General features: G+C 47.9%; 194 protein-coding genes and 2 pseudogenes (2 of these 196 cut by a window edge). 93 read left to right on the plus strand and 103 right to left on the minus strand.

The window, feature by feature from the left end:
* From ACJJIW_RS08150 to gcvH, 5 genes are all read left to right on the plus strand, one after another.
* On the plus strand, positions 1 to 244 hold the 3' portion of the coding sequence (locus tag ACJJIW_RS08150; RefSeq protein WP_413663601.1) for a UbiH/UbiF/VisC/COQ6 family ubiquinone biosynthesis hydroxylase. The gene continues 995 nt to the left of window position 1, outside the view; the window shows 244 of its 1239 coding nt (coding positions 996-1239); the start codon falls outside the window, past its left edge; the stop codon is at positions 242 to 244.
* A 50-nt stretch (positions 245 to 294) separates the two neighbouring features.
* Complete coding sequence (locus ACJJIW_RS08155) at positions 295 to 1263, plus strand: rhomboid family intramembrane serine protease (protein ID WP_444937069.1); 969 nt, start codon at positions 295 to 297, stop codon at positions 1261 to 1263.
* Positions 1260 to 2375: a CNNM domain-containing protein gene (locus ACJJIW_RS08160; RefSeq protein WP_413663599.1), complete on the plus strand. Its 1116-nt coding sequence runs from the start codon at positions 1260 to 1262 to the stop codon at positions 2373 to 2375. The genes ACJJIW_RS08155 and ACJJIW_RS08160 overlap by 4 nt, the downstream gene beginning before the upstream one ends.
* Positions 2376 to 2643: 268 nt before the next feature.
* Complete coding sequence (gene gcvT, locus ACJJIW_RS08165) at positions 2644 to 3732, plus strand: glycine cleavage system aminomethyltransferase GcvT (RefSeq protein ID WP_413663598.1); 1089 nt, start codon at positions 2644 to 2646, stop codon at positions 3730 to 3732.
* A gap of 66 nt (positions 3733 to 3798) precedes the next feature.
* Positions 3799 to 4185 carry a glycine cleavage system protein GcvH gene (gene gcvH, locus ACJJIW_RS08170; protein ID WP_282930945.1) on the plus strand — a complete coding sequence of 129 codons (387 nt, stop codon included), beginning with the start codon at positions 3799 to 3801 and terminating at the stop codon, positions 4183 to 4185.
* Positions 4186 to 4277: 92 nt separating this feature from the next.
* Here gcvH and ACJJIW_RS08175 read toward each other — a convergent pair whose 3' ends face one another.
* The 4 genes from ACJJIW_RS08175 to ACJJIW_RS08190 form a co-directional block, all read right to left on the minus strand.
* Positions 4278 to 4937: a hypothetical protein gene (locus tag ACJJIW_RS08175; protein WP_444937070.1), complete on the minus strand. Its 660-nt coding sequence runs from the start codon at positions 4935 to 4937 to the stop codon at positions 4278 to 4280.
* A 170-nt stretch (positions 4938 to 5107) separates the two neighbouring features.
* Positions 5108 to 5491 (minus strand): DUF7674 family protein, encoded by a 384-nt coding sequence (locus tag ACJJIW_RS08180; RefSeq protein ID WP_444937071.1) that lies wholly within the window; start codon positions 5489 to 5491, stop codon positions 5108 to 5110.
* An 81-nt stretch (positions 5492 to 5572) separates the two neighbouring features.
* Positions 5573 to 5731, minus strand: coding sequence for a hypothetical protein (locus ACJJIW_RS08185; protein WP_444937072.1), 159 nt, complete (start codon positions 5729 to 5731; stop codon positions 5573 to 5575).
* 207 nt (positions 5732 to 5938) lie between these two features.
* Entirely contained in the window at positions 5939 to 6469 is a 531-nt protein-coding gene (locus tag ACJJIW_RS08190; RefSeq protein WP_444937073.1) for a hypothetical protein, read from the minus strand.
* A gap of 372 nt (positions 6470 to 6841) precedes the next feature.
* Here ACJJIW_RS08190 and ACJJIW_RS08195 point away from each other — a divergent pair, with 372 nt between their 5' ends.
* Positions 6842 to 7249, plus strand: coding sequence for a hypothetical protein (locus ACJJIW_RS08195; RefSeq protein WP_444937074.1), 408 nt, complete (start codon positions 6842 to 6844; stop codon positions 7247 to 7249).
* A 385-nt stretch (positions 7250 to 7634) separates the two neighbouring features.
* On the opposite strand, the gene ACJJIW_RS08200 is transcribed toward ACJJIW_RS08195, so the two are convergent.
* Positions 7635 to 7907 (minus strand): hypothetical protein, encoded by a 273-nt coding sequence (locus ACJJIW_RS08200; RefSeq protein ID WP_444937075.1) that lies wholly within the window; start codon positions 7905 to 7907, stop codon positions 7635 to 7637.
* 1536 nt (positions 7908 to 9443) lie between these two features.
* On the opposite strand from ACJJIW_RS08200, the gene csrA reads away from it, so the two are divergent.
* Positions 9444 to 9632 (plus strand): carbon storage regulator CsrA, encoded by a 189-nt coding sequence (gene csrA, locus ACJJIW_RS08205; protein ID WP_444895861.1) that lies wholly within the window; start codon positions 9444 to 9446, stop codon positions 9630 to 9632.
* Positions 9633 to 9732: 100 nt separating this feature from the next.
* Here the strand turns inward: csrA and ACJJIW_RS08210 are convergent, their stop codons facing one another.
* The 20 genes from ACJJIW_RS08210 to ACJJIW_RS08305 all read right to left on the minus strand — a co-directional run bounded on the left by ACJJIW_RS08210 (position 9733) and on the right by ACJJIW_RS08305 (position 22666).
* Positions 9733 to 10077, minus strand: a complete 345-nt coding sequence (locus tag ACJJIW_RS08210) for a hypothetical protein (RefSeq protein WP_282930953.1) — start codon at positions 10075 to 10077, stop codon at positions 9733 to 9735.
* Between the two features lie 114 nt (positions 10078 to 10191).
* A complete protein-coding gene (locus tag ACJJIW_RS08215) occupies positions 10192 to 10992 on the minus strand; it encodes an MBL fold metallo-hydrolase (protein WP_444937076.1) in 801 nt (266 codons plus the stop codon).
* A gap of 229 nt (positions 10993 to 11221) precedes the next feature.
* Positions 11222 to 11656: a hypothetical protein gene (locus tag ACJJIW_RS08220; protein ID WP_444937077.1), complete on the minus strand. Its 435-nt coding sequence runs from the start codon at positions 11654 to 11656 to the stop codon at positions 11222 to 11224.
* Positions 11657 to 11669: 13 nt separating this feature from the next.
* Positions 11670 to 12140, minus strand: coding sequence for a hypothetical protein (locus ACJJIW_RS08225; protein WP_444937078.1), 471 nt, complete (start codon positions 12138 to 12140; stop codon positions 11670 to 11672).
* Positions 12141 to 12422: 282 nt separating this feature from the next.
* Positions 12423 to 13364, minus strand: a complete 942-nt coding sequence (locus ACJJIW_RS08230) for an IS1595 family transposase (protein ID WP_444935446.1) — start codon at positions 13362 to 13364, stop codon at positions 12423 to 12425.
* Between the two features lie 57 nt (positions 13365 to 13421).
* Positions 13422 to 13826 carry a hypothetical protein gene (locus ACJJIW_RS08235; protein WP_444937079.1) on the minus strand — a complete coding sequence of 135 codons (405 nt, stop codon included), beginning with the start codon at positions 13824 to 13826 and terminating at the stop codon, positions 13422 to 13424.
* A 512-nt stretch (positions 13827 to 14338) separates the two neighbouring features.
* Positions 14339 to 14659, minus strand: coding sequence for a hypothetical protein (locus tag ACJJIW_RS08240; protein ID WP_444937080.1), 321 nt, complete (start codon positions 14657 to 14659; stop codon positions 14339 to 14341).
* A 229-nt stretch (positions 14660 to 14888) separates the two neighbouring features.
* Positions 14889 to 15230, minus strand: coding sequence for a hypothetical protein (locus ACJJIW_RS08245; protein WP_444937081.1), 342 nt, complete (start codon positions 15228 to 15230; stop codon positions 14889 to 14891).
* 63 nt (positions 15231 to 15293) lie between these two features.
* Positions 15294 to 15602: a DUF7674 family protein gene (locus ACJJIW_RS08250; protein ID WP_444937082.1), complete on the minus strand. Its 309-nt coding sequence runs from the start codon at positions 15600 to 15602 to the stop codon at positions 15294 to 15296.
* A gap of 141 nt (positions 15603 to 15743) precedes the next feature.
* Positions 15744 to 16007 carry a hypothetical protein gene (locus tag ACJJIW_RS08255; protein WP_444937083.1) on the minus strand — a complete coding sequence of 88 codons (264 nt, stop codon included), beginning with the start codon at positions 16005 to 16007 and terminating at the stop codon, positions 15744 to 15746.
* 123 nt (positions 16008 to 16130) lie between these two features.
* Entirely contained in the window at positions 16131 to 16364 is a 234-nt protein-coding gene (locus ACJJIW_RS08260; RefSeq protein ID WP_444937084.1) for a hypothetical protein, read from the minus strand.
* A gap of 68 nt (positions 16365 to 16432) precedes the next feature.
* Positions 16433 to 16753: a hypothetical protein gene (locus ACJJIW_RS08265; protein WP_444937085.1), complete on the minus strand. Its 321-nt coding sequence runs from the start codon at positions 16751 to 16753 to the stop codon at positions 16433 to 16435.
* 86 nt (positions 16754 to 16839) lie between these two features.
* Complete coding sequence (locus tag ACJJIW_RS08270) at positions 16840 to 17451, minus strand: hypothetical protein (protein ID WP_444937086.1); 612 nt, start codon at positions 17449 to 17451, stop codon at positions 16840 to 16842.
* A gap of 135 nt (positions 17452 to 17586) precedes the next feature.
* Positions 17587 to 18057 (minus strand): hypothetical protein, encoded by a 471-nt coding sequence (locus ACJJIW_RS08275; RefSeq protein ID WP_444937087.1) that lies wholly within the window; start codon positions 18055 to 18057, stop codon positions 17587 to 17589.
* Positions 18058 to 18139: 82 nt separating this feature from the next.
* Positions 18140 to 18535 (minus strand): hypothetical protein, encoded by a 396-nt coding sequence (locus ACJJIW_RS08280; protein ID WP_282930967.1) that lies wholly within the window; start codon positions 18533 to 18535, stop codon positions 18140 to 18142.
* Positions 18536 to 18825: 290 nt separating this feature from the next.
* Positions 18826 to 19239 carry a DUF4279 domain-containing protein gene (locus ACJJIW_RS08285; RefSeq protein WP_444937088.1) on the minus strand — a complete coding sequence of 138 codons (414 nt, stop codon included), beginning with the start codon at positions 19237 to 19239 and terminating at the stop codon, positions 18826 to 18828.
* A gap of 39 nt (positions 19240 to 19278) precedes the next feature.
* A complete protein-coding gene (locus tag ACJJIW_RS08290) occupies positions 19279 to 20643 on the minus strand; it encodes an IS4 family transposase (RefSeq protein ID WP_507021873.1) in 1365 nt (454 codons plus the stop codon).
* A 146-nt stretch (positions 20644 to 20789) separates the two neighbouring features.
* Positions 20790 to 21266: a lysozyme inhibitor LprI family protein gene (locus ACJJIW_RS08295; protein ID WP_282930969.1), complete on the minus strand. Its 477-nt coding sequence runs from the start codon at positions 21264 to 21266 to the stop codon at positions 20790 to 20792.
* 138 nt (positions 21267 to 21404) lie between these two features.
* Positions 21405 to 21611: a hypothetical protein gene (locus ACJJIW_RS08300; protein ID WP_444914640.1), complete on the minus strand. Its 207-nt coding sequence runs from the start codon at positions 21609 to 21611 to the stop codon at positions 21405 to 21407.
* A gap of 695 nt (positions 21612 to 22306) precedes the next feature.
* Complete coding sequence (locus ACJJIW_RS08305) at positions 22307 to 22666, minus strand: hypothetical protein (protein WP_444937090.1); 360 nt, start codon at positions 22664 to 22666, stop codon at positions 22307 to 22309.
* Positions 22667 to 22689: 23 nt separating this feature from the next.
* Between ACJJIW_RS08305 and ACJJIW_RS08310 the strand changes: the two genes are divergently transcribed.
* Positions 22690 to 23565 (plus strand): reverse transcriptase domain-containing protein, encoded by an 876-nt coding sequence (locus tag ACJJIW_RS08310; protein ID WP_507021875.1) that lies wholly within the window; start codon positions 22690 to 22692, stop codon positions 23563 to 23565.
* 83 nt (positions 23566 to 23648) lie between these two features.
* On the opposite strand, the gene ACJJIW_RS08315 is transcribed toward ACJJIW_RS08310, so the two are convergent.
* The 5 genes from ACJJIW_RS08315 to ACJJIW_RS08335 all read right to left on the minus strand — a co-directional run bounded on the left by ACJJIW_RS08315 (position 23649) and on the right by ACJJIW_RS08335 (position 28734).
* Positions 23649 to 23876 (minus strand): hypothetical protein, encoded by a 228-nt coding sequence (locus ACJJIW_RS08315; protein WP_444892213.1) that lies wholly within the window; start codon positions 23874 to 23876, stop codon positions 23649 to 23651.
* Positions 23877 to 23973: 97 nt separating this feature from the next.
* On the minus strand, positions 23974 to 24207 hold the full coding sequence (locus ACJJIW_RS08320; protein ID WP_444892212.1) for a hypothetical protein: 234 nt from the start codon (positions 24205 to 24207) through the stop codon (positions 23974 to 23976).
* 78 nt (positions 24208 to 24285) lie between these two features.
* Complete coding sequence (locus ACJJIW_RS08325) at positions 24286 to 25143, minus strand: IS91 family transposase (protein WP_444937092.1); 858 nt, start codon at positions 25141 to 25143, stop codon at positions 24286 to 24288.
* Between the two features lie 723 nt (positions 25144 to 25866).
* Entirely contained in the window at positions 25867 to 28119 is a 2253-nt protein-coding gene (gene ptsP / locus ACJJIW_RS08330) for a phosphoenolpyruvate--protein phosphotransferase (protein ID WP_444892211.1), read from the minus strand.
* A 108-nt stretch (positions 28120 to 28227) separates the two neighbouring features.
* Positions 28228 to 28734: an RNA pyrophosphohydrolase gene (locus tag ACJJIW_RS08335; RefSeq protein WP_282934628.1), complete on the minus strand. Its 507-nt coding sequence runs from the start codon at positions 28732 to 28734 to the stop codon at positions 28228 to 28230.
* A gap of 338 nt (positions 28735 to 29072) precedes the next feature.
* Between ACJJIW_RS08335 and ACJJIW_RS08340 the strand changes: the two genes are divergently transcribed.
* The gene (locus ACJJIW_RS08340) at positions 29073 to 29741 is read left to right on the plus strand and encodes a histidinol-phosphatase (protein WP_444894774.1); all 669 of its coding nucleotides are present in this window, start codon (positions 29073 to 29075) and stop codon (positions 29739 to 29741) included.
* Positions 29742 to 29783: 42 nt separating this feature from the next.
* The gene (locus ACJJIW_RS08345) at positions 29784 to 30968 is read left to right on the plus strand and encodes an imelysin family protein (protein WP_444915336.1); all 1185 of its coding nucleotides are present in this window, start codon (positions 29784 to 29786) and stop codon (positions 30966 to 30968) included.
* 68 nt (positions 30969 to 31036) lie between these two features.
* On the opposite strand, the gene mepK is transcribed toward ACJJIW_RS08345, so the two are convergent.
* Positions 31037 to 31570 carry a peptidoglycan L,D-endopeptidase MepK gene (gene mepK / locus ACJJIW_RS08350; RefSeq protein WP_282930973.1) on the minus strand — a complete coding sequence of 178 codons (534 nt, stop codon included), beginning with the start codon at positions 31568 to 31570 and terminating at the stop codon, positions 31037 to 31039.
* 689 nt (positions 31571 to 32259) lie between these two features.
* On the opposite strand from mepK, the gene ACJJIW_RS08355 reads away from it, so the two are divergent.
* Positions 32260 to 33666, plus strand: coding sequence for an Lcl C-terminal domain-containing protein (locus tag ACJJIW_RS08355; RefSeq protein ID WP_282930974.1), 1407 nt, complete (start codon positions 32260 to 32262; stop codon positions 33664 to 33666).
* 31 nt (positions 33667 to 33697) lie between these two features.
* Here the strand turns inward: ACJJIW_RS08355 and ACJJIW_RS08360 are convergent, their stop codons facing one another.
* From ACJJIW_RS08360 to ACJJIW_RS08375, 4 genes are all read right to left on the minus strand, one after another.
* Positions 33698 to 34876, minus strand: coding sequence for a L,D-transpeptidase family protein (locus tag ACJJIW_RS08360; protein ID WP_282930975.1), 1179 nt, complete (start codon positions 34874 to 34876; stop codon positions 33698 to 33700).
* A 56-nt stretch (positions 34877 to 34932) separates the two neighbouring features.
* The gene (locus tag ACJJIW_RS08365; RefSeq protein WP_444937093.1) at positions 34933 to 36156 is read right to left on the minus strand and encodes a L,D-transpeptidase family protein; all 1224 of its coding nucleotides are present in this window, start codon (positions 36154 to 36156) and stop codon (positions 34933 to 34935) included.
* A gap of 187 nt (positions 36157 to 36343) precedes the next feature.
* A complete protein-coding gene (locus ACJJIW_RS08370) occupies positions 36344 to 38296 on the minus strand; it encodes a L,D-transpeptidase family protein (RefSeq protein ID WP_444892208.1) in 1953 nt (650 codons plus the stop codon).
* 414 nt (positions 38297 to 38710) lie between these two features.
* Positions 38711 to 39532: an NRDE family protein gene (locus ACJJIW_RS08375; protein WP_444937094.1), complete on the minus strand. Its 822-nt coding sequence runs from the start codon at positions 39530 to 39532 to the stop codon at positions 38711 to 38713.
* Positions 39533 to 39620: 88 nt separating this feature from the next.
* Between ACJJIW_RS08375 and lgt the strand changes: the two genes are divergently transcribed.
* The 10 genes from lgt to ACJJIW_RS08425 all read left to right on the plus strand — a co-directional run bounded on the left by lgt (position 39621) and on the right by ACJJIW_RS08425 (position 48181).
* A complete protein-coding gene (gene lgt, locus ACJJIW_RS08380; RefSeq protein ID WP_282934629.1) occupies positions 39621 to 40472 on the plus strand; it encodes a prolipoprotein diacylglyceryl transferase in 852 nt (283 codons plus the stop codon).
* 6 nt (positions 40473 to 40478) lie between these two features.
* The gene (locus tag ACJJIW_RS08385; protein WP_282930980.1) at positions 40479 to 41312 is read left to right on the plus strand and encodes a thymidylate synthase; all 834 of its coding nucleotides are present in this window, start codon (positions 40479 to 40481) and stop codon (positions 41310 to 41312) included.
* A gap of 9 nt (positions 41313 to 41321) precedes the next feature.
* Complete coding sequence (locus tag ACJJIW_RS08390) at positions 41322 to 41831, plus strand: dihydrofolate reductase (protein WP_282930981.1); 510 nt, start codon at positions 41322 to 41324, stop codon at positions 41829 to 41831.
* 287 nt (positions 41832 to 42118) lie between these two features.
* The gene (locus tag ACJJIW_RS08395; protein WP_282930982.1) at positions 42119 to 42901 is read left to right on the plus strand and encodes a DUF3450 domain-containing protein; all 783 of its coding nucleotides are present in this window, start codon (positions 42119 to 42121) and stop codon (positions 42899 to 42901) included.
* Positions 42898 to 44268: a MotA/TolQ/ExbB proton channel family protein gene (locus tag ACJJIW_RS08400; RefSeq protein ID WP_282930983.1), complete on the plus strand. Its 1371-nt coding sequence runs from the start codon at positions 42898 to 42900 to the stop codon at positions 44266 to 44268. Before ACJJIW_RS08395 ends, ACJJIW_RS08400 begins: the two co-directional genes overlap by 4 nt.
* 14 nt (positions 44269 to 44282) lie before the next feature.
* On the plus strand, positions 44283 to 44810 hold the full coding sequence (locus tag ACJJIW_RS08405; protein ID WP_282930984.1) for a MotA/TolQ/ExbB proton channel family protein: 528 nt from the start codon (positions 44283 to 44285) through the stop codon (positions 44808 to 44810).
* A 112-nt stretch (positions 44811 to 44922) separates the two neighbouring features.
* Complete coding sequence (locus ACJJIW_RS08410) at positions 44923 to 45324, plus strand: ExbD/TolR family protein (protein WP_108734754.1); 402 nt, start codon at positions 44923 to 44925, stop codon at positions 45322 to 45324.
* Positions 45325 to 45329: 5 nt separating this feature from the next.
* The gene (locus ACJJIW_RS08415) at positions 45330 to 45947 is read left to right on the plus strand and encodes an energy transducer TonB (protein ID WP_282930985.1); all 618 of its coding nucleotides are present in this window, start codon (positions 45330 to 45332) and stop codon (positions 45945 to 45947) included.
* A 12-nt stretch (positions 45948 to 45959) separates the two neighbouring features.
* Positions 45960 to 47312: a tetratricopeptide repeat protein gene (locus tag ACJJIW_RS08420; RefSeq protein WP_444892205.1), complete on the plus strand. Its 1353-nt coding sequence runs from the start codon at positions 45960 to 45962 to the stop codon at positions 47310 to 47312.
* Positions 47313 to 47536: 224 nt separating this feature from the next.
* Positions 47537 to 48181, plus strand: coding sequence for an energy transducer TonB (locus ACJJIW_RS08425; RefSeq protein WP_282930987.1), 645 nt, complete (start codon positions 47537 to 47539; stop codon positions 48179 to 48181).
* A 42-nt stretch (positions 48182 to 48223) separates the two neighbouring features.
* Here ACJJIW_RS08425 and ilvD read toward each other — a convergent pair whose 3' ends face one another.
* The 6 genes from ilvD to ACJJIW_RS08455 all read right to left on the minus strand — a co-directional run bounded on the left by ilvD (position 48224) and on the right by ACJJIW_RS08455 (position 55731).
* The gene (gene ilvD, locus ACJJIW_RS08430; protein ID WP_444937095.1) at positions 48224 to 50056 is read right to left on the minus strand and encodes a dihydroxy-acid dehydratase; all 1833 of its coding nucleotides are present in this window, start codon (positions 50054 to 50056) and stop codon (positions 48224 to 48226) included.
* Positions 50057 to 50184: 128 nt separating this feature from the next.
* On the minus strand, positions 50185 to 51507 hold the full coding sequence (gene argA / locus ACJJIW_RS08435) for an amino-acid N-acetyltransferase (protein WP_444937096.1): 1323 nt from the start codon (positions 51505 to 51507) through the stop codon (positions 50185 to 50187).
* Positions 51508 to 51565: 58 nt separating this feature from the next.
* On the minus strand, positions 51566 to 52729 hold the full coding sequence (gene argE, locus ACJJIW_RS08440; protein ID WP_444937097.1) for an acetylornithine deacetylase: 1164 nt from the start codon (positions 52727 to 52729) through the stop codon (positions 51566 to 51568).
* The gene (locus tag ACJJIW_RS08445) at positions 52707 to 53585 is read right to left on the minus strand and encodes a DMT family transporter (RefSeq protein WP_444937098.1); all 879 of its coding nucleotides are present in this window, start codon (positions 53583 to 53585) and stop codon (positions 52707 to 52709) included. Before ACJJIW_RS08445 ends, argE begins: the two co-directional genes overlap by 23 nt.
* Positions 53586 to 53768: 183 nt before the next feature.
* A complete protein-coding gene (locus ACJJIW_RS08450; RefSeq protein WP_282930993.1) occupies positions 53769 to 55043 on the minus strand; it encodes an inorganic phosphate transporter in 1275 nt (424 codons plus the stop codon).
* Between the two features lie 10 nt (positions 55044 to 55053).
* Complete coding sequence (locus ACJJIW_RS08455) at positions 55054 to 55731, minus strand: TIGR00153 family protein (protein ID WP_282930994.1); 678 nt, start codon at positions 55729 to 55731, stop codon at positions 55054 to 55056.
* Between the two features lie 146 nt (positions 55732 to 55877).
* Here ACJJIW_RS08455 and tfpB point away from each other — a divergent pair, with 146 nt between their 5' ends.
* The 3 genes from tfpB (at position 55878) to ACJJIW_RS08470 (ending at position 61679) form a co-directional block, all read left to right on the plus strand.
* Positions 55878 to 57653: a type IV pilus assembly ATPase TfpB gene (tfpB, locus tag ACJJIW_RS08460; RefSeq protein WP_444937099.1), complete on the plus strand. Its 1776-nt coding sequence runs from the start codon at positions 55878 to 55880 to the stop codon at positions 57651 to 57653.
* A 169-nt stretch (positions 57654 to 57822) separates the two neighbouring features.
* Positions 57823 to 60666, plus strand: a complete 2844-nt coding sequence (gene glnE / locus ACJJIW_RS08465) for a bifunctional [glutamate--ammonia ligase]-adenylyl-L-tyrosine phosphorylase/[glutamate--ammonia-ligase] adenylyltransferase (RefSeq protein ID WP_444937100.1) — start codon at positions 57823 to 57825, stop codon at positions 60664 to 60666.
* A gap of 59 nt (positions 60667 to 60725) precedes the next feature.
* Positions 60726 to 61679, plus strand: a complete 954-nt coding sequence (locus ACJJIW_RS08470) for a branched-chain amino acid transaminase (RefSeq protein WP_282930997.1) — start codon at positions 60726 to 60728, stop codon at positions 61677 to 61679.
* A 52-nt stretch (positions 61680 to 61731) separates the two neighbouring features.
* On the opposite strand, the gene ACJJIW_RS08475 is transcribed toward ACJJIW_RS08470, so the two are convergent.
* Together ACJJIW_RS08475 and ACJJIW_RS08480 are read right to left on the minus strand one after the other, a co-directional pair.
* On the minus strand, positions 61732 to 63075 hold the full coding sequence (locus ACJJIW_RS08475; protein ID WP_282930998.1) for a UDP-glucose dehydrogenase family protein: 1344 nt from the start codon (positions 63073 to 63075) through the stop codon (positions 61732 to 61734).
* A gap of 24 nt (positions 63076 to 63099) precedes the next feature.
* Positions 63100 to 64377: an O-antigen ligase family protein gene (locus ACJJIW_RS08480; RefSeq protein WP_444937101.1), complete on the minus strand. Its 1278-nt coding sequence runs from the start codon at positions 64375 to 64377 to the stop codon at positions 63100 to 63102.
* A 353-nt stretch (positions 64378 to 64730) separates the two neighbouring features.
* On the opposite strand from ACJJIW_RS08480, the gene ACJJIW_RS08485 reads away from it, so the two are divergent.
* Complete coding sequence (locus ACJJIW_RS08485; protein WP_282931000.1) at positions 64731 to 65618, plus strand: ELM1/GtrOC1 family putative glycosyltransferase; 888 nt, start codon at positions 64731 to 64733, stop codon at positions 65616 to 65618.
* Here ACJJIW_RS08485 and ACJJIW_RS08490 read toward each other — a convergent pair.
* Both ACJJIW_RS08490 and ACJJIW_RS08495 read right to left on the minus strand, forming a co-directional pair.
* Positions 65615 to 66280 carry a YrbL family protein gene (locus tag ACJJIW_RS08490; protein ID WP_282931001.1) on the minus strand — a complete coding sequence of 222 codons (666 nt, stop codon included), beginning with the start codon at positions 66278 to 66280 and terminating at the stop codon, positions 65615 to 65617. The genes ACJJIW_RS08485 and ACJJIW_RS08490 overlap by 4 nt on opposite strands.
* On the minus strand, positions 66273 to 67403 hold the full coding sequence (locus ACJJIW_RS08495) for a glycosyltransferase family 4 protein (protein ID WP_444937102.1): 1131 nt from the start codon (positions 67401 to 67403) through the stop codon (positions 66273 to 66275). Before ACJJIW_RS08495 ends, ACJJIW_RS08490 begins: the two co-directional genes overlap by 8 nt.
* A gap of 237 nt (positions 67404 to 67640) precedes the next feature.
* On the opposite strand from ACJJIW_RS08495, the gene ACJJIW_RS08500 reads away from it, so the two are divergent.
* Together ACJJIW_RS08500 and waaA are read left to right on the plus strand one after the other, a co-directional pair.
* On the plus strand, positions 67641 to 68561 hold the full coding sequence (locus ACJJIW_RS08500; RefSeq protein ID WP_444892195.1) for a glycosyltransferase: 921 nt from the start codon (positions 67641 to 67643) through the stop codon (positions 68559 to 68561).
* A 104-nt stretch (positions 68562 to 68665) separates the two neighbouring features.
* Positions 68666 to 69991 carry a lipid IV(A) 3-deoxy-D-manno-octulosonic acid transferase gene (gene waaA / locus ACJJIW_RS08505; protein WP_282931004.1) on the plus strand — a complete coding sequence of 442 codons (1326 nt, stop codon included), beginning with the start codon at positions 68666 to 68668 and terminating at the stop codon, positions 69989 to 69991.
* Between the two features lie 14 nt (positions 69992 to 70005).
* On the opposite strand, the gene ACJJIW_RS08510 is transcribed toward waaA, so the two are convergent.
* The gene (locus ACJJIW_RS08510) at positions 70006 to 71529 is read right to left on the minus strand and encodes a TolC family outer membrane protein (protein ID WP_444937103.1); all 1524 of its coding nucleotides are present in this window, start codon (positions 71527 to 71529) and stop codon (positions 70006 to 70008) included.
* Between the two features lie 351 nt (positions 71530 to 71880).
* Between ACJJIW_RS08510 and ACJJIW_RS08515 the strand changes: the two genes are divergently transcribed.
* From ACJJIW_RS08515 to ACJJIW_RS08530, 4 genes are all read left to right on the plus strand, one after another.
* Positions 71881 to 72534 carry a paraquat-inducible protein A gene (locus ACJJIW_RS08515; RefSeq protein WP_282931007.1) on the plus strand — a complete coding sequence of 218 codons (654 nt, stop codon included), beginning with the start codon at positions 71881 to 71883 and terminating at the stop codon, positions 72532 to 72534.
* A gap of 109 nt (positions 72535 to 72643) precedes the next feature.
* Complete coding sequence (locus ACJJIW_RS08520) at positions 72644 to 73207, plus strand: paraquat-inducible protein A (RefSeq protein ID WP_444892193.1); 564 nt, start codon at positions 72644 to 72646, stop codon at positions 73205 to 73207.
* Positions 73200 to 75584 (plus strand): PqiB family protein, encoded by a 2385-nt coding sequence (locus ACJJIW_RS08525; RefSeq protein ID WP_444937104.1) that lies wholly within the window; start codon positions 73200 to 73202, stop codon positions 75582 to 75584. Before ACJJIW_RS08520 ends, ACJJIW_RS08525 begins: the two co-directional genes overlap by 8 nt.
* A gap of 22 nt (positions 75585 to 75606) precedes the next feature.
* Positions 75607 to 76158, plus strand: coding sequence for a DUF4136 domain-containing protein (locus ACJJIW_RS08530; protein ID WP_413663548.1), 552 nt, complete (start codon positions 75607 to 75609; stop codon positions 76156 to 76158).
* Positions 76159 to 76227: 69 nt separating this feature from the next.
* Here ACJJIW_RS08530 and ACJJIW_RS08535 read toward each other — a convergent pair whose 3' ends face one another.
* The gene (locus ACJJIW_RS08535) at positions 76228 to 77280 is read right to left on the minus strand and encodes a glycosyltransferase (RefSeq protein WP_282931013.1); all 1053 of its coding nucleotides are present in this window, start codon (positions 77278 to 77280) and stop codon (positions 76228 to 76230) included.
* A gap of 36 nt (positions 77281 to 77316) precedes the next feature.
* On the minus strand, positions 77317 to 78357 hold the full coding sequence (locus tag ACJJIW_RS08540; protein ID WP_444937105.1) for a glycosyltransferase family protein: 1041 nt from the start codon (positions 78355 to 78357) through the stop codon (positions 77317 to 77319).
* Between the two features lie 146 nt (positions 78358 to 78503).
* On the opposite strand from ACJJIW_RS08540, the gene ACJJIW_RS08545 reads away from it, so the two are divergent.
* The 8 genes from ACJJIW_RS08545 (at position 78504) to ACJJIW_RS08580 (ending at position 88282) form a co-directional block, all read left to right on the plus strand.
* Complete coding sequence (locus tag ACJJIW_RS08545; RefSeq protein WP_282931015.1) at positions 78504 to 79166, plus strand: NUDIX domain-containing protein; 663 nt, start codon at positions 78504 to 78506, stop codon at positions 79164 to 79166.
* Between the two features lie 87 nt (positions 79167 to 79253).
* Entirely contained in the window at positions 79254 to 79775 is a 522-nt protein-coding gene (locus tag ACJJIW_RS08550) for a DUF1249 domain-containing protein (RefSeq protein WP_282931016.1), read from the plus strand.
* Between the two features lie 41 nt (positions 79776 to 79816).
* Positions 79817 to 80641, plus strand: a complete 825-nt coding sequence (gene cpdA / locus ACJJIW_RS08555) for a 3',5'-cyclic-AMP phosphodiesterase (protein WP_282931017.1) — start codon at positions 79817 to 79819, stop codon at positions 80639 to 80641.
* Positions 80642 to 80985: 344 nt separating this feature from the next.
* Positions 80986 to 81660, plus strand: a complete 675-nt coding sequence (locus ACJJIW_RS08560) for a hypothetical protein (RefSeq protein ID WP_444937106.1) — start codon at positions 80986 to 80988, stop codon at positions 81658 to 81660.
* A 102-nt stretch (positions 81661 to 81762) separates the two neighbouring features.
* Positions 81763 to 82356 carry a YqiA/YcfP family alpha/beta fold hydrolase gene (locus ACJJIW_RS08565; RefSeq protein ID WP_444937107.1) on the plus strand — a complete coding sequence of 198 codons (594 nt, stop codon included), beginning with the start codon at positions 81763 to 81765 and terminating at the stop codon, positions 82354 to 82356.
* Between the two features lie 12 nt (positions 82357 to 82368).
* Positions 82369 to 84255 (plus strand): DNA topoisomerase IV subunit B, encoded by a 1887-nt coding sequence (parE, locus tag ACJJIW_RS08570; protein WP_282931020.1) that lies wholly within the window; start codon positions 82369 to 82371, stop codon positions 84253 to 84255.
* A gap of 486 nt (positions 84256 to 84741) precedes the next feature.
* A complete protein-coding gene (locus ACJJIW_RS08575; protein ID WP_282931021.1) occupies positions 84742 to 85251 on the plus strand; it encodes a hypothetical protein in 510 nt (169 codons plus the stop codon).
* Positions 85252 to 86626: 1375 nt separating this feature from the next.
* The gene (locus ACJJIW_RS08580; protein ID WP_282931022.1) at positions 86627 to 88282 is read left to right on the plus strand and encodes a hypothetical protein; all 1656 of its coding nucleotides are present in this window, start codon (positions 86627 to 86629) and stop codon (positions 88280 to 88282) included.
* A 362-nt stretch (positions 88283 to 88644) separates the two neighbouring features.
* Here ACJJIW_RS08580 and ACJJIW_RS08585 read toward each other — a convergent pair whose 3' ends face one another.
* Positions 88645 to 89586 carry an IS1595 family transposase gene (locus ACJJIW_RS08585; protein WP_444893221.1) on the minus strand — a complete coding sequence of 314 codons (942 nt, stop codon included), beginning with the start codon at positions 89584 to 89586 and terminating at the stop codon, positions 88645 to 88647.
* 162 nt (positions 89587 to 89748) lie between these two features.
* Here ACJJIW_RS08585 and asnB point away from each other — a divergent pair, with 162 nt between their 5' ends.
* Positions 89749 to 91683 (plus strand): asparagine synthase (glutamine-hydrolyzing), encoded by a 1935-nt coding sequence (asnB, locus tag ACJJIW_RS08590; RefSeq protein ID WP_444937108.1) that lies wholly within the window; start codon positions 89749 to 89751, stop codon positions 91681 to 91683.
* Between the two features lie 150 nt (positions 91684 to 91833).
* Here the strand turns inward: asnB and ACJJIW_RS08595 are convergent, their stop codons facing one another.
* On the minus strand, positions 91834 to 92625 hold the full coding sequence (locus ACJJIW_RS08595; protein ID WP_282931025.1) for an SDR family NAD(P)-dependent oxidoreductase: 792 nt from the start codon (positions 92623 to 92625) through the stop codon (positions 91834 to 91836).
* A 111-nt stretch (positions 92626 to 92736) separates the two neighbouring features.
* Here ACJJIW_RS08595 and ACJJIW_RS08600 point away from each other — a divergent pair, with 111 nt between their 5' ends.
* The gene (locus tag ACJJIW_RS08600; protein ID WP_282931026.1) at positions 92737 to 93093 is read left to right on the plus strand and encodes a winged helix-turn-helix transcriptional regulator; all 357 of its coding nucleotides are present in this window, start codon (positions 92737 to 92739) and stop codon (positions 93091 to 93093) included.
* A 60-nt stretch (positions 93094 to 93153) separates the two neighbouring features.
* Complete coding sequence (locus ACJJIW_RS08605) at positions 93154 to 93867, plus strand: NUDIX hydrolase (protein WP_444937109.1); 714 nt, start codon at positions 93154 to 93156, stop codon at positions 93865 to 93867.
* A gap of 20 nt (positions 93868 to 93887) precedes the next feature.
* Here the strand turns inward: ACJJIW_RS08605 and ACJJIW_RS08610 are convergent, their stop codons facing one another.
* The 3 genes from ACJJIW_RS08610 to ACJJIW_RS08620 form a co-directional block, all read right to left on the minus strand.
* Positions 93888 to 94727 (minus strand): ADP-ribosylglycohydrolase family protein, encoded by an 840-nt coding sequence (locus tag ACJJIW_RS08610; protein WP_444937110.1) that lies wholly within the window; start codon positions 94725 to 94727, stop codon positions 93888 to 93890.
* A 34-nt stretch (positions 94728 to 94761) separates the two neighbouring features.
* Positions 94762 to 96177, minus strand: a complete 1416-nt coding sequence (locus ACJJIW_RS08615) for a nicotinate phosphoribosyltransferase (protein ID WP_444937111.1) — start codon at positions 96175 to 96177, stop codon at positions 94762 to 94764.
* A 204-nt stretch (positions 96178 to 96381) separates the two neighbouring features.
* Entirely contained in the window at positions 96382 to 97551 is a 1170-nt protein-coding gene (locus ACJJIW_RS08620; RefSeq protein ID WP_444934326.1) for a bifunctional nicotinamide-nucleotide adenylyltransferase/Nudix hydroxylase, read from the minus strand.
* A gap of 82 nt (positions 97552 to 97633) precedes the next feature.
* Here ACJJIW_RS08620 and ACJJIW_RS08625 point away from each other — a divergent pair, with 82 nt between their 5' ends.
* Entirely contained in the window at positions 97634 to 98029 is a 396-nt protein-coding gene (locus tag ACJJIW_RS08625; protein WP_108734714.1) for a hypothetical protein, read from the plus strand.
* A gap of 57 nt (positions 98030 to 98086) precedes the next feature.
* Here ACJJIW_RS08625 and ACJJIW_RS08630 read toward each other — a convergent pair whose 3' ends face one another.
* Positions 98087 to 99001: a LysR family transcriptional regulator gene (locus tag ACJJIW_RS08630; RefSeq protein ID WP_444934325.1), complete on the minus strand. Its 915-nt coding sequence runs from the start codon at positions 98999 to 99001 to the stop codon at positions 98087 to 98089.
* 117 nt (positions 99002 to 99118) lie between these two features.
* Here ACJJIW_RS08630 and ACJJIW_RS08635 point away from each other — a divergent pair, with 117 nt between their 5' ends.
* Together ACJJIW_RS08635 and ACJJIW_RS08640 are read left to right on the plus strand one after the other, a co-directional pair.
* The gene (locus tag ACJJIW_RS08635) at positions 99119 to 99841 is read left to right on the plus strand and encodes an SDR family oxidoreductase (protein WP_444934324.1); all 723 of its coding nucleotides are present in this window, start codon (positions 99119 to 99121) and stop codon (positions 99839 to 99841) included.
* A 131-nt stretch (positions 99842 to 99972) separates the two neighbouring features.
* Positions 99973 to 100503 carry a hypothetical protein gene (locus ACJJIW_RS08640; protein ID WP_444895923.1) on the plus strand — a complete coding sequence of 177 codons (531 nt, stop codon included), beginning with the start codon at positions 99973 to 99975 and terminating at the stop codon, positions 100501 to 100503.
* Between the two features lie 67 nt (positions 100504 to 100570).
* Here the strand turns inward: ACJJIW_RS08640 and mmsB are convergent, their stop codons facing one another.
* Both mmsB and ACJJIW_RS08650 read right to left on the minus strand, forming a co-directional pair.
* Positions 100571 to 101464: a 3-hydroxyisobutyrate dehydrogenase gene (gene mmsB, locus ACJJIW_RS08645; protein WP_444937112.1), complete on the minus strand. Its 894-nt coding sequence runs from the start codon at positions 101462 to 101464 to the stop codon at positions 100571 to 100573.
* 18 nt (positions 101465 to 101482) lie between these two features.
* Complete coding sequence (locus ACJJIW_RS08650; RefSeq protein ID WP_444937113.1) at positions 101483 to 102994, minus strand: CoA-acylating methylmalonate-semialdehyde dehydrogenase; 1512 nt, start codon at positions 102992 to 102994, stop codon at positions 101483 to 101485.
* A 326-nt stretch (positions 102995 to 103320) separates the two neighbouring features.
* On the opposite strand from ACJJIW_RS08650, the gene ACJJIW_RS08655 reads away from it, so the two are divergent.
* On the plus strand, positions 103321 to 104364 hold the full coding sequence (locus ACJJIW_RS08655) for a hypothetical protein (protein WP_444937114.1): 1044 nt from the start codon (positions 103321 to 103323) through the stop codon (positions 104362 to 104364).
* Between the two features lie 174 nt (positions 104365 to 104538).
* The gene (locus tag ACJJIW_RS08660; protein ID WP_444937115.1) at positions 104539 to 104763 is read left to right on the plus strand and encodes a DUF7661 family protein; all 225 of its coding nucleotides are present in this window, start codon (positions 104539 to 104541) and stop codon (positions 104761 to 104763) included.
* A 211-nt stretch (positions 104764 to 104974) separates the two neighbouring features.
* Here ACJJIW_RS08660 and ACJJIW_RS08665 read toward each other — a convergent pair whose 3' ends face one another.
* Positions 104975 to 105577, minus strand: coding sequence for a GNAT family N-acetyltransferase (locus ACJJIW_RS08665; RefSeq protein WP_282931039.1), 603 nt, complete (start codon positions 105575 to 105577; stop codon positions 104975 to 104977).
* Positions 105578 to 106038: 461 nt separating this feature from the next.
* Here ACJJIW_RS08665 and ACJJIW_RS08670 point away from each other — a divergent pair, with 461 nt between their 5' ends.
* From ACJJIW_RS08670 to ACJJIW_RS08680, 3 genes are all read left to right on the plus strand, one after another.
* Positions 106039 to 107511: a DEAD/DEAH box helicase gene (locus ACJJIW_RS08670; RefSeq protein ID WP_444937356.1), complete on the plus strand. Its 1473-nt coding sequence runs from the start codon at positions 106039 to 106041 to the stop codon at positions 107509 to 107511.
* 277 nt (positions 107512 to 107788) lie between these two features.
* Positions 107789 to 110134: an FG-GAP repeat domain-containing protein gene (locus tag ACJJIW_RS08675; RefSeq protein WP_444937116.1), complete on the plus strand. Its 2346-nt coding sequence runs from the start codon at positions 107789 to 107791 to the stop codon at positions 110132 to 110134.
* Between the two features lie 234 nt (positions 110135 to 110368).
* A complete protein-coding gene (locus tag ACJJIW_RS08680; protein WP_444937117.1) occupies positions 110369 to 113344 on the plus strand; it encodes a PKD domain-containing protein in 2976 nt (991 codons plus the stop codon).
* 40 nt (positions 113345 to 113384) lie between these two features.
* On the opposite strand, the gene ACJJIW_RS08685 is transcribed toward ACJJIW_RS08680, so the two are convergent.
* A complete protein-coding gene (locus ACJJIW_RS08685) occupies positions 113385 to 114686 on the minus strand; it encodes a M20 family metallopeptidase (protein WP_413663523.1) in 1302 nt (433 codons plus the stop codon).
* An 896-nt stretch (positions 114687 to 115582) separates the two neighbouring features.
* Between ACJJIW_RS08685 and ACJJIW_RS08690 the strand changes: the two genes are divergently transcribed.
* The 3 genes from ACJJIW_RS08690 to ACJJIW_RS08700 are packed head-to-tail and all read left to right on the plus strand — an operon-like array spanning position 115583 to position 119932.
* Positions 115583 to 117940, plus strand: coding sequence for an efflux RND transporter permease subunit (locus ACJJIW_RS08690; RefSeq protein WP_444937118.1), 2358 nt, complete (start codon positions 115583 to 115585; stop codon positions 117938 to 117940).
* Positions 117921 to 118736 (plus strand): outer membrane lipoprotein-sorting protein, encoded by an 816-nt coding sequence (locus tag ACJJIW_RS08695; RefSeq protein ID WP_413663521.1) that lies wholly within the window; start codon positions 117921 to 117923, stop codon positions 118734 to 118736. The genes ACJJIW_RS08690 and ACJJIW_RS08695 overlap by 20 nt, the downstream gene beginning before the upstream one ends.
* A gap of 11 nt (positions 118737 to 118747) precedes the next feature.
* Complete coding sequence (locus ACJJIW_RS08700; protein WP_444937119.1) at positions 118748 to 119932, plus strand: hypothetical protein; 1185 nt, start codon at positions 118748 to 118750, stop codon at positions 119930 to 119932.
* A 68-nt stretch (positions 119933 to 120000) separates the two neighbouring features.
* Here ACJJIW_RS08700 and ACJJIW_RS08705 read toward each other — a convergent pair whose 3' ends face one another.
* Positions 120001 to 120594 carry a TetR/AcrR family transcriptional regulator gene (locus tag ACJJIW_RS08705; RefSeq protein WP_444937120.1) on the minus strand — a complete coding sequence of 198 codons (594 nt, stop codon included), beginning with the start codon at positions 120592 to 120594 and terminating at the stop codon, positions 120001 to 120003.
* Between the two features lie 353 nt (positions 120595 to 120947).
* Between ACJJIW_RS08705 and ACJJIW_RS08710 the strand changes: the two genes are divergently transcribed.
* From ACJJIW_RS08710 to ACJJIW_RS08735, 6 genes are all read left to right on the plus strand, one after another.
* On the plus strand, positions 120948 to 121244 hold the full coding sequence (locus ACJJIW_RS08710) for a hypothetical protein (protein ID WP_444937121.1): 297 nt from the start codon (positions 120948 to 120950) through the stop codon (positions 121242 to 121244).
* A gap of 60 nt (positions 121245 to 121304) precedes the next feature.
* Positions 121305 to 121616, plus strand: coding sequence for a cupin domain-containing protein (locus ACJJIW_RS08715; protein WP_444911629.1), 312 nt, complete (start codon positions 121305 to 121307; stop codon positions 121614 to 121616).
* A gap of 329 nt (positions 121617 to 121945) precedes the next feature.
* On the plus strand, positions 121946 to 122254 hold the full coding sequence (locus ACJJIW_RS08720; RefSeq protein WP_444937122.1) for a DUF1272 domain-containing protein: 309 nt from the start codon (positions 121946 to 121948) through the stop codon (positions 122252 to 122254).
* Positions 122255 to 122445: 191 nt separating this feature from the next.
* Positions 122446 to 123408: a glucokinase gene (gene glk, locus ACJJIW_RS08725; protein WP_444937123.1), complete on the plus strand. Its 963-nt coding sequence runs from the start codon at positions 122446 to 122448 to the stop codon at positions 123406 to 123408.
* Positions 123409 to 123578: 170 nt separating this feature from the next.
* A complete protein-coding gene (locus tag ACJJIW_RS08730) occupies positions 123579 to 126440 on the plus strand; it encodes a TonB-dependent receptor (RefSeq protein WP_444937124.1) in 2862 nt (953 codons plus the stop codon).
* A gap of 135 nt (positions 126441 to 126575) precedes the next feature.
* Positions 126576 to 128087 carry a tryptophan halogenase family protein gene (locus tag ACJJIW_RS08735; RefSeq protein WP_444937125.1) on the plus strand — a complete coding sequence of 504 codons (1512 nt, stop codon included), beginning with the start codon at positions 126576 to 126578 and terminating at the stop codon, positions 128085 to 128087.
* A gap of 90 nt (positions 128088 to 128177) precedes the next feature.
* Here ACJJIW_RS08735 and ACJJIW_RS08740 read toward each other — a convergent pair whose 3' ends face one another.
* The 5 genes from ACJJIW_RS08740 to ACJJIW_RS08760 form a co-directional block, all read right to left on the minus strand.
* Positions 128178 to 128477, minus strand: coding sequence for a hypothetical protein (locus ACJJIW_RS08740; RefSeq protein ID WP_282931055.1), 300 nt, complete (start codon positions 128475 to 128477; stop codon positions 128178 to 128180).
* 31 nt (positions 128478 to 128508) lie between these two features.
* On the minus strand, positions 128509 to 130407 hold the full coding sequence (locus ACJJIW_RS08745) for a VCBS domain-containing protein (RefSeq protein WP_444937126.1): 1899 nt from the start codon (positions 130405 to 130407) through the stop codon (positions 128509 to 128511).
* A gap of 296 nt (positions 130408 to 130703) precedes the next feature.
* A complete protein-coding gene (locus ACJJIW_RS08750) occupies positions 130704 to 132875 on the minus strand; it encodes a tetratricopeptide repeat protein (protein ID WP_444937127.1) in 2172 nt (723 codons plus the stop codon).
* A 3-nt stretch (positions 132876 to 132878) separates the two neighbouring features.
* A complete protein-coding gene (locus tag ACJJIW_RS08755; RefSeq protein ID WP_282931058.1) occupies positions 132879 to 134876 on the minus strand; it encodes a DUF3857 domain-containing transglutaminase family protein in 1998 nt (665 codons plus the stop codon).
* 374 nt (positions 134877 to 135250) lie between these two features.
* Positions 135251 to 136099, minus strand: coding sequence for a DUF3014 domain-containing protein (locus ACJJIW_RS08760; protein WP_413663508.1), 849 nt, complete (start codon positions 136097 to 136099; stop codon positions 135251 to 135253).
* Between the two features lie 270 nt (positions 136100 to 136369).
* Here ACJJIW_RS08760 and ACJJIW_RS08765 point away from each other — a divergent pair, with 270 nt between their 5' ends.
* Positions 136370 to 138016 (plus strand): alpha-amylase family glycosyl hydrolase, encoded by a 1647-nt coding sequence (locus tag ACJJIW_RS08765; protein ID WP_282931060.1) that lies wholly within the window; start codon positions 136370 to 136372, stop codon positions 138014 to 138016.
* Between the two features lie 67 nt (positions 138017 to 138083).
* On the opposite strand, the gene ACJJIW_RS08770 is transcribed toward ACJJIW_RS08765, so the two are convergent.
* The 3 genes from ACJJIW_RS08770 to ACJJIW_RS08780 form a co-directional block, all read right to left on the minus strand.
* Positions 138084 to 138935, minus strand: coding sequence for a universal stress protein (locus ACJJIW_RS08770; RefSeq protein WP_108734685.1), 852 nt, complete (start codon positions 138933 to 138935; stop codon positions 138084 to 138086).
* 471 nt (positions 138936 to 139406) lie between these two features.
* A complete protein-coding gene (locus ACJJIW_RS08775; RefSeq protein ID WP_282931061.1) occupies positions 139407 to 139946 on the minus strand; it encodes a hypothetical protein in 540 nt (179 codons plus the stop codon).
* Between the two features lie 561 nt (positions 139947 to 140507).
* Positions 140508 to 140969, minus strand: coding sequence for a hypothetical protein (locus tag ACJJIW_RS08780; RefSeq protein WP_282931062.1), 462 nt, complete (start codon positions 140967 to 140969; stop codon positions 140508 to 140510).
* Between the two features lie 1114 nt (positions 140970 to 142083).
* Between ACJJIW_RS08780 and ACJJIW_RS08785 the strand changes: the two genes are divergently transcribed.
* From ACJJIW_RS08785 to ACJJIW_RS08795, 3 genes and pseudogenes are all read left to right on the plus strand, one after another.
* Positions 142084 to 142260, plus strand: coding sequence for a hypothetical protein (locus tag ACJJIW_RS08785; RefSeq protein WP_282931063.1), 177 nt, complete (start codon positions 142084 to 142086; stop codon positions 142258 to 142260).
* A gap of 239 nt (positions 142261 to 142499) precedes the next feature.
* A pseudogene (locus ACJJIW_RS08790) lies at positions 142500 to 143276 on the plus strand (ADP-ribosylglycohydrolase family protein).
* Between the two features lie 898 nt (positions 143277 to 144174).
* The gene (locus tag ACJJIW_RS08795; protein WP_444937128.1) at positions 144175 to 146724 is read left to right on the plus strand and encodes an alpha amylase C-terminal domain-containing protein; all 2550 of its coding nucleotides are present in this window, start codon (positions 144175 to 144177) and stop codon (positions 146722 to 146724) included.
* Between the two features lie 47 nt (positions 146725 to 146771).
* Here the strand turns inward: ACJJIW_RS08795 and ACJJIW_RS08800 are convergent, their stop codons facing one another.
* The 3 genes from ACJJIW_RS08800 to ACJJIW_RS08810 all read right to left on the minus strand — a co-directional run bounded on the left by ACJJIW_RS08800 (position 146772) and on the right by ACJJIW_RS08810 (position 152032).
* Complete coding sequence (locus ACJJIW_RS08800) at positions 146772 to 147410, minus strand: hypothetical protein (RefSeq protein WP_444937129.1); 639 nt, start codon at positions 147408 to 147410, stop codon at positions 146772 to 146774.
* 215 nt (positions 147411 to 147625) lie between these two features.
* Positions 147626 to 149539 carry an alpha-amylase family glycosyl hydrolase gene (locus ACJJIW_RS08805; RefSeq protein WP_444937130.1) on the minus strand — a complete coding sequence of 638 codons (1914 nt, stop codon included), beginning with the start codon at positions 149537 to 149539 and terminating at the stop codon, positions 147626 to 147628.
* Between the two features lie 51 nt (positions 149540 to 149590).
* Positions 149591 to 152032: a glycoside hydrolase family 31 protein gene (locus tag ACJJIW_RS08810; RefSeq protein ID WP_444937131.1), complete on the minus strand. Its 2442-nt coding sequence runs from the start codon at positions 152030 to 152032 to the stop codon at positions 149591 to 149593.
* 186 nt (positions 152033 to 152218) lie between these two features.
* Here ACJJIW_RS08810 and ACJJIW_RS08815 point away from each other — a divergent pair, with 186 nt between their 5' ends.
* A complete protein-coding gene (locus tag ACJJIW_RS08815; protein ID WP_282931068.1) occupies positions 152219 to 153736 on the plus strand; it encodes an MFS transporter in 1518 nt (505 codons plus the stop codon).
* Positions 153737 to 153913: 177 nt separating this feature from the next.
* Positions 153914 to 155317: an alanine/glycine:cation symporter family protein gene (locus ACJJIW_RS08820; RefSeq protein ID WP_444892148.1), complete on the plus strand. Its 1404-nt coding sequence runs from the start codon at positions 153914 to 153916 to the stop codon at positions 155315 to 155317.
* A gap of 67 nt (positions 155318 to 155384) precedes the next feature.
* Here ACJJIW_RS08820 and ACJJIW_RS08825 read toward each other — a convergent pair whose 3' ends face one another.
* Together ACJJIW_RS08825 and ACJJIW_RS08830 are read right to left on the minus strand one after the other, a co-directional pair.
* Positions 155385 to 155831, minus strand: coding sequence for a L,D-transpeptidase family protein (locus ACJJIW_RS08825; RefSeq protein ID WP_238152069.1), 447 nt, complete (start codon positions 155829 to 155831; stop codon positions 155385 to 155387).
* Positions 155789 to 156061, minus strand: coding sequence for a hypothetical protein (locus ACJJIW_RS08830; protein WP_282931071.1), 273 nt, complete (start codon positions 156059 to 156061; stop codon positions 155789 to 155791). Before ACJJIW_RS08830 ends, ACJJIW_RS08825 begins: the two co-directional genes overlap by 43 nt.
* Before the next feature lie 863 nt (positions 156062 to 156924).
* On the opposite strand from ACJJIW_RS08830, the gene ACJJIW_RS08835 reads away from it, so the two are divergent.
* Positions 156925 to 158394, plus strand: a complete 1470-nt coding sequence (locus ACJJIW_RS08835; RefSeq protein ID WP_444892146.1) for an aryl-sulfate sulfotransferase — start codon at positions 156925 to 156927, stop codon at positions 158392 to 158394.
* An 80-nt stretch (positions 158395 to 158474) separates the two neighbouring features.
* On the opposite strand, the gene ACJJIW_RS08840 is transcribed toward ACJJIW_RS08835, so the two are convergent.
* Positions 158475 to 159533 carry a hypothetical protein gene (locus ACJJIW_RS08840; protein ID WP_444937132.1) on the minus strand — a complete coding sequence of 353 codons (1059 nt, stop codon included), beginning with the start codon at positions 159531 to 159533 and terminating at the stop codon, positions 158475 to 158477.
* Positions 159534 to 159830: 297 nt separating this feature from the next.
* Here ACJJIW_RS08840 and ACJJIW_RS08845 point away from each other — a divergent pair, with 297 nt between their 5' ends.
* Together ACJJIW_RS08845 and ACJJIW_RS08850 are read left to right on the plus strand one after the other, a co-directional pair.
* Complete coding sequence (locus ACJJIW_RS08845) at positions 159831 to 160145, plus strand: cupin domain-containing protein (protein WP_282931074.1); 315 nt, start codon at positions 159831 to 159833, stop codon at positions 160143 to 160145.
* An 888-nt stretch (positions 160146 to 161033) separates the two neighbouring features.
* Positions 161034 to 162839 (plus strand): Ig-like domain-containing protein, encoded by a 1806-nt coding sequence (locus tag ACJJIW_RS08850; protein ID WP_444937133.1) that lies wholly within the window; start codon positions 161034 to 161036, stop codon positions 162837 to 162839.
* 91 nt (positions 162840 to 162930) lie between these two features.
* Here the strand turns inward: ACJJIW_RS08850 and ACJJIW_RS08855 are convergent, their stop codons facing one another.
* The 10 genes from ACJJIW_RS08855 to ACJJIW_RS08900 all read right to left on the minus strand — a co-directional run bounded on the left by ACJJIW_RS08855 (position 162931) and on the right by ACJJIW_RS08900 (position 174976).
* Positions 162931 to 163764, minus strand: coding sequence for a polyphosphate kinase 2 family protein (locus ACJJIW_RS08855; protein ID WP_282931076.1), 834 nt, complete (start codon positions 163762 to 163764; stop codon positions 162931 to 162933).
* 39 nt (positions 163765 to 163803) lie between these two features.
* Positions 163804 to 166329: a plasma-membrane proton-efflux P-type ATPase gene (locus ACJJIW_RS08860; protein WP_444937134.1), complete on the minus strand. Its 2526-nt coding sequence runs from the start codon at positions 166327 to 166329 to the stop codon at positions 163804 to 163806.
* A gap of 526 nt (positions 166330 to 166855) precedes the next feature.
* A complete protein-coding gene (locus tag ACJJIW_RS08865) occupies positions 166856 to 167242 on the minus strand; it encodes an Imm50 family immunity protein (RefSeq protein WP_282931078.1) in 387 nt (128 codons plus the stop codon).
* Between the two features lie 66 nt (positions 167243 to 167308).
* The gene (locus tag ACJJIW_RS08870) at positions 167309 to 167746 is read right to left on the minus strand and encodes a DUF8479 domain-containing protein (protein WP_282931079.1); all 438 of its coding nucleotides are present in this window, start codon (positions 167744 to 167746) and stop codon (positions 167309 to 167311) included.
* A 144-nt stretch (positions 167747 to 167890) separates the two neighbouring features.
* Positions 167891 to 168223 carry a hypothetical protein gene (locus ACJJIW_RS08875; protein WP_282931080.1) on the minus strand — a complete coding sequence of 111 codons (333 nt, stop codon included), beginning with the start codon at positions 168221 to 168223 and terminating at the stop codon, positions 167891 to 167893.
* A gap of 2 nt (positions 168224 to 168225) precedes the next feature.
* Complete coding sequence (locus tag ACJJIW_RS08880) at positions 168226 to 168726, minus strand: hypothetical protein (protein WP_282931081.1); 501 nt, start codon at positions 168724 to 168726, stop codon at positions 168226 to 168228.
* Positions 168727 to 169779: 1053 nt separating this feature from the next.
* Positions 169780 to 170232 carry a hypothetical protein gene (locus ACJJIW_RS08885; protein ID WP_444937135.1) on the minus strand — a complete coding sequence of 151 codons (453 nt, stop codon included), beginning with the start codon at positions 170230 to 170232 and terminating at the stop codon, positions 169780 to 169782.
* A 1354-nt stretch (positions 170233 to 171586) separates the two neighbouring features.
* Positions 171587 to 171772 (minus strand): hypothetical protein, encoded by a 186-nt coding sequence (locus ACJJIW_RS08890; protein ID WP_444937136.1) that lies wholly within the window; start codon positions 171770 to 171772, stop codon positions 171587 to 171589.
* Positions 171773 to 172002: 230 nt separating this feature from the next.
* Positions 172003 to 173103 (minus strand): group II intron reverse transcriptase/maturase, encoded by a 1101-nt coding sequence (gene ltrA, locus ACJJIW_RS08895; RefSeq protein WP_444937137.1) that lies wholly within the window; start codon positions 173101 to 173103, stop codon positions 172003 to 172005.
* 1279 nt (positions 173104 to 174382) lie between these two features.
* Complete coding sequence (locus ACJJIW_RS08900) at positions 174383 to 174976, minus strand: hypothetical protein (RefSeq protein ID WP_444937138.1); 594 nt, start codon at positions 174974 to 174976, stop codon at positions 174383 to 174385.
* Between the two features lie 710 nt (positions 174977 to 175686).
* Here ACJJIW_RS08900 and ltrA (ACJJIW_RS08905) point away from each other — a divergent pair.
* Positions 175687 to 176877 carry a group II intron reverse transcriptase/maturase gene (ltrA, locus tag ACJJIW_RS08905; RefSeq protein WP_444937139.1) on the plus strand — a complete coding sequence of 397 codons (1191 nt, stop codon included), beginning with the start codon at positions 175687 to 175689 and terminating at the stop codon, positions 176875 to 176877.
* Between the two features lie 56 nt (positions 176878 to 176933).
* On the opposite strand, the gene ACJJIW_RS08910 is transcribed toward ltrA (ACJJIW_RS08905), so the two are convergent.
* The 4 genes from ACJJIW_RS08910 to ACJJIW_RS08925 all read right to left on the minus strand — a co-directional run bounded on the left by ACJJIW_RS08910 (position 176934) and on the right by ACJJIW_RS08925 (position 181275).
* Positions 176934 to 177272, minus strand: coding sequence for a hypothetical protein (locus ACJJIW_RS08910; RefSeq protein ID WP_444911610.1), 339 nt, complete (start codon positions 177270 to 177272; stop codon positions 176934 to 176936).
* Positions 177273 to 178077: 805 nt separating this feature from the next.
* Positions 178078 to 178947, minus strand: a complete 870-nt coding sequence (locus tag ACJJIW_RS08915) for a hypothetical protein (RefSeq protein WP_444892128.1) — start codon at positions 178945 to 178947, stop codon at positions 178078 to 178080.
* Positions 178948 to 179751: 804 nt separating this feature from the next.
* The gene (locus ACJJIW_RS08920; protein ID WP_444892127.1) at positions 179752 to 180252 is read right to left on the minus strand and encodes a hypothetical protein; all 501 of its coding nucleotides are present in this window, start codon (positions 180250 to 180252) and stop codon (positions 179752 to 179754) included.
* Positions 180253 to 180915: 663 nt separating this feature from the next.
* Positions 180916 to 181275, minus strand: coding sequence for a hypothetical protein (locus tag ACJJIW_RS08925; protein WP_444937090.1), 360 nt, complete (start codon positions 181273 to 181275; stop codon positions 180916 to 180918).
* Positions 181276 to 181298: 23 nt separating this feature from the next.
* Between ACJJIW_RS08925 and ACJJIW_RS08930 the strand changes: the two genes are divergently transcribed.
* Positions 181299 to 182174, plus strand: coding sequence for a reverse transcriptase domain-containing protein (locus ACJJIW_RS08930; protein ID WP_507021875.1), 876 nt, complete (start codon positions 181299 to 181301; stop codon positions 182172 to 182174).
* A gap of 72 nt (positions 182175 to 182246) precedes the next feature.
* Here the strand turns inward: ACJJIW_RS08930 and ACJJIW_RS08935 are convergent, their stop codons facing one another.
* The 5 genes from ACJJIW_RS08935 to malT form a co-directional block, all read right to left on the minus strand.
* Positions 182247 to 182564: a hypothetical protein gene (locus ACJJIW_RS08935; RefSeq protein WP_282931102.1), complete on the minus strand. Its 318-nt coding sequence runs from the start codon at positions 182562 to 182564 to the stop codon at positions 182247 to 182249.
* A gap of 89 nt (positions 182565 to 182653) precedes the next feature.
* Positions 182654 to 183382 carry an AAA family ATPase gene (locus ACJJIW_RS08940; RefSeq protein WP_282931103.1) on the minus strand — a complete coding sequence of 243 codons (729 nt, stop codon included), beginning with the start codon at positions 183380 to 183382 and terminating at the stop codon, positions 182654 to 182656.
* A gap of 70 nt (positions 183383 to 183452) precedes the next feature.
* Entirely contained in the window at positions 183453 to 184661 is a 1209-nt protein-coding gene (locus tag ACJJIW_RS08945; RefSeq protein ID WP_444937140.1) for an IS91 family transposase, read from the minus strand.
* A 1017-nt stretch (positions 184662 to 185678) separates the two neighbouring features.
* Positions 185679 to 187322: an alpha-amylase family glycosyl hydrolase gene (locus ACJJIW_RS08950; RefSeq protein WP_444937141.1), complete on the minus strand. Its 1644-nt coding sequence runs from the start codon at positions 187320 to 187322 to the stop codon at positions 185679 to 185681.
* A gap of 210 nt (positions 187323 to 187532) precedes the next feature.
* Positions 187533 to 190247, minus strand: a complete 2715-nt coding sequence (gene malT / locus ACJJIW_RS08955; RefSeq protein ID WP_444937142.1) for an HTH-type transcriptional regulator MalT — start codon at positions 190245 to 190247, stop codon at positions 187533 to 187535.
* A 434-nt stretch (positions 190248 to 190681) separates the two neighbouring features.
* Between malT and ACJJIW_RS08960 the strand changes: the two genes are divergently transcribed.
* The 9 genes from ACJJIW_RS08960 to ACJJIW_RS09000 all read left to right on the plus strand — a co-directional run bounded on the left by ACJJIW_RS08960 (position 190682) and on the right by ACJJIW_RS09000 (position 197415).
* A complete protein-coding gene (locus tag ACJJIW_RS08960; protein ID WP_444937143.1) occupies positions 190682 to 191575 on the plus strand; it encodes a hypothetical protein in 894 nt (297 codons plus the stop codon).
* A 50-nt stretch (positions 191576 to 191625) separates the two neighbouring features.
* The gene (locus tag ACJJIW_RS08965) at positions 191626 to 192276 is read left to right on the plus strand and encodes an MBL fold metallo-hydrolase (protein ID WP_108734664.1); all 651 of its coding nucleotides are present in this window, start codon (positions 191626 to 191628) and stop codon (positions 192274 to 192276) included.
* A gap of 55 nt (positions 192277 to 192331) precedes the next feature.
* On the plus strand, positions 192332 to 192946 hold the full coding sequence (locus tag ACJJIW_RS08970) for a DUF2799 domain-containing protein (RefSeq protein ID WP_444937144.1): 615 nt from the start codon (positions 192332 to 192334) through the stop codon (positions 192944 to 192946).
* Between the two features lie 83 nt (positions 192947 to 193029).
* Positions 193030 to 193458 carry a hotdog fold thioesterase gene (locus ACJJIW_RS08975; RefSeq protein ID WP_444892114.1) on the plus strand — a complete coding sequence of 143 codons (429 nt, stop codon included), beginning with the start codon at positions 193030 to 193032 and terminating at the stop codon, positions 193456 to 193458.
* A gap of 33 nt (positions 193459 to 193491) precedes the next feature.
* The gene (locus ACJJIW_RS08980; protein WP_444937145.1) at positions 193492 to 194199 is read left to right on the plus strand and encodes a M48 family metallopeptidase; all 708 of its coding nucleotides are present in this window, start codon (positions 193492 to 193494) and stop codon (positions 194197 to 194199) included.
* A 41-nt stretch (positions 194200 to 194240) separates the two neighbouring features.
* Entirely contained in the window at positions 194241 to 195602 is a 1362-nt protein-coding gene (gene rlmD, locus ACJJIW_RS08985; protein WP_444937146.1) for a 23S rRNA (uracil(1939)-C(5))-methyltransferase RlmD, read from the plus strand.
* Positions 195603 to 195663: 61 nt separating this feature from the next.
* Positions 195664 to 196032, plus strand: a complete 369-nt coding sequence (locus ACJJIW_RS08990; RefSeq protein WP_444895989.1) for a DUF2750 domain-containing protein — start codon at positions 195664 to 195666, stop codon at positions 196030 to 196032.
* Between the two features lie 55 nt (positions 196033 to 196087).
* Positions 196088 to 196462 (plus strand): VOC family protein, encoded by a 375-nt coding sequence (locus ACJJIW_RS08995; protein ID WP_444907162.1) that lies wholly within the window; start codon positions 196088 to 196090, stop codon positions 196460 to 196462.
* A 23-nt stretch (positions 196463 to 196485) separates the two neighbouring features.
* Positions 196486 to 197415, plus strand: coding sequence for an SDR family oxidoreductase (locus ACJJIW_RS09000; protein WP_282931114.1), 930 nt, complete (start codon positions 196486 to 196488; stop codon positions 197413 to 197415).
* A 17-nt stretch (positions 197416 to 197432) separates the two neighbouring features.
* Here ACJJIW_RS09000 and mnmH read toward each other — a convergent pair whose 3' ends face one another.
* Positions 197433 to 198524 carry a tRNA 2-selenouridine(34) synthase MnmH gene (gene mnmH / locus ACJJIW_RS09005; RefSeq protein ID WP_444937147.1) on the minus strand — a complete coding sequence of 364 codons (1092 nt, stop codon included), beginning with the start codon at positions 198522 to 198524 and terminating at the stop codon, positions 197433 to 197435.
* A gap of 809 nt (positions 198525 to 199333) precedes the next feature.
* Here mnmH and ACJJIW_RS09010 point away from each other — a divergent pair.
* The 3 genes from ACJJIW_RS09010 to ACJJIW_RS09020 all read left to right on the plus strand — a co-directional run bounded on the left by ACJJIW_RS09010 (position 199334) and on the right by ACJJIW_RS09020 (position 203290).
* On the plus strand, positions 199334 to 199924 hold the full coding sequence (locus ACJJIW_RS09010; RefSeq protein WP_282931117.1) for a hypothetical protein: 591 nt from the start codon (positions 199334 to 199336) through the stop codon (positions 199922 to 199924).
* An 807-nt stretch (positions 199925 to 200731) separates the two neighbouring features.
* Positions 200732 to 201322, plus strand: coding sequence for a hypothetical protein (locus tag ACJJIW_RS09015; RefSeq protein WP_282931118.1), 591 nt, complete (start codon positions 200732 to 200734; stop codon positions 201320 to 201322).
* Between the two features lie 126 nt (positions 201323 to 201448).
* A complete protein-coding gene (locus tag ACJJIW_RS09020; RefSeq protein ID WP_282931119.1) occupies positions 201449 to 203290 on the plus strand; it encodes an SLC13 family permease in 1842 nt (613 codons plus the stop codon).
* An 11-nt stretch (positions 203291 to 203301) separates the two neighbouring features.
* On the opposite strand, the gene ACJJIW_RS09025 is transcribed toward ACJJIW_RS09020, so the two are convergent.
* Positions 203302 to 203748, minus strand: coding sequence for a CBS domain-containing protein (locus tag ACJJIW_RS09025; RefSeq protein WP_282931120.1), 447 nt, complete (start codon positions 203746 to 203748; stop codon positions 203302 to 203304).
* Between the two features lie 550 nt (positions 203749 to 204298).
* Here ACJJIW_RS09025 and ACJJIW_RS09030 point away from each other — a divergent pair.
* Positions 204299 to 204775 (plus strand): DNA binding protein, encoded by a 477-nt coding sequence (locus ACJJIW_RS09030; protein ID WP_282931121.1) that lies wholly within the window; start codon positions 204299 to 204301, stop codon positions 204773 to 204775.
* Between the two features lie 169 nt (positions 204776 to 204944).
* A complete protein-coding gene (locus ACJJIW_RS09035) occupies positions 204945 to 205508 on the plus strand; it encodes a SixA phosphatase family protein (protein WP_444892110.1) in 564 nt (187 codons plus the stop codon).
* On the opposite strand, the gene cobB is transcribed toward ACJJIW_RS09035, so the two are convergent.
* The 3 genes from cobB to ACJJIW_RS09050 all read right to left on the minus strand — a co-directional run bounded on the left by cobB (position 205505) and on the right by ACJJIW_RS09050 (position 210208).
* Positions 205505 to 206215 (minus strand): Sir2 family NAD+-dependent deacetylase, encoded by a 711-nt coding sequence (gene cobB / locus ACJJIW_RS09040; protein WP_444937148.1) that lies wholly within the window; start codon positions 206213 to 206215, stop codon positions 205505 to 205507. The two genes, ACJJIW_RS09035 and cobB, sit on opposite strands and share 4 nt — an antisense overlap.
* 195 nt (positions 206216 to 206410) lie before the next feature.
* Complete coding sequence (locus ACJJIW_RS09045; RefSeq protein WP_444892108.1) at positions 206411 to 207718, minus strand: NAD(P)/FAD-dependent oxidoreductase; 1308 nt, start codon at positions 207716 to 207718, stop codon at positions 206411 to 206413.
* A 207-nt stretch (positions 207719 to 207925) separates the two neighbouring features.
* Entirely contained in the window at positions 207926 to 210208 is a 2283-nt protein-coding gene (locus ACJJIW_RS09050) for a slr1591 family oxidoreductase (RefSeq protein WP_444937149.1), read from the minus strand.
* Positions 210209 to 210466: 258 nt separating this feature from the next.
* On the opposite strand from ACJJIW_RS09050, the gene ACJJIW_RS09055 reads away from it, so the two are divergent.
* From ACJJIW_RS09055 to ACJJIW_RS09070, 4 genes are all read left to right on the plus strand, one after another.
* Positions 210467 to 215665 carry a DUF748 domain-containing protein gene (locus ACJJIW_RS09055; protein WP_444937150.1) on the plus strand — a complete coding sequence of 1733 codons (5199 nt, stop codon included), beginning with the start codon at positions 210467 to 210469 and terminating at the stop codon, positions 215663 to 215665.
* 479 nt (positions 215666 to 216144) lie between these two features.
* Positions 216145 to 216516, plus strand: a complete 372-nt coding sequence (locus ACJJIW_RS09060) for a hypothetical protein (RefSeq protein WP_444937151.1) — start codon at positions 216145 to 216147, stop codon at positions 216514 to 216516.
* Between the two features lie 92 nt (positions 216517 to 216608).
* Positions 216609 to 217016: a GFA family protein gene (locus ACJJIW_RS09065; protein WP_413663447.1), complete on the plus strand. Its 408-nt coding sequence runs from the start codon at positions 216609 to 216611 to the stop codon at positions 217014 to 217016.
* 292 nt (positions 217017 to 217308) lie between these two features.
* A complete protein-coding gene (locus tag ACJJIW_RS09070) occupies positions 217309 to 217614 on the plus strand; it encodes a hypothetical protein (RefSeq protein ID WP_282931129.1) in 306 nt (101 codons plus the stop codon).
* Positions 217615 to 217685: 71 nt separating this feature from the next.
* Here the strand turns inward: ACJJIW_RS09070 and ACJJIW_RS09075 are convergent, their stop codons facing one another.
* The 3 genes and pseudogenes from ACJJIW_RS09075 to ACJJIW_RS09085 all read right to left on the minus strand — a co-directional run.
* The gene (locus tag ACJJIW_RS09075; RefSeq protein ID WP_282931130.1) at positions 217686 to 218486 is read right to left on the minus strand and encodes an ABC transporter permease; all 801 of its coding nucleotides are present in this window, start codon (positions 218484 to 218486) and stop codon (positions 217686 to 217688) included.
* Positions 218483 to 219088 (minus strand): ABC transporter ATP-binding protein, encoded by a 606-nt coding sequence (locus ACJJIW_RS09080; RefSeq protein WP_282931131.1) that lies wholly within the window; start codon positions 219086 to 219088, stop codon positions 218483 to 218485. Before ACJJIW_RS09080 ends, ACJJIW_RS09075 begins: the two co-directional genes overlap by 4 nt.
* A gap of 695 nt (positions 219089 to 219783) precedes the next feature.
* Positions 219784 to 219975: pseudogene (locus ACJJIW_RS09085) on the minus strand (ABC transporter permease); the annotation flags it as partial.
* Positions 219976 to 220703: 728 nt separating this feature from the next.
* Here ACJJIW_RS09085 and ACJJIW_RS09090 point away from each other — a divergent pair.
* The 4 genes from ACJJIW_RS09090 (at position 220704) to ACJJIW_RS09105 (ending at position 225310) form a co-directional block, all read left to right on the plus strand.
* A complete protein-coding gene (locus tag ACJJIW_RS09090) occupies positions 220704 to 221165 on the plus strand; it encodes a DUF2846 domain-containing protein (protein WP_282931133.1) in 462 nt (153 codons plus the stop codon).
* 236 nt (positions 221166 to 221401) lie between these two features.
* Positions 221402 to 223651 carry a DNA topoisomerase IV subunit A gene (gene parC / locus ACJJIW_RS09095; protein WP_444937152.1) on the plus strand — a complete coding sequence of 750 codons (2250 nt, stop codon included), beginning with the start codon at positions 221402 to 221404 and terminating at the stop codon, positions 223649 to 223651.
* Positions 223652 to 223788: 137 nt separating this feature from the next.
* On the plus strand, positions 223789 to 224238 hold the full coding sequence (locus ACJJIW_RS09100; RefSeq protein WP_444937153.1) for a MarR family winged helix-turn-helix transcriptional regulator: 450 nt from the start codon (positions 223789 to 223791) through the stop codon (positions 224236 to 224238).
* Positions 224231 to 225310 (plus strand): HlyD family secretion protein, encoded by a 1080-nt coding sequence (locus ACJJIW_RS09105; RefSeq protein WP_282931136.1) that lies wholly within the window; start codon positions 224231 to 224233, stop codon positions 225308 to 225310. The genes ACJJIW_RS09100 and ACJJIW_RS09105 overlap by 8 nt, the downstream gene beginning before the upstream one ends.
* Positions 225311 to 225374: 64 nt before the next feature.
* Here the strand turns inward: ACJJIW_RS09105 and ACJJIW_RS09110 are convergent, their stop codons facing one another.
* From ACJJIW_RS09110 to ACJJIW_RS09120, 3 genes are all read right to left on the minus strand, one after another.
* Positions 225375 to 225794: a DUF2147 domain-containing protein gene (locus tag ACJJIW_RS09110; RefSeq protein ID WP_444937154.1), complete on the minus strand. Its 420-nt coding sequence runs from the start codon at positions 225792 to 225794 to the stop codon at positions 225375 to 225377.
* 183 nt (positions 225795 to 225977) lie between these two features.
* A complete protein-coding gene (locus ACJJIW_RS09115) occupies positions 225978 to 227501 on the minus strand; it encodes a protein adenylyltransferase SelO (protein ID WP_444937155.1) in 1524 nt (507 codons plus the stop codon).
* 15 nt (positions 227502 to 227516) lie between these two features.
* The gene (locus ACJJIW_RS09120; RefSeq protein WP_444937156.1) at positions 227517 to 228989 is read right to left on the minus strand and encodes a Ppx/GppA phosphatase family protein; all 1473 of its coding nucleotides are present in this window, start codon (positions 228987 to 228989) and stop codon (positions 227517 to 227519) included.
* Positions 228990 to 229375: 386 nt separating this feature from the next.
* On the opposite strand from ACJJIW_RS09120, the gene ppk1 reads away from it, so the two are divergent.
* Positions 229376 to 230686 carry the 5' portion of a polyphosphate kinase 1 gene (ppk1, locus tag ACJJIW_RS09125; RefSeq protein WP_444937157.1) on the plus strand. Its footprint extends 738 nt past the window's final position, so only the first 1311 of its 2049 coding nucleotides appear in the window; it begins with the start codon at positions 229376 to 229378; the stop codon falls past the right edge of the window.

Consider the following 230686-nt stretch of genomic DNA (forward strand, 5'->3'; position numbering starts at 1 on the left):
GGCAGATGAAATTGACCGCGCTATGGCACGCGGCCTGGAGCCCTCTCACTCTTCAGTGTTGGCTCGCTACGAACGCCGCCGTCGCGGCGACAACGCCGCCACTATGAAAGCGATGAGCGCCTTTAAGTCTTTGTTCGGTGCTGGCGATGTGCACTGGCGCTGGCTGCGTAACACTGGGTTGAGCATGGTAGATGCAAGCCCCATGTTAAAGAAGCGGATTATTATGCGGGCTATGGCGGTTTAGTTGTAGCTCGGATTTTGACTCAGATTCTATTAGAAAAAAGGTTGTGATAAGTGAGCCAATGGATAACCGTTTATTCTTTCCCGATGGAGAAAGAATTGACGGAATTAGCCCGTTTTATACAAAGTCACGGTTTGCCGGTACGAATTATTGAAAAAGGCAAACAACAATGCGTAATAGCCGAAGATACTAAATTGGCGGAATTCTTAAGGCCACTGATTAGTCACTGGGATACTGAAAAAATAGATCTTGATTTTTATTTTTCTCAGTTGATCCGGGGTTTGGAAATTAATGAAGTGGATTCAGAGTTAAATGAATCTGAAGGCAAGGAGAGTAGCGAGCCAGATTCTGAGAGGGGTGAGAGGACTTACTATATACCAAGCTTCCCTCTGGATAGTACCCCTTTAACTTTTCTGTTAATTACTCTTTGTTTTCTGGGGTGGTTTTTATTCACTAGTAGCTTGGCGGGCTTGCTTTTAATTACTCCTGACCCGGCTGGCACTAGCGTCGGTCAGTCAACATTGGCTAAGCACTTGCAGGAAGGTGAGTATTGGAGGTTGTGGAGCCCTGCAATTGTACATTTTTCATTCTTGCAGGCCCTTATGAATGCTTTAGCCCTATGGATTTTAGCCCGGCCAATTGAAGTTCGAGGAGGGGCCTCAGTTTTAATTGCGTTGGTGGTGCTTGGAGGGCTTGTGGCAAACCTCACACAGTTCTTGTGGGCTCCACAGTCCTATTTTGCCGGCATGTCGGGAGTAATTTACACACTTGTTGGTTTTGCTTTGGTAGTTCAGCGTTGGCAACCTGCTTGGCAGGATATTCCTAGGAGTATTTTACTCGTAATGACGGCTTGGCTTGTTCTAAGTGCGTTGGGGATATTTGGTTTCATCTTGGGGGTTAATTTTGCCAACCCAGCAAATATTGGAGGGCTACTCAGTGGATTGCTGAGTGGACTGATTTATTGCGCAATAGGTGGAGCGCGAAACTTTTATTCTGGTGATATTTACGCTCGAGAATTATGATTTTACTGATAACCTACATTTTTATTGCCCTTGGCTTTTCTTTTCTGTGCTCGATAGCCGAGTCGGTTATTCTCAGCGTAACAACGCCATACGTGCGCCTAATGGAACGGGAAGGGCATAAAGCGGGGTCTTTGCTGCGCAAATTAAAATCCGATATTAATGCCCCCCTGGCCGCTATCCTCACCCTGAATACCGTCGCGCACACAGCGGGTGCTGCAGGTGCCGGTGCCCAGGCAGCAGCGGTTTTTGGCAATGAATACCTGGGTATCGCATCAGCGATCCTGACTCTGTTGATTCTGGTCTTTTCTGAAATTATCCCCAAGACACTGGGAGCCGTGTACTGGCGCCAACTGGCCCCCACTACCGCTTATGTATTACGCGGCCTGGTTTGGTTACTCCACCCGTTTGTAAAAATGTCCGAGTGGTTGACCAAAGGACTGTCCCACGGCCCAACTCTGACGGGCTTCAGCCGCGATGAGTTCGCCATTATGGCGGAAATTGGCGAGGCCGAAGGGCAGTTAGAGCAGCGGGAGTCCAGCATCCTGCGCAACCTATTCTTCACTCTGCGGGACCACTCCGTACGCGAGGTGATGACTCCCCGCACGGTGGTCTTCTCCCTGCCGCAGGACATCACTGTGGAAGAGGCCTACGAGGATGCAGAGAAAGGGCGTTTCTCCCGTATCCCAGTCTATGAAAATCGCGACCCGGATTGTGTGGTGGGTTTTGTATTGCGACAGGAGCTATTGCTGGCCTACGCCAAAGGTGAGCACCAGAAAACTCTGGCGGATTATCGCCGTGAAATGTTGATCCTGCCGGAAACAGCCACTATCTACCAAGCGTTCCAGAAAATGCTGTCCCGCCGCGTGCAGATTAGTGCTGTTATGGATGAATATGGCAGTCTCGAAGGCTTGGTGACCCTGGAGGATCTGCTGGAGACCCTGCTCGGGGAAGAAATTGTCGACGAAGCAGATAAAACACCCGACCGTCAGGAGCTGGCTAAGCGTTTGTGGCGCTGGAGGTCGAAGAAGTACGGCCTTAAAGTCGACGAATCTGCAAACACAGAAGAGAACGCGGAAGAGGCTGGTCAAGGGCGCGACCGGGGCAGCGACTGATAAGAGCTTCATTGGTTGAAAAATGATCATTTCTGCGCTAGCCCAACACAGTGGGTATTGGGTATTGCCCGATTCCATAACGCGGGCGAAAGCAGGATAGAGCGCCAGCGGAATCTTTGACGGCCTCTGTGAACCTGGACAGGTTTTACTACCAATGCCTGCTAGGCTTGCAGAGCATATATATTGCCGCGCCTGCCCCGCTGGCAAGGCCGGTACCCAAGCCGCTAGAATACGCCGCTTCGGAACCTGACGGACTGAGATTTTAAAAATGGGAAATAGAACTCCTCTGTATGACACGCATGTCGCTATGGGCGGCAAAATGGTGGATTTCGGTGGATGGGACATGCCGCTGCACTACGGTTCGCAGCTGGATGAGCACAACAAGGTGCGCACCGATGCGGGGATGTTCGATGTCTCCCATATGACCGTGGTCGACGTAGATGGCGCCCAGGCCCGCGACTACCTGCGCTACCTGCTGGCCAATGATGTGGCCAAGCTGGATGGCAACCCGGGTAAGGCCCTTTACACCGGCATGCTCAATGACAAAGGCGGTGTGATTGACGACCTGATCGTCTACCTGCGCGATCCCGGCTACCGAGTGGTTGTTAACTGTGCAACTCGCGAGAAAGATCTGGCGTGGATGCGCAAGCAGGCAGAGTCCTTCGATGTGACCCTGACAGAGTGCCCGGATGTAGCGATGGTCGCTATCCAGGGCCCCAATGCCATCGAGAAAACCAAAGAGGTTTTGGGCATTGATTGGACTTCCGCGATTGATGCACTAAAAGTTTTCCAAAGCGTTGCCCGGGGTGGCTGGTTCGTAGCGCGCACCGGTTACACCGGTGAAGATGGCCTGGAAATTATGTTGCCGGGTGAAGACGCCAGTGGTTTCTGGCGCGCCTTGGCCGAAGCGGGCGTTTCTCCATGTGGACTGGGTGCACGCGACACCCTGCGCCTGGAAGCGGGTATGAACCTGTACGGGCATGAGATGGACGATGAGACCTCTCCGTTGGTTGCCAACATGGCCTGGACGGTTGCCTGGGCACCGGAGAGCCGCAACTTTATCGGCCGTGGTGTTCTGGAGCAGGAAAAAGCCGATGGCGTTAAGCACAAGCTTGTAGGTCTGGTGCTTGAAGAGCGCGGTGTATTGCGCGCAGGTCAACCGGTAGTGGTAGACGATAGTGATGACCGGGGTATCATTACCAGCGGCACTTTCTCCCCCACACTGGGTTACTCTATCGCCTTGGCGCGAGTTCCGGTGAGTGTTGGTGATACCGCACAGGTGGAAATCCGTAAGAAACTGCAGCCAGTCAAGGTGGTTAAGCCCTGCTTCGTACGCAACGGCAAGTCAGTTATTTAAGCGTCGCCCAGAGGTGTACGCGTCACTAAGACAATAAACTTAGATGCTTAATCAAGGGATAACAGCATGAGCGAAATCCGCAATGAATTGAAATACCTCTCCAGCCACGAGTGGGCACGCCTGGAAGAGGACGGCACCGTAACCATCGGCATCAGCGATCACGCTCAAGATGCCCTGGGTGATGTGGTTTACGTTGAGACTCCAGAAGTGGGCACCAACCTGGCTGCTGGTGACGAGGCAGGTGTAGTTGAATCCGTTAAAGCTGCCAGCGATATCTACTCCCCGGTTTCCGGTGAAGTAGTTGCTGTCAATGAAGCTCTGGAAGAAGCTCCGGAAACTGTAAACTCCTCTCCTTACGACGATGGCTGGTTCTTCCGCATCAAGCCCTCCGACGTGAGCGAGCTGGATAATATGCTGGATGCAGACACATATCGTTCAGAGTCTGAAGACTAATAGAGCGAATGTGCTGAAAAGCATATTAAAAAAAGGCTGTGGGTAATCCCCACAGCCTTTTTTGTTCTATAAGCGTCTAAATCAATTTCCACTTATTGATCAAACGATACTGCGTTGCGAATTTCCTCATCATTCACAATCTGATCTAGCTGAGCTTTATAGGCCCGCAAGATATTGTTTTGTGGAGATTCACTAGCCTGCTCATCAACGACATCCCTTTCAGCAATATTCTTGGCAAGTAACTTCCCTTCTTCTAGGCTGTATACGAGGATGTCGGTATTCGTGTCGAAGTTGAATGCTGAAACCCAGTTCAAGTTAACACTGAAATACCACTCGTTAAGCACAAGGCTAATCATTTTTTCGGTGTTATTTTCTTCCATCAAGGCTTTGATGGCTTCATCACTCGGCACTTCATCTAAATCTACTGCTGTGGTATTCCAGCCCGTTTCATTCAAGCCGTGTGTCAATCGGCTTTGTAGAAACTGAGCCAGATTCTTTTCTTTATCTCCCGGCTCTGTTGCAAGCACCTGATTAACGTGCCAATCAACGGGGATGCCAAATGAAACGTGGGCTTTACCAATAAAGTTCTTTTCTTTCCCTTCTTGAACACGTTTGCGCTGATCAATAACAGAAATTAAAACAGGCTCTTTAGTTGTGTACTCCGCTTTTGCGGACTGCTCCTGTAACGGAATAGGTGAAACACAGGCAGTGATCATTGTAGCTAGTGCGAGAAGCGCTATCTTTTTTAGCACGATTTCATTCCTTGTTTTATATGCGTTGGTTCATCATTGCGCACAAACTTCTAGTGAGTTTTAAACAAATGGGCGCCTTTATAGTGTATCACTGGGGCTAGATAATTATTTGAAATCATTTGGCAAGAAACTGGTACGTTAGACCTAATATGTATAGTAAGTATTGCTCATTACTTGTTATTTAGACTTTCGAACGCCTCGCTCAAGTTGACAAGCGCACAATAGGATCGTTCACGCAACCAGTGCTTATGATTTATGGGAGATAGATTTTCATGTGATCCGACGAATAATATACCTTCTAGAAACCCAATTAATGCAAGCTCCGATGTTTCTGGATTCCCTGAGTTAAGACCAAGGTCAACAGCTAAGGCTACATTTTCAAGATCTTGAAAGTCATTATTTCTATATTTTGAAAGTACGTAATGAACGATTACGCTTATGTCATTATAGAATCCAGGAATATCACCGTCCCAAAAATCAAGGTGCTCCTGCCATTCCGAGTCGATATCAGAGCAGGCTTCTAAAAGACTATTGATAAATTCATGTGGAGTCATGTGTTCCATGTGGCATAGCGTAGTGATAAACGGCAAATAGTTTACTGGGAGTTCAGAGTGGCTTGTGTACGGTTTTTCAAATTAGGACTCCGAGTCATTGTGTGCATATTTTTTAACAAGCGATTGAAACTCTAAATACATATTTTTATCAATTTTGTATTCTCCACCCAGTTCTTGAGGTAATAGCTCAGGGTGGGCTTTCCATATTGGATCAAGTATTTGCAAATGAGCTTCTCTCATTACCTTTCCAAATTTTTACATATATTTGTAAATTATGTTTCATCTAAAAGTTCTTTGAGATAGTACAAGTGTGAATTCATAATCATACTTGATTGCTGAACTATCAAAGCAGTTTTTTCTGCGACATCAGTTTTAATTATTTACTTAAATTTTCAATTGTATTGGAACAAACTTGTTTTATGTGCTATTCCCCAGTAAAGAGGAAGCTTAGTTGCGTAGCTTTACAAAAAAAGAGGCGCCCAGCCAAAGAGTAGTGCCAATCACAAATCCCCCCGTAGTTACTACTAAAGAATAAAGCAGGCTCCACAGATCCATACCGAAAAATGGAACAGTCAAGATATATAGAAGCAATCCAGCAATGCCACCAGAGATAGCAGCGTTGATTAAAGGGGCCTGAGCACCACGTTTTACCACCACTATGCCTGAGAGAATGGACGATAAAACTAGGAGTACCCCTGTAGCGCTAAGTGGAACGTCTAGAAAATTTATCATCAGAGTCAGCATGATACAAAGAATGCTGAAACTAACTACCCCCCAAGTTATAGCTTTCTTGTTAGCTTTGTTCAATTTTTTTACTCCTATAACACAACTATAATTTAGCCACTCTATTTTTTTGGTTGTCAAGGTTGTAGATTTAGGTATTGAAGAATAGATACATATGATATTAGCACTATATATTTCTGTGATCAGTTCTTTATGTTCTTTTTTGTTAAAGCCAATAAGACTATTCTGGATCAAAGAGAGTTCATATATTAAGACTTGCCGAATAAAGCTCATCCAAAAAAATTTACAGATTCTTGAATATAAAGATATTTGATGAAGTCAAAGCCACCGAGCTAGTTGTTTAGGGTTTGTGGTCTGTTTTAACTAATGCAATAAAAATAAATTGAGATTTATCAATGAGCTTAGATGGTGAGTATCAAGTTGGTATTTTTTCTAAATTATAGCCTCGATGATTCTATCATAAACAGTCGGGTATAAAAATCAGAGAAATTTTTCATTCAATATTAAGATAGTAATGGTAACTGCAAAACATTTTTATATAATCTATACCAAATGTTCTGATGATGGAATACCATTTTGGAGTAAATTAATTGGAGTCCAAGGATAATGAAAAAAGGTATTTTGTTCACGGTGACAGAAAACTATAATGTCGAAGCTGAAGAGGTACTAGAAAGTGATGTTTTAAATTTGACTGACTTTCAGTATTTAATGACCCAGCAAGAACGAGATGATAACCCTAATGGCTACTTGAAAGATGGAGAGCAAATTGTTATAGCCAAAATGCGGCGCAAGAAAGTTTTAGCTGATTTAGCCAAACTTGGCTTATTTCCAGGATGTAAAGCACCTGAATATGCTTATTACGTAGTTTATGGGCAGCCGAATGTCAGAAATATTCCACCGAGTCTTTATTATGAAATTGAGCAAACATTTGAAGATATGGGCTGGGAATTTACTGGCTGCCCACATGCTGATAATGATGGAGGGAAAGATAATGCTTTTACCTGTTACACTTGATGCCAAAGCTCAATAGATTGTGTGGTTGGGCCTTCTCCACATCTTGTTGTGATATTATCCCTACCGAGAATAGATGGGGCATTAATAAAGATAGCCACTTTATTGTTAAAGCTACATGTCTCCAGGTACAGTCAGATAGATTTCGACCTTACCCGAATAAGAGTTGGACTAATTGTATCTGTAAATACAGCCGGAATCTGATCGCCTTTAAGTACTATATTTTCAGAGTTATCCATAAGCTCTAGTGCCGAATGATAAAGAGATGCTAACTGTTCATTAGTCAAACGCTTTGCTGCGACTACTTTATCAGATTGTGCTGTGCACGCGCTTTCACCACAACTTATAATTAAAGCGGTATATTCTATAAGAACTAGAAATTTTAGTTTTACAAATTTACGTGGCAATTGAGATTGGACCCTATTGCTAATAAAAATGTATCTATTGACAAGTTCTCAGTGCCGGTTGAACTAGCATCTAAGACACTATTTACACTTACTTCTGATTTTTCAAAATTAAATACAAGGTCATAAACATTTCCATTAAACTCTCTAAAAGCTATCGATGGGTTAAACTTAGCTTCTTCAACAGTCGCTTCAATACGCCCAATCAAGCGTTCGGAGAGTTCTTCACGAATAAAATTTTCTAGTAACACACCCATTGTTAGGCCTTTCCGCCAATTAGGTTCCATCTCTGTATTAAACCAAGCGAATAGGTTAAGCCGAGAATTAAACATATGCCTGAGCTGGTTAGCCAGAAAGTTAGCGAATTATCTGGGAAGGCTGGCATTATGAAATAAAAACCCAGCGCACGAGCTAAAAATATCGTTGAGATTAGTATCAGGCCAAGCCGAATCAGCGGTAACCTAATAATTAAACCCGCCCCAGAAAAAGCGTAGCTAGCCCAAAGCAGTAGAACGGCTGAAATTACGCTAGTTACAATAGTTGGGTAGGGGTGGCCACTTTCAGCTAGTTGAGCCATATGCTCACCGGCACCAAGAAACCGATACCAATCACCGCCAAATACTATACACCCGATATGAACTAAAGCAGCCAACACTGTGAGTATCCCTGCTACCTGCAAATAGTTAATTCTTTGACTGACCATTTACTCTCCTTGGCTGGTCTATTCGTATATTCGAAAGTGGACGAAATCATATCACTTATCAGCATGCCCAGAGAATGGAAAACGACTCAAATCAGGGAAAGATACCCACTAGTACACTAACCAGTATCGATTGAAGAATATTCCAGTGGCCATATCAGGTGTACAGTATATTCGCCTTGAGCCCTCTTTTGGAAAAAATAAAAATCGTTATAAATCAATGGGTTGGGGTGCTTGCTGCAATATTTGTAATATTAGAATGTATGATAAGTAGCACCCAGCCAAAATATACGGCTTGAGAAGAGTAATTAATGAGTTTTCAGGGACATTGAACTTTTAAATAGGTACGATCATACAGGATATCTCTCCAAAATTATTGGCTGAAAATCAGAGTGCGAATGTCAATGGGTAAGTCACATAAAACCCATGGCAATATATCCAATACTTAGAAGATACTTAGCCTTTTTCTTTTGAAATGAGGAGTACGTTTACGTAGTTATTTTTGATTGTCTTGTGCCTTAAGGTTCTAACGTAAAGGCTATTAAAGATTGCCAATTTTCTACATGCTCCGATATTTTCCAAGGCGGTAACTTACAAAAAATAGGCACAAAAATGATCTTATTGAAATTTATTAAGTTTGTTTCAGTGTCAAATCTGCGTAAAATCGATAGATATTTATTGGTATTTTGGTCGTAAATGAGGCGCTTTTTGAAGGCCTATGACTAAAGAGATTCAATAGAACAAGATTTTTCTAAAAGAACCACTCTCTCAAAGGAGAACGGTAGCGTGACGTAAGAGTAAGTAAAAGGCGCTGACCCAAGGTGCGGGAACACCTGGGGCCAGCTAACCAAATTGATAACATACCTATCAAAGTGGCTATATGGATCATACGCTAGAAACCCGCTCGTCTTCAATAAAGTCGAGTACATCCAGCGGCTTGGAGAAACTCCCCAAGCTCTGGCAGCGTTGCGCCCGCCTTTTCTTCTTCTATGCCTACCGTTCTCGCGCTCCTCCTGCGTTCTTCAACAGATTAGTTTCTCAGCCGTCCATCAATAAAAGTCTACCCATGGCTTGAAAAGCAGAGAATAGAAATATGTTGATCTTAAAGCGCAGAACTGGTGAAAACCTAAGGATCGGAGCCAATGTCTCAATCACAGTATTGGAAGTTAAGGGAAATCAGGTAAAGATAGGAATACAAGCTCCCAGATCACTTCCAGTTCACCGTGAAGAAATTTACATACGTGTCCAGAAGGGAAGGGTGCAGGGGAATAGAAACTGTTGAGAACTTGGCCCTAATTGTGGAACATCCAAAGCATTGGCATCAAAACCTCAGCAGAGCTGCGGTCTTGGTGCCAGGTGCCAGGTGCCGTTGCTAGTGACGTCTATTCACCCGATGGTACCACTTGATAAATACCGGCCTCATCTAGTAAATCGCCATTGGACATCATATAAGCAAAAATTAACATAGATAAGATAACTACAGCTAAATGAACCTTCGTTGCTGAATTGGCGTACTTAGAAAGATAACCCAGGCCATTTTTTTCGTCTGAAGTGGCTGCAATGGCGAATGGTAATAATACAACTATTGCTAGTCCAGCTAAGAAGAAGTATGAAAGATATTCCTCATAATAATAAGGGAACCATGACTCATAGAAAGCTGTAAAAGTAAGATAATATGCAGCAAGTGCAAGTAGGAGTGTAATGGTAAAAATAAATAGTTTCTTCAAATCAAATACCAAGACATTCAAGAGAGCGTAGGCTCTTGTACTTAACAAGTTTTACAGTGAAGGGTTCTTCCTCATAAGAATAATAACAAAAGAACGGTTCTAAAGCTCACCCTATCAATGAGCTTGTTGCAAACTCTCTTCATTATCTATCACGGAGATTGTTCTCTCTATGAATCTTTTGTAAGCCTTTTCAGGTATAAATGTGGCTTTATCGCTCGCGTTGAATTTCTGTAAAATATTCTTTAATTGTGTGTCCGCCATTATTTTCTCTAGATCTGATTCTTTATGGTAAAGTTCTCGAACTCTATTTATCCATGCAAAAGTATTTTCTCTAAATTCAATTAGGGATGATTTATTGGCAGTGACACCATGTCCGGGTATGATTAAGCTTTGATCATCACCCATATTTAAAATAGTATCAATTGCGTTGCTGAAGCCTTTAATTCCACCAGCATAAAATGTGGGGTGCCAGCTAGTATCAAAAATGTCACCAACAAATATTGCGTTACTCTCCTTATGATAAAATATATTGTCAATCGATGAATGAGACTCAACTCTAATGTGAGTAAACCCTTCTAGAGGAATGTCACCCTTTAGAAGCTTTCCACCTTTACCTTCAAAATACTTATTGCCCCCAGTGTGATCAGAGTGTGAATGTGTATTTAAGATAAAAATAACAGGCTTATTGTAGATCGACTGAATTACTTGGTCTAATTCACTCAGATGATTATCTCCCGGCATCGGATCAATTAATATCAAGCCATTTTCTACGGCTATTAAACCGATATTAGTACCATACTCTTTCCCGCTTAAGATATATAATTTTTTAGATATCTTCATCTTAACTATACCTGATGAAGCAGTGGGGCTGATAAGTATAAATATTATTGAAAGCAGAACTTTAAAAATATTCAAAGCTAATCCTTTTACATTTCAGTCAAATTTCATCGATATGTTAAACGCCGTAAGAAATGATAATCACCTATTGTGGGCTTAGATTCCAAAATTTTTCTTACCTTACGTAATTTAGATGTACCTCCGTGTTAGGTCTAAACCTGACTATACAGGGTATCTACTAACCGTGGGTAAGTCTTACACTATAACTCCTATAGCAGGACCGGTCGGAGCAACCTGCCTGTTTTTGTTAAGCATTTTGTGCGAGCTCTTTGATGTGGTCTAACTTTACCGGAAAGAACCCGTAAATAGTAATGTCCGCTTCGTACTCTAGTTGATTTTCTGAGACGAACTCTAGTGTGGGCATGAGATCAGTCAAAATTGGCTTTATAAAATTTGGCTTCGTCATAAGCATTTGCTCCACAAGGCTAATAAAGCAGTTTGCCGCATCTGGAGCATCGAACTGCTCGAAATCACCTTTCTCAATAAATTGTTTAAAACCAAGCATATAGTATTGAAATGGTTTAATTGGCATAAAGCTAAGTTCGGAAGCCCGTTCAAGAACACACCGGCGAAAATCTAACTGAACTTGATCGTTCGTTTTTCCAGCAAAAATTCTGTGTGCATATGCAGAATCGAGGTCATCCCGGTAATTTCCCCAATCGCTTTCCGATGGTACATTCATAGTTCGTGTGCCTCTATTTGTTAGGCATTTCCTGCTCCAATTTGTGAGCCAAGTATGAGACAAGCTTATTTGCCTCCTTAAGTGATATTCCATTTTTTTTGGCTGGGTAGATATAGAAGTTGAAATCGCCAAATGGGTTAACACCTAAGATACTTGAGTCTGGTCGCCACATCATGATTAGAAAGTGTGGATCTGTCGGATGTGTACGTGCAACTTGTAATTTGAATCCATACGCATCTGAAAATGGGCGAAGCACCGATTCAAGAGCTTCTGGTGACGGAACTGTAATCGAAAATTTGCCTTCTGCAATAGGTATACCCTCGTACGCATCGTAATCAAAGACTTGTTTATAGCACCATGTGAGGATGATCATTACAAAAACGAAGACTATTGTATTTCGAAACATAATGATGCCTAACGAGGGTGTAGAAAAACTCAGTCCTATTTCCGTATTGTGCTTGTATGTGAAAAATAGCTTACTCATCAGTGAAAGCTAAATCAGAGTTCACGTAGAACCACTATCTGTGGTTAATATTTGGCTCTCCCTGGAGGGGCATAGATGTACATTAATTTTTCTACCGCCTGAACGCCTTTAGCAGTAGCAGAATGTAGTGAGACCCAGCCAGCTTTTTGCATGGTGATGCTGGCCAAACTTGTTATGAGTTTACTGGCCATATAATTGTTTTGTTGTCCGCCTTAAATAGATAGCTGCACTGCATTTGTGTAAGGTAATTATAGTCAAACCAAAACATTACCTAATTACCACTCATGCTAAGCCAATTTTTAGTAACCTTTCCGGCATCGGCGGCGTCCGAAGAGAGACGTAAACCAGTCTTGGAATGAGTGCCGATAAATCAAACCTCCGATTAAAGCGATATTGAAATTCTGCCAAATAGCGCTGTGCATATTTCGGCCTAATAGAATGGTAAGTACTACGCAGTGCACTCTTTAAATTACCAAGTACCGTATTTACCCAATAGAACTCAGGCTCTTCAACAGAAGCTCTGCCACCACCACAAACAATTTTGTCATGCACACAACCGGCCTCCTTAATGGCATTGAAGCATGGAAGACCATCTGAGATGACTGTGCTGCCACTACAAAGGGATTTTTTACTCCAGGTTGAAATTTCACTGCTTTTGAAGCCCTTGATAATTGAGAGCTTAATACGGGTTGGATGTCCCTCCTTGGTTGTTTCAACGGCAGCTACAAAGGGAGTTTTACCCTTGGCTCCGCGCCCCGGTTTGCATCCAGTACGCTCACCACCGAGATAGGCATCATCTAGTTCAATAAAACCGGATAGTTTGTATCGCTGGTCTCGCTCCATCATCACTTGCATGAGTTTCTGCTTCATGCGCCATGCTGCGTTGTAAGAGATGCCCAGATGTCGAGATAGCTCCATACAGGAAATACCCTTCTTATCCTGTGTAATCAGGAAGATACCGAGAAACCAGGTGGTAAGGGGGAGCTTCGTAGAGTCAAAAATCGTACGGGAGGTAATCGATGTCTGACGTCGACACCGGTTACATTGCTTAAGCTTGCGATAAGCGAGGTCGCAATGCTTGTCATGTCCGCAGTGAGGACAACTAAAGCCATTGGGCCAACGCCATCGCGACAGCGCATCGAAGCACTGTTCCTCGCTGCCGTACATTTTGAGGAATTGGATCAAACTAATCCCCTTCTGAAACTGTACCTTGTTGCGAGCCATGCTGTATTCCCTTGCAGATCAACGAGATATCTGTATTTATATACAGTTAAGATTGACTTAGCAAGAGTGGTAATTAGGAAACATTATACCCAAACCATCGTGAATTAAGCATTTATGATTTGGAAGTTCTTCGGAAGACCAGTCTTCTAGCTTTGCTATTTCTCCAGTATCTTTAGCAATTAACCTTGAAACTTCTTCGACTCCTAAACCGAAGAGTTGCTTTTTAAATAATGAATAACCAGCTCCCATAACTGTTATTGTACCCAAACGAAAGTCATCATCATTATTGAAGGTAAAAGTTAAATTTCTAAGCGAATACCATAATTCTCTATGCCAATCACCGTTGCCCTCAACATACTCGGATTCGTCAATTCGATCTGGCTTACCGAAGAAAGAAATAATTTCTTTCTCTACCATGCCGTACCTAATTTCACCTATTCCAATACCCGGTAATATGTTCATTATCTAGTAGTCATAACAGTAAGCTTTGGGAGCCGCTGTGAAGCGGATACGCAACAGCAGCCCCAGTCATGGTAGCGGCGAATAAGAGCGCTTTGATATGTATTTTCCGGCCAATCAGAAAAACCATTCAATATCTGCTGTATTTAGGCAAAAGCTCCAATTACCTCTCGACAGTCTTTTGCAATTAAAACCAATAATAGGCAGTGGATATTTAAGTATATCCTCTTCATCAGGTAAATCTTGCTCATATCCTTCTAGAATGTTGGAAAATTTAAAGGATTTTCTTTCTTCATGATTATATGTAGGGTAAATAGTGACAATCCAGGTTTTACTATTTTTACTAACGACACAAGCTCATGAGGTGCATCACCATCTAATATAAATTTTTCGATTTCTGATAACACCAATATTGCCTCTATACATAACGCAATGCTAAAAGGCTGGAAGTGCTTATTGCCGGAGGTCCTGCCCACGCTTTGTGGCAATTTTTCAACCTGTTGCTCTATGATTGCTTAGTCAGTGGTGTCATAGCCACCATCGTAGTCCTCCGATGATGAGCCTCTATTATCTGAATTGCTCAAAAGACCTGGTGAATCTTTATACTCCTTGGATAAGTCGTTTTCATTGCAATCAAACTCATCTGGCTTATCAGGAGCTGGCTCATAAAATGGAAAGATGATTACAGGGAGCCCAGATCCAATCCCAATCAAAATTAGAGGGATTTGCCATCGGAGTTCCTCACTGCCTAAATACTGGATAAGAATATCAGCAAAACCACCGATCAGAGATAACCCTGAAATTAGGAAGCAGAATATTTGTACTTGCCGCTTCATACGACTCCTCTTATCACATAACGAGAGTGTAGGAAAACTCAGCCCTCTTTTCGTATTGTGCTTCTACATGAAAAATAGCCTACTCATCAGTGAAAGCTAAATCAGAATTCATGTGGAATCACCATATGTGGTCAATGCTTGATCATACTTGAAGGGCCACAGATGCACATTAGTTTTCTTTACAGTCTGAGCACCCACAGCAGGGGCCGGCGCTAACTGCCTGTGATTGTTAGCTGCCTTTGCGTAATTGCTCATTATATACTTCCTGTATCTCAGCATGGCCAACTACTCTTGAGCCTTCTCGAACCTCCAGATTAGCACCACTCTCTAGGCATTTTGGGTATGCCTCCGGCGTGATGAATTTAACAAACGCTAGAGCGCGTCTGTTAGGTTCCGCAATCCCCGCATCAATAAACCAATGAATTGTAGTCGTGAGGTAGTCGGCTTTAACCCTGTAATGAGGTCGGTATCCATTCTTTACGATGATATCTTTACCGGAAAAACATACCTGCACAAGGGCATCAGGCTCCCAGGCTGGATTTTCATTTCTATCGAATTTATCAGATATCACATTTGCCTCTTACAAGAGTTAACGCCCACAGCACGGGCGGCCGTAGCAACGTGCCTGTGATTGTTAGAGCGGTGCTTGCCCGTGAAACTCGACATAGAGCCCCTTTAGATTCTTAGGCATTACTTCCCAGTACGGCCGAGCATTATCGCTATTTACTTGCCAAAATAGATTCTCTACGAACGCGACGTCAATTGCTTTCATTATTCCACTTTCACCGTGCTCGTATACTGAACTAATAGTTTTAAGGAGTGCCTGATAATTATCAGCTATCACTTTCTTTTTCATTTCACTGTTCAGGGCATTCGCAAGTGATTCAAACCAAGAATATGAAGAGAATTCCGGTTTGGACCAACCTGTTCCAATATTCATCATATAACTTGTCAGCCTGTGCTGATATTTCAGGATAGGCTTCCCTAATTTGCCTACAAAAAGTATCTAAATCCATCTCGTTTCTCAGTCTGGAGCTCTAATGCTTTTAGCACCTGCGCCTTAGGCGTCTGGTACCTAAATTTGCTATGTGTATATCTCAGCTAGTAGATCTTGTGCAATTTTGTAATAGATTTCGGATTCTGCTGTTGCTTGATTTTCGTCCATGAACTGTAGCGCTCGCTCTTTAAGTATTGGTATAGGCCCATCATTCCCCGAAAAATGGAAACCAACTATATTGTTCATCGTACTAACTAGTGAATATATCGGTGTATCTCTTCTAAGTGCTTTCGGCGGTAAATTACCCTGCCGGTTTAACTCTTTAGCAAAGCTAATAATTCTGCTCGTCATATTACCTCCGACACATAACGTTGCCAGCAAGGGCTACAGAAGCGGAGTGTAGGCTGTCCAGTCCAGCCCCCGGTGGGACGAGCTTGCCTGGCCTGGTTATATGGCCTGCGCAGATGAATTGGGTTAATCAATATTTGGTCTCTTTGCTAGCACCGCTTTTACTAGATTGTACTGCGTTTTCCACTTATCTGAAGACTTAAAAACGATACCCCCAAACGGGGAAGATTTGTCTTCTTGCAAATCAGAAAGCTCTATCGATTCCTCACACTGCTGCAACCGATGTAGGTAAGCGAGAAGCCTCTTTGTAGAAAGAGCTTCTAACTCGCGCTGATTCAACGGCTTTACGGGTCTTAGCATTATTGTTTCCAGATTGCATAACGCCCAGCACAACGAAGTTGTCCTTAACGTGCTGCTGCTGGTTAGATTTATTTTTCTGGCTCATATTTATTTTTATATTCAACAAACTTAGTTAGTTGCTTTGCTGATAACTCTGATTCGGGAATCCAATATATAACATGACTCATTTTATCGGTGAATAAGCTATTAGAATGAACTGCTGACTCATATTGTATGTAAACACGACCTCTAGAGTTGCCAATATAGGAAGCCCAATAGGAAGAATTAGTACCAGATACTGCACTCAGTAGCATTTCAATGTCTGCTTTGTCTGCGCGCTTTAGTAAGTCAGCGTGTGCCATGCTGCGAATAAAAAAGAGACTGAATATTGTTGCCATGACTATGCGCATAATCTCTCCAAGTGAATCCAACACTGCCAGCAGAGATCGAAAAATCAGCGCGAAGCGGCGGATTTTTGTCCCTCTCGCTAGCTTTGTTATGCATCATTTTCTATTAACCACTTACAAAAAGGATCCTTTGAATCTTCGTCTCCAAATTCCGCAGGTTCTTTGACTATTTCACTGGCTTTGCTTGGAATAGAAGTTTGAAACTCATGAATTAGCCAATCTTGATATTTTAAATTTGGCTGAACCGTAAAGTTACTATTTTTGAAGCTTTCTCTGGGTGTAAGATCGAACTCTTCATTCCAGCAGATCTCATCGTATCCTATGGCGATAAGCCTTAAAAAGTCCAAAGGATCATCACATAAGATACAAGCGAGCATGGACCCAGAGCCTGATCCTATATGTACAATTTTTTGTTGCCCTTCATCATCAATCCAAAACGCAGCCATTGACCCATCACCACCGGTTCTGGCGAAGACCCTAAGTCGCCCCTTTGTTTTTTCATTTATGAAGTAGAATAAATCACAGTCTTTCTCCGCATAGAATTCAATCAGTGTTCCACCAGGCCTTTCATTGCTACCCCATTCAGATCTAAGCTTGCTGATTGGATATAGGTAGCCAACTCTCCCATCTTCCGTATCTTCGTAGAAGCCTTTTTTTTCAATCCAGCTGAAGAGCCTCTCAAAAGCATCTGGAATCTTCATCGGCTCCAGCAAAATATCGTCTATTTGATTGGATAGAGATATCAACTACAAAGCTCCTTTTGTGCATAACGCCCGCAGTTGTGGACGACCTGTAACGACGAAGGAGCGGAAAGGCGTTCCGACAACCTGAGCTTGTTATGCCTTTTCTTTAAGTTCATTTATGGCCTTTAGTAAAGCGTCTCTATTTTTTGATGACTTTATCCATTTGGGCAGCCTGCTCGCTAAGGACGAGTTACGCCAACCCCACTCTTCATCTTTAGATCTCTCTCTTAGATTCGCAGAAACGTAAGACTCCAAGAATTCTAGGTGCTCATTGTTAAAAGCCCATAGAGAATTGCCGACACAATCAGTTCTTAACCATAAATTAAAACCAAAGTAACCATCTGTTGGATTATCGTCATACCAATAAAAAGAACATCCGATTGAGGGTTTGTCCGTGCTATATCCACATTCAGTACATGAGGCCCGGACTTTATCTTCTACAAGTGGAATAACCACTGCTTTACTTGAGCATTTAGGACAAGCGATCAACACCGGATCAGCTTTTGTAGGCTTACTAATCGTATACCTATGCTCTCGTCCATCTTTAAATCGAATATTACTCATGACTCTCTCTGGGCATAACGCCTAAAACACCTGTGTCAACACCAAAGCGAAGCGGCGGTTTTGACGCAGGTGCCTTTACTTGTTAACTATCCCCCTCGATCCGATCTATCACTTCAACTCGTGCACTTTTTGGACAGTAAATCGTGAGAGTTTCTGAGTGAGGGTTTATTGTTCCCCAGTCTCTTTCAATCCGCCACTCTGGCATATCATCTGAATTTTCACTTGAAGGGCTTACCGCAAAGGACCAGTGGCCTGAGTAGAATACATGAACAAAGATACCTTGAATTTCGCCTGGGACAGTTATTTCAAGAGTACAAACATAGCCACCTTCACATAGTTTAGGGTGAGAAGTTATGTTGAACTCATTTTGACTACAATCTATTCCTTTGCAGCAAACCATTCGATCACTTGCTCCCCAAAACACAGCCTTATTGCCGCTAGATTTGGTATCAGTAGATTCTTTATTTTTGAAAAACACCCCAGATTCCCTAATACAGTTAACGCCGCTAGCAAGGGCAGCCGAAGCAACGCGTAGGCTGTCCAGCCCACCCCGAAGGGGGGGCAAGATTGTCTAGCCTAGTTTTGGCTGGCGCTACCGGGGACCGACTACTAGCACTTTGCCAGCCACGGTTTGGCTGGTCACTATCCAATATTTACGAGGAAAGAATACCGCACTTTCCCCAACCAATTCCTATCTTATTGGCACTCTGCGAAATTGTAGCGGACTGCTCCTTTTGCAGGCGATTTTGCCTACCTTTGTTATAACTTCTACTCATCGGAACTGGCCAAAGAATAAATATCGAAATTCAATGCCAACCCCAAAGTAACGATTCTTTGCAAAAGCTCTTTCTGAAGTATTACTGCCATGTTTGGATAGTAACACGTAGGCACGTATGTGATACCAATACGAGCCTCACCTGATAAATGTGTGAGCTTTTCTTTTCGTGATTCTAGTAGCTCCAACAACTCTTTGAAATGTACGTTTGTATAGTAATCATCGGAACATTCTAAAGTACGATAGGACCAAAAGTTCTCTTTGCGTTTTCGTACGTTATTTGGACCCCATGGCTCTCCCTCGCACCAAAAATGCGTTGGTTCGATATCCAATATTTTGGAAATTGATTCGGGAGAACACTTAAAATCTCTAGCGTAAAAATATGCGTATGTTTGATGATCATTCATAATATTTTAGATTAACGCCGCGCCTGTGTTTTATACACATCATTTAAGCCCATTTAAAGCCTCTGCTGCTTCAATATAATGGAGCAGTTTGGTATATCCCTGCCAAACAGTTTTAACCCCTGGTTCGCCATCACCTTTACGTCCTAGAAATCCCCCTAGGCCTGCCAACATACGCGTTATATCTCTCATGCTTGGAGGTATATTCGGTGGGCAACTTTTATCTCGCATCATCCATACCATGCGCCATTCTTTTTCAGAGTAAGCACTCGTACATGGTTCATCAGGAAGACTTCTTGCTTGTGTAGTTATCGAATGTAGTCGCCATCCAATAATCATATAGATCGCAATACAATTCAACATTCGCTGCTCTGTTCTAAAACGATTACTTTCTATCTGGCATCCGCCTTTTACTACCCGAAAATAGGTTTCAATTTCCCACCGGCTTCGATACCACTCAATGATAACTCTCGCCTGCTTAAAGTCTTCAACTGGAAGATCAGTTAACAGCATCCACTCAATGCCTTTTTCACCCTCTGGTGGGTTTAATTCTTTGGCCAATACAGCATAGAGAGAAAGTGGTCGTTTAGATTTTCCTTTCCCAAGTAGCCGTATCTCAGTAGTGGATACACTGACTTTGGCTTTTCTTCCAGGTTCTCCATTTCGTTTGGGAATGTCTACCGTGTATAGACCAACAGATTTCTGCTCATTCATATGATCCCAAAGCAAAACTGTTTCTTCTCCATCGAGCTCTAAAGTGCGATTGGCCTTAGCTCGAACGATATAGCTCGCCCGCCGCTGTTCACTTTGATCTTCAGCCCGTTGAAACCACTCATGAATATCACCTTCTCTATCAGCAATACTCACAATTGTGCTTTCAGGGCAGCGCTCCTGTATCTGACAAGCCGCTTCGTAATGGTCTAGCCAGCGTCGACTCTCCTTATCCTTTATCGACTTGGTATAGCGAGAATTAGAGATTGATTCCTTGTCTCTCTGCCACATACTACCCTCAACAACACCCAAGTTAACTCTTGATGGCGTTATAGCGATTGAGGTGTGCAAAAGTTGCTGATTGGTGTCTTTCCGTCGAAGAGTTCCCATCTCTTTACTTTCTAGGTCAGTGGCAAAATTTAAAAAGGTAGTATCTTGAGGAATAAGAACAACGGGCTGCGCTTTGATTCTCTCAAGAGTTGCTGATTTATGGCCGCTCATAATAGAGTCAAAGTTGACTTTATCATTTTCGATAAAGCGATAAGCCGCAAACGTTTCTGCCCAAGTTTTGTTTGCGCAGGGAATACTATTCTTTGGGTCGGAACTTAAATTACTGAGAGTATTAGACAGGCGCTTATTCAAGCGTGTATCACCCATAACCTGATTTTTTATTTCGTCCATGACCCAGTCCTGCATAATTATCCAGCCAAATCTATAGTTCTTACTGGGTTAAACTGTAACTTATTGATTTATAAAATAAAACTGAAAAAACTTATGTATAAAACTTAGCGCCGAGCTCATGTGCATAGCGTTGCACGTCCCCTGGAGCGAATTGTTATGGATTACCACTGTGGAGACTTCTGGCACTCAGGAGATCCACATTTTAAGGACTCTAAATGATCGAGATAGCTATTTAACGCTTCCGTCCTGCTTTGTGTAATTTGTGAGATGCAGCTCCATTTCCATTCACCCCATGCCTTGGTCGATTCGCCCATAAAATTACAAGTGCTGTCTCTGAACTCACTCCATTTTTCTTGCGCCAAAATAAACTCATGTTTTGCTTGACGAGAAACATTTTCACTTTCAATTTTATCGACAACCGTTTCGTAGATGGAGTTAAGCTCTTTTTCTAATCCTACGGCGTGCAACCTTCTACACTCAGAGACTGCCCAATTTGTCCCCACCTCACAAGGGTTTATAAGCTTCTTCTTATGGCATATAAGATCGCCATAATCTCCTGTTCCAGAACAGGATTCTCCTCTCTCAGCAGATACTGCATAGCCGCAAAACAAGAATAAGATAAAAAATATTTTCTTCATAAAGCCGTATCCATTTGGGTTCGATAACGCCCAGCACACGGGCGGCCGAAACAGAGCGAAGCGGCGTGTAGGCCGTCCAGCCTGGCGCTTTTTGCCGGGCGTTCGTGCTGCTGCTTGTTAGAGTTTGTGGCACTCATGTTAATTTTTAAATGACAATATTTTGAGACCAAGACAAACCAGCGCTCCAATTAACACGCCTTGCCCAGCAGCTATGATCGGAACTAATGGTACGGCTAAAAGCATATTACCAGGGGCGTCAGGTTGTACCAAAGCAGCAATTAAGAACAGCGGCGTAAAGATAACGGAAACACCCGTAGTCCAACCTTTCCATATTTGTGTGAACATTAATTACACTCGGTTTTATTGGTAGCTCTAACGCCTAGCCGCACGGGCCGGAGGTGCGAAGCACCAGAGGTCCAAAAAATGCGCAGCATTTTTGATCGTGCCGGCTCTTGGTACGCCCAGCATGGGCGTGAACTAATGGGGTGAAAGTCCCCTGTAGGAGGATCACCATTTAATGGATTCCATTAAATGCTAACTACTAGCGAATGGCAACTGCAACACCGTGAGGTTTTGTGGGGAGGAAGCCGCTAGCAAAACTACGAGCTGACGGACAGAAACATCATATAAGGCTTAGCCTGGAGGCGAGGTAGCCAAGGATACCAAAGCCATGTGGTCTAACGGGTAGAGTAAATGATGCAGTTGTGTAGTGAAAGTTCACGTTCTTATCTGGGGAGATCTGTTCAACCTGCTGCTGTAAAGCTGTCAGCGTGGCCGCTGACTCATAAGTAGGCCCAGCCCGCTAGCCACCATCGCGGGGGTAAACAAAATGGGTGGAACACAGCGGCGCCTTGGTCAGTAATGATCAAGGTGATTAAACAGAAGTCAGCCGACGGTATAGTAGCCTAATACCAAGATTAATACCTTGGATACGGTGAAGGCCTGAACCCAAAATCCACGAGTTAAAAGACAGGGCTAGCCTACTGATATGTTGCCAGCCGGATATAAAATTGACGTAGCGCACTGCCATGACACTCAACTCAAATGAAAATCTGCTTGAAGCCATCCTCAGCAAAGAAAATCTTAATGCTGCATGGAAACACGTGCGAAGCAACAAAGGTACCGCAGGCATTGACGGGATTACTGTTGATAATTTTGTGCAGCACTTTAAGGCAGTTGGCGATGACCTCATCGAGACCATTCGACAGGGTCATTACCAGCCGCTTCCCGTCAGGCGCGTCTACATTCGCAAGCCAGATGGTGGCCAGCGTGGTTTCGGGATACCTACGATCTTTGATCGTGTTGTTCAGCAGGCTATAGCCCAAATCATCGGTCCCAGTTTCGATAAAACCTTTTCGGAGTTCAGCTATGGGTTCCGCCCAAAGCGATCTCAGCATCATGCGGTAAAAAGCTGCGAAAGTATATCGAGGGAGGGAAACGAATAGCAGTGGATGTCGATTTATCTAAATTCTTCGATCGGGTAAATCATGATTTCCTCATGAGTTTACTTGGCCAAAGAATCAGCGATAAGCGCTTACTCAAACTGATCGCAAGCTACTTGCGTGCAGGAAGAGTAGAAGATGGATGCTGGAAAGCCTGTCATGAGGGGGTGCCACAAGGTGGCCCTTTATCGCCGCTGCTGTCTAATATTGTACTCGACCTGCTCGACAAAGAGCTGGAAAAACGCCAACACAAAATCGTCCGCTATGCGGACGATTTTGTGATTGTCGTTTCCTCTAAACGCGCGGGTGAGCGGGTTATGACGAGCATTAAACGCTTTGTTGAGCGCAAGCTTAAACTCAAAGTTAACGATGCTAAAAGCAAAGTAGTCCCCGTTAGTCGTTGTAAGTTTCTGGGTTTTTCTTTCCGTGGAGCAAAGCTTGTCTGGCATGATAAGTCACTGCGCCAATTTAAATACCACGTCCGTCAGATTACAGGACGATCCCGTGGCATTTCGATGGAAAAGAAACTGAAAGAACTTACCGTATACCTCCGTGGCTGGATCAACTATTTTGGAATAGCGCAAGGCTATCAAAAATGTATTGATCTAGACTGCTGGATACGGCGGCGATTAAGAATGAGCTATTGGAAGAGTTGGCGCAGAGTGAGAACGAAAGTTCGAAATTTACTGCGTATGGGTGTGAGTGAGTCGCTGGCAGTTACCTGCGGCTCGTCCGGTAAAAGTTACTGGCGAAGTGCAAAAACTGAGGGTATTCATATTGCGCTCAATAATGAGTTCTTCGAAGAGATGGGTTTGATTTCATTGCGAGATCGTTGGGTAGAGATTCATTACGGATAGGGAACCGCCCATTGCGGACCCGCACGATGGGTGGTGTGGGGGCCGGTAGCTAGAAACTACCGGCTACCCGATTTATGTGTATTTTACGTGTCATCTCTCAATCTATTTCTGCACAATTTAATGAAGTCGGTGTAATCTAAATCAGTTTCCTGATGCAAAGCCTTCTCGAAAATACAACAAAGATTCCATAGAGCGCGTTCTTCTGCCGGATCTTCGACGCTGAGCTTATCAGAATCACTAAACCGACGGGTTAGCTCGAATAGAACCCATGCTTCATCTTCGGCAAGTGTTATCTTAACGTCCTTACTCATGATCTCTACTTACACATAACGCAAAGCTAAAAGGCCGGAGGCATTTTTTTTCGGAGGTCCAGCCCACGTTTTTTGGGGGCGAATTTTCAGCGTTTTGTTATAACGTCTCATCTAATCTCTCTGATACAGAAAGGCTTTTTCTAAGTAGCAGCGAGACCAAATATATAATTGCCAGAGGAGGTAATAATGCCATAAATCCACCAACTACAACCGCTCGTTTAACCTTTAAGGTTTTTTTGATAGCTAGCATATAGCTAAGAGCTAATACAACACAAAACCATAGCAATATACCCAGGGCTTCGATATTGGAAATATTAAACAGTTCGTACATTCCGCATTATCCATTAAGGAGCTATAACGCTTAGATAACCTGCACTGCAGGCGGTAAAAAAATTACCTGGCATTGAATTTAGGCCGAACTAAAGAGGCCCATTCCTGCAGTGTCTGGTTCATCGCCATGTTGTACATTCCTGCCGGCACTATCTTGCCGAACCGCCCCCTTTATAAAGAAAATTCCTTTTTTCGCCTTAGACCACACTCTGCCAGTCAACTTTGTAGATTCATGGCACTGCCCACACTCTACCACCAGATCTTGGATTTGCAATCCAACTGGGAGTCGTTGATCTTTCATTAAACCCACTTGATTACTACATAGATCGTGCTTTTTCTTATTGCACCCAGCATATAATCCATAACTCCGTACCATGTGTTTTCCTATTGGAGGTATGTGCTGCAAGACACGTCTTAAGAACTCTTCAGGCTTTAATCTTAGTCGCTTGCGTCGCTGGTCACGGTGATCAAAATGAGGATGTAAAGTTAACTGTCTTCCCCAAGTATGCAGAGCCATAAGCATCCCGGGAGTTACTCCGTGATAGTCTTTACTCGCCATTAATTCAAACAGGGTTTCTTTACTCGACAAAAATAGTATATCTGTAAGCTTCTCTTCGTTGTATTGCCATAACGGCAGATACTCATGAGGTATAGTAAAGACCACATGAAAATGTTCTGTATCAAATAATTTACGACGCTGCTGATCAACCCACTGGAGCTGTTTTCTGCCTGAGCAGAGGGGGCAACTTCTATGCCTACAAGAATGATGCTGCTCAGTGACATGGTTGTGCTTACAACGATAATAACTGCTTCCCATCGATTTTGTACGGCATTCTTGTATCGAGGAGATAGCGTTTAAATTTTTTAGTGGCTGCGCAGTTTTAGATAAATAACCACTGTACGCAGAAAATATATTTTGCAATACCCGGTTATGCATTTTCTAAAATGCCTCTTATAATTTAAAAGTGGCACCACTCCCGCGTAGCGGGTTTGTACAATATTTATATAGTATTCATTCTGACCACTTTTATCATGATTACTATTTCGGAATCAATTTTCCCGCTGTAATGGAAGTTTTAAATTAAAATCATAGAGTTAGATGTAATTGCTACTAAAGTACAAACCACAAAAATGATCACTTTGACTACTATCCTGGTTTTTAACTCAACTTATAACTGACTTATTTGTAAAGTATTTTTATACATTCTATGTAAAGCTCAAAAATAACGGTCAAAATGATCATGATTACCTGAGCTGGCACTCACTAACTTGTCAGAATTATCGGAAATTTAGAAGTGTGATGAGGTCAAGGCTTCAGGATTGAGTGTTGTGAAGGATTAGATATTTTTTTAGTTTGAGTGTACTAATTGAGTATCACGCGTATTTAGTAGTTACTTGTTTTTTCTTTGGGTGGGGGATATTCTGCTATGCCATTGACACGCTTAAAAATAAAGTGAGCTTGCCATTTCTGAAAAGTAGCTTAAGGATTAGGAAACATTGAGAAGTTATTTAGAGGGTCAGAATAATGTAGAGCGATATAGCTCTTCATTAGTCGCTTGGGCAAATAGCCCGCTGTTGCGAGGGACTAACGGTCTGGTTGTTAGATATTTTACTCAGGCTTTATAAAATCGGGTAAATTTAGATTTAAATACCTCATCATTTACGGCTGCAAAGAGACCTTCAATCCCGCCTCATTAAGAAACCCTTTCACGGTACTTTCAATTTGCTCAGGGCTATTCATTTGCAAAACCTGTTGCAGGAGCTGCTCAATATCAGCCCGGCTAACGGCGCGTAGCGTAGCTTTTATTCGTGGTAAGTTAGTGGCGTTCATCGATAGCATATCGTAGCCCATGGCTACTAATAACAATGCACCGCTAGGTTCTCCTGCTAGTTCTCCGCAAATCCCTACTTTGGTGCCAACGGCATGGGCTGCCGTTACGATTTCCTGCAAAGCGCGCAGTACCGCTGGGTGCAGGGCGTGGTAAATATTGGCTACACGGCTGTTATTGCGATCCACCGCCAGGAGATATTGGGTGAGGTCATTACTGCCTACTGATATAAAGTCTGCATGTACGGCGAGTTCCCGCACTTGGTAGACGGCGGAGGGTACCTCTACCATTACCCCGAGTGGGGGCATAACAATTTCGTAACCTTCTTCAAGCAGCTCCCGGTAGGCTCTTTCCACCAGTTTGCGCGCGGCTTCGAGCTCGTTTAGGCCGCTGATCATGGGGAGCATAATTCGCAGGTTATTTAGTCCCAGGCTGGCTTTCATCATGGCGCGTACTTGCGCCAGGAATATTTCCGGGTGGTCGAGAGTTACGCGAATGCCGCGCCACCCCAGAAAGGGATTGGTTTCCTCGATAGGGAAATAGGCCAACGCTTTATCGCCACCGATATCCAAGGTGCGCATAGTGACGGGAAGGGGGGCAAAGGCTTCCAGTTGCTCCCGGTAAATTTCCCGCTGCTCTTCCTCGGAGGGAAAGCGGTCTCGCAATAGGAAAGGTACTTCGGTACGGAAAAGTCCTACTCCTTCAGCCCCGCGCTCCAGGGAGCGAACAACATCAGCCATCAGCCCGGTATTTACCATCAGGCGAATGCGGTGGCCATCGGAGGTGATTGCCGGGAGTTGAGCCAGGTGGTCCAGGTTGCGGGCCAGTTGCTGCTCTTCTGCAACAATATCGTCGTAGCGGCGTTTGAGTTCTGCGCCGGGGTGAATATGCAAATCGCCCCGGTAGCCATCCACCACCATATCGACACCGTCGATGGTTTCGTAGGGTAGGTCCTGGACTCCCATTACTGCGGGCAGTCCCATGGCTCGGGCAATAATAGCCACATGGCTGTTGGAGGAGCCTTTAACGGATACGGCTCCGATCAGCTTTTCCCTGGGTACTTCTGCCAATACTGCTGCGGTTAGCTCTTCGCCGATCAGGATGGTGTTATCGGGGAAGTCTCGGTCGCTCTGTTGCTGTTGTCGCAGGTGCATTAGCACTCGAGCGCCCAGGTCGCGAACATCGGCGGCCCTATCGCGAAAGTAGGAGTCGGACATGGCTTCAAAGCGCCGCACATGTTCCAACATAACTTCGGCCCAGGCCCGCTGGGCACTGAGCTGCTGTTGGATGCGATCGCATACCTCGACGGCGAGGGAGCTGTCATCCAACATGCTGATATAGGCATCGAATAGCGCCCGTTCCTCGGGGCTGAGGTCGCTCTTCAGGCGCTCACCGACTTCGCGAATTTCTTCTTGGGCGGCTGTCAGGGCCTGTTGAAACAGGGCCAGTTCAGTGTCCACATCCTCGCATTCGGAGTAGGGCACTGTGCCGAGATTCGCATGCGGGGTGACAATATGTACCCGCCCGATCGCCACACCGGGGGACGCGGCGATGCCGGAAAAGTGAGTTTCCCGCTGTTGCTTGCCAATACAGGCCAGAAGACCGGTGGCCTCGGCGTGGGCGATAACGCCGGCGAGCTGCGCCGAGAGTGTGACCAGGAAAGCTTCCTCCCACTCGTCGAATCGGCGCTTCTCCTCTTGCTGCACAACCAGGACACCCAGTACGACGCGGTGGTGAATAATCGGTGTGCCGAGAAAGGCGCTGAAGCGCTCTTCTCCTGTGGAGGGGAAATATTGGAAGGCGGGGTGGGCTTCGGCCCTTTCCAGATTAATCGGTTCTTCGCGGGTAACTACATTGCCCACCAGACCTTCGCCCGGGGCCAGGTGGACCTGGCCAACCGCTTTGGGGTTGAGGCCATCGGTGGCCATCAGGACATAGTTGCCGTGTTGCTTATCGCGCAGGTATACGGAGCAGACGCGGGTGTGCATGATTTCCCGCACGCGATGCACAATGATTTCCAGCACCGCGGTGAGATTCCGGGCGGCATTTACTTCCTGAACGATACTGCGCAGAGATCCGAGCAATGGCCTGTCCTCGCCAATCAACGGAGAAATTCGATGGCCCCGGAAAGTAGAAGTTCGATGCTGATCGAGGCCATTTTGTGAAGATACGCTGCTAACTACCCTGTGCGGTCAGCTGTCCTGTCCGCGCAGCCAGCGTCTCTCCAGCTGTATTTGTTGTGGGGCCAGCTCGGTCAGTGCGCGCCGGTATACTTCACGCTTAAAGGTCACCACTTTACTCAGTGGGTGCCAGTAGCTTACCCAGCGCCAGTGGTCGAATTCGGGTTTGTAACCGTTGTCGAAGCTGATAGAGGCCTCTTCTGCCTCGAGCCTCAGCAGGTACCACTTTTGCTTTTGCCCGATGCACAGTGGTTCGGAGCGACGTCGAATCAGCCTTTGAGGCAGGCGATAACGCAGCCAGCCACGGGTACAGGCAATCATACTGACTTGATCGCGAGTAAGGCCTACTTCCTCGTACAGTTCCCTATATAGCGCCTGTTCAGGGGTTTCGCCCGGATTAATACCACCCTGGGGAAATTGCCAGGCGTCCTTGCCACCTACCCGCCGCGCCCACAGTGCCTGACCGCGGGCGTTGAGCACGATAATACCGACATTGGGGCGGAACCCCTCGGCATCGATATTGCTGCTGCTCTCGCCACTCGTGCCCCGGTTCTTGTTACTGGCCGGAGCTTTATCATTGCGATTCGAATGCTTGGCGGGCTTACGGCGGTTCTTTCGTCCGGCCTGTGCCGGCTTGCCGTCGCCCAAAATACCATCCTCAATACTGTTGTGTGCGGCCGTGCGCTGCACTTACTTGTTCTGCATTGTTCCACAGCGGGGGGTTTACAGCAATTCAGTGACGCAGTCCGTGTGCTGTCGTGCGGCGCAAGGTAAAATTAGCGGCCGCGCAGGGGACGTTTCCGGCTTCCTGGCGGTCAAATGCTTATGGGGAACCTATAGTTATGGGAGAGTCGACGGTGCACTTGGCAATCTTTGATCTGGATAACACGCTGATAGGTGGTGATAGCGATCATGCCTGGGGCGAATTTCTGGTGGAGCGTGAACATGTCGACGGGACCCGTTACCGCTCGGCTAACGATCGCTTTTATCAAGATTACCAGCGCGGTGAGCTGGATATTTTTGCCTACCTGGAATTTGCCTTGGAACCCCTGGCGCAGCTTTCCCGTGGCCAATTGGATAACTTGCAAAGCGAGTTTATGCAGGAAGTTATCAGTGAATTGTGGCTGCCTCGGGCCCAGGAGCTGATCGGCGAACACCGCCGCAAAGGCCACCACATCATGATTATCACTGCGACCAATCGCTTTGTGGTTGAGCCTATTGCCTCGCGCCTCGGTGTCGATACCCTGCTGGCCACTGAGCCTGAGGAGGATGAGGGGCAGTTCACCGGAAAGGTCGTTGGTGAACCCTGTTATCAGGGGGGGAAAGTTGTCCGGTTGCGCCAATGGCTGGCCCACAACCCGGAATACGCCAACAGTGAAAAGTGGTTCTACAGTGACTCCATCAATGATCTGCCCTTGCTGGGCGAAGTTGAGCACCCAATTGCGGTGGACCCGGATGATCGCCTACGCGCAGAAGCTGAGGCTCGCGGCTGGCCGGTGATCAGTTTGCGGGAAGAGAGTGAGTAGGTGCTTGCCAGTATTTGTGAAATGCACAAGATGGGGAATTGAGTGAACGGATCTATTATCCAGTACCGGGCCCTGGCTGTTTTAATCGGGGCCCTGGCCGGACTTTCTGCCTGTGAACAAAAAGCGGTAGAAAAACCGCAGCAGGTATCGCAACAAAGTATTGCGCCGCAACCTGTGAATGAAAAGGCTGCGACCGAGTTATCCCTGGCAATTTGGCAGGCGGGTGAGGCCCAGGTTATCCACGCCCATGCCGCTGTTGAAACGTTGCAGCGTGAAGTGGATGGTCTCTTGGCTCAGCCGAATGAAAATAAGCTGGAAAATGCCAGGCTCGCCTGGCTGGATGCCCACAGGGAATTTGCTGCTGCACTGCCTTATATCCAGTTGGCTTTTTCTTCGGGAGAGTTGCGCAGCCAGGGTAGAAAATTACTGTTATCAGTAGATAGTTGGCCGGCCCAGGCGGGCTACCTGGATACAGTGCCGGGTTATTCTGAGAGCGGTATCGTTAACGATACGGCCATTGATCTGACTTTAACGAACTTGCGCAAGCAGCACCGCCTGACGGCACATGAAGAGGCAAGCACCGGTTTTCACGCCCTGGAAATCATGCTCTGGGGACCCACCAGCGAGCGGGTTGCGGAACAGTTTTTGGCTAAGTCCGATGGGGAAAAACCCGAGGCCCTGGCCGTCAATCGGCGCCGTGAACTAACCCGCTTGATCGTTAAAGGTGTGGAAGAGGATATGGCAGGCTTGGCCCGCCGTTGGCCGACGGCAGCCAACAGCCTGTCGCGGCCCTATCTATCCCTTGGCCCGGTTGCCCGATTGCAGCAAATCCGTGCAGCGCACACCCGGGTGATTGATGAGCAGCTGTTGCGCAGGTTGCCGGAGAGTTCTGAGAGCGATGTGGAAAGTAGCCGCGCTGCCGATTCAAAGCAGGCGATATTGGCGATTATGGCAACTCTCCAGTCAAACTGGATTCCCACTGGTGGGGGCGGCTTGGCGGAGCTGTTACTGGATAGACATCAGGTGACAGCTTTAGAGCAGGCTTTTGTGGATTTCGAGAGCTTGTTGTTGCAAATGGAAGACCCGATTGAGCTGGCGGAACTGACCCAATTGGCGCAGGCACGCAAACTTCTCGAGCGTATCGCCGGGTTGATGGCAGGTACTACCCAAGTGCCAGTATCCGATCAGGATGTGATGCCGGTTAGCTTACCGGTTGATGGTGAATAAATCTTGCTCTCACAGGCATAACAAAAAACCCGGCGACTGCCGGGTTTTTTGTATCTGTTGGGTGGGGATTACCAGCGACGTACAGGGCCAGTATCCACGTGTACGAAGTTACTCTTCGGGTAGTATCCGACACCGCCCGCTTTCAGGTTGAGTGCTGCCTGGCGCAACTTCGACAGGGACACTCCCGGCATACGGATATCCAAGGCCATACCACGTGTGTGGTAACTGCGTTTCGCTACGCCTCGGCCAGCTGCACGCAGCTTGGCATTGGTTTTAGGTGAACGGTATCCAGAGATAATCTCAATGGTGCCGTTGTAATTGAACTTCTCCTTCAGCTTGTAGACGATATCCAGAAGCTTGGGGTCCATTCGGGTCACTTCGTTGGCGCGGTGGTCACGAAGCAATTTGTTGAACTGCTTCAGGCCTCCGCTGCTGTAATCTCCGTTAGTCCAGTAGGCGGCCTCCAGCTTCTCCCCGGTGTGCAGGTTGCGCATTTTCAGGGTGCGGGAGCTACCTACTTTTGCGAAAGTCGGTCCGGCGCTGACGGCCGCCGCAGTTGCGCAGGTCACTGCCAGGAATCGACGTCTGGATGGATTCTTCATAATTCCGCCTCGTCGTTAAATCTCTCGTCGGTTTGCCTTAGTTGGCGCAACCGGGTACGGCGGAAAATGTACAAAAAATAACCAGTTGTTACAAACCTGAGGCTGCTAATTCGGAAATAATTAGATGGCCCCGGTGGTATATTTTTTCTTTTCTGCTACCTGAAACCGGAATTTTTACTGCTGATCAGTCGATAGTACTGAATAAGATGGAGACAGCGTTGTCATTGCACGCTAATCGCTAAAAAATTATTTTTCTGCGACTTATAGGTTTTATCGGGCGGTTTCGTCAGTGTACTTGGGAGCTATCCGATCACCCCTTCGGCCATGAGCTCGATAGCCTTCTTTATTAGTGGCTGGTTTATCTATCTATATAGAAAGACAGTTCAGCTCTATCGAGTACACAATTATTTGTATGCACATGTATATACAAGATGTGTAGGTGCTACCAGTGTAGTATTTCTATGGATACCCAACCGTTTAAGTTGGCTAGCATAGCCCGGTCTGTCCCCTAAGGATTTCCAAAGCCAGTCGAATCATCAGTCCAAAACTAATGATCACTTTGCATAGCTGGCCACCGTTATGGATTGTGCACCTTGGTAAGGTTGTGTTTACAAATGTGAAGTTGCCTGAGATCAAAACCAAATAATGCTAGCTTGGTTCTTTTACTTTTTCACTTGCGGTAAAACACTATGGCTAGCATATCTGGGGCCGGGTCTCGGCTGCCCTATATTTCTTTGGTCGCATTGATCTCGGCTTCCTTGAGCCTGATGGCAGCGGCACATGCTGAAAAGAAAATAGACTCTATTAGTTACCCAATAGTAGATACGGCACAGGTCCAATTTTTTGATGATAAGGATGTCATTCCCAAGCCAAAGCCCGGTGATGATTTCTTTGGTCAGGATGCCCAGTATTCTTTCAATAAGATGAATTACTCCCTGGCTAAAGATGGTCTTACTGTGGTTGATAATGTCACCGGTTTGATGTGGACCCAGAGCCCGGATTTAAACAGGGATGGTGAAGTTACCCCTGATGATAAGATCGCTTTCCGCGATGTTGGGGAATATGTTGAAAAATTGAATCAAGCGCGTTTTGGTGGCTATTCTGATTGGCGTCTTCCGACGATAAAACAACTATATTCCCTGATGAACTTCAGCGGTATTGACCCCGCCGGTCCAAGTGAGAGTAATGCTAAGCCCTTTATTGATACCCGGTATTTTGCATTCGCCTATGGTGATGAAGAGAGGGGCGAACGCACTATCGATGCCCAATTCTGGTCCAGTAATATTTACACGGGTGATGTATTCAGAGGATCACTTGCAGTATTCGGCCTGAATTTAGCAGATGGCAGAATCAAAGCTTATGCAATTCCTGGTGGTGGTCCGAGAAACTATGCTTACTTTGTGCGCGGCAACCAGGCTTATGGCAAGAATAAGTTTGTCGATAATAAAGATGGCACCGTTTCCGATCTGGCAACGGGTTTAATGTGGATGAAATCTGATAGCCGGAAAGGAATGAACTGGCAGGAGGCCTTAGCCTGGGCAGAGGAGAAAAATGCACAAAATTTCCTAGGCCACAGCGACTGGCGCCTGCCTAATGCAAAAGAGCTACAGAGTATCGTTGATTACCAACGTTCTCCAAATAAAACGACTTCTGCGTCTATTGATTCTATTTTCGAAATCAGCTCTATCAAGAATGAAAGTAAGGAAAAAGATTTTCCCTGGTTTTGGACTAGTACAACCCATGTGAATAGTAGAAAAGCAGGAGCCTCTGCAAACTACATTAGTTTCGGTCGAGCTATGGGGTATATGGCGGAGAAATGGGTAGATCTGCATGGAGCTGGGGCTCAACGAAGTGATCCAAAATCTGGACAATTGGATGAGGTCGCTGTTTATAAGGATGGGGGATATCACATAAAAGGTTTAGGTAGACCGCAATCTGATGGTGATGGCCCTCAACGGCGCCCACCAATGCCTGAGCCCCCTTTCATGACTGATGGAAATATGCAGAGAGCTATGGGGCCTCCGCCAGGTGGGGCACCTGAGGATGCCATTAGAATTGATAACTATGTAAGACTTGTCAGGAATATCGACGGGTAGTCCGTACGGAGTTATTTATAGATAAGCTCCTTTAATTTGGATAGGGTATCTCTTTGTCACGATGATAAATATCAGGGCGGAATTGGGGGCGCCCATCCCTATCTATCCATGCTGTCATATAAACAATGTAAATACGGGGTGACCCCTTAACCTTTACATTCAGAGCATCATGCCCATTCGCTGCCTGTGCTACCCGAGTTCTATCCCAACCCTGGTCACGGAGAAGAAAGTACGCTAATTCTTCTGGTGCTTGTAGCCTTACGCATCCGTGACTTAATGCCCGCTGGCGAAGTTTAAACAGGCTTTGAGCTTGGGTGTCATGAAGAAAAATAGCCTGCTTATTGGGGATAACAAATTTCACTTTCCCCAGAGTATTCTCAGGGCCACTCAATTGCCTCAAAGTAGCGTGCCCACCGGCTGCCTTGGCAATAGTCTCCTCTGTAATAGGGGACGATTTACCGCTGCGATATTGCACTACTCGATAACCCCGCTTGTGCATGGCTGTTGGGTTGTGTCGTGCCTTGGGCAAAAGCTCGGTGACAAGAATACTTCGGGGGACTGTCCAGGTTGGGCTGAAAACAATATTGGTTATCCGCGTGCGTAAATTCGGTGTGCGCGTACTGCTTTTTCCCACGACGGTTTTCATATCGAGAGCAACCGAACCATCTTCGATAAGCTGTAAGCGATAGTCGGGCACGTTGACAATTACATAGCGGTCATCTTCAGGGAGTTTTAGCTGTTCCCATCGGGATGCATTCAATTCCATTTGCTGAGCGCGCTCCATTGGCGAGACGGCCAAGGCTGCAAGTGTGTCTTCACCGGCGATGCCGGTAACGTTCAGTCCGTGACGTTCCTGAAAGCGCTCCACTGCTGCTTGGAGTGCACTGTCAAATCTTCGGGGATCTTTTTGCGGGGCGGAAAGCGGCCCGGGCTGACCGTGAAAATCCTTATAAAGTGCCAGCAAATTACGTAGTTGCAGGACACGAGGGCCTTTGTCTCCGGGCTGTAAAGTTTTTCCCTGGGCAATCGGTCGCCAGTTTTTCGCTAACACTCGGTAGGCCTGAGCGGTATCGCGCAATTGCTGGGTCGAACTGATTGGCTCAATAATGACATCGGTCTGCCCAGTAAATGAAGCATTCAAAGGGCTGGCCGAGGCAATTACGAGGCTTATCAGTGCGGCGATGCCGAGCTGGAATGGGCCATTTGCCATACTGATAACTCAGTAGTCCCTATAGCTCTTATTCCGCTTCACTCCGTCACCTCCTATTACTGATCCCGGTTATAGATATCCGGCCGAAACTGAAGCTGCCCATTTTCATCGATCCAGGCAGTCCAGTAAGCGATATAAACCGGTAGGGGATTTTTAAGGGCAACGCCATGGGTGCGACCACTTCCCAGCGCGCGATTGATACGGGCATCACTCCACTTGTTTTGCTGGGCTAACATCATGCGAGCAAACTGCAATGGTTTTTCCAGGCGAATACAACCGTGGCTAAAGGCCCTTTGTGATTTTTTAAATAAATGCTTGCTATTTGTGTCGTGGAGAAAAATGGCCTGCCGATTGGGGATAACAAATTTCACTCTTCCCAAAGCATTCCCCGGTCCGCCTTTTTGCTGCAGCGAAACTTGCCCTCGACGCACTGCAGCCACATTTCCACGAGTAAAAGGCACCGATCTGCCCCGATGATTCATCAGGCGATAACCTTTTGCCCTGAGGGCGGAACTGCCCTTGGGTAAAAGTTCCCGCAGCGCAATACTGGGCGGGACACGCCATACAGGATTAAATTCCAGTCGCGTCATACGGGTAGCGATTTGCGGTGTTTTGTGTTTTGGTTTTCCCACAACCACACGCATACGGAACTGCTCTTTATCGCCTTCAATTAGGCGCAAATTAAATTCCGGGACATTCACGATGATATAGCGAGGCCCTAAATCCTTGGGGAGTTGTTTCCAGCGTTCAATATTTGCTGCCAGAATTTTGGCAACTTTATCTGGCGGGGTATTGAGTCGACTCCGGGTTCCCTCATCAACCAGTGCCGTTTGCTTTAATCCGTGACGTTTCTGAAACCGTTTAACGGCCTGCTGCAATTTTTTGTCGTAGACATCTGCTTTAGAAGTATCTGCTCCGTACTCTTCGGGATGGTGATCACCATAGAGCATTAACAGGCTTCTCAATTGCGCAACCCGGGGACTGCGACTGCCCGGTGTGATAGGTTGTCCAGCACTGAGCGGTTTCCAGTAGTTACCTTGTGCCAGGGTTTGATAGCGTGCTAACGCTTCGCTGAGTAGGGAAAATTGCCTGCCCTGAGGTAAAAAAGGATCGCGACTGCCGATCAGGTCAGGTTCGACGGTATCTTTAACTTCGGCGAGTATTTGTGGTGAGTGAATGCCCAGCGATATTGCTATGGCAATCGCAGCGGTACTCGCCCTGAGGGAGGTTAGTTGGTTGCGTGGCAAAAAAGCGCAAAGTGAATTGTTGGCAGCACCCATAAGTCACCCCTGCAAGCACTGAGAAATCAGTGAGATTTATCACTGTGCTCACATTGATAACTTGTGACTGATAGTCTTTAAATAATTTTCAGGAATGGTGCTGCTTAAGAATGGCTAATTAATGGAATAACACGCTCAATAATTCCCTGGTTATAACCGGGGCGACGTATAGCCGCCCCGGTTTCTTTTAAAATTGATTATCGGTCAGTCCATCTTTGCCATAAATATCCGGGCGGAAGTTCAGGTTGCCCTGACCATCGACCCAGGCAGTCCAGTAGGTGATATAAACCTTCACCAATTGGGACATATCCACTTCCGTGGTTTCCTCTCCTGTGGTCAATTGATCGATACGCCACTGATCCCAATCCCCTTGGGGACGAAGTAGTGCTTCGGCCAAATGGCGGGGTTTTTCCAGGCGGATACAGCCATGGCTATAGCCCCGAGTGGTCAGGGAAAAAAGTTTGCGCGCGCGCGTATCGTGCAGGTACACGTCGTGAATATTGGGGATTTCAAATTTGACACGTCCCAATATGTTTTCCTCACCACCCATTTGGCGCATCAGGTAGGAACCCGCACCTGCTGCAGATAGGTTTTGCGGGGTCAGGGGCAGTTTTTCCCCCCTACCGCTAATCACCCGGTATCCCATTTTTTCCATACCCGCAGGGTTTTTACGAGCTTTGGGGAGTATCTCATTCACCAGGATACTGCGCGGTACTGTCCAAGTGGGGTTAAAGACTACCTTGCTGACACGGGTGGTTATTTCAGGCGTTGCGTGCTTTTTCTTGCCGACGACCACATTCATCGCCAGTTTGACCTGGTCGTTTTCCACGTATTTGAGACGATACGCAGGAATATTGACCTGGATAAAACGGCTGCCCAATTGTTCCGGCAACTCTTCGCGGCGCTTGATATTCATTTCCACAATGCGGGCGCGCGCAGCTGGGGATAAGTTCAGGCGTTTGCGAGTTGAGCGACCGACAATACCATCTGCTCTCAGGCCGTGACGCTTCTGGAAGCGCACCACCGCTTGGTGAAGGCCCCGATCGAAGCGATTGCGATCAGTGCCACCGTAGCTGTAGTAAGACTGGTAATCACCGTATAGGGAGAGCAGGTTGCGCAGGAGGCCCACATGTGGGTGGCGTGCACCCATGGTCATGGCGGGACCCGCCGGGATCGGACGCCAGCGACCGCTGGAAGAAATCTTGCGCAGCCGTTGAAGTTCACCGCGCAGCGCTCTTACATCGTTGCCATAGGGCCGGTTTTCCTCGTAGTAAGGCCCCTCACTGTTTTCAGATCTCACCGGTGGGGCGGCAGTATTTGACCGCCCCTGGTTGTAATAAACGCGACTGCCAGAACCCGAGCCACTATTGTTGTCCCGATAGGAACGGTATCGGCTGCGCTCATAGGTGCGAGTGCTACCGGAATAATTGCGTCCTGAGTAATTGCCGGAAGTATCCGCATTGTATTCCCGCGAGTAATAGCGGCTGCGTACATTGCTGCCGAGATTGGCTGCGCGATCATATCCGCGGAAGTACTTGCGTCCGCTGGGTTCACTGGAAGCCTGCTGTTGAGCGGTGCTGGTAGCAACCAAGCGGAAACCTTCGCTATCCCGCAGAACCGGTGTGACACCCCGGCGCGGGCGGGTTTTGGGCTTGAGCCTGTCCAGCTGGGTATCTTGCGCGTAGGACACAAAGGCATCGGTCAGTAAGATATCCAATACGGCTGCCATCTGCAGACGTTGTGGAGTATCGCGGAGGGTGCGATCGAAGTACCCCAGGTGGTAGCGGTAGTCGACCATGCTGCTCGGATTGCCGGAGCTGGCAGCTGTGAGTTGTTTCAGCAGGTCATTGGCACTATCACTTAGGCTGTAGTTATCGAACCAAAGCAAGCGGTAATCCGTGCGCTGGTAGATCTTGCGCACAGCGGCGGGGTTGAAAATGGGGTCCTGGGCTGGCCAGGCATCAGGGTTTTCCTCTAGCCAGTGCACTAAATGAGGGCGAACAGCGTTCTCCGGTAAAACGGGTACGGTCTTCTGGTTTGCTGCGAAAGCATAATAAAGAATGAAGACACAGAGGCTACCCAGTGTCAGCAGTGGAAGTACAGATTTGCGTCTACGATGCTCGGGGTTGAAATACGACATGGTACCTCAGCGATTCTGCGGGGGCCCGGTGCGATATTTTGGAAAATGCCGGGCGCCAGATCGTTCATACCTTCCCAACCTGTGGCGAGCCCATCCAGATACTCAGGGATATTATCGGTGACTCGCACGTGTCATGCGTCCCGCGCGACTTCCTTTTATTAAGACTGCTGTCGGTGTCCTGCTTGCGCGAAACTCAACCAACTTCAGTCTGTGAAAGTAAGTATGGCAATAAATGCAAAATTTGCTTGGCGCTTCATTCTTTTTAGAGTAGGGATTTGCGGATGATGAGTTTTTCGTCAAATTTTTCGCCCGTGGGTGAAAATGGGGCGAGTTTACTGGGGCTTTTTTAAATATGGTGCAGAGGCTTGCACAAAAAGTTATGCACAATTTGTCTGCCATCAGGATTAACCCCGCTTAATTGGGCGACTGGGTAGTGAGGTAGCGCAGGGGGCCACTTTGATTGCCGTTTATAAAAGTTTGCTCCCAAAGTTGGCCACACCCCCTCTGGTCGATGGTGATCACGGTACTCGCGCGGGTGCCGTAGCCTCCATTGCGAAGCATTGGTTCTGTCGCCGAGCTATCGGCATCAATTTGAATGAATATCGGAGAGAGTGCCCGTTCAATCTCCAGTGGTAGCCCGGTATGAGGGAGTTGTTGGTCCGGCGCGCGGGTACGATCTTTGAGCAGTGCCAGTGCTGGCTCCACAAAGCTCTCGATTGTTACCAGTTGGTCGGCCGCAGGTATTATTTCTGCCAGCCCCGCTTTGCCCCTTTCCACCTTTGGCCAGGGCTCGTCCGGCGCTCCGTTGGAGATACCGTGAATGCCCGGTTCAAAAGTAAATGGCTTGTGCCGGTTCCCGGTACAGAAGAGAGAGTTTTGATTCTGAATATCAAACAGCAGGGCGTTAAAGCCTCGATATTGCTGGGATTCCAGGTAGTGGATGAAATGTTCAGGGCTAATTTGTTGGCTGAGGAATTTCTGCGGTATTTCTCCGCGGGAAAGCGCTCCTACAGGTTCCGGTGTCCCAGGCTCCCGGATATTGGTTACAGCCGCGACCCGGCCGGGGGATACGCCGGCCCAGGTTCCCTGAGCTTCAAGGTCTCTACCCGCAATTAGCCCGGTCCCGGGCCAGTGCTCCGCTGCTGCGGTTGGCCTTTGATAGAACTCATCCCGATTGGCGATCAACAGCAGAGGGTATTTCGGGTGGCATTGATAGGCGAATAGCAGTAGACACATGGGGATCTTCCCTAGGGGCAAGCTGCCCTTCCACAGCGGGGGGCTTTACGACCATAATACGCCCTTTATTAGCAATCGCGATTCCCCCATGCTGACCTATCCCGAAATTGACCCGGTAGCCTTTGCAATAGGCCCCTTAAAAGTGCACTGGTATGGGCTGATGTACTTGGCTGGCTTTGTCGCGGCCTGGTGGTTGGCATTGCGCCGAAGTGCCAAACCCTGGTCACCGGTCATTAAATCCGAAGTTGAGGACTTGATTCTCTACTGTGCCATTGGTGTCGTTATCGGTGGCCGCTTGGGGTATATGTTCTTTTACAACTTCCCCCAGTTGCTCGAAGACCCAATATCACTGATCCGGCTGTGGGAAGGGGGAATGAGCTTCCACGGCGGGCTGATAGGGGTAATGTTGGCCACGGCACTCTACGCGCGCAAAATTGGTACAACCTTCCCTGCTCTAATTGATTTCGTCGCCCCCTTGGTGCCCATCGGTCTTGGGCTTGGGCGGATCGGTAATTTTATTGGCCAGGAGCTTTGGGGGCGTGAAACTGAAGGCCCTTGGGGCATGGTCTTTCCAAAGGACCCGGACCTTCTGATCCGGCACCCATCCCAGCTGTATCAAGCCTTCCTCGAGGGGTTGGTACTCTTTGCGCTGCTCTGGTGGTTCTCCAGTAAGCCGCGTCCTCGACTCGCGGTGGGTGGTATGTTCGTGATGCTCTACGGTGTATTCCGCTTCCTGGTGGAATTTGTCCGGGAGCCCGATGGGCATATTGGTTTTGATTTATTTGGATGGATGACTCGTGGGCAGCTTTTGAGCCTGCCGATGATTATTGCCGGCATGGCATTGCTGGTGTGGAGTTATAAGACTCAGCCGCTTCCCGAGGGAAGAACTGAGAAGAAAGGTAAGAAAGCAGGGTCTTCCCGAGTTAAAGGCGGAGCATAGCAGTAGATGAAGCAGTATCTCGATCTAATGCGCCATGTGCGCGATAACGGCACCGTTAAAGGTGACCGCACCGGCACTGGTACTCTCAGTGTATTTGGCTATCAAATGCGCTTTAATTTGGCGGAGGGTTTTCCGCTGATCACCACTAAAAAGTGCCATTTGCGCTCGATTATTCACGAACTTATGTGGTTTTTGCAGGGGGATACCAATATCCGCTATCTCCAGGACAATAAGGTGCGGATTTGGGATGAGTGGGCGACAGAGGACGGGGATCTGGGCCCTGTATATGGCCATCAGTGGCGCTCCTGGCCCACTTCGGATGGTCGCCAGATCGACCAGATTGAGCAGTTGGTACACCAGTTGAAAACCCGCCCGGACTCCCGGCGATTGATGGTTAGCGCCTGGAACCCTGCGGATCTGCCAGATGAAGGTGTTTCACCTGCTGATAATGCCCGTGAAGGACGCATGGCCCTGGCTCCCTGTCACGCCCTGTTCCAGTTCTATGTCGCTGACGGCAAGTTGTCCTGCCAGCTGTACCAGCGAAGCGCAGATATTTTCCTGGGGGTGCCTTTCAATATCGCCTCATATAGCTTGCTGACCCTTATGCTGGCACAGGTATGTGGTTTGCAGCCCGGCGACTTTATTCATACCTTTGGCGATGCTCACCTCTACTCGAACCATGTGGAGCAGGTCGAGCTGCAATTGCAGCGCGATCCACTGCCTCTGCCGCAAATGCACCTGAACCCAGAAGTCAAAGACCTGTTTTCTTTCCGTTTCGAGGACTTTGAGCTCAAGGGTTACGAAGCCTATCCACATATTCCGGCACCCGTAGCGGTTTAAGGAGCAGTAATGACGGTTTCTATTGCTTTGATCGCGGCGGTTGCTTGTAATGGTGCTATCGGCAAGGACAATGAGCTCCCTTGGCGCATCTCCGGCGATTTGCAGTTTTTTAAGCGGACCACCATGGGGAAGCCAGTAGTAATGGGACGAAAGACCTTTGAGTCTATTGGTCGACCACTGCCGGGGCGCGTAAATATTGTCATTACGCGTAATACAGATTGGGTTGCGGATGGCGTTGAGGTGGTCCAGTCTCTGGACAAAGCCCTGAGTCTGGCTCAAGACAGTGCCAAAGATAGCGGGGCAAGCGAAGTGATGGTCATTGGTGGAGCACAAATTTACCGCCAGGCACTGCCGCTTGCTACCCGTTTGTATATCACTGAAGTAGACGCAAAAATCGACGGGGATGCTTTCTTTCCCGATATTGATGACTCTTGGGTCGAGTCGGTACGCGAGTGTTACCCGGCCTCAGACAGGAATGAGTACAACTACTCATTAGTCCAATATGACAGATTTAAATAAAAACAATTTGATCAAAAGTTGATCGATCTGTTAAATTCTCCAACAGCTTACACAAGGAACGTCGCCGCGAATGTGTGCAAGTGACCCGGGGATGTTACCCAAGTGTTACCTTGCTACCCAAGCGGGCCGATGCTGGCAATCGGCATTTGAATAATCAAATCGGCTGTTTACAATGTGCGGCTCTTAGCTGTCTTCTAACCAATGTTTTTAAAACAAAAGGACACCGCGTTGTGGCAGCTAACTCATCGCGACCATGTTGTGAAATATTGAACCCACTGGGGGGTCTAATGAAAACCAAGCGATTCATGGCTGTGGCGCTGACCACTGCGCTGTCTGCCGGCGCGCTCTACGGCAGCGTAGCCACTGCGGATACTCTCGATAACGTACTCGCCGTCGGCCAGCAGAAAACCACTGCGGCCCAGGCATCGCAAAAGCGCATCGACAAGATCGCCGACGAAACCAGCAGCCTGCTGCAGGACTTCAAGGTGGTAAATAAAGAAATCGATGGTCTGCGCGTATACAACCGTCAGCTGGAAAAGCAGCTGGCTAACCAGCTCGAAGTAATTAACGATCTGGATGAGTCTATTGCCAACGTTACTGTCATTGAGCGTCAGATTCAGCCGCTGATCCTGCGTATGCTGGACGGCCTGGAGCAGTTCATTGAGCTGGACGCACCGTTCAAGCTTGAAGAGCGTATGGCTAACCTGAATGGTGTTAAGAGCACCATGGACCGTTCCGATGTCAGTGTTGCGGAGAAATTCCGCCAGGTATTGGAGCTGTATAACTTCGAAGCGGAATATGCCCGTAAGATCGACTCTTACCGCGATACTCTGACTGTTGCTGGTCAGGAGCGTGAGGTAAGCGTCCTGCAAATCGGCCGTATTGCCTTGTTGGCTCAGACTACTGATGCTGAAATTTCCCTCGCTTATGACAAAGGGCAAAAAGCGTGGGTTGAGATCGATGCTGGTGAATACCGCCGCGCTCTCATGAACGGTCTGAAAATTGCCAAGAAGCAGGCCACTATCGACATCATGACCATGCCGATCCCGGCTCCGGAGGCAGCGCAATGAAAACCTCTTTCGCCAAACGCGTTTTAGTAGCGGCAGCAGCTGGTCTGATCAGCTTCTCCGCAGTTGCTCAAGAGAAGGCTGCTTCCCTGGACGATTTGCTGAAAATGGTTCAGCAATCCAAAGTTGCCGAGTCCAAAGAACACAAGCAGCGCGAAGCTGAGTTCCGTCGTCAGAAAGCGAACCAAAACGCCCTGCTGAACCAAGCAAAAAACACCCGTACCGCTGAAGAAAAGCGTTCTGCTGAACTGGAGAAGAAGTACCAGGAGCAGGAAGTTGCTGTAGACCAGAAGCGTCAACAGTTGGATGAGCGTATGGGCTCTCTGAAAGAGCTGTTCGGCCACATGTCTTCTACTGCAGCAGACTTGCGCGCGAATGTTGGTACCTCTCTGGTTTCTGCCCAGTATCCTGGTCGTACAGAGTTCATCGACGGTCTTCTGGCCAAGATGAATACTGCTACCAAACTGCCGACTATCGAGGAAATCGAGCGTCTGTGGTTTGAAATTCAGCGTGAAACCGTTGAATCCGGCAAAATCGTTAAGTTTAACGCGACCGTGATCAAGCCCAACGGTGAACAGGCTGATCAGGAAGTGGTTCGCGTAGGTAACTTCAACCTGGTTTCCAATGGTAAATACCTGGAAATGAACAATGCCTACAAAATGGCTGAGCTGATCCGTCAGCCGGACGCCAAGTTCCAAGGCATGGCTGAAGCTCTGCAATCTTCTACCAGTGGTTTCAGTGCCTTCGGTGTAGACCCGACTGGTCCTACCGGTGGTTCCTACCTGAAAGCCATGATCAACAGCCCTGATATCATAGAGCGTTGGCACCAGGGTGGCATCGTGGGATACATCATCTCTGCTGTTGGTGCTTTCGCGATGCTGTTGGCTATCTTCCGCCTGATCGTCCTGACTGGCGTTGGTGCCAAGGTGAATGCTCAGCTGCGTTCCTCTACTCCGAACACCAATAACCCGCTGGGTCGTGTACTGGCTGTTGCGGAAGAGAACAAAGGTGTAGACGGCGAAACTCTCGAATTGAAGATGGAAGAAGCGGTACTGAAAGAGCGTCCGGCAATCGAATCCGGCCTCAACCTGCTGAAAATCATCGCGATGGTGGCTCCGCTGCTGGGTCTGCTGGGTACCGTTACCGGTATGATTATCACCTTCCAGGCGATCACTATCTTTGGTGCAGGTGATCCTAAGGCCATGGCAGGTGGTATCTCCTCAGCCCTTATCACTACCGTTCTCGGTCTGGTTGTGGCTATCCCAACCGTTCTGATGCACACCGTAGTAAATGGTCGTGCCAAGCGTGTCCTGCACATTCTGGAAGAACAGAGTGCCGGTATCGTGGCAGAAAACGCCGAGCGTAAATAAGAGGAGGCGGCAACATGCACGCATTAAATGACGCATGGGCCGCCGTCAACGCCTTTATGGCGTCGGGCGGGCCAGTACTGTTCCTGATCGCCGGCCTGACCTTCTTTATGTGGACGCTGATTTTTGAACGTGTTTTCTACTTTAACAAAGGTTTGAAAAGTGACGTTCAGGGTGCGGTAGACCAATGGGAGGGGCGCGGTGAGCGCAAATCCTGGGCTTCGCACCAGATCCGTTATGCAATGATTTCCCGGGTATCCGAGAAAATTCAGGACAATATGGACATGATCCAAGCTTGTGTCGCCCTGGCCCCTCTGTTTGGGCTGTTGGGTACGGTTTGGGGCATGATCAACGTGTTCGATGTTCTCGCGATTACAGGTGGTGGTGACGCCAAGCAGATGGCCAGTGGTGTATCCATGGCAACTATCCCGACAATGGCGGGTATGGTTGCAGCGCTGTCAGGCGTATTTGCCAACACTTACCTTGCCCGTAAAGCTGAGCGTGAAACCCAGCTGCTGGAAGATCATCTGACGATGGATCACTAAGCATACACCAGCGAATAAGCCTGCTTATTTACTGTGAAGGTTTAGCCAAGCCAGATACTTTCGCCGGGGGCTCCCTGAGCCCCCGCTGGAAAAGTTCGCTAAGAGAGTTGCTATGAGCAAAAGACAAAATACGGCAGAAGAAGAAGCCGGCGCAATTGACCTCACGCCCATGCTGGACGTGGTGTTTATCATGCTGATCTTCTTTATCGTCACTGCGACCTTTATCAAGGAGCCGGGTGCTGATGTTGAGAAGCCGGAAGCGACGACCGCTGAACTCAAGGCCGCCTCTATCCTGGTAGCGATCAACGACAGTGACGAGGTTTGGATTGCCAAAGAGAAGGTTGATGAGCGTCAGGTACGAATTGTCCTGGAGCGTCTCTACTCGGAAAACCCGAAAGGGTGGTTGGTAATTCAGCCCGATAAGGGAGCAAGCATTGAGAAGATTGCCCTGATTGCAGAAGCAGCCAGGAAGATTGGTATCAAGAAAGTTTCCGTCGCTACAGAGAAGAGTTAACAGCTATGAATCCGGTAAGACTTCTTGGGGCAGGTACATTGGCGGTAGCCACGACCTTTGGCCTCATCTTCACCATGCATCAGCTGATTGCGGCAAATATGAAAGCTCCTGAGGAGAAGGAGCAGTTCAAAGTTGCCGATGTGGTGATGCCTGATACGAAGATTGAAACACAGTACGACACCGCTAAGCCGGTAAAACCAGATGAGCCCGAAACTCCGCCACCGGAGATGCCGGAGCCCGATTTTGAGGAGCCGGATCTTGATGGCAGCATCAATATCGCTGCCCCCTCTGCGGGAGGCAACGTTAAGCTGTCTGGTTTCAGCTTTGGTGAAGGTGACTATCTACCGATCGTAAAAGTACAGCCGCAGTATCCTCGTCGCGCTCTACAGCGTGGTATGGAAGGTTATGTAATCGTTGAGTACACCGTAACGACAAACGGTTCAGTACGTGATCCGATTGTAATTGAAGCCTTCACTCTGCAAGGTAAGCCCACAACGGTTTTCAATCGGTCTGCCCTGAAGTCCGCATTGAAGTACAAGTACAAGCCGCGGGTAGTCGATGGCAAGCCGACCGAAGTTCCTAATGTTAGGACCAAGATCAGCTTTAACATGGCTAAGGACTAAAGGGGAAGCACTATGAAGTTGACGACCATCACTAAAGGTTTGTCCAAGTTCGCTCTGCGCACGTCCGTAGCGCTACCCTTGGTTCTTGCGCCGACGGTCAGCGTCACAGTGTTAGAAGCTGTCGGTGTGTCAGCGCCATTCGCTTCAGCACAAGCGCAGGAAGAAAAAAAGCCGAGCAAGCAAAAGACCCGTAAAGTTCCGGCTATGCGTGAAGCTGCGTACAAGAAGCTGGAAAAAGCTCAAGAGGCTGCTGATGCAGAGGATTGGGCGGGTGCTCTTGCAGCGCTGAAAGAGATGGACGCAAGCAAGAAGCGGTACAACGGCTACGAAGTTGCACAAATGTACAACTTCTTCGGTGTTGTTTATTACAGCACTGAAAACTATAAAGAGGCGATCCCTTACTTTAAAAAGGTACTGGCCCAGGGTGAGAAAAACCTGCCGGTAGCTTTGGAAGTGGGCACCCTGTTTACTCTTGCCCAGCTGTACTTCGTAACTGAGGATTACAAGCAGGCGATCAACTACTTGAATCAGTGGTTTAAAGTTTCTGATCGTATCACTGCTGACTCCTACGCACTACGTGCTCAGGCTTACAACCAGATTGGCAATCAGGATAAGGCTCTCTCGGATATCAATATAGCGGTATCCATGTTTGAAAAAGAGGGCAAGATACCGAAGGAAGGTTGGTTCGGCTTACAGCAATATGTTTACTTCGAGCGCGGAGACTACCCGAAAGTAGCTGCCGTTCTAGAAAAACTGGTGCAGTACTATCCGAAGCCAGCGTATTACAAAACCCTTGGAGCGGTATACGGTGAACTGAAGCGCGATAAGGATCAGCTGCACATGATGGAAGCAGCTTACCTTGCCGGCGCTTTGGAGAAGGATAAAGACCTGCTAAATATGGGGTATCTCTTTATGGGGCATGAAATGCCTTATAAAGGAGCTAAGGTGATTGCCAAGGGTATCGAAGATAAGAAGATCCCACGCACATCTAAAAACCTGGAAACCCTAGCTCAGGCTTACCAGATGTCTCAAGAGCTGCAGAAAGCTATTCCCCAGTTGGAAGCGGCAGCACAGCTTTCTGATAAAGGTGAGATCTATTCACGCCTGGCCGGTATTTACCTGGACCTGGATCAGAACGAGAAAGCCCTTTCTATGGGTAAAAAAGCTCTGGCCAAAGGTGGTATCAAGCGTGTCGATCAGCTGCATATCGTAATGGGTATGGCGAATGCCAACCTTAAGCGTTATGACGCAGCTTTAAAGAGCCTCAAACTTGCACGTAAAGATGAGCGCTCAGAGAAGTTCGCTGAACAGTGGATATCCTTTGTCGAAGGTGAAAAGGAGCGTGAAGAGCAACTGGCAATTTAATTCCGGTTAACTTCTTAGGCCCCTTAAAAGCCACGCAGAAATGCGTGGCTTTTTTTATACCTGTTTGTTTATTAGTGCCGATACAAAATTTTGAGATAACCTGTATTAACAGACTATTTGCATTTTTTTGTAAATTGACTAATGATTAAGTCAGCTGATCAGCTTTTCCATTTTCGGCACAAGAATGCCGCTTATTGCACCCTAAAAATAATAGGAGAGGTGTTATGGATAGAGCTTGTCAGTCAATTCCCAACCCCGTGTTTTTCCCCCAGCATTTACTTGCAGGCTACGTGAAGGGCCTGGGATATGCTGCCGTGACAACAGTGGGGCTGCTCTTTTTAATGAGTCAGCTAGTGGCAACTGATATTGAAGAGCCAACAGTTGAGTTGTTGCCACAAATTAAATCGGTACATATGCCGAAAAAGGTGATTGTTACCGAAAATTATGAGGCACCTGCACCACCACAAACAGTCATTGAACAGCCGAATATGCGAATGGAGCAGGCTGAAGTTTTGCCGGTTAAGCTGAATATTCAAATAGGCTCTCCAACACCAGTTTCTGAGACTGGGATGAAGGTATCGCAAGATCCTTTGCCTGTGTACAAAGCTGCACCGCGATATCCTAGTGCCGCCTTGCGCAGGGGAATAGAAGGATATGTTGTTGTAGAGTTTACAGTGACAAAAACAGGGGCTGTACGAGATGCTCGTGTTGTTGGTGGTTATGACTCTAATGGTAACCCAACCCGTGTGTTCGATCGTTCTGCGATAGCTGCGGCAGAACGATTTAAGTATCGGCCTCAAATGGAAGCTGGCCAACCAGTGGAGCGCTACGGGGTACGCAATCGAATCAGTTACAAAATAGCGGAATAAAAAAAACGGCCCTTAGGGGCCGCTTTTTTCGAGCAGTTTTAATCAGTCAATTTCTCTCACGGCACCTCGGTCTGCGCTGGTGGCGAGCATGGCATAGGCTTTCAGTGCCTTGCTGACCTTGCGGGGGCGCTCCTCAACAGGTTTCCAGCCGTTGGGACTTTCTTCCATTTCCCGGCGTCGCTTGTCGAGCTGACTTTCCTCAATAACGATTTCAATTTTCCTCGCTGGAATATCAATACGTATCAGGTCTCCATTGCGAACCAGAGCGATATTACCTCCGGATGCTGCTTCCGGTGATACATGTCCAATAGAGAGGCCCGAAGTACCGCCTGAGAAGCGGCCATCGGTAATTAATGCGCAGTGCTCCCCAAGCCCCTTGGACTTTAGGTAGCTGGTGGGGTAGAGCATCTCCTGCATACCAGGTCCACCTTTAGGACCTTCGTAGCGGACGATAACAGCCTCACCTTTACTGACCTTCCCTTCGAGGATATTGGAAACCGCCTCTTCCTGGCTTTCTACTACGTGGGCGGGGCCTTCGAATTTCCACAGCGACTCATCGACGCCGGAAGTCTTCACTACACAGCCATTGGGGGCCAGGTTACCAAAGAGAACGGCGAGCCCTCCCTCAGAGGAGTAGGCGTGCTCAGCAGAACGGATACAGCCACGCTGGCGGTCTGCATCTAAAGTGGACCAGCGGCATTCCTGGCTGAAAGCTGTTTGGGTGGGAATGCCTGCGGGGCCCGCGCGATAGAATTCCACTACAGATTGGTCGTCCGTGCGGCAAATATCCCAGCGCGCCAGGGCATCGGCGAGCGAACCACCGTAGGCGGTTGGTAGTGAAGAGTCGATAAGACCTGCGGCCTCCAACTCCCCGAGGATGGCCATTACACCACCGGCGCGGTGTACATCTTCTATATGGTATTTCTCGGTATTGGGGGCAACCTTGCACAGCTGTGGAACCTCACGGGAGAGGCTGTCGATATCTTCCAGGGTAAAGTCAATCTCACCTTCCTGAGCGGTTGCCAGCAGGTGCAGGATGGTATTTGTGGAGCCTCCCATGGCGATATCGAGAGCCATGGCATTGCGGAAGGCTGTGCGGTTGGCGATGTTGCGCGGCAGGGCAGTTTCGTCATCCTGCTCATAGTAGCGTTTGGTCAGGGTTACGATCTCGCGGCCAGCGCGGAGGAATAGCTCCTTGCGGTCGGCGTGAGTCGCTAGCATGGTGCCGTTACCAGGGAGTGAAAGCCCCAGGGCCTCGGTCAGGCAGTTCATGGAGTTCGCTGTAAACATTCCTGAGCAGGAGCCGCAGGTCGGGCAGGCAGAGCGCTCATACTCAGCAACTTCCTCGTCGGAGGCCGTATCTGTAGCGGCGATCACCATAGCATCTACTAAGTCGAGCTTGTGGTCAGCCAACTTGGTTTTGCCGGCCTCCATGGGGCCACCGGAGACAAAGATAACTGGAATGTTCAGGCGCATGGCTGCCATCATCATTCCCGGAGTGATCTTGTCGCAGTTGGAGATACAAACGAGGGCGTCGGCACAGTGGGCATTGACCATGTACTCCACTGAGTCAGCGATAATTTCGCGGCTGGGCAGGCTATAGAGCATGCCGTCGTGACCCATTGCGATACCGTCATCCACAGCGATCGTATTGAATTCCTTGGCCACGCCGCCGGCGCGTTCAATCTCCCGTGCGACAAGCTGTCCCATATCCTTCAGGTGCACATGCCCAGGGACAAATTGGGTAAAAGAATTGGCAATAGCAATGATCGGCTTGTGGAAATCCTCATCCGTCATACCGGTGGCACGCCACAAGGCGCGGGCTCCGGCCATATTGCGACCGGCGGTAGAGGTGCGGGAGCGGTATTGGGGCATAAGTCACAGATTCCAGCTGGCAACAATGAATGCGCCAGCTTAACAAAAAATGGACTTTCCTGGGATATTTTTGCGTAAAAACTACCGATCAAAGGATTATTAAGGATGAGCATTTCAAATTTTTATGACTAAGTGGGCTGACTTTTCCCCAGGCGTTTACGCAGGATTCTCGAATTGCGCTGAATGTTGTACAGGGACTTCCGCGCGGTAGGCAGCTCACTGATACCGACTTGCTCAAAGCCCTGTTCGATAAACCAGTGCTCAGTCTGGGTGGTAAGGACGTAGAGTTCATCGACCTGAACTGATTGTGCTTGTCGCTCAAGGTGGCGCATCAGCTTGGCACCACGCCCGCCACCGCGAAATTCCGGATGGCTGGCAAGGCAGGCGACTTCGGCTGCTGTGGTTGTTCCACTGGCATCTTTAATCGGATATAGGGCTGCACAGGCAACTGGAGTGCCGTCCACTTCTACCAGGGTGAAGTGTTCGATTTCTGCCTCGAGTTTCTCGCGGGAGCGCCGTACCAAAACGCCATCTTTCTCTAGCGGTCGGATTAGGCCGAGGATACCGCCTACATCGGTAATTCGCGCCCTGCGTACCACTTCATAGCTGTCTCGGTAAATCATGGTTCCGGCCCCTTCTCTGCGAAACAGCTCTTGAATTAAGGCTCCATTTTGGCAAAAACTGAGCAAGTGGGTGCGGGCAATTCCGGCGTTACAGGCTCGAATGGCGCAGCTTAGAGTTGCGCTTTGAACTTTGGGTGAGACCTGTTCCGCTTGCAGTATGCTCAGCTCATGTATCGTATTTCCGTCCACTTGGAGTTGCTCAGGTTCGCGGAATAGCACCAGTTTTTCGGCACGTAATACCCTGGAAGCTTCGGCGGCCAAGTCGAGGTAATTGATATTGAATAGCTCCCCAGTCAGGGATGTACCCAGGGGGGAAAGGAGTACTAGAGAGCCTTGGTCCAGAGTTTGCTCCAGGGTGCTCACGTCCATGCGCCTCACGGTGCCGGTCCAGCCCAGATCTACCCCGTCCAGTACGCCACAGGGGCGTGCTGTAACAAAATTGCCTGAGACTACTTTGAGGGCCGAACGCGCCATAGGCGAGTCTGGCAGCCCCTGGGAAAAAGCGGCTTCAATATCGAAGCGCAGTTTACCCACTACGGACTTAACAATCTCCAATGTCTCACGATTGGTAATACGCTGGTTCTCATGAAATCGGTTTTCAATGCCGCGATCATCCAGGGCTCGATTGATTTGCTCTCGCGCACCGTGCACAACAACCAATCTAACCCCAAGGCTGGCAAGCAGGGCCAAATCATGTACCAGATTGCGGAAGTTGGCATGCTCTAGAGCATTGCCGGGAATACCAACTACTAGAGTGCGACCGCGCAGGTCGTTGATGTAAGGTGCCGCGTGGCGAAACCAGTTCAGGGAGGCGTTATCGTCGCTCACTAATTATTACCGTGTGCAAGTCTTCTAGTGTTACTGCCTGGAGGCGGGCGCAGGCTCTTTATAGGCAAAAACGGCCAATCAAGTCGCGCAGAATATTGACCATAGGGTTGATACGATCCAGGGCGAGAAATTCATCCGGCTGATGTGCTTGATCGATATCGCCGGGGCCGAGCACAATAGTGTCAATATTCAAACTCTTCAAGTAGGGCGCTTCGGTGCCAAAGGCAACACTTTCAGCTGGGTGACCACAGAGTTGTTCTGCAGCTTTAACTAACTCTGAATGTGCATCTTGTTCAAAGGGCGCAGTACCGGGGAATAAAGAGGTCACTTTCACCTGAATTTTATTGTCTTGTGGAATGGTAAGTATGCGTTTGTTTAGCTCTTCCCGTAGATCTGCAAGCTGCATCCCAGGCAGCGGACGTATATCAAACTGGAGTTCAGTGTGACCGCAAATTCGATTGGGATTGTCACCCCCATGGATACAGCCTAAGTTCATTGTGGGCACAGGAACAGCAAATCCGGGATTGTTGTATTTTTGCTGCCACTCTTTACGCAAGACTAATAATTCGCCGATGACTTTGTGCATGGCCTCGATAGCATTGGCTCCCAGGCTGGGGTCCGATGAGTGGCCTGATTGCCCGGTAATACGCACCGCCTCCATCATAACGCCCTTGTGCATACGTATCGGGCGAAGTCCGGTGGGTTCACCTATCACAGCGTAGCGCGCCCGAGGCTTGCCGGCCTCAACGAGGGCACGGGCACCGCTCATACTTGTTTCTTCATCGGCTGTAGCGAGGACGATGAGTGGTTTTTGCAATGGTTTATCGAGAAAAGAATTTGCAGCCTCTATGACCAGAGGGAAAAAGCCTTTCATGTCACTAGTGCCGAGGCCGTAGAAGCGGTTGTCACGCTCTAAAACCTTAAAGGGATCTGATTGCCACCGACCTGCATCAAAGGGCACTGTGTCGGTATGCCCTGATAGGACGAGCCCGCCATCGCTGTCACCCTTGCCACCGAGGGTGGCAATCATATTGGCTTTATTGGGTGAGCCCTTTAACGGCATTACCTCAACATTGAAGCCAAGGCTTTCCAACCATCCCCCCAAAAGCTCAACTACGGGGCGATTACCCATATCTAGAGAAGGGTCTGTTGCACTGACACTAGGGCAGGCAATCAACTGATGTAATTGGGTCTTAAGGTCAGGTACTGCGATACTCGTCATGGTGACTTTCCCTTTTCTTGTAGCGCCATTCATTCAAGATAACAGCGACTCCGATCAGGCTTCCCCCCAATGTGAGGCGAGTTAGATCGGCATCCCGATTCCAGATTAACAGATTTACTAACAAACCAGCGGGAATCAGTGCATTGTTCATAGCGGCCAGGGTGCCAGTGGAGACCTGTGTGGCTCCCTTATTCCACAAGAAATAGCCCAGACCTGATGCCACCAGACCCAGCCAGAGTAAAGTACTCCATTGTTGCGCGCCTTGTGGGTACTGCGGCTTTCCAAGAAGGAGCCAAGCTACAAAGGTGACTGCGCTGGCACCGATAAAAAACCAGGCGAAGGTTTGTCTTGGAGGGAGGGATTGCTCGCTGGGCATCAGGCGCTTGTATGCCACCTGCCCTACGGCAAAACATAGGTTGGCGCCCTGGACGACTACAAACCCAATCCAAAAGTCACTACTGGGAGAGCCCCAGCGAATAGTGGCTGCTCCCAATACAGTCATGGCTGCGATAGTGAGGTTCCAGACAGAAAAGTGCCTGTTAAGGAAGTCCTCAAGGGCGGTGATATACAGGGGAGTGAAAATAGTAAATAGAAGTACTTCGGGGACACTGAGCAGTAAGAATGACTGGTAGTAAAACAAGTACATCAGCCCCAGTTGTACAGCACCGATCACAATTAAACGTATCGCGGTACAGGGAGGGCAACCCTTCCATTTCAGCATGGGTATAAATACCGCTGTGGCAAGGAGCACCCGTGTCATTGCGGAAAAATAGCTATCCACCTGTCCGGCCAGGTAGGCGCCTATCAAACTGAAGGAAAAGGCCCACAGAAGAGTGACAAACAACAGTAATGGCATCAGGGTGAATTCGCAGGCATAGATTGGTCGGTGGGTTGGGCCCAGTTTATTTCCCTAAATATTAATGCCAGAGGAGCGAAATAGATATCGACAGGAAGCCTTACTAAAGTGGTGGATATGAGAGGCATAAAAAAAGGGGGCTTTAACCCCCTTTGCTGATCTGCTTTGTGTGCTGCTTCGGTTTTAGCCGAACAAGCCTTTGAAGAAGTAGAAGAACAGGATCGCAATACCTGCACCTGCTGGTAGGGTGACTACCCAGGAAGCGGCGATAGTGGTGATCATACGCAGATTCAACGCACCGATACCTCGCGCAAGACCAACGCCCAATACCGCACCCACCAGAGTGTGAGTTGTGGAGATAGGCAGGCCAGTACCGGAGGCCAGTACCACGGTGGAGGCTGCGCCTAATTCGGCTGCGAAGCCACGGCTTGGTGTCAGCTCGGTGATTTTCTTACCGATAGTGGCCATTACCTTAAAGCCGTATGTCGCCAGGCCCACCACAATACCGATACCGCCGAGCAGTAATATCCAGGAAGGCATAGTGGATTTGACGGTGATAGCGCCGCTCTGGATGGTGTTAACTACGGCTGCCAGGGGACCAACGGCGTTGGCGACGTCGTTGGAGCCGTGAGCGAAGGCCATGGCACAGGCGGTGAAGACCATCAGGATCGCAAATACGCGCTCGACGTTGGCGAAACGGTTTTCAGCTTCAGCTGCCGGGTCGCGCTGGACACGCTTGAGCATGGTGACCCCGATACCGGCGACAGCAAGGCCCACCAGGGCGGCGATACCGGCATCCTGGATAAAGCTGAGCTGGATATTGGCATCTTTAAGAACGTGCTTGAGGCCCTTAGTAAGGGTCACCATGGCAATCATCCAGCCCACTGCAAACATGTAGAAGGGGATGTAGCGCTTGGCATTGTTGAAGGGGTCTTCCGTGTCCAGGATCAGGCGCTGGACACTGCGGAATAACAGGAAAGACAGGGTGCCCGCGAGAACCGGGGAGACCACCCAGCTAGCCACGATACTGCCCACTTTACCCCAGGCCACTGCATCTGGGGATATACCTACCGCAGAGAAGCCGACAATTGCGCCGACAATAGAGTGGGTGGTGGATACCGGCCAGCCGAGAATACTGGCTACCAGCAGCCAGGTACCCGCCGCCAGCAGTGCCGAAAGCATACCGTATACCAACAGCTGCGGTTGGGCGGCGAAGACTTCAGAATCGATAATGCCTTTGCGGATGGTTGCGGTAACCTCTCCGCCTGCCAAATAAGCGCCGGCAAATTCAAAGATCATGGCGATAACAATCGCCTGCTTGATAGTCAGTGCACGGGAACCTACGGAGGTACCCATGGCGTTGGCTACGTCGTTGGCACCGACGCCCCAGGCCATAAAGAAGCCTGCCACACAGGCCAAAATCAATAATATATGGCCGTATTGACTAATAATTTCCACGCTAAACCCCCTAACGTGCTAACAACAACTGCAGTCGGTTACCCACGCTGTGGGCGCGATCGGCAAGTTCACCGATCCATTCAATAACCCGGTAGAGGAACATAACGTCCACCGGAGGTAAGTCTTTCTCAATGGCAAACAGAGACGCACGAATTTCGACTTCGAGTTTGTCTGATTTGCGCTCCAGCTCATCCAGCTCTTCGGTCATGCGTTTGGCGATATCCACCTCACGCCCCGCAAAGCCGCTTTCCAGCAACTCGTCCAGTTCGTTGATGGCACGCAGAGCCTGTGCAGAAGTGGCGACAGCGCTCTCCACAAAGGTGGCCATCAAGGATTGGAGAGGTGCGGGAATCTGCATCTTCCTGCCAACAGCCAGGCCAGCGATATCCTGGGCGGTGTTGGCCACTTCATCCTGGGCATGCAGCAATTCCAGCAAATCGGTTCTGGACACTGGCATAAACAGGCTGTCCGGCAGATGCAGGCGCAGGTCTCTCTTGATATCGTCAGCGCGGTTCTCCGAGGCGGAGATGCGCAGTTGGATCTGTTCCGCCTCTTTGAGGTCACCTTTAATCAGTGCTTCAAAGAAGGGGATCAGGTCAGCCGATGCCTCGTGGGCCGTAGCCATATGCTTCTCGATTGGCTTAATCGGAGAGCGGCCAAATAAGTTGGCAATATTCGACAGGGCCATGGTTAGCTCCATTGCTCAGAATGCGAAAACGGCGGCATGGTACCCCAATCGGGGCAACTTCGTAATAGTGCGTTAACAGCGCACTTTCATAGCTTGATGATAGGGCTACAATGCAACGTCGCCATATGAGAATAAAGGGGTTGCCAATGGCAGAGGGCAGAGTTGCAGACCGACTACTGGAACTGCGCGGTTTATTGGAAGATTTGGTGGAGCAGGGCTTTGTCAGCCGAGAAGATGCCAACCGGATCATCGGCACTCCACGCACTGCTGAGCAGGCCCAGATGCACCCGCTTAGCTATATCGCCAGTTGTGATCTTGCCAATCAAAAACAGCCCGGCAGGCTTCTGAATAGTGAAACTCTCAATGCCTGGCTGGCGGATATTTCCTCTCACCCCTTGTATCATATTGATCCGCTGAAGATTAATGTGAGCGCTGTCACTGAGGTGATGAGCTTTCAGTTTGCCAAGCGTCACCAAATCCTTTGTGTCGAGGCGGGCGCTGAGGAGCTGTTGGTGGCAACTGCCCAGCCGTTTACCCATGGTTGGGAAGAGCAGCTGGAGCATACCAGTGGCCGCAGGGTGCGCCGTGTGGTGGCTGATCCGGCTGATATCAAGCGGCATTGTGTTGAGTTTTATTCGCTTTCCAACTCAATCTCCGGTGCCAGCGGCCTTCAGGGAACCTCAGTAGCCAATAATTTCGAGCAGCTACTGGAGCTGGGCGCTTTAAAGGACCCGGAAGCCAACGATCAGCACATCGTCAATATTGTCGATTGGCTTTTGCAGCACGCCTTTGACCAGCGCGCCAGTGATATCCATATTGAACCTCGCAGGGAGGTGGGGCGTATTCGCTTCCGCATTGATGGCGTGTTGCACCCGATCCACGAGCTACCTGACCAGGTGAATGCCGCGATTACCAGTCGCCTGAAAATTCTTGGTCGCATGAACGTGGCGGAGAAACGCAAACCCCAGGATGGACGTATCAAGACCAAAAGACCCGATGGTAGCGAGGTAGAGTTGCGCCTCTCCACGCTACCCACTGCTTTTGGCGAGAAGCTGGTTATGCGGATCTTCGACCCGGAGGTTCTCGCGCGATCTTATTCTGACCTGGGGTTAGGTGGTGACGACTTGGCTCGTTGGAAAGCGATGCTGTCACGGCCGAATGGTATTGTGTTGGTTACGGGCCCTACCGGTTCGGGTAAAACCACAACTTTGTATACTGGTCTTAAGCAGTTGGCCACCAGTGCAGTGAATGTTTCCACGGTTGAAGATCCTGTCGAAATGGTGGAAGAGAGCTTTAACCAAACCCAGGTTCATCACTCTATCGGCTTTGATTTTGCTGCAGGTATCAGAACCCTGATGCGCCAGGACCCCGATATCATCATGGTTGGTGAAATTCGTGACCTGGAAACCGCTCAGATGGCGGTTCAAGCGGCACTGACAGGCCACCTGGTTATCTCAACCCTGCATACCAATGACGCTCCAACAGCGGTTACCCGCTTATTGGATCTGGGCTTGCCGCATTATTTATTGAAGTCCACCATTCTCGGGGTGATGGCCCAGCGCTTGGTACGGACACTATGTCCCAATTGCAAACAGGAGGACAAAATTGAAGAGGTCGATTGGCAGTCTCTGGTGAAACCCTGGAGAGCGCCGTTGCCGGACAAAGTCTACCGGCCGGGAGGTTGCCTGGAGTGTCGTAATACGGGTTATCGTGGGCGTCAGGGAATTTATGAAATCCTGCCATTTAGCGAATCGGTACAAGCTATTGTCACCTCCGATTGTGATCTACAGCAACTGCGGCGCCAGGCGATGCGCGAAGGTATGAATAGCCTGAGGCTTTCCGGCGCGAAAAAAGTAGCGGCGGGTTTGACCACTGTGGCAGAGGTATTGAGGGTCGCCCCACCGCCGGATATCGCTTTTTAGCTTGGGTGGCCTCTCTGAGATAACTGTTTGAAGATGTAGAGGCCAGTGAAGTGACGCGAGGGGCGGGCTTGCTCGGCCACTCATCATTATCCGATACCACCGCTAGCTATCGGAATGCCGATAGCTAGGCAGAATTGCCCGCTGATATTCGCACCAAGGATCGACCCTCATGTTTGACAACATTCAGTGCCCAAAACCCATCCGCGCTCAACTTCAGTCACTTTGGCATGACTGGTGTGAACTGGCGGAGGCCGCGCTTGTTGTTGAGGTGGAGAGCTTGCTGGCAGAGCCATTGCTTGCGCAAGGAGTGGCTCGGAGCTTAATTGGTTCAGAATTTTTTTATCAACAGTGCTGTCGCCGCCCAGAGCTTTTACGGGATTTGTTGCTTAAACAAGATCTTGGACTCTCCCTGCCGACCATAGAAAGTGATGAGGAGTTAGACCTTCAATTGCGCTTATTGCGCAACCGGGTAACGACTGAGGTCATATTTCGCGATTTTGCCGGACAGTGGGATATTCCCCAGGCATGTCTGCGTCTCAGTGAATTGGCAGAGCTATCCATTCGTACGGCGATGCAATGGCACCATGAGAAGTTAGTTGAACGCTATGGCGAGCCTCGTAGTAGAGCTGGCGATAGTCAGTCGATGGTGGTGTTGGGAATGGGCAAATTGGGAGCCCGGGAACTCAACCTCTCATCGGATATCGATTTGATTTTTGCCTACCCTGAGCCCGGTTATACCGATGGTGAAAAGAGCATAGAAAATCAGCAATTTTTCCAAAAACTTGGCCAGCGCTTGATTAAATCATTAGATGGAATCAATGCGGATGGTTTTGTCTTCCGTGTAGATATGCGTTTGCGCCCCTATGGTGACAGTGGCCCCTTGGTAAGCCATTTCGCCGCTCTGGAGGACTATTACCAGACTCAAGGGCGTGAGTGGGAGCGCTATGCCATGGTTAAAGCTCGCCCAGTTGCTGGCAGGGAGGAGTTTGCTGAAGAGTTGATGGAGCTATTGCGCCCATTTACTTATCGCCGCTATATCGATTTCAGTGCTATTGACGCTTTGCGCGAAATGAAAGCCCTGATACAGCGGCAGGTACGCGCTCGCGGTTTAACAGACAATATCAAACTTGGGCGGGGTGGCATTCGAGAGTTGGAATTTATTGCCCAGGCATTTCAGTTAATTCGCGGAGGGCGGGAGCCCGCGCTGCGCGAGCGCAGTTTGCTCAAATTACTACCCCTTTTGGAAAGTGATGGCCATGTTGAACCGGGTGTGGCCAGTGAATTGACCAGTTGTTATTTGCTGCTGCGGAGAGTTGAACACGCTCTTCAGGCATGCCGGGATCAACAAACACAGGCGCTCCCAGCGGAGAAGGAAGAAAGGGAAAAATTGGCATTTGCCCTGGGCCGTGACAACTGGGAGCAACTGGAGAGTGAGCTGGTCGCCGTTCGTTCCTTAGTTGAACGGGAGTTTGACACAGTGATCGCTCCACCGGAGGAAATGGCTGCCCCCAGTGTGGCTGAGGAGTGGCAGGGACTCTGGGCAAGTTGCGCCGATGAAACTGCTGATGAAGAGAATTTGCAGATTTTGGAGAGTGCAGGGTTTCTTCCGCCACCGCAGGCGCTCGAGCACTTAAAAGAGCTGTGCCAGTCAACAATGGTTGCAGCACTACCGGCTTCTTCCCGTGCGCGCCTGGACCAATTTATGCCTACCCTACTGGCCGCAGCGGGGTTACAGGCTGACAGCTCGTTAGTGCTAACCCGTGTTTTACCTCTAGTGCGATCAGTACTACGTCGCAGTGCCTATCTCGTCCTGATCAATGAAAATCCCCCCGTGCTCAACCAGCTGGTACGCCTCTGTAGCGCCAGTCCATGGATTGCTGAGCAACTTGCGCGCCATCCAATCCTGCTGGATGAGCTGCTGGATTCGCGCAGGTTATTGGCACCCTCTACGGCGGCAGATATTGCCAATGAGCTGCGTCTCGAATTGTTGCGGATTGATCCCGAAGATCTGGAATTGCAAATGGAGGCGCTGCGATATTTTAAACAGAGTCAAAGCCTGCGCATTGCGGCACAAGAAGTGAATGGTGCCCTGCCTTTGATGAAAGTCAGTGATTCCCTTACCTGGTTGGCTGAGGCGATATTGCAGCAGTCATTGCAACTCGCCTGGGCACAGATGGTGGATAAATATGGTGTGCCTGCGGGGGCCTCGGCTGAGGACATGCACTTTGCCATTATCGCCTATGGAAAGCTGGGGGGATTGGAGCTTGGCCACGGTTCTGACTTGGATATTGTTTTTGTGCACGATGCGGATGCGATGCAGGTTACTGACGGTAAAACCAGTATTGATAACTTGAGCTTTTTTACTCGATTGGCACAGCGACTTATCCACATATTACAAACCCGTACATTGAGCGGGCCTCTTTATGAGGTAGATACAAGACTGCGCCCCTCGGGTAATTCAGGACTCTTGGTGACTTCAGTTGCTGCCTTTGAAAAATACCAGAGGGAGAGTGCCTGGACTTGGGAGCATCAGGCTCTGGTGAGAGCCCGATCTGTCGCCGGTAGTCTCCGCCTGAGTGAGTCGTTTCACCAGTTGCGTACGAAATTGCTTTGCCAGTCGCGAAAGAGCGATAAATTGCGTGATGAGGTGGTGGAAATGCGCAATAAAATGCGTGCGCACCTCGATAAGAGCAACGATAAAAAATTTGACCTAAAGCACGGTGAGGGCGGTATTGTCGATATTGAATTTATGGTTCAATATGCTGCTCTGGCCTGGGCAAAAACTTCGCCCTCGATCGTGCGGTATACCGATAATATCCGCATTCTCGAAAGTCTAATTGACGCGGGCCTGATGCCGGCCCAACAAGCCGGACATCTGATCGACGCCTACAAAGCCTACCGATCTGAAGGTCATCGCCTGGCACTACAACAACTGCCAGGGATTGTGAGCGATGACCAATTCACAGCGGAAAGAAAGACCGTTCAAACAAACTGGCAGCAATTACTCGGTTAATACCGGGTTTCCACCTGCTGCCCGATTAAACTGTTTTTCAGGATTTGTAGGAGTTACCCATGTCTTTTGCCGACCGCGACGGCGTTATCTGGTTTGATGGTGAATTGGTTCCCTGGCGCGATGCCCGGGTGCATGTCCTCACTCATACCCTGCACTATGGAATGGGGGTGTTTGAAGGCGTACGGGCTTATGAAACCGACACTGGTACCAGTATCTTTCGTTTGCAGGAGCACACCCGTCGGTTGTTTCGCTCCGCGAAAATAATGAATATCTCGATGCCCTATAGTGCCGATGAGTTGAATGAAGCTCAGCGACTTGTGGTGCGCGAAAATAACTTGCGGCAAGCTTACTTGAGACCAATGGTATTTTACGGGTCAGAGGGAATGGGATTGCGTGCAGAAAACCTGTCAACTCATGTGATTATTGCTTCCTGGGAGTGGCCCAGTTATATGAGCCCCGAGGCCCTGGAGCAGGGTATTAAGGTGAATACCTCCTCATATACCCGACATCATGTGAATATCAGCATGTGTAAGGCGAAGGCCAATGGTAACTATATAAACTCGATGCTGGCGCTACAGGAAGCTGTGCGCAATGGCTGCGAAGAGGCGTTGTTACTGGACCCCGAGGGTTATGTTGCTGAAGGTAGCGGAGAAAATGTCTTCATTGTTCGCGATGGGACGATATATACGCCAGAGCTGACGTCGTGCCTGGATGGAATTACCCGCGACACAGTTATTGAGCTGGCACGGGAGTGCGGCTATAGGGTGGTAGAGAAGCGTATTACCCGAGATGAAGTTTATATCGCTGACGAAGCATTTTTTACCGGTACGGCGGCAGAAGTATTGCCGATTAGTGAATTAGATGGGCGCTCCATCGGCAGCGGTCGCCGTGGCCCTATCACCGGGCGTTTGCAAAATCTTTATTTTGATGTGGTACATGGGCGGAGTGCTGCGCATCGGGGGTGGCTCAGTGATGTGGCGGGTCAGGCTGAAGTGAAAATGCGTATAGCATGAATCAAAATAAAAACCCGGCAGATGCCGGGTTTTTATTTTGATTAAGGTTTACTTAATAAGAGCTGGTGGTGTCCGGGCGTCCCACGCAGTAATAATCAAAGCCTGCCTCGCGCATTTCCTCTGGCTCGTACTGGTTGCGTCCGTCAAACACAACCGGCGCACTGAGAATGGCGCTAACTTCATCAATATCCAGAGATTTGAACTGTTGCCATTCGGTCGCGACAATCAGGGCATCGGCACCTTGTAAGGCCTCTGTTTTGGAGTCGCATAGAGTCAGGTCTTCGCGATCGCCAAAAATTCGCTGGCACTCCTCCATAGCCTCTGGATCAAATGCCCGTACCTTCGCACCCTGCTCCCATAGTCGAGCTAACAGTACGCGGCTGGGGGCTTCGCGCATATCATCTGTATTGGGTTTAAATGACAGTCCCCAGAGCGCGAAAGTTTTGCCCTGAATATCTCCCTTGAAGTGGCGCAGGATTTTTTCGGCGAGATAGTGTTTTTGACGCTCGTTGCGAGATTCCACGGCAGCGAGAATATCTGCGGCAATGCCCAGTTGTTGGGCTGAGGAAATCAGGGCTTTCACATCTTTCGGGAAGCAGGAGCCACCGTAGCCGATACCGGCGTAGATAAACTGGTAACCAACTCGCGGATCTGAACCTATGCCTGCCCGAACTGCCTCAATATCAGCGCCCACTTTATCGGCAATATTTGCCATTTCATTCATAAAGCTGATCTTGGTTGCCAGCATACAGTTGGCGGCATACTTGGTCAGTTCCGCACTTTTAACGTCCATCACCAGGATCTTTTCGTGATTGCGGTTGAATGGCGCATAGAGGTGGCGAAGCTTCTGTTCTGATTCTGCTTCGGAGGTGCCGATAATAATTCGGTCTGGCCGCATACAGTCATTCAGTGCCGAACCTTCCTTGAGGAATTCAGGGTTGGAAATAACATCGAATGGCATATCGGACTTATCCCGCTCGGCCAATTCTTCCTCAACAGCAGCTCGTACTTTGTCGGCCGTACCCACAGGTACTGTGGATTTGTTGATGATGTATTTCTTGCACTCCATGTGCTTGGCAATGGTTCTTGCAACAGTCAACACATGTCGAAGGTCTGCTGAGCCGTCCTCATCTGGAGGAGTGCCCACGGCTATAAAAATCAGCTCACCGTGTTCTACACCGAAGGCCGCATCAGTTGAAAAAGATAGATTGCCAGTGGTGATACTGTTCTTCACCATAGGCTCCAGGCCTGGCTCATAAATAGGGATAATACCCTGCTTGAGGCGGTTGATCTTGTCCGCGTCTATATCGATACAAACTACTTTATTGCCAGCTTCAGCTAAGACTGCTGCTTGCACCAGGCCCACATAGCCGGTGCCAAATACGGTTACATTCATCAGTGTGACTCTATCTCTCAGCGGTTACTGTTTTTGAGGGTTACTTTCCTGGATAGTTTTATATTGACTCAAACCCCGATCTTCAATGCTGCTTCGTGCCAGCAGGATAGCTAGGGGAATCCAGTAAAAGAACCAAATATAATTGGGCTTTGCCAAAGGTTGCTGGGCGTATGTCAGCATTGCTAGTACGCCGAATAGGAACCAGGTGAAATACAAGCCTGGAATCCAGCTCAAAAGTCTCTCCTTGGATCTCACTGTCCACAGGGTTGTAAGCCCCTGCCAGGCACAGGCTGCCAGCCCCAGTAGTCCGCTAAAACGCGCGATATCCAGAAGGAAGTTGTGAGGATGGGGTACCATCCTGTTTAGCTCAATAAATTTCTTGTGCACTAACCCCTGGCCAAGTAGCGGGGCTTGCAGGAACTCCTCAAAGGCTTTTTGCCAGAGTGTCAGGCGAACAGAGTAGGCACTACCCCGATGTAAAAGGGGCAAGTCACCGTACAAGGCAAAATAGGCCAATGGCAGTACACAGACGATAGCCACAACAACTAATATTTTCAGCAGGCGCGAAAGATTGCCGAATACAACCAAGAAGATTGAGAAGCCCGCCATAACAATTGGGACCTTGGTCTGTGACAAAACTATATAGATGCAGGACGTAAGTAAGCCTGCTCCTGATAACCAGCGCCAAATGCGGGGTTTTTGGTAGAGACCGTAGCAGCAAAAAAGAGCGTGGAAGCCAAACAGCATTCCTGTTTTATCAATATTACCCTCGAGAGATATACCGCCAATCCGGCGCAGATCCTGTAATCCGCCGTCAAGGGAGTAATAAATTAATGAGGCAACACCGGATAGCAATCCAATCACAATAAGTGAGAGCAATAGCTTATGGAGGATGTTGTCACCGTACTGCTCTAACAGGAAGAAAACAGCGCAGTAGAATAGAGCTAGGTATAACACCAATTTCCAGTAGTAATCAGGCTGTCTATAAACATCTGCGGTATCCGGTGAGGCCCACAGCGTTGATAGAGCTAGAATGATTGGCAGGCTACAAAAGGTTAGGAATTGCCAGGAAATTAAGAAACGATAGCTCTTTCTCCATGCCAGCAGTAGAAAGGCTGTGGGTAGTAAAGTTAGATAGAAGCTGGTTTGTACCCCTGATACCTTAGGGGAAACATAGTAGCCACATACCAGCAGAAATAACCCGAGAAAGGCCCATTTGAGGAGACCTGAAATCCACAGTGAGCTTTGCTGGCGATAAACGGGCTGGGAAAGCTTGTTTAGAGTACTTCCAAGTTCAGGCATAGGTGCAACTGTCGGCCATTCAGAAAATATTGTAATGATGTGCGCGGAAATAGGCTGTATGGGTGGGTACTATATAAAAGTCTGTTGTCCATGAGCGCTCAAATTTTGCTTTTTGGTGATAATTGTGGGGCTTTACACAAAGTAATAGCGGATATCTATTTGGCTGAGCGCTTTAACGGGGCCTCCTTAGGTATAGATTCACTAGGGGCACCCTTTGGAGCTCCCTGGAAGGGTATGGTAGGCAGTATACTGGATGTTTTGGGGCTCCCATAGCCTTGTTACAGTAGCTCCACTGGCATGCGCTATGTACACTGCGCTATCTCCTCGATGTTTTAGTAGTTTAGGGTTCAATATTGCAACTTACTGTTTGGCGTTTTCTGGATGGCAACCGGGCTCATGAAAAGCAGAGTGCTGCTCTCATAGAAGGGTTGCGCAGGAGCTTTGCCGGGAAGTTACAGGCCTTCGACATACCGCCTGAGTACAGTGCCAGTCGTATTGTTTTTAAACCAGGAAAGTGGCTGGAAAGCCTTCCAACCCCTGATTTTCTGATTGGTACTGGCCGACGCAGTCGTCTTCCCATGTTGTCCGCGCGTTACAGGTTTGGTGGTCGCGCAGTAGCAATTAACCGTCCGTTGTGGCCTTATCGCTGGTTTGATTTTGCCATCGTTCCAGAACACGACCGTCCCCCGCCGCTACCCAATGTCATTGTGAGTCAGGGCGCCCTGACCGAACCTCTACAGGAAGGTGCACTGCAAGCTGGCAAAGGGCTTATTTTATTGGGTGGGCCCAGTAAGCATTACAGCTGGAATTCAGACTCAATCCGGGAGCAGGTTGATAAGTTATTGGCTCAACCCTTGGACTGGTGTATTTCTGACAGTAGGAGAACTCCGGAAGGCACAATGGTGGAGCTGGGGAGGGGGCGCGCGAAGTTGGTTGATTGGCTTTCGTGTCCGGCGGGTTGGCTTCAGGAGCAATTGTCTCAAGCAGAGAGAATCTGGGTTACTGAGGACAGTATCTCCATGCTATTCGAGTCGCTGCAAAGTCGAGCCCAGATAGGTGTGATTCGGGTTCCGAGCCGCAGTCAATCAAATAAAGTACGATCAGCGGTTTTAAGGCTTTTGGACCAAGGATTGGTCAGCGAACGGTTTGAAGTGAAAGAAGGGGCTGGGCGGGATCCCCTTAACCAATATCTGCTTTGTGCCCAAGCATTGCTACGCCGATCAGGATTGCCAAGTCGCTAGCGTTTGAGCCCCTCGGCTTCAAATTTTCGCCAAGGGGTTTCCTTATTGGATATTTCCCACTCGACTCTCAGCCACATACGCGCGATACGACGGTGGATATAGCGTTTTGCGAAGTAGCTGGAAACTTTTGGTAAGGGTAGGAAAGAGGCGCAGCCCAATCCATCAATCAGGTAGGTCTGCAGTTCTCCATTTTCCTTTCGTAGGACCAGATTGTGGGCAATTAGGTTTTTGGTGAGTACTTCATATTCAAGTAGCCACTCGGAAAAGCGCTGTAAAGAGGCACGTACTTCAGTATCAAGGCCATATTCATTCAGGTATTGGCGCAGAGTGGATGCTGGACTGCCATCGCGATCGAGAATCATGTCGGTAACTGCTGCGGGCCCCAAGTTAGTCTCTTGTATCCCATACCACCTTGGCAAATGCTGCCAAAGTCCATCTCGATTACTGGCAAGAGCTCGTTGGCTATAGCCCTCCAGCTCACGAAGATTGTCATCAAAATAAGACTCCCCACGCCAAGTTTTGTACCAGGGCGCCCGTCCCAGTAGCTCAGAGGTTCGCCCTGGTCGCATCACTTTGACGCAGATTTCTGGTCTTTGCGGATGTCGGTAGCAAAAGCGATTGCCTCCACTGGCAAACGGCTCGCTCTGGCTCAAATCAATCACTCGGGCTGGCTCCGGTACGCTCTGTGAGTAGGCTCTTGTAGATTTCAATGGTGTGTTCGGCCTGTCTACCCAAAGTGAATTCGGTAGAAAGGTGAGGCTTCTGTTCAGGGCTGCCGAGCAGCTCTTGAGTACGCGTGAGTAAAGCTTTTGAATCATTGATATCAACTAACCCTTGAGGGAAACAGGCATTCAGCGACTCTGCCGGGCCCCCAATGTTATAACCGATAATAGGAGTGCCAATCGCGGCGGATTCTATAACGGTTCTGCCAAATGGCTCGGGTCGACGTGATAGGTTATACACCAAACTGGACGCACTATACCAGTGACGTATATCACTACGATGACCAACCAAAGTGAGGTGATCCTCAAGCTTCAATGAGCGAATTTTCTGCTCTAATTCATCGGCGTAATGCTGTTTATTCTTTTCTGCTCCACCAAGAATAACACCGTGTATATCTGTTCGGCTTTTGATCAGCTGATGGATGAGGTCGATAAAGTCTTCCTGCCCTTTCCAGCGGGTCAGTCGGCCTGGCAAGAGAAGCCAGCATTTGCCCGCAAGCTCAGGGAATTCCTGGTGTATTTGTTGGTACCAGGTCTCAGGTGGGTAAGTATTGGGTTTGAATTCATCTGTATCTACCCCCCGGTAGACAATCTGCGGAGGGCGTTGCAAGTATTCCGCGTAATTTTCCAGTAAGTAGTTGTTCACACACTCAGAAATGGCAATGACCTGCTCTGTCTGCGCCATGATGGCACTGTAGCGGTTAATTGAGTAGAGGCCGTGAGCCGTGCTGACAAGGCGGGGGCGTTCAACCGGGTCAAGTTTTCTCCAGGCCAAGTAAGTTAGCCATGCTGGAACTCGGGAGCGTACGTGAAGGATATCGGGCTTTTCGCGGGAGATGATTTCCCGGAGTGGCCTGACTTGAAGGAGGCTGAAAAGGGACTTTTTGTGAATTGGTAGCTCAATATGGCTTGAGCCTTCAGCTTTGAGCTGCTCGACCATTGCCCCCCCGCTGGAGATAACGACTGACTGATGCCCTTCTGCTACCAGGAAACGGGCAAGATCAACAGTTCCCCTTTCAACCCCCCCGGAGTTCAGGGCGGGCAAAAGCTGCATAATTTTCATGGGGAGATATACCGGCAGTTAAGGAGGTTGTTTATTAAACTAATTTGACTAGTGAGTTTTGTTTTAGTGGGGAAGGTCGGGCGCAAGCGTATAATGTGGAGCATAGATGCCCTGATAAAGCATTTGGCAAAAGTGGTATTATAGACAGGTCATTGTTAAGGGTATAGGCTGATTCTTTTTTAACCCAATTCAGATGCCTATAACCGACCTGTATTTGGCCGTAATCTGGAGTTTACATTGCACCCCTTGTTAGTGATCTGTATTTGCACCTATCAGCGACCAGAGCGGCTTCGCAACTCCTTGCAAAGCTTGGCCAAACTCCAGCTGCCTTCAGATTTAAATGTGGCTGCACTGATTGTCGATAATGATTCGGATGCTCAGGCGGGTAGGAAAGTTGTAGACGAACTGTCGGAGAGCTTCCCCTTTCCCCTCAATTGTGCCGTGGAAGAGCAGCGAGGTATTCCCTGTGCCCGCAATCGTTGTATCGACGAGCTCAATAATATGGGGGCTGACTACTTGGTTTTCATCGATGATGATGAATGGGTAGAGGCCGATTGGTTAATCCAGCTTTATGATTATTCGCAGAAGCTGGGGGGCAATAGTGTAGTTTGTGGTAGCGTTATTCGACGTTGGCCCGATTCTGTTCCTGCATACTATTCCCATATTTTTTATCGGCAAAAGCGGAAAACTGGTGAAGAGCTCAATTACTGCGCGACCAGTAATGTGCTAATACCGATGAGCAGTATTCGCTCATTAAGTTTGAGATTTAATGAACAAGACCCTCTCGGTGCTGGTACAGATGTGATTTTTTTCACAGAGTACAAAGCAAAGGGGGGAGAGATTCTCTACTGTCTGGAGGCTAAAGTATACGAAGCTGTACCAGAGAGTCGGGCCAATATGCGCTGGTTATCGCGTAGGAAATTCTCAGCTGGTATTACTCTGGCGAAGCATAAACTTGCCAAAGGTCGCAGCCATCCCAGTATCTTTGTATCTGCATTGGGACAGTTATTGATCTCCAGTTTAGGCTGTATTTTAGGAATGGTTATTGGTGGCAAGCGTTTGGGGTCTGGGCCCTGGCTTCGCGCTTGCCGCTCTGCGGGTATGGCCTGTGGTGTTTTTGGAGTGCGTTCAGAGTTTTACCGGGTGGTAGATCACTAATTAGTTTTGGGGCGTCTCTAAGAGGGTGTTTTCCACAGAAGAGATAACCGTCATCATAGCGCCTCCTTTGGTGGCAATATTGATCTTTTGGTGACGCCCGCTCCATGCAAACACTTTATTCCTGGCTCTTCCGTCTGTTTTTACCTGTTGTCCTGCTGCGCCTCTGGTGGAGAGGGCGCAGCCAGCCTGCTTACCGGCAGCGTTTGAGAGAACGATTGGGTCAGGTGCCCAAAAGGCATAGCAGGGCACCGTTGATTTGGGTTCACTCTGTTTCTGTAGGTGAGACCCTGGCCGCTGTACCAGTGATTTCTAAGCTGGCTGCTCGGCACACAGATTGGCAATGGCTGGTAACGACCACAACCCCCACCGGATCTGAGCGCGTTCATGAAGCCCTGAAGCCAATTCTTGGCGGCCGCCTGCTTCACTACTACCTGCCTTACGACCTGCCCGAGTGCCTGGTGCCATTTCTCAATGCGCTAAATCCTAGTGTTCTAGTGATTATAGAAACTGAGCTTTGGCCTAACTTACTCAAGCTCTGCTCAAGTAGGAAGATCCCCACTTTACTGGCTAACGCGCGACTTAGTGAAAAATCTGCGCGGGGCTACGGCCGCTTTCCCTCTTTAACTTGCAGGATGTTGGGTTATCTTGATCGTGTTGTGGCTCAGTATCCTGCCGATATGCAGAGGTTTATCGATCTGGGGTTGCCAAGCGAGCGGGCAGTGGCCAATGGCAATATTAAGTTTGACCTCAGTATTGACTTGGGGTTGGCAAGTGAAGCCCAGGCATTGGCGCACCAGTGGCGGGGGAAGTCAGGCAGGCCTATATGGTTGGCTGCGAGCACTCATGTGGGAGAGGATGAGGTTGTTTTGGAGGCTTTCTCCATCCTAAAGAAAAAATTTAGTGATTTGCTGCTGGTTCTGGTTCCTCGGCACCCTCAGCGATTTGACGGTGTTGCTCGCCTGTGCAAAGAGCGAGGGTTTAGACTCACTCGCAGGAGTGAAGGCACGGCCGTAGAAGCTTCTGATGAGGTTCTCCTGGGAGATACCATGGGGGAATTACTGCGCTTTTATGGAGCCTGTGACATTGCCTTTGTGGGGGGCAGCCTAGTTTCTGTTGGTGGCCATAATATGATTGAACCTGCTGCCTGGGGTGTGCCGGTTATTTCTGGCCCGCATCTGCACAATTTCTCCACCGTATCCAGCTTACTGCAGGAGGCCGGGGCCATGGCTGTAGTTGAGGATGGTGAGTCGATGGCATTACAGGTTCAGGTCTGGCTGGAAGATGTAGGACAGAGAATGGCTGTCGGGCAGAGAGCGAAGGCGGTGGCTTTAGAAAATAGTGGCGCTTTGCAGCGTTTACTGGAGGAAGTGGAGAGCTTAGCAATTCGAGATGGGGGCCAGAGAGAGGATAAAAACCCTGCTCTCTGGTAGTCGCAATTGGGCAGTTACTTCGAGGGAGCTGGAAGGCTAGTGCCGCCAGTTTCCTCGACGCGGGAGACAACGTTTGCGGGATTCAACATCATATCCAGATCTTGAAGATCTTTGGGTGATAGGAGCCCCGCAGCTTGTTTCAAGCTCAATGAGTTCAAGATGTAATCGTACAGTGAGTTGGCGTAATCGGTTTGTGATTCGAATAGGGTCCGCTGTGCCAGAAGCACATCTACAATATTTCGGGTGCCCACTTCATACCCCGCCTGAGTGGCATCCAGGGCACTCTTAGCAGAAACAACAGCCTGCTCTCTGGCTGCGACCCGGGAGACATCAGTGACAACTGCGCGGTGAAGGGTGCGGGTGGTTTGTATAGTATCTCTCTCTGTCAGGATACTCAGGTCTTGGGCCTCGAAGGCTTGGTTTCGAGCTTGGCGACGATTCGCACTGAGGAGACCGCCGGTGAAAAGCGGCATAGTTACGGTAACTGCTGCTGATGATTCCCAAGATTTTGTATCTTGCGGAAATCTATCGAACTGAGTCCCAGATACATCAGTGGTACGGGCCTTTTGTTCTCCAGTAGCGGTGAAATTTGAGTAAGCAAGTGTCCCTGTAACTGTGGGAAGGTGCTCACTGGCTACTGCTCGGGCATTATATCGGGCTGCGTCAGCTCCCAGGCGTGCAGCTTTCAAAACAAAATTATTTGCTAAGGCAAATTCAACCCAGTCGGCGCGATCCGATGGAGTAGGGGGGGTTACCTTAAAGTCGGCAATTAGAGGTGCCACTTCGTCATGATAGCCACCAGTCAAAACAGATAAGGCGTCAAAATTGCTGAGTAAGTCATCCTGAGCGGTGAGGCGGCGGGCGACAGAGCTGTCATAAGCCGCTTGGGAGTCGTAAACGTCAGTAATTGCAGTGAGTCCCACTTCAAAGCGTTGCTGAGTCTGTTCCAGCTGTTTGGCTAGAGCCTGCTCTTCAGCAATCGCAGCTTCTAGAACATCGTAAGCGCGTAACACGTCAAAATACGCAGTGGCAACACGAATCATCATTCCTTGCTGGTTGGCGCTAAATTCTGCCGTTGCCTGTTCCGTAAGTCTCTTGCCCCGCTGGAAATCGAACCAGGCTGGAGCATCAAAAATAGCTTGATTCAGGGTGGCAGCGTAGGTTCTTTCTTGTACGGACTCAGTGACTCTGGGTCTGAAGTTAATCAGTTGAATATCTTCGTCTTCACCCTCTCCACTGACATCCACGAGCTGGAAGTTATTTGCGGCGCTATAGGTATGGCTTCTTTCGGCTATATAGTTGGCTTCCACTTGAGGAAGCAAGAGTGCGCGAAACTGGTACTTAGCCTCGATACCTGCATGGTAAGCAGCGCGATCTGCGGACAGCTCGGGATCATTCTCCAGGGCCTGTGTATAGATATCCCACAGGGTGTCGGCTTGTGCCTGCATAGCGCCCAGGCCCAGCAGCGTAGCGGCGATTAGTTTTTTCAGCGGACGCAACTTGCGGCCTTGCGGCTCTGTGCGGTTACTTCTTTTCATCTGTTTCGACTTCCTGTGGAGGGTACGGTCTTCAAGCTTTTGCAAGTTATTTGGAGCTGGTGTCATGTAGTGGGGATATAGAGGGCTCCAGCTTGCGGTTATTACTAATATTGCCAGTCTCCCCAATAGCAGTCGCGAGAGTTTACCCGGGGTCAAACCGACCGTCGAGACGGCTTTCGGCTTTTTGCTATATCTTCGTTAAACCGACACCTATGTGCGTTTATCGGTAATTTCTTGGCAATAATACGGGCCCATTGAATAATGGTTGAGGGCCTATATTTCAATAGACGCGCCTCATAAGCATTTGGATGCGGCAAAAATTGTGCAGAATAAGGCAAGGACTGACTGTCCATGAATGAGGAGCACAACGCGGTGCTGACCGATTGGCAGAGAGTCTGTCACGAATGCGATCTACTTTTAACCGGCAGCTTGGCGCCCCCGGGGCAAAAGCTGGTTTGTCCCCGATGTCGCTGTACTTTGCATCGCAATGGCAATCACAGTATTTACTACACCCTGGCTCTCAGCCTCACCGGCCTCTTATTATTTATTCCCTCTGTCAGCTTGCCGCTGCTCGACTTTTCCCTGTTCTCATTTGGTGCAGAAAGCACTTTGCTTAATGGCGTTTACTCTCTTTTCAAGGCGGGATTTATTTGGCTCTCGGTGCTAGTGCTTTTCTGTAGCGTTATAGCTCCGGTAGGTAAATTTGCCCTGTTGTTATTTATTTGTTGGGGCAGCGCATGGGCCTGGCTTGACCGGCCGGTATCTAATGCTATTCGCTTTTACCAGCACATAAAAGAGTGGGGCATGCTCGATGTCTATATGCTCGGAATTTTGGTGGCGCTGATTAAATTACGGGATTTGGGCAAGATGGAGGTAGAACCGGGGCTGTACTGTTTTGGTGCCATGATGCTACTGGCAAATCTCTCTTCCCTGAGTTTTGACCAAACAGCAATTTGGCACCGCTTGGCACAACGTCGTGCGCTTAAAGGACAAGCTTGTGAATAGCGTACCAATTAAAGGTTTAAAGAAAGGCTTAACCAGCTGCCTATGCTGTCATCAATTAATTATTCTTCCCCAAATTGGTCGTTGTCGATGTCCGCGCTGTGGAGCGAGAGTGCATAGCAGAATTGAGGGAAGCTTGATGTTGACCTGGGCTCTGACGATTACTGGCACTTTATTGCTTTTACCTGCCAATGTGTTGCCGATAATGACCGTAGTTTATTTAGGTGCCGGTGATCCCAGCACCATCATTAGCGGGGTTATGCAACTCTATAACTCGGGAATGTGGGGAATAGCTTTAGTTGTCTTTGTTGCCAGTATTGCAGTGCCTGTGATGAAGCTGCTGGGACTGGGGCTGCTCCTGATTCAAATCCAGTTGCGTATGTCCTTCGATCCAATTCAGTCCATGAAAATATTCCGGGTGGTTTCCGGCATTGGCCGTTGGTCACTTTTAGACTTATTTATGATTTCAATTTTGGTATCACTAGTGGATATGGGATTTATTTCCCAGGTAACTGCTGGAGCTGGTGCTACGGCTTTTGCCTCTGTGGTAGTGGTGACCATGTTGGCGGCACGAACCTTCGATCCCCGACTAATTTGGGATGCCTACGATGGAGATCTGTATCAGTCTGCTGTAGAGCCGGAGACGGCCCATAGGAGTGCTGCAGAGAATGGCTGAGGAACTGCCCCCGCAGGACATAAGTGAAGAACCTCGCCTGGATGGTGGTGCCCAGCGGGGAGTGGTGCGTACAAGTAAGGGATTGCCTTTGGTGTGGATTTTGCCCTTGATTGCAGGGCTAATTGCACTTTGGTTACTTTATCAGGATTTTTCTGAGGGGGATGTTAAGGCCACTATTCTATTTCACTCCGGTGATGGCCTAGTAAAGGGCAAAACAGTAGTTAAGTATTCTGGAGTCGATATTGGGGTGGTTCAGGATGTTCGTTTGGTACCTAATGCGAAGGAGTTGAATGGTGCTGATGGAGTTTTAGCTGAGGTTAGTTTAAATCGCAGTGCAGAATATTTACTGGTGGAGGGAACTGAGTTTTGGGTAGTAAAACCAGAGCTTTCCATTACAGGGATTAGTGGTTTAGAAACATTGCTATCAGGGAATTATATTGCGGTTGAATCAGGCAGTGGAAATCGCAAGCGCAATTTTGTCGCCCTGGACCAGCCCCCCGCGTTTATTCGTGGGGATGGTTTACGTGTCGTTTTACAGTCCCGTCGCTTGGGCTCTTTAAGTCGCGGGTCGCCGGTATATTATCGTCAATTGCGAGTCGGGCAGGTAGCGGATTACCGTTTGGATCGAAATGGAAGCGAAGTCAGTATCGAATTATTTATTCGCCGCGAATATGCTTATCTGGTCCACCGGGGTAGTCGCTTTTGGAATAGTTCTGGAATTTCTATTGAAGGTGGCATCAGTGGAATCAGCGTCAACTTGGAATCTCTCGCAGCACTTTTTGCTGGCGGGGTCAGTTTTTACACCCCGGAAAATCAACGCCAATCTCCACTTGCTGTAAATGGTAGTGAATTTAAGTTATACAAAAATTTTTCTGCAGCGGATGCGGGAATTCCAGTGACATTGAATTTTGATCAGGGGGTCAATGTCACTCCTGAAACTACAAAAGTTTATTATCAAGGTATCCAGGTCGGGGAAGTCAGCGCTGCCAAAGCGAATAACCGTTTAAATGGTATGGAAGTAAAAGTCCTTATGGATCCGACTACCGATGAATTACTCACCGAAAATACTCGCTTCTGGTTAGCTCCTCCTACCCTGGATTTTACCGGCGGGCTTAATGATCTAATCCAGGGAAATCGTATAGAAGTGGATCTGCGTAAAGGGCAGCGCTCACAGCGGAATTTTACTGCTCGGACATCTGCACCACCGATGGATCCTCGTGTGCCAGGGCTACACTTACGCTTGACTTCGCGTAACCCAGGATCATTGCAGCGCGGTGCTCCAGTTTATTTTCGCCGTATAGAAGTGGGAAAAGTTCAGGGAATGGAGCTACGAAGGGATGGCGAAGGCGTAGAAGTTTATGTCGTGATAGAGCCCCGTTATGCGCACTTTGTGCAGGAGGGCGTTCGATTCTGGAATGTCAGCGGATTGCGAGCCACCGCGAGCTTGACCGAGGGGGTGGAAGTGGAAGCGGATTCGTTGATGTCGCTTCTGCGCGGCGGCGTCGCCTTTGGTATACGTCGGGAAGATCTTGGAAAAGGCGGACAGGCGAAAAATGGAGATCAGTTTCCCCTTTATAGTAGCCGGGAGGCAGCTCTGGAAGGGGGGATACAGATTCAGGTGAGTCTCGTAAGTGCCGAGGGGCTTAGAGTTGGAGCCCCCCTACGTTACCGCGGGGTGCAAGTTGGAGAGATCACCCGCCTGAGGCTCGATCGTTCTTTAGGAGAGGTGTGGGCTAGGGCGAAGTTGTATCATCGAGGGGAACAGTTTGCCCGGGAGGGTACTCGTATATGGGTGGTATCCCCACAAATTGGCATTGATAAGATTGCCCATCTGGATACCCTGATTACAGGGCGCTACCTAGCGCTTGAGCCCGGCTTAGGTGGTCCTCAGACAAAGTTTTACGCTTTGGAACAGGCTCCGGAAGAAGACCTGGCAGAAACTTTTACCCGCCCTGGGCTGGGAATTATCCTGGATGCTGCGAGGCGAGGATCTTTGGTAGCAGGGAGTCCGGTTTATTATCGCCAAGTAAAAGTGGGGGAGGTTACAGGTTTTGCCTTGGGGGAGTATGCTGATCGAGTGTATATCTATGTTCATATTGAACCCCAATACCAGCCCCTGGTGCGAGAGCACACGGTGTTTTGGAATGCCAGTGGCGTCGATGTGAATTTTGGTCTGAAAAGTGGACTTAATATCAATACGGAATCGGCTCAGGCCCTGTTGCAGGGGGGGATCGCATTTGCCACGCCAGAAGCCCCTTTTATGGGATTTGAAGTGGAGTCGGGCAGCCATTTCCCTCTCTACCCGAAAGCTGAACCCAAGTGGTATACCTGGAGTCCTAAGATAGAACTTTACGGCACGGTCGAACCAGTAAAATAAGTACGGGAATGTAGGAGTTTTTATGCGCTATTTATTAACAGGCTTGCTGAGTATCTTGGTATTGGCGGGTTGCCAGGAGATACAGGTTGAAAAAGCCGCTACCGGGGAGCCACCGGTTGCCTTTGCCACGTATAAATGGGGGGTAGCGCCGTTGAGTGGCTCAGAAGATGCCTCTGCCCAGCTGGTGGAGTTGGATGAAGAAATGCGGGATACCGTTGCCGCAGAGTTACAGCAACGAGGATATCGCCAAGTCTCCCAGGACCAGGATGCGGATATGGTGGTGGATTACCAGGTTGCGGTAGTCGATGAGTTTTTCTCCGGTGATACCCGGGATCCCAGCTGGGACAAACAGTTTGATAGCAATGCTCCACAGGATGTAGTGGAACTACCGCCCCTGACAGATGCCCCCTTGGTGATTATGAGTGTGGGTATTGGGCGCCCGGGCGGGGCTGTGATTTGGGGGGGGAGAGCCAGTGAATTGTTAACACGCCCCGATAGTATTGAGCAGCGTCAACGACTGATCGCCAATGGGGTCAGCGCACTCTTGCGGGATTTGCCTCCGGCCTATCAATAAGTACGATTTGGCACGAAACGAAAAACAAGATTTAGCAGCCGCCGGGTTAAAGGTGGCTGCTATTCACCGCTAGCGCCCTTTCTTCATCAGGTTTTCGTATAGATCGATATAGGAGTCGACGATAACCTGTTTCGCATATGTCGTTGCGTACTCCTCGGCCGCATTTTCGATCAGGCTTTGGCGCAATTCCGGCGATTCGATAACGGACTTCATGGCTTTGGCCAGTTCATCGGCATTATCGATAGGGGTAATCAGACCGGTTTTGCCATTGGTAATTACTTCTCCAGGGCCCTGAGAGTCCGTCGCTACTATAGGGCAGCGATGGGCCCAGGATTCCATCACAATAGAGCCCAGGCCCTCATGGCGCGATGGGCACACGAACATATCCGCAGTGCGCATCAGAGTGGTGACATCATTGCGCCAACCGAGGAAGCGAACCCGCTCTTCCAGGCCGAGTTGATGGCACAGGGATTTCAGCTTGCTCTCCTCTGGGCCACTACCCGCGAGCCACAGAGTGGCGTTGGGTACCTGGGTGAGTGAATGGAGGAGAGTGTCGAACCCTTTATTGATATGCAGGCGGCCTGCAGCCAGGATCAGGGGTCGGTCTTCCGGGGTGTTGAAGCTGTTTCTTGGCAGCGGATTAACCGGTGTCTCATCGGCAAAATTGGGGATATGGAAAATTTTATCCTTGGGGATGCCCCCGTCCCTTAAATGCTGGCAGATACCCTTGCTGATGCCGATCCAATAATCTGCGTGACGGTAATACTTCAGGTTGTAATAGTGCCCGAGGCGGCTTACCAACAGGTATTTTTCAGAGTTGGGGGTGATTGAAGTAGCACGCCCCATCCAGGTCATCACGATATCCGGTTGCCATTGGTTCAGGGCATCCCGGTATTTTTTTCGGCCGAGAAAATCCAGCTTGCCACCAAATTTAAAACCTTCGGTTTCAACATTGTTGCCGCGCAGTGCCTGTACCCGGTGATCGTGGTTGCGAATAAACGCTTTTTCTGTAATTTCGCTGCGGGGATTTAATCCACTGACGAGACGCACAAAGAAATTTTCAGCACCACCGTGCTCAGCACCGGCGAGTATCTGTGCGACTCGAATTGGGTTATTACTCATAATCTATTGCATCTGATCGAATAGAGTGGGTCAACACTACCTGAGTGTGCCATCCAGATTGATATCTTGAGCCCAAGCATAGTCGTGGCTAAAAGGCTGTAGGCTTGTGGCTTCGACAATGTACTGAGCGTAGAGCTTCGAGTTCATTTCATTGTGGAAAAACTCCCTGGCCCGTGTGGCCCAGGCGCGTCGCTTGGCATCGTCACTGTTAAATTCGCGGATTTTTTCCAGTAGGTCCTGCTCATCGGAGAAATAAACGACGCTCTCAGCGGGTAACAAGTCATCAAAATGTAATTTATCACTGGTGAACTGCAAAATACCGTTGCCCGCCAACTGCGCCATGCGTGCTGAGGAATACCAGTAATGGGTATCCTGGCGATTGAAATTCAGTCCCATTTTGGTTTGAGATAGAGCGTGGTCGTAGTCGCGGCCCCAAACGGGTGCCTCGCCGAAGCTGCCATAGGTTTTAAAGTTCAGCGAATCCCCCAAGGCATCTTTCAGGTTTTTAACCATTTGCAAACGCTTGGTGAAATTATTGCTGTTACTGCAGAAAAGCAGGTCGATGGCTAAATCTGTGCGTTCAGCGTTATTAAGGTTTTCAATCGAGGGTTCAACCGGGTTCGGCATGTGATAAACACGAGCACCAAAGCCCTCAAAAATTTTCAGTTCTCTTCGCCCGGTGGATACAAAAACTGCATCGGCGACTTCCGCGCGGTATTTGATTCGTTCGACATTGCTGGGAACAAAGAGGGGATCATTATTGCAGTGAGCGATAAAGCAATTGGGCAGGCGTTGCTTAATGGCCTTCAGAGTGTCGTTAGTGATCATATCGCAGTGGCCTGCAATGATGAGGTCTGGCTCAAAGGCCTCGACAGTTTCCATCAAGCGTCGGTTCGCCTTTTTTACACCCAGGTCGCGAATACCAAAGGGTGCCTCAAACGCGGCGATATCGCGGTCGCTGAACACTTGGGTGTAGTGATCATTTTTAATCAGGCCGAAGGTGAGCTTTTGTGCCCAGCTAACCCTTGTCTTGCCATAGCGCCGTAGCTGCTGATAGGCGATATTCAGCACTCTCATGTTGTGTACTCTCGAAATTCAACACGGAAACCCGGATAGCCTCTGTAGTCAGCGGCTGGTACGGTGGGCGCAGAGTATAACAGCTGGTACCCCGGTCTTGTCGCGGAAGCAGCGCAGCAAAACCGAAACCTAGGGAAAGACGAACCATGCCACAAGATAACAGTCGAACTGATTTAAACCCGGAGTTCACCGCTGATTCGGTAGACATAATTTCCAGGGAAACCGTGTTTAAAGGATTTTTTACTATGGTGCGCCTGCGACTGCGCCACCGCTTGTTTCGCGGGGGTTGGAGCAATGAAATAGAGCGGGAGCTGTTTCAGCGTGGTGAGGCCGTGGGAGTCCTACTTTACGATCCTGTCAGGGACCTGTTGGCACTTACCGAGCAATTCCGTACGGGTGCCTTGGGACGCCCTGCAGGACCTTGGTGTCTTGAAGTGGTAGCCGGTATGGTGGAGAAAGGGGAGAATCTGGAGGATGTAGCGCGCAGGGAGGTGTTTGAAGAGTCTGGATGCACCGTGGACGACCTGTACTTTATCCACAGTTATATCCCCAGCCCCGGGGGCAGCTCGGAGCGGATACATCTGTATTGTGCCCTGGTAGATTTGGAGCAGGCCGAGGGCGTATTCGGCCTGGCTGAGGAAAATGAGGATATCCGTTTGCGGGTATTCCCGAGGCAGAACGTCGTAGATGCGATGCGGAGGGATTACGCCCCGGGAGAAAACCCGATAGACAATGCCACAACACTGATTTCGGTGCAGTGGCTAGAGTTAAATCGGAAACAGTTTACTCATATGACGTCACCCGCCTGAGCGGTCACAGCCTTTTGCGCTACTTTACCCGGACAAAAGGCAAACTGAGATGTAAATCACGGCGGCAATTGAATTGGAGTGTTGATAATGGCTCTAGTGCGTGAGGTAGGTGCGCGTCAGCGCAGGCAGACGAAAATGTCGCCAAATGGCAACGGTAAAGCAGTATATCGCGTCGATTTACCGTCTTATCATGCCGACTGCGACGCTAACTACCTACGTCTACTGAGGCTGTTACCTGAGCTTTCAGAGAGAGAGCAATGGTGCTATCAAATCCCTGGTGGCAGCTTAAAGCTGAGAGTGGTAGCGCGATCCAGGTACACCACAGAAGTGTCACTGGACGCAGAGGTAAATCTCAGTGAAAGCCACTGGCTAGTATCTCCCAACCTGACCGCTCGTCTCTATCACGATGCGCGGATGGCAGAGGTGATAGCAGTTAATGGCTGTGGGCCGGTAGGTGGTAAAGGAGTGGATATCGCTTACCCAAATCCCCGTATGCAGCGCGCAGATGAGAGGCCTCAGGCCAACCGTTTTCTCGGTGAGTGGCTTGAGTACTGTCTTGCAAATGGTCGCGCAGAATTTCAATTAGTGCTGGATGGCCGAAAAATTTAATTCTGCGGTAGAACACATGGATGTGATTACAAGGTGAGCAAGTGATTCGCGAGCACAATAAGCCTAGCAGGTCCGATAAGACCAATTCATATCGTCTGATCCAAATAACAGACCCACACATTGGCAGCCGGCCGGATTATCAATTACTGGGTTTGGATACCGGTCATACTTTGGATGAGGTACTGTCCGCAATCGTTTCCAGACAGCAGGCAGCGCAACTGCTGGTGGCGACAGGAGATATTAGCGCGAATGGGGCCGAGGCCTCTTACCGCCGGTTTCTTCAGAAAATGCGCAGGGTGCAGAAACCTTGGTACTGGCTACCGGGGAATCACGACTTAAGCTCTCGTATGAAACAGCTGGCCCCACAACGCTGTACAGAAGTGGTTGCCCTAGGAAATTGGCGCCTCTTGCTTCTTGATACCAGTGTTGAAAACCAGATATGTGGCGGTCTCAGCGAAGCTCAGCTTGAGCGTTTGCAGCTGCTGCTTTGGGAAACCCGGGAACACCCGGTAATGATCATGATGCACCACCAACCGGTACAGGTGGGTAGTAAGTGGATTGATGGCCATATGTTGCGCGATGGACGCGAGCAACTCTTGCAAATGGTATCCAAAGCGCCCCAAGTCAAAGCGCTCGTGTGGGGCCATGTACATCAGCAGTTTGATAATCATGAGGGTCGGGTCGGCTTACATGCGACACCTTCCACGTCTGTACAATTTACTCCGGGTAGTGGGCCTTTTGCTGTAGACGACGAGATGCCGGGATATCGTTGGTTCGATTTATATGATGACGGTAGCTATAAAACCGGGGTCGAACGGGTTGAGGTTTCAAAATACTCTGTCGATTTTGCGTCTTCCGGCTACTGAGTCACTTCTCCTTGAAATGTGCCTACTTTTTTGAAGTCCCACTTTGTGGGATTTCTATCGTTTTATTTGAGAGTTTCTAGCTCGCCTTTATTTGTAAAGCCTCCCTTTACGAACTTACCATTATCTTTTTTGTCTTCTGACCGTACAATAAAATTTCCCCAGACTTATGATCATTGATGATATTTGTTTAATGGGGCATACCAGAATCAATAGTAGTATTTGACAGTTGATAAAATACGCTAATAGGTACTGGGGTTTTATTTGCGCTACTGCCCCTCATTTCATGCGTATTTTGCAGCTACTCCGTCAGTTAAGTGGATAACATCGGGAAGTGAGGAATAATAATGAACAGAATATTTGTTTTACCGCTCATTGGCTTGGCGTTATTAGTCGGCGCCTGTGCACAGAACCCCAGTAAGGTGGGAGAGTCAAAGCTGGCAGTGCAGGAGGATAGCCAAGGTTTGGTTCCCAGATCCAGCTCGCTGGATGAAGTTGCCGCGGCCTTTGCTTTTGATATGAGCGGCTCCAAAGTGTTTATTGCCCCTGTGCAAATTGATTACACCAAGCGCTTTTCTTCGGTGCCGCGCACCCGCTACAGAGAGAAAGATTACGAGCTGGATGATAGGGACCTACAGCAGATGAATGCACTGTTGGTCAAAACGTTTGCCGAGAAGTTTCTCGAACCCCGTAACAGCGTGATAGCAGAGGAGCAGGAAGAGGCAGATTACACATTGTCCTTATCCCTGGAGAAATTTTCGGTAGCTGCGCCACTGGACCCCTCTCCCTGGACCTGGCGCGTCTACACCGAGCAGAGTGCCTATGGTGTACTGGTTGGAACTCTTTATGATCGAGAGGGCAATGCAGTGATGCGCTTCCGGGATCGCCGCGATATCGGTGAGAACTTTGGTGCCTATGGCCCGGGTGGACGCTTGGAGCGCTTTACCAGTGTTACTTTCTGGTCTGATATGCGTGTAGATATGGGGCGGGCCTTTGCCAGTTTGAATCGCACATTGCTGTGATTCCCACACGGTTTGAGGCTTCTGGTTACATAGCGCCCCCGATTGACGATATGGGCGCTATAATCACCGCCTATGCAAACTAATGATCTTCAGGGAAGGCCGGTGCTGATATATCTGCACGGCTTCCTTTCATCACCACAGTCCTTCAAATGCCAGTTGATGCGGGAACGGCTCCAGGCCCAATACCCGCATGTTACCTTCTGTGCACCGCAGATTCCTCCCTATACAGAGGAGGCGCAGAAATCTTTGGTGGCTCTTGTGGAGGATCTCCTTCGGCAGTCCGATAGGGGGCCCATTGGACTGGTAGGGAGTTCTATGGGGGGCTTTTGGTGCACTTACCTTGGTGAGCGCTTCCGATTGCCCGCTGTACTGATAAATCCTGCAGTGCGCCCCGCGCGCTTTATTCCAGCCTATGTGGGGAAGGTTTTAAAACCCTATAGCGGTGAAGAAGAGGAATTCCGTCTTACCCAGGTTGATGTAGATGCCATGCAGCGGGTACAGGCTGAATTGGAGAAGCCATTACAGAGTCGCTACTGGTTACTCGCCCAGCGCGGGGATGAAGTTCTGGATTATCGCGAAGCGCAGGATTTCTACCAAGGGCAACGCCAGACCATTGAAGACGGTGGCGATCATAGTTTTCAGGAGTTCGCACGCTATTGCGACCCTATCACCGAATTTCTATTTAACGAGCAGTAATCAATAAGAATTATGGCTAATTATTCCGCCGAAGATATTGAGGTACTCACGGGACTAGATCCGGTGCGTAAGCGCCCCGGGATGTATACCGATACCGCACGCCCAAATCACCTGGCTCAGGAGGTAATCGACAACAGTGTCGACGAAGCCCTGGCCGGACATGCCAAGAAAATTGAAGTGGTGTTACACAAGGACCACTCGCTTTCTGTCAGCGACAACGGCCGCGGTATGCCTGTCGATATCCACCCTGAGCAGGGACGGCCTGGTGTAGAGGTTATCCTCTCCACTCTGCACGCTGGCGGTAAGTTTTCCAATGATAATTACCAATTCTCCGGCGGCCTTCACGGCGTCGGTGTTTCGGTGGTTAATGCCCTCTCAAAAGTGCTGGAGGTTACTATCCAGCGAGATGGCAAGGTTCATCGCATTGGCTTTAAGGATGGTGAAAAGGCCTCCGACCTGGAAGTAGTAGGTGAGTGCGGCAAGCGCACAACAGGCACCAGTGTTCGCTTCTTGCCAGATCCCCAATATTTTGATTCCGCTAAATTTTCAGTGGTGCGCCTACGACACCTTCTGCGTGCCAAGGCGGTTCTCTGCCCGGGTCTCACGGTTACGTTTATCAATGAGCAGGATGGCGAGTCCGATGAGTGGTATTACGAAGATGGCCTCAAGGACTATTTGGCCGCTGCAAATCAGGGCTGGGAAGTACTGCCAGCAGAACCATTTGTAGGCAGTTTTGCAGCTACTACTGAGGCGGCAGACTGGGCGGTCCAATGGTTACCAGAGGGCGGAGAGGTCACCGCTGAATCCTACGTAAACTTGATTCCTACCGCTCAGGGCGGTACCCATGTCAACGGTTTGCGGGCTGGTCTGCTGGAAGCAATGCGCGAATACTGTGAAATCCGCAATCTGCTACCGCGCGGAATTAAATTGGGACCAGAAGATATTTGGAGCCAATGTTCTTACGTTCTCTCTGCCAAACTGGCTGATCCCCAATTCTCGGGCCAGACAAAAGAAAGACTTTCCTCTCGTGAAGCGACCGCATTTATTTCCGGTGTCGCCAAAGATGCATTCAGCTTGTGGCTGAATCAGCATACGGAAGAGGGCGATAAACTGGCGGAGCTATGTATTGGCAATGCGCAGAAGCGCATGCGTTCCGCGAAAAAAGTTGCGCGTAAAAAAGTCACTCAGGGGCCCGCCTTGCCTGGCAAGCTGGCAGACTGCTCCAGTGGAGATACCACGCGTTCTGAACTCTTCCTGGTGGAGGGTGATTCAGCTGGTGGCTCCGCCAAGCAGGCGCGGGATCGGGAATTCCAGGCTATCATGCCGCTGCGTGGTAAAATCCTGAATACGTGGGAAGTTGACTCTGGGGAAATTCTCGCTAGCCAGGAGGTACATGATATTGCTGTAGCCCTCGGTGTGGACCCGGGCAGCGATAACTTGGAAGGCTTGCGTTACAACAAGATCTGTATCCTCGCCGATGCTGACTCAGACGGGCTGCATATTGCTACGCTGTTATGCGCGCTTTTCTTGCGTCATTTCCGGCCGTTGGTCACTAACGGTCATGTCTATGTGGCCATGCCCCCACTGTTCCGAATTGATATCGGTAAAGACGTTTATTATGCGCTGGATGAATCTGAGAAACAGGGCATTCTCGATCGTATCAGTGCAGAAAAGAAAAAGGGCAAGATTCAGGTAACCCGATTTAAGGGATTGGGAGAAATGAATCCTATGCAATTGCGTGAAACTACGATGGATCCCAATACCCGACGTCTCGTACAGCTTTATATAGATTCAGGAGATGACAGTAATCAACTACTAGATATGCTCCTGGCTAAAAAACGTGCTGGAGACCGGAAGCAGTGGCTGGAAAGTAAGGGGAATTTGGCTGAAGTGGGTTAAGCTCTTAGCTTTCTAACATAGATATTGGTGTTGCCTTAGTGTACTAAGGCAACAGATCAATGCATATGATTAATATGGAGCGCTGAGGGGCTCTATCTCTCTTTCAGAAGTTGTATCAGTTATTCAGCTTAATGGATGCCATTTCAGCTGGATATTATTTAATTCCTTTAGTTTAAATTTTTTGTTTTAGAATGATACTTATTTAAAAGAGGCAACTTCATTGATGCGAAAATATATAGCCTTAGCATCTATGTGATATTTTCGATAAAAAGAAGTACACAAATCAATTCATTCTATTGGTTTTACTATTTTGTCATTTTCTAATTGCTTAGAGTCTAAATTTTTTTTTAAAGATGAAATAAGCACCATGTGACAAGTGCCTATATAATGTCTTGACAGTGAGACTAGCAGTTTCGGGTATTTTCAAAGTCTAAAGCGACAGCATCAAAAGTTATATAATTAATGATTGCTTGACGAGATTAAATTTTGAGTATGCTGTGGGATACATTAAGTGCCGTTGGTGAGCTTGTTGGTGCCTTTGCTGTTGTCGCATCTTTAGTCTATCTTGCCGCTTTAATAAGAGTTCAGAATAAAGAATCGAAGATTGCTTCTATGCATGAGATATCCATTGCTCATCGAGAAGCTGTGGCAGCAATTTGTGATGGACCAATGGCAGACATCTTTGCAAAGGCGATGAAGGATTTTGATTCTTTGTCGAGTGCCGATACTTTAAGGATCATTGGTTTTGTATATCGTTTTTTTAAGATCTGGGAAGAAGCTTATTTCCAATACAAGGCAAACAGGTTGGATTTTACTATTTGGGACTCAATGACTCGTCAATATACAGCATACTTATCAATGGCACCTTTTAAAAGGATATGGGAGTTGCGCTCTGAATATGTGGCTCCCGAATTCCGTGATTATGTTAATTCAAGGAAGCCAGTAGAGTTGGTTTTGCCAAATTCAATTAGAAATATGGGTGATTCCAAAGGTTAATCTTAAATCATGCCTTAATAGGGAGTTGATATATCTAGCTGTTGTAATAGGAATGGTCATATTAAATTTAGCTACTGGTAGTATCACTCTCAACAAAATCAATAATAACCTAATTGTGAAAGAGGTATTTTTCTTCCTGAGTACCAGTGGGAGTTTGTGTGACCGAAAGTCAACCCAAAATATATAATGAAAATTGTGAGGTCATGGGATTTGATAAATCCTGGATGAAACCGTGGATTCGAAAAATACGTGCAGAGCGAGCTAGAAGAGTAGTTGAGTATCTAATAGCTTGAGTTCCAAATAAGTATTGGAATGCTCATAGATTTTTTGTCATAAGAAATGAATAATACACCTTTTTAAACTGCTTTCATGTGTAAAAGGTATGAGATGCGATAAAAATAGTGCTCTATTATTTAAGCGGCTAGAAATCCATATTTCTTCTTTTTGATGCACGAAAATTTTTAAGCTGTCATCTCCTCATCGATTTATTTTGTGCAATCATGTGTGGTATCTGGCTTTAAATTTCTAAAAATATATCCGTATTTTTGTTTGCTAAGAAATTTTGAGTCACATTTCTTTATGAACATGTACCCTCAAGTTCGGACAGATGTCTAGCCATTTAAGACTTTTAGTTGGATCTGTAGTTCTAATTCAGGGAGTAAAAATATTTTTTTTAAAAAAAAGTTCACTCTGTCATTTGAATCTTGTAGGCTGCTTAAAAGTAGCAGAATATTTAGATGGCAGTTTCATTATGAGTGACTTATAAAGTCTTGGCTGCAATGTGAAGAGTGATAGTTTATAGGTTAAATTAACAAGTTATGTTTATAGGTATTGCTATTGATTTTGTATTGGTCGGTTGCTCCATTTGGTGTGCAGGATAATTGGTGCAAACCCAACAATAAAAGATAAATAGTATAGACATTGATGAGAATTTTCCACTTTGTTTGGCAGTTATTACTGCCGGATGCTGAACAAAGGTATAAGTAATAATGTCTGCTCGTCTGAGTGTTTGCTTTATATGTTTTTTATGCTGGTTATTTCGGCGTTAAAATTCATGTAAGCTATTGTGAGTTCAAGAAGTGAAATTCTAAATCTTAATTGGCAAATTAATAGTGCAGTCTGAGCCCTTAATCCTGCAAGGCTCTAAAAGAGAATAAAGCCTTTATCTATAAAAGAGGCTATTTATTTGCGAATATATGCGAAATTTATTCTAATTTTACTTCTCGCATTAGTTCTTGTTGGAGATATTTTATTGCTAAGGCGATGCGAGAGTAGTCTGTATTGTCTGTATTGATAATGAAAATTATATCTACTCCAGCACCAAGAATAAGAGAGTTTTGAAAAATGACATGATGACCTATAAGGAAAACATACGGTGAGATTTAATATTAACTTGGCAATTTTGATGTTCAGTGCATATCTTTCAGGTTGTAGTGGATCTTCGAGCGGGGGAGATGATCCAGACACAGGTGGCGAGCTTGCAGCTGCTGCGATGGCGGTCCATTATGAGAAACCTAAAACGCTAACCTTTCGCTGGAGCGATGTTTCTGGGGCAACTTATTATCAGTTATTTGAAAATGCTGATGGGCACTCTGGGTTTGAACCTATTGGAAATCCCATTGCGCCAAAAGAAGAGCGCATTGAATTAGTGGTGCCTTTATTCAAAAAGCTTAATGCCCAATACTTATTGCAAACCTGCGATGATCAGAGATGTATCGATTCTGATGCAGTAGCGATTGATCAGGATGTGATAGGTAGTATCGGTTATTTTAAACCCAGTAATACGGATGCTGACGATCAGTTTGGTTGGAATCTAGCAATTAGCGATGATGGCAACCTGCTTGCAGTAGGTGCTCCTCGCGAAGATAGCGGTGGTGACCAAGAGGATAACCTGACACCTGATTCAGGTGCAGTTTATATTTTTAGTCGGGAAGATGGCGAATGGACACAGCAAGCCTATCTTAAGTCTCCAGATCCTCAAGAAGCTGCAGAGTTTGGAACTGCATTGAGCCTTAGCGATGATGGTTATACGCTTGCAGTAGGGGCATTCAAGGAGAATGGGGAAAATGATAATTTTTCTGCGGGCGCTGTTCATATTTTTTCCCGAAGTAATGAAGGTTGGGTCCATAGCGCCCGACTTCAAGCGGACAATCAAGGAAATAATGACCTATTTGGTTATGCCCTTAGCCTTAGTGGGAATGGTTCTACTTTAGCAGTAACCGCACCCAGTGAAGATGGTGGTCTTGATGGCGATTCTATTGAAGATTCTGGAGCGGTATATGTGTTCCTTAATGAGGAGGGAAGTTGGTCACAGTATGCCTATATTAAGGCTGCTGATAGTTCTGAGGGGTTAGGTTTTGGTTCTTCGATAAGCCTTGATGATGCCGGGGCTTCATTCGCAGTTGGGGCTTATGCTGACAATACAGAGGCAGGTTCCGTTTATCTATACCAGTTGGATGGTGAATCCTGGGTAGAAGATAGCAAGATATCGGCTAGTAATCCTGTCGCTGGTGATTGGTTTGGATTTGCGCTCAATTTAAGTGGTAATGGGCAAACTCTAGCAGTTGGCGCCCCATTACAAAGTGGATCTAACAGTGGCGCTGTCTACATTTTTTCTCGAAAAGAAAACGCTTGGGAGCAAACTGCCTATTTGAAAGCTTCCAATCCTCATGTATCGGCTTACTTTGGAGAGGCGGTAAACCTGAGTGATGATGGCAGTTTTATAGCCGTGGGAGCATGGGGAGAGAAAAGCTATAGCCAAGGATTGTTCGGAGATAGTACAGACGAATCTTCAAATAAAGCAGGAGCAGTTTATACCTATATATTTAATGGCGTAGACTGGTCTAGTGAGGCTTATATTAAGGCGAGCAACACAGACTCGGGAGACAAATTTGGTGGCTCTGTTGCGCTAAGTGGAGATGGAGCTAGTTTAGCAGTAGGGGCGAACGGTGAAGGAAGTGCCGATAGTGGTTTGCTCGCAAGCCCTGAGAACAATGAAGCTTATTCTGCAGGAGCGGTTTATATTTATTGATTGGGCTGTATAATTTGTATTTACGTATAAAGTTAGTTGTTTGAGTTTAAATGGTATTGTTATCATTAATATAGACCGAACGGAATACGTACAATGTAAATTTTAGAGATCTTTATTCTAAGTATAGATTTTAGGCTGCTCAGGTAAATCAAAAGATTTTCCTAGAGCAGCAATATATCTAGAGTTTTAGCTAAAGCTTAGATGAATAGTGAAAGAAAAGGATATCTTTAATATTTATAACTCTCTTTAAGTCTGAGCTTGTAATCAAGCTCAGCTAGTGAAATGTGAGTTTGGTTCTAAATTTTAATCTCATACTTATATTTAGTTCAATTCTTTAATGCATAAGTATTCCTAATTACCACCTATGCTAAGCTAATTTTCAGCAACCTTTCTGGCATCGGTGGTGTCCGAAGTGAGACAAAGACAAGTCGGGGAATAAGTGCTGACAAATTAAATCTCCGATTAAATCGGTATTGGAACTCAGCCAAATAACGCTGTGCATACTTCGGTCTAATTGCATGGTAGGTGCTACGTAGAGCACTCTTTAAATTACCGAGAACCGTATTCACCCAATAAAATTCAGGCTCCTCAACGGAACTCCGACCGCCACCACAAACGATCTTGTCATGTGCACATCCGGCAGCTGTAACGGCATTGAAACACGCAAGGCCATCAGAGATCACTGTACTGCCGTTACAGAGGTGTTTTTTGCTCCAGGCAGAAATTTCACTGCTCCTGAATCCCTTGACAATAGAGAGCTTGATGCGTGTTGGCCGTCCTTCCTTAGTAGTTTCAACCGCAGCCACAAAGGGCGTTTTACCCTTAGCCCCACGCCCGGGTTTGCATCCTGTACGCTCTCCCCCGAGATAGGCATCATCCAGCTCAATAAAGCCAGATAGCTTGTATTGGTGGTCTCGCTCCATCATCACCTGCATGAGTTTGTGCTTCATACGCCAAGTTGCGTTGTATGAGATACCCAAATGACGTGACAACTCCATACAAGAGATACCTTTCTTATCCTGAGTGATGAGAAAAATCCCAAGGAACCAAGTAGTTAGGGGCAACTTGGTGGAATCGAAGATTGTGCGGGAAGTAATCGATGTCTGGCGCCGACATCGATTACATTGTTTGAGCTTTCGGTGAGATAGATCACAATGCTTGTCATGACCACAGTGAGGACAAGAAAACCCGTTTGGCCAACGCCACTGGCAGAGAGCCTCGAAACACTGCTCTTCAGTACCATATTCTTTAAGGAATTGGGTCAAACTAATGCCTTTTTGGAACTGTACCTTGTTGCGAGCCATGATCTATTCCCTACGTCTAACTGTATTTATATACAGTTAGATATGGCTTTGCAAGGGTGGTAATTGGGTAAGTATTTGTTCGCTTTTTCTTGAGTAGATGGCGCGAAGTACTTTTTTGCTAATCTGAGGCAGTCCTTCTATCGATATTGGGGAGGCAGCAAAATGTGTGGGCTGCTAGCTGTATTTTCAAATACCGTTGTATACAACCGGGAACAGATTTATCGAGCATTACAGACTCTTTCCCATCGAGGGCCTGATGGTGAAGGGTTCTGGTCATCAGGAGATGGACGGGCCTGGCTGGCTCATAAGCGCCTCAGTATCATTGACTTGGAAGGTGGTCAGCAGCCACTATTGAGTGATGATGGAGAGGTAGCCTGCATTGTTAATGGTGAATTTTATAATTATTTAGAGATAAAAGATGATTTGATAAGGCGGAATTATCGTTTTCTTACACAATCGGATAGTGAAATACTTATCGGCCTATATCAAGAGTTTGGTGTTTATTGCCTGGAATATCTACGAGGAGAATTTTCTTTCGTACTTTACGATAAAAGAAAAAACTTAATATTTTCTGCTCGAGATAGGTTTGGAATAAAACCTCTATTTTATTGTTGGGTAGATGGATGCTTGTGTTTTGCATCAGAAGTTAAGGCCTTCAAAGCGCTTGGCTTGCCGATAGATTGGAATCCACATACTTTTTGGCAAGAAATTAGCTTCTTGCATGCTCCAGCTTCTAGTTTGTTTAAAAATATTCATGAGCTTCCTCCTGGTCATTATGGTTTGGCCTATTTGGATGATCTACAATTTTCGACTCATATTTATTGGAATTTACACTTCCCCACTATTGCGGAACAAGGAAGTAATGTTTTCGATGAGAAAGAGGTTATTAGTGAGGTGCGCAAGCGCTTCTCTGAATCGATTAAGTTAAGGCTCAAAGCTGATGTACCTGTTGCCTGCTATTTGAGTGGTGGCATAGATGCCTCTTCCGTGCTTGGTATAGCGCAAGGTATGGTGGATAAGCCGATCGATGCATTCACCTTATCTTTTGATCATCCGGCCTATGATGAGTCCTCTAACGCAAAATCCATGACTGATTACTTGGGAAGTAATTATCACCCTGTTGAAATTGATAGTGACACACTGATCAGTTGCTTTGAGGATACTGCTTATACCGGCGAAAAAATGTTCTTTAACGGTAACGCTATCACTAAATATGTTCTAAGCCGAGTTGTTCGAGAGCACGGTTATAAAGTGGTTCTTACTGGGGATGGAGCAGATGAAGTATTTGCTGGTTACGGTTGGTTCAGGCAAGATTTTATCGAATATTATTTAGATACAATTCCAAAAAAAGAAAAGCAAGCTATCTTGCAGAAATTGCAGTCTGGTGATCCTGTTTCCGAAGGCGTTTTTATGGCCTCTACAAGACTGCATCAGTCACAGGTGGTGAATTCAGCCCTTGGCTTCTTTCCAAACTGGATGCAGAGCTTTATGGATATGGGCAAAAAGATATTCCCATTGTTTTGTGAGGATTATGCCAAGTATATACAGCACTTACAGCCTGCAGAAACCCTGTTGGAACACTTGGGAGGTGCCTTTTCGGTTAAGAACAGGTCTATTTTATCAAAAAGTCTATATACCTTTACCAAGTCTATGCTGCCCCACTATGTTCTTACAATGATGGGGGATAGAACAGAAATGGCTCACTCTATCGAAGGGCGCCTACCGTTTCTGGATCATCACCTGGTTGAGTATGTCTCAGTATTGCCGGATAAATACAAGATTCGCGGGTTAACGGAGAAATATATACTCAGAGAAGCCATGAAACCTGTGTTAACAGAGCAAGTATACAAGAAGCAAAAACAGCCTCTTTGGACTCCGCCACTTACGGATAAGAAAAACAGGAAACTTTATGAATATATGAAGGATATTGTTCATAGCCGTGCTACTTTGGATATGCCGTTTTTGGACCATAAGAAGGCAATTAGATTTTTTGAGAAGAGTGATAGCTTATTGAAAGCCGATCAGAATGTTGTTGATGCTGTAAAATACCTTATCGTGAGTGGCATTTTGTTGCACAAGCGATTGGTTATGTCTTAGGATTTAATTTTCTACTTTTGATGGTTTTGATGGTTTACTCCAGATATTAAAATAAAAGGTAAAATAACCATTCTTTAGCAGGAGCTGCAGTGCAGGAGTTTCTCAAAATTGAGCCCGAATAAAATACTTCTATCCGGGCGTTTTGGTATTCTAGTTTCTCCCAGCAATTACCCCGCCATCAGCGTCCCAAATGGCTCCAGTTACCCAACTTGCTTTGTCGCTTAAAAGAAAGTCTACGACATCAGCGATGTCCTTGGGGGTACCAACTCTGCCAATAGGGTGAAAGCTATCGAAGGAGGCAAGTACTTGGTCTATTTCCCCTGGATCGATAAAGGATTCATAAATAGGCGTCTTAACCACCGCAGGGGATACTGCATTAACCCGAATATTGTGATCGGCCAGCTCCATTGCCATATGTTGGGTGAGCGAATGCAAACCGGCTTTGGCCATAGAATAGGCGGAGGAGGGCGTTGCCTTTACAGATTGCTTGGCCCACATGGAGCCAATATTCACTACACTGCCTCCGCCGTTGTCTACCATGTTTCTTGTTACGGCCTGGCTAATAAAGAAGGTGGCACGATTGAGGTCGAGATAAGTATCGTAGTCAGCCCGAGTATGTTCAAGAAATGCAGTAGGATTAAAATATCCAGCGGCGTTTACCAGGTATTTAAAATGATGATTACTGGATTTTATATATTCGATAATCTTGCTGATATCAGCCTGTTGATAGAGGTCTGCCTGAAGTGCTTCAGCAGAGCCCATCTGAGTTAATTTACTGTGGGCTCTTTCAAGTTTGTTGAGATTATTGCCAATAATAACTGTGTGAACTCCCTGTTTCACCAGCAGGTTTGCAATGGCGAGTCCCATACCACTGGAACCGCCAACGATTAAGGCAACTTCTTTTTGTTCAGCAGACTCTGGTCTTTTAGTGGAGTCACTCATATTATTTCCTCACTGAGATATGCTCATTACGTGAGTGGAGTTTAGAAAAGAACCGGATAGGTTGAAAAGTAAGCACAAAATGGTGCACTAGTTACTTTTTGGTAAGTATTGATGAAATCAGAGAAAAATATGCTCACGCGAAAGCGCCCGCCCAAGAGAAGTGCCAGAATGGTTGAGACTATCTATGGCTGTAAATGGTCCCTTACTGTCTATCAGCTTCTGGCTAGAGGGGTAAATCGACCGGGGGAAATGGTTCGCAGCGTTGAGGGTTTGACTACCAAGGTCCTGAATGAATGTTTACGTAGAAATATGGAGTTCGGGATACTGGAGCGGATCAGCTATGCAGAGATTCCTCCTCGGGTGGAATATAACGTTACAGAATTTGGACAGAAATTTCTGAGAATTCTGGACGACTTGGAAAAGCTACAAGAGGAAATTGACGGCTCAGAATTATCTGAAAGTAAATAACTTTATCCCACCAATACCTTCGAGTTACACTAAGTGTCTAAATGATACTTGTCTCTCCCTATGAATGAAAAAGACTATATAGTTCGCTATGAGAAGCGTAACTTTGACGCTCCTTTAGTTACTGTGGATACAGTTCTATTTACCTATCACGAAGGCTTTCTCAAGGTGTTATTGGTTAAGCGCTCTGCTCACCCAGAGAAAGGGAAGTGGGCTTTGCCTGGAGGATTTGTCTCTGAAACCGAAGATAATAGTCTGGAGGCGACAGCTAACCGAAAGCTAAAAGAAAAGACATCAGTTAAACCACCCTATTTAGAGCAGCTTTATACTTTTGGAGGGCCCAGCAGGGATAAACGGGGGTGGTCGGTAACGGTTGCCTATACTGCCTTGATTGCCCACCAATGCTGTGCAAGTGCAATCAATACTGTGTCGAGTGTGGACTGGTTGCCTTATTCTCAGATATCTCAATTATCTCTGGCTTTTGATCATCAGGAAATTATTAGTCGTGCCCATGAGCGTTTGGTTCAAAAAGCGCTCTATACTATTGTGCCTGCATTTGCATTACCGGAAACTTTTACCTTGCCAGAGTTGCAGCAAGTACATGAGACAATAATTGGGAAACCAATACAGAAAAAATCATTTCGCAGGCGAATTGAGCAGGCAAATCTGTTAGTGGATACTGGTGAAAAACGTTCCGAAAAAGGTCGGCCTGCAGCGCTCTATCGTTTGAGTGAAAGCTCCGCTGATTATAAATTTATAAGAAATTTAGAGCTTTAACTAAAAAATAGTTTAGCTTCTTAAGATAAAAAATTATTAACTAATTTTTTATCTAGCTCAATCAAGTATTGGTATCCATAAGTACTATTTTCCAGGCCAGAGAGTAAACTAAAAGGAAGTTCCGAATCGTACTCTCTGGTAAGTGCTGCAAGCCCGCAGGCAATAGCGGCGACACTATCAGTATCACCACCAAAATCTATACAGGTCTTCAATAGTCCAAGGAAGTCTCGATTACTTTGTAGTGCTGTATTTACCGCAGCCAAGGTTTCTAAGGCATCACAGTTGACCTTGCCAGACCAGCTTCCTATTAATTTTAGGTTGAGCTTTCTCTCAATAAGCTTGGGCAACTCAATTAGAGCTGATTTTTGGTAGATTAATAGATGTGCCATTAGGGCAACTGCTTGAGCAGATAAGATCCCCTCTTCTGTATTGTGCGTAACGCTAGCTTGGCATTTAGCCACTGTTAGTAGTTGATCAATATCGGGAATGAGCCCTAGGGGTACTGAGCGCATTGCAGCACCGTTACGTTTGCTGTGAGGCCTTATCTTGCGAGTTAAATCCTTTCCAGTTTCACAGCTATCGAGAAGGCTTTGAAAGCCTGATGCATATCCAAGGCGAGGATCACGCTTATAAGTGTGGATAAAAACTTGCGCAAAATCCGACTCTTGGGGATTCGACCTCTCAAGAAGGAGCTCAGCAATAGCCAAGCTCATCTGAGTATCGTCGGTATAACAACCGGGTTTGATGCCAAGGGGATGAGAGATATACCCGTTAGCATGATTGTTATTGTTAATAATCTCACGGCTACAAAACTCAAATCCGGCTCCGTAGGCATCTCCAACTGCAATTTCCAATAACATCAAAGCCCCCTAAAAGATTACCGATTAGTTAATATTAACTGGCAACAGCCAATATATCTCTACCCTCAACAATAACTGCCCGCCCTCGAATAGTATCCAGGTCTTGTTCTATGAGTAATTTCCCGTTGCGGTATACGGTTTTTAGCAGATTATTACGGCCGCCAATATCTTGCTCACGAATAGTGTAGGGCGTTCCGTCGGTACGATTTATTAATGCCAAGCGCCCTCTCTTGGAGCGCTTACCGCTATCGGTGGCGGGATCTTTGTAAACATCCCGCCATAGGCCATCGACTCGAACCGCACTGGCTTTCATGGCGAACCTCATGGTATCCCGGTTAACTTTTTGTAAAAGCTCACCTCCCATACCGAAGCTAATATTTTCAGCGCTCTGTTTTCTGGCCTTCATTGCGCTGAGGATGCCCTCAATGGTGTGTAGAGAAATCCCGTCACCCTGGATCACCCGAATAAAGTCAGGAAGTACTCGGAAACCTTTACTATTAATGGTCGCTCCGAATATTCTCATCAAGCGCTCAATAGTCTGAGTGACTATATCAACGGGATCGCCGCTATCCGGGCGAATTACCAGGGTGCCGCCATTATTTTCTACCCTCTCTTTTAATTCACCGCCCCAGATATTCTCGATTGCACTCCAAAGATCGTAGCTGTCACTCACTACGGCGACCAGACAATTGTCACCGCTGAATTGCGTCAGCATATTTTCATAGGCTTTGGCTTCCTGCTCGCGTCCCCAACTGGTCATGGTGCTGTGCTCTGCAGCGGGTATTGAAAATCCGGCCATTGGGGCTGCGTAGTAGCGGCGGCCGGCGAGTACGGCGGCAATGGTGTCTGTGCCTTGGAAATTTACCAGGTGGGCCAGGCCCCCAATCGCAGCTGTCTCTTCGCTGCTAGCACCGCGTGCGCCAAAGTCATGTAGCTTGAAGGGCAGTGAGTCGAGGCCCTCAGCAGTTTCCAGTAAATATCGTTGAATGACCTTTTTGGCTTCCCGGCTTTGGGTGGCAACTGTGGTGGGGTACCAAATTGCGCGCAGCAGGGCGGTTTCGATATAGCTGGTTAGCCAGAAGCACTTGGGGTCTGTATTGACTACTTGGACTAAGACATTCCTAGTCGGGATAACGCTGCCCTCGGGAACTGCTTGAATCTCAATGGGCAGGTAACCCTGATGCTCCTGGAGAATGTATTCCCATCCCTCGCGATTAAATGGCAGGCCATGGGCCAGAAAGAGCTCCTCTGCCTCTTCGATGTGCTCTGCGTTGATCGGGGTAGTCAGGTACTGCTTGATAAATGCCTGTAGGCCAAAGAAAACAGCCTCTTTGAACTGGCCGCCCCGGCTCTCGATATAGCTGCTGACATACTGGGTTCCCTCTGGGTACTGAAGGTAGTGGCTGGTTTTATAGCTGTCGACATTCAGGATTGGGTTGTACTGGTTCATCGCGGAAATCCTCCGTGAGTAGTTGTTAGCACCGGTCTCTCCAGTGCGGGCCTTGCCAATTATTGTCCAAAGGACACTAACTAAGTTAATAGTGTCTTTTCGATACTAAGCTGTCAAGTATTGGCGTGTTTTTTTGGGTATTGGTGGAGGTAATGCGAGTTGTTGAATGTGCAAGAGGCGGCAATTGGCCACCTCTTACAAGCTTTAGGCACCGCCAATCAGGGATTGAATGATGTAATAGTGGTCTTCAAATAGCTGCTGAGGGTCCAGATCAGCGAGGGGAACCCAGCGGGCATGGCGAGCGTCGTCACCGCCCTTTACCTTGGGAAGCTGTTGGCTGGGAGCCAGTTCTATGTAATAGGCGTGCGTGATGGTCCTTCCACGGGCCGAGCGATAGGGTTCATCGAATACATCCTGCCGGCGTATAGATCCTTTCAACACTGGTGTCGGGACTTTAAGGCGTGTTTCCTCTCGCAATTCTCGCAGGCAAGCATCGATCAGTCGCTCACCGGGGTCGACAAAACCACCGGGCAGCGCCCATAAACCCCGCCCGGGAAAAGCTCGTCGCTCTATCAGCAGGATATGGCCAGATTGGACCACTACAGCATCGACAGTAACGTGAGTTGGCGGATAGGGAGCGGTGGCCCAGGAGGATCTGTAGCGCTGGATAAATGCCATTTCTTCGCGCATCTCGCCGTAGGCTGGATTGGTCTCCACAAACTCTCTTAAAGCGCCAACAGTGCCCTCTGGCAATTGCATTTCCTGACTGAGTGAATTCAACAAGCTATCGGCGCTGTCGGTAAATAGTGCCTCCCTAAAGGGGGTTGCACTGATTTCGTTGTGATTCTCCACCCCAAGGGATTCCCACTGGGGGAAGAGGTTGAGGTAAAAACCGCTCTGGTCTTTCTGGTGCCCGATTAATGCAATTTGAGGTGGCTTGTGGGGAATGGTGTGATGAGCGGTCACTATGCCGTTAACGGAGTTTTGTACATTGCGTACCCACAGCTCATCGTTATAGGGCACATCCATTAAAGGTAGGCAGGTCAGGCGCTTGTTGTCACTCTCGCTTAAGCTTTTCCTGATAAATTGTTCCCGCTCGCGATGAGTCCAGGGGTTGCGAGGGTTGCGGGGCTGGTTGGCGGAGCCTATCAGGATAATCAGGTGCTGGGCCTGAGCTAATCCGCACTGGACTACTTTTAGATGTCCGGAATGAAATGGCTGGAATCGACCGATGAAAACGGCAAAATCGTAGTGCTGGGCCATAGCAGCAAGCTCCTTGCTGTGAATAAACCCCGGTCTCTCCAGGGCTTGAATAATAGGTCTTGAAATATTATGTGTCCAATAGACACTAATGGCAAGTGGGCTTAAATTCAATTTTTAGTGGTTTATCGAAGAGGTGGGGTTATATTCCAGTGTTCGAGCCGATTTACTTTTTTCGAGTGTGTGAGTAGAACTGATGTGCCGCTGGTTGTTGTTCATTTCCTTATTGAGTTTGGAAGCCTTTGCGCAGGAAATAGAACCATTTACTACTGATGGTTGTAGCGCATTTCCCGATGGAACTTTTGATCAACAGGAGTTGTGGCTCGACTGCTGTATTGCCCATGATTATGCCTACTGGAAAGGGGGCACATACGATGAACGCGAGCAGGCGGATAAAGATCTTGAAGTCTGTGTAGCTGGAACCGGGGAAGAAGAAGTTGCACTAATGATGTTACTTGGAGTTCGGGTTGGCGGTACGCCTTTTTTACCCACCCCATTTCGCTGGGGGTATGGCTGGCCCTATTTGCGTGGCTACAAGGCTTTGTCACCGGTGGAATTACAGGCAATAAAAAAATCAGAAGGTGAACTTTGACGATAATCAGGAAAAGCTAGTCACAGAGACAAATTGTTCGCGTTTATTTGAGGTACTTTATTCAATAGGACTAACAGTTAAAGCCTGTAAATAAATATCTGCAAAACCCTCCTTGAGCCACTGCATCAAATTGCGCACCCGTAATAATTGGTGGCGTAGGGGCGGGCATACCATCGAGAGCTCGGTAGACTCAGACCAGCCGGGCAGAATTTCAACCAGGCGTCCACTGGCAATATCTGCCTGGACATAGATATCTGCTAGCCGGGTAATTCCAAGTCCCTCAATTGCAGCGCGATGCATTACCCTTCCGCTAATCAATTTAGTGCTGTTTTCAACTTGCACAACCTGTTGATTCTTACCTCGTGTTAGCAGCCATTGATCCACACTGCCGGAAATTAGCGGTACAGATGCTAGGTCAGCAGGTTTTTCTATAGGTCCATATTCCTGAAGGAACTTTGGGCTGGCTACGTATCGGGTTTTGATAGTGTGAAGTTTACGCACGATTAGAGAGGAGTCCGGCAAACTGCCCATACGAATAACCAAATCGTACTGGTCTTGAATCAAATCTACTCGGGTGCTGGAAAAGTCCAGATGAACTCTAACTCCTGGATTGGCCTGCTGAAACTTGATCACCAGCGGAGCAATTAAGCTCTCCCCGATAACGCCACCAACAGCGTTTATGCGGATGTTTCCCTCCAGTCCCCCCTTTGATTCACTGGCCCAATCGGCGGCTGAATCCAACTGCTGCATCGCTTGCTTGCAACGCAAATAGTAACCCTCACCAATCTCGGTAAGACGCAGTTGTCTTGTCGTGCGGTAGAGAAGCTGTATATCCAGGGTTGTTTCCAGCTCAGTGACCAGTTGGCTCAAATTGGCCTTGGAAAAGCCGCTGTCCCGCGCTGCAGCGGTGAAGCTTCCGGCATCGGCCACCTGAATAAATGCACGAATAGCGCGCCATGAGATATTGTTCATAAAAACCAAACAATGTTTTCTAATTGGTTGGGCTAATCATATTAGTCGGAATTCCTATACTGGGTCTACTTAAACAAAACTATCCGCCGGGATAACTCATTGAAGGAGAGAGAGCCCATGTCCAAACCACTCGTTGTTATTACTGGAGCCAGTTCAGGTATTGGTGCTGCCATTGCCCAACATATGTCTGCTGCCGGGCACCCACTATTATTGTTGGCAAGGCGTGTGGACAAACTGGAAGCTTTAAATCTGCCAAATACTCTTTGCAGGAAAGTGGATGTGACTGATATGGCAGCCTTGCGCGAGGCAATTCGTGAGGCTGAGACTCAGTTCGGCCCGGTTGACTGTCTGATTAACAATGCTGGCAAAATGTTACTGGGCAATATTGAAACCCAGAACCCCGATGAGTGGCGGCAAATGTTTGATGTGAATGTATTGGCCTTGCTTAACGGTATGCAGGCGGTTTTGGATGATATGAAAACTCGTCATTCCGGGACCATTATCAATATCAGTTCTATTGCTGGAGTAAAAACATTTATCAATCATGCTGCGTACTGTGGTACCAAGTATGCTGTCTCTGCTATTGGTGAAACCGTGCGTGAGGAAGTGGCACCTACCGGAGTACGTGTAATGACCATATGCCCTGGCGCGGTGGAAACAGAGCTGCTAAGCCACACTACCTCAGCAGAAATTATTGAGGCCTATCAACAATGGAAAGAATCCATTGGTGGTGCAATTAATGCAGAGGATATTGCTCGCACAGCTATGTTCATGTACTCCCAGCCCCAGCATGTAAATATTCGCGAGGTTCAAATTGCAGCAACAGGGCAGGGACAGTAATCCTGATTTTGTACCGCGCAAACACTAATCGTTTTTCCAAGCAATATTTCTTTTGCTAATATTCCCAACTTAAGCCAGCTAACCGGAGCTGGCTTAGGCTGGAATGGATAGTAAAGGATATGGAGATATCAGTGCGAAGAACGATTTTAATTGCCGGCCTGATTTTATGTTCCTCTGCGTTTGCACAGCAAAATACAGATGAGCAAGAGAGTGGCGTAGCGGAAACGGCAAAATCAGTGATGTCTAACATCGTCAGCTTTGGTAAAAACCTGATGGATGGTGCCAGTGAAGGTGTGGTTGATGGACGTAAAACAGGGCAGAGTACTGATGGTGCTGTACTTATCAATACGCTGGAAGATCTCAATAAGTATCTGGAAACCGACGTTATCGCAGTGACCGCCCATGCGGAGAGTGGTTGCTATGTTGAAGTTGGTTTTAAAAATCAAAATGACTTCCCCGTGCGGTTAATCGACCTGGATAGCTCCGAGGCAGTGATCCTTATTGACCAGGATGGCTATGCAACCAACTTGTTTAGGGGCAAAGGAAACCCTGAAGAACTCACGATTCCCAGTAATGCTGGACGCAAACAAAAGTTCTACTTTGCTATAGAGTGGGATCAAGTGCGTGAAATCCGAATTCTCGGTAAAGTCATGCAACCATAGCCAGTAACTGGTGCTGGAGAGAAGTGGAGCTGCGGCTGGGGTTGTGGATACCCAGCCTGCTACGCGGCTAATCCACTTCTTGAAATAGCTTTTGAATAGATGAGAAGTCCAAATCACTACCTCCGCGCAAATTGAGAATTCCATAGAGATTGCGCGCCATTGAGCCGAGAGGCGTATAGCTCTTACTCTGAGTGGCGGCTTCCTGAGCCAATCCCAGGTCCTTACACATAAGTCTTACCATAAAACCACCGCTATAGTTTTTACTCGCTGGAACTTCGGGCATTACTCCGGGATAGGGATTGTAATTTTGTAGGGACCAGTTGGCTCCTGAACTCTTTAACATAATGTCGGAGAGCACATTGGGGTCGAGTCCATTATCTACCCCCATTTGTAGGGCTTCAGCGGTACCAATCATATGAATAGCCAGCAGCATATTGTTACAAATCTTTGCTGTTTGGCCAGATCCCGCTGCTCCGGCATAGAAAATATTGCTACCCATTGGCTCTAGAACTATCCGGGCCCTATCGACATCACCAGCCTCTCCCCCACACATAAAACTCAAAGTTCCTTTGCTAGCACCCGCCACTCCCCCGGATACCGGGGCTTCAATGGCTTGCAGGCCTTTGATTCTGGCTTCACGAATAAGGCGCTTAGAACTGTTGGAAGAAATAGTGGAGCAGTCGATAATCAAACAGTCGCGAGAAATACTGTCGAGCAGTTTGTCGGTATCAATATACAGGCACTCAACCGCCGCGCTATTAGGCAGCATGCTTACCACAAAACCTGCTTCCTCGACGGACTCTTGGGGAGAGGAACACTTTTTGATACCGCTTTCTACAGCGGCATCCAGTATTTCAGTGACCGGGTCAAACCCTTTAACTTCAAAGCCCGCCTTGACCAGGTTGGTGGCCATAGGCAGTCCCATATGGCCCAATCCTAAAAATGCGACTGTTTTAGTCATGCTGCTCTCCGGTTAACATTATTTGAGCTGTATGGTTAAATTGGTGTGCTCTGCATGCTCTATATCGCTGTCAAACCAGCGTGCTGTAACAGTTTTGGTTTCGGTGTAAAACCGTACAGCTTGTTTTCCATAAGCGTGTTGATCACCATAAAAAGACGCTCGCCAGCCGGTAAAGCTAAAGAAAGGTAACGGCACTGGAATAGGCACGTTAATACCGACTTGCCCCACTAATATTTCGTGTTGGAACTTACGTGCGGCAGCGCCACTAGCCGTAAATATTGAGGTGCCATTGCCATAGGGGCAGTTATTGATTAATTGGATTGCTTCTTCCAGGGAGTCGGCATTTACCAGGCAAAGTACGGGACCAAAAATCTCGTCGGTATAGATCGACATGTCCGAGGTAACATCGGCAAATAGGGTGGGACCAACCCAGTTCCCATTGGGAAACCCTTCGACAGTAATTTCAGAGCCATCTAACACACAGCGGGCGCCTTCCTTTTTGCCCTGGGCGATATACCCAAGCACCCTCTCACGAGCAGCGGGTGATATTAGTGGGCCGAAGCCCGCTTGCGTATCCTTCCAATGACCGGGCTTGATAGCTGACATAGCGTCTTTAATGTCGTCTACCCATTGTTGTGTCTCCCCAACAAGTACAGCGACGGAAATCGCCATGCAGCGTTGCCCGGCAGCTCCGATGGATGATCCAACAATATTATTAATAGCCGCAGCCTTATTGGCATCGGGCATCACGACCATATGGTTTTTGGCACCGGCAAAAGCTTGAACTCGTTTTAGGTGCTGGGTACCCGTCTGGTAAATATGCCGCCCCACGGGGACTGAACCAACGAATGAAATGGCCTGAATGCCGGGATGCGTTAGAAGAAAATCCACCTGTTCCCTGCCGCCATGTACTACCTGTAAAACACCTGCAGGAGCCCCAGCTTCAGCAAATAATTCGGCCAGTTTGCAAGGCGTGACAGGGTCCTGTTCAGAAGGTTTCAGAATAAAAGTATTCCCACAGGCAATCGCCATTGGAAACATCCATAGTGGAATCATTGCGGGGAAATTAAATGGTGTGATCCCCGCACAAACTCCAATAGGTTGTAGATAGGAGTAACAGTCGATGGTGTTGGCAACATTCTCTACGGTTTCACCCATCATTAGTGAAGCGATATTGGCTGCATGCTCAACAACCTCAATACCGCGCCAGACGTCCCCTTTGGCATCCTCAAAAGTTTTACCTGTTTCCTCGCTGAGGATTTCAGCCAGCAGCTCCTGATTTTCTTTCAGAAGCGCCTGATACCTCAACATAATCCGCGCTCTTGCGGTAACCGGCGTATTTCGCCATTGGTCAAATGCTTCTTTGGCGGAAATTACTGCATTCTCCAGTTCAGTCTGGGTAGACAATGGCACCTGTGTAAGAACATTGCCGGTAGCGGGGTTGGTTACATCCAGCCACTCAGTACTATTGGACTGAATCCACTCACCACCAATCATTATTGGTAACTTGGAAGGAATATTCTTATTCATGTTAATTAAAGCGCCGAGAGGAGGGGATTTTATCCAACAGTTTAGGTGTTTTTTCGCGATTAAAGAGGAATATCACGCTGCTTTTATGATTATCCACTTTTACTGAGCAGAAGGTTGATGGACCAAAAAATTAAAATAAATGTATTTGATTATCTTTGTAGAATAGATCGCAAATAATTAACACCCATAAGAAATGAAAAAATAATCTTGCACTGTACGGCTAGTATCTTGTGGCTGGCAATTCGGCTTTGGATTAATGCCTAGCTTAAATGTTGTTGTCGTAATGTAACTAGTGAAGAGTAAAAGAGGATTATTCAATGTGTTTTATGATAAAAAGAATACTGATTGCAATCGGATTTATGATATCTCCCATGTTTGTTGGTGCTACCACTCTAAGTGACTTAAGTGCACATGAGCCTAGCTCTGACGAAACCTGGGCCGAGCAATGGTTCTATAACATTGCAATTCCCGATGTGGGATATTTCAAAGTTAGTTTACAAACCTATATTGCACCTGACTTTGCAGTTGCCAAGCCTAAAGCCTATATCCATTTAGCTTTTTCTTCAGAGACCGGAGCTACCACGAAGTATGATCTCTTTTTTGATGAAGTGATCTTGAAGCACCCCGAAGGTATTGATAAGTTCTACTATGAAGTACCGGGAGTAGTTGTGGCCGATGAGCAGGGTGTACAGGTCTTACACCCAGATTTCCTGTTTAATATGGAGTGGGCTGGTGAACACCACCATTACTGGCATGGGTTAAACCCCGGTCAAACCCCTTTTGGGTTTATTCCTGAGATACCTGGGGTAGGAGGAAAGTGGTTCCTATATACGGTCGGTACCCCAGTCAATTACAGTTATTTTGATGGTTCTATGTCTCTAGCCGGTGCTGGCTATGCGCAATTGGATAAGGGCTGGTATGACAAAGAATCCAGTGCCGGTATGATCTATTCAATGGGGCTAACAGATGACCTCTACTATATGATTACCGGAGCTAAACTGGGTGACTCAGAGATTGAAATGTGGGCGGGGCGATATGTTTCTAAAGAGTATGACCTGATTTTTTTACCGGCTTTTAATGGTTTCTCTGTTAAGCGGGAAACAGATGCTTGTTCAGGTTATCTAGAAGTTGAACTTAACAAAATTTCATACAAGTTAGTTGTCGAAGCAAAAGCAGACATTGCCAGCTTTTATCCGCTGGAGTTTCCCTCTGTAATTATTTTTGGTGGTGAGCAGAGTTATATGAAATCCATGCAGGCAGATGTCAACTTCTATCTGTATCAATTTGGACAGCTGAAGGAGCAAATTCAAATGCCTCAGGCCTTACTAGAATTTAGTGGGCCATTGGCGTGTGATGATTTTTTTGATTAAGAAGAGTGGTATAAAAGAAGAAATTATTGGGTTTGCAGGAGTTAAATTAACTCCTGCAAATACTTTATTGTATCTGATGGAGAGCGTATTGTATCCATGCAAAGAAAATAGGTTTTCGAAATTTGTGTGAGCAATTGCAAAGCTTTGAGGCATTTTAGTTGTACATAGTTCTTTATGAAAAAGCTTAAATTCAATGTTTTTGGTAGAGAAGTCTTGATCGAAAGGCAGTCGAATAGCTGGGCCACATTCTATCAGGGCAATGAAGGTAAGCGTCGCAGTGCCGGGATATCAATACCTTCAGAAATTAGTGAGAAAGATTTAGCCCAATACTTGGCAGATATCTGCCATGAATGGGCAAGTGAGCGGTACCCTGCTGTGGAGCGTATAAATACAAAATAAGTATATAGAAATTTGGCGGACGGTGGTGATCCAACTTTTCTTGAGGTCGTATTATAAAAGACCAATAACTGTAAGAAATCTGAGGTCGCCAAGGCTGTATTAGGAAAACGATGTAAAGTTAAGTAGAAAATAGGTGAAGCAAGTACCAAGGGCACCTGCTTCATATAGATAAATAAATATAAATATGGACTTAAATTCTTAAATTACTCACCTACTCCAAATTTATTCGGGAAACTTCCTCTTTGTGACTAAAGCCATTAGTCTCAAGATTGGTTTTCAACTCTAGTGTATAGGTGAGCAGGGTATAGTCTTTGGCATCGGCTTTACAGGTAAAGCCCATGGATTTTGCGAAACTGTCCACTCGTCTATTTTGTGCTGACTCAATCGAATAGATTCGTTCAAGCCCCTGATCCTGAGCGCAGTTGATGAGTCGCTTTAACATTAAGCGTCCCAAACCTAACCCCTGCCAGTCATCGCTCACCACAACGGCACACTCACAAGCGCGTCCGTCAACGTCAAGTGCGTAGTGTGCTATAGCAACGGCTCTCTGTGCTCTGTCACTACTGCAGAGTGCAATAAAAGCTTCATGTACATGGTGGTCGTTATCTGTGAGTAACTCCAATAGCTTTTGGCTGGCTTTACAGCTTCCGCCAATAAAGCGATCGCGGCGAGTTTCTGGAGACAACTGTTCAATTAGTTCTTTCTCAAGCTGGCCATCACTGCGACAGATGGGGCGTATTGAGACTTTGCGTCCATTGCCGAGGGTGATCAGCTCAACTTGGTGTTCAGTATTCACACTGTTGTTGGGTGACATAACGGTTCCTATCCTGGCTGCTTTGAGCAGCTTTGTTTTACAAGTTCGCAACGGGATGGGGTACCTCAAAGATAGACGCTCGCGCTGCGAACGTGAAACTATGTTACGGTCCTGAAGACGACCTCCCCAACAACTGCTCTGTATAAACCTATAAAGGAAAGGAGTTTGGCTGGGTGAAACTATACAGTCAGCCTTTGTGTGGTATAGTACCGCCGCTGATTTTTCTCAGCTGCGTCATTTGTAGGCCGGTGATCCGCCGGTAGCCCCTCCGGAACTTTTCAAAAATTCTTCCAGGAAATTTCTACTGAATGCCGCGCGCCGGTTACGAGGACTGGCGATTAGACGGCTGTACACGCTGGGAGCAATACAGGCTCCCGATGTCGACTCCGATTTCTCTCTTCATTCCCTCAGGGGGAGTGAGTGTGTTTGATTGCGCCTGCGGCGCAGTTCGAGGTTTATTTATGTTGTTTGAAGATCTGGGCCTTGCCCAGGAGATTGCCCGTGCCGTTGCAGAGCAGGGATACACTGCGCCTACGCCAATCCAGGCACAAGCTATTCCAGCGGTAATGAAGGGCAGCGATATTATGGCCGCAGCCCAAACTGGTACCGGTAAGACGGCTGGCTTCACTTTGCCGCTGTTGCATCGTCTTAGCCAGGGTGAGCGCGCTAGAAAAGGGCAAGTACGCGCACTGGTGCTCACTCCAACCCGTGAATTGGCGGCTCAGGTTTTCGATAATGTGCAGGGGTACAGCCAGTACCTGCCTATGCGCCATGCGGTGGTGTTTGGTGGTGTGAAGATCAACCCCCAGATTTCTCGTCTGCGAGGCGGAGCGGATATTTTGGTAGCTACCCCTGGGCGCTTGCTGGATCTGCACAATCAAGGTGCAATTCGCTTCGATCGCTTAGAAGCTCTAGTACTTGATGAAGCAGACCGCATGCTGGATATGGGCTTCATCCACGATATCAAACGAGTATTGAGGATTTTACCGGCTAAGCGTCAGAACCTTCTATTCTCCGCAACTTTTTCACCAGATATTCGTCAGCTGGCGAAAGGCTTGGTAAAAGATCCGCTGGAAATTGATGTCAGTCCACGCAACTCCACTACTAAAACGGTGCGACAGAAGCTCCATCCTGTGGATAAGGCTCGAAAAACGAAACTGCTTAGTCATTTGATTAGGGATAATAACTGGCACCAAGCTTTGGTCTTTAGTCGAACTAAACATGGTGCCAACAGGCTGGTAAAACAGCTCGAAGGTGACGGCATCCTGGCAGCAGCCATTCATGGTAATAAAAGTCAAAATGCACGAACTCGTGCCCTGGCGGACTTTAAAGCCGGCAAAGTACAGATTCTTGTGGCGACTGATATCGCAGCCCGAGGCATCGACATTGACCAGCTGCCCCAGGTAGTAAATTTTGATTTGCCCAATGTGCCTGAGGACTATGTCCACCGTATTGGCCGCACAGGGCGTGCAGGCGCTCAGGGGCAAGCGGTATCCCTTGTTAGCGCTGATGAGATTAAGCAGCTTCGCGATATTGAGCGCTTGATCGGCAAGCCAATTCCGCGCGAGGAAATCGAAGAGTTTGAGCCGGACCACCAGGTGCCCGCATCCGGTAATCCAAAGCGGGGTGGGTTGCAAAAGCCAGGCTCCAGCAAGCGCCCAGCGGGTAACTCTCAGAAGAGTGATGGGCGGCGTGAAGTGCGCGGCAATAGCGAGGAGCGTCGGGGCAACCGCGGTAATGGACGCGGTAAGCCTGAGGGGCGTGGAAATTCTAGCAGCCGCAGTGGTAACGCCTCTGCGGGTAAAGGGGCCCCAGCTAAGCGCACGGGCGGTAACGGTAAAGGGCGCGGTGCTGAGGCTGGTCGCAGTGATGGACAGAAGCCACAACGAGCTCCGAGACGGCGTCCTAGTAGAGGACGTTCGGAAAGCGCTTAGCGTGTTTAATTAAAAGAAATAAAAAAGCGGCTTAGGCCGCTTTTTTATTTCTTAGAAAAAACCTAGGAGGTCCCTTTTAACTTTATCTATTTACCTGCCTAATTTACTTAAAGAAATACATTTTTTGAAAGTTAATTTTTAAATTTATTTTTTCGGTACTAGTGTCTGCTTTTGTGTCTTTTTCTTGATATTTTATTTCATAATTGATCACACTTCATTTTCACATTTTGTGCTAATTTGCTTCCGCTTTTGAAGCGATTTTACACAAGGAGATGTTGTGAAGCTTAAGTTACTCTCGAAATTCTTTGTTCTTCCCTCTATTACCTTTCTATGTGCAAGTGCTGTGAGCGAGGAAGTTCAATTTCAGCCAGCAGAGATTTATTCGACAGGGTCAAGAGCGGAGGCTGTCGCCGTTGCGGACATGAATAATGATGGTCGTGATGATGTGGTAGTGAGTACCTCCAGTAATTTTGATCCTGAGAATGATTTTAAGCTAAAGATATTTTTACAAGATGAGTATGGACAGTTACAGGAGCCCGTAGATTATTTACTGGATGGAGATGGCACAATTCTACCAAAATCCATTGATGTTGGGGATTTAAATGGTGATGGACTTCTGGATATTGCAGTTGCATTTGGCGGTGAGCGAATAGATATTTTCTCGCAGCTTCATGATGGGACACTAGTGTTAAGTGAATCTATCAGTTCATCTCGATCTAGCAAAATAGCTGTTGCAGATGTTACGGGGGATGGAATTGATGATATTGTTGGAATAGGTTCTGAGGAAGTTGGACTTGCCATTTATGCTATGAAGGATGATCCGATAAATAATCGTTTGTCCTATATATATCTTATGGAGCCTGATGATTCAATCAGCTTGGCTCTCAAAGATATGAACAGAGATGGTGTTGAGGATGTTATTACAGTTGTCAAGCAGTCAGAGCGTAGTGCTTTGGCTGTAATGCTTTCCGAGTCAAATGGAAGTTTTGCTCCAATACAATATTATGAAATTGATGAGGCATTTTCAGTAAATAACATTTCAGTTGATGATTTGAATAGTGATGGTCGTGCTGATATATGGCTTTCTGTCGATGGAGATGATTCTGATACTACTGAAATGGTTTTTTATCAAAAAGATAATGGGATATTAGAAAATACTATCTTTGCTCCAGTTGAGAATGCATATGGAATATTGCTGGCCTATGACTTAAATAATGATTTAAGTAGCGAATTTATAGCAGTTCCTTTGCAGGGTAATACGATATCTATTCATAGAAAATTAAGTAGTGATAGGATGTTGGAGCATTTTTCATATGATATACCAGAAGATTCTTATAATAATTTTCAGGGGATAGATGTAGGGGATATTAATAGCGATGGAATTCCCGATGTTGTTATTGCAAGCCCCTCTACCGGTTTGGTCTTGTTGAAGGGAAATACCCAGGGTACTAACTTGGCACCTTTAGCTGATGCAGGAGATGATCAAGAAACCAGAAAAGACCAAATAATATTGTTAGATGGCACTCACTCATCTGATAGAGATGGAAGCATTATAGATTATCGCTGGAGACAGCTGTCAGGTTCCCCTGTAACATTAAATGACACGAGTAATGGGTTTGCTACTTTTCTCGCACCTTTATCTAAATACTCGTATTTGGGTATGGATGAATCTTTGGTTTTCGAATTAGAAATTGAAGATAATGAAAATATAGTTTCTGTTGATAAAGCAATCATTACTTTGGATGGAAATATTCCTCCTACAGCAATTACAAATACCTTTCAGGTAGTAGGTGCGGATGAGGTTGTAACCCTAAATGGTAGTTCCTCAAGAGATTTATTCGGAGAGATTATTAGCTATGAGTGGAAACAAGTAGCGGGTGAGCCTGTAGAGTTGGAGCAAGAGTCAGAAACTACTGTCAGTTTTTCTAGTCCAGTATTAATATCTAGCTATCCGTTTATATCTTTTGAGATATTGGAGTTTGAGTTAGTAGTCACTGATAACGAAGGTCTGGAAAGCAGTGTTATTGCTCAAGTTAATGTACAGAAGCTTGCTCCGCCAATGGCAATTCCCGTCGCTGCCCAAACAGTTTATTCTGGGGAAGAGGTTCTTCTGGATGGTAGAATGTCCAGTGATGCTGACGGTGAAATCATTAGTTATAACTGGCGTTCGCTTTCCGATATTGACGTAGTTAATTATCCTAATGGTACAGCTAGCTTTATCGCACCTATTATTTCTGCTGAATCGAGAGCCCTCCTTACTTTTGAGCTGGAGGTTGAAGATAATGATGGTCTTAAGTCGACTAGTATGATTAACGTGACTGTGGAGCGGAATATGCCTCCAATAGTACCTTCTGATTTAATGAAAATCGTTCAGCCGAACTTTCCCGTTACCCTTGATGCTTCAGGTGCCTTTGATAGGGATGGAGAAATAGTAAGTTATCAATGGCAGCAAGTATCTGGTCCTTCAGTTGCTATAGCTAATTCAAATAGTATTTCCGCTAATTTTACTGCTCCTTCGGAGCAGGCCACGTTAGTTTTTGCTGTAACAGTGATCGATGATGATGGAGAAAGTAGCACTTTTGACACATCAGTTAGAGTTTATGAGTTGATCCCTTCAAATTAATAGATGGAGCCCCAACGGGGCTCTTTTTTACTTTTATTCTGCCTATCTCTATATGCTTATTTGATCTAAGTTTTTTAATAATATTAAAAAATGGTTTTCCTCCAAGCAGTGTGATGGTTGCTTGAGGTTTCTATAAAATATATTTCCTCTAACTCATTGTGTGCGTTCATATTTTAGGTCTTGGTAATTATGATTTGAGACTAGTGTCTGCTTTGCCATTTAATTCTTTGGGTTTTGCTTTTATTTCCATATTTTGTGCTAAATTGCGCCCGCTTTTTAAAGCAAATTACACAAGGAGATGTTGTGAAACTTAAATTACTTGCAAAATATTTTGCTCTTTCCTCAGCTGCTTTTCTGCTTGCAAGCACTGCAATTGGAGAGGTTCAGTTTCAGCCGGTAGAGATTTATTCCACAGGATCAAAAACAGAGGTCATCGCTATTGCTGATTTAAATAATGATGGACTTGATGATGTTGTACTAACTACATCGAGCAATTTTGATCCAGAAAATGACTTTAAGCTAAAAGTATTTCTACAGGACGAATTTGGTGGCCTGACTGAATCTATTGATTACCCCCTTGCAGGTGGAGAGGCAAGTCTGCCTCAGTCTATTACCGTAGGTGATCTTGATAGCGATGGTTTGAAAGATGTTATTGTCGGAGTTGGTGGCGGCGTAACTGAGCTATACCTGCAAGATCCTGCGAACGGTTTAGTATATGCGGAATCCTTGGATAACTCCTATTCTGAGCGAGTCGCAATTGCCGACCTTGGCAATAATAATAAAGGAATCCTTGGAGTTAGTTGGGAAGAGAATGGTGCTGTAATAACCCATAAAGTAGGGGAGCCACCTACCTTTGTGAGTACCGCTAGCGATCTAGCTATTGAAAGTCCAGGGCAGGTGGCACTGGGTGACGTGGATGGAGATGGTATAACAGATATTTCTCTAATTGCTAACGGTTCCCCCCAAAGTAGGTTGGTTGTTCTAGCGCCGGATGATTCTTTGAGGTTGAATGAAATTATCAGTATTGAATTAGATGGAAATGCTGATGTCAATGAAGATATTAAAATAAAAGGAATCGCAATTGGTGACCTTAATAATGATGGCCGCAATGATATTTCGTTATCAATAGTGGGTGGAGGGCAGGATAATTTAAGAATCGCTGTATATTACCAGGGAGAAGATAGCTTATTACAGCAACCTGAAATTCACAGCTTTGGAAGTCCTCCTGGAGAGCTTTTAATAAAAGATATTGATAATGATGGCCTTGCTGATTTAGTTGTCTTGCCGGACAGTGGAGAGTTCTTAAGAATTTATCAACAGCAAGATGATGGTACCTTGGCTTTGAGTGAACAAATTGCCATTCCTGGTGCAACTTATACTAGCCCCCAGAGTATGGCTAGTGGAGATATCAACGGGGATGGTATTGCGGATATCGTTGTCGCAAATCCGTTACAGGGATTGGTTATATTAAAAGGTGGTGCTGGGTATATCAACCAGCCACCCACGGCTATCGCCGGTGAAAATCAAACTGCTGAAGGTAATTCGGCGGTACTGCTCAATGGTACTCTGTCTTCAGATTCCGACGGCAGTATTGTGGCTTACCGCTGGACACAGATTTCCGGTACTCCTGTTATCTTAGATGACTCTGGTAATGGTTTCGCTAGCTTTACCGCGCCCTCCGAAATTACTGGAGTTGTACAGGAGTTAATTTTCGAGCTGGAAGTTGAGGATGATAAGGGTCTAAAGAATACTAGCATAGTGGCGGTTAGTGTTGGAGTTAATTTAGCTCCTGTTTTGATAGTCGACCAGCCAATGTCAGCATTTACTGCCGGCCAAGAGGTTACATTATCCGCAGGCCAGTCTTATGATCCCGATGGAACCATCGTTAGCTATCATTGGCAGCAGGTTTCTAGTGGCCCGCGTATTGAGCTGAAAGAGCTTGATGATGGTTCCGTAACCTTTACTGTTCCAAGGATAGTTGCAGAGCCAGGAGTGTCTTTCTCAGCACTAGTATTTACGATTGAGATTGAAGATAACGGTGGTGCAAAAACTGAACAGAAAAGGTTTTTTTTTGTTAAGGTGTTAACACCTCCTGTGGTCGGAAGCACTTTTCTAATAATAGTAGACCCAGGCGAGGAAGTCTTGCTTAAAGGTTGGGTTGGGGATAGTGACGGCCATATTGTAGATTATCGCTGGCGCTCACTCTCTGATATTGATATCGAATTAACAGTCCACGCCGACGGTAGTGCGAGCTTTTTAGCGCCCCAAGTTCCTTTGGGTACAGAAGTAGAACTGAAGTTTGAACTTGAGGTCGAGGATAACGATGGCCTGACAGCCACGGGTTTATTTACTGTAATTGTTAAGCAGAATATGCCCCCAAATATGGGTGTTGGAACTATGAGAGTGGTTCAACCGAATACAAATGTGACTTTAGATGGTTCCTATTCAAATGATCCAGATGGATATATTGTGAGCCAACAATGGGAGCAAGTATCGGGTCCACCCGTTGAATTAGTAAATGCTAATAATTTAATTGCCAATTTTAAAGCTCCAGCAGAGCCAGCTGTATTGTCATTTAAATTGAGTGTCACTGATGACAGAGGGGCGACAAGCCAAATGACCGTCAGCGTAGATGTTGAGTTAGTTCCCCCGAAAGTAATAAGCACTACTCAAGAAGTTGAGCCCGGTGAAAATGTCTTACTGGTTCCTGGCATTTCTTGGGATGTCCCTGGTGCGCATATTGTCGACTATCGCTGGAGTTCCCTCTCCGATAGGGGGATTGAATTGATAACTCACACTGATGGTAGTGCGAGTTTTATAGCACCGCAAAACCCGGGAAGTGAGTTTACTCTGGAGTTTGAGCTGGAGGTTGAAGACAACAATGGCCAAATAGTAACGAGTATATTTACGGTAATCGTAGAAGGGAACATTCCACCGTTTATGGTTATTGCATATGGGGCTGTTGGCGGTGTTAAGATTAATACAATTTCGACCTTGAGCGGTGGGGCTTCAAGAGATCAGGATGGAACTATTGTGAGCCAGAAATGGGAGCAGGTATCTGGCCCTGCAGTTGAATTGATTGATGCGGACAAGCTGACTGCTTATTTTATGACACCAGCAGAGCCCGCCACTTTGTCTTTCAAATTCAGCATTACGGATGATGATGGAGCAACAACTGAAAAAACTATAACCTTAGATGTTGAGGAATAGATAATTGTGAAAGAGAGCCCCAAGAGGGGCTCCTTTACAATTACTGTTTTTTATAGTTCGCCATATAATCCAAAGTTAACAGGGTCAGCGCTTCAGTACCCTTACGCAAAGCGTCCTCATCCACATAGAAAAGCGGTGAGTGATTGCTTGGAGCTTGGCTAGCATCCTGATCCCTAGGAGTTACTCCCAGGAAGTAGAAAAAGCCAGGGACCTCATTGGCGTAGTAGGAGAAATCTTCTGCCCCCGTGATTTTGGGTACTTCTACAACATTCTTGTCGCCGACAGCAGATCTCAGAATAGGCAGGGCCATTTCTGTCAGCTCCGCATTATTTATCGTTACCGGATAGCCCTCCAGAATCTCCACATCTGCGCTTGCACCGGAGCTTTCAGCAATTAACTCCGCAGTGGTTTTTAAGCGTTTGAAAATTTCTGCACGGTTATCCATATCAAAATTACGGATGGTGCCATTCAGATAGACACTATCGGGAATGATATTGTTACGGACACCACCGTCAATACGTCCGAAGGAAACGACTGCGGGCTCTTTGGTGATGTCGATCTGGCGGCTGACAATGGCTTGGGTGCCCATTACGACTTGTGCGGCGGCGACAATAGGGTCCACTCCACCCCAGGGGCGTGAGCCATGGGTTTGGCGGCCATTGATGGTAATACGGAATTCATCGGCAGCGGCCATAAGCGGGCCCGAGCGATAGCCGATGACGCCGGTGGGTAGTGATGAAGTGACATGCTGGCCAAAGGCCACGTCCGGCTTGTACTTCTTGAAGATCCCTTCTTTGAGCATCAACTCCGCGCCACCTTCTTCATTGTCCGGTGCGCCTTCTTCTGCGGGCTGGAATATAAACAAGACGTTTCCAGCCAGCTCATCGCGAAGGCCTGCCAGGACCTCGGCAGTGCCCATCAGCATGGCCACATGGGTATCGTGGCCACAGGCATGCATAACGCCAACATCTTTACCTTGGTAAGTGGTTCTCGCTTTGGAAGCGAAGGGCACATCGGTTCTCTCGGTGACTGGCAGAGCGTCCATGTCCGCGCGCAAGGCAACAGTTGGTCCCGGTTTGCCGCCTCTCAAAAAGCCCACAAGGCCGGTATGGGCGATACCTGTTTCAACTTCAAGGCCCAGTGCACGTAAGTGTTTTTCAATATATTTGGCTGTTTCAAATTCGCGATTGCCCAGTTCTGGGTTCTGGTGCAGGTGGCGACGCCACTCGATCACTTTGGATTCAGTATTTTCCAGCAATTGCTGAGGCTTAGGATCGCTTGCAAAGGCATGAGTAGCCAGCAGCGATGCACCGATTGCGATGGGCAGGAGTAGTTTTTTCACAGCACAATTCCTTCATTCTCATTATCGTCGCCCGATTTTAACTCAGATCTTGCGCAGCCGACTCCCTCAAGCTGTCTTGCCTTTATATATTTTGAATTTCCGCTGTTGACATGATGTACCGAACGGTTCAAGATGTTCTGTATAGATTGTGGAAAGAGCTATAACCACAGAACAATGAGGGCTGCAGGAGGTTCTCAAGGTTTTCACGAGACTGGGTGATACAGAAATTGATACTGGTTGGTCATAGGTTGGTCATAGGTTGGTCATAGGTTGGTCATAGGTTGGTCATAGGTTGGGCAGGCTGTTGTACTGCTGTTTTAGTGGGCGCAATGGAATGCCCAGAAGTAGCTACGGTGTCCAAGGCTATTGGTATTGCTGACCAATCACTTTGGGCCTAAATACGTGATTAAAGTAATGGTTGGAAACAATTAGAGATGTTTAACTTGTCGAGCCCCTAATTATTTCTTAGAGGATAATTAACGAGTTAATTTATAGTGATAATAATTGGCAGGTTACTAATATATCTGCCTGTCTTAGGCATATATTAATAATTATTATATTTATTGTTAGATTTACGATATTTTAAATTAGGTATTCTCTTAACTCTACGGCTCTCTGGTGGTCGCCCCTGTGTTGGGGAAAGATAAGCTTTGCCTGATAGTTGGCTACCATTAATTACAAAGAAGTGGTTCTTATAGCGCCAAAAGCGATAATTTTTTATTGATGTCTCGGCAATATATACGGTTTGGCTGATGGCATTAGTGTGCCTTTTTATCAAATTTTGTAGCTGATCTTATATTGGCTATTACGGGATTCTGTGGCCGTAAGTAAATACCCATTTGCTTAGGTTGTTGATTAATTATTTTTCTATCAAGTTGTTTGAAGGAGCTGATTTCATGTCATCCCCCCAATTACCTTCGAATTGGGTCAGCCGTTATGCGGATTGGCTTATTCGATATCGATGGCTGGTAGCCATTGGCGCACTACTGTTAGCCTTCTTTGCGGTAAGCGGAGCAAGATTCCTGGGTTTCAACAATGATTACCGGGCATTCTTTAGTGAAGCTAATCCTCAACTACAAGCTTATGAGCAAATCCAGCGCACTTACACTAAGAATGACAATATTCTGTTTGCGGTAGTGCCAAAATATGGCAATGCCTTTTCCAATGATGCCCTGGCAGCCGTAGAGGAGATGACCGAGAAATCCTGGTTGTTACCCTATGCGCTGCGGGTGGATTCAATCACTAACTTCCAGCACACCATTGCTGAAGAAGATGACCTTCTGGTACAGGACTTGGTGGAAAATGCCAGCAGTTTAGATGCAGAAACCCTGGCTTCTATCAAGGCTGTAGCGCTGGCAGATCCCACTTTGAAGGAGCGCCTGGTAAATAGTGATGGCTCCGTTACAGGGATAAATATCACCTTCCAGCTTCCACAAAAATCCATGCATGAAACCCCTGAAGCGGCTGAAGCTGCACAGGCATTGATGGAAGAGATTGAGGCAAAATACGATGTAGAGGTCTATGCGACCGGTATTATTTTACTGAGTAATGCATTTTTTGAAGCCTCTCAGTCAGATATGAGCACCTTAGTTCCGCTCATGTACCTGGTGATTATTGCAGTTGTATTTTTATTGGTGCGGAGCTTCAGTGCGACTTTTGCAGCGCTGTTGGTTATCGTCTTCTCCATGGCCGCAGGCATGGGTTTGGCCGGTTTTATAGGTGTTAAATTGACACCGCCCTCCGCTTCTGCGCCCACCATTATTATGACTCTCGCAGTGGCGGACTCGATACATATATTGGTGAGTCTATTTGCTGCAATGCGCCGTGGACTCAGCAAGCACGATGCAATTAAAGAGAGCTTGCAGCTCAACATGGGGCCCGTGTTCTTAACTTCGATCACTACCGCCATTGGCTTTTTGTCGATGAACTTTTCCGATGCGCCTCCCTTCCACGATCTGGGTAATATTACCGCGATGGGTGTGATGGTGGCTTTCTTCTTATCGGTTACCTTACTGCCTGCATTGATGGCGATACTGCCAGCCAAGAGTCGCGCCAGTGAATCCAAAATTGGACGCTCCATGGATACTCTGGGAGATTTTGTGATTCGCCGTCAGCGCCCGATACTACTGGCGGGAGTCATTGTCTCGTTGGGATTACTGGCAATGATTCCAAACAATGAGATTAATGATGACTTTGTTGGTTACTTTGATGAATCTGTGGAGTTCCGAACCGATTCAGATTATATCAATGACAACCTCTCCGGTATTTACCAGCTGATTTACTCGATCGAATCCGGTGACAACAATGGTGTTAGCAATCCGGAGTTTCTTGCCAATCTGGAGCGTTTCACTGAGTGGATGCAGGCCCAGCCCGGGGTGCGCCATGTCAATACCATTGGCGATACTTTCAAGCGCTTGAACAAAAATCTGCATGCTGACGATCCGGCCTACTACAGGTTGCCTGAAGAGCAGGAATTGGCAGCCCAGTATTTATTACTGTACGAGCTGTCTCTTCCCTACGGCTTGGATTTAAATAATCAGCTGAATGTGGCTAAGTCGTCGACGCAGATTATTGTGACTCTCGATAACCTCAAGTCGAAAGAACTCAAATCGGTAGCGGATGCCGGCAGTAATTGGCTGGAGAAAAACATTGGTGTAACTGCCTATGGTGTAGGTCCGGCGATCATGTTTGCCAATATTGCCGAGCGCAATATGGAGGGCATGTTGGTGGGCACTCTGGTTGCGCTGGTGTTAATTTCTGCACTGATTGGTATTGCCCTGCGCAGTGTCAAACTCGGTTTCTTAAGCTTAATTCCCAACTTGTTGCCGGCCGGCCTGGCATTTGGCCTCTGGGGTGCACTGGTAGCTGAAGTCAATGTGGCTGTCACTATGGTGACCGGTATGGCACTGGGTATTGTGGTAGATGACACAGTGCACTTCCTCAGTAAATACCTGCGCCAGCGCCGTGCAGGCTATAACGTGGAGGACGGACTGCGTTACGCCTTCTCTTCAGTGGGTGTAGCGATAGTTGTGACCTCAGTCATTCTGATTGCCGGATTTATGGTGTTGGCCCAGTCCTCCTTCGGTATGAATTCTTCCATGGCACTTCTGACCGCAATTTGCATTTTGATGGCCTTGCTGGCGGATTTCCTGCTTCTTCCGATTCTCTTGATGAAGCTCGATGCCAAGGCGTACGACCCCGCTATCACCCCTATTGAAAATAAGGAGCAAAACTATGCAACCCAGCCGCTCTAATAAACCGTTTTTGACACGGGCCCTAGCAGGTGCCCTGGCTCTGGCAGCTTTATCTGTTTCTGCCAGTGAACTGGATCTGGCCGCAGAAAAAGGTCTGGAAATTGCCAAGGAGGCGGACCGCCGCGACTTGGGATTCGGCGATCTCAGCAACAGCCTAACAATGACCCTGCGCAATAAATATGGTGAGGAGAGTGTGCGGGCTATGCGCACCAAAACTCTGGAGCAGGAAAATGACGGAGATAAATCCCTGGTGATTTTTGACAACCCTCGGGATGTAAAGGGCACAGCATTTTTGTCCTTTACTCATAAAGTGGGCTCCGATGACCAGTGGCTCTATTTGCCTGCTTTAAAGCGAGTAAAGCGTATTTCCTCCAGTAACAAGTCTGGACCATTTATGGGTAGTGAATTCTCCTATGAAGATATCGCCTCACAGGAGGTGGAGAAATACACCTATAAATATTTGCGCAACGAGTCTTTCGATGGCCGCGATCACTTTGTTCTGGAGTTGGACCCGGTTGATCCTAAATCCGGTTATTCCATTCAACACCTTTGGGTTGATACAGAGGAGTACCGCGCATGGAGAACCGACTATTATGACCGAAAAGGGGACCTGATGAAGACCCTCACGATTTCCGACTACAACCAGTACGGCGATCAATACTGGCGAGCCAATAAAATGGAAATGGTTAATCACCAGACTGGTAAATCCACAGAGTTGTTGTACGGCGACTGGGTATTTGGCAATGGTTTTACCGATCGCGACTTCACCAAAAATAGTCTCTCCAGGGCGAAATAGGGATTGCGCCCATGGTTAACCGAAAAATACTCACTTTGTTGCCACTATTGGCGGCGTTGAGTCATATGGCTGGAGCAAATGAGTTGAGCGGTTATGCGGGCCTGGAGGCCCGCGCATTCACCGCAGACCCTTTGGATTCAGCACAAAGTGATGCCGGTCTTTCTGCGTCTTTAAATCTCGAGTACTACCGAGATTTTGACGATGGAAACCAGCGTGTTGTGGCCAGTGTCTTTGGGCGCTGGGACAGTGAGGATAGCGATCGCAATCACGCGGATCTCGGCGAGCTTTACTGGTGGAAAGCTTACGATAGTTTCGAGCTTTATGCCGGGGTGCGCAAAGTATTTTGGGGAGTTACTGAAACCGTGCACTTGGTGGATGTGATTAACCAGGATGATGCGTTGGAAAATATCGATGGTGAAGACAAGCTTGGCCAACCCATGATTAACCTCCTGATGGAGCGTGATTGGGGAACACTGGAGGTGTACGGTTTACTGGGTTTTCGTGAGCGTCAGTTTGCTGGCCGGGAAGGGCGATTACGTGCTCCGCTGCCGGTGGATGAGGATGCTGCGGTCTATCAATCTGACCGGGAGGAAAAGCACATAGATTGGGCCTTGCGTTACAGCCATGTACTTGGAGATTGGGACCTGGGCCTCAGCCATTTTTCCGGCACTAATCGGGATCCATTATTATTGCTTACGGAAGATGGCTTGCTTGCGCCTTACTATGCACAGATCGATCAGACGGGTGTGGACATCCAAACTACCCGTGGAGATTGGTTGTGGAAGTTTGAAGCTATTTCATTTAAACCTCGCGGTGAAGGTCGCCAGACAGCGGCTGTCGGCGGTTTCGAATATACATTTTATGGTATTGGCGAAACGGTCTCAGATCTTGGGGTATTAATGGAGTATCAATTTGATGATCGTACCGGACCTTGGTCTACGACCAGTCAAAATGACATTGCGATAGGTGCGCGATACGCTCTAAATAATACGCAGGATACGGAGCTTTTATTTGCCGTAAGTACCGATTTGGATAACGGTAGTCGTTTTTCCAATCTGGAACTGACCCACCGACTAAATGACCGCTGGTTAATGGAAGCGGAAGCGCGTTTTTTCGGTAATGCCGATGAAGAAGACCCTACCTACAATTTGCGCAACGACGACTATTTTCAGTTGGAATTACGTCGCTATTTCTAAAAGTTAATTCTCACAGGAATACCCCCATTCCCACCCCAAAGAGGCAAGAAGTTTTGGGGTGGGCTTTTTTAGGGAAGTGTATACTGGTCCAGAATTGTGGATAGCTGTTGGTAACTGTTTTTGCCTGCTGTGGTACTGCCCGTGCCTTTATTCAGGGCCACTACGCCTCGGCTTACCGCCATAACCATCGCGGCGAGGGCGGCACAATCGACACCGGCTTGCAATTGGCCATCGTTAATAGCCTTCTGCATACGGGTTTCGATCCGGTTCAGCATATCATTGGTACCCTTGGCTACCAGGTCAGCGAGAAATCCTTCACTGGCACCCACCTCCATAGCTGCCATAGTAGCGATACAGCCTTCTGGAGTTTCAGAGCTCTCCATACCTGACTGAAGCATTTCCAGGAAGCCGCCCATGGCTGTGCGGAAGTCCGGGTGATTCAAGGTATCCATAGCATCGCAGGCGTATTGGGTGTGGAAATGTTCCAGACAGCGGCCATACAACCCTTCCTTGCTTTGGAAGGTGTTGTAGATACTGGATTTATTCAGTCCCATGGCCGATTCAAGATCCGACAAGGAAGTTGCTTTGTAGCCTTTTTCCCAGAAAACGCGCATGGCCTTGTCTAGTACTTGTGACTCATCGAACTGCTTGCGCCCACTCATTTATCGTTACCAAACCTCAAAAAAATGATAGTGACACATCAATCTGGGGTGGGCAAGACGAGAGCGGGAGAGTCTCGAAATTATAGGGGGAAAATAGGTTTTGGCATGAATAATCCAGCGGATTTGCCGGTTCATGAATAGGTGGTCAGATTATTTTGTACAAAGGCCTGGTGCTGACTAATGAGCCCCTTTTAAGTGGTTGCTCAAAGTCTCTGCTTCAAGTGACCAGCTCGTCTTAACCTTTGCTTGCTGTGACCCCGAGGTGGAGTCAGGGCTACCTGCTTGCGGTTCCTAAAAATAGATATTTAACCTATGATTTCGGCCGCGAATGAATAGAGATGGAATAGTAAATTATGGGTATTTTTGATAAAGCCAAGGAACTCGGTGAAAGGGTCAATGAGTCCGTAACCGCTTTTAGCAGTGATGAAGTAATAGCCAATACCGTTATCAAAGCGGTTGAGAAGCAGGAGAAGGTGAATGCCATTCTTAAAGCCAGGGGATGCAATTATCGTGTTGCGGACATCGATCTGGGGATGGGGATTCCACCAACGGTGACTTTTGGGGTGAGGCGAGTTGATGAGCTGGCAGAAAAAAAGGCTGATGAAAATGGTGTTATGACTACACCTGCGCCTGAAGAACCCGCCTTATAGTTACCGACTCTCTAAATGGTGGTTCCGGAAATTTTATAAAGCGATATTGGAATAAACATTATGAAAATAGTGCGTAGCAGAGATTTTACCGGTAGTAAGCCCTGGGAATCGCAACTTATCGCAAATATGAACGGGATTACCACTAAACTGCATTGGACTAATAAACCTTATATTTGGCATATCAATGATGGCCAGGAAGTCTTCGCTGTTCTCGATGGTCATGTAGAAATGTTTTACAAAGTGGCAGGTAGAACCGAATCGGAACTTCTTGGACCTGGTGATATATTCCACGCTTCTGAGGGCACGGAACATGTAGCTCATCCTGTTGGTGAGGCTCGCATTCTGGTTGTGGAATCTGAGGGAAGTGTCTAAGTTGGTTTTCCTTTCTTAGAAATTAATTAATGTGGTTATCTTATCGAGAGATAGTCATCAATTTGATGGTTTGGATAAGCATTTTGCAATGTTGATTTTGTAACAGTGGATCATGTCGGAATTTGTCGATTTACTGTCATTTTAATACCACTATTGGAGAGAGTAAGTCGTTAATATAAAAAGCTATTTAATCTTCCATATATAAAGCTTATACAGATTTTATGTAGTTATTTTCTGTTGGGATAACTTCCTTTGTGTAGGGAGGTTGAGCGAGAAATTAAGACTAATAAACTTCAAAAAATTATTTAGCGAACAAGGAGGGAACTGGGATGCTGGAGTTAAGGCCGAACTGTGAGAATTGCGATAAAGATCTACCGCCAAACTCGGAAGAGGCGATGATATGTACTTACGAATGTACTTTCTGCCAGCCCTGCGTCGAGACATTACTCAGTAACGTCTGCCCTAACTGTGGCGGTAATTTTTGCCCCCGCCCTATTCGACCCCAGGTTGCGCGGCGTAGCGGTGTGAGTATTAGCTATCAACCGGCCTCACAGAAGCGAGTCAATACTCGATTTAGTAAAGATGAAATCTGCTCGTTTACCGATAGCGTGAAAAATATCCCCCCCGCTGATCGCTAAAATAAAGTGACTGAAAGTTGCAGTTTGGTTTTCTGTTGCGAGGTTTATCGAGCTTATCTGGGTTATGTATGGGGTTATGCGGTTTCTTTATAGGGTGAGTTGTCCTCTGTAGTAAGCTTTGGGGCTGGCAATATTTTGTCTGACGCCTTAAGTTATATCGCCTTTTTTAGGGGGAAGTTAGAAGGATAACTATGACGAGTATCGTAGCGGATATCGGTGGGACCAACGCCCGATTTGCCATCGCCAAGCCTGTAGCAGAGGGTTATCAGCTGGAAGAACTCAAAGTCGTTGATTGCCAACGCTTCGAGGGATTTGATGTAGCATTACAGCACTGGCTCGATGGGTTAAACCAGCCGCGCCCGGAAAAGGCGTGTATTGCAGCAGCCGGTCCGCTGGAGATGACCCCAACTGGTGGAAAGGTTTATATGACTAATCTGGGCTGGACTATTGACGCCGGGGAGCTGGCACAAGAGTTTAGCTTTCCCCACCTAGAGCTGATTAATGATTTTGCCGCCTTGGCTCAGTCTTTGCCCCGTCTGGCCGAATCAGATTACCAGGTACTGCGTGATACTCCCCGGCAGGCAGGTGCCCCTATGGCGGTGCTAGGTCCCGGAACCGGCCTCGGTGTTGCCGGACTGGCTGAAGCCGATGGCCGATACCATGTGCTGGCGGGAGAGGGTGGGCATGCCAACCTGACAGTCTCCACTGAGCGTGAATTGCAGTTGCTGCAAATTCTGATGAAAACCCAGCTACCCGTTTTCAACGAATGGGTTTTGTCGGGCAATGGGCTGGTTAATCTCTATCGCGCAGTTTGCGAGCTGAACGGAGAGATTGCTGAGGACCTGACGCCCCCCGATATCAGCGCCCGTGGCCTTGAAGGTTCAGATCCGCTGTGCCGTGAAGCTCTGATAGATTTCCTCAATTTCCTCGGCAGTGCGGCCGGAGATGCGGCTTTGTATATGGGCGCTCGTGGTGGGGTATTCTTGGGCGGTGGTATACTGCCCAGGATCGCTGAACTGCTACCTGAGAGCGAGTTTGAGCAGCGTTTCCTGACGAAAGGGCGTGTCGCTCAATGGATGGAGGCCGTTCCGGTATACGCGTTGAACGCGGGTTATCAGGCCTTGATTGGCGCTGCAGTACAGCTTGAGGGGTAATTGCCTGGTACTTTTGTTGGGTTATGGCCTGACAAACGTGTATTAAATTACACCTGTGATTGATCTCACACTTTTTCCCGTCTCCTCCCCCCTCGGGGGAGGATGTTATGGATTAGGGGCCGCCCTAGGATGCAGGGTCTCAACATAACGATAAGTCCAGGGAGAAGATGATGAGTCTATCCAATAAAGGTAAAGGGGCGCTCAGACCCACTTTGCTATCTGCTGCCATCGCGGCCTCCGTGTCCACCTCGGTTGGGGCCTATGCGCAGGAGCAGGAAACACTGGAAGAAGTAACAGTTACCGGTATTCGCACCAGCGTTTTGGACTCCGTTGAAGCCAAGCGCGCCGCCGATGTTGTGGCCGATGTGGTAGATGCGGGCGCTCTGTCATCTCTTCCCGACCAATCAATCGCCGATGCCCTGGGCCGTCTGCCCGGCGTAACCACCGTGCGATCCAATGGTCAGTCCTCACAGCTAAATATCCGCGGTATGAACGGCGACTTCCTGCAGACCACCCTGAATGGTCGTGAGCAGGCCTCTACCAGTGGTTATACCGAAAGTACTCGCTGGATATCTTTTGACCAGTACCCAGCTGAGCTGATTAATCAGGCTGCGGTCTACAAGACTCCGAAAGCCTCTCATATCGAAGGTGGTGTAGCGGGCTCTGTAGAGCTGAAAACAGCCAATCCTCTCGACGCCGAGAAAGAACACAACTTTAATGCCAATGTGCGTATGTCGTTTAACGACGCAGCAGACGACGTCGGTGCCGACGAGTTCGGTGAGCGTGTCACCCTGTCGTACATGGGTAAATTTATGGATGACAAGGTGGGCGTCGCCCTGGGTTACTCCCACCTTGAGCAGCCGAATAGCTTCGTAAAGTCCCGCACGGGTGCAGACGCCCAGATTGGCTATGAGCAGGGTGTTGATTACGATGGCGATGGCAGCGCAGATGCCTTGCCGCGCGCATTCCAATGGCAGTCAGGTGATGGTACCGATACTCGTAATGGTTACCTGGCCAGTGTCGTTTTTGAGCCTACCGATGGTTTCAAGGCCCAGTTGGATTACTTTAAATCTGACTTTGAACGTGTGGATACTCGCCACGGCATTACGGTTGGTGGCCTGGCTAATACAGACATGTATACCCTTTCCGATACGGAAGTAAACGGCGGTGTGGTTACCGATGGTACGGTTAGTATTACCGAGCCAAAAACAGTTTACGATTCCAGCCCCTGGTTTGAATCCCGCTCTGAGGATCAATCCACCCAGGCGGACAGCGATAGTGTTGGCCTGAACTTGGAGTGGAATTTTGCTGACCGCCATACCCTGGCCGTTGACTACTCCTACAGTAAGGGCACCAAGACGCGCAAGGACCAAATTGTGTCCATGCACGCTTACGACCTGACCTACGATGACGATGGAAATTTAGAGACTTGGGAAGAAGCTGCTGGGCAGAGCTTTGCCTATTCCCTTAATGGTGACGGTATTCCCTCAGGCGTTTTCTCCGGTGTAGATTTCACCGATCTGGACACCATGCGTCTGTCTCGCTACGAAGAATACCCCCACGAGTACACCGATAAAGTTGAAGCCTTCAAACTAGATTACAAGTTCGACCTGGAGTGGCGAGCCATTGCCTCTATTGAGACTGGATTCCGTGTCTCTGAGCGCACTTTTGACTCTGAGCGAGGAGCCTTCCTTTACGGTAGCCGCGATGGCCAATTCAATGGCTACTGTGCGGATAACCTGTCCGACATCGACTGTGAGCCGCAACTGCTGGATGGCTATGTCAGTGTTGAATCCACTAATGGGATACCACAATTCGTAGTCAACGATATGGATGCCCTGGCTTCCAGTATTTTTGGTGCCGGTAATTACGAAGGTAAAAAGGTATTTAGCCAGGACTGGACTTTCGTTGAGTCCGGTGCTGTGAAAGAGGAAGTTTTTGCCTACTACCTGATGGCCAACATCGAAACCCAGTTGGGTAGTATTCCAGTAACTGGTAATTTCGGTGTACGGGTTGTTGAAACCGATGTGAAGTCCAGCGGTATCCAAAATGTGGGTGCTGGCAATGGTATCGAAATTACTGATGATGTGGGTGTAACATCAGATAGCTACGACTATGTTGAGTACGGCCCCGAATACACAGACACCCTGCCTTCCCTTAACTTGAACTTTGAGCTGACCGAGCAGGACTACATTCGCTTTGCAGCAGCTAAAGTTATGGGCCGTCCGCCGGTTGGGCAGCTGAAGGGGGGCGCAGGCTCCTGGAACAGTGTTAACAACGATGGCGCTACGGAGTACAACGTTTGGACCAAGGGGTCTCCCTACCTCGATCCTTTCCGTGCAAACCAGTTTGACTTGGCTTATGAGCACTATTTCGAAGATGGCGGCGCGGTAACTGCAGCCATTTTCTGGAAAGATATCGAAAGCCTGGTAGAAAAGCAGTATATCTACCTGGACAGCCAGGCAGATCGAACGGCGTTATTTGATTCCCTGGGTATTGAAATTCCAGTTGGCCTGGAAGCCGGTGCTTTCGAAACTTACGTGAATAACGACAAGGGCGGATATATTCGAGGCATTGAGCTTGCGGGTACTAAAACCTTTGATCAGCTGCCGGGTATTTGGGCTGGCCTGGGTATGACCGCCAGCTATTCATATACTGAGAGTGAAACCGAAGTGAGTGGCGGTAGCCTCTATGGTGAAAACCTGCCGTTGCCGGGCCTCTCTGAAAATGTCTGGAGCACTACAGTATTCTGGGATATCGGTAATTTCAGCTCCCACGTCAATGTTCGCTATCGGGATGAATTTATCCTGAATATGCCGGTACCAGGCAGCTCCACACCTGTGGAAGCGCAAGCCTATACTACTGTCGATGCACAGATATCCTACGCATTTGATAATGGTATCGATGTGATTCTCTCAGCGAACAATCTTACGGATGAGGCTGATGTGAAATCATACGGAGTAGATGGTGTCCTCGGTGAATACACTGAGTTTGGGCGTCAGTTCTACCTCGGCTTGAACTATAGCTACTAAGTATCGCTGATTCTTTCGGTGTAAAACTGAAGGTGTGATAAGAGACCGCCCGCTGAGCTACGCTTGCCGGGCGGTTTTTTTTGAAATATCAAATGGCCCGAAAATAAGTGCGGTGCCGAATTTTTGAGAGTCGCCATGAGCAATCAACGCAAAAAAATAATTATTCTTGGCGGGGGTACCGCTGGCTGGATAACTGCCAATCTGATGGCGACCCACTGGCAGGATAAAGGGTTTGAAATCACCTTGGTGGAATCACCGGATATCGGGATTATCGGTGTTGGGGAGGGATCAACTCCACCGCTAAAAGGTTTTATGGAGGCTATAGGAGTTAGCGAATCAGAGTGGATGCCTGCCTGTAACGCTACTTACAAAGTGGGAATTACCTTTAGGGATTGGTCGGTTAAGCCGGGCTTTACTGAGTATGTTCATCCTTTTGTTGGCCAGCCTGACCAATTTACTATCCCGGCATTTTTTCATAATAGTTACTTGCGCAGGAAAGGCGTTGACCTGGAGGGACATCCGGATCATTTCTTTCTGGCTACTGAGATGATACGGCAAAAATTATCTCCAGTCGCGCCGGAAAACTTCCCTTTTGAAATTGCCTATGGCTATCATTTTGATTCTGGTTTATTGGGCCAGTTCCTGCGTCGTGTTGCCGAAAAAAAAGGCGTTCGCTATAAGGTGGCGACAGTGGCTGGCGCCATGCTCGATGCACAGGGGAATATTGATCATCTGAAAACTACTGATGGTGAGGTTCTCAAAGCGGATCTGTATGTGGACAGTTCCGGCTTCCGTGGAAGTCTTATACAACAATCCCTGAAAGTTCCTTTCATTAGTAGCGCTGAGAGTCTGTTTAACGATTCTGCGGTTGTATTTGCTACAGATCAGGATAAAGAGTATGCACCGCATACTATTTCTACTGCGATGAAATATGGCTGGGCCTGGAAAATCCCCCTGACTAATCGCAATGGCAACGGCTATGTTTACAGCTCTCGCTTTGTCGACGATGACAAGGCAGAAACGGAATTTCGCGCTCACTTGGGGTTGTTGGACAGTGATGTCGAGGCGCGTAGATTAAAGTTCAAGGTGGGACGGGTTGCCCAACACTGGGCCAAGAACTGCCTGGCGGTGGGGCTCTCCCAAGGCTTTATTGAGCCTTTGGAGGCAACGGCGCTGGATATGGTTCAGGAAACCGTTGTGCGCTTTATTGAGGCCTACAACAATGGTGATCATACAGATAAGTATAGGGATGATTTTAATAATCGTATCAGTGCTCGTTTTGATGCAGTGCGGGACTATATCGTCTGTCACTACCGTATTAGTTCGAGAACTGATACGGATTATTGGATTGCCAATGGGACTAATGAAAAGATATCTCCCTCCCTGCGCTCAATCTTGATGTCCTGGATGGCAGGCAAGAATATTACTGATGAACTACTGAATCAAAAATTGGATGTCTATTTCCCGAATGTATCCTGGAATTGCCTGTTGACTGGCAAGGGGATTTACCCGGGACAGGAACAGTTGCGTCTAGGTAATGAGCTCGCACACAAATATAAACTGGACGAAATCAGGGATTTTAACCGCCGCTGTGCTCTGAACTTTATGCCGCACATGGATCAGTTAAATCAATTAAGGATGGGGTAGGAGGAAATCTGGAATAGTGCTCGGGTTATCTCTGAGCACTATTCCATTTTAATCAGATAGGGGAATAAATCGTCTTAATTTAACAAATGATTATTCATTGTCCTGAAATTCAATTTTTTCTGACTCTTTAATGCGAAGTGTGCGTTTTTCTCCGCGCTCTCCACGGATTTTCACACGATCTCCCGATTTCATACCTTTGAGCTTGGCCTCATCGGCATCCAGGAAAAAGTAGTGGCCAGTCTGCTCATCTTTCAGGGAAAACTTACGCTTGGATTTTCCTGTTTCAAAATCTTCAGAGATAATTTCTTCCAAGGTGCCAGTTACAATCTCCTCTGCTTGTACAAACAGGGAGAAGCTCAATGCAAACGCTATTAGAATGAACTTTTTCATAGTATTTATCCTACGGTAACGGATTTATAGTCTAATCACTGTAACTGACTAAGATAGTGGCCGACTGTTTGTCTGAGGCCATAGATTGAAACTCAATGGTTAAGCCAATATTTGAGTCGGTAAAGCTATCTCCTGGCTCCTTGAGTTCTGCTACATGGTTAAAGAGTCTATTATCGAGATAATGAACGGATACTGAATTTTCCGTATGAGACGATGGGTTCAGTATGTCATGGCCTACATGGTAGTTCACGTAGTAGTAGTCTTTCCCATTCTGACTACCCGCACTCTCAACTTTCAGCTGCTGGGGCAGATTTCCTGAGAGCTCTCCCGCAGTCAGCTCAATAGCTTCAATCTCCACCTCTTCTGTTCTGCCGGCGGTCTGGGTTACCGTTTGAGTATATTCGGGGAATAAATCATACCAGCCCATATACTCACGGTGACCACTGCCAAACAAGCGAGATCTCCAGGCATTCCCCATAAAGCTCCCGTCTGTTCCATATTCGCTTTCGCCACTATCGAAGGTATCCCCATCATTGTTGTCATCATTGCCAGCATGGCTCAGTCCAATATTGTGTCCAAGCTCGTGGCCCATAATCATCTGATCTGTATAGGCAGTAACGATGCTCCACCTTCCACCAACGGAAGCGACACCAGCCCCTACTAGCCCGGCACTCTTGGCCTCTGGAGGAAAAATGTAGACTCGGTGGCGCCAGTCGCTTAGGTCAATCGGATTGTTGTTGTCATCTACAAAATTGGCCTCAGCCCACTCGGTGGCATTATCCCGCCAAGTATATCCTCCATCGGTATACTCTCCACCCTGACTGGATCGGGCCGATGCATCATCAACACTTAAAGTGCCACCATTCTGGCTATCGGGAATATTGTAGCTGATGCAGTCAATGGAGCTGTCTTCATTACTATCTTCGCCATAACAGTAATGCCCCAGGGAATTGTCACTGATGAGATGACGGAGAAATTTTAGCTGTCCCAATGAATTCTTTAGATAGGTATTATCGAGGGAGTCCTCATCGTTAAATACCATATCTGCAATATCTGAGATGTCAGTAGTATCCGTCGGTGCTGCATCAGAGAAGTTCATAAAAATGAATACGATACTACTTTCGTCAGGCTCGATGGTGACAATAGAAAAAGTAACTGATTGGGTAGAGCCATCACTCAGTTGAAATGAAACGGTATCTTCTGTGGTCTCACCATTATTCAAATTATCTGCTGAGTCATTCAGGCTGTATTCCCAGTCCCCACTGCTGGATAACTCTAAATCACCGTATGAGCCGTTAATAGTTTCCTTGACGAACTCCGGTGTGTTGCCATCGACATCCTCTAAAAGGAATGTACCTGAAGCAAATTCCTTCCCTTCAACAATTAGGGTAGCCAGTGGGCTGGCGGGCTTAAAAGTGTAGGTGTCATCGTATCCAGTGATGGAAATGGATATGGTCGCTTCTGAGTTACTGAAGCCAATGCCAATACTGAACGTGTCGGTAGCTATTTCTGAGCCAGCAATGGGATCGGATAACTCACTGTCCAGAGTGTAGGTCCAGCTGCCATCGCTGGAGATTTCCAGTTCCCCGTAAGTTCCGTGAAAATTTCCAGACTCAAAGGTTTGATTGCTATTTGAGTTATCGATCAGTTGCCCTGAGACCGTGATCTCGTCATCTTCACTGACGCTGCCACTACCTCCGCTTATGCTAGAGGAACTGTCATTGTCAGAGTCGCTATTGCCATTGGAGCCTGAGTTATCACTATCAGAATCAGAGCTGCCATTATCGTTGCCAGAGTTAGATCCAGAATTATTGTCGCTGCCAACAGCAGTGTCTTCAGTACCGCTTTCATCGGAGCTTCCGCCGCCCCCACAAGCAGAAAGAAATACAGCTAAACTGATAGCTGTAAGCAACTTCAATGAATAAGTCATATCGCCTCGATAGATCCGTTATACCAAATATGATTGGTGCGGAGTATAAAGAGATGGTGATCATATTCTGTGATGGCTGGCTTGACTTTGACGTGGGCTTATTGCTGGGATAGGGCAGAACACCATCTGTCATATGATTCGATAAGGCTTATTTATACGGAAGATAAAATAGGGGAAAATTGGCGAATAATTATAGGCGATTTGTATTACTGAATATCAATTTTTTGAGCCTGTTGGCAAAATTAAGTTGATGGCGGTCAACTATTTGGTGTGAATAGTTGACCGCTCAAGAGTTATCACTCTTTAGATAGCTCACTTAGGAACTGTTTTAGATGTGTAACATTACAATCTTTTTTTCCAGTACAGTTTTCCAGTATTTGCTGTAGCTGTTGATCGTCGCTTTGCTCAGTAGCCAGTTTCAAATAATGTAGCATCTGGTTAATGTTCTGGTCGGCAGGCTCTCCCTGACTATAGGCTTCAGCAATTTTCAGTGATGCCATGCCATGCCCCCTTTTGGAAGCCTCATCGTAGAGTGACAGTGCCCGATCCAGATTGGCCTCTACACCAAGTCCCTGCTCATACATGCGAGCTTGATTAAAAAATCCATACTTTGAATTTTTGTTCGCTGCCTGCTCGAACCAATATAAGGCTTTGGAGTAGTTTTTTATATCGTTATTCTCGGAGTCCAAATATATGAGACCCAGCTTATTCATGGCAGAAGCTAATCCACTCTCTGCTGCTTGAGTATAATAATAAATTGCCTGTTCAAGGTCCTTGTATACTCCATTACCCGTTTCATAGAGTCCTGCCAGCCTTGCACTAGAATTGGCTGATCCCTCCTCAGCAGCAAGCCTATAGAGTTCTGCAGCACGAGCTGGGCTTTTTTCAACTCCATAGCCATGTTCGGCGGAGTAACCCATATTGGTAATACACTCCAGATTGCCGGCCCTTCCACAGAGTAAATACCAAGCATAGGCAATCTCAGGATTGGCGTCTGCAATAATGTCTTTGGAATTCAGTATTCCCATTTTTAATTGTGCAGGAAGGTGGTTGCGGAATGCCGCTGCTCGGTATTCCCTGATAGATTGACTGATATTAATTGGCTCGCCATGTACTCCGAATTGAGCGATACGGCCCCTTTCATAGAGTGCTGCTGGATTTCCTGCAACTGCGGCCTCATTGAGAAGTGCCATGCCCTCACTGATTTCTCTTTTCTCTTCCAATAGGTAGCTGGCATAAAAAAATTGCGCCGGGGAAAAGCCGCTATTGGAGGATTTTTGGATATGTTGCTCAAATTGATAATAGTTATTTTGCTCGAGATATCCTATGGCTTGGGTGAAGGAAGCCATTGGATAATTTTTGTTGGCGCTAGCCTGCAGGAGTTGTTTAGCACGGTTTTCGTTGATAGAGGCAAATTCTTCTGAAGCAAAGAGGGAATAGAGCTCGTACTCTGCCTGACCTTTTTTCAGGTGTTGTTCGGCACTGGATAGTAGTGAAATCGCGAGTTCTTCATCTTGCTCAATGCCCAGTCCCATATAGGCCATATAAGCGAGAAGAACTTTTGCCTCTTGCAGGCCCAAATCTGCAGCAGCAACAAATAATTGGGCACACTCGTTGATAGAAAATTTTTCAGTTTTTTCACTGAGGCACAGTCGTCCTAAACTGATGTTGGCAGAAATAGACCCCATAACTATGGCGTCAAGGTAGGCTTGCTCTGCTTGCGAGTACTGTCCCTCAGCATGGAATACAGTGCCTTCGGCGTGCCGAGCTGCGTAATCTGTAGAGGCTAGAACCTGAATTACATCCGTATAGAGCTGATCTGAAGTGCCGGCAAACGGGTACCGAATCGCGAGTAGGCGGTGTAGAAAACGGGCATTATCGAAGTAAATTTTGGATACTTGATTACCTCCGATTTCCCTCACGTTATATACGCGATAGATAGCATTGCGACTATTGGCAAACTCTATATAGCTATCGATAATTTCATAGCCGGATATGGTGAGCAGATCTTCTGCGTCTGCCCAGCTCGCTACTTCGAAAGCACTGTAGCCATATTCACCACTGCGTCCGGAAAGGATGCCCGTCGCAATAAATTCAAACAGGTTTTTGTGATAATTGGCGGCCTCCAGTTGCCCCACAGACTCATAGCATTCGGCGGCAGTGAGGTGGGGCATCAGGGACAGGATGTTGTTATTGACCACGGCCTTCCAATCCACTGCGTCACAGGCTTTTTGTCCAGACTCAATCGCAGCCATTTCTGATTGGTAGTGGTCTCTGGCAGCGATGTTATTCACTGGCTGCTGGGATTCCAGATATGCGAACCAGAAGTCCTCATAAGCGACTGTGTCCGGAGCGCTGGCTACCTGGTTGGTTAACAGCCGGATTTGGTTGTCGCCCGATTCGATCGTGGTTTGGCCGGCACAGGAGGCCAGTAAGTACATGATGGGAGCAAAGATTAGTTTTTTCATTATTTACTTCCTGATCAATGACTTAACCAGGTTTTTCATTGCCTTGCTGGTTTCCTGGGTATTGGAGTTGTCGCCTTTTGCCCAAAACTGATATTGAAGGGCTTCATCCAGTTTATCCAGCTGCTCCATATACTCGGCAATATCTGTGTTGCGAACGTGGTCTGTTTTGGATTTAAAGGCGTAGTTCACTGAGATATTGTTACCAGTATGATCAGAGGTTCTTGAGAAGGTAAACCAGGGGTTGTCAATCTGAAGTTCCTGAGATTCTTCTCGCCACAAGACTTCACCGGTAACCTTGGCTATTGCCTTGTGATGGATATCTACTGGATGCGCTAATGCGAGTGGGCTCTGGCGAATGCGCTTCTGAGGACTGGTGATATAGGACGCGATACTGGAGCCATACAGTGAGAAAATCTTCCGAGCAGAGTTCAACTCGGCAAAATCACTGATCTCATATAGCTCCGATACCTGAAGTACATTTTCACCCCGATTGTCCTGGTGCTTGATATTGGATGTAATTTCAATACCAGGGTAGTAAGTTGCCATAAAGTTTGCGTAATTACTCTTTATGTATTCAGAGTCCGCTGACTGGAAAAATTGACGCATCTGCTCCGCTTTGAGAGCGCTGTAGGTGGACTCAACAGTTAGCCCTGCGGTATTGGCACCGGCATTGATTTCAAAATTTTCGGTGACATCCAGTTGCAGAGTGCCATTGGCGGGATAAATCGTGGTTACTTGTTTTAATGCTCGGGTTCCCTTTCGAATGGGGAGTGCCAATTCATAATCAAAGAAGCCTTTGCTTTTGATATTGGAGCCCTGTCCGGAAGCGGTGCCGTCAACCCAATAATCTTGTCCATTGAGCTCAATGACGCTGATTACATGATCAAACGAACTGGGAGAGGGGATATCATTGGCAAGGTCACGCCCGCGTCCTGAAGACACCAAAGCGGGGTAAGAGCTAACCCCCAGGTGAGACAACATGGCGGTTATTAATATGGCCTTGTCTTTACAGTCGCCATAGCGCTTATCCAAAGTCTCTCTCGGCGTTCGCGGTTGGTGTGAGTTGATTCCAAACTCGATCCCAAAGTAGCGAATATCCTCCTGAACGTAGGCAATAGCCTTGCTGACCGCTCCCTCAAGGCCTTCCTCTGCGCGCCATTGATCCAATTGCCGGGTGAGTTCCTCTGGCAGGGAGAGGTCAATATCGTAGAGTGTCATTGCCCAGTCGTTTACTTCAGCCCAGCTGTTATAGCCTGAATATTGGATGTAGTTGAATGGGTCATGCCAGTGAGGATATTCCCCCTCCTGAAGTATCGGAGATACCTGCTTCAGGTCCAGTGTGTACTGGTAAGTGTCGTTATTGCGGGTAACGTTCACCGGTACTTTTTCATTGTTAAAACGGTAGTTGAGCTTGTTGTCACTGGTAATTTTTACATAGCGCCTGTCGATGGCATCCGGCCATGACAAGTAGAAAGTACCAAAATCCCCGCGTTCAAAAATAGGATTGCTTCCCTCGAGTGTATAAGCGTAGGAGATTTTGTCACCGGGTCGGATATCCTCAAGAATGTAAAGCGCATTCCACATTTCAGAGTAGAGTTTGCTGGACAGCTCCTGCTCAGACTGGAATAACTTGAAGTCCTGTTTGTCCAGGCGATCAATCACTTGATCATTGCGGGTGACGGTAATTTCGTGAACGACCAGCTGCTGGAACGCGGGGTAAAAACTAATGTTCAGTTCCGATACCTGTTTAACCCCTTGCTGATTGAGGGGCTCCATCACCAACTGAAAATAGTATTGGTGTTGTTCGTTCGTATGGGATATCTGGGAGTTACTCAGGTGATACCTAACACTGCCTTCGGGTGCAGTGACACTACTCGAGAGGTCGACGGCATCCACCCAAGTGGGTGTTGGGGCTATGTTAATTTCAGGGGTAGCCTGGGCCAGCGACACAGCAAATAAGAGAGTCACAGCCAGAATTTGGCCGAAGGAACGATATTTCAAAATGAGCCTCGATTGTTATCTACAGCCTATACCGGCGGAGACAGAATAGATCTTGGGTGGGGAGTAAGCAGAAGGGGCACGCAGGGCACCCTACGATTGATTCGCTCCTGTTGAACCCTGGATCTTTCCCTATAGGGCAGTGCCTGTTGCCGCTTGGTGTTGGGATCGTTTAGTGAACAGCCGGTAATATACCCCAATGGCTATGGGCTGAGTATCGGATGGGTATGACCGCTGGCGTTTTGAATAAGTTTTTCGGCGGTTCAAATTGATGAAGGCAGGGATTGATGTGTCCAGGCGATAAAATGGTCAAAAAATAACCGAATCTTGAAGGTGGGAGGCCACCCAGCTTGTAAGCTGAGTGACCTGAGATCTGCTTATTGGGTTTGCTCCTGAACGGGCATTTCTTCGAGCTTAGCCTTTATCTCTTTCAGCTTTTCCTTAACTCGGGCTGCATTGTCGGGGCCCATGCGGATCATCAGCTTTTGTATTCCAGGGAGTTTTTCCAGTTTTGGATCGGCAAATTTGTAATACACCGATGGGCGTATCAATTGAATAGGGCCTTCAACATCTGGCGCTGCCAGTACATTGTCGATTGCTCCAATCACCACCTGGTGGAATGACTTGTTGCGAATCCCCAGCTCGCCATAGGCCTGAGCTAAGCGGGGGTACCAGTACTGATACAAAGTAATGATGGCATCAGTGTTAGCCAGTGCGAACAATCGTACTGGTTGGTCGTAACGGCGATAGTTCTCCGGGGACAGCTGGTAGCCTTCAGCGGATGACCCGGTAACGGTGATGGGGCCGCGAATGGTTTTCAGCGGGCGATGCTTGTGAATCAGCTCACCACGGGATGCTGCGTTGGCAGCGGCCACCCATTTACGTATTACTTCGTCGGGTACCAGCCAGCGGGACAGGGCGCCGTCGGGTGCCAAGGACATTAACTCGTCATATGCGGCCTTGTCGCTCTCGTTCAGGGGGGGAGGCGGCTCTCTGCCGGGCTCCTCTTCAATGACCGGCTCCTCGGGCGGCTGGGCTGGTTCCTGGCTCTCAGGTTGTGCCAGGGCCTCTGGCTCGGGAGCAGTTTGGGGTTCTTCAACAACACCGATGGTGGGAATTTCTTTTTTCTTTTCCTCGCCGGTCCAGAGCCAATAGGCTGCTGCAGCGACAACGACCACCACAATAATGCCGATGATCCACCCTTGCCTAGATTGTTGTTCCGACATTCCCTGCCTCCTTTGACTGCTAACAGAATGTGACGCTTGGACCACGACAAAGCGCTGCGGTTTCTCGCGGTCTGCTGGTTTTACATTACTCTGCAAAAGCGCCGCTCGCAAAATAGTTTTACTATGGGGTAATTGCACAACCTTATTGCCGGTCTTATACCCTGCGCAGCACCTACGCCCCCGCGCGGGAGGATGTTTGATTTACTGGGCCTATTAGAGTGGTCTGGGGAGCTTCTGAACAATTCTGAGCGGCGAATAAAAGAGAGAACAATGGGAAAATTCACCAGCTTATTGATTGGCCTGATGCTGGGTGGTGTACAAGCTGCCTTGGCTGCAGAGCCGGTAGACCCTTTTTGGCGCAATGCGACAGTCTATTTTATGTTGCCGGACCGTTTTAATAACGGCGATAGCAGCAATGATTTCCCCTACGGCCGCAAAGACGATGCAGCATACCTGCGCGGTTTTGAGGGAGGGGATCTGCGCGGTGTTATCGAGAAAATTGAAGCCGGGTATTTTAATGATCTCGGGGTCGATGCTATCTGGATGGCCCCGGTGATTGAGAACATCCATGGCTACAATGAGTCCGATAAACACACCTACGCTTTCCATGGCTACTGGCCTAAGGACTGGACTGCCGTAGATGCCAACTTTGGCACCGAAGCAGAACTGGCAGAATTGATTGAGGTAGCTCACAGCCAGGGGATTCGCGTATTGCTGGATGTAATTCTCAATCACACCGGGCCAGTCACTGAACAGGATTCCAGATGGCCCTCGAGTTGGCTGCGGAATAGCCAGCAATGCGATTGGTCTGACTATGCCGGCAACGTTGAATGTGCAATTCACGCGAATTTGACGGATATCCTCACGGAGAGTGAGAAAGATGTCGAATTGCCGCCGCAACTGGTGGCAAAGTGGAAAAAAGAAGGCCGCCTGCAGCAAGAGCAGCGCGAGCTGGATGCCTTTTTCGAGCGCACTGGCTATCCCCGTGCCCCCAAATATTACCTGATCAAGTGGTTAACCGACTGGGTGCGTGAATACGGTGTCGATGGCTTTCGTGTGGACACCGTTAAACACGTAGAGCCACAAGCCTGGGCAATACTGAAAAAGGAAGCGGACTTAGCCCTGGCGGAGTGGAAGGCTGAGAACCCGAAGAAGAAATTGGATGATCGCAATTTCTTTATGGTGGGTGAAGTTTACCATTTTGGCGTTAACAACTTCGGTCCCAGTGTTGGTCGTTCCTACGATTATAGCGACCGGAAAGTGGACTTTTATCAGTACGGTTTTGACAGCCTGATTAACTTCGACTTTGCCCAGGTTGTGGGCCGGCCAGCGGAGGATATTTTCTCCAGCTATTCTTCCGCCTTGAACAGTGGCGAACTAAAAGGGTTCGGTGTCCTAAATTATCTAGGCTCCCACGATGACCATCACTCATTTGACCGCGAGCGTCAGCACACACTGAATGCCGCAAGTAAACTGATGTTGGCGCCCGGTGCAGTGCAGATATATTACGGTGATGAACTGGCGCGCCCCATGATTGATGATCGCGCATTCGGCGACGCCTCTATGCGCACCAATATGAACTGGGATGACTTGGAAAAGCCGGAAACCCGTGCATTGCTGGCTCATTGGCAGAAGCTGGGGCAGTTTCGTCGATCGCACCCGGCAGTTGGAGCTGGTGTACACCAGAAGCTGGAGGATAAGCCTTATACATTCTCCCGCACCTTATCTGGTGAGCAGCCGGTAGTTGTGGCGATGGAACTGTCTGCGGGTGAGAAGAGCGTATCAGTTAAAGGTGTGTTTGCCGATGGTATCGAACTGACCGATTACTACTCGGGCAAGCGAGCCAAAGTTGAGGATGGCAGGGTGACTTTTGATACCGAGGGAACTGTGCTACTGCTATCTGCTAAATTGCAGTAAATCCAAAAAAGAAAGCCCCGGCAGATAGCACTGCTGGGGCTGTCAGCATCCTTGAAAATGGGATGACTTAATCGTTGTTCATTGTTGTTGTGGTGAACTGGTTACATACCATCACATCAACATCTAACTGGCCAATTACACGCTCGGCAGTATTGCCACGCAGGAATGAACCGGTCTCGCCGTACTGATTCATAGTTCCCATCACGACCAGATCTGCATCGATCTCACGGGCCACCTCCTCAACAACATCACTGGTATAGCCGCGCTTTACGTGAATGCGATGGGTGGGGACACCGGTTTTATCGGCAAGCTTGGCCAAAGCACCGCGATCTGGGTAGAGCATAGAATCCAGGAAGGCGTTTACGAGGTGTAGCTCTGCTCCGTAATGACCTGCGATATAGGTCGCGCGTTCGCTGATCTGGCGATTGAGCTCGCGCTGTTCGAGGGTTTTTGCCTGGTAGTTAACGGTAGCCAATACAACTTTGCGCTCGTCCTTGGCGCCGGGGCGAATCAATACCACTGGGCAGCGCGCTGTTTTCAGGACTCGCCACTTGGACTCGGCGAAGGTAAAGCGACGGCTGTTCTTCGCGTGTACTGGTAGGTAGATCATTTCTGCGTTGCAACGCTTTGATTCCTGCACGATGGCCGCCTGCCAATCACTGGACCAGCAAACAGTGATCTCACAGGAAAGACCAGCTTCTGAGATGGGTTCACGAATTTGTTCACGGAACCACGACTCATCGCGAAATAGGTGGTCGTTTACCGCACGGGTATCCACCGCTTCACCATCAACTGCGACGAATACAGCCAGTCGCGGCTGAGGATTGCGTCCACGTGAAGTAATCAGGGCTCGCTCCAGAGCTACATGCTTCTCATCGTTAGGGTCCACTACAACGAATACGGTGCTTTGCTGCTCCATTTTTTCTCCTCAACTAAGCGTGTTACTGGCCAGTGCGACCTGCAGTTGACCAAGAGGTCTAATCTATCATGATGGGGTGGTCAGCCCGAGTACCTGACTGTCCCATTTGTCGAATTTGGCGCCTATCTCATCGAATAATTTTGTTGCGCATAATGGCGAAGTTGGGGGTGGGGGTATTGAGGTAGATCAAGTTTATAGGTAGCGCGTGCAAGCCCTACTAGAACCAAAATGCGGGTGACCAGAATTCAAAATGTATTCTTGCCTGGTAGCGTTATTGAGAGCTGGTTGGAGTATGTTGGGATTGGAATTACTTAGAGAGTGGGGGGCTAACTACAACACCATAAGTAACTATCGGCTACAGGCTCTTTGAGTTAAGCCGTGATCGGTTCTTTTAGTCTTTCCCAAAGAAACTTACTCGGTGAAGAGGGAGCGCGCACTATACGCGCGTCCCTAGTGCTCAATTCGTAAGGTTTAGACTTCCCGATACTGGTCAATGAGCGCTTTGATATTTTTCTTAAGTACAGCGCCAATATCTCCACCTGCACCGCCCACGGACAGATCACTATCGGCGTGAGCCTTGTATTTAACATCACCGGTTTCGGAGTCCTTAACAGTCAGGACAGAGTCAACGCCTCCCTTTCCTGCGCCAAAGCCAACAGCCCAGCGCAATGCGCGATTTCCGTATTGAACCTTCACATCAAGATCAACGAGCAAAGTCTTGCCTTCAGCTTCATCTAAGGAATTGACGAGTTGATAATCGCTCTCTCTGGCAAATTCCTCGAGTTCACTGCGGGTATGGAGCTCCCAACTTTTCATTTTTTCCTGTAGGGCACTATTGTTTTTGGCTGCACTTTCATTTGAGTACACCCTTACATCTTGTATTAATATATTTTTATAGTCTTCAAAACTTTGCGCTTGAACGTCTGTTTTTACGTGTGCGACACCACATCCGTATAAAGCTGAAAGTGTAACTGCAAGGCAAAACACCTTTATCCCTTTGAAAAATTTCATCCTTTTCCCCTTAATTTGAATATAAAAGCTGAAGCTTCACAGTAGGGATCGAGCCCTAGCTGTCTATTTCAGTTACCGGCTGAGCGGTTTTATAGTTAGTGCAGATGGAATGAACTACATGTTCACTGCCCGGTAAGTTTACAAGGAAAATACATTACTTTCTCTACTGATAAGGTGAGATCACACTTGAATGAAGCTATGGTGCCAAGTTGTAAGGCAATTTCCTTCAGATACACTATGCCAAAACTTGAGCCTGCAGTCTGAGGAACTAATCAAAATTGTCTACCGCAATAGCTTAGATGCATAGCAGGTTTTGTATGGCAGATTGCCACATCTGCTGTAGGAGGTAGGTAGATAAACTAAGTGATTTGGGTGTTTAAGTGACAAATTGAAGTGTTTTTAGAAAGGTTCTATGTTTAACGCCCGCCCCTCTTGCTAGCGACTTGTCCAAGGTTCGATGTATATTTCGTAGTATTTGAACTTTTTATAAAAATCTCATATGACGCTTTGCGAAGGGATAAAATGTGAAACACTTTATCCACTTGCATAATTTTTTATGGATTATTTAGAAAATACGTAAATCATACGATTACTCGAGCCATCACCACCAACAGAGGTTGCCGTCCAGCCCTCTTGTGCTACTTGAGAATAAGTTAAGGATCTTATATCTGAGGGGGCAGATTGTTGAGCGCAGTCATATGAACTGCCATCAATTGGCCATGTATAATGTACAACGCATATTAATTGATCTGTTACAGTTGTTAAAGTAACTGCTTCCAATGCATTAATCCTCAAGTCTTGAGAATTACTTTCTTTTATAGCCTCAGTTAGACTGGATTCCGCTAAACTTATTCTTGAATCTTGTGAATTACTCTCTACCACTAAAGTTGAGAAGTTCTCATTTACTTCTGCGGCAACGGCCTTAGTTCCCGAAGAAAAGGTATGTGGTAACTCAATTTGACCAGCATTCGCATTTAATGAGCAAAGAGAAAGTATCACTGCTGCATATTTAATAAATTTCATATTTAGTCCCAATTATTTTCATTCCAATTACTTTCGTCCCAGATTGCTTGCTCTGCATCGCTATTGGAGGAGTTTCCTTCACTTGATCCGCTACAGCCCGATATGGTTAATGTAAGCATCGCAAAAATAAAATATTTCAGATTCACCTCCTTATTGCTCTTTCATGGTATTTATAGAATATTCATCCTAGCTACTATTATCCTGATTGTTATCTTTGATGCAAGAGTGTGTTAGCCTGCGGGAAATACTATATAAGTCATATGATAATACCTACGTGGTATCATCGTTCAGGTTAAAGAGATGATTATTATGACCGCCATCTTGAAAAAATATCTGATTCGTAACTTACTGTCATTGGTAGCATTCCGAGCGCATACACTCTTCTTGCCTAAATAACGTTCTATAGGCTCTACTTTAATTAAAAGAGACATGCTGAAGTGATGAGTAAAGATAAGATAAATAGTTGGTTCACACATTTGCGGCTAAACGGTCATTCTCGATCAACGCTAAAAAATGGTTTGAATCCAGTAGTAGTTTAATAAAATAATTTTTGGAAGTTGACTAGGGAAGACATGGTCTTGGAAATGTCTGCTTCCCATACGGGTTATCGGCAGTTTTTGCATATGAAGAAGCGGCAGGTGTTTTGAATCAATTAGATATCCATGTGAAGTTTTTGAATTCATTGATGAATGGAGGGAGATTGAGACTTAGGATGAAGACCATCGATTTTTTTAAGCTGTGCATATTTATAAGGGAATTTAAGGGGGATAAATGAAGGATGGTCCAGTTGCTCTATTTTCTTGTTTAGCTTTAACCTGCGTAAATTGTGTATGTACTTTGTTCTTGTCCAGAGAAATAAAAATTGCTAGTTGAAATTTAAAGGGGCCTTAAATGATGCATCAAGTTGTTGAACTGTTGTCCGGACAGCTAAACTTGAAGCCGCTTTACGATTATGCGAGACAGCATAGTGGTGAGTATCCGGCTAATGGTAATGACTCGATTGCGAAGGAATACACAGGGTAAGTACATAAATTTTTAGAAAATTTACCCGAATGTAGCGGAGTATACTTATTGGGTTGTTATGATCCCAAAGGTAGTTGGAAAACTATTTATATTGGCAAAACGGACTCAGCAAAAAAAACTGCTGGATTATGCTTTACAACGTTATGCCAACCTAGGTCCCAAGTCTGCCGCCCACTATAAGTGGGCCATGAAAAAGAGTGGTACCACTCATATCTACTGGGCTGAAACTGCAGCAGGTCAAACCTCGGAGGAAGTGGAAACTAGTTAATTAAACTGATGAACCCTAGCGGTAATCAGCGAAAGATATTAACGAAATCTCTTTATAGGAAGGGAACGCTTAGTATATTGGAGGTATTTGGTCAACTAATCAGTGACCAGCGCTCAGCGATCAAATCCGGTTCAGGGCATAACGAAAACACAGTAGCAATTACACCACATCAGCGCTTCAAGGTTGACTAATTGCAGATGCCGTGGGAAATACCTTGGGGACTCCGGTGGAGTTTATGCGTGCGGAGGATATCAGGAGGAAATTTGGTTGGACCACAGGGGCTTAGCGATCTTGCACCGGTTTATGGGCGTGTGGGGGCAATTACAGACGATACCCAAATGACACTATTTGCTGCGGAGGGATTACTGCGTGCCTTTGTTCGGAGTGTTAGTAGGGGAATTTGTAATGAGGAAAAGACAGTCACAAAAGCTTATCTACGTTGGTTGCACACTCAGTCTGGTGCTCTCGTTAATCGCCCTGATATTGTGAATGGAAGTTACTTGTTGGGTTTATCACAATTACACCACTGCTGGGCTCCGGACACTACATGTTTACAGGCTCTCAATGCCTATGCCACCTGAATTCGGGCAGATAATAATAGTAAAGGGTGTGGTGGGTTAAAGAGGATTGCACCGGTAGCCCAGTACCCGTGGCGTTGGAATGGTGCACATAATATTGAGAGAGCATTTAAGCGGGATGCTGATTTTTCTTCTATTACCCATGGTCATGCCACTGGCCAACTTACTGCTGGTGTACTCGCTGTTGTTATTTTGATGTTGTTAGATGGGCAGTCTTTACGTGCGGGCATTGCTCTAGCTAAAGCGAGGTTGTGTAAACATCCAAATCACATGGAAACGCTAACAGCTCACAGGTGGGTTGAAGAGGCTCTTGCTATTTCAGTCTACTGTGCCCTTAAAGCTCCAAGCCTCAAAGAAATGTTGCTGATGGCTGTTAATCACGATGGTGATTCAGATTCTACCGGGGCTATTACTGGAAACCTAGTCAGCGCGAATTAGGGTATTGGTGCAATTCCTGCAAACTGGCTTGCTTAACTTGAGCTATCTGATGACATATCAGAAATAGCTCAAGATCTACTAGAGTTTCGAGATCGGCCTGTAAATGAATTTGATGAACACTGTGATTATGCCCATGCAATAACTAAGAAATATCCGGGGTAATAATTTCTAACTATCAAAAGTCATTGCTAAGAAGTGCTCACATACCGTCATTATTTCAAGCATTCAAAGCTAATTTTGTAAGTACTTCTGTTTTCCCATCTGTTTAAATTTTGGTCTTAAAAGCCAAATTGTCTTCGTTATTTAGACCTGTAGCACAAATATCTACTACGCCCCCTTTAGGGAGGATGTGCTCTCAAACACTGATTATTAGCCTTTCAAAAGCCCGAATAGTTGTAATTTCGGGTCTGCAGTAGCACAGGAGGTGCATATTACCGCTGCTGTTCGGTATCTGTTCACATACTACCGGTTTATTGATGCCTTTGGTGGTCTGTGGATATCTCAGGATGAGTGATCAATTGGTCGGGTATAGCAATCCAGCGGTTTAGATACTGTGTAGTTGGGATTCCCAAATATCTGGCTTGAATTGCAAAAAATAATAAATGGTCACCTGTGATGATAAGCCTGAACTTTTCTTCGCCGCTTGCGGTGCTTCCCACAAATTCTTTTCTTGAGCGAATGCCTATTGGTTGTGTCGCCTTAGGAGAATATTTCTAGCTCCTACCGTGGGGCGAACGTAATCCAGCTATCTGCAAATGCCTGGGAAAAGGCGTGCTTATAGGTTGACCCTACTTATGTAGAAATGGAGAGCCATTAACTATTCAAAGGCAACTGCCTCTGGGGTTCTCCTTATACAAAAAAGATAACGACTACAGATGAGAGAAAAAGGAAAGCTAAAATGAAAAAACAATTTCCGCTAAAAGGGCTTCTGGGAGGCGCGAGTATCGTACTCGGAGCCATGTCCAGTACCCATGCCAGCGCAGGCACAGCCTTTGTACACCTGTTTGAATGGAGCTGGAATGATATCGCCAGCGAATGTGAGGAGTTCCTGGGGCCGAAAGGATTTGATGCGGTACAGATTTCACCGCCCCAAGAGCATGTCAGCCATTCTACCTGGTGGGCGCGCTACCAGCCGGTAACTTACACTAACCTGACCAGTCGCAGCGGTACCGAGGAGGAGCTGCAGAGTATGATCGACCGCTGTAATGCAGCGGGTGTTAAGGTTTATGCAGATGCTGTGATTAACCACACGGCAGCCTGGAATGGCGGTGGTACGGGTTGGGGCGGTACTGAGTGGACATTATTGAACCACCCGGAATTTTCCTCCTGGGATTACCACTCCGAGTGCACGGTCGATAACTACAGTGATGCCGATAATGTCTGGGATTGTCGCTTGGTTGGATTGCCAGACTTGGATACAGCTTCCAACTATGTACAGCAGACCCTGGCTGATTACCTGAACAAATTGCAGGATATGGGTATTGCCGGTTTCCGCGTAGATGCGGTTAAGCATATGTCTCCCAGTGATATGTACGGCATTATGAGTAAAGCCGGCAATCCGTGGATCTTTTCTGAAGTTATCGGTGCAGACGGCGAAGCCTCTGAAATCCAGCCATCGAATTATACATTCCTGGGCCGTGTGACTGAATTCAAGTACGGCACTGATGTGGCAAGTAATTTTAACGGCCAAATTAAAAACCTCGCCAGTATCGGTGAAAGTTGGGGACTTTTATCTTCCAGCGATGCAGTTCACTTTATCGATAACCACGATCGTGAACGAGGCCACGGTGGCGGCGGTAACCTGACCTATCACGATGGCTACAAGTACAACCTGGCCAACGTGTTTATGTTGGCACACCCCTATGGCTATCCGAAGGTAATGTCGGGTTATGACTTTACCGATACGGATATAGGTCCCCCCAGCACTGGACCGGAAAGCTGTGAAAACAATGAATGGGTATGTCAGCACCGATGGGGAAATATTGCCAATATGGTGGGTTTCCGTAACTACACCGATGGCACCAGTATGGAAAATTGGTGGGATAACGGAGATAACCAGATTGCTTTTGGACGTGGTGATAAAGGCTACGTTGTTATCAATAACGAGGGCAACTCTCTCAGCCAGACGCTGTATACAGGGCTTCCTGCAGGGGACTACTGTAATGTTCTGGCGGGAGATGATGAGTGCAGTGGCGATGTTATTTCCGTAGGCAGCAATGGCTATGCCACTTTCAATGTTGCAGCTTATTCCGCTGCGGCCATTCACGGTGGGCAGCTATCTGGTTCCTGTGGTGATGAATGTTCTGGAACGGGTTTCCCCAGCCTTTATTTCCGTGGTACCGCAAATAATTGGGAAGCAACGGCTTTTGAATTGGTAGCAGATAATACCTGGCAATTGGTAGTTAATTTTGATGGCCAGGCAGACCAACGCTTTAAGTTGGATATCTACGGTGACTGGACCGAAAATTACGGTGACGATGGTGCTGATGGCACATTGGATCAAACCGGAGCAGATATTTATATTTCAGTAACCGGAAACTATCTCATTGAAGTAAATGATGAGACTCTGGCCTATTCGATCACTGAGGTCTCTTCCCAGCAGGCACCTACTGCAACCGTGACTCCAGTATCCAGCACAGTAGAAGTCAATCAGAGTATCACCCTGGATGCCAGCAGCTCTACTGATAGCGACGGTAGTGTGGTTTCCTATAGCTGGAGCAGTGGTGGTAGTTCTTCCACGAAAACTTTGAGCTTCGCCAGTGCGGGCACTTATACCGAGACGGTCACTGTTACTGACAACGATGGCTTAACCGATAGTGCTACGGCAACCATTACCGTGACTGATCCCAATGCTGGTTATGCTCAAAAGTTTACGGCATTAAATTTCCGCGGTACGCCCAATAGCTGGGGCACTCAGGCGATGAGCCTGGTTGCAGATAATACCTGGCGTGCCACTGTGGTGTTTGATGGCAGCAGTAACCAGCGCTTTAAGTTTGATGTCAGCAGTGACTGGGTTGAAAACTATGGGGATAACAATGCGGATGGCTCTCTGGAGCAGGGTGGGGATGATATCTACACCGATGTATCAGGGACTTATATTGTTGAGGTTAATGATGAAACCCTGAGCTACAGCCTGACCTGTGCAGACTGTGGTAGTTACGCATCCAACTTTTCCTCACTTTATTTCCGTGGCACACCAAATAGTTGGGGTGCTGACGCTATGGAATTAGTTGCCGACAATACCTGGGAAATCCAGGTAAATTTTGATGGTCAATCCCAGCAGCGTTTCAAGTTCGATATTAATGCTGACTGGAGTGAAAACTACGGCGATAGCGACTCCGATGGCGACTTGGAGCAGGGTGGATCTGATATCTACACTTCTGTAAGCGGAAGCTACAAGGTGCAGGTGAATGATCAAACTATGATTTATAGTGTGATTGCACTGTAATTGATAAGAGCCTGCAGGCCAGGAAGCTGGTCTGCAGGCTTCTTTAGTTATTTATTTTCTTTTTCTTTAGCCAGCAGTGCTTGTTGTAGCGCCTGCAATTTTGCAATCTCTTCTTGATTTAACTCTGGGTTCGATTCACAACGAGGATCGGTTTTTTGTAACAAGGCCAGGATTTCTTTTGTCAGTGGTATGGGTTCACAGCCGTGTCCGGTCTCGCAAATTAAATCCCACTGCGGTTTGGCCTGGACATGACAGGCAAAGCAGTTACCTCCAAAACGGTTAACTACATCAACAAAACCTCGCTTACGGATTTTGCTGCCTTCCTCAGAAACATCAAGTTCAAAAAACTCCCAATCTTTAGTGGCGGGGTTAAAGCCCTTTTGGTGTTTGACCATCACTTCCCCGGGTACTAACTGGACCACTGATCCAGGAGGATAAACACCTCCAGTGCTGGAGTTTGCGACCTCTAGAGTCCCATCCAGATCTCCCAGTAAATTATCCACATAAAACCCCCGCACCTTGGTCATATCTCGGATGCAGTTAAAAGTCTCGTCTGTTACCTGGATAGGTGCTTCGCCCTGTTCAGCCTTGTTAGTTTCAGCCATTGTAGGAAGTGCTACTGATGCTAAAAGTGCAGCCAAAATTAGGTTTAGTGGTGAAAAATAGCGGCTATCTTGTCGGTTCATAATGTCCCCTTGCATATCAATTTCGGCTTTTATTTAAATTGTGCACAATATAATTGTGAGCAATATACATGGAGTAGTGTTTATGTCAAGCGAGTTACCTGATGAGTATGGTTAGGGATTGTCGGGATTATGTTGTGAGAAAGGGGATAAGGTGGGTATAAATTGCTGTGCTTAAGCGTTCCTGGAGGGGAGTAGTCCCCTCCAGGGCTGAGAGGCTATTTCTGGGGAGCAGTGGATATTGCAAAGATATGGCTTTCGTAGGGTGCCAACAGGATCTTTGTGGAGACTTGGTCTTTTTCCAAGATAAGGTTTGCCACCTTATTGGATATCTGGCTTTCAGCCAGGTAGCTGCCCGGTTGTAGTTTCCAGGCCTCTAGAAGTGCTGTAGGCAACTGAAAATCAAACTCCACTGCCCTGTTATCGAAGTTGGCGATTACCAACAATTTTTCATGTTCACTCCAGCGGGCAAAGGAGAATTGTTTTTCCCCATAGCCTGAGTTTTGCTTGCGGTTGTAGCTGTGCAAGTCCAGGTAATCGCCAAGTAAGGCCGGGCTCTGTTTGGAGAAATTAAGCAGGCGCTGGTAGAAGATGCGCAGCTCTTTTTCTTCTTTTGTCAGCAGTGCAGTGTCAAAAGCGCCCTCATTGTTCCAGCGGCGCACACTGGGTACTGACCAGTAGTCGAAAATGGTGGTGCGGCTGGCTTTACCGAAGCCGGCATCTTTGTTGGCGGGCTCTCCTAACTCCTGGCCAAAGTAAACTAAGGTAGGGGCTGGAGAGAGCGCGGCAGACACCAGCATTGCAGGTTTACCTGCCTCTGGGTTGCCAGAAAATTGTGGGCTGGCAATACGCTGCTCGTCGTGGTTTTCCATAAAGCGCAACATATGAGAGGAGATATCTACCAGGCTTGCCTGCACCTCTGCGATTTTATCTGCACCGCCCTTGTTCTCCATGACCGCACGAATAGCGTCGTAAGTGCCGACTTTATCGTAGAGATAATCCATTTTGCCCAGATGCAGATAATCCCGATAGCGTTCCGGAGTATAGATTTCGGCAAGTAACAGTGTGTTGGGGTTGCGCATTTTGATGGAGGAATTCAGGTAGCTCCAGAATTCTACCGGCACCATACCGGCCATATCATAGCGGAATCCGTCCACGCCAAAGTCCAGCCAGTAGTGGGCGATATCGCGGAATTTTTCCCAGGTGTCCGGGACTTTCTTGTCTGCCCAAAACTGGGCGTGGGCCCGGTAGTCGCGCTCGGCATACTCCTGGGGTAGCTCAGAAAAGTTCTTGCTGTTATCGGGGCGAACGCCAAAATTAATTTTGACGGTTTCATACCAGTCGTGCATGGCAGGTTGTGCACTGCGCGCGCCATTACCGGTCCATTTAGCTGGACTCTCTACAAACTGCCCATCGACAAGATCATTGGCTTCGCCATTGAGTGGCTGATAACTGTCTTCTGCAAGGGGCACGCGGAAGTCTTCGCCCACCACATAGTAGAAATTGTTGTTGCGGGCGTAGGTAACTTGGGTGTTGTCGCCAGCTCCAAAATCCTGCACGCCTTGGGGTTTATCGAGAGAATGATAGGCGCGGGCTACATGGTTAGGCACTATATCGATAATTACTTTCAGGCCGGCCGCGTGGCTGCGTTCCATCAGTGCGCGGAATTCCTGTAATCGCTCTGCTGGGTTATTGGCCAGGTCTGGGTTTACGCTGTAGTAATCCTTGATGGCATAGGGAGAGCCGGCACGGCCTTTGACCACATCTGGATCATCGTTACTGATACCGTATTCCGTATAGTCGCCAACGAGCGCGTGGTGCAGGGCGCCGGTGTACCAGATATGGGTGGCGCCCAGCGCGTGGATTTCATTCAGTGCTTTTGGGGTAAAGTCGGAGAACTTGCCCACACCATTCTCTTCGAGTGTGCCCCAGGGTTTGTTGGTACTGTTAGTGTTGCCAAATAAGCGCGGTAGCACTTGGTAGATAACGGCTTTTTTCTCCACAACTTTTTCAGCGGGCTGTATTTCTTCCGGGCTGCTCTCCTGGCTGCAGCCGGCAGTGCCGAATAGAGCAGCGCCCAGTAGGGAAGCCGAAAGGAGTTTGGCAATAAACAGGGAATGTAACTTCTTCATTGTTTCCTGATGACTTTAAATTTTTTTGTCAGTGAACAGCGGTTTGCTGAATTATTGATTTTTGAGTACTAAATCCAGCGGTTCTTTGTGCCAGTCAAATTTAACCAGCAGTTGCTGCTTGCGCTTGTTGTACCAGGCCCCACGGGGTGCCTGAGCAAAGTCTTTTTCAGTGCCGAAAATAGGCAGGGATTCGCCGGTAACATCGAGCTGCGCAGGCACTTGTTGCCAGTTGTGGATCTTTAAAGTGACCTTGCGGGATTCCGGCATACCGGTATAACCGTCTCCTTCGCGATTAAAGGCGAAGGTTAAACCCTGCTGTTTGTTTTCAGCTGAGAAATGCAGCTTCTCGTATTTGCCTTTTTCAAAAGCCTGCGCGGTAGCGCCATCATCTTCATAAACATAGCGCTCGGACTTTGCTGCTGATGGGTGCGCGTAGTAGTCCAGGATCAGGTTTTTACTGGAGTAATCGCGGCTGCTGTGAATATCGTCAATGGTGGGAATAATGGCGCCGGCCCGCACCAGTACAGGAATCGTTTTCAGGTTCACTTCTACCAGGGCCTGATCGCCAGAATATTGTTCATCAGTCCAGTAATCGAACCAGGTGCCGCCGGGCAGCTTTACCGCGACCTCATCCACATCCTCCTCCACGACTGGGGCAACGAGGAAATCCTGACCCCATAGGTAGGCATCCTTGTAGTCCAGTAGAGATAGATCACTTTCGTTTTCGAAAAACAGCGGACGCATCAGTGGCATGCCGGTCTGGCTATTTTCGAAGGCGAGGGTGTAGTTGTAGGGCAGCAGGCGATAGCGCAGTTTTACATATTCGCGCAGGATATCGCGGGTGCGGCGATCGTGGAAAACCGGTTCGGAAGCAATATGCTCCTGGGCGTGCGGGCGGTAAACCGGTTGGAATACGCCGTACTGTAACCAGCGGATATAGAGTTCGCGGTCAAATTTCTCACCGCCGGCAAAGCCACCCAGGTCTGAATGGGTGTAGCCAAAGCCCAGCAAGCCCATACTCAGAGCCAATTCCACCTGGGGCTGTAAGCCACCCCATTCCCGAGCGACGTCGCCGGTCCAGGGGATCATGCCGTAGCGCTGGGAGCCGGCAAAACCGGCGCGCATCATAATAAAGGGGCGGCGCTCTGGGTATTTTGCCGTTTGGCGTTCGTGCAGTAATTGCGCCCAGGCGTGGCCGAAGGCGTTGTGGATTTCATCGGCCATACCGATTGCGTGAACGGTATCGGAGGGGTGAACTTCCGGCTCACCCAGGTCGCCCCACCAGCCGGCTACGCCCTGTTCCAATAATCCGTCGTAAATATTCCAGAACCAGTCGCCGCCATCTTCAGAGAAGACATCGATCAGGCCGGTATTGCCGAAGTAGAAATCAAAACGCTTGGGTTCTCCGGCCAGGTTTTTGGCCAGGGCATTATTCGCCACGGCTTCCTGCCAGCGCTCGGAGGTGGAGAGGACAAAAGGCTCGGTCACCAGGATGGTATTGATGCCGCGCTTTTTAAGGTCGGTCATCATCTTTTCTGGTTCGGGAAAGGCTTCCTTGTCCCAGGCCAGGTTGCCCATATGACCTTTGATATCCGGGCCAAACCAGTAGAGGTCCAACACCAGGGCGTCCAGGGGGAAATCTTCTTCGGCAAACTTATCCACGGTTGAGCGGACTTCAGCTTCGCTGTGATAGCCAAAGCGGGAGGCGAAGTTACCCAGGGCCCAACGGGGTGGCAGGGGCTGTTTGCCGGTGGTGGATACATAATTTTCCAGTAACTGTGGATAAGTCTCACCGGCTACCACGATGTAAGCGGTGCGTCCGGCTACGGCTTCAAATTGCAGGATATCTTCTTCGTTTGCGCCCAGATCCAGGGTGCCGGTGGCAGAGTTGTCGAACAGCAGAATGTATTTGTTGCTGGACAGTACTGCTGGCAGGGAAAAATACATCTGGTTGGATTCGGTGGTGTATCCGTAATGGGCACGGTTATACAGAGGGAGGCGTTGACCGCGACGGTCCATCCCCATAACCCGCTCTCCGCCGCCCAGCAGTTTTTCCTCTGGCGACAGTGCGAAACGGAATCCGCGCATCGTTTCGGTAGCAAAGAAGCCACGCTCTTCACTCAGGATTTGTTCGCTGCCGCGCAAGTACTCGATTCGGAAGGGAGACTTGTGGATAACGGCAGTAAGCGAGCCAGTGCGGTAAACGAGCTTGTCTCCTTTTTGCTCCAGCGTCGCCTCGGATCGGCCGGCAGAATCGCTGGCCAACGCAAATGAGGGCAACTGCTTCAGGCCTTCGCGGCGATAGTGTACCGATAGCGCTGACGGACCAACCGGGGTGAGGGTGACCTCGCCCTCACTCGTCTGTACAGTTAGTGAGTCTTCGCTCATGGTGTGATCGCGGTAGTTGCGCTGTTCAGCGGCCAGGGATTGAGCGTTCAGGCAGAGTGTAGCTGCGAGACACACCAGGCGCAGGAGTGGGAGTTTTAGGATCATCGCGCGGGACTTCAGTTGCTTGATTAGGATTCACTGTTTTGTGTTGGCCCGGCGTATACGCATGGGCCTGAGTTTATCCTAAAGCGAAGGATCTGGCCCGCATCCTCCCCTATGGGGGAGGATGGATGCTCCGGGAGTGCGTGTGAAAATGGCAGAATAAGCATAACTAGTGATGCGGTGACCTCTATGACCCAATCAGCAAGCAGCGCCGTTGCGCCGCAAGCCCAGCAACCGCGCTTGCCCTTTTGGCAGGTGTGGAATGTCAGTCTCGGTTTTCTCGGGGTGCAATTTGGCTTTTCTCTGCAAAATGCCAATGCTAGTAGAATCTTGTCTGATCTGGGGGCGGACCTTCATTCTCTATCCCTGTTCTGGATAGTGGCGCCGCTAATGGGACTGATCGTACAGCCGATCGTGGGTTCAGCTTCGGATCGGACCTGGAGTCGCTTCGGTCGCCGCAACCCCTTTATCCTTTTTGGTGCCATCGCCGCAGCCCTGGGGATGGCGTTTATGCCCAATGCCGGGATTGTGGTGGCGATAGTGGCCCCAATTATTTTCGGCGGCGTTATGTTGGCCCTGATGGATGCGGCCTTTAACGTGACCATGCAGCCTTTCCGCGCCCTGGTATCCGACATGGTGCCATCAGAGCAGCGCACCCTGGGTTACTCGATACAGTCTTTGCTGATTAACATTGGCGCCATCTTCGGCTCCATGTTGCCATTCATCCTGACTAATGTGATTGGTCTGGAAAATACTGCCCGTGCGGGAGAGGTGGCGCCCTCCGTTATATGGGCTTTCTATATCGGCGCCACAGTGCTGCTGGGCAGTGTGTTGTGGACTGTGCTGCGCACCAAGGAGTATCCGCCGGAGCAGTACAATGCCTATAAAGGTCTCGACTCCGCGCAACTTGAGCGGGAGAGACAGCAAAAAACCCCACTGGCAAAGCGCTTGATCGGTTTTTTCCAGCTGCTAATTAAAATGCCGCGCACTATGCGCCAGCTGGCCCTGGTGCAATTCTTCTCCTGGTTTGCCCTGTTTATTATGTGGGTTTACACCACGCCTGCGATCACTCAGCACGTTTGGGGAGTGGAAGCCAAGTGGTTTGATCCCGCCTATCTGGAAAGCGTCAAAGAAATTCCCGCACATATCGCTGCCGCCAAGGGTGCTGCCGGTGACTGGGTAGGAATTATTTTTGCTGCTTACTCCCTGTTCGCAGCGATCTTCTCTATTGTCCTGGCCCGTTTGTCTCAGGTGCTGGGGCGTAAGCTCACTTATTCCCTATCGCTGGCACTGGGCGGTTTGGGATACATCAGCTTCCTGTTCTTCCAGGGGGGCGATCCCACACAGGTGAATTTGTTGATTACAGAAGTTTCCGTACCCAGTGGCGCCCTGGGATTATTGCTACCGATGGTGGGTGTGGGTATTGCCTGGGCCGCTATTCTGGCGATGCCCTATGCGATCCTCTCCGACTCGCTGCCGGCGGATAAGACTGGTGTTTATATGGGGATTTTTAATTTCACTATCGCAGCCCCGCAGATTGTTTCCGCCCTGGTAGCTGGCTTGATATTGAAAACAGTTTTCGAAAACCAGGCAATTTACATCATTGTTTTGGCGGGGGTGTGTATGTTGCTTGGCGCTATATCGGTGGCGCTTGTGAGGGAGAGTTCTGAACCCGAGCCCGCATTAAAGGCAACTACTACAGCTTGATAAAAAGTTGTAAAAGATTGTTAAAAAAGCCCCTGTTAGGGGCTTTTTTATTGCCGGGATTCCAGGTTTTCCCAAAGTTTTCGCATTTATGGGGCTACGGAGTTTTATGGTGGCATTTTGACAGTCTGGTGTGAGCGTACCTAGACTGGGCGGATCTCACCGGAAATGAATTAAATTATGTCGATATTCCCTGCAATTGATCAGGCATTAGAGGCTTTTGCCAGTTTTGTCTGGGGTCCCCCCTTATTAGTGCTACTCGTTGGTGGCGGCCTCGCGCTATTAATCTATTCTCGTGGCCGTCCCTACCGCCATCTTGGGCACAGTATTGGGCTTTTAAGTGGCCGATATGATGATCCCAATGACCCTGGCGAAGTGAATCATAGCCAAGCGCTATCCACAGCGCTGTCGGGAACCCTAGGGTTGGGCAATATTTCCGGGGTTGCCATCGCAATTACGATTGGTGGGCCTGGGGCGATTTTCTGGATGTGGGTAACCGCCCTGGTGGGGGTGGCTACCAAGTTTTATACAGCGACGCTGGCGGTGATGTTTCGCGGTCGCGATGCCTCCGGGGAACTGCAAGGTGGCCCCATGTATGTTATTCGCGAGGGGTTGGGCCGACGCTGGATGCCGCTCGCGGTACTGTTTGCCGTGGCGGGACTCTGCGGTATGTTGCCGGTGTTTCAGTCCAATCAAACCACGCAGCTACTGCGCGAGTCTTTTGCTGAGCCCTTGGGTTGGGTAGCACCCGGAGGTTCACTCACTTTTGATTTTGTTATTGGCTTATTAATTGCTGTTGCATCGGCCTACGTTATTGCCGGTCGTATCCAGCGTATCGGTAAATTCTCCGCAAGAGTAGTGCCGGGCATGGTGCTGTTTTATCTGGGCATGACCCTTGTGGTGATTGCCAGCTTCTGGGAGCAGGTACCGGCAGCATTTGCGTTAATCTTCTCGGATGCTTTCAGCGGTCAAGCTATTGCTGGAGGTACTCTGGGTTCGGTAATCACAGTAGGGGTGAGCCGGGGTGCATTTTCCAATGAGGCGGGTATAGGCACAGAGTCTTTGGCCCATGGTGCAGCGAAAACCCGTGAGCCCGTTCGAGAAGGCGTAGTTGCCATGCTGGGCCCCATTGTAGACACACTGGTTATCTGCACTTGCACCGCCCTGGTGATATTACTGACTGGCGCTTGGCAGCAGGAAGGGGATATTGCAGGCGTTACCCTGACTGCACAGGCATTTTCTCAGGTGTTTGGGCAGTTCGGCCCAATTTTGCTACTGCTAATGGTCCTTCCGCTGGCTTTCAGCACTATCGTTACCTGCTGGTATTACGGCATGAAGTGCTATGTTTTTCTTTTCGGTGGCCGCTGGCAGGGTCTTTATACCGGACTCTACATGGTGCTGATTATATTGGGTGCGGTGGCTTCTTTAAGTGCGGTAAACAGCATCATCATCGGGATGTATGCGGTAATGGCGATTCCAACAATGGTGTCTACTTTATTGCTGGCAAGGCATGTTAATCGAGCGGCTCACGATTATTTTACCCGTATGGATTTAACAAAGAGAAAAGAGGCCGAGGCTTCTTAATTAAAAAAGGCAGACTAAATAGTCCGCCTTTTTTATGGTTGGTAAAAATTTACCTGTTACTTCCAACTTAAGGCACCACGGACACCTTGGTACCAACCTTGGCGTGGGCATAAAAAATCTTAGCCATATGCCAGGGGATACGAATACAGCCATGAGAGGCGGGATATCCCGGGACGTGGCCGGCATGCATAGTAACGGGGCCATTGATACGCATCATGTAATCCATAGATGCCCCGCGGAATCGAGAACCCGCAGGTTTGCGGTGGCGGCGCACATCCACATTGCTGCGCATTACATAACCCCGTGGGCTGATGTAGTGACCGTACAGATTTGATCGATGGCTGTATTTCTTCTGTGAAATACGGAAGTTACCGGTAGGTGTGCGGTGTCCGGGTTTGCCGGTAGATACCGGGGACATACCGGCCAGGCGCCCGCCCTTATAGAAGTATGCCATTTGATCACTGAGGTCGATCACAATACGCGGTGTTCCCTGAATATTGGATTTAAACCACATATGGCGGCTATGCCGTGGATTCGCCGCGTATCTGGAATGTGTTCCGTATCTGGAGTGAGCCCGATAATTCCTATTGTATCGGGAATGCGCCCTGTAATTTCTGTTGTATCGGGGGTGTGCTCTGTAGTCCCGGTTGTGCCTTGAGTGCGATCTGTAATTCCTGCTATGCCGTGAATTTGCTCGGTAGTCCCTGCTATACCTGGAGTGTGCTCCGTAGTTTCCATGTCCATGTTGAGCGCTGTATCTCGAGTTATAGCGGGAATTGGAATAATCCACGGCATAGGTCAGTGGGGCAAGAATTGCAGATCCCACAATCACTACGGCAGCGGCGAATGATGATTTTTTGCGTAGAGATCCCTTCTGTTTCGTGGAAATGGATTGATGATTTTGCAGCGAAGATCGGCTATGCATTACACACCTCTCTACTACCAGTGGGCCGTGTAAACAACCGTGGATTTTGAATCCAGCTACAGTTTGTCTTAGGGCAAGTATTTCTGCCCTTCTACAGGGACAAGTCCATAGCTGGTGATTTCCCCAAAGCAGATAACCGTATACTCGGCCTCGGCTGCGGGTTGGTACTGCGGCGGTATGAACCACTACAAGTCCAAGGGATGGTAAGGTGGGTCTTAAGGGCTGGTGACAACAAAAAGGAATATACTGGGCCTCTCTTAGAGGATGTTCTTCTAGTTGTTAGTGATTTTGGGGAATTTTGTCTTAGTTGCTAAGGTTTTATGAGTTATCTACCGTAACTTGCGAGTCAATTTCCAGCATTCTTGAATCACACCAGAATAATAGAAATAGCTTTCAAAAAGTTATTGTTATTTATTTCATCTTAGTAAGTGTCGCGACTATATCGTTATCCAAATTTATTCACACTTCTCATTCTTGTTGTGTTGGCCTTTGCGCATTAGAAAATTTAATAAAGAAATTTACTTTTCGGGATCGTTCAAAATATTTATTTCTGATTTGAAAACCAAGTAAACGAACCCACCCTTTTTGCGTTATGTGATAGCTGATTATTGAAAGTTCCCCTGAAAATGAAATACCAGGGTAGAGGTAGTTATTTTTATTATTTACTTTATAGGATTTGGCTATGAGTGGAAGATCGATGTTGCCCACATTTTTTCTAGTATTTATTGTAATACTTTACAGCAATCCGGGCGTGACTGCTGAGGTAGAGCAAGCGAATGAAGCTCTGATTGTTTTGGATGACGAAGTAGAATTAACCCTTTCGATGCATCCACTAAATAGTTTAATGGTTAATGCGCAAGTATCGACTAGCAGTGAGTCACGAGTGGCGATCAGAATCAATTCGGCGGTAACCGACCGTCGGCGGACAAATTATACCGACTGGGGCACAGAGCATGATATGACCCTAGTAGGTTTAAGGGCCGATACCACTTACCGTTTTACTGCACTGGCAATGCTGGAAAGTGGAGACGTTGTACTGAGCTCGACTATTTCTTTCAAGACTGGTTCGTTACCTGAAGGTGCTCCCCCTGTTGAGGTAACTACGTTTACGGAGCAAAGCGAAGGAGGTGTAACTATTTTTGCACCTTCAGGTGACAGGGATAATACCTTTTGGGGATTCGATGAGGAGGGTGAGGTTGTTTGGTACCTTCACGGAGACGTTCCTCTCACCGGATCTCCGGTAGTGCGCAATTTACAGGATGGCAATTTAATGTTGCTGTTGGATCAGGAAGCAAGAATTATCTCCTTTGCCGGTGAAACGCTCCAATCATTTGAGCTACCAGCCTATCACCACGACGCGATTCTTCTTGAAAATGGAAACCTACTGGTATTAACAAACGCCTATGCAACAATTGGTGGCCAACGGATAAAAGGAGATGCGATTCTCGAAGTGGATGGGCAAGGAAATACTGTATGGGAATGGTCTGCATTCGATCATCTCGATACCCAGCGTTTCCCCGGTGAGTTAGCCAGTCGGGAATCGAGCAATGGTGCGCTGGATTGGACTCACTCTAATTCTTTACACTATATTTCTGAGGATAATTCGATTTTATTGTCAAGTCGATCTCAAAGCTGGGTGGTTAATATTGATCATGATAGTGGCGAAGTGAACTGGATTATGGGTAGGGATTTGGATGCTTCCGAGGAATTTCTTGAGAAATTATTTTCATTGCAAGATGGCACCTGGATGGCTTCTCAGCATGCAGCCATGCTTGCGTCAGACGGAGATATTCTGATTTACGATAATAGGAATGAGTCTGAATACAGTGGTGAAATCTATAATAGCCGCGCAGTGAAATTCTCTTTGGATACAGAGGAAATGGTTGCAGTGCAGACTTGGGAGTACGTTGCACCAAAGTACACCAATTCTTTAGGGGATGTAGATGAACTTTCCGGTGGGAATATTCTACTTTGCGTGGGCGGCCCATCCAGTGCTAGTACCGGCAATAATAGAGATGCACATATTGTTGAAGTCGCCGACGATCAGACTGCAGAGACGGTTTGGGAGATGGTAGTCAATGATACGAGTGTATATCGTGCTGAGCGTTTTTCTTGGAATGATATATCAGCGGTAAGTGATTTATCACTTTAGACCCTCTAAATAGTTGGAAGCCAGTAGCATACTTTGTTGCTGGCGATTTTTATTAAAGGACTTCTAACCAGATTTGGCAATCAGTGCTCTATAGCATTGATTATTCTCCTAAGCCGGTATTCCCCGAGTAACTGTTGAATATCACTAGATAGGATTTGAAGTGTTTTAATTAAATATGGTTTTAGCGTGATAATGTTAGCCTTTTTCTGTGGGGGTGTATGATTTGATGGAAAAAGTTCTTCACCTCCTTCGAGGAACTCATCATTTATTTTTTTATTTTCCTGTGAATATCGATCTAAAAAATTAGCTCTATCTTCATCAGAGTTCCATAGGTGTGATGATCTTGGTAGTGTTCGCTTGATTATGTTTTGCGTATTGCGAGATTTTATCCATTTTAATAGTTTTATATTTTCAGCTTTTGAGTGTATTTGCTGATTTAATATTTGCTTTAAAACGGCCTCTTCATTGGAGAGACTCTCCCTTATGATCTTGTTAGAATTTGGTAAGCCGGAAACCCCTAGCGAGCGGAAAAAATTAACTGGTAGGTCGCCATTACATAGCTGCTCGTAAATGAGTATTTGTATATTGGGAAAGAACTTTTTGAATACTGCTATATTTTTATAAAAGTTCAGGTTTCTACCTTCTATCTTTGATAGGAACTCCTTGAATGACAGTTTCGCTAGTGGAGATACTCCTTTCACAATATGTTCTTTGTATAGAGACTGGGCAAAATTATCTTGTCTGCGCAAGGTTAAGATGATTTTGGTTTGCTCTGGGGGTAATGTGTTGGAGAGGTGTTCTAAATAATGGTGCCGAGCCTCAATCCAGGAGCAATCTTTTGTTTTATAAGTATGTCGACAAATAGGCTCTGCACTAATTAATAGATCAAGGTTATTTTTCTGTGACTTTGACTTCCAGTCATATGCTAGCAACTTTCCTCTGGATATAGGCGGGCTTTCAGGATGATCGGAAAATGAGTGTGCAAAAAGATGGTGACCCTTATCTATGCTAATTAAATTGCGATGAATAATGGGATATAAAATACCTTTGCTTCTTAACAGTCTTCTATATTTGTAGGCGTAATATTGTATTGCTGTGGTGCCGGTTTTGTGTAGCCCTGAATGTAAATATATAGTCATTATATGTTCTTTGTATTTTATAGATCGTGATCTGGTATCTATTGTTGTTTAATAGGTGCTCATATTTATTTCGAATGATTTATTTTATGTGTCATGTGAGAGTTGTGTTTTTGGGGCGTCAAAGAGCCAATGTTGATGGTTTAGTAAAAAATATTCTATTTTATAGTCTTGGGCTCATTTTGAATTCGGTTGGCGTATGTTTTTCTATATTAACCCCGATTGTGGAGCCCATTAGTTCTAGTATAGTTGTATTTTTGTAAATTTTCGTTCATGCCGATTTAATGCTAGGGGAGACTTATGGGTAATTTTTTCACTCAACTACCAGGTGATCACTCTAGGGAGCATTTTCAGAGTTTGCTAGAGGGGAAAAGCTGCAGGGTTGAGCGGATTATATCTTACGGGCAGTCCTCGCCGGAAACAGGGTGGTATGATCAAGATGAGCATGAGTGGGTGTTAGTACTTTCCGGTTATGGTGTTATTGAAATGGAAAATGGTGAGAGGCACCACCTGGGGAAGGGGGATAACTTGTTGATTAGGGCAAATCAAAGGCATCGGGTGGTGGAGACAGCTGCAGATGAGGCCACTATATGGTTGGCAGTTTTCTTTCAGTGAAGCAGTTATCTTTTAAGAAATAAATCTTACGAGCTCCTATCGAGAGTTCTATATCTACCAATGTAAATCGGATCTAAAGTCCTCTGACGAGTTAGTATTGTTAGCTTTAAGACTTGAGTGGTTGCTGACTGGCAGGTCAGCCTGTACATATCTCCATATACCGTAGAGGCCTGTTAAAATTTTCGGCGCTTTGCTTAAATTGGACAGCTTTAATTTGGTCTGATCGTTTGATACCAAGTCAAATCCTTTTCGGCCAGGCAGTGTATGCTGCCTGGTTTTTTCTTATAGGGTTATCGTAAGTAATACTATAAAAAAATAATTAATCAAATTTTCAGCTTTCTATAGCTAGGTCAGCGGCTAGGTTATCTGGTGGTTATACCCTGTGTATGTTTACTCTAGAGGTTTTCTTTTCTGAATGAGACATTTGGAAAAGTAAGCTTGTAAAAGCTTCAGTGTTCATAAAAAATCTCTGCGCTCTTCTTACTTGGTCCTGGTAAATGCAATTTAAAATATCTTATGTGTCGGTGAATTAAACTCTTGATTTATTATTTGAGGTGATATATCTGTAATAGATGATGTTGTTCCCATTTTAATAGTAGGGAAATCAAGAATCGACAATTTCCTGGATGTGATTGCGTTTAGGTTGAAATTAGTGATCTGCAGTTAATTTTTTCGTGCTAGGAGGAAACTCTTTCATTAAAAGCCAAATATGATTATGGGGCATTAGTACTAATTGGAAGTGTTTACTTAAAGTTGTGCGCCAATTTCCGCCATAAAACGCGTTACTTCTGACAATCGATATAAATTGCTTGTTCTCGTGTCATTTCTTTGTGAGAAATAAATTAGCATGGTCCTGTGTTGATAAGTAAACATTTTCTTGGGGAAGAAATGAAAGTTCAGTTTTTAAAAGCAACTCTTTGCCTTGCTATTGTCTCATCGCTATACGGTTGTAACGGAGGATCAGGTGGAGGAAAATCTCCTGAAGAGACTGGTGATATTACTGCACCCAGTTTGACCCTTATTCCTGCAGGTGGTAGTACTATCGAAGAAGGTGGTAGGGTATTACTGACTTTTGATGAACCAGTAGAGCTAGGTGATATCTCACTGTCTGGTTCTATGCAGGAACTCGGGGAGCTATACCAAGTTAGTGAAGATTCATTAGAGCTGAGACCGAACGATGTTTGGGGGGAAGGGGAAGAGCTATCCCTAGTAATCAATGCTCAGGACGGCGCTGGTAATCAAATGACGGAGATTACCGTCAAGTATCAAGTTGAGAACATTGCCCCTACTGTAAATAGTATATTTCCGCAGAATATTCGCCTGGAAAAGAATGATTCTTTCAAACTGCAATTTTCTGAGACTATGGATACAGATAGTCTTCAATTAAGCGGAATATTACTTGAAGATGACTATAAGGTTGTTTGGTCTGCTACCGCCGTTGAAAATGATACGCTAACCGTTACTCCAAAAGAATACTGGATCGCCGGACAGAAACGCACAATCAACGTTGATGTAATGGATTTAGCAGGAAATTCCATTCCTACAGTAAACAGCAGTTTTACTGTGCCGATGTATTTCGAGAACTTTACTCCGGCGTCAGTGGTGATTGGTCAGGATAATTTTTCAGACATAGATACAGGGCTCAGTGCTAAAAATCTTGGAGGTTTTCCGGTTGGTACTCCTGCCGTTAGTTCTGATGGAAAACTATTTATAACGGATCGAGAAAATCATCGTGTCTTGGTATTTAATGAAATACCTTCCTCGAATGGGACTTCTGCTGATTTTGCTATAGGTGTCGATAGTCTGGATAGCTCCGATTCATCTGATGATAGAAAGACACTACAAACGCCAATTCAGGCCAGTATTAATGACGGTAAGTTAGTTGTTTCTCAGGCGGAGGGGGAAAGACGGATTTCGCTTTATAATCAAGTCCCTATGGATGGGACGGCAGCTCCTGAAGTGGTTTTAGGGCCATGGGGCAAGGGAGACGAAGGATGTGATAGCTTTAGCACACTAGCATCTGCCATTATAGTTGACGGGAAGATTATAGCTGTAGATGAAGTTAACTCTCGCGTGTTGGTTTGGAATAGTATTCCAACAGAAGATAATACAATTGCAAGCTTAGCTATTGGTCAGCCTACACTGGAGAGTTGCGCCGCTAATACCGATTTGGATGGTAATAGCGGGGGGCCAACAGCTCAAAATCTTGCTTACCCTAGTGCAGTCTGGAGTGATGGAGATAAGCTTGCAATTTTAGATTCTGAAAACAATAGAATTTTGCTCTGGAATGAATTTCCCACAGAAAACTATGCTGCGGCAGATGTTGTACTTGGGCAGGAAAATTTTAGAGTTGCTGAGTGGCCGGATAATGCAACGGAAAAGGATTTACTTTATCCCTGGTTAGGGATTTGGTCAAATGGAATTCAGCTATTCGTAACTGATACAGAGAATAACCGAGTGTTAATTTGGGATCAGTGGCCTGAAGAAAATTATGCTGCTGCGGATTCTGTTTTGGGGCAAAGTGATTTTGTAAAATCTGCTTATAATGACTCTAATCAAGACGGAGTTTATGATACCGGTGAACTACCTAGTGCATCCACTTTAGGCCTTCCAACAGGAGTCTTTGGTTATAAAGATAATCTGTTTGTTACTGACTCAATGAATAATAGGATCTTGGTGTTTAAGTCGCAGTAGTGCTTTCTAGATTGACTTGGCTAGATTGAAATTATAGCTAAGAGAGATGGTAAATAAATTTACCATCTCTCTCACTTTTTAGGGATTTAGTTTATTGCAAATTCTTAAGTTGATGATACTTGGTTTTTATCTCTTCCAGGTTGACGGTGGGGGCAGGAAACTGGGGGTTTAACTTCTTTAATGCTTCAGAAATAATTGAGGCTACAGCCAAGTCCCGGAACCATTTGTGGTTTGCGGGGATAACAAACCAGGGCGCGTATTCGGTGCTGCATTGATTTAGCATATCTTCAAAAGCACAGATATACTCATCCCAATATTTTGCCTCAGTATAATCACTTTCGCTGATTTTCCACTGTTTGGCGGGATCATCAATACGTTGCTTGAATCTCTCCAACTGCTCATCCTGGCTGATGTAAAGGAAAAATTTCAGTATTATTGTGTTGCTTTCAGAGAGTAATTTTTCAAAGTTGTTAATTTGTTCATAGCGTTTGCTCCAAATGTCCATCGGAACCAGGCTATGCACTCGCTCAATCAGCACCCCCTCATACTGAGAGCGGTTAAAGATTGATATATGCCCACGAGCAGGGGTTACTTTATGATATCGCCATAAGAAATCATGCTCGCTCTCTTCTTTTGAAGGTTCCTTAAAGGAAATCGCTCTACACATTTGTGGATTTGTTGCGCCCAATACATGCTTGATGGTGCCATCTTTCCCCGAGGCATCTATTCCCTGCAAGCAGATAAGTAGAGATGTTTTACGCTCAGCGTAAAGCTTGTAAGTGAATGAACGTATCTGCTCATCTATACGCTGGGTATCTGGGAGTGCCTCTTCACGACTTTCGTAACAATGTTTGAAGCCCGGATCTATTTCGGAGAGCTTTATCTTGCTGTCAGGCTTTACCCTGAAATCTTCGAAACAATTCATAGTTCGACTGCCTACCTTTGTTAGGCTTTTGTAGGTGGCTCAGATATCACTTAATCTTCGATAAAGAAGTTTCTTGACCAGGTCCAGGAAAAACATCCAGATAATCATGTATAGCCATACCAGACCGATTATAGTCCAGGGTATTGCCGGCACCAGCCAGCCGAATCCACACATCAGTACGGTAAATGCTTGGGTGCCAACAATTGCGATAAACAGAGGGAATGCGGGTAGTGGTTTTGAAAAGAAAGCTGTACGTGAGCGCACAACGAATAACAGTAGATGTCCTCCCGCTACGATCTGTAAAAATACGATAGTTTGAATTTGCTCTTTATTTAATGCAATCCAGGATTGCCAGTGGGTGTTATTGAGCCATTCCATTCCAATAAAGAGAATACCCATTGTTTGAGCAATAGAAAAAAGGCCGATAATGCTAGAGCCCAGTAATAGGTCTCGCATTTGCCAATGCACAGGTTCCTTGGGAAGCAGGGTATTATCGTAGGCAATGGTCATAATGGGGATGTCATCAAGAAGAGCCACTAGTACGATCATAACCGGGGTTAGGGGCGAGAAACCGAACATTATGGTAGCAAAGACAACCACCACCATAATATCCAGGGTCATGGATACCCGAAAAAGTACGTAATTAATAATGCGTTCAAATATTTTTCGGGCTTCATCAATGGCATCGACGATGGTAGATAGCCCGGGAGAGGTCAGGATAATGGCTGCTGCCGCGCGTGCGGCGTCGGTTGCACCGCTAACGGCGATACCGCAATCAGCTTGCTTAAGGGCTGGCGCATCATTCACACCATCGCCAGTCATGGCAACCTGGTGACCCCTGCCTTGCAATGCTTTCACAATGGCATATTTATGTTCGGGAAACACTCGCCCAAATCCATCTGCACGCTCAACGGTATCGACGATAGTAGATGGCAGGTGGTCCATATCCTGGGACTTTGTAAACACACTACTGGCAGCGAAAATATTTGTTCCAATACCGACTTGAGTAGCGATTTCCTTGCCGATAGCCACATCGTCGCCCGTAATCATTTTTACTTGAAGCCCGTGTTCCCGTGCACGCTGAATAGTGTCTTTGGAGTCATCCCGAGGTGGGTCTTCAAGAGACAGAATACCCAGGAATTGCCACGATGAACCGTTTGCCTTCTGCGCAACGCCCAGGGAGCGCAGTCCCCTGGAGGCCTGTTGTTGCACACAAGCAGTGGCTTTGTCGGCCTCCGCACCACTCAAGTTACATAAGTCGACAATAGCCTGGGGGGCCCCTTTGCTGAAATATAGGGTTTGCCCGTCCTGATCCTGTACCTTAACCTCAGTGCGTTTGCTCACCGGATCAAATGGAGTGAATTCCTCAACCTTATATTTCTTCAGTTCTTCCTTATTTTTCAGGCCGGCAAAAATTGCTTGATCAATTGGATCACTGGCGCCTGCTTCAGATGCGATAGCGGCGGCAAGAATTAACTGGTCGTTCTTTTTCGCGCTGAATAAGGTAGGTTCTTCGAGACACAATTGGTTCTTGGTGAGGGTGCCAGTTTTATCTGAGCAGAGGATATCAACACCGGCCAATTCTTCGATGGATTCCAGCCGCGAGACGATCGCTTTTTTACGGGATAGCGCCAGGGCACCGAGAGCATTGGTCACAGTAATGACCGAAGGCATGGCAACGGGAATCGAAGCGATCAGCAATACCAGTACAGTGCGAAGGATATTGATGATATCTGACCAGTGCCATGTTTCCGCAACCACGATATCGCGGTATAACTCTGTACCCACCAGAATAACGGCCAGCACTAAACACAACACGATGAGGAAGTCACCGATATGGGTGACGGCTTTCTGCGAATGTGAGGCACTTTGCCCAGCGTCTGCAACAAGTTGGGCGGTGCGCCCAAAGAATGTATTGTGCCCGGTACCAATGACAACAGCGGTCATCTCCCCCCGTTTAGCGATACTGCTGGAATAGCCGATATCACCGATGCTCTTACTGACGGGTAGAGATTCTCCGGTAAGGGCGGCTTGATCAATACTGATGGATTTCCCTTCGGTAAATCGCACATCAGCGGGCACGACTTGCCCTAGCTTGATTCGCACTATATCCCCTGGGACCACCATCGCCGCATCGATGGATTGATACCCCCCATCCCTTAATACATTGGCTTTGGGGGCCATGCTGGCCTTCAGTGCTGCCAGCGCATTGGCAGCTTTGTGTTCCTGCCAAAACCCGGCAATCGCGTTGTATAGAAGCAGGGCCATAATGATGGCGAAATCGGGCCAGTGGCCAATTAATGCAGAAAGCAATGCGGCCGCTTCAATCATCCAGGGAATGGGGCCCCAGAAAAATCGCAAGAACTTAGCGAGTGCGCTTTGCTCCCTCTCCTGAATGGTATTGGGACCATATTTTTGCAGGCGGGCGCTGGCTTCATTTTTTGTGAGGCCGGCGGGTGACGTGTTTAGTTCATTGTAAACTGCATCAATATCAGCGTTCTGCAAATCTAACGATTGCTGATCGCTGTTGTTTTGATTATTTGGCGATGATTCTTGACTTTGCACTTTGGGTTTCCCAATGACAAAGGTTTACCTATGGAGTCTGTTCCAGCAATGGATATTTCAATCTAGCAGTTTGCGCCACTCGCTAAGTGGACATTGGTGACGGCGGTAACAGAAATTTGAAGGCATAGAGTCAAAGGCAAAAAAGCCGGTATCCTACTGGCATGAAAAACCACTACTCCTGTGGGCCATTGAAAGGGGTATATCAGTGACAGCTGATTAAGCTGCAGGATTAGCCTATCTCGATAACGTCTCGGTTTTTCTCCGGGGTTTCGAATAGTAAATCTTTGCTAGTCCTTGTCCAACAGGCTCAAGGTATAGGCTATATGCAGGTGCTTTCCGTATATGCCTAAGTTCTCTTTAGCTTATAGTGCACTATCATGATAGGCTGAAGCCTAACTATACAGGGTGTCTACTAAGCGTGGGTAAGTCTTAAACTTAACGCCCAGCACACGGGAGGCCGAAATAAAGCGAAGCGTAATGTAGGCCGTCCTGCCCGGCGTCTTTTTTCGGGCATTCGTGCTGCTTGCTATGCATTTTGATATGCCGAAACCTTTGTAAAGAACAAAACATCGCAAATGCAGCTAAAATATGTACCAGAAGAAGATACAAATTTGAACGAATATAGATCACTTCCCTTAATTTTTTTTACCCTAAATTCGCCGATATTCTCTGACGCCCAATCTTTCATGTGAATCTGTGTACAGGCCCCCAGAACAATTGTTACTTGAACTGTATTAAGTTTCTGATCGCTCCATTTTCTTGGAGCGTTTTCTGGCCATTCACGAAGATCAAACTCGATTTTGACATCTCGATCTTCAAATGACATCCGTATAAGCTCTACAACTTCTCCGAATACCTGGTCTTGAAAGATCCTGTCTAGTGCCTCTCTTGAATTAAGATAGTCTAACCACATATGGTCACTCTATGGATTGCATAACGCCGCTAGCAAGGGCAGCCGGAGATTTACTGCCTGGCGTTGTTAACCATTTTTACAATCTGAAGGTTGATGAGAAAGGTTGAGGATTTGCTTGCCGGCTTTTCCAAGGTATCTGAAATTTACGGTAACTCCGTGATCTACAAATTGCTTCATATCCGAAGATGAGCAGTAATTGTTAAGTACTTTTGGAGACAGATTCTGTTCTAGAGTAGATGCATCAATTTCATCAAATGAGTAATTGGTAAGCGTATAAATATATGTGAATGTGTTATTTAAGCCGACAGTGCTGTCTAGGCGCGTTTCTGAATCTATGATCATCGGCAACAGCTTATTTGTCTCTTCGGCTACTTTCTTTAGGCGATCATTCTGATCTACATTTTCTTTAAATAGATCTTTGACGGCAAAACTCCCTAAGGCAGAACCTATTGCGGTAGCTGCGGTTACTAGGATTATATTCTTTTTGCTTATCTTATTTTCCATTTTACTCTAATTCACTCACTTCTATGGTTAACGCTCCGCTCACCCGCACATACTGCGGAGAGCTTTTTTGTGTAAAGTGGCGCTAGCGACACACAAAAACGAGCGTAGCAGTATGTGTCGGTATGCAGCAGTTTGTTAAGGATTCTAGCTCTCTAGGTCACCATATTCGGATTGTATGTAATAATATGTTTTCTCATAAATACCCATCATTACATCATCATACTTCTCCTCATGAGCTGGATCGTAATTTTCCTCTTCGTCATCAGTGAAAGGATACATTAAAATTGCTTTAGACATCTCAATATCAGCCAAACGCATTAATAGCTTTGCTTCATTCTCATCAATTGATAAATATTCTGAATTGTCCAAATCAATATTTTTAAACACATGCAACAGAGCGTCATATCCTTGATTAACTACAATTTCATTTAGCTCTTTAATCAGTTCGTTAGGGAAATAAATATTTCTTTTAGACATGCTTAGATTGCCTCTGCCTTCTTAAGGGCACCCGGAAACTCTTCGATTATGCGACCAGTGCCTTTTTCTATCTTCACCTTTGTTGACTTTAACTTACTAGCCAACACTTTTAGTTTTTCAGTAAATTCAGCAAGTGACATTTTGCGAGAAACATTCAGAAGCGGATGTGTGAAGTCTTTTACATTAAAAACCAACCCCTCAGGTAAACATTCTCCTCTTGGTAGGACCCAAACGTAACCCGATATTACTGGATTTTTGGATAATTTTTTGATGTTACTAGCAAATGAGAGTCCCTTGCTCGGATTTGGAATGACCATCTCTATTTCATGGTCAGGGTCGTGGATGACAGTAATATCTTTCACTCTTGGGCCACTGGCTCGCACTATTTTTGAGTCTAATGTATTACCACCACCACGATATATTCCAGCCACCCCGTTATAGAACTTCCAAAGGTCATCAGGTCCCAAGATCGTATATTTACTATCTTCTAACTTTTTCTTCATACTCTTCCTCCATTTGTGAAGAACTTTAGATTTTTTGCCCTAACGTTGCTAGCAAGGGCAGCCGAAGCGAAGCGTAGGCTGTCCAGCCCAGCCTCCGGCTGGGCGATCTGGCCTGGTTATAGCTGGCGCGCACTGAATAATCTACTTGCTCTCTGCCAGTCAACTTAGGCTGGCCACAACCCAATAAATTTACAGGGAAAAATACCATACTTTCCCCACCAATTAACTATCTGATTGGCACTCCACAATGCGGCAGCTAACTTGCAGAACTTGTTGACTTAAAATGAAGGACTTGAACGAAACTGCGGTACCAGTTTGCAGGAGAACTCTCTGGCGAAGCGTGTTCAGGTAGAGATTGTTACTTGCAGCAACTACAAACTATCTAATAATTGACCGCCACAATAACGCCTTAAGAAGGGGCTGCCGGTTAGGCAGCCCTTGGTACGCCCAGCATGGGCGTGAACTAATGGGGTGAAAGTCCCCTGTAGGAGGATCACCATTTAATGGGTCCATTAAATGCTAACTACTAGCGAATGGCAACTGCAATACCGCGAGGTCTTGAGGGGAGGAAGCCGCTAGCAAAACTACGAATTGACGGGCAGAAACATCATATAAGGCTTAGCCTGGAGGCGAGGTAGCCAAGGATACCAAAGCCATGTGGTCTAACGGGTAGAGTAAATGATGCAGTTGTGTAGTGAAAGTTCACGTTCTTATCTGGGGAGATCTGTTTAGCTTGGCCTCGGTCAGCGATGATCAAGGTGATTAAACAGAAGTCAGCCGAGGGCATAGTAGCCAAACGCCAAGATTAGTACCTTGGACAAGGTGAAGGCCTGAACCCAAAATCCACGAGTTAAAAGACAGGGCTAGCCTATCGATATATTGCCAGCCGGATATAAAATTGACGTAGCGCACTGCCATGATACTCAACTCAAATGAAGATCTGCTCGACACTATCATTGGATAGAGATTCATTACGGATAGGGAACCGCCCATTGCGGACCCGCACGATGGGTGGTGTGGGGGCCGGTAGCTAGAAACTACCGGCTACCCGATTTAGGCTGTAGTCGTGACAAATACAGCGCCAGTAACTAAAGCTATGATAGCTAGAATAATCAGTACACTAATACCAAAAGCCTTCCAGTTAGAGGACATAGTCCCCCCCGAACTAATATGCTCATTAATTAGAGCTTCTTGCTGGCTTTTGGCGATTTGAACCATTGCAATAACTTGTGGGATTGTGAATGCTATATTAGGAATATTTATGTCCTCGGGAATTAAATAGACAACTCCGAAAATCGCTATTGTTGCAACAATTGAAATGACGATGCATTTCGTTGCTTTGTCATATAGCCCGAGCCTTTTGTAATTCAAGTACATAAGAACCCCCCCAGCTAAGATTGATCCGACAACTGTAGCCACACCGATGCCAGAGATCTTATATAAGGGGGAGACACTTTTCTTCTTAGCCTCTAACTCAGATGCGGGGGGGTGGTAGATTTCATCCATGGTTTTTTTATCTCTATTTGAAGCCTAACGTCGCGGTTTGGGGCTGACATGGAGCGCCAGCGGAGTGGCAGTCCCAGCCGAAGGCGACAACACCGCCTTGTTAGTTGCTTTTGCTAAACACACTTTTGATTATCGCCTTAAATGTATTCTTATTGTAATTACCACCAAATTTCTTTACCCGTAAATCAATAGCATTAAATGTATTTGAGAACGCGACACCCACCCAGAGAATTAACAAAACCAAAGAAAATCCAATAGCAACATAAAATGAAATGGGATCTGTTTTTACGGAATAGTACGCACCCCTTATATTGATTTCTCCAGTAGAGACTGCCGCAACTATAAGGTACGAAACCGTAACCGTAACAACAACGTCAAACAACAACCTCAGCACTAGCCCCCCTCTACTAACGCCCGGCACAGCGGCGGCCGCTTAGGCCGTCGCGTTGCTGCCGCTTGGTACGCCCAGCATGGGCGTGAACTAATGGGGTGAAAGTCCCCTGTAGGAGGATCACCATTTAATGGATTCCATTAAATGCTAACTACTAGCGAATGGCAACTGCAACACCGTGAGGTTTTGTGGGGAGGAAGCCACTAGCAAAACTACGAGCCGACGAACAGAAACATCATATAAGGCTTAGCCTGGAGGCGAGGTGGCCAAGAACACCGAAGCCATGTGATCTAACGGGTAAAGTAAATGATGCAGTTGTGTAGTGAAAGTTCACGTTTTTATCTGGGGAGATCTGTTTAACTTGCCGCTGTGAAGCTGTCAGCGTGGCCGCTGACTCATAAGTAGGCCCAGCCCGCTAGCCACCATCGCGGGGGTAAACAAAATTGGTGGAACACAGCGGCGCCTTGGTCAGTAATGATCAAGGTGATTAAACAGAAGTCAGCCGACGGCATAGTAGCCAAATGCCAAGATTAATACCTTGGATACGGTGAAGGCCTGAACCCAAAATCCACGAGTTAAAAGACAGGGCTAGCCTACTGATATGTTGCCAGCCGGATATAAAATTGACGTAGCGCACTGCCATGACACTCAACTCAAATGAAGAGCTGCTCAACACTATCGTTGGGTAGAGATTCATTACGGATAGGGAACCGCCCATTGCGGACCCGCATGAACTAAAAAAATTTGTGTATAAAACTTAGCGCCTTTGTAAGGGGCAGAATAAGCGAAGCTTAAGCTGACCCGCGCAGCCTGCGATAGCAGGCGTAGTGAACTTCACAAACTGGTTAGGCTTCACGCCTGATACGCCATTTCTTGAGGCCACATACCACTCTTTGCCTGACGTAAAATCATAATGCAAGCCCGCTGGCAAAAAGTATCGTTAGAATCCCATTCCTGCCCTGATTACTGCGTAAATTTTTCCGTTTTCTTATCAAAGCTAATGCGACCGACCTGCCGGCTAGCAAGCTTCATTCTTTCTTTCGTGAACGCTGGCTTAGAGTAATCAGTTTCCCATTTCTCACGATAGTATTCGTAAATCACATGATCGGGATGATCTTCGATTAATGACATTGGGATATTAAATGCCATATATGCTTCCTTGTAGCATAATCGGGATAGGGAGGCACCTCACGATGCCCCTCCTCCCACACCACCAGGCATACGGGTCACGTATCATGGCGGTTCAATTCTATTCCCCTTCCTATCTGCCAATTCCGGCAGCCCCAAGTTCCTAAAGTATCTATTTGGCAATGCTCTGTAAAGGGCAGGACTTTTGCTTAGCCTCCATGGTCCATGCGCTGATTTGGCCGTGTTCCACGCTAAAAACGATCAACGCCCAGCCTTCTTAATCTGCGGTAACCACTACGTCCCCATTGCTTCCATAAATAACATCGCAACTTCCGCCTTATCCACTTGTCCAGATCTTTCAGAGGGCTCAGTACTTCACTGATGTCAAAGTACGCTTTCCAACCAAGCAGGGACTTCTTTAACTCTTCTATGATCTGAGTAAACTTGCGGCCTCGTGTTCGGCGGGTGACCATTCTGATCTTTGCCTTCAATTTATTAATCGATGATTCTGATACCTTTATCCGGGCATCCTTCTTCAGCAATCTAAATCCTAGAAAGCTCCGCTTCCAGAAGTGATCCTCTGCACTCTTCTCAGTATTTACTGTGAGCTTCAGCTTACATTTGATGAAGTGCGTAAGGCTTACTTTTATCCGCTCTGCAGACCGACGACTTCCCACCAGTATTTGAAAATCATCGGCATATCGTACAAAACTGAGTTGCCGCTTGTGCAGCTCCCAGTCCAGTTCATTAAGCACAATATTCGCTAGAAGCGGAGATAACGGCCCACCTTGCGGGACGCCTTTTATTGTAGCTATTACCTTGCCATCGACTACCGTTGGCGCTTTTAGGTATCGGTTTATCAACCCCAGCACATCAGCCGGTATTCCGCTTTGCTTCAGTGTTAGCATGAGCTTGTCATGATTCACTTCATCAAAGAAGGATTTCAAGTCCATATCGATCGTCCAGCGCTTTCCTTGCCGGACAAAGTTTTGGACCTGTCTAATCGCCTGGTGTGCCGATCGATTTGGTCTAAAACCAAAACTAAGAGCATGAAACTTCAGCTCCCATTGCTCACTGAGTATCTGTGCGATAGCTTGCTGGATCAATCTATCTTGCACAGTGGGTATACCCAATGGACGCAGGCCTCCATTGCCTTTTGGTATAAAGACGCGTTTCACCGGTTGAGGGCGATAGCTACCACTTAGCACCTTTTGTCGGGTAGCAATCCAGGTCTGCTTAAGATGTTCCGGCAACTGTTTTACCGTCATACCATCGAGACCTGGTGCACCCTGGTTACGAGAAACTTGTTGTAATGCTCGAAACAGATTATTCCTATCTAGAATTCGCTGCATTAAAAGAGATGGGAAATTGGACAATGTATGATTAAGTTTCCAGTTTGATGTTCACCCAGAAAAAAAATTTTTTTCTCTGGTAACTAAGTTACTTGTCAGATGCAGTCATCAAGCTCTGCATTAATAATACTGTCCAGAATTGTTCAGGCCTTCAGTAGCACGAAATCTACCTACTATGCCTTCTGCTGACTTCTATGGATCGGTCAAAACCAATCTCTCAGTTTTCAGTTACTCCATTAATAACCCATAGACCTCCCAGGGTAAGACATTTAACTTTCTTCACGTAGATGCTGGATTTATAAAACGTAGGCCAATTGTGGATGGAGAGCTTTATGGTCACGTGCCCACTGGCTCCACCTACGTCACACCTCATATCCAGTTCTTGTTCATCACCCCGTGAATTTGCGTTGGGCTTCCTCCAGCCAATACCTCGCGATATTAACCTTGCCCTTTCGCTAACCTTCGGCTCCACGAATACCTGGTAAGAGGACTTTCACCTCTCTAGTTAAATGCCATGCCTGGCACACACGCCCAAAGCAGCGGGCGGCGAAGCCGTCCGACTGCCTTTGCTTGGTACACCCAACATAGGCGTGAACTAATGGGGTGAAAGTCCCCTGTAGGAAGATCACCGTTTAATGGATTCCATTAAATGCTAACTACTAGCGAATGGCAACTGCAACACCGTGAGGTCTTGTGGGGAGGAAGCCGCTAGCAAAGCTACGAGCTGACGGACAGAAACATCCTATAAGGCTTATCCTGGAGGCGAGGTGGCCAAGAACACCTAAGCCGTGTGGTCTAACGGGTAAAGTAAATGATGCAGTTATGTAGTGAAAGTTCACGTTCTTATCTGGGGGGATCTGTTCAACCTGCTGCTGTAAAGCTGTCAGCGTGGACGCTGACTCATAAGTAGGCCCAGCCCGCTAGCCACCATCGCGGGGGTAAACAAAATTGGTGGAACACAGCGGCGCCTTGGTCAGTAATGATCAGGGTGATTAAACAGAAGTCAGCCGACGGCATAGTAGCCTAATACCAAGATTAATACCTTGGACAGGGTGAAGGCCTGAAGCCAAAATCCACGAGTTAAAAGACAGGGCTAGCCTACCGATATGTTTCCAGTCGGATAAGTTGAGGTAGCGCACTGTCATTACACGGAACTCAAATGAAGAGCTGCTCGACGCTATCGTTGGGTAGAGATTCATTACGGATAGGGAGCCGCCCATTGCGGCCCGCACGATGGGTGGTGTGGGGGCCGGTAGCTAGAAACTACCGGCTACCCGATTTAGGCTGGATATTCATCTTTCAGCTTATTTAGCTTATCAATTGTTTGTTTTGCATACAGCTCATCTGGATCTATACGAAAAAGTTCATCCATTACTTTAATGAGTAGATCAACACATTCAACAGGTTTGAATAAATCAGATTTTCTCTCTGCTAATTTATCTAACCCGTCAAATTCCTTGCTCTTATTGTGAGCGAGCTGATTGCGAACTTTAAAGAGTTTTTTTATTACTTCAAAGCATTGACTAGATGGTTCGATGCCTTGGTCATTAAACAGCTTAGTTACAACAAGCCATTTTGATGGTGGATCTAATTTATCAATATAATTTTTAATATATGCTCCAGATGACTTCCTTGCACCATAGTCAAAAATATATGCCTCTAAAAACATCGCAGAGAATATTGTGCTTATATAGAGTGGATCGATTTGATTATGATTTAGTCTAACTATCTCTTCTGGACAAAGTGAATCTATATCAGGCCGTTTATGAATGAAGTCAGAGTAAACTTTATACTGCTCACAGAGTATGGATATAAATGCAGTTAGCTCGCCAAATCGTGCAAGTTCATACCCTTCATCTGTTTTTTTAAACATTGGTTATATTCCTAAATTTCTAAAGCCTAACGCCCAGCGCAGGCGCAGCCAGCGCGAAGCGCATTTTGTGTTAATGTTTGAGCGCCAGCGAGTAACACAAAAGGTGCGTAGCGTTGGCTGTCGCTCTGCCGCTGCTTGGTACGCCCAGCATGGGCGTGAACTAATGGGGTGAAAGTCCCCTGTAGGAGGATCACCGTTTAATGGATTCCATTAAATGCTAACTACTAGCGAATGGCAACTGCAACACCGTGAGGTCTTGTGGGGAGGAAGCCGCTAGCAAAACTACGAGCTGACGGACAGAAACATCATATAAGGCTTAGCCTGGAGGCGAGGTGGCCAAGAACACCGAAGCCATGTGATCTAACGGGTAAAGTAAATGATGCAGTTGTGTAGTGAAAGTTCACGTTCTTATCTTGGGAGATCTGTTCAACCTGCTGCTGTAAAGCTGTCAGCGTGGCCGCTGACTCATAAGTAGGCCCAGCCCGCTAGCCACCATCGCGGGGGTAAACAAAATTGGTGGAACACAGCAGCGCCTCGGCCAGTAATGGCCAAGGTGATTGAACAGAAGTCAGCAGACGGCATAGTAGCCAAATGCCAAGATTAATACCTTGGACAGTGTGAAGGCCTGAATCTAAATCCACGAGTTGAAAGACAGGGCTAGCCTACCGATGTGTTGCCAGCCGGATATAAAATTGACGTAGCGCACTGCCATGACACTCAACTCAAATGAAAATCTGCTTGAAACCATCCTCAGCAAAGAAAATCTTAATGCTGCATGGAAACACGTGCGAAGCAACAAAGGTGCCGCAGGCATTGACGGGATTACTGTCGATAATTTTGTGCAGCACTTCAAGGCAGTTGGTGGCCAGTGTGGGCTCGGGATACCTACGATCTTTGATCGTGTTATTCAGCAGGCTATCGCCCAAATCATCGGTCCCAATTTCGATAAAACCTTTTCGGAGTTCAGCTATAAATTCCGCCCAAAGCGATCACAGCATCATGCGGTGAAAAAGCTACAGAAGTATATCGAAGGCGGGAAGCGAATAGCCGTAGATGTCGATTTATCTAAGTTCTTCGACCGGGTCAACCATGACTTCCTCATGAGTTTACTTGGCCAAAGAATCAGCGATAAGCGTTTACTCAAGTTGATCGCAAGTTACTTGCGTGCAGGAAGTGTAGAAGATGGATGCTGGAAAGCCTGTCATGAGGGGGTGCAACAAGGGGGCCCTTTATCGCCGCTGCTCTCCAACATTGTACTCGACCTGCTCGATAAAGAGCTGGAAAAACGCGGACATGATTTTGTTCGCTATGCGGATGATTTTGTGATTGTTGTTGCTTCTAAGCGCGCGGGTGAACGGGTTATGGCGAGTATTAAACGCTTTGTTGAGCGCAAGCTTAAACTCAAAGTTAACGATACTAAAAGCCAAGTAGTTCCTGCCAGCCGCTGTAAGTTTTTGGGATTCTCTTTTCGCGGTGCAAGGCTCGTCTGGCATGATAAGTCCCTGCTCCAATTTAAATACCGCATCCGCCAGATTACAGGGCGATCCCGTGGTATTTCTATGGAAAAGAAACTGAAAGAACTTACCGTATTCCTCCGTGGTTGGATCAATTACTTTGGTATAGCGCAAGGCTATCAAAAATGTATCGATCTTGACTGCTGGATACGACGAAGATTGAGAATGAGCTACTGGAAAAACTGGCGTAAAGTGAGAACGAAAGTCCGAAACTTACTACGCATGGGTGTGAGTGAATCACTGGCTATCACTTGTGGATCGTCCGGTAAGAGTTACTGGCGAAATGCAAAGACCGAAGGTATTCATATTGCACTCAACAATGAGTTTTTCCAAAAGATGGGCTTGATTTCGTTACGTGACCGCTGGGTAGAGATTCATTACGGATAGGGAACCGCCCATTGCGGACCCGCACGATGGGTGGTGTGGGGGCCGGTAGCTAGAAACTACCGGCTACCCGATTTAGTGTGCTTAATTCCAAGCCCCACCCAAAACTCTGGAGGGTACTGAAGTTCAGGCTTTCCGACCCACCCATTAGTAACGGATAAAGTATAACCGCCTTTAACTCTGCCATACTTTACCGACTGCAAAGCAATTTGATCCCAGTCTCCAATGAACTGGATATCGTTTAATGTTTCTGGATACGAACCAGTACGTATATTATGAAGCTCGATTAAAGAAATCGCTGTTTTAAAGTGTTGATCTCCAAATTTTTGGTTTGCTTCTTTTTGGATTTCACAACCCGTAAACATGACTATACAAAAAGCTATTATTAATCTATTCATTTTAAAACCATAATTAACATTCTGTGCTGCACACTAACGCTCGCAGCACGGGCCGGAGCCGCAAAGCGGCGGAGGTCCAGCAAATACGCAGTATTTGCGATCGTGGCTGCGTTTGGTACGCCCAGCATGGGCGTGAACTAATGGGGTAAAAGTCCCCTGTAGGGAGATCACCATTTAATGGGTTCCATTAAATGCTAACTACTAGCGAATGGCAACTGCAATACCGTGAGGTCTTGTGGGGAGGAAGCCGCTAGCAAAATTACGAGCTGACGGACAGAAACATCATATAAGGCTTAGCCTGGAGGCGAGGTGGCCAAGCACACCGAAGCCATGTGATCTAACGGGTAGAGTAAATGATGCAGTTGTGTAGTGAAAGTTCACGTTCTTATCTGGGGAGATCTGTTCAACCTGCTGCTGTAAAGCTGTCAGCGTGGCCGCTGACTCATAAGTAGGCCCAGCCCGCTAGCCACCATCGCGGGGATAGAAAAAAATGGTGGAACACAGCAGCGCTCCGCTCAGTAATGAGTAGGGTGATTAAACAGAAGTCAGCAGACGGCATAGTAGCCAAATGCCAAGATTAATACCTTGGACAGGGTGAAGGCCTGAACCTAAATCCACGAGTTGAAAGACCGGGCTAGCCTACTGATATATTTCCAGTCGGTTAAAGTTGATGTAGCGCACTGCCATGGCACTCAACTCAAATGAGGATCTGCTCGACACTATCGTTGGGTAGAGATTCATTACGGATAGGAACCGCCCATTGCGGACCCGCATGATGGGTGGTGTGGGGGCCGGTAGCTAAAAACTACCGGCTACCCGATTTAAGCCTACCATCTGGTTGCCAGTTTCCCTCTCCGAGAAAGGAACCAACTATTTGTGTGAGTGACAAGCCTAAACATTCTTGAGCTGCCGACTCGCCTGCATCTTCGTAATTTGAATGATTACTGAACTTTGCAAAAGCCGAAAAATCCTGGGATATATTACGGGCAAGAATGTGAGCTAAGTGATAGCTAAGCTCCTGACCTTCATCTATTGCCATAAAGCTCTCTCCTGACCAAAAATCTTGGATAGTATCTTCATTCCAATACCTTTGGTGGCGCTCAACCATTTCTTTATCCAGGAAAAGGCGATTACCTGCAAGTACATCTTCCATCAGAACAGCCATACCTTCATTGAGCCATAATGGTATCGGGAGATGAACCAAGCAAGCATGGGTTAGCTCATGAACTGCAATGGGCTCAGCAAAATTTATATCTTGAGATGGAAACACAAAATGACCATAGCCTTCATTTATGTACATTCCTGAGCTAAGGCCAAACTCACCTTCATTTGGAAAGAACATACCTATATATTCGTAATATTGGTCAATATCTTGAAAGATTAGCGCTACATGCTTTCCAAACCCTTCGTCGGAAGCAATTCCATCAAGAGTGTTTAAAATTCGTTTTAAAGTTCTTTCTAAGAACCCAGAGAAAACGTGAATGTATCGATCGCTTTCATTCGACATTATCGAGAAATTGGGTGATTCTTCGACTCTATAGTCACTGCCAAATTCACTGGCGATTGACTCTAACCATTTTTTGCATTCTTTAGACCATTCAGAATGCAAGTCATCATGACTTAGATCATCTCCAATCCTTTGAGCTATTTCATTCCAATCTGGCTTAATACTCATCGATCTCTCTATTCATTGGGCTTAACGCCGCAAGCAACGGCCGTAATATAGCAGCGAAGCTGTGAAATGGAGGTCCAGCCCATGCAGTGGGCGATGTTGCCTTGCATTGGTACGCCCAGCATGGGCGTGAACTAATGGGGTAAAAGTCCCCTGTAGGAGGATCACCATTTAATGGATTCCATTAAATGCTAACTACTAGCGAATGGCAACTGCAATACCGCGAGGTCTTGTGGGGAGGAAGCCGCTAGCAAAGCTACGAGCTGACGGACAGAAACATCATATAAGGCTTAGCCTGGAGGCTAGGTGGCCAAGGACACCGAAGCCATGTGATCTAACGGGTAGAGTAAATGATGCAGTTGTGTAGTGAAAGTTCACGTTCTTATCTGGGGAGATCTGTTTAGCTTGCCGCTGTGAAGCTGTCTGCGCGGCTGCTGACTCATAAATAGGCCCTGCCCGCTAGCCACCATAGCGGAGATTAAAAACAAATGGTGGAACACAAAAGCGCCTCGGTCAGCAATGATCAAGGTGATTAAACAGAAGTCAGCCGAGGGCATGGTAGCCAAATGCCAAGTTCAATATTCTGGACAGGGTGAAGGCCTGAACCCAAACTCTACGAGTTAAAAGACAGGGCTAGCCTACCGATATGTTGCCAGTCGGATATAAAATTGACCTAGCGCACTGCCATGACACTCAACTCAAATGAAGAGCTGCTCAACACTATCGTTGGGTAGAGATTCATTACGGATAGGGAACCGCCCATTGCGGACCCGCACGATGGGTGGTGTGGGGGCCGGTAGCTAGAAACTACCGGCTACCCGATTTAGGAGAGATTGCCTCGATTTTATTCTCTACTCCCTCTATTTTTGAGTCTAGATTTTCAATAGCCTTCGAGTAATTATTAAGGTTGCTGAACTTTTTTATATTTTTAAAAGCTATTGCTAAAGCGGCAAACCAGATAGGCACTGAAAGTGGAGTTAGAATTTTAACTATAGGTACAAAAAGAGGATTCATGGACGAAGCTACCGGACCTAAAATCGGTAGTCCTAACCCCAAACTAAGGAGGAAAAGCAACCAAAAAATATCAGAGTAAACAGCCCTGCTAAGAGCTACGCTAGATTTCTTGACTTTCTCAAGATGCTCTTTTTCCCATTTAAGCATATTTAATCTTTGGTTATGTTTTTTTAACCGTCTCTTGTTCCAGTAGTCTGATATTCGGTTTCTTATTGGTGAAAGTAACGCAACTACAATGACTACAGCCAATGAAGCAGCAAACCCCTGCCAAAAGGATTGATTAAAAAATTCCATGGTATTCCTTTATTAACTCCTAACGCCTGGCGTAACGGCGAAGCACATAGTGCTGAGTCCGGCAGCCGATGGCTGCGTATTGCCGCCGCTTGGTACGCCCAGCGTGGGCGTGAACTAATGGGGTGCAAGTCTCCTGTAGGAAGATCACCGTTTAATGGATTCCATTAAATGCTAACTACTAGCGAATGGCAACTGCAACATCGTGAGGTCTTGTGGGGAGGAAGCCGCTAGCAAAACTACGAGCTGACGGACAGAAACATCATATAAGGCTTGGCCTGGAGGCGAGGTGGCCAAGGACACCGAAGCCGTGTGATCTAACGGGTAGAGTAAATGATGCAGTTGTGTAGTGAAAGTTCACGTTCTTATCTGGGGAGATCTGTTCAACCTGCTGCTGTAAAACTGTCAGCGTGGCCGCTGACTCATAAGTAGGCCCCACCATCGCGGGGGTAAACAAAATTGGTGGAACACAGCGGCGCCTTGGTCAGTAATGATCAAGGTGATTAAACAGAAGTCAGCCGACGGCATAGTAGCCAAATGCCAAGATTAATACCTTGGATACGGTGAAGGCCTGAACCTAAATCCACGAGTTGAAAGACAGGGCTAGCCTACAGATATGTTTCCAGTCGGTTAAAGTTGATGTAGCGCACTTCCATGACACTCAACTCAAATGAAAATCTGCTTGAAGCCATCCTCAGCAAAGAAAATCTTAATGCTGCATGGAAACACGTGCGAAGCAACAAAGGTACCGCAGGCATTGACGGGATTACTGTTGATAATTTTGTGCAGCACTTTAAGGCAGTTGGCGATGACCTCATCGAGACCATTCGACAGGGTCATTACCAGCCGCTTCCCGTCAGGCGCGTCTACATTCGCAAGCCAGATGGTGGCCAGCGTGGTTTCGGGATACCTACGATCTTTGATCGTGTTGTTCAGCAGGCTATAGCCCAAATCATCGGTCCCAGTTTCGATAAAACCTTTTCGGAGTTCAGCTATGGGTTCCGCCCAAAGCGATCTCAGCATCATGCGGTAAAAAGCTGCGAAAGTATATCGAGGGAGGGAAACGAATAGCAGTGGATGTCGATTTATCTAAATTCTTCGATCGGGTAAATCATGATTTCCTCATGAGTTTACTTGGCCAAAGAATCAGCGATAAGCGCTTACTCAAACTGATCGCAAGCTACTTGCGTGCAGGAAGAGTAGAAGATGGATGCTGGAAAGCCTGTCATGAGGGGGTGCCACAAGGTGGCCCTTTATCGCCGCTGCTGTCTAATATTGTACTCGACCTGCTCGACAAAGAGCTGGAAAAACGCCAACACAAAATCGTCCGCTATGCGGACGATTTTGTGATTGTCGTTTCCTCTAAACGCGCGGGTGAGCGGGTTATGACGAGCATTAAACGCTTTGTTGAGCGCAAGCTTAAACTCAAAGTTAACGATGCTAAAAGCAAAGTAGTCCCCGTTAGTCGTTGTAAGTTTCTGGGTTTTTCTTTCCGTGGAGCAAAGCTTGTCTGGCATGATAAGTCACTGCGCCAATTTAAATACCACGTCCGTCAGATTACAGGACGATCCCGTGGCATTTCGATGGAAAAGAAACTGAAAGAACTTACCGTATACCTCCGTGGCTGGATCAACTATTTTGGAATAGCGCAAGGCTATCAAAAATGTATTGATCTAGACTGCTGGATACGGCGGCGATTAAGAATGAGCTATTGGAAGAGTTGGCGCAGAGTGAGAACGAAAGTTCGAAATTTACTGCGTATGGGTGTGAGTGAGTCGCTGGCAGTTACCTGCGGCTCGTCCGGTAAAAGTTACTGGCGAAGTGCAAAAACTGAGGGTATTCATATTGCGCTCAATAATGAGTTCTTCGAAGAGATGGGTTTGATTTCATTGCGAGATCGTTGGGTAGAGATTCATTACGGATAGGGAACCGCCCATTGCGGACCCGCACGATGGGTGGTGTGGGGGCCGGTAGCTAGAAACTACCGGCTACCCGATTTATGTTTTTACTACACATTTTAGCTTTACGATTTTTGAGAATTCTAAAACTTCGTATCCTGTACCGACTAAACTTAAAAGCATAAGAGTAACAAAAAAACCTAGCGAAAGAGCGGGAAATAATTTACCGAGAGCAAAGGCCAATCCCAGCATTATTAGCGCAATCCAGCCAAAGTAGCGACGAAATTCACATTTCTTTATATCAGGCAATAGAACGCTATTACATACTGGACATTTGTAGATAACTGGATCGTCACCACGCTCACTTTCCTTTATTGCTACGCCACCACAATTGGGGCAACCTGTATCAATTTTCATAGAGCGATCCCTAAACATAACGCTTCAAACACGGGCTGACAAACGCGTAGCGGTTGGCAGTCCTTGGTGCTTTGACTTGTTACACATTTTCATTCCATCAATATTTTCATCATTTGCTCATGACGATTCAAAAAATCTTTCGTGATGGCATAATGCTCAGTATCTTCGTATTTTACTTCATATATACCTGATTCAGAAAATTGATATATTTTTGAGCGAGGGTAAGCAAGTAATATTGGAGAATGTGTAGCAATAATAAATTGGGAATTTTCTTCTACTAATTGATGAATTGCGGAAATCGCCGCCATTTGACGTGCTGGCGATAATGCAGCCTCAGGTTCATCCATGATATAAAGGCCATTACCTCGAAGTTTGTTTACTAATGTGGCCATGAATGATTCCCCATGTGACTGTTTATGGAGAGACTTTCCTCCATAACCCCCTAGGTAACCTGTTTCATCCATTAGAGTTGCCAAATTATAGAAGCTTTCAGCTCTTAAAAAATATCCATCTTTAGGATGTTTGAAACTCTTAATTGACTTTAAATACTGGTGTAATTCAGAATGAGTTCTACTTGTAGAAAAAGTTGATTGTTTCGTACCACCTTCCGGATTGAAACCTTGTGATACAGCGATAGCTTCTATCAGGGTTGATTTACCCGTTCCATTCTCTCCAACGAAGAAAGTTACATCCGCATGAAAGTCGAGGAAATCAAGCTCTTTTACCGCAGGAATACAAAAAGGATATGAGTTAAAGTTTTCAATATCATTCCTTTTTAACTGTATTTCTCTTAAGTAAGGCCTATCTTGGAAGCTCATTCTTTTCCCTAGGTGTAACGCTTAGATAACCTGCACTGCAGGCGGTAAAAAAAATGACCTGGCATTGAATTTAGGCCGAACTAAAGAGGCCCATTCCTGCAGTGTCTGGTTCATCGCCATGTTGTACATTCCCGCCGGCACTATCTTGCCGAACCGCCCCCTTTATAAAGGAAATTCCTTTTTTCGCCTTAGACCACACTCTGCCAGTCAACTTTGTAGATTCATGGCACTGCCCACACTCTACCACCAGATCTTGGATTTGCAATCCAACTGGGAGTCGTTGATCTTTCATTAAACCCACTTGATTACTACATAGATCGTGCTTTTTCTTATTGCACCCAGCATATAATCCATAACTCCGTACCATGTGTTTTCCTATTGGAGGTATGTGCTGCAAGACACGTCTTAAGAACTCTTCAGGCTTTAATCTTAGTCGCTTGCGTCGCTGGTCACGGTGATCAAAATAACGAAATTCCAGCCCCTTATGATCCACGTTTAATATCTGCTTTGGCTTCAGCGGGCCACCTTTGATATATCGTGAAAAATACAGAAGCACTCCTTGTCCATGCTCATATCGATCCTGAATACGAACTGACCATTCTTTGCGATAGCAAGCTTTAAAGAGAATATCAAACTGGCCAATGGGCCAACTGGGAGGGAGCTTGATTAACCCAGCACGATACTGCTCTAGTAACAGCGCTTGAAACTTTCCCCTATAAAGGCTCTTAACCACTCGCACAGGTAATAAATACTCACCTGTTTCTTTCCACTCTTCCCTTAAAGTCAAGCCGCCAGCAGTTATCAAGCAGTGTATATGAGGATGTAAAGTTAACTGTCTTCCCCAAGTATGCAGAGCCATAAGCATCCCGGGAGTTACTCCGTGATAGTCTTTACTCGCCATTAATTCAAACAGGGTTTCTTTACTCGACAAAAAGAGTATATCTGTAAGCTTCTCTTCGTTGTATTGCCATAACGGCAGATACTCATGAGGTATAGTAAAGACCACATGAAAATGTTCTGTATCAAATAATTTACGACGCTGCTGATCAACCCACTGGAGCTGTTTTCTGCCTGAGCAGAGGGGGCAACTTCTATGCCTACAAGAATGATGCTGCTCAGTGACATGGTTGTGCTTACAACGATAATAACTGCTTCCCATCGATTTTGTACGGCATTCTTGTATCGAGGAGATAGCCTTTAAATTTTTTAGTGGCTGCGCAGTTTTAGATAAATAACCACTGTACGCAGAAAATATATTTTGCAATACCCGGTTATGCATTTTCTAAAATGCCTCTTATAATTTAAAAGTGGCACCACTCCCGCGCAGCGGGTTTGTACAACAGTTAATTCAAAAGAAGCGTCTTTATATCACCCTTCTATATATTTCTGCTGCAGTCATCCAAGATTAACCAAAAAATATAACAATATCAGTAGGTTAGAGGCTCTGACACAGTCCTCAACAGGTAGATATATAACAGCGACTATATATCTACCTGCTTTTCTTGCTCGTGACAATAGTGTCACCCCCTTTAAAGTCAATGACTTAGCTCGCTCTATCCAGAAATAGGAGAAGCTTCTCTTGAATTCTGATATTGAAAGTAGAACAAGATATGAAATACTGTATATCAGACAGTTTGAAGAGCAATGTTATGGAAGATATTCGCGGTTGAATACCAAGTAAGACTGAATGCTTCGCGGGAGTCTCCTGGTAGCATATTTGAAGTTAAGTACGGTTGTTTTAGGAAGGAGAGGTAAACTTATACTCACTGGGAGAAGCAGTTCATGTATTTTGTTAAGGAAAATAGCCTCACTGATAGGGTGGGGAGATTGCGAGAGGCCTCTCTCATCTTGTACTTCAGGGAAGGACTGTCCCATTTCTGAATAGCTAAAATATAAGTCCTATTATCGGTTTTATATAAACGTTCAGAATTTTTCAATTTTTTATTTGAAAAATCATATGACGTGACCCTCCAATGGTAGTGCTTTAAATTGAGATTGAAGGATTCTTAACTCGATGGGTTGGTATTTTCCATTAGTTGATGATTTTGGCTTTGCATTTGGTTATTTCCAATAGCGAAGACTTACCTTGAGAGGGAGCCACACCGGATATCTTTATCTGGTTTTTTGTATTGCAGGCTATAGATGATGAGTTATTGGAGTTAAGGAGAAAAAAGCCGGCATTGTGCCGGCGGGAAAGCAGACGTCGAAAGGAAGAGACGTTGCAGAGAGACTGTAATTCTTACTCGATGCCCAGGCTCGAATATGAGCTGGGCATCTTTTAAATATTGCTAATCAATCAGGCTTTTTTACGCAGTAGCACACAGGCGTCTGCGGCAGCTAGCTCTAAGCTACTTCCTTCCGCATTGCCAGCAAACAATGCCGGGGTAATATTGTGCGCACCGGAGAATTCGGCAGGTAATTTCAGGGTGCCACTGCTTTGCCCAAGGTTGAGAACAACCAGCATTTCTTCGCTGTCGCTGCGCCTTACAAAAGCAAACAAATCACTGCCGGTGTCGATCACTTCCTGCTCTGCTGTTGCCAACGATTGGGGCAGCTCCCGGTGCCATTCGATCAGTGCGCGGAAGCGGTTGAGCATGGAGCGCTGGGCGTCCTGCTGAAGCTCTACCGCCCGTTGCTGGTGCTCCCCAGAGACAGGTAGCCAGGGTTTTGCTGTGGAAAAGCCCGCGTTGTCGTCGCTGGTATTGGTCCAGGGCATCGGTGTGCGGCAGCCATCGCGGCCTTTGAATTCCGGCCACAGATTAATGCCGTAGGGGTCTACCAGGTCTTCAAAGGCAATTTCCGCTTCCGGCAGGCCCAGTTCTTCCCCTTGGTAGAGGCAGACACTGCCGCGTAGTGCCAATTGCATTAACAGGAATAATGGGGCCCTGGCATCGGCTTGGTCATCGCTAAAGCCTTTGTTCCAGCGGGTTATTGAGCGGGGTACATCGTGATTGCTGATCGACCAGCAGGGCCAGCCCTTCTCGATTACGTCGCGGTTTTTTTCCAGGGTTTCGCGCAGGAAGCCCGCACTGCAATCCTCGGTCAATAGATCGAAGGAATAAGCCATGTGCAGGCGTTTTTCCGTGGTGTACTCAGCCATGATCTTGTGGGTGTTGTCGTCGCCAACTTCGCCCACGGTCACAGTGCCGGGATATTGATCCATTAACTGTCGTACCCGCTGGAGAAACACCAGGTTTTCTGGCTGGGATTTATCATTCTGGTGCCACTGGTAATCGTAGTGATTGACCGGTGGCAGGCCTTTCTCATCGAGCTTGAGCGGGCGCGCCGGGTTATTGCCCAGGGCCTGCTGATGGAAAATAAAGTTGACCGCATCCAGTCGGAAACCATCTACACCCCGATCGAGCCAGAACTTCATATCGGCGAGTAGCTGCTCCTGGACTTCCGGGTTGTGCACATTCAGGTCCGGCTGCTCTTTTAGGAAGTTGGCCAAGTAATATTGGCGGCGGCGGGTACACCAGCGCCAGGAGCCTCCTCCGAATACGGAGACCCAATTGTTGGGAGGGGTGCCATCTTCTTGGGGATCAACCCAGACATACCAGTCCGCTTTGGGGTTGTCGCGGTTGGCACGACTCTCCTGGAACCAGGGGTGCTGGTCCGAGGTGTGGCTGAGGATTTGGTCGATAATCACTTTCAGGCCGCGCTCGTGGGCCGCTTCGATCATCCAGTCGAAATCTTCCAGGTTGCCAAAAATAGGGTCTACATCGCGGTAGTCGGCAACGTCATAGCCAAAATCCACCATCGGCGATTTAAAAAAGGGTGAGATCCAGATGGCATCTACGCCGAGGGATTTTACATAATCCAGTTTTTGCGTAATTCCGGGAATATCACCGATGCCATCTCCGTTGGCGTCGCAGAAGCTGCGTGGGTAAATCTGATAAATAACGCTATTGCGCCACCACTCATAGCTGTTGCCGCTCATGGATTACTGCCTTGTTTCATTATTTGAAATGTGGAGATAGTCCACCTTTAAAGGATAGGGTGAGTATGGAGCAGTCATTGGCGGGCTTCCTCCTCCCCGGCGAGGGGGGAGAGGGGGGTAAAGGGTGACCGGCCTGGGGTGGCTTGGTATCGGCGGGCGGGGGATGAGGAGCATAGTGGGCACGTCCCTGTGCCGCTGGAGCAGGACGGTTTAGGGCTTGTCCTGGACCGAGCGAAGCATTTGCTCGGCCAGGGCGATGGCCTCCTGGCGATCCTTGACGTCCAGCTTTTGGTAGAGGCTGCGAATATGGGTCTTGATGGTGCTCGGTGCCACCTTAAAGTGACGGGCGATTTTCTCGTTCGACAGCCCCGAGTGAATCGCATTGAGTACCTGCCATTCCCTTGGGGTGAGAGGGGAGTGGCGAAGGAAGTCCGGCACGGCATCGCTGGCCAGTATCTCGCGGATAATGGTGTCATCCAGTTCGATGCGAATACCACCGTCCAGCTCTGGCTGCTGCTGTGCCGCTTTGATCAGTTGTTGGGCTTTGCTGGACTCCGCCTCTCCCAGGCCATTTTCCAGGGCGGCTTTCAGGATAACGATTAAAGGTTTGCCGATCTGCAGGAAGCTGGCGCGAAAATCCCGTTCGTGGGAGAGAAGCAGGGCTTCACTAATAGCCTCTACAGACTGGGGGTATTGCTCCCGCAGCCACAGCAGGTGAGATTCCAGCACCCGGTTACGCAGGCGATCTGTTTCCAGGCCGCACTCGTTGGCGACTTGCTTCAGGCGGCTCAACAGGCGATTGGCATCGGACCAGTGGTGCAGCTCAATCATCGCGCGCACATGGTTGCGCCCGTGGCACTGTTCAAAGTGATTGCTGGGCCTGTCGGCGACGGGAGTAGCCTGTTCCAACCAGCTTGCGATGGCCTGCTGATTGCCCAGGGCGCGCCAAGTGCGGATGCGGGTGGCATCGGCGTTGGCGATCCAGTCCCGGTGGTAGCGCCCATCTGTGAGCAGCCGCTCGATACGCTCCAGCCACTCCAGGGACTCCTCTTTCTCTCCTCGGGCCTGGGCGATTTTTAACAGCAGGGTGTACTCCGGCAGCAGCCAGTGCTCGCCGACCCGGCGGTTGATTTGCATACCTCGGCGAGCGGATTGCTCGGCACCTTCCAGATCGCCGGACTCCCATTGCAGCTGGCCGCGCAGCCGGCACACAAATTCCGAGATGGGCAGTGTGGACAGGTGATTTTTCTGCACCAGGGTCTGCACCTTTTCCTGCAGCGTGGACGCTTTCTTCAGCAGGCCCTGGGCAAAGGCGATCTCTGTCTGTTGGCAAATGGCCCAGGCGGCACTGGGAATATCCCGCTCGGCGATCGCCAGGGCTTCAACTTCCTGCATATAGCGGTTGGCCTCTTGCAGGGCACCCAGGCAGAAGCTGGTCTCACCGGTGACCAGCAGAGCAGAGATTCTTTCGCCCAGCTGGTCTGAGCGGAGTAGGGCCAGGGCTTCTTCGGCATACTCCTTGGCTTGCAGTGTCTGCCCTCGGGCAATGGCCACCTGGGCGCGCATGGTGGCAAAGGCGCCTTCAAAGTCGCGCCACTGTGCCGGGTCCTCCCGCTGCAGCCAGCTTTCCGAGGCCGCCAGGTTTTTCTCGCACAGGTCGTATTCAAAATTCTCCCGTGCCATTTTGGCGGACAGGAGAGTAAAGCGGGCGCTGTGTTGCAGGGCTTCGTCACCGAGCCAGTCGAGGCAGTCCCGCAGCAGGCGCGACTGCCCCGCGCGCAGAAGCTGTTCCCCCCGATCGTTGAGCAGTTGTTTTAACCGCTCGCGGTCGCCCCCGGCCAGGGCGTGGCGCAGGGCCTCCACTGGCTGGTCTAATTCTTGCCAGGTATCACAGGCAGTGCTGTGCAGTTGCAGCAAGTGTTCGCGGTCATTAATTTGCCGCTGCAGGAAGCGGGCGAAGACCGGGTGAAAGCGGAACCACTGGCGGCTTGAATCCTGCGCCTGCAGGAATAACCCGCGGCGCGCGGCTTCTTCCAGCAACTGCTGACCATCTTGCCGACCGGTAAGGCGCTCCGCCAGCTGGGCGTTAACCCGGGTGAGGATCGATGTGCAGGAAAGGAGCTGGCGCAGTTGGGGTTCCAGCCGCTCCAGCACTTCCTCAGCCAGGTAATCGAGAATATGACTGTGGCCCTGCTCCAGCTCTGCCAGATAGCGATCCACTTCGTTGCTGTCGCGCACCGATAAAGTGAATAGCTGTACGGCGGGGGGCCAGCCCTCACTGAGATGATGCAGCTGGGCTGCGCGGTCGCCGTCGAGATTAAACGGCAGGCGCTGCTTGAGCAGGGTGGCAATTTCCTCAATGTTGAGGGCCAGCTCATTACTGCCCAATTCCAGTAATCGCCCTTGAACCCGCAGGGTGGCCAGGCCCAGGGGCGGTTGGCTGCGACTGGTGAGAACAATACCGACACCGGCGGGGGCGTGGCGCAACAAAAAGCGGGTAGTGTCGTGCACCTGCTGGTTGTCGATCTGGTGGTAATCGTCCAGCACGATGCGCAGTTCGCTGGGCAGGCCCCGCAGTTCCGACAGCAGGTGGCTCACCAGAGTCGAGGGGTCCGGACGCTGGGGCGCGGACAATAATTGGTGAGTCTGGGGGACACCATTGCCGGTCGCCCTGTGCACACTTTCTACCAGGTAGCGGCAGAATTGGCTCGGTTCATTATCGCTGGCATCCAGCGTATACCAGGCGACCGGGTTGTCCTGCTGTGAGGCCCAGGAGGTAACCAGCGTGGTCTTGCCGTATCCCGCAGGAGCCGTCACCAACAGCAGTTGATCGCTGTGGCATTGGTTCAGAACCGACAGCAGGCGCGGGCGCGATAGGGCGTGCTCGGGGCAATCCGGCAGGCTGTATTTGGAAGTTAAAAGCATCGCTGCGGGAGGGATTGTTATAAATGTTTGATTTTTGTACAGCCACTATTATGCACCAGGACCCGGGTATTGTTACAGCACTGTAATAGGCCAGCTTTCTGGTGATTCTGCCTCTTGGGTGGCAAATTGGAGTGGCGCCGGTTTAGCTTTGGGCAGTATATTACTATTCGGGTTAAATCGGTCATCTCAACCCGTCGCAATGCAGTTTCTGCGGCTCACTAGTGGGTACGTTAGTTCATATTTACTGTGATGTATCCACACTGGCTCGTAAAGGGATGCATGACTGTGCAGCTTCCCCTCGCGCCACTTTCAGTATTTTTTCGATTTTTCTTTGGCAGTGAGAATGCCCCTTGTGCGGGTTTTCATCAATGTTCATTCAATTAAAAAAGCCGAGCGCTGCGAAGGCGCGGATAGAATAATAAGAAGAGGAAGCCATGGCGGATATCGTAATCCTTGCTGCTGCGGGTATGGGGGCTGTGGATAACACGTTTGCAAAGCCACTGTTTTTGGCATTGGAAACCGAGCTTGGGGAGGAGTGGTCGCGTCTCTACTGCGCTGAATTACCCGGCCTGGAGCACTTCCAGAGCAATATCGAACGCACCTTTGAGAGTATGCAGAAACGCGAACTGGACTTCCTGCGTGCACGAAAATATTTACTCCTGGGGATGTCGCAGACAGCGGCACAGTCTGGCAATGTGGATCGCCGGGATAGCAACTACGAAAAGACCCAACGCGAGATCTATGCGGCGCTGGCCAAGGCCGCTGATCAGGTTGATGAGCGGGCTCCGGTGATATTGATTAGCCATTCGGTGGGTTGTATCAATCTATCTAATTACCTCTGGGATGCCCAGCGCCCCAATGTCAGTTGCGGTGTTTGGCGTGAAGGCGGTCCCGCAGGAGTTCACAAAGGGTCTGCGCGTGAGAGATTTTTGCGCCTCAAGACCCTGAGCCATTGGTACACCCTGGGGCCGACAATGCCCCTCTGGTGCGCCGATCGACACCGGGAGCAAATTCAGGCGGTCACCTCCAATTCCCGGGGATACAATTTTCGCTGGAAGAATTTTTATCACCCCAATGACCTGTTTGGCTGGCCCCTCAAACCCCTGAGCCCCTCCTATAACCAGGCGGTGTGCCGTGATTATGAGACTTGTTCGCTGAGTGATCACGGCGCTTTGAGTCCAGCGGCTTTTCCCTCGCCCCCTGAGGATTACTGGCGGAACCCGATAGTTGTTGAGCAGCTGATAGAGGATGTGCGCTCCCTGCTCAAGACGGTGAATAAGCCCGCTCATCGGCATCCACAACCCTCTCAGCAGGCTCTCGCGGTATAATCCCCAATTACCTCAATAGTCTCCTGTAAAAGATGAAGGGCCGCTTTCTTATGTCGCTGCAATATCACCTGGTTCCGGTTACTCCTTTCCAGCAAAACTGCTCCTTGCTGTGGTGTGAAGACAGTAAGCGCGCGGCTGTTGTCGATCCCGGTGGCGATCTCGATAAGATTCTGGCGGCGGTGGAGGAGCGCGGTCTCAAGCTGGAGAAAATCCTGCTGACCCACGGCCACCTGGACCATGTAGGCGGCACTGCGGCGTTGTCCAAGCAGCTCCAGCTGCCGATAGAGGGGCCGCATAAAGGCGATGATTTCTGGATTCAGCAGTTGCCCATGCAGGCGCAGATGTTTGGTTTCCCCGCTGTCGAAGTATTTACTCCAGACCGCTGGTTGGAGCAGGGAGATACAGTTACTGTAGGGGATCAGGAACTGGAGGTGCACCACTGCCCGGGCCATACCCCCGGCCATGTGATTTTCTTCCACCGCCCCAGCCAGTTGGCTCTGGTGGGAGATGTTTTGTTTGCCGGTTCGATCGGGCGCACTGACTTCCCCCAGGGAGATCACGATACCCTGATTCGCTCTATCAAAGAGCGCCTATGGCCGCTGGGTGATGAGGTTCAATTTGTACCGGGACATGGCCCCATGTCCACTTTTGGCCAGGAGCGCCAAACCAATCCTTTTGTCGCCGACAAGCGCTTTGGTTAAGTGATACCTGGATTCCAATAACAGGCGGGAAGTACAGCGCCGGGAGTCCCATTTTATGTTTGCAGGAAAAATACGTCTTTTTCTCGCCTTGCTGGTGCTGGGGATAAGCGGCTGCGCAGTAATTTCCGAAGAGGAGTGCCGCGCGGGGCTCTGGTATGAGCGGGGCCTGCAAGACGGCGCTCGCGGTCGCTCACAGTCGCTGGTGTACGATATTGCCCGGGAATGTGATAGCTACGACATGCATGTGGATAGCGATGCATGGTTGCAGGGCCATGAAGAGGGTGTAGAGACTTACTGCACTGCAGAAAATGGCTATCACCAGGGGCGTAGGGGACGGAATTACCAAGGGGTTTGCACTGGCCCTACTGCTGATTTGTTTCTACAGAATTACGAGCGCGGTCTCGCCGAATATCGTATAGAGCAGCATTACCAGCGCCTTTTGTGGCGCCGGGATAATTTAGAACGCGAGTTGCTCTCCCTGCATTACGCCTATCGGAACACTGATAGTGAAGCCCAGGCCCAGGCATTGTACTTGCAGCGCAGCCGCCTTCGCTGGGAGCTGCGGATGTTGGATATGGAGTTGTTTCGTTATGGCTTGTTTGGCCCCACGCATTTAACGCCCGGCTATTATCCCCCCGGATTTTTTTCTGCCAGATTATTTTATTGGTAAGTAGAAAAATTTATTGGTCCTGAATGTAAGTAAAGAAGTCCGGGTTAATGCTCCGGTATCACACGCACAAGAGATTTATTGTAATGGCAATTTGGCATTTAGATCCTTCACTGGAAGAACTGAACCAGGGAATATCCCAATGCATGCCCGGCTACCTGGGAATGGAAATTACGGAAATTGGCGATGATTACCTGGAAGGGACCTTGCCCGTAGACCATCGCACTCGCCAGCCCTTCGGTATTTTGCATGGTGGTGCCAATGTCGTATTGTCGGAGACATTGGGTTCCATAGGTGCCAACTTATTAGTGGATACCGATAAATTTTATTGTGTCGGTCAGGAAGTTAACGCTAATCATCTGCGTCCTGTCCCCGAGGGAGAGGTTCGCGGCCGTGCAAAACCCGTGCATATTGGGCGCAGCAGCCAGGTGTGGGAAATTCTGATCTATGCACCCAATGGGAAACTCAGTTGTATTTCTCGCATTACCATGGCTGTTGTAGCTCATGGTGCTTAGTATTATTTCTTGGGTTGCGAGTGGAGATCCCGCTTGAAACAGGCCCAGGATTTTATTTTTGAAGATATTCCCTATCGCTTGGTGCGTTCTAGCCGGCGCAAGCGACTGGGACTGGTACTGTCTTCGAGTGGTGTGGAAGTGCGAATTCCACAGCGTTGTGCAGCCCGTTATGGGCATGAATTCCTGCAGGACAATATCCAGTGGGTGAGAGCGCAGTTACTCGCAGCCGACCGGCGCGCTGCGCAGGTGCCGCAATATCAGTACGCTTTTGGTGAGAGTTTTCCCTGGCTGGGACAGCCGCTTCCCTTAGAGCGTGCAATGAGCAGTAAAAGTGCCGGTATTGGCGATGGTGCCATCGGGCTTTATACCCGCTATCTCCAGCCCGATGGCACGCAGCTGCAAACCGCTTTACAACGCCTTTACCAGCGGGAAGCATTGGCATTGTTAACGCAAAAATCCCATGTGTTGGCCGAGCAGCTGGGGTTAAGTATTTCATCAGTAAAAGTCCGTCGTACCAAAAGCAAGTGGGGTCACTGTAGTATCCGCGGTGAGCTGCAGTTTAACTGGCTTGTTTGTCTCGCTCCTGAGCCGGTGGTGGATTACCTGGTGGCCCACGAGGTCTGCCATTTGCAACACCATAACCACAGCCGCGCTTTTTGGGATTTAGTCCAAAGTGTGTGCCCCAGATTTAAAGAGTTGCGCCGCTGGTTGCGCGATAACGGTCACTGTCTGACCTTGTAACTTTTCTATTCTTTAGTTGTACTGAATTCTCCCAATTAATTATGAGTAAGAAGCCCCGTTTTATTACTGGCCGCAAGCCAGTTAAAAAAAACTTGCCGAGCCGCGCTGAAGCGACAATAGAAAAATTTAGTCACGATATGCGCGGTATTGCCCGGGTGGGTGGCAAAACGGTGTTTATTGATAGTGCCTTACCGGGAGAGCAGGTTAAATTCCGCTATACCGCACGGCGCGGCCGTTTTGATGAGGGAATTGTTGAGGAAATCCTATCGGCTTCAGCGGATCGGTGCGCGCCGCAGTGCGCCTATGTGGATTCATGTGGAGGCTGTTCGGTTCAGCACCTGCAGCCATCGGCACAAATTATTGAAAAGCAAAAAATTCTTTTGGATCAGTTGTCGCGCTTTGGTGGTATTGAACCCGAAGAAATACTGCCGCCGTTAACTGCTGATGCCTATGGTTATCGGCGCAAGGCCCGTATCGGCATTCGCAAATTAAAAAAGTCCCAGGGTGGCGAGCTGCTTTTTGGTTTTCGAAAAAAGCACAGCAATGATTTGGTAGATATTGATGAGTGCCCGGTACTGCATACAAAAATTGCCGAACATTTAGGGTCGCTAAAAAAACTTGTTGGTGAAAGTGAAGGCCGGGCAAACTTTTCTCATCTGGAAGTGGCGGTTGGAGATGATGTGACAGCTCTGGTGCTCCGCCATTTAAAGCCTCTGTCAGATAAGGACTTGGCGCTCTGGTTAACATTTGCTAAAAGTGCTGGTATACACCTGTATATACAAGGCGGGGGTGATGCTTCACTGGAGAGAATCTGGCCGATAGAAGGGGCCGCTTATCTAAGTTATCAGTTGCCGGAATCTGACCTGACGCTGAGATTTAAACCGCAGGATTTTGTGCAGGTTAATTTTCCGATAAATCGGCAGATGGTGAGTCGAGCCGTTGAGTTACTCGATCCGCAACCCTCCGAGCGCGTATTGGATTTATTTTGTGGGCTGGGGAATTTTACCCTGCCATTGGCGCGTCGTGCAGCGGAAGTGATCGGGGTCGAAGGTGTCGGCGCTTTAACTCAACGGGGTGTGGACAATGCCGCTTTGAACCAATTACAAAATGTGTACTTCTATTCTGCCGACCTGAACGAAAAAATGGCAGGTGCGCCTTGGGCTGAAGCAGGTTTCGATAAAATCCTGTTGGACCCACCGAGGGACGGGGCTCTGGAGGCAGTGCGCGGATTGGCGCGATTTTCTGCCAGTAGGATCGTCTATGTCTCCTGTAACCCGGCCACCCTGGCCCGGGATGCCGGTGAATTGGTGAAGTTGGGGTACCGGCTGAGTAAGGCGGGTGTCATGGATATGTTTCCCCATACCGATCATGTTGAGTCGATGGCGGTATTCGACAGAATTTAGGGCCTATTGAGGCCGGGAAAACTAACGTAAACTGCGGTAAAACCGTTTAAGCGAAGTTGTTATGCAAAGCGAAACCCTAACCGATAATTTTGAAGATAATTGCGCGCGCTTTTTGCCTGAAGCTGTAGGCCAAGGCTGCGTCTGGGCCCTGCAGGGTGAGGAGGGCTTTGCTCTTTGTGAGTCTGAAAAGCGGGCCGATACCGAGGTTATGCCCTTTTGGTCGCAAAGAGAATTTGCACAAGACCACTGCGAAGGAGACTGGGCTGACTATGAGGCAGTGGCAATTGACCTGGAAGAATTTATGGATGACTGGCTCACCGGCATGCATGAAGATGTCTTATTGGTGGGGATAAACTGGAACGCTGAACTGGAAGGGGTTGAGATGGAACCCCTGGACCTACTGGAGCAGTTGGAGCAAGAGCTGCAATAAACTGCGCCATAGTGGCCCACCCAGTGGATAAAAATTACTCAACGGGGTGTCTCAAATGGGGCAGATTCTTGGCTTGCGCAAAACAGTCTACGGAGTTGCCAACATTACCGAGGCTGTGGCCTGGTATACGCAGATACTCGAACAGAAACCCAGCTATGAAAGCGATAGCTATGCGGCGTTTAGTATTGGTGATTGCGAGCTCGGATTAAATGCCGATGCGCGCAGCGCGATCAGCCGGGCCGATGGTGTAGTTGCTTACTGGCAGGTTTTGGATTTGGCCGCGCAGATTGAGCGACTCGGTACTATGGGGGTGCGCCAGCACACGGATATAGAGGAAGTTTCTGGACGTGTGCTGATGGCGAGTTTTCTCGACCCCTATGGCAATGTTTTCGGATTGATTGAGTACCTGCAAACGCCCATTGAGAGATAGGACCATTAAACGGAGCAGTTCCTGTGGATAAGCCGCCCATTTCCAGATTTCGTTCCCCCAATCGAAGTTTTGCTGCGGAAAGCCTTGCGCAAATTGGGCGGGGTTATGTGGTTCCGGATCGAGTGGCTTTAATTACCGGCTGCTCAAGCGGTATTGGGCGGGAGCTGGCTTTGGCGCTACATCGCCGGGGAACCATAGTGATTGCCACGGCGCGCCGCCCGGAAAGTTTACAAGAGCTGGCGGACCTGGGAATTGCCACTGAGGCCTTGGATGTGAATTCCCAGGCGGATATCAATCGAGTGGTTCACGCAGTAAAAGCGGCATACGGGCGGCTCGATATTTTGGTCAATAACGCCGGTTACGGTCAGATGGGGCCGTTGCTGGAACTGGACACGCGAGCACTGGAAAAGCAGTTCCGAACCAATGTATTTGCCCCTCTCGCTCTGATTAGGGCCTGTGTACCTTTAATGCGTTCGGAGCAGGGCGGAATTGTGTGTAATATCGGCTCGGTTTCCGGGGTAATGCCCACACCTTTCTCCGGTGCCTATTGTGCTTCTAAAGCGGCCCTACACTCCATTTCTGATGTTTTGCGACTTGAACTAAAACCTTTTGGCATTCGGGTAATGACGGTGCAACCCGGTGCGATCGCATCGGAATTTGGTCGCCACGCTGAGACATCCCTGCGCGGTCTTTTGCCGCCGGACTCCCTATATAAACGGCAGGAAGAGGCGGTTAGGGCCCGTGCCCAGGAGTCCCAACAGAATGCTACATTGGCAAGCACACTGGCCAAAAAGCTGGTGCGTGAGCTGCTGCGAAAACGCGCTCGTCCTTTGGTGCGTATTGGTAATCGCAGCAGCCTGTTGCCCTGGATGGCCCGCTGGCTGCCGCGCAGTTTTAGGGACTGGTTTTTAATGCGGCGTTTCAAGTTGAATCGTCTGGCACCTAAAACCTGATGGCCTAATTGCCTCTTTTAGTTTACTTGGCAGGAGTCCATTAGCCACTGCTGTACTTCACTATAGGTACCACGGAATAGGATCTCCTGTTTAGATTTCTCCATAAGGTGGTTGTAGCTGCCATCGTAGTAATTCTGCAGTAGCGAGACTACTACTGGGATGTAGGCCTCGCTATTACCATGATGTTCCAGTTCGCGATTAGCTGAAATCAATGCCTCATCTAGCTGCTTATAGCACTGACCACCTAAGCGTTTTTGAATTTTATTGAGATTGAAACGCAGCTCTTCCCCTAAGCATTGTACAGGGGGCTTTTCAATGGCCGCAAAACGCTTGAGTCCTTCATTGATATAATCGCGCACAATACGTTTTGCCCGCTCTTCCAAGGGCACTTCAACAAGTACTCGAGGAGCCGCTTTCATCGCGGTTTGCAGTGTGGGGGGGAGGGCACAGCATCCGATTAACCGGCTTTCATCCTCGATCGCAACATTGCCCGGCTGTTGGGAGAGTTTTAATAAATCAATACTGATTCTATTTTCAAAATTGATTTGTGAAGGCTGCTCGCTGTCAGTGCGGCCAAAACTGGAACCCCGATGTTTAGCGATGCCCTCAAGGTCTATAGATCGTTGAGCCCAATTGATCAGCTCTGTTTTTCCACTTCCCGTATATCCCGAAATTACGACCAGGGGTAGGCTTTTACATTGTTTCTCCAATTCTGACAGAAGGTAATTGCGCATCGCTTTATAGCCCCCTTTTATCATTGGATAGTCAATCCCTTCTGCAAGAAGCAGTTTTTGTGATATGCGGGAGCGTAGCCCCCCCCTAAAACAATAGAGATAGCCATTGGGAGAGTCATTGATGAACCTTTTCCAGTAAGCGAGGCGGGCAGTGATTACTTCTTCTGTGGCCAGCTCCCAGCCCAAATCAATGGCTGCCTGTTGTCCACTATGTTTGTATGCGGTACCAATTAGTTCACGCTGGTGATCATCCAATAGTGGATAATTATTTGCTGAGGGAAATGCGCCTCGGGAAAACTCTATAGGTGCACGTACATCTAAGAGGGGAGTATCCTCTAAAAACAGTTTTTTAAAATTTGCAGTATCTGTCCGCAAAGTAATATTCCCATTAAATTTATAGTGATTTTAGCCCCTATTGTATCGCCATTCTATATGAAGGCCTACTGGGAGTGTCGTGTTTTATATGCTTATAGATGGGCGGGCGATAGTAATTTGTTTTAATATATTATCTGCCCATGCTTAATTGCTGATGCTGTAATGAAATTGGATGTCTATTTCACTTTTAATGTGCATTATACGTATGTGGTTAAAGCTATTTAATATGGTTTTAAATGAGCCCCTAATTTGTTCCTGTCATTTTTATTGTTGAGTATTTGATTGGTCTAAAATTTAGGCTTCATCAAAGTGTTTAATATTTTAGTTTGTTTGTTTTCCCTTCAATTAGTGCTTCTGTTTTGCGTAATTATATCAATGGCTACTACATTTTTGTCATTCGATGAAGTGTGAGAGGTTTTTGTTGAAGTGTCAGGGGTTTTGTGAGTGCAATATTTTTGCAGTTGGCAAGGTGTTTGCGAGTTTCAACGGACAGAAGTCCTGATTATCAAAATAATGTGCAGGAAATAAGATTGTACTGCTGTTTCTTGTTGGTTTGTGAAGGGGGTTTGATGTGAGATAATTTTCCTTGCCATTTTTCTGTTAACGGATTTATTTTTCCTTCTTGAGGTTGTTAATGAAAGGTTTCTCGCTTTTTTGAGATATTTATTGCGGCTCTCATTTTAAAGTTTTTGAGGGGTGACTCGTAGGTGTGGTTTAGTCAGGTTGTTTTTCAATTTGATGGCCATATTTTTATCTATGTATAGCCTGTCATCACTGCTACAAAACCCGATATAAAAAAGTAAGTAAAAATGGCAAAAAAATATATCTATATACCCATAAATAGTGAGGAAATGCAGGAGTTCGCTAAGGATCTTGCGACTGCTTGGAGCATCCCTGTAAATCAGATATTGTCGAATAAAGCAACCTCTGGGCGTGGCAAAGCCATATATCGCTGGGTGGATCAATGTCTGAGTAAGCTCACTCCAGCAGATACACTTTACATCGTTACTCATGGTACTGGAGCTGCTGATGGTAAAGTGATTGGTGCAGAGCGATCGGTTGGCAGTAATAAGCAGAAGAAAGTCGTTAACAGGGGGGCTGTTACCTGGCAAGGCGGAGAGTGGAAAACATATACTCCAGAGCAGCTGGCTACTACCCTTTCAAAAGAAGGCCTACCAGCCAACTTTGTAAACCTACATGTTTGTGCTTGTGGTTCAGGCTATGATGGAAAAAAGCTGAGGCCCTGGGCTCAGCGCCTTCGTCAACAAATGGTGGGTACCTATAAAGACATTCAAGTTACGGGCTACTTGGGTTGGTTCTCATGTAGTGCAAATAAGGTATGTATTAAAGTGGGGCATGAGTTTTTCCCAATGGAGGATCGTGCAGTTACTTTTTCTTAAGAGTGACATAACACGGAATATTTCTAATGTCTAACTAAGTTTGCTCTTCAGGGATGAGGGCAAACAGAAAGTTGGTGCATGTTAGTTCATTTACCAGTAAATGATACTCACATATATAACTCCACAAATAAGTTGTTCAAGTGTAAGCCAAATATCTGTATAAATATTTAGCTTGTACTCTTCCATACTCTCCCTTTGCCTATAAAAAGGGCCGGGCATCTAAAGCACTTGGCGACTTATTTAAACACTCCGTTCCGTATTTCCAACTGTGCACTTTATGTGTCACCAAATACCGATTAGTCCTGGCCTGTGTATATTGGTCATTTCTTAGCTAAAATTTAAGTTCGTTTGTACATTGATAGTTATTCAGTAGTGAAATTCTTCTATGGAAAGATAAGTTTCGTTGGCCAGTCATGAGCAAAGCAGGATTCATAAAACTGACCTTGAAAATTACAGTATCTGCTCGCCAGTAAGTCCCCTATTCCTCCAGATTTAATGCCCTGATGTTTTGTAGAGAGTTCCGTGAATAATAAATAGGCATGTTGTCTAAAGTCTAATTGTTAGTGTTTGCCGTTAGGTGACAGATTGATATTTCTGACAAATATTGACAGTCAATATGAGAGAATGAATTTTAATTTGTTGCCCCTGAAATCAGATTTTGAGTTCACTTTTTGAACCTGATACTGACGACGGTCACGAGGAGTAATATTCGAACTCCAAAAAATAGTGCGGCTTATTAAATATAGTTTTGGAAGTGCATAGATTTTACAAGAGCGAATTGCTCTGGAATCTAGAAAGGATAGAAAAATGGCAAAAGAATATATCTATATCCCTATTGGCAGTGGAGAAATGCAGGAGTACGCTGAAAATTTAGCTAAGGCCTGGAAAATACCTGTAAATCAAATTCTGGCCAATAAGGTTACATCGGGCGTTGGTAAAGCCATGTATCGATGGGTGAACCAGTGCCTGAGTAAGCTGAATCCGGCAGACACGCTCTATATTGTAACTCATGGCACAGGGGCAGCAGACGGAAAATATATTGGTGCTGAACGTTCCACCAGCGACAATAAACAGAAAAAAATTTATGTAAATGGTCGGGAAGAGTGGCAAGGGGGAGAGTGGAAAACCTATACGCCTCAGCAACTGGCAACTACTCTGGTCAAAGAAGGGCTTCCCGCTAATTTTGTGAATTTACATGTATGTGCCTGTGGTTCTGGGTACGATGGAGAAAAGTTAAGACCTTGGGCTCAACGTTTGCGCCAAGCAATGGGCGGCACTCATAAAAATATTCAGGTGACTGGGTATAGAGGTTGGTTCTCCTGTAGTCCTGGTAAGGTTTGTATTAAAGTAGGTACTCAATTTTATCCATTGGAAGAGCGCGCGGTTACTTTTTCTTAAGTTTGGTACCTCTAATATGGGGGCTTCTGGCGTAGAAGTGCGCTCCATGTAGTTTCCCGGGTATACCCTGAATAGATAGCTGAACAGAAATCTGATCAGCTTTAATATTCAGGGATATCTTTCTCTATGACTGTTGACCAGTTACTAATCCTGATTATTTTAAGCATCACTATAACCCTGTTTATATGGGGGCGGTGGCGCCACGACATGGTTGCTTTAGCAGCCTTATTGACTTGTGTCTTTACCGGTCTGATTCCCCCGGAAAATGCTTTTATTGGTTTTGGGCATCCAGCAGTCGTGACTGTTGCTTGTGTGTTAATCCTGAGTCGCGGTTTACAAAATACCGGTGCAATGGATGCACTTGCACAACGAGTTGTTCGCAAAAGCGGGAGTATCTCAGTATCCATATTGTTACTCATTGGGCTCGGTGCGTTTTTATCGAGCTTTATGAATAATGTCGGCGCGTTGGCCTTATTAATGCCCGTGGCTGTGGATATGGCTGAGAAACAGAAAGTGGCATTGGGGAGGGTTTTGATGCCCCTGTCTTTCGCAACGATTCTGGGAGGGATGACCACACTGATAGGTACACCGCCAAACTTGGTCGTTTCCGGTTTTCGGGCGGATTCTGGCGCCGGTAGCTATGGTATGTTTGATTTCACCCCGGTGGGGCTGGCAGTTGCGATAGCTGGAGTTTTGTTTATTGCATTTGTTGGGTGGCGCTTGGTGCCTGTCCGCAACCGAACGGGGGCCTCCTCCTTTGAAACTGGCACATATTTAACAGAAGCACTTGTTGAGGAAAAAAGTGTAGCTGCCGGTAAGAATCTACGTGAAATTTCCAAGATGCTGGGAACAGAAGATGCCCAAGTTGTGGGTGTCGTACACAATGATGCCAGGGTCTCTCCCGCGACTCCCTGGCATAAAGTAAATAGTGGTGACATTTTGGTCATTGAGGCGGAGCCGGAGAGCCTTGCCACCTGCTTGTCCAATCTCAGTTTGAAAACAGTGGGAGCCCTTGGGGCAGATTCATCGGGTAAGGCTCGACAATCGGGCAGCAATAATACCGAGAGTGATTCTCAGAATAAGCCCCCAATAAAAGCACTTGCGGATCGTACCGAAATGCAGCTGCGGGAGTTGGTTGTTATGCCAGACTCCCCTTTAGTGGGACGCCCTATGAGGTTTTCACGCCTTGCAGCGAGATACCAGATTCACTTGCTAGCACTCTCGCGCCAGGGGCGCCGCTCGGTGCGCCGGTTGCGTTCGACACCATTACTGGCCGGTGATGCTCTGTTAATGATGGGGGCCGATGAAAACCTAAACAGCTTTGCTAGGGAAAAGGGCTGTGTGCCTCTGGCCTCAAGGGATATTAGCATTCCCAACAAGGAGAAGGCGGCCATTGCCCTATTGGCTATGGTGCTTGGTGTCGCTGGTGCAGCGTTCGGCCTATTGCCGGCAGCAATCTCGTTCGCCACTTGTGTATTGGCTTTTATGGCGTTGAAGATAGTGCCGCTGCGAAATGTTTATGACTCTATCGACGGGTCCGTAGTCGTGCTATTGGGGACTTTGATTGCTGTTGCTGATGTGATGGAGTCAACGGGAGCTGCAGACTTGGTCGCTCAGGTTCTGTTGGATGTCCTGGCTCAGGGCAGCGCTGTTTTGGCCCTGGGGCTGATCCTGGTAGTTACCATGACGCTGTCTGATTTCATGAATAATGTCGCCACTGCGGCTGTGATGTGTTCAATTGCCATGAGTACTGCAGAACAACTGGCGGTGAATCCAGATAGCTTCCTGATGGCTGTCGCAATTGGAGCCTCTTGCGCATTTCTAACACCGGTTGGGCACCAAAATAACACCCTAATTCTGGGGCCGGGAGGGTTTGAATTTGGTGATTACTGGAAAATGGGGCTGCCACTAGAATTGTTGGTACTGGTTGTGAGTATCCCCATGTTGCTTTGGGTTTGGCCCCTGTAATCGCAGTGAGTTCAAGCAATAGAATCGTCTACCGGCTGGGCCAACTCCGCCATAAACTTGCTACAAAAGCGCAAAATATCAGTCACAGTTACAATTCCAACCAGCTCGCCTTCCCGCATAACCAGTACCGAACCAATACTGGTATCTGCCATAGCTAAGAGAATTTTATCTAACGGGTCGTGGATATCTGCAATAAAGGGACGTCTGGCACATAGGTCATGTACATAAAGTTGCTGCTCTTCTAAACGGTGTCCCGGTGCATTGGCTCTTTCGATATCCCCTCGGGAAATGACCGTCTCCAAGTCGCCTGCACGTGTTACCGGCAGGTGGCGTACTTTGTGCTCCTCCATCATTGCCAGAGCATCCTCTACCGTGGCATTGATATCGATATGGTAGGGAAATGGCGTCATCAGAGCGGCCAAAGTCGGTATATGGTGGATATTATTGTGAGTGGACATAGTATGATCTGGGTATCCAATTGTATTTGGCAATATGCTCGATTACCGTTACACAGCGACTAATTTGCAATTGACGACTGCAGCTACAATATAGCTAATTGCGCTCCCTAGGGATATCCTTTTAAGATTGCAGATATGGCCGCCTTTGTTACACTTTTTAGCCCTTATTTTGAATTATTCCTATTATATTCAAAGGTAGGGACACAAATGGTTGATATTTGCCGGTGAAAGATTATTATTCGCGACCTCAGTCGAAAAATATAATCAGTGATTCGGAGTGTTTGCCGAACCGAGCTGAAATCGGCTAGTTTTTAATAATGTATTTGCCGAATATACCTAACACCAGAACTACACGATGTGTAGTGGTATCTACTCATGTATATCGGGCAATTCATAATATGCCGGACTAAACATCACTAAATTGCTTGCCATTGGCCAGCCATGGTGTTTGTTGATTTTTTACACGGTATATCCGAAATAACAATCTGTGTCGCCCAGCGCCACAGATATATCTCTGTGTTTTTTAATAACCGTCGTTGAGGTTTATTGAATGTTTCAGGAATACGAACAACTTGAACAACAAATCGCCGAACATCAGGCAAGAATCGAAGAGTTACAAGAGCAAATGGCTCAGGCTGAACGCAAGAAAGATGGCGTAATTGCCTATGATAAAGCACTGGTAAACCTTGCTGCTGAATACCACATGGATGAAGAGGAGTTCTTCGTTGCCCGTGGCCAGCAAATCGTTGAATGGCTGGTAGCACAGCTGGGTGATGAAGATCCAGCAGACTACGTACAAACCCTGAAGGCTCGCGTTGCCCGTCACCTCAAGAAGGAAGGTGACAGCCCCCGTCGCGGCCGTCGAGCAGCACCGGCAGCAAAGGCAGCAGAGCCCAAGCTGGAAACTGGTCACTATCGCAACCCGTATACCGGCGCTACTGTTGAAAAGAAAAAGCGTAATCCTAAGGCCCTGAGCCAGTGGATTGATGAGTACGGTCTGGACACCGTAAAAGAGTGGAAAATCTAATTCTGGATGACCACTAATTTGATGCCGGATATCCGGCATCAAATATTTTTTCAAAAATCGTTCGATTTTAATTCATCGCATTATTTGGCATTTTCACCGCATCCTCTCTTTACTTACCTTATTATATTCAGCATATGTCTGCCCCGTTATTTACCTGGGAGTTTATACTGTGCTTTCAAGACTTAAGCTGTTTATTTTCTGTACACTTTTTGTTCTGGTTGGGGCTTCAAATTGGGTTTTAGCCGACTCTTCTCAGTCTCAGGTTATTTACTTAATACGCCATGCAGAAAAAGAGAAAGGGCCCGGGGTGGGTCGCGACCCTCATTTGACTGAGGTGGGCCAGCAGCGTGCACGGCAACTCGCCTATATTCTTGGGGGAGTGGGTATAGATGCTATCTATAGCACTGACTACAACCGCACCCGGGAAACGGTTGAGCCTCTGTCAAAAGAGCTGGGGCTTGAAGTGGAAATTTATAACCCCAGAGATTTAAAAGAATTTGCTAACTCTTTGCAGCAGGCGGGAAATCGAATTTTAGTGGTTGGGCACAGCAATACCACTCCAAAACTGGCGGAATTGCTCGGCGGTGAAAAAGGGCGACCCATTCGAGAGGCCAGTGAGTTTGACCGACTCTATATCCTTGTGCGTGATAATGAGGGAGTAACCACTTTGATACAGCGCTATGGCCCGATGAAATCCTCGCAGGCAGAAAATGCAGTTTCAGAGTCATCTTAATTAATAATTTCTTTTATAAAAGTATCGACTACCTGTGACGCCAGTCCATGGCGGTGTTCCTTGAAGGCATCGCCGACACTACTGCGCTCCAGGTTCAACTCTATGGTGTGAGCTCCAGCCTGATTGGCACATTCAACAAATCCCGCTGCTGGATAGACGTTTCCAGATGTGCCAATGCTGATAAATAGGTCGCAATCGGACAACGCCTGATAGATAGTTTCCATTTCCAGAGGCATTTCTCCAAACCAGACCACATGGGGGCGAAGGTTTCCCGCCTGCTGACAGCAACTACAGGTATCAGCTATCGAAAGATCCGAATTGAGGGGATATAGTTTTCCGCTCCTACGGCATCGCGCTTTTAGTAGCTCTCCGTGCATATGAATTAGCTGCTCACTGCCCGCGCGCTCATGCAGGTTGTCAATATTTTGAGAAACCAGTAAGTAATCCCCTTGGAATTTCTGTTCCAGTTCGGCCAAGGCGAGATGGGCGGGGTTGGGATGGATATCTGCAGATAGCAGCTGCTGGCGGCGTTCATTGTAAAATCTATGTACCAGTGCCGGATTGCGATCAAATGCCTCTGGCGTTGCGACATCTTCCAGGCGATGGTTTTCCCACAGGCCATCGGCACCGCGAAAAGTACCTATGCCAGATTCAGCTGAAATTCCTGCGCCGGTAAGTACAACGATTTTTTGATACTGTTTTTTCATTTTATATTTTCACGCTAGGGCTTTGCCTGGATCTACAGAGGAGCTCGCATCCAGCTCAGAGGTCTTAATTGATGGGCTGGTGTGACTCATAATGTTACCGCCCTGGCACTTCCATGTGCAGGGTTTATTGGTAGCACTATTAGTTAATTTTGCACTAACTTTCTAATTTTCCCTTAGCTCCATGGAATTGATCCTTTAGTGCATCTTGAGCTTCGGCTTCACAAACCGGTTCGCCTGTCCGATTAGGTAGAGCAGCATAGCTCTCGGCCAGCCGTGAATTGCCGCCAAGTGCATACGGTAGAGCGAGCGATAGGCAAGGCCAGCAAGGCGCCCTTCTACGGTAAGACTGCCTTTAACCAGCGCCCCCATCAGGTTGCCAACGGCAGTGTACTGACTGAGGGATACCAGAGAACCTCGATCGCGATAATAAAAATGATGCAAAGGTCTATCTTCAAATAGGGCAATAATATTGTCGCCAACCAGGGTAGCCATTTGCTGTGCTGCCTGGGCGCGCGGAGGCACTCGCTGGTGATTGCCATCGATGCAACTGGCGCAGTCCCCCATGGCAAATATCTTTGCGTCAGTTTGGGTCTGCAAAGTAGTTTCCACTTCGATTTGATTGAGTCGGTTGGTACTGAGGCCATCCAGCTGGGTGAGGAATCCCGGAGCTTTGACGCCGGCAGCCCACACTCGGATTGCGGCTGGGAGTTCCCTGCCACAGGAGGTGGTAAGTCCACGTTCGTTTGCTGAAGCAATATGGTGGCCCGTAAGGATATTAACCCCCATCTTGGCCAGTTCGCGTTCAGCATTATTTCCAATTCGTTTTGGTAGTGCTGGGAGTAGGTGCTCACCCCCTTCTATCAAGGTGATTTCCATCGCATTGGGACGAATGCGTCCATAGTTGCCGACTTGTTTTACGGCATCCACCAATTCAGCAGAGAGTTCTACACCGGTTGCACCGCCGCCAACAATTGCCACTTTTAACTTATCATCAACATGTGTCTCCAGCCGCAGGAAACGATTGAGAAGGTTTTGGTGAAATTTTTGTGCTTCGTTGCTGCTATCCAGGAAAAAGCAGTTTTCTCTGACGCCGGGGATATGAAAGTCGTTACTGTGCCCGCCGATACACAGCACTAAATAATCGTATTCCAATTCCCGTGCGGGTACTAACTCGCTACCGTCCTCATCATTAACAGGTCCGAGCCCGACTACCTGTCGTTCACGATCCAGGGACTGCAGGCTACCCAACTGAAATTCATAGCCGTGAATGCGGGCATGCACCTGATAATTCAGTGCATCCATATTGGCATCCAATGCGCCGGAGGCAACCTGGTGTAGCAGTGGTTTCCACAGGTGGGTGCGATTTCGATCAACCAGAGTAACTTGTGCAGCGGGGGACTTGCGGCGGCGCTTAAAGAAAGGGGTAAAAGAAAAATATTGACCGAGCCGTGTAGCCAAATGCAGGCCGCTGGCACCGCCGCCAATAATGACGATCTTTTTCATAGGGGTCTTCCTGTCGATTGCTAAAAGCCGACTCCCCAATCTGTGAAGACCTTTTTTGGTATCGGGAAATATGTCACCGATGTTTTTTCTAACGCCAGTATGTCGCGCTGAAAGACAGATGACAAGTTAATAAAGTCGGTGAAGGCCTCTCTCAATAGAAATCATACAAAGCTCATAACCGGCTGTTGTTTCGGTTTCGCAAAATCCTTAAACCTGGCCTGGTACTGTCTCGTTGTCCTGTGAAATTAGCGCTCGCCAGTCTGCAGACTTGCGCAAGTGTACGCTCACTTCTGGATTCTGTGAGTCCGTTACTACACCGATTATTGACGCCTGGGTGTAACCGCGTTCTAGCAGTGCGCCCACGCAGGCTTCGGCTTGGTCAATAGGAACAGCAGCGAGGAGCCCCCCGCAAGTCTGTGGATCGGTAATCAGCGACCACTGGGGTAACCGCTGCCACTCCTGGGGGTTTTCCACAAAGGCGTAGGCATTGGCATTTTGCGGTTGCAGGCTGGATAGCCATCCGCGCTCGATACAAGTGGCGGCGCCGGAGATTAGCGGTAGATTCTCAGCGATCAGTGTCGCGCTTAATCCTTCAGGGCCGAGCATTTCCAATAGGTGGCCCAGCAGGCCAAAGCCCGTGACATCTGTCAGCGCATTGGCGTTATGGCGGGCAAATATCTCTGCGGCGTCGGCATTACTATGCAACATGGTTTCCAGCGCCTGCTGCAACCATAGGCCTTTAGCCTCTCCCGCGCCCTCTGCTGCCAGGATAGTACCTACTCCCAATGGCTTGCTCAGGATCAAGCTGTCTCCCCCGCGGGCCCCCGTTTTTTCCAGGAGTTGCTCCCGCTCGGAAAATCCATTGACGGTTAGGCCCATTAGCATTTCAGAACCTTCGGCGGTATGCCCTCCAGATAGGGCACAGTGGTGCCGGTTCAGCTCGTGGATGGCGCCTGCGAGCAACTGCTGTAGGTCTCGCCGGGTAATTTCCTCTGCAGCCGTAGGCAGGGTTGCAAGGATTTGTGCAGTGGCGGGTCGAGCATTCATAGCAAATAGGTCGGATAGGGCGTGCAGAGCCGCCAGGCGACCAAATATCCACGGATCATCTACAGGTGCACGCAGTTGGTCGGAGCTCTGCACTAATAAATGATTAGCCGGCAGGTCCATAACTGCGGCATCATCACCGACGCCCTTTAACAGGTATTCCGAATGCTGATCCGGAAGGGTCGCCAGCGTGCGGCGCAGGATGTCGGCTCCAACTTTTGCGCCACAGCCATTACAGCGCATAGGAGATAGAGAAGAGCCTGAGCGCTGGTCGACGATGTCTTTGGTTTTGGCAGTGTGATCAGCCATGTCCATTGGCAGCTCACTGAAGCGTCGCATAAATGTGCGGTCGATAGAGTCTTTCCATCGCCACATCAGACCGCTTGCAGCGGCGAAGCCATTTCGAACTGCCACAGCCCGCTTGCCACCACAGGAGAGCAGGCTGAGAAAATCTTTTTGTGGCCGGTATTGTTTTAAGCGGCGTCCGGTCAGGGAGGCGCGCAGATTGTGAAATAGAACTGGCCCCTGGCGAACGGCGTAAACCCCGGCCTTGGGTAGAGGCTCTGGGGCGAAACTGGCCACATCACCAGCTGCAAAAACGTCTTCCCGCCCCTGGGCGCGAAGTGTTTGATCCACCACCACAAAGCCTTTGTCATCGAGGGACAGGCCCGAGTTGGCCAGCCAGGGGGGAGCACAGGCATTGGTGGTGAGTATTACCTGATCGAGGGGCAGGCAGTCACCGCTCCCATTAACGACACCCTGTTCGGTAATTTCATTAACGGTCCAGTTATGGTGTAACTGAACCCCTAGCTCTTGCATCTCCTTTGAGACTAATTTGCGCGCTCTGACCGGATAGCCCTGGGGAATCGCTGCGGCACCATGAATCAGGTGAACCTCTACCTGCTTTTTCTTAACGGCACCTTGTAAAGCGTGAGCCATTGACATCGACAGCTCGCAGCCTCCGGCACCGCCGCCGACAACTCCCAAGCGGAAGGGCGAGGTGTTTTCACCAACCTGTTTTTGCAGCTTTTGCCAGAAACGGTAGAAATGCCCGATAGGCTTTACCGGGATTGCCAATTCGGAGCCCGGTAACTCGCGGGCGGGAGTCGCACCGACATCCAAAGAGAGCAGGTCGTACTCTACGGGAGGCCTGCCCAATAGGGATACGGTGCGATTATCGATGTCAATTTCGTGTGCACAGGCTTGAATAAAGCGGGCACCAGCGGCCCGGCAGAGCCTGGCCAGATCTATATGAGTGTCTTCCAGGGAGTAATGGCCCGCAACCATTCCGGGCAACATGCCGGAGTAGGCGGTTTGCACCTGGGGAGAGACCAGGGTCAGACGCGCGCCTGGCAGAGGGTTCATGGCCCACATTTGCAGCACAATAGCATGGCTATGGCCGCCGCCGACCAAAAGGATGTCCTGGTAGTTTGGATGCTCCTGCATGTCTACTCACTGGCTGGGTAACAGAAAAAATGAGAGGCGGTAAGGATACTGGCTTCCCAAACTTCCGCGCCGCGCAAATACACCCCTGGATAAATAGTAGACAGTTCGCATTTGACTGCGAGCGAATGGACGACGCAGCTGGTTATTATCGCGAATAGCAGCGCCAAGGCAAAAAAATCCCCAGGTGCTGGTCTTTACTGTATGGGCCTAATTGCAGTTGCAATCTGCGTAAAATTCATTTTCTGGCGCTTAATTCTAATGCCCCCAGAGCCCGCTTCTCAGAGTGCCTTTTTTCGTCGCTTAATCTGGTGGCTACTAGCTGGGCTATTGCTGGTGGAAGTTCTTCACTGGTGGGCAGCAAATTGGGTGCGGGTAAAAGCTGGCGACTGGATGGAGGAGCGAGGCCTTGAATTCCGCGTGGATCACCTACGCGTATCGCTGCTGGATCTAAGTGTTATAGCGGTTGATGTAAAAGCTGAGAATCGCGAAGGGCGGGGGTTCTCTGCTCATGAGGTAATGCTCGATTACAGCTGGTGGCAACTGATATGGGGGCGAGCTCATTTGCCCAAGGCATCGGTGAGCGGTGCCTATATGGACCTGCAATCTTACCCGGGTGAACTGTACCGGGAGTGGGAGGTGGGTGGCTGGAATCTTGGAGGTGGAGCGCGGCAGGATCGCGATTTCAGGCTGCTAATCGGTCGCGCCCAGATACGGGATAGTGAACTTTGCTACCTGCACAAGCCTATTTGGAACCAAGCTACCTGCGCAGCCATCGGCAAACTCCAAACCGATAAATTTACGCTGGCATTATGGCGCAAAGGTGATGTTCCCCTGAATGTAGATATTGCTATTGGGGATGTACAGGTCAGTGATTTATTGGCCTGGGAGGGAGGTAAATCACGATACAACACGGTGATAGGCAGTTTGGAAGGAACTCAGGTCAATTTTTCCTGGCCGAGCCTCAATACAGATCTTAACAAGTTTACTGCGGAATACTTTATAGGATGCCCGCCACAGCGTTGGGCCGATGCAATAGCAGGGCTGCAAAGCCTGATTGGACATTGCGCCTCCGCCCGTCGGCTTGCCGCAGAAGGTGATATGAAATTCGGGTTTGGCCGCAAAGCTCGTGCCCAGTGGCGGCAGCTCAATGGTGAGAGTGTTGTACTGAGGCACAGTGATCGCCTTTGGCAGGATTGGCGGGCCGGGGTTATTAGCATCAGTGAGTTTAATTTTGAGCGCCCGAAAAAGCGCTTGGGATGGAGGCGAGGCTTTGCCCAGGCATTTGATTGGTGTCCACGACATCTGCGTAACGCCAATTCCCACCTGTGCCTGCGAGCGGCTAATTTAGACCTGTCGGAAAAAACGGTTTTCGACTGGAACGATCGCTTAAAAATAAATACAGGGGCCAGTTCAATTAATCGGGGCTACCTCTTGGATATGGCTCGATCTACCAGCCATCCCATCAGGGCTAATAATGGTGTATTTGGTCCTCTTCAGTTTCATGCCAAAACGCGAATATTATCTTTTGCCCATCTTGCGATAGAAACAGCCAATGGGTGTGTACCGGGCGGTCTGTGGAAGAAGCCCGATCACTGTGTCTCTATGGTTGGTCTCAAAAGTACAGAGGAATTTGCCTTTCAGTTCGGCTCTGCTGAACACAATATTGATTGGGGGCTTTCCAGCGGTCCTCTGCAATTGGCTCAATTTTCAATAGGTGCCAGAGGTCGTCCCAGAGCTAAACTACAGGACCTACGCTGGCGGGCCATTGATACAATAGGTCGTAACGGCCCGCTATCTGCTCAGGACTTTTTTATCCAGTCACTATCAGGGTGTTTGCCGCAGGACTTTCTCCCCTCGGATTGGCAGCCTTTGTGCGCACGTTTAAACAGCTTTTCAGGGCAGGGACATTTTGCCTGGCAGGGAGGTGAAGATGGCTATGCCATTTTGGGAAAACTGCGCCTTCACCGATTACTTCTAAATGATTCCGCTGGTGCAGGAAATGGCTTACTGATACAGCAGTTTGAAAGTGGCGATAGCTTATATAAAAGAAAGGTTACAATTAATCCTTGGGTGGCGACCAGTCAGTTACCGGGTATTCCTCAAGGAGTTGGTGATGATAATTACGGCACCGAAAAAGGAAGACTGGATCAACAAAATATTGATGCGGATAAAAATCCTGACGACTTAGGGCTGGCCACCATAGAAAACCCAAATCTGGAAATAAAAAACCTTGTTTTGAAGAAACTGGCTGGTTGTCTTACTGAAGGTTGGGAAAGGCTATTTTATCGCGCCAACAAAAGTCACGAAAACCTGCCAGTTTGCTTTGATATCCACTCATTAGAGCAAAGGGAGCCACTCTTTATATCTTGGCAGCAGGGGATAGATCTCTCTGTAAAAAAATTTTCCGTGGTTAGTGCTGAAGCGAAGACAAAGGGAGGCAGGAAATTATTTGACTTAAAAAAGATAGAGCTGCCCCTTGCCAGACTAAGACATAGGCGTACACCAGGCTCTGAATCTTATCTCGCTTTGCCCGGTGCAAATGCTGAGCAGGTGAGTGGCTGCTTTCCCGGCGGTAGGCAAGTGAGTTCACTAAATATTCACTGTGTAGATGTTGAGCGCCTTTCACTGGGAGATTACTCCTTCGTTTATTTCAGCCAACGCAATCTAATTGCCAATATGGATGACTCAGCAATTCAATCCGTGCAGCTGAAAAACCTGTCTGGCGAGAATGTCTTCGACCTTGGGCGTGTACTTATACCAAAGCTAGAGTTGCTATGGTCCCGGGAAAAACCTACCCAGTCAAAAATTGCATTGCAGGATGTTGTTGCTGACAGAGTAACCTTGTGTATTCCCTGGCTAGCGAAGACTAATAAATCGATACCGACCTGTGTATTTGGGCAAGACATCCATTCGGTAGGACAAAGCGGTTGGTCGATCGAAGAAGTGGAATTAAAGGAGGACTTTGAAACTGTACCCATGTTGCAACTGGGGCGAGTATTCACGAAGAGAACGTCTTTTTCCTCCAATACTCTCGATTTTTATGGGCTCAATATCGATGATGTTCTGCTTTGTGGGTTGAGATCTTATTCTTCTGAAAATAATGAAGATATGGGTCTTGCCGATTGCATTGAGACCCCACAAATAAGCTTTGGTGATTCCTGGGTAAAATTGGGTATAGATTCAGGCGCCCCCCGCTTGGATTTAGGGCCGTTAAAGAGTAAGCCTATCGCTTTTTGGCAAAAGGGTAGCGACTATTTAGAAGCTGGTGTGCAGGGCTTGAGTTGGAGTCGATTTATCTGGGATAGAGGTGCAGAGTTCTCAGTGTCGAATCTAAGCTTGCAGAATATCCGGGTGTGTACGCGGGATACGGGGCTTGCAGTAACTGTGGATAAGCTGAGTCGGGCCAGGGCAGGTGACTCCCACCATTGTTTTGGGGTTGATAAATTATCCATGCCGGGATTACAGAAAATCAAATTGTCACACCCCTGGTCAGTTCAAGGTTCTGTAGAAATGGTTGGGTTATCAATACCCAGGAAAAATTTGGGGCCACTGAAAATACCAAAATTTGAAATTGATAATATCTCCTTGCAAGGGGAATCTTTGGCGAAAGCCTCTGGTGCGAGGGGATGTATGCCAGGGGGACTATTAAAAGACGAAAAGATAGCGCCCTGTTATGAATTTGGGGCCTTTAGTATTGGCAAGGCAGAAGGTATTACTGGCACTGGCGGAAGGCAGCTTATCCTTTCTGGGATAAAAATAAGTAATGTACAGTTGCATGAGCAAAATTTTCCACAGGAATTGCCACTTAAACTTTTATCGGTATCCGGTATGGGGGCCGGGCAATTAAACATCAGTCGACAGGGAGTTGATTTCAAGGATTTACAGTTTAAGGAAATTGCAGGATGTTTTCCCAGTGGTTACTTGGATCAGGGAGATCATTGCTTCAGCTTCTCGAGTTTAATGCTGGAGGGGAACTACCGCCGTGGTCAGGGGGCAGAACTTGCTGTTGTGAGGGTCAATGGCATCACTTTACTTTCACCCTCTGGGGAAGAGTTAGTGCACGGTGAGAGCATAACCTTGTCGCATTTGCTCTTTACCGATACTGAATGGCGCTTTGCCAGTGGTGAGGCAATTCACTTTCATTTTTTTGAGAGAAACCCGGACAGTTTGGATTTTGATCGCCATAGATGGGTGGCTGATTTTAAGTCCCTGTGGGTTGAAGGTTTGAGCTACTACCGCCCTAAGAAAACACTCACTATTGGTTTTATCGACTTTCTGCGCCCTCGATTTATTCTCTTAAGGGATTTATCGGGGAAGTTTCCGGTGGCCCGAAAAATTAATGAACTGCGAGGCTTTGGTGGTATTGACACATTTGCTTTCAGGGAGAAGGGCAGCCCGCCGCTACTTTATCATCTCGGTGACCTCTACCTAAAACACGGCACTTTTAGTTGGGTAGACTATCAAGATGAATTCAGGGCCCGCTTACCGGTCCGGGATATCAACTTTAATCTCAGTGATTTAAGTAACTTGGCCGAACACCCCCCTGCGGTGATTGTTGTTAATGGAAGGCCTGGCGGATTTGGTGAGGTTCAGATAGGGGGAACTGTAGATTACTTGGGAGATAAAAAGTGGAATGCTGATCTTACCGGATATCTCACCAGCGTAAATTTGATACCTGCTACGCCTTATATGGCCAAGTTGTTAGGTTACAAAATCCTTCAGGGGCAGGGAGATGCGGTAGTTAATATTCGGGTATTTGAAAATGAACTCGATGGCTTTGCCGATATACGACTGGAAAAACTAAAAGTTCGCCGGGTGCGGAAAGATGATCAGCTACCGGTGAAGTCCACGCTGATTCCCTTGAATATTGCTCTATGGTTGCTGAAAGACGGGCGGGGGGATATCAAGTTTGGCATGCCTGTTAGCGGCAATATTCGCGATCCCAAGTTCTCCTTTAGTTTTGTATTTAGTGAGTTGCTACAAAAGGCAATTATAGATGCCTTGATAAGCTATTTGACTCCCTATGGCGTATATTTGTTGGCACGTTATGCCTGGGGGCGTTTCAGGGCGAAATCATTTGCGTCTATTGACTTTGAGCCTGGAAGTGCAAAATTAACTAATTTAGCACTGACACAACTACAGCGTATGGTCTTTGTTTTACTTAAGAACCCTGACGCACGACCAGGAGTATGCGGCATCTCTAATGCCCGGGACTGGCAAGCCCTGTACCCCTATTCCATGGCAGGTATGAGCAGAAGCGGAAGAACTCAAGTTGCTTTTTATCAAAACCCATCTCTGGAACTTCGTGAGGAACTTGAAAATTTGGCAATGGAGCGAAGCCGAAATGTCGAAAAGTATTTGATTGATGCGGGAATAGAGGCTTCAGAATTAATCCCTTGCGCATCTGACTATATTGGTAAGGATTTTGGTGATCCAAGGGTGGAATTTTCGAATTAAATAAGTATGTAACATTTATATCTATATAAATAATGGTACAAATTTCCGTCGTCCCTTCCTGCCTTACAGATTGTGGTAGCTTCGTATCGCTATAGGTTTGTTAGGGTGTCAAGGCCGTTATTGAGGGCAGCGTTAATTATTTATTTTGCTGTAATTAGTACGTATAAGATTGTTTGCCTTATTTTTGTGAAACGATTCACTGTGTTTAAATATGCATCAGTTTTTCGGCTTTTTCTAAGATTTGTTATTTGCAGGGTGAGAGTTGGGACATTTTTACAGGTTGTTATGGGGTTAAGTAGTCTCCAGCTCTGCCTTTAGATTAACGTAATTTTCAAATTAATTTGAATTATGGCTTGCAAGTTGCTTCCTTGATGCGGTCGTAGAATTCCGGCATAGTGAGTCTGACATTCAATATATCAAAAATTTTTCTCCTAACATTGTGTGTGTTTTTAAGTTCTGAATACTCATTAGGGCTGCATATGAAAAAAATACTAATTATGCTTGTTTTTTTATTCGCCCCTCTTCTTTCCGCAGAGCAGGCGAAGGAAGAGCGGCAACCCCTAAAAACTATGTCCACTTGTTTGATCATGAATGGTTGGAATGCTTGGGGTATATGGCAGTATGATGTTTATGCGCTTGCCCGAGATAAGGTTCTTATTGGGAGTAAAGATAATCACTTTCTAATTTCTTCTGTTGATACTGGGTATTCTCATGTAATCAACGGGAAAACTGTGGCTTATTATCCCGAGGCTAAGTCTTTAAATGATCTAGGTGAAGCTTGCCAGGAAAATTGCCCGGTTAATTATGAGAAGCGGGTCAGCTGGTTTCAGCGACGCTGCAAGGAATATTAATAAAAGTTAGTTTGTAGTTTTATTTGTGAAAGGTTTCACAAATATTTGATTCTATTCGTTTCCTGATATAAGTAATAGTAAGGTAAAACAATATGACTCAAGTGCACGGAAGTTGCCTCTGTGGTTCAGTGACAATTAGCGCATCTTTGCCCTCTTCAAATCTGGGGGTTTGTCACTGCGGTATGTGCAAAAAATGGGGCGGTGGTCCTCTGTTGGCGGTGGATTGTCAAACCAGTGTTGAGATTACCGGTGAGGAACATGTCAGTGTATTTGATTCATCAATTTGGGCTGAACGGGGTTTTTGTTCAAAGTGCGGTTCGCACCTCTTTTATCGCTTAAAGGAAACTTCCCAGTACTCAGTGCCAGCGGGGATCTTTGATCTTCCGGCCGAGACAACAATGACCCATCAAATCTTTATCGATGAAAAGCCGGATTACTACGAATTTGCCAACGATACCCAGAAGATCACGGGGCTGGAGATAGTTACCGAGTACTCATGATAGTGAGTGCTCGCTATCTATATGGGTATCTTTTAGTCAAGACGGAATATGCGCCCGGGATTCACTTTAGGGTTACTATAGCGTCCTAGGGCTGTATCGCCGCTCCCCTCAATGGTGATTTCAGCTTAGAAGGGTACCAAAAGGGTCATCTGCATGGGTTTCGCTCACTGCGGCGGCTCTTTTAGCATCTTTGCGTTGGTATCCGGATGTCTCGTTCTGGAAGCACCTAATCTTTTAAGGTGCCGAGAGCATTAAGATGTAATCGGAAGGTAATACGGACTGGCTAAATTCCATGACTGAAACCCAAATTGTAGAAATTTTCCTGGCCAACCAATGGTGGTCCATCCTGGCGTTGGTGGTAATTGTAATTGGCGTAACTTTATGCTGGTTTGGTGGCCTGATGGCTGCGTTGACGGCCTTGGGTAACAAGCGCTGGGTTTGGGGGATTGTAACGATCGTCCTCGGGCCGATTACCGGTATTCCCTATGCATTGCGTTACAAAGAGGCGGAATATGCCCGATCGCTGATGCTGCGGGGTGTATGGGCCTTGCTGGTAGGTCTGATTATCGCCGGGGCTATCTTATTCTTTGGCCGTTAAAGGTTAATAGAGCGCTGGTTCTCAGGAGTCCAGCGCTCCCTCCTTCGATCGAATCACCTCTCCACAGACTTTTAGACATTTTTGATCAGGCGATCAGTACGCAGGCGCTCCCGCTTATCAAAGAGCTGCCTTGAGGCCAGGGCAACGGCGAGAAAAGTGCCGAAACCGGTGCCTGATGCAATCGCAAAAAGAATCAGAATTTGATATTTGACGGCAATTGTGGGGGAGGTACCTGAGAGAATCTGTCCTGTCATCATTCCTGGCAAAAATACTATCCCAGCGGCAGCCATGGAATTAATTGTCGGCATCAATCCTGCACGCATCGCATCCCGTCGAAACTCCAAGCTGGCTTGTTGCCAGGTATGCCCCAGCATCAAGCGGTTCTCAATAATATCCTTGGAGCGGTGCATACTTTCGGTTAGACGGTCCAGGCTTAGGGCAACACCAGTCATTGTATTACCCAGCAACATACCTAAAAGAGGAATGGAATACTGTGGTTGGTACCAGGGAGTAGGGCCAATCAGTACGGCCAAACTTAATATGGTGATACTGAAAGCGGACACCAGCATCGATAAGGTGCCCACGGCAAAGCTCCAACCACCGAGCAGGCGATACTTTTGTCGGGCTGCCACTTGCTGCCCGGCAAATAGCAGCATTGCCAAGGCCAGAAGTCCCATCCAAAGTAGGGTGCCAACCGCAAAAAGGGTTTCCAGTACCAGTCCAACCAGGGTGAGCTGAATAGCCGTGCGTAGAGCGGCAACAATTAACGATCTACTTAGTTGCAGTCGCGCTACATGAGTGCATACGGCTAGAGCCAGTACCAACCCCGCTGCCAAAGACAGCTGCCACCAGGATAGGTCGATTACACTCATCGACGGATCTCCTGTTCTTCCAGTTGATTATCAACAATGGCCAAGTGGCGGTGAGCTACCCTTCGAATCTGCTCCTGGCTATGAGCTACCCAAATCGTAGGTAGCTTGTGCTCCTCAATGAGCCCTGTCAGCCATTGCTCTACCTCATGCGCAGATTTGGCGTCTAGGTTGGCCGTAGGCTCATCTAGAAGAAGCGCTTGAGGTTTGTAGGATATTGCGCGAATAAGAGCCAGGCGCTGCTTTTCTCCCGAAGAGAGTCGATTTACTTGCCACTTTACCGCGTCCTCAGGAAAGCTGAGAAGTTTAAGTGCATCATTCATGGGTGTTGCGAAGTGATCGCCGACAGTTTCTTCCCACCAGGCAGTCTGCGCGGGAACCAACATCACATGCTTTCTCCACTGGTGTGCTGGATATGTACTCTGGGATTTATTCTTAAAGCATATGTCGCCTGTGTAGGGTTCAAGGTCAGCTATGGCTCTGAGTAAGCGGCTTTTCCCTGAGCCAGATGGACCCGATAAGCAAATAATTTGGCCAGATGCCATGGTTAAATTTATATTTTGAAGACAACCTACAAAAATATTTTTTAGCACCAGAGTTGACATGAGCTTCGTGGAGATTAGTGTTTACTAGAAATTATCAGCAAATGATCATTTGTGTAAAGTAAGTTTTATCTTTTAATTTGTTATTCTTTGTATATGAATTTTTGGTCTTTCTTGGATTGGGGAACGTCTTGATGCTCTGGGGTTATGGATTAAATCTATAACCTGTAAAAATTGTAGGATCTGTTAAGGACGGTGACAATGAAAATCTGGTGATATAAATTTTGTAGGTGTTGTTGTGGTTGTTATTTTGTAATTTTATCTAAAAACCAGTGGAGGAGAAAATTTTAGTTGTATCGATATTTTAATCTGTATGCCGGAAGCTATTATTTGAAGGGCTTGATTTTTAATAAGTGCAGTCGGTAAGGGGTGGGTCGGTTGATGGAGTTGGTTCTTATCCTGATCATGAGGAAGGCACTAATGAGATAATTATAGTTGAGCGAGAACGGTATCAATTTTACAGCCTAAGAAAATTGGCACTTACAGAAAGTAGTAGAAAAACTGTTGAAAAGACACCCCTTGTCGATCAGGTAAGAATTGCGATGCGCGGATGCTGACAAGGATAGGCACAGAAAGTGACTGCTGGTGAGTAGCAACAAATAGACATCACAATTCGGAAAGAAATAGGTTCCCAGTAGAGGGAAAGTTACATAAAGAGACATACGGTTGTATCGTTGCATTATGAGATGATCTATTAACTAATTTATTTTCAGCCCAAATGGTGGAGCCTTATACAAGGTACCAATAGCGATAAGGACTTCCAGTATGACCTCGACAAGAGGCAATTGAACCGCTGTGCGTACTGCCGCGACAATCAGTGGCTTGCTGCGCTGTGATCGTGTGATATTGGAGCAAGTTGCCAGGACGACTACCAACGTCGCAGCCAACGATAATTGCCACCATCAAAGATGATCACACTAATTGTGACTTAATAAGCTACTCCCATTAATTTCAAAATGCCTGCTCTACACTCGTTGGATCTGCCCTTTCTTATGGGGCGTCCAGGTGGTGGGATATTGGTGATTGCTGATTTCAACCATAAGTCATGCTTCTATTTTACTAGTAGTATCTGTCTCCATATTGACACTGGGCCCATCCTGTAAAAAAGCTTGTGCGGTGTAGGAAAGCTCGAGAATAAGTGCCAAGCGTTGTTTCTCTATGAAGGATAGCCGGCTTATCTGCCGGTCTGTCGTATTCTCGGGAAATCTTAAAGTGTTTAATGTATGTCCCATTGGTTGATTAAAGTTTTCGCCTATTGTTTCGTCCCACCAGGTATTTTGCAGTGGTACCAACATAACTTGCTGCCGCCACCTGTGATTTGCCATTTCCTTCTGGCTTTCGTCATCATTAGTTGTACTTTTTTAAGTGGGCCAATGCTCAGTGATTCCAGCTTTAGCTCAGGTATAATCGTGTCTATTTATTTCAATTTCCTTCACCTTAAAAGTCGGTGGAATACTCAAGCTTTGTGGATATGGCTGAAGAGTCGAGTTTTTTCTCCCTGATCAATTTGATTAAAGGTTCTAGTTGGTAGTCAAGCTGATATGATGCGCGTCTGTTAACACAGAAGCTGTACAAAAAACAGTCGTTAGCAGGTGTTAAATTATATTGGGGATAAAACATGTACAAAAAATTAGCGGTGCTTTCTATAGCTACATCTCTTTTTGCGGGTTGCGCGTCGGTTCCTATGGAGAGTGATGAGTTATCTAATAAAGCTAAAGAGTTCAATTCACCTACTGAGGGGAATGCTGGTCTCTACATCTATAGAGCTTCTGGTCCCGGTACTACTCTGAAGAAAGATATCTGGGTTAATGATGAATGTGTTGGTCAATCTGCACCCAACGTCTTTTTCTACCAGGAGGTTATTGGGGATAAAGAACATAAGGTCTCAACCGAGTCGGAGTTCTCCCCGAATGACCTACTGGTTGATGTAAAAGCAGGTGAAAATTACTTTATCGAACAATACATTAAGATGGGTGTGTTCGTTGGTGGTGCAGATTTGAAGCTTGTTGAGTCTGAAGAAGGTAAAGCTGATATTACAAAATTAAAGCTTGCTAAAGCTGGCGAGTGCAGCCAGAAATAAAGTTGGCTCTGAGAGAGGCACACTCAGTAGGTGTGCTTCTCGAAATTTTACCTGGGAGTCCTATTTCCTTAAGAATGCATTAGGCTGGTTCGATACCCGCCGGACTTTTTGGGTAAGCTTTAGAGATTGTATTGAACTTACAATGAGCTTCTCCCCTTCCTTTTTCAGCTTCCCTTTGAACCTCCCGCTCCAGTCCGCCATAATCCGCTCCTTCCGAATCGAATAACGAGAGCTGTATGACCGACACCTCTGTTTATGAGGCCACAGAGCGCCTGCCGTTAAAGGAGTACACCGAAAAGGCGTACCTGGATTACTCCATGTATGTGATCCTAGACCGCGCCCTGCCGAATATCGGTGACGGCCTTAAGCCTGTACAGCGGCGTATCGTTTACGCCATGAGCGAGCTGGGCCTGAAGAATACTGCCAAGTATAAGAAGTCCGCGCGCACCGTTGGTGATGTGATCGGTAAGTACCATCCCCACGGTGATAGTGCCGTGTACGAGGCGATGGTATTGATGGCACAGCCGTTTAGTTATCGCTACCCCCTGATTGATGGCCAGGGCAACTGGGGCTCGCCGGATGATCCCAAGTCCTTTGCCGCGATGCGTTACACCGAGTCGCGCATGGGTAAATATTCGGAAGTGCTGCTGTCGGAGCTGGGTCAGGGCACTGTGGACTGGCAGCCTAACTTTGACGGGACCATGGATGAGCCCTGCGTACTGCCTGCGCGGGTGCCCAATATTCTATTGAACGGTACCACCGGTATTGCCGTGGGTATGGCTACGGATATTCCCCCGCATAACCTGCGCGAAGTGGTCAACGCGACTGTAGAGCTGCTGGAAAATCCCAAGGCCACAGTAGAAGAGCTGTGTGAGCATATTCTCGGCCCGGATATGCCCACTGAGGCAGAAATTATTACGCCGCGGGATGATATCCGTAAGATTTACACCTCCGGTCGCGGTTCTATCAAGATGCGCGCCCTGTGGAGTAAGGAAGACGGCGATATTGTCATTACTGCGCTGCCCCATCAGGTGAGCGGTGCCAAGGTGTTGGAGCAGATTGCCCAGCAGATGCAGGCGAAGAAGCTGCCCATGGTGAGCGACCTGCGTGATGAGTCGGATCACGAAAACCCGACGCGCTTGGTAATTGTGCCGAAATCCAATCGGGTGGATATGGAATCGGTGATGAATCACCTGTTTGCCACTACCGATCTTGAGCGCAACTACCGCGTCAATATGAATATGATCGGTATCGACGGGCGCCCGCAGGTGAAGTCCCTCGATAAAATCCTGCGGGAGTGGCTGACTTTCCGCGCCACTACCACCCGCCGTCGTCTGCAGTTCCGTCTGGATAAAGTTGAGAGGCGCCTGCACCTGTTGGCAGGTTTATTGGTTGCCTTCCTCAATATTGATGAAGTGATCGAAATTATCCGTACCTGTGACGAGCCCAAGCAGGAGCTGATGGATCGCTTTGAGCTCACGGATATCCAAGCGGACTACATTCTCGATACCAAGCTGCGCCAGTTGGCGCGCCTCGAAGAGATGAAGATTCGCGGCGAGCAGGCGGAGCTGGAAAAAGAGCGCGATACCCTCACCAAGACCCTGAATAGCGAGCGTCGCCTCAAGACCCTGATCAAGAAAGAGCTTCTGGCCGCAGCCAAAGAGTTTGGCGACGATCGCCGCTCCCCGATTGTGGCTCGTGAAGAGGCCAAGGCATTTAGTGAATCCGAGCTGCTGTCTTCAGATCCCATCACCGTTATCGTTTCTGAAAAAGGTTGGATTCGCGCGGCCAAGGGCCATGAAATTGATGCGGCAGCACTCAGTTATAAGGCGGGGGACAGTCTCGGTTTTGCCGCGCGGGGCAAGAGTAACCAGCCCGCGCTACTACTCGATAGCACCGGTCGCAGTTATTCCATTGCCTCCCATACTTTGCCCTCGGCACGAGGGCAGGGCGAACCCCTCAGCGGGCGTATCAATCCCCCCTCCGGTGCCACCTTTGAGGGCTTGTTGATGGGCCCTGATGAGCAGCGAGTGTTACTGGCTTCCGATGCGGGCTATGGCTTTATCGCCAAGCTCTCGGATTTGCAGTCGCGCAATAAGGCGGGTAAAGCCATGCTGACCCTGCCCAAGGGAGCCCAGGTGCTTTCCCCTCAATTGCTGGAGAGCCTCGATGATGTTCTGCTGGCAGCGGTGACCACCGAGGGGCGCATGTTGGTGTTCCCGGTGACTGAATTGCCGGAATTGTCCAAAGGCAAGGGCAACAAGATTATTAATATCACTTCAGCCCGCGCTGCGGCCCGCGAAGAGGTGGTCATCGGTGTTGCCGTATTGAAGGGCAGGGACCAACTGGTCGTTCACGCCGGTAAGCGCCATACCAAGATCAAGATCTCGGAGATGGATCACTATCGCGGCGAGCGTGGCCGGCGCGGCAACAAGCTGCCCCGGGGCTTCCAGAAGGTCGATAAGATCGAGGTTCTGGAGAAATAGACCCATCCCGGATGCAGGTCGAAAGGGCGGTCCTAGTGACCGCCTTTTTTAATGGGGTTTTGGGATATTGATAACTCGCACATTGATGAAATAATAAGCAGGCTTATAATGAGCGGCCTTAGACAGGGAGAGCGGATATGTCCAGGGAAGATGCCGTTACTGAAATGAGTTTTGAGCTACACAGTGCAGCACGGCTGCTGCGGCGAAACTTCGACCGCAGAGCCAAGGACCACGGACTGAGTGGATCCCGCTGGCAGGTGCTTTGGCATCTACTGCGTGAGGAGGGCCTCAAGCAGGCAGAGTTGGCCGAGCGCCTGGACCTAGCGCCGATCAGTCTGGCGCGCCAGCTGGATAACCTCCAGAAGGAGGGGCTGGTGGAGCGGAGACCCGATCCCGAGGACCGGCGCTGTTTCCGTATTTATCTGATGGAGCAGGCAATGCCGGCCCTTGAGTTACTGGGCGGCGTAGCCCAGCAGACCCGCAGTGAGGCACTTGCGGGCTTTTCCGCCGCAGAGGTGGATCAATTGCAGTCGCTGCTATTGCGGTTGCGCAAGAATTTGACACGTGAAGAGATTGAATGTGACTGAAAAGCTGTCAATTAAGCTAGACCGCGCCGGGCAACGAGAGTTCGCACTCTCCTTTTTTCTGGTACTGGCCGTCCTGATAGGGGGATGGAACCTGTTGCGCGGCAGCGATATTGTCGAGACAGAGAACGCTTACGTGAAAGCGGATAAGATTTCCCTGGCGCCTGAGGTTAGTGGTGTTGTCACCCAGGTGCTGGTGAGTGCCAACCAGGTAGTGGAGAAAGGGCAATTATTGATTCAGATCGACCGCACGGCCTTCGAACTGGCGGTGACTGAGGCGGAGGCGCGCCTGGCCCAGGTGCGCAACGAATTGCTCGCTCGTCGTTCAGAATATGCTGAAGCAGATGCAGCGTTGCAGCAGGCGCGCAAAGATGCGGACTTTTACCGCCGCCAATTGGAGCGCAATGAAAAACTGAGCAAGGTGGCGTTTTCCGAGGCGGAGCTGGACAGCGCCCGCCAGCAGCTGGAGCGCGCTCGCGCCCAGATCACCATTAATGCTGAGAAGCTCTCCAGCTTGCGCGCTGAATTGGGAGGCGACCCGAGTATTGCCCTGGAAGAGCAGGCAGATTTAAAAGTGGCTCAAGCGCAACTGGATACCGCCCGCTACCAATTATCGCGCACGCGCATTATTGCTCCCGTGGATGGCACTATCGCCAATACCGTACCCAAGGTGGGGGAGATGGCCACCCTGGGCATTAACCTGCTGCAAATGATTGGCTCCACTGGCCTTTGGGTGGAGGCCAACCTGAAAGAGACCGAGCTGGGTCGCGTGCGCACGGGCCAGCAGGCGGAAGTGACCCTGGATGCCTACCCGGATTTTGAGTGGCAGGCTCAGGTGGACAGTATGAGTCCCGCCAGTGGCAGTGAGTTTGCTTCCACACCGCCGCAGAATGCCAGTGGCAAGTGGGAGAAAGTCGTGCAGCGGGTGCCAGTGCGCCTGCGTCTTTATCCCCTCAAGGATTCTCCGCCTCTGCGCGCAGGTATGAGCGCCAAGGTACGAATTGATACCAGTGAAGACGATAAAGTGGTTTCGGCTCGTGCAACGAGCGGTGAAAGCGGCAGGGTGGTGCTTTAACTGGATCTGAGAGAGAGGGTTCTGGGCCCGATAGAACTCGGGCCCGAGAGCTGCACCTAGTTGCTTATTGAACTCGGTGCCAAGTTTGGGTGCGGTAGAGGAAGCCCAGGTAGCCGCGCAGCTTAAGGGTGTTGTCATCCCCGAGCCAGACTTTCAGGTCGTATACCTTGCCTTTTACCGGGTCGAGAATTTCCCCGTCCTCGTATTTTTTCCCTTTCTTTTCCAGCCCGCTGATGACATCCATGCCGACAATGGGCTTACCTTTCAGGTCGCCTGGGCACTTGTCGCAAACGGTGTCGTTAGGCTTCATCAGAAGATCTACTACCTTGCCGTAATACTTCCCATCCTTTTCATAGATGTTGACGATGGACTTTGTCTCTCCAGTCTCGTCATCGATAGTGCGCCAGTTGCCCAGGATATCTGCAGCACTGGCCTGCAGGGCGAACAGCAGGCCAAAAGTGGCCAGAAGCAGGTTTCTAATCATCACTTATTTTCCTATGTAAAGTAGGGTGACCCAGATATTACATCAAGTCACCTGCGAGGGCAGTGGGCTAGTCGTCATCAGGTAAAATCTAACAGTCAAAAAGTAGCATTTGGCCACATATCCCTGCCTTTTCTCTCTATTTGTCCCAATTTCGGGACCTTTGTGAGTTACCCAAAGGCACCTTTAAGAGGAACAGCTCAAGGGGATACGCTTGCCGGATTCTGGCGGTGCACTGGCCCAGACTTCTCGCTCCGGGTGCTCGGCGAAAGGGGATTGCAGTAACTGGCGCAGAGTCCGCAAAGGATGATAGTCGCCATCTTCAGCAGCCTCGATGACCTTCTGTGCCAAATAGTTGCGCAGAATGTATTTCGGGTTAACCGACAGCATGGCTAGATTGCGCTCCCGGGAGTTATTTGTCTCCCGGGTGAGGCGGCGATCGTAGTGCTCCAGCCATTGATCCAGGGCGCTGTGGTGAGAGGGTTTGAGTAACTCGTGTAAAGCGCTGGCCGGACGCTCCCCCCGGTAGTGGGCCAGGGCGCGGAAAAACAGGCTGTAGTCAGCCTGGCCGTGTTGAAGCAACTTCAGCAGTTCCGAGCAGAGGGCCTGGTCGCCATCTTCTTCTTTTTCCAGGCCCAGTTTGGCCCGCATACGTTGCGCATAGGCCTCACTTACCACCGGCTGGAATTGCTCCAGGCATTCGCGCAGAGCGTCTACACCGACAAAGGCCGACAGTGCATGGGCGAGAGCATTTAGGTTCCACAGTACGACACCGGGCTGTTGTTCAAAGGCGTAGCGGCCGGTGTGGTCGGAGTGATTGCAGATAAAAGTGGGGTCGTAGTCGTCCAGGAAGGCGTAGGGACCGTAGTCAAAGGTGTCGCCAATAATCGACATGTTGTCGGTGTTGAGCACGCCGTGGGCAAAGCCTACGGACTGCCAGGCTGCAACCAGCTCTGCACTGCGGCGGGTGGTAAAGCGCAGCAGTGCTTCAGCTTGGTCGCCCACTGCCATACCCTCTGTACCCGGTATAAAGCGTCGACAAGTAACCCCGATCAACTCCTGCAGGGCCTCCAGTTGTTTGGTGTAAAACAGGTATTCAAAGTGACCGAAACGCACATGGCTTTCCGCCACTCGGATCAGCATGGCCCCGGTTTCGATTTTCTCTCGGGTGACTGGTTCGTCGCTTCCAACAATGCACAGTGCCCGGGTGCTGGGAATACCGAGGCCGTAGAGTGCCTCACTGGCAAGGTACTCCCGTATGGTGGAGCGCAATACCGCGCGGCCATCGCCAAAGCGGGAGTAGGGCGTTTTTCCTGCACCCTTTAAATGCAGTTCCCAGCGCCGGCCTTCACTCTCGATTTCACCCAATAGCAGTGCTCGCCCATCCCCCAGGTCCGGGTTGTAGACCCCGAACTGGTGACCGGTGTATTTCATCGCAAATGGGCGGCTTCCTTTAAACAGGCGGGCGCCGCAGCCCAGCTCGGCCCAGGCGGGATCGGATTTCTCGTTGGGGTCTATTCCCAATAGTTGCAGCACTGAAGGGTTGGTGTCGATTACCTTGGGGCGGCGGAAAGGAGTGGGTGCTATGGGGGTGCCAAAGGCTTCCCCCATATCCGCATAGTGGTGTTCGAGAGTGACTTCGCTCAGTTTCATAGCTTTTGATTGTAGGGTGAATATTCGTGTAAAACGCCAGTGTCCAGTGTGGCTCACAGGGGCCCCTGGCTCTTATATCGCCGTTATCTGTAGGGGCCGATTTTGTGAGCGCCAGTGTTGCTCTTCCTGCTCCAACAATTCTGCAATTGCCGGGCTATCCTCCAGCCACTGTTGATCGGCTTCCAGGTGATAGGCGTCTCCCTGGTCATATAGCTTTAAGCCGTCCAGGCTGCGTTCGGTGCGGTCCCGGTGAATAATACATCCGAGGCGCAGGCATAACAGAAGGTCTGGGCTGGGGTGGAAGCCATAGTGCTCCCGTGGCGGTTTGATTCTTCCCCGTTGGTTGTGCACCAGATAGGCCAGGTGCTCCTGTTCACTTTTGGCAAATCCGGCCATATCGGCGTGTTTAACCATATAGGCCCCCAGCTTGCGGAAGCTGCTGTGAGTTAGGGCCAGGCCGGTTTCGTGCAACTGGATAGCCCAGTGCAGCCGCACCTTGCCTTCTGGTGGGTACTGGGGACGCAACTGTTGCAGGAGCTTGAGTGAGGTTGAACTGACACGTTGTGCCTGGTTGGTATCTATCTGCCAACGTTTTACCATGGCGGCAATCGTATCTGCACGTCGATCCCCGCCGTGCAAGCGCCCGGCCAAGTCGTGCACTATGCCTTCACGGATCGCATAGGGGGAGACTGCCATACGCGTAATGTCGAGTTCGCAAAATATTGCATACAGTATCGCCAGACCGGCAGCGAATACCGGGCGACGCTCCGCATCCAGGTAGGGCAAATCGAGATCTGCGATATGTTTGGCGGAGGAAACCCTGTGCGAGAGATGTTCGATATCTTCCCGTCTGATTGCCTTTACTTCACCATCATTACAAATCCTGGCAACCGCTTTGATAGTCCCGGAGCAACCGGTGACTTCCGTGCCCTCGGCAATATGCTGTAACTCCTGCAATTCGGCCCGCGCTGCGCGCTGTGCGCGCTGAAAGTGGTTTACGGTATTGCGGCTGATCAGGCCATCGGCAAAGAAACGTTTACTGTAGGAAACACAACCTATATCCAGGCTTTCCAGTTGCTGTGGAGTATCACCACCGCGAACCAGCTCCGTAGAGCCACCGCCAATATCAATAATGCAGCGCAAGCGAGTGGGGCCATTGGCGGCGGCGAGAACTCCGGTAAAGATCAGGCGGGCCTCCTCGATGCCGCTGATAATTTCTACCGGTACACCGAGTATTGATTCCACTTCTTCCAAAAAACCATCGGCATTGGCCGCAGCCAAGCGCAGTGTATTTGTACCCACAACACGAACATGGTCGAGGGGTAGCTTATCCATCACTGGCTGAAAGCGTTGCAGAGCAGCCAGGGCCCGTTCGGTTACTGCCGGGTCCAATTGGTGGTTAATATCCAGCCCCTCGGCCAGACGCACCATGGCTCTATCTGTGTGCAGACGTACCATACGCTGATCGCGAAATTCCGCCAGGAGCAGATGAAAACTGTTTGAGCCCAAATCTAGGGCTGCGTAGCGTTCGTTTGGAGCTTGCATCGATATCCCGTTGAAAGCGCTAATGGATGTAGTCAGACGCTCTATTATTCATTTTGCCACTTTTCAGTCCAAAAGTCGGTGCAGTCAATTTATAACGCACCAAAAAGGCGCCATTCATAGAAATATGACAAAATTATTCAATATCTTTTATAAATAAAAGATGTTTTTTATTTGTTTGTGCCAATTTATGTGTTGGATTAGTGTGGCAGAAAATTGTGAAGCCATACTAGGTCGTTAAAATGTTATAGGTGCTTGCCCAAAGTTGCATTTCAGTGGCATATTTATTTACTTAATGTTGACCCCTTAGCCCCGTATTTAAGCTGTTTTTGGAATGATCTGGATTTCTAGGCTGTCGTTAGATACTGGGTGCTTTTCATGGTTTTGTAATGTCTAACGATGTGCCTTTATTTCCCAAAGAATTGAGCTGGCTTTCATTTAACGAGCGTGTTTTACAGGAGGTGGAAGATGAAAGTGTGCCTGTTATTGAGCGCGTACATTTTTTGGGAATCTTCTCTAATAACCTGGATGAGTTTTTCCGTGTGCATGTTGCAGCGGTACGTCGTTTAGCAGCCTTTTCCGTTGGCGGAGAAAAGAAGGAATATTACAGTAATCTATTGCAATCGATTAATAATCGAGTGTTGAGGTTACAGTTGCGCTATGCGAAGGCCTATAACAAAGCATTAAAGGATCTGGCAAAGCATGATATCCATGTGGTTAGGGAGACTTCGCTTAGCGATAACCAGCGCCAGTTTGTAGAAAGTTACTTTCACCGGGAAGTGCTGCCGGAGTTGGAGCCATTCTTTATCGATGGGCGCAAGCCCATGCCATTAATTAATGAAACCAGTATCTATTTTGCGATAGCACTTGAATTGGATGATGGTACCGAGCGCTATGTGGCAATGGAGATTCCTACGGATACGCTTCCCCGCTTTGTGGAGATTCCTCCACGGGAGGGAAAGCGGGAGAAGGTCTACATCGTTCTCGATAATATTATCCGAGGATGTCTTAAAGAAATATTTCGCCATGTGGTACCTATCGCTAAAGCCAGCGCCTATACCTTTAAAATCAGTCGCGATGCTGAGCTGGAGCTGAGTGAAGAGGTAACCCAGAATATCCTCGATCGAATGGAGCGCTCACTAAAAAAGAGAAAGCGTGCAGATCCGGTGCGTATGGCATACGACGGTGATATGCCTGAGGCTCTACTGGAGCTGGTGAAGAAGAAACTGAAAATGGGGCGTTATGATACCTATACCCCCGGTGGGCGTTATCACAATTCCAAAGATCTGATGAAATTCCCGGGGGAATCCGCCCGACTACGCTATAAGCGCCTCACACCTCTGCCAGCATTACCGAAAAATGAAAGTGTATTTTCACAGCTGCGCGCAGGGGACCGGCTTTATTATTATCCCTATTATGACTTCCATGCGATTGTCAATTTCCTGGCATCTGCCGCACTAGATCCCCAGGTTAAAGAAATTCGGATTAATCTCTACCGGGTAGCAAAAAACTCCCGTGTAGTTGCAGCTCTGGTTAATGCGGTTCGCAATAACAAAAAGGTGACTGCGGTGGTGGAGTTGCGGGCGCGCTTTGATGAAAAGGCCAATATCCATTGGTCCCATGAGTTGAGCGATGCCGGGGTGAATGTAGTGTACGGCATGCCTAACCTAAAAGTACATTGCAAGTTAATTTCTGTGCTT

The organism is Microbulbifer maximicatervae (SeqCode) (assembly GCF_052467815.1).

What these genes read in the sequence shown, in the direction of transcription:
- ACJJIW_RS08540 (WP_444937105.1), bottom strand. Translation starts at nt 78,357, where the DNA reads ATGAGAGTGCTGAATATCGCCTATCAGCAGCTACGGCGCTATGGCAAG.
- ACJJIW_RS08810 (WP_444937131.1), bottom strand. Translation starts at nt 152,032, where the DNA reads ATGATCCTAAAACTCCCACTCCTGCGCCTGGTGTGTCTCGCAGCTACA.
- ACJJIW_RS08720 (WP_444937122.1), top strand. Translation starts at nt 121,946, where the DNA reads ATGCTGGAGTTAAGGCCGAACTGTGAGAATTGCGATAAAGATCTACCG.
- ACJJIW_RS08850 (WP_444937133.1), top strand. Translation starts at nt 161,034, where the DNA reads ATGAAAGTTCAGTTTTTAAAAGCAACTCTTTGCCTTGCTATTGTCTCA.
- ACJJIW_RS08885 (WP_444937135.1), bottom strand. Translation starts at nt 170,232, where the DNA reads ATGGATGAAATCTACCACCCCCCCGCATCTGAGTTAGAGGCTAAGAAG.
- ACJJIW_RS09020 (WP_282931119.1), top strand. Translation starts at nt 201,449, where the DNA reads ATGACTGTTGACCAGTTACTAATCCTGATTATTTTAAGCATCACTATA.
- ACJJIW_RS09045 (WP_444892108.1), bottom strand. Translation starts at nt 207,718, where the DNA reads ATGAAAAAGATCGTCATTATTGGCGGCGGTGCCAGCGGCCTGCATTTG.
- ACJJIW_RS08260 (WP_444937084.1), bottom strand. Translation starts at nt 16,364, where the DNA reads ATGCTAAGACCCGTAAAGCCGTTGAATCAGCGCGAGTTAGAAGCTCTT.
- ACJJIW_RS08995 (WP_444907162.1), top strand. Translation starts at nt 196,088, where the DNA reads ATGGGGCAGATTCTTGGCTTGCGCAAAACAGTCTACGGAGTTGCCAAC.
- ACJJIW_RS08265 (WP_444937085.1), bottom strand. Translation starts at nt 16,753, where the DNA reads ATGCGCATAGTCATGGCAACAATATTCAGTCTCTTTTTTATTCGCAGC.
- ACJJIW_RS08160 (WP_413663599.1), top strand. Translation starts at nt 1,260, where the DNA reads ATGATTTTACTGATAACCTACATTTTTATTGCCCTTGGCTTTTCTTTT.
- csrA (WP_444895861.1), top strand. Translation starts at nt 9,444, where the DNA reads ATGTTGATCTTAAAGCGCAGAACTGGTGAAAACCTAAGGATCGGAGCC.
- malT (WP_444937142.1), bottom strand. Translation starts at nt 190,247, where the DNA reads ATGCTTTTAACTTCCAAATACAGCCTGCCGGATTGCCCCGAGCACGCC.
- ACJJIW_RS08805 (WP_444937130.1), bottom strand. Translation starts at nt 149,539, where the DNA reads ATGAAGAAGTTACATTCCCTGTTTATTGCCAAACTCCTTTCGGCTTCC.
- ACJJIW_RS08830 (WP_282931071.1), bottom strand. Translation starts at nt 156,061, where the DNA reads ATGGACATGGAAACTACGGAGCACACTCCAGGTATAGCAGGGACTACC.
- ACJJIW_RS08775 (WP_282931061.1), bottom strand. Translation starts at nt 139,946, where the DNA reads ATGAAATTTTTCAAAGGGATAAAGGTGTTTTGCCTTGCAGTTACACTT.
- ACJJIW_RS08605 (WP_444937109.1), top strand. Translation starts at nt 93,154, where the DNA reads ATGAATGAAAAAGACTATATAGTTCGCTATGAGAAGCGTAACTTTGAC.
- ilvD (WP_444937095.1), bottom strand. Translation starts at nt 50,056, where the DNA reads ATGCCCCAATACCGCTCCCGCACCTCTACCGCCGGTCGCAATATGGCC.
- ACJJIW_RS08880 (WP_282931081.1), bottom strand. Translation starts at nt 168,726, where the DNA reads ATGAAGAAAAAGTTAGAAGATAGTAAATATACGATCTTGGGACCTGAT.
- ACJJIW_RS08865 (WP_282931078.1), bottom strand. Translation starts at nt 167,242, where the DNA reads ATGTGGTTAGACTATCTTAATTCAAGAGAGGCACTAGACAGGATCTTT.
- ACJJIW_RS08595 (WP_282931025.1), bottom strand. Translation starts at nt 92,625, where the DNA reads ATGAGTGACTCCACTAAAAGACCAGAGTCTGCTGAACAAAAAGAAGTT.
- ACJJIW_RS08695 (WP_413663521.1), top strand. Translation starts at nt 117,921, where the DNA reads ATGCAACCCAGCCGCTCTAATAAACCGTTTTTGACACGGGCCCTAGCA.
- ACJJIW_RS08760 (WP_413663508.1), bottom strand. Translation starts at nt 136,099, where the DNA reads ATGTCGGAACAACAATCTAGGCAAGGGTGGATCATCGGCATTATTGTG.
- ACJJIW_RS08240 (WP_444937080.1), bottom strand. Translation starts at nt 14,659, where the DNA reads ATGAAGCGGCAAGTACAAATATTCTGCTTCCTAATTTCAGGGTTATCT.
- ACJJIW_RS08950 (WP_444937141.1), bottom strand. Translation starts at nt 187,322, where the DNA reads ATGAGCGGCAACAGCTATGAGTGGTGGCGCAATAGCGTTATTTATCAG.
- ACJJIW_RS08625 (WP_108734714.1), top strand. Translation starts at nt 97,634, where the DNA reads ATGTGCCGCTGGTTGTTGTTCATTTCCTTATTGAGTTTGGAAGCCTTT.
- ACJJIW_RS08825 (WP_238152069.1), bottom strand. Translation starts at nt 155,831, where the DNA reads ATGTGGTTTAAATCCAATATTCAGGGAACACCGCGTATTGTGATCGAC.
- ACJJIW_RS08650 (WP_444937113.1), bottom strand. Translation starts at nt 102,994, where the DNA reads ATGAATAAGAATATTCCTTCCAAGTTACCAATAATGATTGGTGGTGAG.
- gcvT (WP_413663598.1), top strand. Translation starts at nt 2,644, where the DNA reads ATGGGAAATAGAACTCCTCTGTATGACACGCATGTCGCTATGGGCGGC.
- ACJJIW_RS08550 (WP_282931016.1), top strand. Translation starts at nt 79,254, where the DNA reads ATGGCTCTAGTGCGTGAGGTAGGTGCGCGTCAGCGCAGGCAGACGAAA.
- ACJJIW_RS08545 (WP_282931015.1), top strand. Translation starts at nt 78,504, where the DNA reads ATGCCACAAGATAACAGTCGAACTGATTTAAACCCGGAGTTCACCGCT.
- glk (WP_444937123.1), top strand. Translation starts at nt 122,446, where the DNA reads ATGACGAGTATCGTAGCGGATATCGGTGGGACCAACGCCCGATTTGCC.
- ACJJIW_RS08665 (WP_282931039.1), bottom strand. Translation starts at nt 105,577, where the DNA reads ATGTCACCCAACAACAGTGTGAATACTGAACACCAAGTTGAGCTGATC.
- ACJJIW_RS08660 (WP_444937115.1), top strand. Translation starts at nt 104,539, where the DNA reads ATGAAAAAGCTTAAATTCAATGTTTTTGGTAGAGAAGTCTTGATCGAA.
- ACJJIW_RS09075 (WP_282931130.1), bottom strand. Translation starts at nt 218,486, where the DNA reads ATGAGTGTAATCGACCTATCCTGGTGGCAGCTGTCTTTGGCAGCGGGG.
- ACJJIW_RS08890 (WP_444937136.1), bottom strand. Translation starts at nt 171,772, where the DNA reads ATGGCATTTAATATCCCAATGTCATTAATCGAAGATCATCCCGATCAT.
- ACJJIW_RS08960 (WP_444937143.1), top strand. Translation starts at nt 190,682, where the DNA reads ATGGCGGATATCGTAATCCTTGCTGCTGCGGGTATGGGGGCTGTGGAT.
- ACJJIW_RS08230 (WP_444935446.1), bottom strand. Translation starts at nt 13,364, where the DNA reads ATGGCTCGCAACAAGGTACAGTTTCAGAAGGGGATTAGTTTGATCCAA.
- ACJJIW_RS08535 (WP_282931013.1), bottom strand. Translation starts at nt 77,280, where the DNA reads ATGAGTAATAACCCAATTCGAGTCGCACAGATACTCGCCGGTGCTGAG.
- ACJJIW_RS08375 (WP_444937094.1), bottom strand. Translation starts at nt 39,532, where the DNA reads ATGTGTCTACTGCTATTCGCCTATCAATGCCACCCGAAATACCCTCTG.
- lgt (WP_282934629.1), top strand. Translation starts at nt 39,621, where the DNA reads ATGCTGACCTATCCCGAAATTGACCCGGTAGCCTTTGCAATAGGCCCC.
- ACJJIW_RS08705 (WP_444937120.1), bottom strand. Translation starts at nt 120,594, where the DNA reads ATGAGTGGGCGCAAGCAGTTCGATGAGTCACAAGTACTAGACAAGGCC.
- ACJJIW_RS08935 (WP_282931102.1), bottom strand. Translation starts at nt 182,564, where the DNA reads ATGAAAATTGATACAGGTTGCCCCAATTGTGGTGGCGTAGCAATAAAG.
- ACJJIW_RS08425 (WP_282930987.1), top strand. Translation starts at nt 47,537, where the DNA reads ATGGATAGAGCTTGTCAGTCAATTCCCAACCCCGTGTTTTTCCCCCAG.
- parC (WP_444937152.1), top strand. Translation starts at nt 221,402, where the DNA reads ATGACCGACACCTCTGTTTATGAGGCCACAGAGCGCCTGCCGTTAAAG.
- ACJJIW_RS09010 (WP_282931117.1), top strand. Translation starts at nt 199,334, where the DNA reads ATGGCAAAAAAATATATCTATATACCCATAAATAGTGAGGAAATGCAG.
- ACJJIW_RS08295 (WP_282930969.1), bottom strand. Translation starts at nt 21,266, where the DNA reads ATGAAGAAAATATTTTTTATCTTATTCTTGTTTTGCGGCTATGCAGTA.
- gcvH (WP_282930945.1), top strand. Translation starts at nt 3,799, where the DNA reads ATGAGCGAAATCCGCAATGAATTGAAATACCTCTCCAGCCACGAGTGG.
- ACJJIW_RS08225 (WP_444937078.1), bottom strand. Translation starts at nt 12,140, where the DNA reads ATGAGTAAGCTATTTTTCACATACAAGCACAATACGGAAATAGGACTG.
- ACJJIW_RS08735 (WP_444937125.1), top strand. Translation starts at nt 126,576, where the DNA reads ATGAGCAATCAACGCAAAAAAATAATTATTCTTGGCGGGGGTACCGCT.
- ACJJIW_RS08360 (WP_282930975.1), bottom strand. Translation starts at nt 34,876, where the DNA reads ATGGCAAATGGCCCATTCCAGCTCGGCATCGCCGCACTGATAAGCCTC.
- ACJJIW_RS08915 (WP_444892128.1), bottom strand. Translation starts at nt 178,947, where the DNA reads ATGAGTATTAAGCCAGATTGGAATGAAATAGCTCAAAGGATTGGAGAT.
- ACJJIW_RS08855 (WP_282931076.1), bottom strand. Translation starts at nt 163,764, where the DNA reads ATGAATTGTTTCGAAGATTTCAGGGTAAAGCCTGACAGCAAGATAAAG.
- ACJJIW_RS08795 (WP_444937128.1), top strand. Translation starts at nt 144,175, where the DNA reads ATGAAAAAACAATTTCCGCTAAAAGGGCTTCTGGGAGGCGCGAGTATC.
- ACJJIW_RS09065 (WP_413663447.1), top strand. Translation starts at nt 216,609, where the DNA reads ATGACTCAAGTGCACGGAAGTTGCCTCTGTGGTTCAGTGACAATTAGC.
- ACJJIW_RS08700 (WP_444937119.1), top strand. Translation starts at nt 118,748, where the DNA reads ATGGTTAACCGAAAAATACTCACTTTGTTGCCACTATTGGCGGCGTTG.
- ACJJIW_RS09090 (WP_282931133.1), top strand. Translation starts at nt 220,704, where the DNA reads ATGTACAAAAAATTAGCGGTGCTTTCTATAGCTACATCTCTTTTTGCG.
- ACJJIW_RS08835 (WP_444892146.1), top strand. Translation starts at nt 156,925, where the DNA reads ATGAGTGGAAGATCGATGTTGCCCACATTTTTTCTAGTATTTATTGTA.
- ACJJIW_RS08690 (WP_444937118.1), top strand. Translation starts at nt 115,583, where the DNA reads ATGTCATCCCCCCAATTACCTTCGAATTGGGTCAGCCGTTATGCGGAT.
- ACJJIW_RS08515 (WP_282931007.1), top strand. Translation starts at nt 71,881, where the DNA reads ATGAATGAGGAGCACAACGCGGTGCTGACCGATTGGCAGAGAGTCTGT.
- ACJJIW_RS08235 (WP_444937079.1), bottom strand. Translation starts at nt 13,826, where the DNA reads ATGAACATATTACCGGGTATTGGAATAGGTGAAATTAGGTACGGCATG.
- ACJJIW_RS09030 (WP_282931121.1), top strand. Translation starts at nt 204,299, where the DNA reads ATGTTTCAGGAATACGAACAACTTGAACAACAAATCGCCGAACATCAG.
- ACJJIW_RS08400 (WP_282930983.1), top strand. Translation starts at nt 42,898, where the DNA reads ATGAAAACCTCTTTCGCCAAACGCGTTTTAGTAGCGGCAGCAGCTGGT.
- ACJJIW_RS09025 (WP_282931120.1), bottom strand. Translation starts at nt 203,748, where the DNA reads ATGTCCACTCACAATAATATCCACCATATACCGACTTTGGCCGCTCTG.
- ACJJIW_RS08420 (WP_444892205.1), top strand. Translation starts at nt 45,960, where the DNA reads ATGAAGTTGACGACCATCACTAAAGGTTTGTCCAAGTTCGCTCTGCGC.
- ACJJIW_RS08390 (WP_282930981.1), top strand. Translation starts at nt 41,322, where the DNA reads ATGACGGTTTCTATTGCTTTGATCGCGGCGGTTGCTTGTAATGGTGCT.
- ACJJIW_RS08325 (WP_444937092.1), bottom strand. Translation starts at nt 25,143, where the DNA reads ATGCATAACCGGGTATTGCAAAATATATTTTCTGCGTACAGTGGTTAT.
- ACJJIW_RS08445 (WP_444937098.1), bottom strand. Translation starts at nt 53,585, where the DNA reads ATGCCATTACTGTTGTTTGTCACTCTTCTGTGGGCCTTTTCCTTCAGT.
- ACJJIW_RS08600 (WP_282931026.1), top strand. Translation starts at nt 92,737, where the DNA reads ATGAAATCAGAGAAAAATATGCTCACGCGAAAGCGCCCGCCCAAGAGA.
- ACJJIW_RS08870 (WP_282931079.1), bottom strand. Translation starts at nt 167,746, where the DNA reads ATGGAAAATAAGATAAGCAAAAAGAATATAATCCTAGTAACCGCAGCT.
- ACJJIW_RS08740 (WP_282931055.1), bottom strand. Translation starts at nt 128,477, where the DNA reads ATGAAAAAGTTCATTCTAATAGCGTTTGCATTGAGCTTCTCCCTGTTT.
- ACJJIW_RS08385 (WP_282930980.1), top strand. Translation starts at nt 40,479, where the DNA reads ATGAAGCAGTATCTCGATCTAATGCGCCATGTGCGCGATAACGGCACC.
- mepK (WP_282930973.1), bottom strand. Translation starts at nt 31,570, where the DNA reads ATGAAGAATCCATCCAGACGTCGATTCCTGGCAGTGACCTGCGCAACT.
- ACJJIW_RS08655 (WP_444937114.1), top strand. Translation starts at nt 103,321, where the DNA reads ATGATAAAAAGAATACTGATTGCAATCGGATTTATGATATCTCCCATG.
- ACJJIW_RS09120 (WP_444937156.1), bottom strand. Translation starts at nt 228,989, where the DNA reads ATGCAAGCTCCAAACGAACGCTACGCAGCCCTAGATTTGGGCTCAAAC.
- ACJJIW_RS08220 (WP_444937077.1), bottom strand. Translation starts at nt 11,656, where the DNA reads ATGAATGTACCATCGGAAAGCGATTGGGGAAATTACCGGGATGACCTC.
- ACJJIW_RS08710 (WP_444937121.1), top strand. Translation starts at nt 120,948, where the DNA reads ATGGGTATTTTTGATAAAGCCAAGGAACTCGGTGAAAGGGTCAATGAG.
- ACJJIW_RS08525 (WP_444937104.1), top strand. Translation starts at nt 73,200, where the DNA reads ATGGCTGAGGAACTGCCCCCGCAGGACATAAGTGAAGAACCTCGCCTG.
- ltrA (WP_444937137.1), bottom strand. Translation starts at nt 173,103, where the DNA reads ATGCAGCGAATTCTAGATAGGAATAATCTGTTTCGAGCATTACAACAA.
- ACJJIW_RS08180 (WP_444937071.1), bottom strand. Translation starts at nt 5,491, where the DNA reads ATGACTCCACATGAATTTATCAATAGTCTTTTAGAAGCCTGCTCTGAT.
- ACJJIW_RS09055 (WP_444937150.1), top strand. Translation starts at nt 210,467, where the DNA reads ATGCCCCCAGAGCCCGCTTCTCAGAGTGCCTTTTTTCGTCGCTTAATC.
- ACJJIW_RS08820 (WP_444892148.1), top strand. Translation starts at nt 153,914, where the DNA reads ATGTCGATATTCCCTGCAATTGATCAGGCATTAGAGGCTTTTGCCAGT.
- ACJJIW_RS08715 (WP_444911629.1), top strand. Translation starts at nt 121,305, where the DNA reads ATGAAAATAGTGCGTAGCAGAGATTTTACCGGTAGTAAGCCCTGGGAA.
- ACJJIW_RS09050 (WP_444937149.1), bottom strand. Translation starts at nt 210,208, where the DNA reads ATGCAGGAGCATCCAAACTACCAGGACATCCTTTTGGTCGGCGGCGGC.
- ACJJIW_RS08585 (WP_444893221.1), bottom strand. Translation starts at nt 89,586, where the DNA reads ATGGCTCGCAACAAGGTACAGTTCCAAAAAGGCATTAGTTTGACCCAA.
- ACJJIW_RS08970 (WP_444937144.1), top strand. Translation starts at nt 192,332, where the DNA reads ATGTTTGCAGGAAAAATACGTCTTTTTCTCGCCTTGCTGGTGCTGGGG.
- ACJJIW_RS08355 (WP_282930974.1), top strand. Translation starts at nt 32,260, where the DNA reads ATGGCTAGCATATCTGGGGCCGGGTCTCGGCTGCCCTATATTTCTTTG.
- ACJJIW_RS08920 (WP_444892127.1), bottom strand. Translation starts at nt 180,252, where the DNA reads ATGGAATTTTTTAATCAATCCTTTTGGCAGGGGTTTGCTGCTTCATTG.
- ACJJIW_RS08405 (WP_282930984.1), top strand. Translation starts at nt 44,283, where the DNA reads ATGCACGCATTAAATGACGCATGGGCCGCCGTCAACGCCTTTATGGCG.
- ACJJIW_RS08320 (WP_444892212.1), bottom strand. Translation starts at nt 24,207, where the DNA reads ATGTACGAACTGTTTAATATTTCCAATATCGAAGCCCTGGGTATATTG.
- ACJJIW_RS08975 (WP_444892114.1), top strand. Translation starts at nt 193,030, where the DNA reads ATGGCAATTTGGCATTTAGATCCTTCACTGGAAGAACTGAACCAGGGA.
- ltrA (WP_444937139.1), top strand. Translation starts at nt 175,687, where the DNA reads ATGACACTCAACTCAAATGAAAATCTGCTTGAAACCATCCTCAGCAAA.
- ACJJIW_RS08630 (WP_444934325.1), bottom strand. Translation starts at nt 99,001, where the DNA reads ATGAACAATATCTCATGGCGCGCTATTCGTGCATTTATTCAGGTGGCC.
- ACJJIW_RS09100 (WP_444937153.1), top strand. Translation starts at nt 223,789, where the DNA reads ATGTCCAGGGAAGATGCCGTTACTGAAATGAGTTTTGAGCTACACAGT.
- ACJJIW_RS08195 (WP_444937074.1), top strand. Translation starts at nt 6,842, where the DNA reads ATGAAAAAAGGTATTTTGTTCACGGTGACAGAAAACTATAATGTCGAA.
- ACJJIW_RS08455 (WP_282930994.1), bottom strand. Translation starts at nt 55,731, where the DNA reads ATGGCCCTGTCGAATATTGCCAACTTATTTGGCCGCTCTCCGATTAAG.
- tfpB (WP_444937099.1), top strand. Translation starts at nt 55,878, where the DNA reads ATGGCAGAGGGCAGAGTTGCAGACCGACTACTGGAACTGCGCGGTTTA.
- rlmD (WP_444937146.1), top strand. Translation starts at nt 194,241, where the DNA reads ATGAGTAAGAAGCCCCGTTTTATTACTGGCCGCAAGCCAGTTAAAAAA.
- ACJJIW_RS08745 (WP_444937126.1), bottom strand. Translation starts at nt 130,407, where the DNA reads ATGACTTATTCATTGAAGTTGCTTACAGCTATCAGTTTAGCTGTATTT.
- parE (WP_282931020.1), top strand. Translation starts at nt 82,369, where the DNA reads ATGGCTAATTATTCCGCCGAAGATATTGAGGTACTCACGGGACTAGAT.
- ACJJIW_RS08475 (WP_282930998.1), bottom strand. Translation starts at nt 63,075, where the DNA reads ATGAATGTAACCGTATTTGGCACCGGCTATGTGGGCCTGGTGCAAGCA.
- ACJJIW_RS08250 (WP_444937082.1), bottom strand. Translation starts at nt 15,602, where the DNA reads ATGATGAATATTGGAACAGGTTGGTCCAAACCGGAATTCTCTTCATAT.
- ACJJIW_RS08480 (WP_444937101.1), bottom strand. Translation starts at nt 64,377, where the DNA reads ATGCCTGAACTTGGAAGTACTCTAAACAAGCTTTCCCAGCCCGTTTAT.
- ACJJIW_RS08370 (WP_444892208.1), bottom strand. Translation starts at nt 38,296, where the DNA reads ATGTCGTATTTCAACCCCGAGCATCGTAGACGCAAATCTGTACTTCCA.
- ACJJIW_RS08255 (WP_444937083.1), bottom strand. Translation starts at nt 16,007, where the DNA reads ATGACGAGCAGAATTATTAGCTTTGCTAAAGAGTTAAACCGGCAGGGT.
- ACJJIW_RS08530 (WP_413663548.1), top strand. Translation starts at nt 75,607, where the DNA reads ATGCGCTATTTATTAACAGGCTTGCTGAGTATCTTGGTATTGGCGGGT.
- ACJJIW_RS08945 (WP_444937140.1), bottom strand. Translation starts at nt 184,661, where the DNA reads ATGCATAACCGGGTATTGCAAAATATATTTTCTGCGTACAGTGGTTAT.
- ACJJIW_RS08495 (WP_444937102.1), bottom strand. Translation starts at nt 67,403, where the DNA reads ATGAAAATTATGCAGCTTTTGCCCGCCCTGAACTCCGGGGGGGTTGAA.
- ACJJIW_RS08910 (WP_444911610.1), bottom strand. Translation starts at nt 177,272, where the DNA reads ATGAATAGATTAATAATAGCTTTTTGTATAGTCATGTTTACGGGTTGT.
- ACJJIW_RS08670 (WP_444937356.1), top strand. Translation starts at nt 106,039, where the DNA reads ATGTTGTTTGAAGATCTGGGCCTTGCCCAGGAGATTGCCCGTGCCGTT.
- ACJJIW_RS08800 (WP_444937129.1), bottom strand. Translation starts at nt 147,410, where the DNA reads ATGAACCGACAAGATAGCCGCTATTTTTCACCACTAAACCTAATTTTG.
- ACJJIW_RS08730 (WP_444937124.1), top strand. Translation starts at nt 123,579, where the DNA reads ATGAGTCTATCCAATAAAGGTAAAGGGGCGCTCAGACCCACTTTGCTA.
- ACJJIW_RS08305 (WP_444937090.1), bottom strand. Translation starts at nt 22,666, where the DNA reads ATGATGCTGAGATCGCTTTGGGCGGAACCCATAGCTGAACTCCGAAAA.
- ACJJIW_RS09110 (WP_444937154.1), bottom strand. Translation starts at nt 225,794, where the DNA reads ATGATTAGAAACCTGCTTCTGGCCACTTTTGGCCTGCTGTTCGCCCTG.
- ACJJIW_RS08925 (WP_444937090.1), bottom strand. Translation starts at nt 181,275, where the DNA reads ATGATGCTGAGATCGCTTTGGGCGGAACCCATAGCTGAACTCCGAAAA.
- ACJJIW_RS08990 (WP_444895989.1), top strand. Translation starts at nt 195,664, where the DNA reads ATGCAAAGCGAAACCCTAACCGATAATTTTGAAGATAATTGCGCGCGC.
- ACJJIW_RS08290 (WP_507021873.1), bottom strand. Translation starts at nt 20,643, where the DNA reads ATGCAGGACTGGGTCATGGACGAAATAAAAAATCAGGTTATGGGTGAT.
- argE (WP_444937097.1), bottom strand. Translation starts at nt 52,729, where the DNA reads ATGACGAGTATCGCAGTACCTGACCTTAAGACCCAATTACATCAGTTG.
- ACJJIW_RS08845 (WP_282931074.1), top strand. Translation starts at nt 159,831, where the DNA reads ATGGGTAATTTTTTCACTCAACTACCAGGTGATCACTCTAGGGAGCAT.
- ACJJIW_RS08560 (WP_444937106.1), top strand. Translation starts at nt 80,986, where the DNA reads ATGAACAGAATATTTGTTTTACCGCTCATTGGCTTGGCGTTATTAGTC.
- ACJJIW_RS08765 (WP_282931060.1), top strand. Translation starts at nt 136,370, where the DNA reads ATGGGAAAATTCACCAGCTTATTGATTGGCCTGATGCTGGGTGGTGTA.
- glnE (WP_444937100.1), top strand. Translation starts at nt 57,823, where the DNA reads ATGTTTGACAACATTCAGTGCCCAAAACCCATCCGCGCTCAACTTCAG.
- cobB (WP_444937148.1), bottom strand. Translation starts at nt 206,215, where the DNA reads ATGAAAAAACAGTATCAAAAAATCGTTGTACTTACCGGCGCAGGAATT.
- mmsB (WP_444937112.1), bottom strand. Translation starts at nt 101,464, where the DNA reads ATGACTAAAACAGTCGCATTTTTAGGATTGGGCCATATGGGACTGCCT.
- ACJJIW_RS08615 (WP_444937111.1), bottom strand. Translation starts at nt 96,177, where the DNA reads ATGAACCAGTACAACCCAATCCTGAATGTCGACAGCTATAAAACCAGC.
- ACJJIW_RS08285 (WP_444937088.1), bottom strand. Translation starts at nt 19,239, where the DNA reads ATGAATGATCATCAAACATACGCATATTTTTACGCTAGAGATTTTAAG.
- ACJJIW_RS08395 (WP_282930982.1), top strand. Translation starts at nt 42,119, where the DNA reads ATGAAAACCAAGCGATTCATGGCTGTGGCGCTGACCACTGCGCTGTCT.
- ACJJIW_RS09070 (WP_282931129.1), top strand. Translation starts at nt 217,309, where the DNA reads ATGACTGAAACCCAAATTGTAGAAATTTTCCTGGCCAACCAATGGTGG.
- waaA (WP_282931004.1), top strand. Translation starts at nt 68,666, where the DNA reads ATGCAAACACTTTATTCCTGGCTCTTCCGTCTGTTTTTACCTGTTGTC.
- ACJJIW_RS09080 (WP_282931131.1), bottom strand. Translation starts at nt 219,088, where the DNA reads ATGTCAACTCTGGTGCTAAAAAATATTTTTGTAGGTTGTCTTCAAAAT.
- ACJJIW_RS08610 (WP_444937110.1), bottom strand. Translation starts at nt 94,727, where the DNA reads ATGTTATTGGAAATTGCAGTTGGAGATGCCTACGGAGCCGGATTTGAG.
- ACJJIW_RS08875 (WP_282931080.1), bottom strand. Translation starts at nt 168,223, where the DNA reads ATGTCTAAAAGAAATATTTATTTCCCTAACGAACTGATTAAAGAGCTA.
- ACJJIW_RS08315 (WP_444892213.1), bottom strand. Translation starts at nt 23,876, where the DNA reads ATGAGTAAGGACGTTAAGATAACACTTGCCGAAGATGAAGCATGGGTT.
- ACJJIW_RS08200 (WP_444937075.1), bottom strand. Translation starts at nt 7,907, where the DNA reads ATGGGTGTGTTACTAGAAAATTTTATTCGTGAAGAACTCTCCGAACGC.
- ACJJIW_RS08270 (WP_444937086.1), bottom strand. Translation starts at nt 17,451, where the DNA reads ATGAAGATTCCAGATGCTTTTGAGAGGCTCTTCAGCTGGATTGAAAAA.
- ACJJIW_RS08840 (WP_444937132.1), bottom strand. Translation starts at nt 159,533, where the DNA reads ATGACTATATATTTACATTCAGGGCTACACAAAACCGGCACCACAGCA.
- ACJJIW_RS09015 (WP_282931118.1), top strand. Translation starts at nt 200,732, where the DNA reads ATGGCAAAAGAATATATCTATATCCCTATTGGCAGTGGAGAAATGCAG.
- ACJJIW_RS08815 (WP_282931068.1), top strand. Translation starts at nt 152,219, where the DNA reads ATGACCCAATCAGCAAGCAGCGCCGTTGCGCCGCAAGCCCAGCAACCG.
- ACJJIW_RS08900 (WP_444937138.1), bottom strand. Translation starts at nt 174,976, where the DNA reads ATGTTTAAAAAAACAGATGAAGGGTATGAACTTGCACGATTTGGCGAG.
- ACJJIW_RS08750 (WP_444937127.1), bottom strand. Translation starts at nt 132,875, where the DNA reads ATGAAAAAACTAATCTTTGCTCCCATCATGTACTTACTGGCCTCCTGT.
- ACJJIW_RS08770 (WP_108734685.1), bottom strand. Translation starts at nt 138,935, where the DNA reads ATGGAGCAGCAAAGCACCGTATTCGTTGTAGTGGACCCTAACGATGAG.
- ACJJIW_RS08275 (WP_444937087.1), bottom strand. Translation starts at nt 18,057, where the DNA reads ATGAGTAATATTCGATTTAAAGATGGACGAGAGCATAGGTATACGATT.
- ACJJIW_RS08470 (WP_282930997.1), top strand. Translation starts at nt 60,726, where the DNA reads ATGTCTTTTGCCGACCGCGACGGCGTTATCTGGTTTGATGGTGAATTG.
- ACJJIW_RS08410 (WP_108734754.1), top strand. Translation starts at nt 44,923, where the DNA reads ATGAGCAAAAGACAAAATACGGCAGAAGAAGAAGCCGGCGCAATTGAC.
- ACJJIW_RS08415 (WP_282930985.1), top strand. Translation starts at nt 45,330, where the DNA reads ATGAATCCGGTAAGACTTCTTGGGGCAGGTACATTGGCGGTAGCCACG.
- ACJJIW_RS08965 (WP_108734664.1), top strand. Translation starts at nt 191,626, where the DNA reads ATGTCGCTGCAATATCACCTGGTTCCGGTTACTCCTTTCCAGCAAAAC.
- ACJJIW_RS09060 (WP_444937151.1), top strand. Translation starts at nt 216,145, where the DNA reads ATGAAAAAAATACTAATTATGCTTGTTTTTTTATTCGCCCCTCTTCTT.
- ACJJIW_RS08635 (WP_444934324.1), top strand. Translation starts at nt 99,119, where the DNA reads ATGTCCAAACCACTCGTTGTTATTACTGGAGCCAGTTCAGGTATTGGT.
- ACJJIW_RS08365 (WP_444937093.1), bottom strand. Translation starts at nt 36,156, where the DNA reads ATGGGTGCTGCCAACAATTCACTTTGCGCTTTTTTGCCACGCAACCAA.
- ACJJIW_RS08940 (WP_282931103.1), bottom strand. Translation starts at nt 183,382, where the DNA reads ATGAGCTTCCAAGATAGGCCTTACTTAAGAGAAATACAGTTAAAAAGG.
- ACJJIW_RS08780 (WP_282931062.1), bottom strand. Translation starts at nt 140,969, where the DNA reads ATGAAATTTATTAAATATGCAGCAGTGATACTTTCTCTTTGCTCATTA.
- ACJJIW_RS08300 (WP_444914640.1), bottom strand. Translation starts at nt 21,611, where the DNA reads ATGTTCACACAAATATGGAAAGGTTGGACTACGGGTGTTTCCGTTATC.
- asnB (WP_444937108.1), top strand. Translation starts at nt 89,749, where the DNA reads ATGTGTGGGCTGCTAGCTGTATTTTCAAATACCGTTGTATACAACCGG.
- ACJJIW_RS08510 (WP_444937103.1), bottom strand. Translation starts at nt 71,529, where the DNA reads ATGAAAAGAAGTAACCGCACAGAGCCGCAAGGCCGCAAGTTGCGTCCG.
- ACJJIW_RS08185 (WP_444937072.1), bottom strand. Translation starts at nt 5,731, where the DNA reads ATGAGAGAAGCTCATTTGCAAATACTTGATCCAATATGGAAAGCCCAC.